The organism is Microvirga sp. VF16 (genome assembly GCF_016864375.1).
GTDB lineage: Bacteria > Pseudomonadota > Alphaproteobacteria > Rhizobiales > Beijerinckiaceae > Microvirga.
The window spans coordinates 1020745-1246862 of the sequence record NZ_CP069354.1 but is presented as its reverse complement, the minus strand read 5'-3'; the positions used below and the strand labels follow the sequence as shown (position 1 = coordinate 1246862).

Sequence of the window (226118 nt, the reverse complement as noted above, 5' to 3'; positions counted from 1 at the left end):
CATAGGCTTGGACCTCGGGTTCACCTCCCGCTATGGCTGACACGGCAGATACCGCTCACGTCATTGTTCGACCGCCACTGGCATGGGGGCTCTCCGTCCTTGCCGGGTTTGCACTCCACTGGCTCATACCCCTACCGTTCCTGCCAGCCGACCTGCCTCATGGCTGGCTCGGCGCACTGGTGTTCGTCCTCGCGCTGGCGCTGTTCGCCTGGGCTATTGTTACGATGACCAGGGCCGGCTCGAACGTCCCCACGAACCTGCCGACCACCACCATCGTCGAGACAGGGCCGTACCGCTTCACGCGCAACCCCATCTATCTCGGCATGGTCCTGGGTCTGACCGGCTTAGGTATCGCTTTCAACAATCTCTGGTTGCTGGTGATGCTGGTGCCCTTCGCGCTGGTCATCCGCTACGGCGTCGTGGCTCGCGAGGAGGCGTATCTCGAGCGTAAGTTCGGCGATGTCTATCGTGGTTACCGCTCACGCGTCCGGCGCTGGCTTTAACATCACGATACCGGATCTGCGCTAGCGCTCCATCCGGCATCGTTCCTCCTGGCCAAGCTGCCGCACCCGCGAGCATGTGCCGATCCTGAACTTCGGGCGGCGTGAAATCTTTGCCAATATCGGCACTACGATATTGCATCACTTAAAAACTGCAGGTTACACTAACGGGAGATCTTGGCTGCCGGATTGAGCTCTGAATGAAAAACGCTGTTTTGGTTTTGGCTTGCGCGATTGCGAGCCTCTTTGCGACATCCCACCCTCAGGCGGCAACGCAACAGGAATGTCTCAAAGCCATCGAACTGACCAAGCGTTTCGAGCAGGAAGGTCGAAAGGCTCATGCTGTCTATCAGCAAGAGAAGACAGAAATTTCGAGATGTGAGTTTCTCAGCAAATCCAGAAAGCATTTAGCCCAGGCTGAGAAAACGACGGATATGTGCCAAGTCTACGAACCGGAACTGGCCGGAAAGTTGAAGGCCGATGTCGTCGCAGGCCTGAAAATGCTCGATTCACCGAATAATACATGCAATTCGAAATCGCGGGCTGATCTATTAGCTGAGAAGCGGTGCATGGACGCACAAAAGTCAGCTAGCGCAAAGAACGAAGTCTTCCAGACAACGCTTGCCACTTATAACGGCAACAAAAACAATCAAACCCAATGCACATTCCTGAAAGCGTCTCTCGAATACTTCACCGATGGGGAGAAGATGCTGAGGACCTGTGAGCCAATCCTTGAGCCCGGCAAGCCCTCGAAAGTGCCAGAAAATCGGGAATCGATCCAGAAGATCAGAGCAACTCAAGCAAAATTCTGCAAATAAATTCAGCATCTTAATAGCAGATTCGATCACATTTTGGCTGCAGCTTTTTGTGGCATTCTGGGCCATTGACGGCACCGCAACTTTGGATCAGTCTTCCAAAGATCGTATGGAGGCTCTCCGACGATCAGTGGGGGAGTCTTCCCGTTTTTGCGTGGAAGATTGTTCATGAGCTCGTCTAACCGCTCGACCCATATCCGGCTCACCTCCCACCCAGAGCCGAACGCAGGCACCATCAAGCATCCGATCAAATGGGGGGCTCAAGATCCCCAAATACGCGGCCCGATCATCGGCACGGTGACCAATCCGGCCGACCGCAACGTGATCGGCGCCCATGGCGGCTCCTATTCCCTCTATCGGGCGCTCGCAATCTCGGCCCGGGCGCTCAACCCGCTGGCGCGGCCCGATCTTCACAACACACACCCGACCGCCGAAATCGGCCCGCATCCGCAATGGTTCGAACCGGGCAAGATCGTCTCTCTCGATCCCTGGGGCCATATGGTCGGCGATGTTTATAAGGACGAGATCGCAAGCGGCCTCGACATCCGCCCCTCGATCGCGGTGACCAAGGCCCGCCTCAACATGCCGGAGATCCTCACGGCCATGGGTGCGAAGCGCTTGCACGCCGATGGCGGCTTCCTGCACGAGACCGGCGACATCTCGGTCACGAAGGTCGCCGTCGATCCGGTCTGGTATCTGCCCGGCATCGCGCAGCGCTTTGGCTGCTCCGAGGGCGAATTGCGCCGCACCCTGTTCGAGCAGACCGGCGGCATGTTCCCGGAGCTCGTGACGCGCCCCGACATGAGCGTGTTCCTGCCGCCCATCGGCAACATCACGGTCTATGTGGTCGGCGATGTATCGCGGCTGAGCGATCCCAAGACCCGCATCGCCTGCCGCGTGCACGACGAATGCAACGGCTCCGACGTGTTCGGCTCCGACATCTGCACCTGTCGGCCCTATCTCGTCCACGGCATCGAGGAATGCGTCCGGGAAGCGCAAACCGGCGGCGTCGGCGTGATCGCCTATAACCGCAAGGAAGGCCGCGCACTGGGCGAGGTCACCAAGTTCCTCGTCTACAACGCGCGCAAACGGCAGGAGGGCGGCGATTCCGCAGCGACCTATTTCGAGCGCACCGAATGCGTGGCGGGCGTGCAGGACGCGCGCTTCCAGCAGCTCATGCCCGACGTGCTGCACTGGCTCGGCATTCGCCGCATCGACCGGCTCATGTCCATGTCGAACATGAAATACGATGCCATTACCGGCTCCGGCATCGAGGTGGTCGAGCGCGTGCCGATTCCGGCCGAGCTGGTGCCGCCGGACGCGCAGGTGGAGCTGGAGGCCAAGAAGGCCGCCGGCTATTACACGCCGGACGGAGCGCCGGACGCGGCTGAGCTGAACCAAGTGAAGGGCCGCGACCTGGAGCGGTTCTGAGGCGCTCTTAACCTTCTCCTCAAACGGCTGAGCGCCCGATGCTGCGCTCGGCCGAGACTATGCTATCGCTCTCGTCACGAGAGCACCGGAGCCCTGCGTGACCGACCAGCCTGACCTGTCTCCTGAGACGAAAGCCGCCCGAAGCCTCCTGTCCGCAGCTGCCGTGCGCGAGCGGTCACACCAGCTTCTGCGGGCTGGGCTTGATGGCCGCCTCACGCATTTTTCGGTCGATCTCGGCCGCCTCGAGTCCTGTGCCGACGAGGTCGTGAAGACGATCCGCGAGGCTTATCCATCGCTCGACATCCCCTTCCATGCCCGCTGGCGCCATTTCTCCGCCGGCGGCCATGATCGCTGGGATGCGGTGATGCATGGCGCGCCCTGGGAGACCGCCGCCGACATGGCCCGCTCCGCCTTCGACCTCGCCATCGTGTCCGTCCTGCTCGATGCCGGCGCGGGCGCGCAGTGGCGCTATGAGGAGGGCCGCACCGGCGAGACCTATATCCGCTCGGAAGGCTTGGCGGTGGCCAGCTTCGACATGTTCGTGAGCGGCGCCTTTTCCAGCAAGCCGGAAGATCCTTTCCGCGTCGATGCCGATGTGCTGATGACCCTGACAGCCGAGGATCTGGCCGAAGGCTTTCAAGTCTCAACGGACAATCCGCTCGTCGGGCTCGAAGGCCGCGCCGCTCTGCTAAACCGCCTCGGCCGTGTCGTTGCGACGAACCCGGACATCTTCGGACAGATCGATGATCCGAGGCCGGGTGGGCTCTTCGATGTCATCGCCGCGACGGCCGAGAATGATCAGATCAAGGCAACCTCGATCCTGGAGGCGCTGCTGACCCATCTCGGCCCGATCTGGCCCGGCCGCATCACGCTCGGCGGCGTGGACCTCGGCGATACCTGGCGCCACCCCCTGGTGGAAGCGCCGGACGTCACCAAGGGGCTCATTCCCTTCCACAAGCTGTCACAGTGGCTCTCCTATTCGCTGATCGAGCCGCTCGAATGGGCGGGCTTCACCGTCATCGACATCGACGGCCTCACCGGCCTGCCCGAATACCGCAACGGAGGCCTTTTTCTCGACACGGACGTGATCGCCCTGAAGGATCCGGCGGACGCTGCCCGCCCCCATGAGGTGGATTCTCAGCTCGTGGTGGAATGGCGGGCCTTGACGGTCGCCCTTCTCGACCGCATTGCCGAACCCATCCGCGCGAAGCTAGGATTTGCCACGGAGGACTTTCCCCTGGCCAAGGTACTGGAAGGCGGCACCTGGGCGACGGGGCGGAGGCTCGCGAAGGAGAAGCGAGGTGACGGCTCGCCTCCTCTCGGCGTGATCAGTGACGGGACTGTGTTTTAGATGAATCAGCATAAGACGATCAAAGAGGGAAAAAACATGCAGGGCGTCACCGTGGTCGATCACCCTCTGGTTCAGCACAAGCTGACCCTGATGCGGGACAAGGAACGCTCGACAAAGGGCTTCCGCCAGCTCCTCAACGAGATCGGCATGCTGCTCTGCTACGAGGTCACCCGCGACCTGCCCATCGAGCGCATCCAGATCGAGACGCCGCTCACCACCATGGAAGGCGCGCAGATCGCCGGCAAGAAGCTCGTGTTCGCCCCGATCCTGCGTGCCGGCGTCGGCTTCCTCGACGGCATGCTCACACTGGTTCCCGCCGCGCGCGTCGCCCATATCGGCCTCTACCGCGATCCTGAATCGCTCCAGGCCGTCGAATATTACTTCAAGGCCCCGTCCGACCTCGCCGACCGCATGGTGCTGGTGCTCGACCCGATGCTGGCGACCGCCAACTCGGCGGTGGCGGCCATCGACCGACTGAAGGAGCGCGGCGCGAAGGATCTGCGCTTCGTCTGCCTGCTCGCGGCGCCCGAGGGCATCGAGAAGCTGCGTGGCGCGCATCCCGACGTGCATATCTGGACCGCCTCCATCGACGAGCGTCTCAACGACCACGGCTATATCGTGCCGGGCCTGGGCGACGCGGGCGACCGGATGTACGGAACGCGCTAGCGCATCGAGCTGTTAGCATTCTGCAATCCTAACAACGGATCATCCGCCTTGCGCTTTATCGTCGCCGATTGGGGAACGACCCGCTTTCGCGGTTATCTGATCGAGAACGAAGCCATTCTCGATCAGGTCTCGTCGAATGAGGGCGTCTCGGCTCTGCAGAAGGGCCAGCATCGCGACGTTTTCCTGCGCCAATGCGGGCACTGGCTGAAGGCCGAGCCGGATGCTCCGGTGCTGCTCGTCGGCATGGTGGGAAGCCGCGAGGGCTGGGTCGAGGCACCCTATGCCACCTGTCCCGCAGGCCCTGCCGAGATCGCGAAGGCGCTCGTGCCGGTGGATCTGGAGAACGGCCGCAAGGGCTACATCATTCCCGGCCTGTTCTGCGAGCCCGCTCCGGGCGCCGCCGATGTGATGCGTGGTGAGGAAACGCTCGTTCTCGGGGCTGGCATCGAGAACGGATTGATCTGTTCCGCCGGCACGCATCCGAAATGGATCGAAATGAAGAACGGGCGCATCGAGCGCTTCGCCACCTACATGACCGGCGAGATGTACGCGCTCCTGCGTGAGCATTCCATGATCGGTCGCCCGGCCACCGAGCCGGAAGACCCGAAGGGCTTCGATCTCGGCCTCGATGCAGCCGAGCGCAACAGCGGCGAGCACAGGGTCGGCCTGCTGCATCTCCTGTTCAGCGCCCGCGCCTCCGTGGTCTCGGGACGGATGAACAGCAACCTGCTGGCACCATACCTCTCGGGCCTGCTCACGGGCGACGAGATCAATGGAGCACTGGCGCAGTTCGGCCGCCCTTCTGTCGTGACCATCCTGGCCGCACCGGAGCGTGCGGAGCTCTACGCTCACGCGCTCAAGCGCCATGGTATCAAGGCCGAGACGAAGGATACGCAGCAGGCCCTGATCGCCGGCCTCGCACGGATCGTGCGCCAGCACGCATTGGGGTGAATCACAGCCGTCATCCCGGAGGAAGCGCAGCGAAGATCCGGGATTGCGAAACGTGAATGACCCATTCTTCCCTCCCCCTTGCGGGGAGGGATTGAGGGTGGGGGTCGGAAAGTCGAAGCTCTACGCTGAATTAAGCAAGGCAGTACGACCCCTACCATGTCATCATCGGCCTCGTGCCGGTGATCTCGATAATGTGGAATGCCGCGCTTTTCGGATAGGGATGGCCGGGACTGATCCCCGGATCAAGTCCGAGGATGGCCATGACGGGTGGGTCCCACCCAGTTGCACCACCCCCACCCCTGCCCCTCCCCGCAAGGGGGAGGGAAACGCTCCGTCCGGGATGACACGCGCTGCCTCAGCCCTTAAAACCTCACCTCAAGCCATCCTCCTCAAAGGTCCAGGTCAAATCCCATGCCACATCCCCTCCTCACCTTCGCGAACGACACGTCTACGCCGATCTGGCTCGTGAACGAGCAGACCTGGCCGGAGATCGCCGGACGGCTGCCGCAGACGGCACAGGGCTTTGCAAAGGCGCAAGGGTTCGAGGGCAAGGCCGGGAGCCACTGCCTGTTGCCGGATACGGAAGGCAACCTCACAGGCGTCGTCTTCGGGCTCAACGGCGCGGATGCCAAGCACAACGATCCCTTCCTCGTCGGCAAGCTGCCCACCCTGCTGCCCGATGGAGTCTATCGCTTCGAGACCGAGGCACCGAATCCGGCGCTCGCCACCCTTGCCTGGATGCTCGGCGCCTATAGCTTTGACCGCTATCGCAAGCGCAGCGAGAAATCGGTTCGCCTCGTGACTCCGAAGGGCGTCGATGCCGAGGAAGTCTCGCATATTGCGAATGCGGTTGTCACAAGCCGCGATCTCGTCAACACGCCGACCAGCGATCTCGGGCCCGACGGCATTGAAGCGGCCGCGCGTCAGCTCGCGGACAAGCATGGTGCGTCCTTCACCAGCATCGTCGGCGATGATCTGCTGAAACAGAACTTTCCCATGATCCATGCGGTCGGCCGCGCCTCCATCACGCCGCCGCGCCTGATCGATTTCATCTGGGGCAAGGCCGATGCGCCACGCATCACGCTCGTCGGCAAGGGCGTCGCCTTCGACACCGGCGGTCTCGATATCAAGCCTGCCTCCTCCATGCTTTTGATGCGCAAGGACATGGGCGGCGCAGCCGCGACTCTTGCGCTCGCGTCCATGATCATGGACGCGAAGCTCCCCGTGCGCCTGCGCGTGCTCATTCCGGCTGTCGAGAATTCGATTTCCAGCAATGCCTTCCGTCCCGGTGACATTCTGTCGAGCCGCAAGGGTATCTCCGTCGAGATCGGCAACACGGATGCGGAAGGCCGGCTCATCCTGGCCGATGCCCTGGCGCTCGCCGACGAGGAAAGCCCCGATCTCCTCGTCGATTTCGCGACCCTCACGGGCGCTGCCCGCGTGGCGCTTGGGCCAGAGCTGCCGCCTTTCTACACCGACGACGACGCGCTCGCCGCCGACATCGCCCGCCACGGCACGGCAGTGAACGACCCCGTCTGGCGCATGCCGTTCTGGACGCCCTATCAGAGCCAGCTCGATTCCAAATTCGCCGACATGAACAACACCGGCGGACCGATGGGTGGCTCGATCACTGCCGCTCTGTTCCTGCGCCGTTTCGTGGCGGCGGCGAAGGCCTATGTCCATTTCGACATCTATGCCTGGAACAGCTCGACCAAGCCGGCGCGACCCGAGGGCGGCGAGGTCCAGGCGGCGCGGCTGATGTATGCGCTCATCAAGGAGCGCTACGGACTTTAAGCATAACGCCAAGCATCGCTTGCACCGTTCGTTCTGGGTCAGAAAGATACGGATCCGGAACGAACGGTGTGATCATGCCTGTCGAGTTGCGTGCATTTCAGTCGCTCAAGCTTTGGCACGATGTGCATCTCGGCCTCGTGCACCAGGGCGGCGACCTCTCCTCCCGGCAGATTTCCATCCTGCTGACGATCTACCTGGAGACGCCGCCCCATACGGTGCGCGGGCTTGCGAAGAAGCTCGACGTTACCAAGCCCGTCATCACCCGCGCCCTCGACACCCTGGGCAAGCTCGACCTGGTTTCCCGAAAGCGGGACGAGGCGGATCGGCGCAACGTCATCATCCAGCGCACGGTCGCTGGCGCTTTGGCCGTCGAACGGCTAGGAGACATGATCATGGCCCGCGCCAAGGAGCTGCCCCGATGAGTTTCGACCGCCGCATCACGCCCGTCCGCGCCGATCTCGCCGATGAGCGCCTGCGCGGACAGGTCGAGGCCGAGCGCTTCACGACCGGCACGGTCAAGCGCGTCATCACCACCTTCTCAGCCCTGCACCGTCATCCGTCCCGCGAGGCGCCGGTCGACACGCAGGCACTCTTCGGGGAAAGCGTGACCGTCTATGACGAGCATGAGGGCTGGGCCTGGGCACAGCTGCACGACGACGGCTATGTGGGCTACCTGCCGAGCGCCGCTCTCGGCGAGCCAGGACTTGAGCCGACGCACAAGGTCCGCGCGATCCGGACCTTCATCTATCCGGGTCCCAACCTGAAGCTGCCTTTTCAGGATTACCTGACGCTGAATTCGAAGGTTGCTGTCACTGAAACGCAGGGCGATTACGCGCGCCTCGCCACCGGCGGCTGGGTTTTTAACGCGCATCTGGCCGGGCTCGATGCATACGAGACGGATTACGTCGCCGTGGCCGAACGCTTCCTGCACACGCCCTATCTCTGGGGCGGCAAGACGAGCCTCGGCATCGACTGCTCCGGACTGGCGCAGACGGCGCTCACGGCCGCCGGCATCAAGGCCCCGCGCGACAGCGACATGCAGGAGCGCGAGCTCGGCACATCTGTCGAGGTGACGTCGGATTTGAGCGGCCTCGAGCGCGGCGATCTCGTGTTCTGGAAGGGTCATGTCGGCCTGATGATGGACGCGACGAACTTCATCCACGCCACCGGCCACAGCATGACGGTGATGATCGAGCCGCTCGCAGTCGCCGAAGAGCGTATCCGCCGGACGAGCTACGGGCCGATCAGTTCGGTCAAGCGGCTTTGATGGGCTTCCCTGATCCGTCTCTGCTCCTCGTTGCAGCCTTCGGCGTTTTCATCATCGCCTTCATGAAGGGAGCCTTCGGCGGCGGGCTGGCCATCATCGGCATTCCGGTCTTGTCGGTCGTCATGGACCCGATCACCGCGGGTGCGCTGCTGGCGCCTCTCTTCATCCTAATGGATGTGGCTGCGCTCTATTACTGGCGCCCCAAGACTTGGTCGAGGATCGATCTCCTGCTCTTGCTCCCGAGCCTCGCCTGCGGCACGGCGATCGGCTTCCTGCTGATGAAGATCATTGATCGAAGTGCCATTGCCGTCCTCATCGCGCTGATCACTCTGGCCTTCACGGCTCTGTGGTTTCGCGGCGGCGGCAAGGTCGTGCAGCAGCCTCGTTCGAAGATCAAGGCCGTGCTGGCAGGCACAGCTTCGGGCATCACATCGATGATGGCGCATTCAGGTGGCCCGCCGGTCGCCATGTACCTTCTGCCGCTCGGCCTTCCGAAAGCGGTCTATGCCGGCACGACCAGCAGCTTCTTTGCCGCCGGCAATCTGATGAAGGCTGTGCCCTGGTTGATGCTCGCTCAACCCACCTCAGAACTCTGGACGCTCATGGCGTTGTGCCTGCCGTTCATACCGCTCGGCGTATGGGCCGGCTTTCAGCTGCATGAACGGCTCGACCAGAAGCAGCTTTATCGCGTGTGCTACGGGCTGCTGATCGTGACGTCGCTCAAGCTGTTGTGGGATGGATTGAGAGGTTACGGCGTCATTTGATGCCCGATGCCCCTAATAACCCCGCGCCCGGTCCACCACGTTCTCAAACGCCTCCCCCGCCTCATGGCGGCGAATCTGCTGCGCGATGTAGCGCGCCGTCGCTTCCGGTTCGCTCGTTGCCGAGTTATGCGGTGTGATCGTCACGCGCGGATGCGTCCAGAGCGGTGAATCTTCCGGCAGAGGCTCCGTCTCGAACACATCGAGGGTCGCGGCCTGGAGGGTGCCGTCATCGAGGCAGGCGAGAATGTCGGTTTCAACCTGCAGCTTGCCGCGCCCCGCATTGATCAGCATCGGCCCGCCGAGCTTGCTGTCGCGCGCGAGTTTCTCGAACAGGGAACGGTTCAGGATTCCTTTCGTGTCCGGCGTCAACGGCATGAGAGCGATGAGGATATCGGTGCGATTGAGGAACGGCGTCAAGCCCTCCTCGCCCGCATAGACTTGGAAGCCCTCGACGGTCTTCGGCGTGCGGCTCCAGCCAGCCACATCGAAACCCATGACTTTCAGCTTGCGCGCCGCATCCTGCCCCAGCACGCCGAAGCCCATGATGCCGATGCGCACTTCGCTTGCAATCGGCGGCGCGCGATCGGGCTTCCAGCGCTTCGCCTTCTGATCCTCGTCGAAGCGGCGTTGATCGCGCAGATACATGAGGCAATGCAGCACCATGTATTCGCTCATACGATGGGTGAGATCATCCTGCGCCACGCGCACGATGGGCACATCCGGCAGATCGGGATAGCTCATCAGGTGATCGACGCCGGCGCCGAGCGAGAAGATCGCCTCCAGTTTCGGCAGATCGGAGAGGCTTCCCGGCTTTGGTCCCCAGGTCGCCACATAGCGAATGGCGGCCCTGTCGAAATCCTCGCCCAGCACGACGATGTCGCGATCGGGCAAATGGCGCTTGAAGCGCTCGACCCAGGGCTGCGTTTCCCAGGTGACAGCGACGAGAAGGCTCATGCCTTTGCTCCGATCCGCTCAAGAATGCTCGGGCCCGAAACGACCTTGGCCTCACCGATCACATAGGCGGCGCGCACGGCACGTGCTGCCGCGTCCGCAGCCTCCTCGGTGCGCGCATGCACGATGGCGAGCGGACGCTCCCCATCGACCATCTCGCCGATGGCCGCGAGTGCTGTCAGGCCCACCGCATGATCGATGGGATCCTCCGGCCGCGTGCGACCGCCGCCCAGAGCGACGACGGCAACGCCGATGGCGCGTGCAGCAACCTTCTGCACGGTTCCGGAACGCTCGGCGTGGATGTCACGAACGACCGGCGCCGCCTGCAGATGGCTCTTATGTTTTTCCAGGAAATCGCTAGGGCCGCCGAGGGCCATCACCATGCTCTGGAAAACCTCGGCTGCCTTGCCGGAGGAGATCGCATCCTCGACTTTTTTGCGCGCCTCCTCGATGGTCGCGGCAAGCTTGCCAAGCAACAGCATTTCCGCAGACAGTTCCACCGTCACTTCGTGGAAGCGCTTCTCGCGGCGACGGCCTGTGAGATAGTCGACAGCATAGGCCATCTCGACCGCGTTGCCGGCGGCGGACGCCAGCGACTCATTCATGTCGGTGAGAAGAGCGCTCGTCGGCAGGCCCGCACCATTGGCGACGAGGACGAGGCTCTCCGCGAGCTTTCGCGCATCCTCAGCATTGTCCATGAAGGCGCCGGAGCCGAACTTCACATCCATCACGAGGCCCTGAAGGCCTGCGGCCAGCTTCTTCGACAGAATGGAGGCAGTGATGAGATCGATGGATTCGACTGTCGCCGTCACGTCGCGGATCGCATAGAGGCGCTTGTCGGCGGGCGCGAGATCGGCCGTCTGACCGATGATGGCGCAGCCGACTTCGCGCGTGACACGACGGAACGTGTCGATATCGGGCTGCGTGACATAGCCCGGAATGGAATCGAACTTGTCGAGGGTGCCGCCGGTGTGACCGAGGCCGCGTCCGGAGATCATCGGCACATAGCCGCCGCAGGCCGCCACCGCGGGACCGAGCGCGAGGCTGACCGTATCGCCGACGCCGCCCGTCGAGTGCTTGTCGAGCACCGGGCCTGGCAGATCCCAGGTGAGCACCGTGCCGGAATTCATCATCGCGCGTGTCAGTGCCACGCGCTCCGGCACGGAGAGGCCCTGGAAGAAGATCGCCATGGCGAAGGAGGCCGCTTGGCCTTCCGTGACACGGCCTGCGGTGAGGCCTTCGATGAAGTGCTCGATATGCTCAGGGTCGAGCCTGCCGCCGTCGCGCTTGTGGCGGATGATTTCCTGCGGAAGAAGCGTCATCTCAATAAATTCCAGTCGCCGCTGTGCTGGCCCGTCCTTCGATGGCGGCAAGCAGCGTGTCGTAGACGCTGCTCGCGCCGATGCGGAATGTCCGCGGCGTCGCCCAGTTCGGGCCCATGATGCGGTCGGCAAGATCGAGATAGATCTTCGCATCCGCAACGGAGCGGATGCCGCCGGAGGGTTTCAAGCCGACGGGCTTACCCGACGCCTTGATGGCGTTGAGCATGATCTCGGCCGCTTCCGGCGTCGCCGAAACCGGCGTCTTGCCTGTCGATGTCTTGATGAAATCGGCACCTGCATCGATGGCGATGCGGCTTGCCGTCTCGATCAGCTTCGGATCCTTCAGCTCGCCCGTTTCCAGGATAACCTTCAGGAGACGCCCCTGATCGACGAGATCGCGCACCGCCTCCACCATCTCGGTGGCCGCCGCGAGATCGCCCCGGCGCAGGGCTCCGTACGGCAGCACGAGATCGATCTCGTTGGCGCCGTCGGAGAGCGCCTCATGCGTATCATCCGTGACGCGGCTCACATCCTCGCCGCCCGCAGGGAAATTCACCACTGTCGCGATGCACACGGGCGAGCCTTTGAGATTCTCCTGCGAGCGCTTCACGAATTGCGGCCACACGCACACGGCCGCCACCGGTCCGCGGGGATCAAGCGCCTTCTTGCACAGGGCATCGATGGCCTGATCGTTGCAGGTATCGGTGAGGTCGGTGAGATCGAGACTGCGCAGGGCGCGCGTCGCTGTATGCGCATCAGACATGGGACAGCTCCGCAACGAAGGACCGGATGAGACGCTTGAACTTCTCTGAGGCTTCGGCCGCCGTATCCTTGGTTTCCTGATGCGAGGGCGAAGCGCCTTCGATCCCGGCAGCAAGGTTCGTGACGACGGAGATGGCGGCGACCTTCAGGCCGTAATAGCGCGCGAGGATCACCTCCGGCACCGTGGACATGCCGACGAGATCGCCGCCGAGAATCTGCACCATCTTGATCTCAGCCGGAGTTTCGAAGCTCGGGCCGGACAGCCAGGCATAGACGCCCTCCGGTACTTCAATGCCGCTCTTCTTCGCGGCACGCTGCAGAATCTGGCGCAGCTCCGGATCATAGGCATCGGTAAGCGAGACGAAGCGACCTTCGGTGTGATCGCGCAGCAGCGGATTGCCGCCCGAGAGATTGAGGTGATCGTTGATCGCAACGAGGCTGCCGGGGCGAATGTTGGCTCGCACCGAGCCGGCAGCATTGGTGGCGACCAGCACCGGAACGCCGAGCTCCCTCACGAAGGCGATGGGCAAGCGCATCGCGCCCGCATCGCCCGTCTCATAATAATGCGCACGGCCCTGGAACAGCAGCACGCGCTTGCCCTCTAACGTGCCGGCGACGAGCTTGCCCGCATGGCCGGAGACGCCGCTTTTCGGGAAGTTCGGGATGTCGGCATAGGCTAAGCTCACCGCGTCGCCGACCTCGTCGACGAGTGTGCCGAGCCCCGTGCCGAGCACGAAGGCTGCATCGAAACGTCCGTCGAAGCCGCGGGCGCGCACGAATTCGGCCGCTTCCTGAATCATCTTATGCATCGTCATCGTTTCAGGCCTGAACCGCAGGCCTTCCTTTCATTGTCACAATCGGTTTCGGACCTGTTCTAGCGATCCGTCAAATTGTCCGGCCCGAAGGAGAAGGGCAAAAGCTCGTCGAGCGTAAAGCGTTTCCGGATCCCTTCGGGACCCGCGATGTGAATGGGCGTATCGGGGGCGGCGAACTCGCGGATGCGCTGGCGGCAGCCGCCGCAGGGCGTGACGAGATGCTCGCCCTCGCCCATCACGACGATCTCGGCGATACGGCTTTCACCGGCGGCGATCATGGCCGCGATGGCGCCGGCTTCCGCGCAGGAGCCGACCGGATAGGCCGCATTCTCCACGTTGCAGCCGGCAAAAATCTTGCCGCCGGGCGTTGCGATGGCCGCGCCGACCTTGAAGCGCGAATAAGGCGCATAGGCCTTGGCCTGGATCGCCTTGGCCGCCTCAAACAGGGTATCCAACGACGCCATGCTCAGCGCTCCTTCACATAGGGTACGCCGGCCGCCCGGGGCGGGATCGCCGTGCCGATGACGCCGGCGAGCAGGATCACGGTCATGAGATAGGGCAGTGCCTGGATGGCCTGTACCGGCACCTCGCCGATTCCCGGCAGCGAGATGCCCTGCAGGCGGATGGCAATGGCATCGAGCAGGCCGAAGAGGAAGCACGCGCCAAGCGCGGGCCAGGCGCGCCACTTGGCGAAGATCAGCGCGGCGAGCGCGATGAAGCCCTTGCCGGCCGTCATGTTGGGGAGAAAGCCCGCCGACTGCCCGACGGAGAGATAGGTCCCGCCGATGCCGCACAGAATGCCGCCGATGATGACGGCTGTGTAGCGCAGGCCGGTTACCGAAATGCCCGCCGTATCGACGGCAGCCGGGTTCTCACCGACGGCGCGCAGGCGAAGGCCGAAGCGGGTCCGTCCCAGCACGAACCAGGTGAGCGGCACGGCCAGCAACACGATATAGACGAGAGCCGAATGACCGAAGATCGCATCGCCAAAACGCTGCGCCCCTTCCAGTGGCGGCGTGCGTCCGCCCTGGCTGTACCAGGCATTGCCGACGATGGCGGTCAATCCCGCCGCCAGCATGTTGATGGCGACGCCTGACACGATCTGGTTGCCGCGCTGGCTGATGGACGCAAAGCCGTGGATGAGCGCGAAGATCACCGATGCGCCGATGCCTGCGACAAGGCCGATCCAGGCGGATCCGAAGGCATAGGCCGCGGCAGCTGCCGCAAAGGCCGCCACCAGCATCTTGCCCTCGAGGCCGATATCCACCACGCCGGAACGCTCGGACCAGAGGCCGGCGAGGCAGGCGGCGAGAAGCGGGATCGAGAGCCGCAGAGCCGAGTCGAAAACCGTGACGAGAGAGCTGAGATCCATGGCGTCACGCCCTCGCCAGTTTCTGACGCGAGAACAGATGCGCCACGAGACGCCGGAACAGCCCGTCGAGGGCGCCGGCAAACAGGATGATGATGCCGCCGATCACCACCACCATGTCGCGGGTGATCGCCGGCTGCTCGAAGGCAAGCTCCGCGCCGCCCTGATAGAGGATGCCGAACAGGAGTGACGCCAGGATGATGCCGACCGGATGCGCGCGGCCCATGAGCGCCACTGCGATGCCGACGAAACCGTAGCCGGAGGTGAACTCGAGCAGCAGGCGGTGCTGATAGCCCATGAGTTCGTTGACCGCGAGACCGCCCGCCAGCGCGCCGGAGATGACCATCGCGATGATGATGATGCGCGCGGGCGAGATGCCGGCATAGACCGCGGCTGTGGGATTGGAGCCGACGACGCGGATCGCATAGCCGAGGCGCGAGCGGTAGATGAGAAGCCACACGAAATAGGACGCAGCCAACGCCAGCACCAGCGTGAGATTGAGCTGCGAAGCCGGGATCTCGATGCCGAAGGCGGCGAAGACATCGTGCATGAAGGGAATATGCGACTGCTCGGGGAAGGCGCGCGTTTCCGGATTCATGTTCTGCGGTTCGCGCAGCACGTTCACCAACAGATAGACGATCAGCACGCTGGCAAGCCAGTTGAACATGATCGTCGTGATCACGATGTGGCTGCCGCGCTTCGCCTGGAGATAGCCGGGCACGGCCGCCCAGGCAGCGCCGAAAACCGCAGCGCCCAGAATGCCGAGCGGAATAAGCAGGAAGCCCGGCAGGAAGGTGAGGTTGTTGAGAACGAGCGCGATGCCGAGGCCCGCAAGCGTCGCCTGGCCTTCACCGCCGATGTTGAACAGGCCTGCATGATAGGCCACCGCGACTGCCAAGCCGACGAAGATGAAGTCGGTCATGTAGAACAGGGTGAAGCCGAGCCCCTCCCCTGTGCCGAGGCTGCCCTGCAGCAGGTAGCGCGTTGCAGACAGCGGATTCTCGCCGATGCCGAGCACAACGAGACCAGCGACGAGAAAAGCCGCCACCACGGAGATGGCGGGCACGAGAATCGTGTCGGCCCATTTGGGCAGGTCGAGAGGAGCACTCACGTCTTCGAATCCGGCAGGAATATGTGGCCCTGCTCATCAAGAGGGAAGGACGGGTTCCAGGCGACTTCCCAGAGATGCCCGTCGGGATCGGCGAAATAGCCCGAATAGCCGCCCCAGAACACATCCTGCAGCGGCTTGACGGGACGTGCGCCCGCTTTCACCGCAAGGGCATAGACCTCGTCGGCCTCCTGCTTGGAGCGGGCATTGTAGGCGAGCGTGATGGCGGCAAAGCCGGTGGGCTTGTCCTCGACGCCGGCATCCTTGGCGAGATCGGCGCGGCCGAACAGACCGAGCGCCAGACCGTTCGCCTGGAAGAAGGCGACGCTGGGCTGACTGGCGGAAGAGGCCTTCCAGCCCCAGGCTTCATAAAACGCGCGGGACTTTGCGAGATCTGCAACACCCAGCGTGACAAGGGTCAAACGCGGTTGCATCAGGCGGCCTCATCCGTCACGCCGGCCATGAGGAGGCCGAGCTCCTGTTCGTTCGTCTCGGAGGCCTTGCGCTCGCCGGTGATCCTGCCGCCGCACATGGTGAGGATGCGGTCGGACAGGTTCATGATCTCGTCGAGCTCCACCGAGACGAGCAATATGGCAACGCCCGCATCGCGCAGGGCGATCAGGCGGCGGTGAATGAACTCGATGGCGCCGATATCGACGCCGCGGGTCGGCTGGCCGACGAGCAGCACCTTCGGGTTGCGCTCGATCTCGCGCGCCAGCACAATCTTCTGCTGATTGCCGCCGGAAAATTTCGACGATTTCAGCCGTGGCGCGGGTGGGCGCACGTCGTATTGCTCCATCTTCTTCGCCAGATCCGCGATCAGGCGGTCATGATCCAGGATCGGCCCACGACCGAGATGGGGCTCGTCGCTGAAGCCGAGGATGGCGCTCTCGAAGGCAGGAAAGGCGGAAACGAGGCCCATGCGCAGCCGGTCTTCCGGCACATGGAGCAGGCCGAGCTGGCGCATCCGGTGCGGGTTGTGCTCCGACCAAGGGATGTCGCGCCCCTCGAGACGGAGCGAGCCAAGCACCGGCTGGCGCATGCCGGCGATGGCTTCCAGCAATTCGCTCTGACCGTTGCCGGCGACGCCCGCGATGCCGACGATCTCGCCCGCATGAACCTTGAAGGAGGCGTTGGCGACACGCAGCACGCCTCGGATATCGACGACGGATAGGTTGTCGATCTCGAGCAGCGGCGCGCCGGGCGTCTTCTCCGCCTTCTCGACGCGCAGCAGCACGCGCCGTCCCACCATCAGCTCCGCCAGTTCGGGCGGTGAGGTATCGGCGGTCTCGACCGTCGCTACCATTTCGCCGCGGCGCATGACGGAGACGCGATCCGTGATCGCCATGATCTCGCGCAGCTTGTGCGTGATGAGGATAACGGTCTTGCCCTGCTCCTTGAGCGAGCGGAGCAGCTCGAACAACGCATCGGCCTCCGCGGGCGTGAGCACCGCGGTGGGCTCGTCGAGGATGAGGATATCTGCGCCGCGATAGAGGGCCTTCAGGATCTCGACGCGCTGCTGCAGGCCGACCGAAAGGTCGCCGACAGTCGCGTCTACGTCAATCTCGAGGCCGTAATCCTTGGCGAGCCGCGCAAGCTCGGCGCGCGCCTTGGCCTCGCCTGCGCGCAGCATCGCACCGCCTTCGGCGCCGAGCATCACGTTGTCGACCACGCTCAGGGGCTCCACCAGCATGAAGTGCTGGTGAACCATGCCGATGCCGGCATGAATGGCGTCGTTCGGGGAACGGATCGAAATCGTCTTGCCGTTGACGTGGATCGCGCCGGAATCCGCCTCGTAGAAACCGTACAGGATCGACATCAGGGTCGACTTGCCCGCGCCGTTCTCGCCGACGATGCCGTGGATCGTGCCGCGCTCGACACGCAGATTCACGTCCTTGTTGGCGTGAACGGCGCCGAAGCTCTTGTTGATGGCAATGAGTTCAATGGCTGGGGACATCGGCTTCGAATGGTCTGCCGGCGATAAAACGAGAGCCGGATTCTATCGGAAAAACAAAACTCGGTCGAAAAAGATTCGGCCGCAGACCTTTACGGATCTGCGGCCGAACCCTGTCTCATCTTACATCGGGCACTTCGAATCCGACATGTAGTCGTGCACCTTGATGGCGCCGGACTTGATGTCGGCGGCGGCCTTGTCGGCGGCAGCCTTCATGTCGGCGGTGATCAGCGACTTGTTGTTGTCGTCGAGCGCCCAGGCCACGCCGTCTTGGGCCAGACCGAGCACCGAAACGCCGGCCTTGAAGGCGTTCTTCTTGGCCTGGTCGAAGGCGTTGTAGGTGGCCACGTCCACGCGCTTAACCATGGAGGTCAGGATCTTGCCGGGATGCATGCCGTTCTGGTTCGAGTCGACGCCGATGCCGAGCTTGCCCGCATCCGCAGCAGCACGCATTACGCCCACGCCGGTGCCACCGGCCGCATGGTAGATCACGTCCGCGCCGCGATCGATCTGGCTCTTGGCGAGCTCGCCGCCTTTCACCGGATCGTTCCAGGCAGCCCCCGTGGTGCCGGTCATGTTCTGGAACACCTCACCGTCCTTCTTGGCGTATTTCACGCCCTGGACGTAGCCGCAGGCGAACTTGCGGATGAGCGGGATGTCCATGCCGCCCACGAAGCCGACCTTGCCCGTCTTGGAGGCCTGGGCTGCCAGGAGGCCGACCAGGAACGAGCCCTCATGCTCCTTGAACACGACGGACTGCACGTTCGGCTTCTCGACGACGGCGTCGATGATCGCGAACTGGGTCTTCGGGAATTCCTCGGCGACCTTCTTCAGCGCGGTCTCCTGCGAGAAGCCCACGGCCACGATCGGCGAGAAGCCGTCGCGGGCGAAGCGGCGCAGAGCCTGCTCGCGCTGGGCGTCGTTCTGCGGCTCGAAATCGCGGTAGTCGGTGCCCGTGTCCTTCTTGAACTTCTCGGCGCCCATGTGGACGCCCTCGTTGAAGGATTTGTCGAACTTGCCGCCGAGATCGTAAACGACGGCGGGCTTGAAGGCCGGCTGCTGCGCAAGGGCAGCGGAGGCGGAGAAGGCGAGGCCCGCGAGTGCGAGGCCAAACTTTGTGACTGTCATCGGCTTTGTTCCCTGTTAGACGCCGGCTTGATGCCGGTTGCCCCATGACGATGGCACGGCAAGGGTCATGACGCCAAGGCCCCTGTCAAGGCGGCATGTTATTTCCTTCACCGAATGGTTGATAGCAGGAGCCATTCCCGTAAGGTCAGAGGATGTCTCTGAGCACAAATGAAATCGACCGCTATGCCCGCCACCTCGTTCTGCGGGACGTGGGCGGGCCTGGACAATTGAAGCTGAAAGCCGCTCGCGTGCTCGTGATCGGTGCCGGGGGCCTGGGCGCGCCCCTGATCCAGTATCTCGCTGCGGCAGGCATCGGCACCATCGGAATTGTGGATGACGATGCGGTAAGCCTCTCCAACCTGCAGCGGCAGGTGATCCATGGGGTTCCGGATCTCGGTCGTCCAAAAGTCGCGAGCGCGGCGGAGGCCGTTGGACGGCTCAACCCTCATGTGACGGTCGAGCCTCACCCAACCCGGCTGATGGCCGAGAACGCGCGTGATCTGGTCCGCGGCTACGACATCGTGGCCGACGGCTCGGACAATTTCGAGACCCGCTATGCGGTCTCCGATGCCTGCTTTTTCGAGAAGAAGCCCCTGGTGACGGCGGCGCTCGGCCAGTTCGACGCCTCGCTCACCACGATCAGGGCTCACGAGACCGGCCCGGATGGCAAGCCCAACCCCACCTATCGCTGCCTCTTCCCCTCCCCGCCCCCACCCGGCGCGATTCCGACCTGCGCCGAAGCCGGCGTGCTCGGTGCGCTCGCTGGCGTCATGGGCAGCCTGATGGCCCTGGAGGTGATCCGGGAGATCGTGGGCTTCGGAGAGAGCCTTGTCGGGCGCCTGCTGATGGTCGATGCGCGGGGGATGCGCTTCGACACGGTGCGCTATGGATGGGATGAGGCGAATCCGCTGAGTGGAAGCCCTCAAGTGTCATCCTGGACGGAGCGTAGCGAAGATCCGGGATCGTCCGGGAGGTTCGCGGATGGTTGAGGCCTTTTACGTTTACATTCTAGCCACCCGGAAGGATGGACCGCTCTATATCGGGATCACCAGCGACCTGCATAAGCGGGTCTTTGAACATAAAACCCATGCCATTCCGGGATTTACTGCGCGTTACAATGTGGACCGGCTGGTCTATTTCGAGGTCTTCGAGAACCCGGAGACCGCCATTGCTCGCGAGAAGCAGCTCAAGAAATGGCGCCGTGATTGGAAAATCGAGCTGATTGAGCGAGACAATCCGGAATGGCGGGATCTGGCGGAAGAGTTCGTCCCCTAAACCCAAGCGTCATCCCGGACGCGGTATAACCGCGATCCGGGATCGTAAGACGAGTATGGCGCTCTATTTTGAGGACGATCCCGGGTTCCGCTGCGCGGCCCCGGGATGACCACTTGTCAGGACCGCAACACCGCCCCGGTCTTCTTCGACACCTCCCCGACGATCTTGGCCGAGACGGCCTCGATCTCCGCGTCGGTGAGCGTCTTCTCGGTCGGCTGCAGGGTCACGGCGATGGCGACGGACTTCTTGTCCGGGTCGATGCCGGTGCCCTCGTAGATGTCGAACACGTCGACCCCGACGATCAGCTGGCGCTCGGCTCCTTGCGCCGCCTTCACGATGTCGCCGGCCGCCACGTTGCGGCCGACCACGAAGGCGAAGTCGCGGGTGAGCGGCTGGAAGTCGGGCAGGTTGAGCTTCGGCTTCATCTTGGTCGGCTTCGCCTTCGGTGGCACAAGCGCATCGAGATTGAGCTCGAAGGCCACCAACGGCCCCTTCAGGTCGAGCGCCTTCAGCACCTTCGGATGCACCTCGCCGAAAGCGCCGACCACGTTCTTCGGGCCGAACTGCAAGGTGCCCGAACGACCGGGATGGAACCAGGACGGGCCACCCGCGACGATCTGAAGACCGCCGGCGGGAATGCCGAGCGCTGCGAGAAGCGCCAGCACATCCGCCTTGGCGTCGAACGCATCGACGCTCTGCGCGCCGCCGTCCCAGTGGCGTCCCACGCCCTCGGCCCGCGCGGTGCCGCGGCGGACCGCAGCCGCCTTGATCGACTGGCCTTCCGGCTCATCGGAGGCGAAGGTCTGGCCAACCTCGAAGAGCGCCACGTCGCCATAACCGCGATCCGCATTGCGCTGCGCCGCCTTCAGAAGGCCCGGCAGCAGGGATGGGCGCATATCGGAGAGCTCGGCGGCAATCGGATTGGCGAGCGCCAGGCGCGCATCGCCGCCCCCGAACAGCTCCGCTTCGCTCTTGGCAATGAAGGACCAGGTGACGGCCTCCACCAGCCCGCGCACAGCGAGCGAGCGGCGGGCCAGACGCGTGCGCCTCTGGATCAGGGTCAGGATGGGCTTCGCGACCGTGTCTTCGAGGCGCGGCAGAGGCTTCGGCAGGATGCGGTCGACGCCGGCGATGCGGATCACCTCCTCGACGAGATCGGCCTTGCCCTCGATGTCGGGACGCCAGGACGGTACTGTCACGCCGACACGCTCGCCCGAGCCCTGAAGATGGAAGCCGAGCTTCTTGAGGATCGCCTCAGATTCGGAAGGCTGCACGTCGAGACCCGACAGGCGCGGAACCTCGCTCCAGGGGAATTCGATGACGCGCGTGTCTTCGGGTACCTTTCCGGCCACCGTGGCCTCGCTCGCCTCGCCACCACAGAGGTCGATGACCAGCTTGGTGGCAAGGTCGAGACCCGGCAATGTGAAGGCCGGATCGACGCCGCGCTCGAAGCGATAGCGGGCATCCGTGATGATCCCCAGCTTGCGGCCGGTCTGCGCGATGTTGTGCGGATCCCACAGCGCCGATTCGATCAGCACGTCGGTCGTATTCTCGTCGCAACCCGAATGCTCGCCACCCATGATGCCGCCGATGGACTCGACGCCGCTCTCGTCGGCGATCACCACGATGCTCGGGTCGAGCTTGTAGGTGCGGGTGTCGAGCGCCAGCACCTCTTCGCCTTCCTTCGCACGGCGAACGGTGAGGTTGCCGTTCACCTTCTTGGCGTCGAAGACGTGCAGCGGACGGCCGCGATCGAAGGTCATGTAGTTGGTGATGTCGACGAGCGCATTGATCGGGCGAAGACCGATGGAGAGCAGGCGGCGCTGCATCCAATCCGGCGACGGCCCGTTCTTCACGCCGCGCACGAGGCGGAGCGCAAAAGCCGGGCAGAGCTTCTCGTCCTCGATCGTCACCGAAACTGGGCACGCGCCCTTGGCCGCAACAGCCTGCACGGCATCGCCCTTGAGCGTGCCGAGGCCGACGGCTGCCAGATCGCGGGCGATGCCGTGAATCGAGGTGCAGTCGGGACGGTTCGGCGTCAGGTTGATCTCGATCACCGGATCGTCGAGGCCCTCATAGGTCGCGTAAGGAACGCCCACCGGCGCATCGGCCGGAAGGTCGATGATCCCGTCGTGATCGTCGGAGATTTCGAGCTCCGCCGCAGAGCACAGCATGCCCGCACTCTCGACGCCGCGGATGGTGCCGACGCCGAGCGTGATGTTCTTGCCCGGGATGTAGGTGCCGGGCGGCGCAAACACGCTCTTCATGCCGGTGCGGGCATTCGGGGCGCCGCACACCACCTGGATCGGCGCTCCCTCGCCCGTATCGACCATGCACACGCGCAGGCGATCGGCATTGGGGTGCTGCTCGGCAGAAATCACATAGGCCACCTTGTAGGGCGCCAGCGTCTTCGCCTTGTCCTCAACCCCTTCGACCTCAAGGCCGATGCGGGTGAGCGTCTCGACGATCTCGTCGAGGGAGGCCGAGGTCTCGAGATGATCCTTGAGCCAGGATAGGGTGAATTTCATGGTGTATCTCCTGCAATGGGCAGGTTGGATGGAATAGTTGCGAAAATTGTATCGAGAACGCTGTCGAGAGCCGTCATGACATCGTGGTTCCAAAAGCGAAGGACCCGATAGCCCCGCGCTTCGAACCAGGAATCTCTTGCTCGATCCTGCTCAACATGCCGGTCGAAGCCATGTTGGGAGCCATCGACCTCGATCACGAGCTTTGCCGAGTGGCAGATGAAATCCGCCACGTAGGGTCCTATGGGAACCTGACGCCGCATATGCAGTCCCTGGAAGCGATGAGCCTTGAGAGAATGCCAGAGCTTGCGCTCGGCCGGCGTCATCTCACGACGCATCCGCTTGGCCTGCGACCGCATCTGCGGCTTCACTTCAGCATGCGCAGGCCCATCCCCTCCCTCCTTGTGGGGGAGGGTTAGGGAGGGGGGTACGGCGCCATCGGGTCGATCGGCATTCCCGCTCGACCCGTGGCTACCCCCCTCTCCATCTCTCCCCCACAAGGGGGGAGAGGGCTCTATGGGCTCGCGCGCAATCATTACGACGTGAGGCCGCTGACGAGGCTCGGGATATCGAGCGGGCGGAAGCCATAATGGTTCAGCCAGCGCACATCGGCCTCGAAGAAGGGACGCAGGTCCGGCATGCCGTATTTCAGCATGGCGATACGGTCGATGCCCATGCCCCAGGCAAAGCCTTGGACCTCGTCCGGATCGAGCCCGCAATTGCGCAGCACGTTCGGATGGACCATGCCGCAGCCGAGGATCTCGAGCCAGTCGGTGCCCTCGCCGAAGCGGATCTCGCCGCCCTTGCGCGAGCACTGGATGTCGACCTCGGCGGAGGGCTCAGTGAAGGGGAAGAAGGACGGGCGGAAGCGCATCTTCACCTGCTCGACCTCGAAGAAGGCCTTGCAGAACTCCTCCAGCACCCACTTCATGTGCGCGATGTTGGCCTGCTTGTCGATGACGAGGCCTTCCACCTGGTGGAACATCGGCGTGTGGGTCTGGTCCGAGTCGTGACGGTAGGTCCGGCCCGGGATGATCACCCGGATCGGCGGCGCCTTGGACGTCATCGTGCGGATCTGGACCGGCGAGGTATGCGTGCGCAGCACCTTGCGCTCGCCCTTCTCGTCGGGAGCGAGGAAGAAGGTGTCGTGCATCTCGCGAGCCGGATGGCCCTCGGGGAAGTTGAGCGCCGTGAAATTGAGATAATCCGTCTCGATATCCGGTCCCTCGGCCACGGAGAAGCCCATATCGGCGAAGATCGCCGTCAGTTCTTCGACCACCTGGCTGATCGGGTGGATACGACCTCGGGCCTCCGGCGCTTCCGGCACGGGAAGCGTCACGTCGATGCGCTCGGCGGAGAGCCGAGCATCGAGGGCAGCCTCGGCGAGCGTGTCCTTCTTGGCGGAGATAGCGCCCTGCACCTTGTCGCGCAGGCCATTGATGAGGGGGCCGCGTTCTTTCCGCTCCTCGGGCGTCATGGCGCCGAGGGTCTTCAGGAGGTCGGAGACGGAGCCCTTCTTGCCGAGCGCGGAGACACGCACGGATTCCAGAGCCGCTTCGTCGCCGGCGGCATCGACCTGGGAAAGCAGGTCATGTTCGAGTTGATTGAGATCGGTCATCGGTCCCTGGCCAGATGCAAGCGCCAAATGCAGGCGCCTTGAGTGAGGCGCGGCGCGGGAACCGTCAAGTCGTCCGAGCCGCGTAATAGCAACCGACAGCGCATAAGGCCGTCAGCGCGAATGGTCTCGGAGAAGGGGGAATAAGGCGGTGCGGCTGAAAAGCCAGCCGCACCGAAAGCAGTCTATCCGACCTTAGGCAGCCTGCTGCGGCAGGGCGGCCTTGGCACGTTCCACGTAAGCGGCGAAAGCCGCCGGCTCGTGGATGGCCAGCTCGGACAGGACCTTGCGATCGACCTCGATCCCAGCCTTGCCGAGACCGTCGATAAATCGGGAATAGGTCAAGCCATGCATGCGGACGGCAGCGTTGAGACGCTGGATCCAGAGCGCACGGAAGGTGCGCTTCTTGTTGCGACGGTCGCGAGTGGCATATTGCATGCTCTTCTCGACCGCCTGCTTGGCGATGCGGATGGTGTTCTTGCGGCGGCCGTAGAAACCCTTGGCTGCCTTAAAAACCTTCTTGTGCTTGGCGTGGGCGGTAACGCCCCGTTTGACGCGGGCCATTTAAAAACTCCTTCAAAATCCGGGATGTGGGAAAGAACCGCCTTAGCCGTTCGGCAGGAAGTACTTCTTCACGTTGTACGCGTCGCCCTCGAACAGGGTCGTGGTGCCGCGCAGGTTGCGGATCTGCTTCTTGGTCCGCTTGATCATCCCGTGGCGCTTGCCGGCCTGGGCGTAAACGACCTTGCCGGTGCCAGTGATCTTGAAGCGCTTTTTAGCGCCAGACTTCGTCTTCAGCTTGGGCATTTGGCTCTCCTTTGGACAGGCTTCCGGAGCGGCAAAGCCGCACCTTGGCCTTTTCATTGCTGCATGAGCAAAACGAACCGCCACGGCAGCCCTAACAGCCGGGCGGTTCAATGAAGGGCGGCTTATGACAGAAGGCCGCCCAAAAAGCAATGGCCGCCGGGACCCCGACGGCCATGAATTTCACTGTATGGGGAGCCCCTTAGCGCGGCGCCAGGACCATGACGACCTGACGGCCTTCGAAGTTCGGCTCCATCTCGACCTTGGCGAGATCGCCCACATCGGCCTTGACCCGATCCAGGACCTTCAGGCCGAGGGATTGGTGCGCCATCTCACGGCCGCGGAAGCGCAGGGTGATCTTCACCTTGTTGCCTTCCTCGAAGAAGCCCTTCATCGCCTTCATCTTGACCTCGTAATCGTGGTCGTCGATGCCGGGACGCAGCTTGATTTCCTTGACCTCGACCGTCTTCTGCTTCTTGCGCGCCTCGGAGGCTTTCTTCTGCTCCAGGAAGCGGAATTTGCCGTAATCGAGGATCTTGCAGACGGGAGGGGTTGCGTTCGGCGAGATCTCCACGAGATCAAGGCCTGCCTCTTCAGCAACCTTCAGGGCATCGAAGAAAGGCACTACGCCTCGGTTCTGCCCTGCATCGTCGATCAGCTGCACTTCGCGAACACCGCGAATATCTCGGTTGGCGCGCGGTCCGTCCTTTTGCGGCACCGGCATGGCTCTCATTGGTCTGCGAATGGCTCGTATCTCCTATTAAAGGCTAGGCCGAGGATCGGAGATCCCAAGGGATCCCTGCTTTGAATGCTCAGCCTTGCCACGAATGAATCGACATTTCGCGCAAATGCGCGGGAAGTCAACTTGTTCGATGGGTAAAACGACTCTCAAGAAGAGCCGAATACACATCGAGGGTACTGGACACCATGCGTTCGAGCGAGAAATGACGCTCCACATGAGTCCTCGCCCTGGTGCCCAGGGCGATCCTGGCGCTGGCACCCAGATTCAGCGCGGCTCCGACCGCTTCGGCCAGAGCATCGGCATCTCCGGCCGGGATCCGCCAGCCCGTCCGCTCATGCGGAGGCACGGCCGGCGGGGACAGGACCGTCTCCGGCACGGCTCCGAGATCGGACACCACGACCGGCGTTCCCATGGCCTGCGCCTCCACGGCCGAGCGGCCGAAGGCTTCGGGCTCGGTCGAGGGCACGGTGACGACGGAGGCCGCCAGGAAGGCCGCCGGCATGTCGGTGCAATGGCCGACCCGGCGCACGACGCCCTTCAACTTACGTGCCTCGATCAGGTTATCGAGGTCCTTCACATAAGAGTCCCTCCCCTGCGGGTCGCCGGCGAGGATATAGGCCACGTCGGTGAGGCCCGCATCGCGCAGCTTGGCCGCCGCCTCGATCAGCACCTTCTGGCCTTTCCAGCCGGTGAGACGGGCGGCGAGCAGCACCACGCGCTCGTGCGGAGAAACTTCCCAGGCCTTTCTCAAGGCTTCGATCCGCTCCGGCGCGATGGCCTGGGGCGAGAAGACCGAAAAATCCGTTCCCCGGTGGATGACGCGGATGCGGTCTCCAGACTGGGGATAGACCGAGCGGATCAGCTCCCCCGTATAATGGGAATTGGCGATCACCGCATCACCCCGCGCCATCACGGAATTGTAGAGGACCTTCACGGACGAACGGCCGGAATAGCTGCCGTGATAAGTGGTCACGAAGGGAAGGTTGAGGGAGCGCGCGGCGCCCAAGCCCACCCAGGCGGGTGCCCGCGAGCGGGCATGTACGAGCGAAACCCGCTCGTTGTGGCAGATTCGGGCGAGCTTTCGCACGTTGACGAGCATGGAGAACGGGTTCTTCGTCGCCGCCGGAAACGGAATCCAGACACCGCCCTTGGTCTGGAGCTCGCCGACCAGTCGCCCGCCCTCCGTGGCCACAAGGGCGCGGGCCCCGGCATGGACCAGGCCTTCGGCAATATCGACCGTGGTGCGCTCGGCTCCGCCGGCTTCGAGTTCGGGCACGATCTGCAGGATGGTCCGGCCCTCCAGCGGATGAACATGAGAGGACGGAAAAGCCATCCCTCCGCCGGGTCGTGTTGAAAAACTCACGGATGTAAGAGCCTTCTCAAAAGAATCGTCTAGAAACGGTTGCTTCAAAGCAGTTGAGGATGAGTTAACCATGCCGCAAAGCGTCACGGCTGGCCAGGATGCCCGCTCCATCGCCGTTTTGTCCCGCGAGGGAAAAGGACCACCTGCCGTGTGGCTCGGCGGCTTCAAGTCCGACATGCGCGCCACCAAGGCAACCGCCCTCGACGACTGGGCGAAGGAGAACGGCCGCGCCTTCCTTCGCTTCGACTATAGCGGTCACGGCGAATCGGAAGGAGCCTTCGAGGACGGGACGATTTCCCGCTGGCTCGAGGATGCGCTGACCGTGATCGAGCTTTTCGTCAACGAGCGCCCGATCTTCGTCGGCTCGTCCATGGGAGGCTGGATCAGTTTGCTGGCAGCCCGCCACCTCATGAAGACCCGGCCCGAGATTGCTCCCGCAGGCATCGTCCTCATCGCGCCGGCCATCGATATGACTGAGCGGCTGATGTGGGACCGTTTTCCGGCGGATCTCAAGAAGGGCGTGCAGGAGATCGGGGTCTATCACCGGCCTTCGGCCTATTCCGACGATCCCTACCCGATCACCTGGAAGCTGATCGAGGACGGGCGCAGGCACCTCCTGCTCGACAAGCCGATCCAGACCGGCTGCCCGGTCCATATTCTGCAGGGGATGGAGGACCCCGACGTGCCCTGGGATCATGCACTCCAGCTCGTCGAGCACCTGCCGGGAGACAGCGTGTCGTTGACCCTGATCAAGGACGGCGACCACCGGCTCTCCCGGCCGGAAGACATCGAGCGGCTGATTGCGGCTGTGGCGGCGATTGCCTGAAGAAAGCGAAACGAGGTGAGCCCTAATGCAGGCTCACCGTCGTCAGGTCATGCGCCCAGGCATTGGCCACGGCGGTCTCGTGGTTGTCCGTCAGCAGGATCGGCTCGCCGCTGGCGGACAGGAGCGCAAACAGCCGCATGCCGGGCTGGAGCTTCGGCGCCTGCGGGAACAGCCGCGCCACCTCGTCGGATTCGAGCGGCTTCACATAGGCCATCTGCCCCAAACCCAGGGTCGCCAGTTCGGCAACGTCCAGGGCCGGCACGGTATGATTTTTGATATCGAAGTTCATGGACATCTCCTTTTTGCGGATGCCGTCACACCTTGTCCGACGCAATAATGTCGATCTTGCGGATGATCCGCTCCGGCTCGGGCCGGGCGAGATCGATCGACAATAGGCCGTTGGACAGGTCCGCGCCCATCACCTCCATGCCGTCGACAAGGAGGAAGGTACGCTGGAACTGACGGGCGGCGATGCCGCGATGAAGGAAGTGCCTTGTCTTGTCGTCGGACTGGCGCCCCCTGATGACGAGCTGGCTCTCCTCCAGGGTCACCTCCAGCTGATCCCGGGTGAATCCGGCGACGGCCAAGGTAATGCGGAGACGCTCGGGGGCGTGTTCGGTGCGAGCCAGACGCTCGATATTGTAGGGCGGATAGCCGTCTCCTGCCGCCTTTGCGACACGGTCGAGCGCCTGCTCGATCTCATCGAAGCCTAACAGGAACGGATGCCCAAAGGGCGACTGACGCGACATGTTCGAAGCCCAAGGTTAGAGGCACTTCGGTGGTTTTGAGCCCGCTCATGCGGCGCTCAAGTGGCCCCGCGAGGGGCCGTTGTCAGCAATATGGTTATGGCGTCATGCCCTATCAAGCCCCTGCCAAGTCGCGCCGGCAAGGGCTTAAAATCGAAGGTTAACGGCAGGGCTGATCAGACCCGCTCCCGCCACCAGGCGACCTGCTCGGCCACTCGGACCGGCGAGGTCCCGCCGAAGCTTGTCCGCGAGCGGACGGAGTTCTCGACGCCGAGCACGTCGTAGATGCCCGGATGGATCTTGGGCTCGACCGCCTGCATGGCATCAAGGGGAAGCTCTTCGAGGGTGCAGCCACGCTTCTCCGCCTCCGAGACGATGCGCCCGGTAATGTGGTGGGCGTCGCGGAAGGGGATGTTGAGGCTGCGCACGAGCCAGTCGGCGAGATCGGTCGCCGTGGAAAAGCCCGCTCCGGCAACCGCCGCCATGCGCTCCTGCACCGGCTCCAAGTCCTGGATCATGCCGGTCATGGCCGCGAGCACGATCTCGATGCTGTCGGCGGCGTCGAAAACCTGCTCCTTGTCCTCCTGCATGTCCTTGGAATAGGTCAGCGGCAGCCCCTTCATCATGGTGAGGACCGAGATCAGGGAGCCGAAAATCCGGCCCGACTTGCCGCGCACCAGCTCGGCCGCATCCGGATTGCGCTTCTGCGGCATCATGCTAGAGCCGGTGGTCCAGCGGTCCGGCAGGCGGACGAAGCCGAAGGGAGCCGACATCCAGATGATAATTTCTTCCGCCAGGCGTGACAGATGCATGGCGCAGATGGAAGAAGCTGCCATGAACTCCAGCAGGCTGTCGCGGTCGGAGACGGAATCGAGCGAATTCCGGGTCGGACCGTCGAAGCCGAGCGCCTTCGCGGTCATGTGCCGGTCGATGGGGAAGGACGTTCCCGCAAGCGCCCCGGCGCCGAGGGGGCATTCGTTCAGGCGCCTGCGCGAGTCGCGGATGCGGCTGCGGTCGCGGGCGAACATTTCCACATAGGCCATCAGGTGATGACCGAAGGTCACCGGCTGCGCGCTCTGGAGATGGGTGAAACCAGGCATCACGGTCGCCACATGGGCCTCGGCCTTGGCCAGAAGCGCCTTCATCAGGCTGGTCAGCTGCTCGTCGGTCCGGTCGTGGGCGTCGCGCACCCAGAGGCGGATATCGACAGCGACCTGATCGTTGCGGCTGCGGGCCGTGTGCAGGCGGGCTGCCGGATCACCGACGATCTCGCGCAGGCGGCTTTCCACGTTCATGTGGATGTCTTCGAGCGCCCTGGAGAAGGAGAAGTTTCCGGATTCGATCTCGCCCAGGACCCGCTGGAGCCCCTGATGGATGGCGTCCCGGTCGCTCTCGGCGATGATCCCCTGCTGCGCCAGCATGGTGCTGTGGGCGATGGATCCTTGGATGTCCTGGGAGGCCAATCGCTTGTCGAAGTCGATGGAGGCGTTGATGGCTTCCATGAGCGCGCTGGGGGAGGACGAGAACCGCCCGCCCCACATGGTGTTGGCACCCGATTTTTTGGCTTCTTCAGACACTGTCATTCATCCGGAAAGAGGGTTGGAGAGCCTTTGCCACAATTTGCCCCTTCAGGCCAACCCGGATCGGCATCCTGCCCGACCATTAAGCACGGTGCGTAATGTTTGCCAGTTTAAAACCAGTTGCTAGACTCGACAGCGCTTGTGTGATTTGCATTCATACTGGCGCAACAAAAAGCGCTCTGAGCGCTGTAAGGGAATGGCCAATGAAGCGACTTCCGAAATTTCTCCTATCCGCAGCCATGGTTGCCACCATGGCGACTTCCTTCTCTGCCGTCATGGCAGCAACCCCGCCGGACACCCTCGTCCAGGCCTGGCAGAGCGACGACATCATCTCGCTCGACCCGGCAGAGGTGTTCGAGTTCAGCGCGTCCGAGATCATCGGCAACACCTATGAGCGCCTGATCTCGTACGACGTCAAGGACGTGTCGAAGATCTCCGGACAGGTCGCCGAGTCCTGGACTGTCTCGCCCGACGGCAAGACCTATACGTTCAAGATCAAGCCCAACCGCAAGTTCGCCTCCGGCAATCCGATCACGGCCGAAGACGTGGTGTATTCGCTCCACCGCGCCGTGGCGCTCGACAAGTCCCCGGCCTTCATTCTCGGCCAGTTCGGCCTGACGAAGGACAACGTGAAGGACAAGGTCAAGCAGACCGGCCCGCTTGAGATGACCTTCGAGGTCGACAAGGCCTACGCGCCGACCCTGGTCCTCTACTGCCTCGGCAACTCGGTCGCCTCGATCGTCGACAAGAAGCTGCTGGTCCAGAACGAGAAGGACGGCGATTTCGGCTATAACTGGCTCAAGACCAAGTATGCCGGCTCCGGTCCCTACATCATGCGCGACTGGAAGGCCAACGAGGTCCTCGTCCTCGAGCGCAACCCGAACTACGAGAAGAAGACCCCTCTCGCCCGTGTCATCTTCCGCCATATCAAGGAAACCGCGAGCCAGCGCCTTCTGCTCGAGAAGGGCGACATCGACGTGGCCCGCAACCTGAACCCGGAAGAGATCGCTGCGGTTTCCAAGAATGCGGACATCAAGATCCAGAGCGGCCCGAAGGGAACGGTCTATTACCTCGGCCTGAACCAGAAGAACCCGAACCTGGCCAAGCCTGAGGTTCGCCAGGCTCTGAAGTGGCTCGTCGACTACTCGGCGATCGCCGACACGATCATGAAGAGCAAGGGCGACGTTCACCAGAACTTCCTGCCCAAGGGCTTCCTCGGCGCCGAGACGAACAACCCCTACAAGCTCGACGTCGCCAAGGCGAAGGAGCTTCTCGCCAAGGCTGGCCTGAAGGACGGCTTCACGGTGACGATGGACACCCGCTCCACCGCCGAGATCACCGGCATCGCCCAGGCCATGCAGGCCACCTTCGCGCAGGCCGGCATCAAGCTTGAGATCCTGCCGATGGATTCCAAGCAGGCTCTGACCAAGTACCGCGCCCGCCAGCACGATATCTATATCGGCAACTGGGGCTCGGACTATCAGGACCCGAACTCGAACGCGGACACCTTCGCGGCCAACGAGGACAACTCGGACAATGCGAAGGCGAAGCCGCTCGCATGGCGTAATGCCTGGGATCCGGGCCCGCTGACCGCCAAGACCCGCGCCGCCGTGATGGAACGTGACGGCGAGAAGCGCGCGCAGATGTACAAGGAACTGCAGAAGTCGGTTCTCGACGATGGTCCGTTCGTGATCTTCCTGCAACAGACAGAAGTCGCTGCCGTGCGCAAGAACGTGGACAACTTCGTTCTCGGTCCGTCGTTCAGCGACAACGACGTGTCACAGGCGAAGAAGAACTGACGCTTCGATGGTTTCAGCAGTCATGAACGGGGGCGGAGGGCACGTTGGTGCCCTCCGCTCCTTCCTTAAGAAAGCCGCCCAGTTCGTCATCGTCCTGATGACGACCCTCCTCGGCCTTGTCGCCGTCACCTTCTTCATCGGCCGCGTCGTGCCGATCGATCCCGTCATCGCCATCGTCGGCGACCGCGCACCGGCTCATGTCTATGAGCGCATCCGGACCGAGCTCGGGCTTGACCGCCCTCTGATCGAGCAGTTCGTCATCTATGTGAAGAAGGCCGCGACCGGCGATTTCGGCAATTCCGTTCTCACCACCAATCCGGTGATGACGGATATCATCAACGTCTTCCCGGCGACGCTCGAACTCGCGACGCTCGGCACGCTCATCGGTGTCATCATCGGCATTCCGCTCGGTGTTCTCGCCGCCGTCAAGCGCGGCACGCTGATCGACCAGTTCGTGCGTGTGCTCGGCCTCGTCGGCTATTCGGTGCCGATCTTCTGGCTCGGCCTCATGGGTCTCCTGCTGTTCTATGCCAAGCTCGGCTGGGTCGCAGGCCCGGGCCGCATCGACGTGACCTATTCCTATCTCTACACGCCCATCACGGGCATCGTGCTTCTCGACACCGCCATGCAGGGCCAGTGGGATGCGTTCTGGGATGCGGTCTCGCACATCATCCTGCCCGCCTGCCTGCTCGGCTATTTCTCGCTCGCCTATATCAGCCGCATGACGCGCTCGTTCATGCTGAACGAACTGGCGCAGGAATATGTGATCGCCGCGCGCGTGAAGGGCCTGTCCGAGATGCGTGTGATCTGGCGCCATGCCCTGCGCAACGCGGCCGTTCCCCTCGTGACGGTGATCGCCCTGTCCTATGCCAACCTGCTCGAAGGCTCCGTGCTCACCGAGACGGTCTTCGCATGGCCCGGACTTGGCCAATACATCACCAACTCGCTGCAGAACGCGGACATGAATGCAGTGCTCGGCGGAACTCTCGTCATCGGGACCGTCTTCGTCCTGCTCAACCTCGTCTCCGACCTGCTCTACCGCTTGCTTGATCCGAGGACCCGCTGATGGCCGGCGCCCCTCTCGCTGAACAACCCGCAGGTCTTCGGGCCTGGCTGCTTTCCGCAGAACCGCATTCCCGCTGGCAGGCACGGCTCGGCCGCTTCTATCTCGGCTGGCGCGCCTTCTCGCGGAATCCACTCGCCGTCGTCGGCCTCGGCATCGTCATCCTGCTGATCCTCGTGGCGATCTTCGCCGATTTCATCGCGCCCTATTCGCCGATCGCCGGCGGAGACCTGCGCACGCAGCGTCTGCTGCCGCCGAGCGAAGCCTATTGGTTCGGCACGGACGATCAGGCGCGGGATATCTTCTCCCGCGTCGTCTACGGCTCACGCATCACGCTCTTCGTCGTCGTGCTGGTGGCGCTGATCGCAACGCCCATCGGCCTCCTGGTCGGCACCGTCTCCGGCTATCTCGGCGGTTGGGTCGATACGGTCCTGATGCGGACCACCGACATCTTTCTCGCCTTCCCGCGCCTCGTCCTGGCACTCGCCTTCGTGGCGGCCTTAGGCCCCGGCATCGAGAACGCGATCATCGCCATCGCGATCACCTCGTGGCCACCTTATGCCCGTATCGCGCGCGCCGAGACGCTGATGATCCGAAACAGCGATTTCATCGCGGCCGTAAAGTTGCAGGGCGCATCCACGCCGCGCATCATCATGGGCCACGTGGTGCCGCTCTGCGTTTCCTCGCTCATCGTGCGCGTGACGCTCGACATGGCGGGCATCATCCTGACTGCGGCGGGCCTCGGCTTCCTCGGACTCGGCGCGCAGCCGCCGATGCCGGAATGGGGCGCGATGGTCGCTACGGGCCGCAACTATCTCATCGATCAATGGTGGGTCGCCGCCATGCCGGGTCTGGCCATCTTCGTGGTGAGCCTCGGGTTCAACCTGCTCGGCGACGGCCTGCGCGACGTTCTCGATCCGAAGGCAGCCAAATGACGAAGCCGCTTCTCGACGTCGAAGATCTCCGCGTCCGCTTTCACCTGCGCACGGGCACCGTGGAAGCGGTGCGCGGCGTGTCCTTCCAGCTCGGCCGCGAGCGCCTCGGCATCGTGGGCGAATCCGGCTCCGGCAAGTCGCAGACGGGCCGCGCGATCCTCGGGCTCACCCCTCCCCCCGGTGAGGTGATGGCCAAGCGCCTCGCCTTCGACGGGATCGATCTGCTCACCGCCTCGAATCGCACGCTGCGCACCTTGCGCGGCGGACGCATCAGCATGGTGATGCAGGACCCGAAATATTCGCTGAACCCGGTCATGACCATCGGCGAGCAGATCATCGAAGCCTATCAGGCGCATGCCAAGGCCGGACGCGGGGAAGCCCGCGACAAGGCGCTCGCCATGTTAGAGGCGGTGAAGATGCGCGATCCGTCCCGCGTTTTCTCGCTCTATCCGCACGAGGTTTCGGGCGGCATGGGTCAGCGCGCCATGATCGCCATGATGCTCGTGACCGATCCGGATCTCCTCATCGCCGACGAGCCGACCTCGGCGCTCGACGTGACCGTGTCGATGGAGGTGCTGCGCATCCTCGACGAACTCGTCACCGAACGCGGCATGGGGCTGATCTTCATCTCGCACGATTTGAAGCTCGTTTCGTCCTTCTGCGACCGGGTGCTGGTGATGTATGCCGGGCGCGTGGTCGAGGAGCTGGAGGCAAGGAACCTGCGCGAGGCGCAGCATCCCTATACTCAAGGGCTGATGCGCTGCCTGCCGACGCTCGCGAACGACGTTCGCCCGCTTCCCACGTTGAACCGCGATCCCGCTTGGGCATTGTGACTTGGGCGCTGTAACGATGCTCGATATCCAGAATCTTCAAGTCGTCTTCGGCACCGGCCGCCTCAGGGTCGATGCGGTCAAGGACGTAAGCTTCCACGTGGAGCCCGGCGCGGCCTATGGACTCGTCGGCGAATCCGGCTCCGGCAAGTCGACGGTGCTGCGCGCCATCTGCGGCCTGGCGCCGATCAGCGGTGGACGCGTGCTCGTCGAGGCTAAGGAAGTCACCACGCCGCGCAGCAAGGAATTCTACCGCACGGTGCAGATGGTCTTCCAGGACCCCTATGCCTCGCTCCATCCGCGCCATACGGTGGACCGCACGCTCTCCGAGCCGCTCGCCATTCACGGCGAGAAGGAAGCGGAGGCGCGCATTCTCCAGGCTCTGCGCGAGGTCGGCCTTGGCCCTTCGTTCCGCTTCCGCTACCCGCACCAGCTCTCGGGCGGCCAGCGTCAGCGCATTGCGATTGCCCGTGCGCTGATCCTGCGTCCGAAGGTGCTGCTGCTCGACGAGCCGACCTCGGCGCTCGATGCCTCCGTGCAGGCGGAGATCCTGAACCTGCTCGACGATCTGCGCCGCCGCTTGGGACTGACCTATATCCTGGTGAGTCACGATCTCGCAGTTGTCGCGCATCTGTGCGAGCGTCTTCTGGTCATGCGCCATGGCGAGGCCGTCGAGGAAACCACCTCTACGGCGTTGCGCTCGGGCGCGGCATCGAACGAATACACTCAGTCCCTGATCCAGGCGAGCCAGGGCTTTAAGAGGGATACGAAACAGCCGGCCGAAGCTCTGGCCGGTTGAACCTGATTTTCAATTCTAACTGCTTGGCACGAGATCCATGTCCCGCTCTTCCCTGATGCCCGTCTTCGATGGCCATAACGACGTCCTCCTCCGCCTGATGCGCGGCAAGATCCAGCCGGAACAGGCTTTTCTGGAGGGCGACAATATCGGACACCTTGATTGGCCGCGCATGAAGGAGGGCGGCTTTGTCGGCGGGTTCTTCGCCGTCTATGTGCCGTCCGACAGCGTCGGCGTCGATGTGGACGCGCTGATGACGCAATCGCGCTATGACGTGCCCCTGCCTGCGCAGCTGCCGCTCGCGCCGAGCCAGCAGGTCACCGTGCACATGGCCTCGCTCCTCATCCGCATCGAACGCGCCTCGAAGGGCGAGGTGAAGATCTGCCGCACGGCCGCCGACATCCGCCAATGCATCGATACCGGCAGGCTCGCAGCGATCCTGCACATCGAGGGCGCGGAAGGCATCGACCCCGATCTGCACATGCTTGACGTGCTCTATGAGAGCGGGCTGCGCTCCATCGGCCCGGTATGGAGTCGCTCCAACATCTTCGGCCACGGCGTGCCGTTCCGCTACCCCTCGACGCCAGATACCGGCCCCGGTCTGACGGATCGCGGCATCGAATTGGTCCGCGCCTGCAATCGCCTCAAGATCATGATCGACCTCTCGCACCTGAACGAGAAGGGCTTCTGGGACGTGGCGCGCCTCTCCGATGCGCCGCTCGTCGCAACGCATTCCAATGCCTGGGAGATCTGCCAGCATTCGCGCAACCTCACCGACAGGCAGCTTGCCGCGATCCGCGAGAGCCGCGGCATGGTCGGCGTGAACTTCGCCACCTCCTTCATCCGCCCCGACGGCCAGCGCAACGACGACACGCCGCTGGAGGAGATGATCCGCCACATGGATTACCTGATCGAGCATGTGGGCGTCGACGGCGTCGGCTTCGGCTCGGATTTCGACGGCGCGACGATTCCTGCCGAGATCGGCGATGTGCGCGGCCTCCCCCGTCTCGTCGATGCCATGCGCCGGCACGGCTACGACGAAGCGACCCTGCGCAAGCTCTGTTACGAGAACTGGGTGAACGTTCTGGAGCGCACCTGGGGACGGTGAGACTTTTAGGCCATTGTCGCCCAGTGGCCATCCCGGGGCTGCGAAGCAGAACCCGGGATGGCCTGGAATGAGCAGCGCATGAACCTCGACAACTGTCATCCCCGCGCAGGCGGGGATCCAGAACCGTTGACGATGCCGGATGGGTCGAAGGTCATGGTTACGGATCCCGGCCTTCGCCGGGATGACAGCGTTCTATCCTGATAGCGATCCCGGATCGCCTACGGCATCCGGGATGACACCCTCTCAGGTCACTTACCGCTCCGCCTTCGAGGTCAGTGCAAAGACGCTCGCGATCCCACCGACGCCGAGCATCAGCAATAGGCTCACCGCATTGATCGCCGGCGACGCGCCCTCGCGCATCTGGCCATACATGGCGATCGGCAGCGGGGCATCGGAACCGACGAGCATCAGCGTCGTGTTGAAGTTCTCGAACGACATCAGCAAAGCCACGAGCCCGGCGCCGATGAGTGCGGGGCTCAGGAACGGCAACGTCACCGTGCGTAGCACCTGCGCGCGGCTCGCGCCGAGATCGAAGGCGGCTTCCTCCAGCGAACGGTCGAACTTGCGCAGGCGCGCGGCGATGATGAGCGTCGAGATGGTGAGGATGAAGGACAGCTGTCCGAGGATCACGAGCGACAGGCCCGGCCGCAGGAAATCGAGGTCCGTCTGAAGCCAATCCTCGAGCCCGTTCGCCACGCGCGAGAAGAAGGCGAGGATCGAGATGCCGAGCACTACGCCGGGAATGACCAGCGGCCAAAGCATCATCATGGCGAAGAACGTCTTGCCGCGGAACTCGGCCCGCTCCAGCACCCAGGCATTCACCGTGCCGATGAGCACGGCGAGCAGCGCGACGGGTATCGCGACCTTGAAGCTGTTGCCAATGCTGTCGAGCCAGATCGGGTCCATCAGCACGCCGGGCTTGCCGGTCACAGTGCCGGAACCGGTGAACCATTCGAGTGTGAAGCCGCGCCAGGGCGGCGACGGGAACGGGCTCGCATTGAAGGCAAAGATCGCCACGACGAGGAGCGGCGCGAACAGGAAGAGATAGAACGCCGCGATGTAGAGCTTCCAGGAGATGGACGGTCGGTTCATGGCGTCATGCCTGCTTCAAGGTGGTGCCGAGGCTCTGGCCGGTGAGGCGCAGGCCCAACCACACGATAGCGGACGAGAGCAGCAGGAGCAGCATGCCGAAGGCAGCACCCTGGGGCCAGTTGAAGCGCGTGATGAACTGCGCGTAGATCTGCTCGGTGAACCACAATCCGTTCTTGCCGCCGAGCAGCACCGGCGTCGCGAAATTGCCGACGGTGAGCATGAACACGATGATGCAGCCTGCGACGATGCCGGGCATCGCATGCGGAATGACGATGCGGCGCAGAACTGTCCAGCGGCTGCCGCCGAGATCGAACCCTGCCTCGACGACGGAGGGTTCTAGGCTCTCCAGCGCATTGGCAAGCGGCACGATCATGAACAGCAAACCGCCATAGACAAGGCCGAGGATCACCGCGCCGTCGTTGTAGAGAAGCTCGACCGGCTGGCTCGCAAAGCCAACCGCTTGCAGCGCATAGGAAATGACGCCGCTCTCGCGCAACAGGATCATCCAGCCGAGCGTGCGTACGAGTTCGGATACCCAGAACGGCAGCAGGCAGAGCAGCAGCAGCATCGCCTTCAGGCGTCCCTGCGCCACACGGGCGATGTAGAGCGCGATGGGAAAGGCGAGCACGAGGGTGAGCGCCGTCACCAGGATCGACATGAAAGCGGTGCGTGCGAAGGTGCGCCAATAGAGCGGCTCGGTGAAGAATTCGAGATAATTGCCGAAGCCGAAAGCATAGACCCGCGGCGCCACGCGCTCACTGAAGGAGAGGATGAGAATCTCCACATGCGGCAGCACGATGAGAAGCCCCAGCCACAGGATCGCGGGAGCGAGCAGCAGGAAGAGCGTGAGGCGCTGGGCCTGTTTCGTCATCATGCGGCAAAGACCTTCATCGCATCCGCCGTCCAGCCCACATGGACTGGCGCGCCGACCTCGATGCCGGCGAGTGGACCCGCTTGAGGCAGCACGGCGCGCACGGGCTCGGCGAAGCCTGCCATGTCGATGAGCAGGCTCGAAGCCGCGCCGTCGAAGAGCACGGCGGAGACGCGGCCTTCGAAGCGGTTGGGTAGATTGCCGAGCGACGAGGGATCCTGCGCGAGCGCTACGGCCTCAGGCCGCACGAAAGCAAGCGCCTGTGCGGCACCTCTCCCCTGCCCTTGAACGACGGCGCCGGATGGCAGCCGCACGGCAATGGCTCCATTGGAAGCCGATGCGGCCTCACCCTGCCAGCGGTTCGTCTCGCCGACGAAGCTCGCCACGAAGGGTGTGGCCGGGCTGTGATAGAGTTCGCGCGGGCTTCCCACCTGCTCAAACTGACCCTGGTTCATCACGGCGATGCGGTCGGACATGACGAGCGCTTCGGATTGATCGTGCGTGATGTAGACGAAGGTGGTGTTGAACGTGCCCTGCAGCTGCTTCAGCTCGATCTTCATGTGCTCGCGCAGTTTGAGATCGAGCGCACCGAGCGGCTCATCGAGAAGCACGAGGGTCGGCTCGAGCACGAGGCAGCGGGCAATCGCCACGCGCTGCCGCTGACCGCCCGAAAGCGCCGTCACGCGGCGCTCGCCAAAACCTTTCAGGCCGACCCGCTCCAGCATGCGGCCCGCGCGCTCATCGGCCTCCGCGTGGGACACGCCGCGACAGGTCAAACCATAGGCCACGTTCTCGCCGACGCTCATCATGGGAAAGAGCGCGAGGCTCTGGAACACCATGTTGACCGGCCGCTTGTTGGCGGGAACGCCGATCATCGATTGTCCGCGGATGCGGATATCGCCGGAGGTCGGGTGCTCGAACCCGGCGATCATGCGCATCAGGGTGGTCTTGCCGCAGCCGGAGGGGCCGAGGATCGAGAAGAACTCTCCGGGAGCGACGCTGAACGTCACGTCGTCGACGGCCGCATGGGTGCCGAAGCGCTTGGTGACGTTGACGATGTCGAGATCGGTGGAATGAGCCATAACGCTGCCACGCAAAAAGTCATCCCCCGGGCAAGCCGGGGGATGATGATACAACACATTGAGCTTTTACGAACCGGCCTTCAGACGGTCGAGGACCTTGCCCTCGATCTCTTCGAGACCAGCCGGCACGGCCGGATACCACTTGATGTTGTCGATGGCGGCCTTCGGGAAGCTCTCGGCGAACTGATCTTTCAGCTTGCCCTGCATGAGCTTGTCGGCGCCGTTGGAAGCCGTGAAGTTGCCGGCAGCGGCGGCGACCTTCGCGGCGATCTCGGGACGCATGTTGAAGTTGATCCACTTGTAGGCGGCATCGTCATTGCGGCCCTTGGCGGGGATCGCGAAGGTATCGACCCAGCCCAGCGCGCCGGACTTCGGCGCGGTGAACTTCATGTCCGGGTTTTCGGCGTTGAGCTTCCATCCGCCCGTATCCCACGCCATGGCGGCGACGATCTCGCCCGAGCGCACGGCATTGAGAAGCTGATCGGTGCCTTCCCAGAAGAACTTCACGTTCTTCTTGCACTCGGCGAGCTTGGCGCCGACCTTGTCCATCAGGGCAGCATAGGCCTTCGCATCGCCATAGGCCGCGAAGGGATCCATGCCGTTAGCGAAGGCGAAGGCGATCAGTGCGGGACGCTTGGCGCGGAAGCTGGTCTTGCCGGCGAGGGAGGGATCGCAGAGGTCATTGTAATCGGCGACCTTCGGCGCGGCCTTCGTGTTCACCACGAGGCCGTCCGTGCCCCAGATGTGCGGAACGCCGTAGACCTTCCCGTCGGCGGTGGTGTTCTTCTTGGTCGCTTCCAGCATGGAGGCGATGAACTGGTCGGACTTGACCTTGGAGAGATCGAGCGGCTTGTAGATACCGAACTCCGTCTGCGGGCCGGCGATGCGGTCCTGGCTCGGCTGAGCAAGATCAAAGCCCGCGCCCTGCGTCGCACGCAGCTTGGAGATCATCTCCTCATTGTTCGAGGTCGTCACCTCGACCTCGATGCCGGTCTCCTTCGTGAACTGGGCGACGACATCGGCCGGGGCATAGCCCGACCAGGTCAGAAGCCGCAGCTTTTCGGCGGCCTCGGCCGAACCGACGACCATGAGAGCGGCGAGAGCCGTAGCCAGCTTCAGGCTGGCGCGTTTGGTCAACATCTTAAGTCCTCCAATGTGGCTGGGCTTTTACCCATGTTCCCCAGTTGCAAAACTATATGACAGTTGCACGACGCGCCAGGGGGTGCGAAGCCGGCTCACGAAATGACGTAACGGCTGACAGGCCCGCATCTCATCGATATGGATAGGCTTCCTCTGCCGGAGCCTTCAGCGATGCGCACCTTCTACCCCGAAATAGAACCTTACGATCATGGCATGCTCGATGTCGGGGACGGCCATCGGGTCTATTGGGAATTGTGCGGCAACCCGCAGGGCAAACCCGTGGTTTTCCTTCATGGCGGCCCGGGCGGAGGTTGCACGCCGACTCAGCGCCGGCTGTTCGATCCAGAGAAATACCGCATCCTGCTCTTCGATCAGCGCGGCTGCGGACGCTCGACGCCCTATGCGAGCCTGGAAGCCAACACCACTTGGCATCTCGTGGCCGATATCGAGCGGCTTCGCACCATGATCGGTGTGGACAAGTGGATGGTGTTCGGCGGCTCCTGGGGCTCGACGCTGGCGCTGGCCTATGCCGAGACGCATCCCGAGCGCGTGACCGAACTCGTGCTGCGCGGCATCTTCACCTTACGTCGCTCGGAGCTGCTCTGGTACTACCAGGAGGGCGCCTCCTGGATCTTCCCGGACAAGTGGGAAGGCTTCCTCGCGCCGATCCCGGAGGCGGAGCGCGGCGACCTGATGGCGGCCTATCGCAAGCGCCTGATCGATCCCGACCCGGCTGTCCGGGCCAAGGCCGCACGCGCCTGGAGCCTGTGGGAAGGCGAAACGATCACGCTCCTGCACAACCAGGAATACAGCGACCAGTTCGGCGACGAGCATTATGCCATCGCCTTCGCGCGGATCGAGAACCACTACTTCGTCAATGAAGGCTTCTTCGAGGACGGACAACTCATCCGCAACGCTCATCGCCTGAAAGACATTCCCGGCGTAATCATCCAGGGCCGCTACGACATCGCCACACCACCGAAGACCGCCTGGGAGCTGCACAAGGCCTGGCCCGAGGCGAAGTTCATCATGGTGCAGGACGCAGGCCACGCCGTGAGCGAGCCCGGCATCACGCATCATCTCATCGAGGCGACGGACGCGTTTGCGAGGGGGTAAGAATACCCGTCATCCCGGACGAGCAAAGCGAGATCCGGGATCGCGGGACAAACAGAGCACTGTCATCCCCGGGGCCGCGAAGCGGAGCCCGGGATCCATAACCGCTGACGATGCAGAATTCCTGCTGCTGTATCCGCTACGTCTTTCCTTTGACTGTCGTGATTATGGATTCCCGCCTTCGCGGGAATGACAACGTTGAGTTTCTTACGTCTCGTTCGTCCAGCGATCCCGGATCGGCTTCGCCGTCCGGGATGACGATCGAAAAATTTACTTCGCCGTCCAGCCGCCATCCATCGACAGGTTTGCACCCGAGATCTGGCTTGCCGCGTCCGAGCACAGGAAGACCGCGAGCGCCGCCACCTGATCGACGGTCACGAATTGCTTGGTAGGCTGCGCTTCCAGAAGCACATCGTTGATGACCTGCTCCTTGGTCAGCCCGCGCGCCTTCATGGTGTCGGGAATCTGCTTCTCGACGAGCGGCGTCCAGACATAGCCGGGGCTGATGCAATTGACCGTGATGCCGTCAGCGGCCACTTCAAGCGCCACCGTCTTGGTGAGGCCTGCGATACCGTGCTTGGCCGCCACATAGGCCGACTTGAACGGCGAGGCCACGAGCGAGTGGGCCGAGGCCGTGTTGATGATGCGGCCCCATTTGCGCGCCTTCATGCCCGGCACCGCAGCGCGGATCGCATGGAAGGCGGACGACAGGTTGATGGCGATGATCTGGTCCCATTTCTCGACCGGAAAATTCTCCACCGGCGAGACGAACTGGATGCCCGCATTGTTGACGAGGATGTCGACGCTGCCGAATGTCCGCTCGGCGAGGTGAATCATTTCCTCGATCTCGTGCGGCTTCGACATGTCGGCCGGCGAATAGATCGCCTTGACGCCGAACTCGCTCTCGATGCCGGCGCGGGTCTTCTCGATTTCCCCCGCATCGCCAAAGCCGTTGATGACGACATTAGCGCCTTCCTTTGCAAGAGCTTGGGCGATGGCAAGGCCGATGCCGCTGGTCGAGCCTGTCACGACGGCTGTCTTGGATGTCAAAGTCATCATCTACTCCGTTAAAGCCTGGGCTCCAGGCGTCATCTCAGAGGTGGATAGCATGAAGGGCATTGCGGGGGTGAGCCTAGCAAATAGGAGCATGGAAAGCTGGTCCCCAGACACCACCCTCGCCTGCCTCAGATGCATGGCCCGATGGATCAGAGGCCCGTTGCCGGATCAGCCCCAATATGAGATGCGGAGATCTGGCCGTTTCAGATCATCGACGGGGGCATCGTGCCGACACCGAAAATACTCCCCTGCGGCGACAGTGCCGTAACCGTCGAGTTCGGCGAGACGATCGATCCGGACATCAACGGCATGGTTCTCGCTCTCGATGACATCATCCGGGCCCGCGCCCCGGTCGGTCTGATCGAGACGGTGCCGACCTATCGCTCCCTCACCATCCAGTTCGACCCGGTGGCGACCGATTATGAGGCCTTGGCCCAACTTCTGCACGAGGAAACGCGAGATCTCGCGCCCCGCAAGGCGATCGGCCGGCGCTGGCGCGTACCAGTGGTCTATGGCGGCGAATACGGCATCGATCTGGAGGAAGTGGCGGGCCTTCACGGCCTGACGCCGAACCAGGTGATCGAAATCCATTCGTCAGCTATCTATCGCATCTACATGATCGGCTTTCTCCCGGGTTTCACCTATCTCGGCGGCCTCGACAAGAGGATTGCCACGTCCCGCAGGCTTCATCCCCGCGCCAAGATCCCGGCCGGCACGATCATGATCGGCGGCGAGCAGGCGGGCATCGCGCCCATGGACATGCCGAGCGGTTGGCACAATCTCGGCCTGACGCCCGTTCGACCCTATGCGCCAGAACGCGATCCAGTTTTTCTGTTCGCGGCGGGCGACGAGATCGTCTTCGAGCCTGTCGACGCCTCTCGCTGGGAAGCGCTGGAAAAAGCCGCCTTGGCGGGCGAACCCGTGGCCGAGGAGGTGCGTCCATGACGGATCTCGTGGTGAAATCCTGCGGTCCCATGACCTCTCTGCAGGATCGCGGGCGTCTCGGCTACCAGGGCTTCGGCGTCTCTCCCTCCGGTGCCATGGACCGCCGCGCACTGGCGATGGCGAATGCGCTCGTCGGCAATCCGCCAGAGACAGCCGCCATCGAATTCATGAATCTTGGCGGCACCTTCACCTGCGAGGGCGGGGACCTTCATGTGGCGGTCGCCGGTGCAGGCTGCACGATGAGCATCGATGGAACGCCTGTCACTCCGCAGACCTCCGTGCTTCTCACAGAGGGGCAGAGCCTGGAGATCGGGCATCCACGAACCGGTACCTTCGCCTATCTTGCGGCGTCCGGGGGCTTTGCGGTTGAGCCGGAACTGGGGAGCCTGTCGTTCCATCTGCGGTCCCGCCTCGGCGGCCTGAAGGGAGCGGCACTGAAGGCAGGAGATCGTCTACCCTGCCGAGCGGAATCTCAGGATCGTGAGCCGATGCAGCTGGCCGTCGACCCGATCGAGGAAAGCGGCCCGATCCGCGTGATGCTGGGGCCGCAGGACGATTATTTCCCGCCGGAAACAATTCGTTTGTTCCTGGAAAGTGAATTCACCATCAGCCCCCAGGCCGACCGCATGGGCTTTCAGCTGACCGGCCCGCGCCTCGAACATGCCAAGGGCTTCAATATCGTCTCGGACGGCATCGTGGACGGCCATATCCAGGTGCCGGGCAGCGGCCAGCCCATCGTGCTCATGCGCGACCGGCAGACCGCCGGAGGCTATCCGAAGATCGCCACCGTGATCAGCGCCGATCTCGCCCGCTTTGCGCAGATGCGCCCAGGGTCGAGCGTGCGCTTCAAGGCTGTGGAGCGGGGTGAGGCCTTGGCCGCCGCACGCCGGTTGAAGGAATGGACCGCCTCCCTTCCCGCGAGCCTCACGCCCGTTCGTTTCGCGCTCACGACCGAGCATCTTTTGAGCCGCAACCTGATCGGCGGCACGGTCAACGCGCTGACTCCCACGGTGGCCGATTCGAACGAGTGAACGGAAAAGGGCGTCGCACCGGCGACGCCCTTTTCCGATTTATTTCGCTTTCGTCTTCGTCTTGACGCCGCTTTCCTCAGCACGGTCGGGGGCCCCTGCGGCCTTCGCCTCGCGACGGCGCGCGTGCAGGATCCATTCGGTGTAGCCGTTCGGCTGCTCCGCGCCCTTGAAGATCAGGTCGCAGGCGGCGTTCCAGGCCGGGCCCTCGAATTTCGGCGCCATCGGACGATAGAGCGGATCGCCCGTATTCTGTCGGTCCACCACCTCGGCCATGCGGCGCAGGGTTTCCATCACCTGGTCCTTCGAGACGATGCTGTGGCGCAGCCAGTTGGCGAGATGCTGGCTCGAAATGCGCAAGGTCGCGCGGTCCTCCATCAGCCCGACATCGTGGATATCCGGCACCTTGGAGCAACCGACGCCCTGATCGATCCAGCGCACCACATAGCCCAGAATGCCCTGGCAATTGTTGTCCAGCTCCTGCTGCACCGCATCCGGCGCCCAGTTCGACTGCGACACCGGAATGGTCAGGATGTCGGAGAGCTTCGCGCGCGGACGCGCCTTCAGATCCTCCTGGCGGACCGGCACGTCGATCTGATGATAATGCAGCGCATGGAGCGTCGCCGCGGTGGGCGACGGCACCCAGGCGGTGTTGGCGCCGGCCTGCGGATGGCCAATCTTCTGCGCCAGCATGTCGGCCATCTTGTCGGGTGCGGCCCACATGCCCTTGCCGATCTGCGCCTTGCCGGGCAGGCCGCAGAGGAGACCCACGTCGACGTTGTTGTCCTCGTAGGCCTTGATCCAGGCGGTCGACTTCATGTCGTTCTTGCGGATCATCGGGCCGGCTTCCATCGAGGTATGGATCTCGTCGCCCGTGCGGTCGAGGAAGCCGGTGTTGATGAACACGATGCGCTCGGATGCCGCCTTGATGCATGCCTTGAGGTTGACGGTGGTGCGCCGCTCCTCGTCCATGATGCCCATCTTGAGCGTGTTGCGGGCAAGGCCCAGCATGTCCTCGACGGCACCGAAGAGATCGTTGGCGAAGGCCACCTCGTCGGGGCCGTGCATCTTGGGCTTCACGATATAAACCGAGCCCGCGCGGCTGTTGCGCAGCTCGCCCTTGCCCTGCAGGTCATGGATGGCGATCAGCGAGGTGACGGCGGCGTCGAGAATGGTCTCGGGGATCTCCTGGCCGCCCTCGTCCAGCACCGCATCGGTGAACATGTGGTGGCCGACATTGCGCACCAGCATGAGGCTGCGCCCGTGCAGCCGCAGCTCGCCGCTGTTCGGCATGGTGTAGACCCGGTCCGGGTTGAGACGGCGCTCGACGGTCTTGCCACCTTTCTCGAAGCTCTCGATGAGGTCGCCCTTCATGAGCCCGAGCCAAGTCCGGTAGACCTGGACCTTGTCCTCGGCATCCACTGCCGCAACCGAATCCTCCAGGTCCATGATGGTGGAAACGGCCGATTCCAGCACCACGTCGGCGATGCCGGCCGGATCCTCGGCGCCGATCGGGTGTGCGCGGTCGATGCGGATGTCCAGGTGCAGGTTGTTGTGGCGCAGCAGCACGGCGGAGGGATTGGCCGCCTCGCCCTGGTAGCCGATGAACTGGGTCGGATCGATCAGGCCGGTCTCGGTGCCGTCCTTAAGCGTGACAAGAAGAGCCCCATCCCGATCGGCGTAAGCGACCGCATCCCGGTGGCTGCCGCCGGCCAGGGGAGCCGCCCGGTCGAGCACCTCGCGGGCGCGCTCGACCACCTTGGCGCCGCGCGCCTTGTTGTAGCCGCCGGAGCGGGTGGCGCCGTCCTCCTCCGGGATGGCATCGGTGCCATAGAGGGCATCGTAGAGGCTGCCCCAGCGGGCATTGGCGGCATTGAGCGCATAGCGGGCGTTGGAGACCGGCACCACGAGCTGGGGTCCGGCGATGCGGGCGATCTCGTCATCCACATGCAGCGTCTGGACCGAAAAGTCCTCCGGCTCGGGCAGCACATAGCCGATGTCGCGCAGGAAGCGCTCGTAATCCGCCTGATCGAAGGCCTTGCCGGCGCGACCGCGGTGATACTCGTCGATCTGCGTCTGGATCTTGTCGCGGACCGCAAGCAGTTCGCGGTCGCGTGCTGCGAACTCTTTGACGAGACCGGCCAGGCCGCTCCAGAAAACAGCACTCGACAGGCCCGTGCCGGCAAGCGCCTCCCGTTCGATGAAATCGTGAAGAACCGGTGCAACCTGGAGGCCGTTCGTCTGGACGCGCGTCATCGTTCCCGCTTTCGGTGTCTAAAGGACCAGCCTTAGCTTAAGGCGCTGCGACTAAAAATGAAGATCGACGCCCTTTCCATGAAAAAAAGGACGAAGGATCGGGCGTGGTCCTATGCTTTGGAAGTAGATCCGGCTCCCCGGATGAAATCTTGCAACAAAAAAGCCGCCTGAGCGGCGGCTGTTTTTGAAGATTTGGTGGAGCCAGGCGGGATCGAACCGCCGACCTCTTGCATGCCATGCAAGCGCTCTCCCAGCTGAGCTATGGCCCCTTGAAATCCGCGGCCTTTGGGGTGCCGCGGCGGTCTCTGTCGAAGCAGAGGCGCTTCTATAGTCGCCTCTGCTTTGAGGTTCAAGCCTCTTCGTCGTCTTCCAGATCGCTGTCGATCAGGTCGGATACGTCGTCGTCGCCCTCCTCCTCGTCCTCGAGGAAGGTGTCATCGTCGGCAACATCGTCACCCACGTCGATATCGTCATCGACCGGGATGTCCTTTTCGTTCTCACCGGCCTCGACCTCGTCGAGGGAGACCATCTCCGGACCGGTCGATTCGAGTTCGGTCTCATCGTCATCGGCGGCGGCGCGGGCCACCACGGGCGCGGCGACGCGGCTCAGGGCCACGGCCTGGAAGACGGTGCCGCATTTCGGGCAGACCGCCGGGTCCTTGTTGAGATCGTAGAATTTTGCGCCGCAGCTCATGCACTGGCGCTTCAAGCCGAGTTCCGGTTTGGCCACGGGTGATTGCCTTTAGGAAGTGAATGGTTGGGAACGCTCCGTTAGTCGTGAGGGAATGGCTTGTCAAATAGGAAATTGCAAGAGGCGTCGGAGCCCTGAGCCAGCTTGCGCGTGACGGCGGCAAAACCCCGTGTTAGGAGCCCGCCCGGATAAGAAGTCTCAAGGAACCCGAGCAAGGAACCGACAATGTCGCACGCGCACGGAACGCCCTCCCCGGTCGCCAGCAGGCCTGGAACGCCCCTGAAGGGGCGCATCCGCGTCCCCGGCGACAAGTCGATTTCCCACCGCTCCATGATCTTCGGGCTGCTCTCCATCGGCGAGACCCGGGTCGAGGGGCTGTTGGAGGGGGACGACGTGCTGCGCACCGCCGAGGCCTGCCGGGCCCTCGGCGCCACCATCACCCGCGAGGCACCCGGCCGGTGGCGAATCGTCGGAGCCGGCATCGGCGGCCTGACAGAACCCAAGGACATTCTTGATTTCGGCAATGCGGGCACCGGCTCTCGCCTCATGATGGGCGTAGCCGGAAGCCACCCGATCACCTCGACCTTCGACGGCGACGCTTCGCTGCGCAAGCGTCCCATGCGCCGGATTCTCGATCCGTTGACGAAGATGGGCGTAAGCGTCGTCAGTGAGGCCGAGGGCGGACGGGTTCCGCTGACCCTGCGTGGCCCGAAGGAGACGATCCCGATCACCTACGAGACCCCGGCGGCCTCGGCCCAGATCAAGTCGGCGATCCTGCTCGCCGGCCTCAACTCCCCCGGCAAAACCACCGTGATCGAGCACGAGGCGACCCGCGACCACACGGAAAGGATGCTGCGCCATTTCGGAGCGAGCGTCGAGATTGCGCCCCACGGCGCCGATGGACGTGCCATCACGCTTCAGGGACAGCCGGAGTTGCGCGGCACCGATATCGTCGTGCCGACCGATCCCTCCTCGGCCGCCTTCCCCCTGGTGGCGGCCCTGATCACCCCTGGTTCCGACGTGGTGCTGGAAGGTGTGATGATGAATCCGCTGAGGACGGGCCTCATTACGACGCTGATCGAGATGGGCGCCTCCATCGAGCGTCTGAACGAGCGCGACGAGGGCGGCGAGACGGTCGCCGACCTGCGCGTCCGCCACAGCAAGCTAACCGGTGTCACGGTTCCGCACGCCCGGGCCCCGGCCATGATCGACGAGTACCCGATCCTGGCCGTCGCGGCCTCCTTCGCCGAAGGCACGACCCGGATGCAGGGGCTCCACGAGCTGCGCGTGAAGGAATCCGACCGCCTCGCCGCTGTCGCGGCTGGTCTCGCGGAGGCCGGCGTCGAGCACGAGATCCAGGGCGACGACCTCCTCGTTCACGGCTCGAGCGGCAAGGTTCGCGGCGGCGGCAATCCGGTGGCGACCCACCTCGACCATCGCATCGCCATGTCGTTCCTGGTCATGGGCCTGGCAACAGATGAGCCGATGACGGTCGATGATGGCGCCATGATCGCGACAAGCTTCCCCTCCTTCATCCCGCTCATGCGCGAGCTTGGCGCCGCGATCCAGGACTGAGCCGCCCCATGATCATCGCCATCGACGGCCCCGCCGCCTCGGGCAAGGGTACCCTGGGCAAGCGCCTCGCCGACCATTACGGCTTCGCCCATCTCGATACCGGCTTGCTCTACCGGGCGGTCGCCCGCGTGCTCATGGATCGGGACATTCCGCTCACCGACCGAGACGCCGCGGCGGAAGTGGCGCAGAACCTGGACGTTTCCCACCTGGAGGACGATTCCCGCCTGCGCGGCGCCGCCATGGGTGAGGCCGCCTCGGTCGTGTCCGCCTATCAGCCTGTCCGCGATGCCCTTCTCGCCTTCCAGCGCCAGTTCGGGGCCCAGGAGCCGGGCGCCGTGCTCGACGGGCGGGATATCGGAACGGTGGTCTGCCCCGATGCGGAGGTGAAGCTCTTCATCACCGCCGCCCCCGAGGAGCGGGCGCGGCGGCGCCACCGGGAGCTGCTGAGCCGGGGCGAGCAGGCGGAATACGAGACCATCCTTGTGGATATCCGCCGCCGCGACGAGCGCGACATGAACCGCAGCACGGCCCCGCTCAAGGCTGCGGCCGATGCCATGACCCTCGATACGACGCATCTGGACGCCGACGGCGCCTTCCTGGCGGCGCTCGATCTCGTGGAGCGCAAGCGCCCGTAGGGCCCTGGTCTTGGCGTGGCCTTGCCTTAGTTTCAGAAGCTGGCACACTTAAAAAACCAATCCGGCTCCCGAAAAGGAGATACCGATGGTTCGTTCCGGCTTCACCCGCCTTGCCGCAGTGCTGGCTTGTCTCTGGGGGATTCTGGCCCTGCCGGCCCAGGCCCAGAGCGAGACGGAGGTCGACCTCGCCCTTGTCGTCGCCGTCGATATCTCCTTCTCCATGGACACGGACGAGCAGGCCCTGCAGCGGGAGGGCTTCGCCCAGGCCTTCCGCTCCAAGCTCGTCCACGACGCCATCCGCGGCGGGATGCTGGGCAAGATTGCCGTGACCTACATGGAATGGGCCGGCTCACCGGACCAGAAGGTGATCGTTCCCTGGACCGTTCTCGACAATTCTGAGAGCCTGATGGCCTTCGCGGACAAGATCGCCTCAACCCCTTTACGCCGTGCGCAGCGAACCTCGATTTCCAGCGCCATCGATTTCAGCGTAAAGCTCCTCGATGAAAGCAGCGTCAGTCCGACGAGGCGGGTCATCGACGTCTCGGGCGACGGCCCCAACAACCAGGGACGGCTCGTGATCGAAGCCCGCGATGCAGCGCTCGCCAAGGGCATCACGATCAACGGTCTGCCGATCATGCTGCGCCAGCCCGGCTATCTCGACATCCCGGACCTCGACATCTATTACAAGGATTGCGTCATCGGCGGCCAGGGCGCGTTCACGGTACCGGTCCGCGAACGCGACCAGTTCATCGAGGCGATCAAGACCAAGATCCTGCTCGAAGTCGCCAACCTGATGCCTCAAGAGTCCCTGTTCAACCGCATTCAGACCACTCCGCGCACCAACTGCATGGCCGGCGAGATGCAGTGGCGTGATCGCTGGAGCAATTGAGCTGTCTCTCCCATGAAGCAAATGACGTTGGCGCTCGTGGCCCACGACGCCAAGAAGGACGACATGGCCGAGTTCGTGGCCAAGTATGAAAACGACCTCCGCCCTTTCGCTCTCTTCGCCACTGGCACGACCGGCGGGCGCGTGATGGAGCGCTGCCCGTCCCTGTCGGTCACACGGTTGAAAAGCGGCCCGCTCGGCGGCGATCAGCAGATCGGCGCGATGATCGCGGAAGGAAAGATCGACGCGCTCTTCTTCTTCGTCGATCCGCTCTCGCCTCATCCGCATGACGTGGACGTGAAGGCCTTGATGCGCCTCGCCCTCGTCTACAACATCCCGATGGCGCTCAATCCCGCGACGGCCGAACGGCTGATCGAGTCGTTCAGGGATTAGGCTTCCCATGATCGTCCGTCCCGAGATGGCCGAGGATGCTCCCGCGATCCGAGCGCTCACTGCAGCAGCGTTCGAGGGCGCGCCCCACAGCAGCGGCACCGAGGCTGCCATCGTCGATGCGTTGCGGGATGCGGGCGCATTGACGCTCTCCCTCGTCGCCGAGACGCAGGGCCGGATCGTCGGCCACGTGGCATTCTCGCCTGTAACGATCAATGGTGAGGCAGGTCGCTGGTTCGGGTTGGGACCCGTTTCGGTCGAGCCTGCGGAACAGCGACGCGGGATCGGCCAGACACTTATTCGAGAGGGGCTGGAGCGCCTCAAGGCCCTGGGTGCGGAAGGCTGCGTGCTACTGGGCGACCCTGCCTATTATCGACGCTTCGGCTTCGTCAGTGATCCCAAGCTGCGCTACGGTGAGGTGCCGCCTGAATACTTCCAGCGGCTGAGTTTCACCGGTAGCGAGCCCGAGGGCGAGGTGGCGTACCATGCCGGATTCGATACTGCCGGGCCGGCATAGAGCATCGTATCATCCGCACGGCTTGAGCCTATGTCCCGCGCGGCTTGGCGCGCCGTGTCGGCGGCGCGGTGAGCGGATCCTCCGGCCAGGGATGTTTCGGATACTGCCCCCGCATGTCGGCCCGCACCGCCGCCCAGGAACCGCGCCAGAAGCCCGGCAGGTCGCGGGTGATCTGGATCGGACGCTGCGCCGGCGAGAGCAGATGCAGGATGAGCGGCACACGCCCGGCCGCGATGGTGGGATGCCTGTCGAGACCGAACAGTTCCTGCACCCGCACAGCCAGGACAGGTCCCTCCTCCGCTCCGTAATCGATCGGGATCTGAGAGCCCGTCGGTACCTCGATATGGGTCGGCGCCTCGGCATCGAGACGGCGCTGCAGGTTCCAGGGCAGAAGGCTGCGCAGCGCCTCGCTCAGGAGGTCAGCTCCGATGTCGTTGAGGCCGCTCCTGCCGACGAGATGTGGCGCGAGCCATTCTTCCGCCGTCCGGCTCAACGCCTCGTCGGACAGGTCCGGCCATTCATCGCCCTCGGCTTTGCGAAGAAACATCACACGCTCGCGCCATTGCGCCAGCGCCTTCGACCACGGCAAGGCATCGAGCCCCAATGACACAAGACCTTCGGCAAGTGCCCGTGCCGCCTCTTCAGTGGCCGGGACTTTCAAGGGACGCTCGTTCAGGAGCAAAGCGCCGAGGCGGCGCACGCCACGCGCGCGCAGCGCCTTTGCCTGACGGTCGAAGGCAATCTCGTCGCGCTGCTCGATTGTCTCACCGAACAGGCCTTCGATCTCATCCGGCGATATGGAGGCCGCAGCCAGAATCCGTGCCGAGGCGGCACCGCCCGCGATCTCGGCGATGGCGAGATAAGGCTCCTTCGCCAGCCTTTCATGCGCTTCGAGCACGGCGCCGCGCCCATTGGCCATGAGATATTCGCCTGTCTTGCCGCGCGCCTTGGCGAGCCTGTCGGGGTAGGCCAGCGTCAGCAGCGCGCCGATGGAATATGGCTCGCTGGTGGATGCGCGGGCACCGCCCTTGGCCCATCCTTCCGCCATGCGCCGCATATCCTGCGCCCGGCCAGACCGATCACGGCGGAAGCGCTCGACGCGCTCGGCGAGATCGACCGCGTCGCCGCCCAGACCGCGCTCGACGAGAACAGCCGCAAGGTCCGCCGCATCGCGCGCCTGTCCGCTCTCTCCCGCAACCATCACTATCCGCGCGAGACGCGGCGGGAGGGGGAGATCGCGCAGGCGGCGGCCCACATCCGTGATGCGTCCCTCGCCATCGAGGGCGCCGAGCTGCTGCAACAGCGCCCGCGCCTCCTTCAGGGCCGGTGCAGGCGGCGGATCGAGGAAGGCGAGCGAGGCCGGATCGGTAACGCCCCAGGCGGCGCAATCGAGCAGCAGGGGCGCGAGATCGGCCGAGAGAATTTCAGGGCGGGCGAAGGGTTCGAGCGCGCCGGTTGCGGCCTCTTCCCAGAGGCGATAGCACACGCCCGGCTCCGTTCTGCCTGCACGGCCCCGGCGCTGATCGGCAGCGGCGCGGGAGACCCGCACCGTTTCGAGACGCGTGAGACCGATATTCGGCTCATAGACAGGCACACGGGAAAGCCCTGAATCGATGACGACGCGCACGCCCTCGATGGTGAGCGAGGTTTCGGCGATGGAGGTGGCGAGCACCACCTTGCGACGTCCGGGTTTCGCAGGACTCACCGCGAGATCCTGTTCGCCCCGCTCCAGCGCACCATAGAGCGGCGCGATATCGACTGCAGGATCGCTGACGCGCTCGCGTAGCATCGTCTCGACCCGGCGGATTTCACCCTGTCCCGGAAGGAAGACGAGAATGGAGCCGCTTTCCGCCCTCAAGCCGCGCGTAACCGCATCCGCCACCTGTTCCTCGATGCGCCTGTTGGGGTCGCGCCCGAGATAGCGGGTCTCGACCGGATAGGCGCGGCCCTCGGATTCGATGACCGGTGCTTCGCTCAACAGCTTGGCGACGCGTGCGCCATCGAGCGTCGCGGACATGACGAGGAGGCGCAGATCCTCCCGCAGTCCCGCCTGTGCATCGAGCGCCAGGGCGAGGCCGAGATCCGCATCGAGGGAGCGTTCGTGAAACTCGTCGAAGAGAACGGCCGCGACACCGTCGAGCGACGGATCGTCCAGGATCATGCGCGCGAAGACGCCCTCGGTCACCACCTCGATCCGCGTCTTGCGGCTGATCTTCGAGCCTAGGCGGACACGCAGGCCCACGGTGTCTCCTACCGCCTCGCCCAGCGTCTGCGCCATGCGCGCCGCCGCCGCCCGCGCCGCCAGACGCCGTGGTTCCAGCACAATGATCTTTCCGCCATTGACCCAGGGCTCGTCGAGCAGCACCAACGGCACACGCGTGGTCTTGCCCGCACCCGGAGGGGCAACCAGCACGGCGTTGGAGCGCACGCGAAGGCTCGCCGTCAGATCGTCAAGGACGGCGTCGATGGGAAGAGAGGTGTCGAAAACCCGCATGCCGCCTGATGGCTCAAGCAGGCGGAGAGAGCAAGTGCACTGCGCTTTCCACATTGTCATTCCCGGCCGGAGCGCAGCGGTGGGGAAGGGAATCCATTGTCACCCGCAATGTGAGAGTGGATCCCCTTCCCGGCCTGTGGCCGCCGGGGATGGCACTAAACCGGAAAGCCATACTCGCGCAGTTCCGCCGCCAAATCGATCGGCTCGGCGCAATGGACCGCGTGCATGCCGACGGCACGGGCCGCCTCCACGTTGGCCTTGGAATCGTCGATGAACACGCAGTCCTCCGCCTTCAGCCCATAGCGGTCGAGCAGGAGGTGGTAGATCGCCGGATCGGGCTTGAGCAGGCGCTCGTCGCCGGACACGATGATGCCGTCGAAGCCGGCCAAGAACGGAAAACGCTGCTGCGACAGAACGAGTTTCGGGCCAGAGAAATTGGTGATGCAGTAATTCGGCACGCCCGCCTCACGCAGGCGCTGCAGCAGGGCCACATGATCCTCGAACACACCGGAGACCGTTTCGTCCCAGCGCTCGTGAAAGGCGCGGATGTGCGGCTCGTGCGTCGGGTGATCCTTGACGAGCAGGGCTACTGCTTCGTCCCAGTCGCGCCCTCGATCCTGCTCCAGGTTCCAATCATGGGTGCAGACATTGGCGAGGAACCACTCCATCTGCTCCTCGTCGTCGAAGATGCGGCGATAGAGATTGCGCGGGTCCCATCGCAGCAGAACGTTGCCGATATCGAACACGACGGTTTTAGGCTGCCCCATGGTCAAGTTGCTTTCCTTCGACTCTCGTCGACGATGTTTAGCCGTCCGGAGGCACCCGCGCCACTCTTAAGGATTAACGGGCTGCCTCCGAAATCCGAGCGACTGGACAGACGTAGATCTGAACCGAGGCTGAAGCTTGGCCGGAGCCGGCTCCCTCGTTATCGAGGGAGCCGATCATTAGGCTTATCCGCCGATGTTGTAGGCTGCGAGTGCTGCCATGTTGACGATGTCGCTGTCGGTCGCGCCGAGGGAGACGATCTGGATTGGCTTGTCGAGCCCCACCACGAGCGGGCCCAGCACCATCGCGCCGCCGAGTTCCTGCAGCATCTTGGTCGAGATGGAGGCCGAGTGGAACGCAGGCATGACGAGCACGTTCGCCGGCTCCCTGAGGCGGCTGAACGGATACTGCGCCATGGCGTCCCGGTTGAGCGCCACATCGGCGGACATCTCGCCGTCATATTCGAAATCGACGCGCATATCGTCGAGAATCTGCACAGCCTCCTGGATCTTCTCGGCGCGCTCCGCTTTCGGATGTCCGAAGGTCGAGAACGAAAGAAGCGCCACGCGCGGCTCATAGCCGAGACGGCGTGCGACACCGGCAGCCTCTATAGCGATCTCGGCGAGTTCCTGTGCGCTCGGCATCTCGTGAATAGCCGTATCCGCCACGAGAACCGTGCGGCCGCGCGCAAGGCAGAGCGACACGCCGATGACCCGATGTCCGGGCTTGGCGTCGATCACGTGGCGCACGTCGGTCAAGGCCGTCGAATAGTTACGCGTCGCGCCTGTCACCATGGCATCGGCATCACCTAGAGCCACCATGGAGGCGGCAAAGTGGTTGCGGTCCTGGTTAATCATGCGCTGGCAGTCGCGGAACAGGTAACCCTTGCGCTGCAGGCGCTCATAAAGGAACTGTGCGTAGGTCGCATTGCGGTGCGACAGGCGCGCATTGTGGATCTCGATGCCCTCGCGGCCTTCGAGTTCGATGCCGGCATGAGTGGCCGTTTCCTGAATGCGATCCTCGCGACCGACGAGAATGGCCTTGCCGAGTCCCTGGTTGACGAAGGACAGGGCGGCGCGGATCACCTGCTCCTCCTCACCTTCTGCGAACACGACGCGCTTCGGGAACTTGCGCACGCGTTCGAAGATGCGGTTGAGCGTGCCGGCCACCGGGTCGCGCCGGGCGGAGAGTTGTGCCTTGTAGGAGCGCATGTCGACGATGGGACGGCGCGCGACGCCCGTATCCATGGCAGCCTTTGCCACCGCCATCGGAATCGTATGGATCAGGCGCGGATCGAAGGGAACGGGAATGATGTATTCGCGCCCGAAGCGGGGCCGCGAGCCCTGATAGGCCGCCGCCACTTCATCGGGAACATCCTCGCGGGCGAGTTCCGCCAGCGCCTGGGCGGCCGCGATCTTCATTTCCATGTTGATCGTCGTTGCCTGAACGTCGAGCGCGCCGCGGAAGATGTAAGGGAAGCCGAGAACGTTATTGACCTGGTTCGGATAATCGGAGCGCCCGGTGGCGATGATCACGTCGTCACGGATACGGGCCACTTCCTCCGGCGTGATTTCCGGGTCGGGATTGGCCATGGCAAAGATGATCGGATTCGGTGCCATCGAGCGGATCATCTCGTCCGTGAAAGCGCCCTTCGCCGAGAGGCCGAACACCGCATCGGCGCCGTTGAGCGCATCCGCCAGCGTGCGGGCACTGGTATCGGCGGCATGGGCCGATTTCCACTGGTTCATGCCCTCGGTGCGGCCCTGGTAGATCACACCCTTGGTATCGCAGAGAATAACATTGTTGGGCGCAAAGCCCATGGCTTTCAGAAGCTCGGTGCAGGCGATGCCGGCGGCGCCCGCGCCGTTCACCACCAGCCTGGTCTTCGCCATGTCGCGACCGGTCAGGTGCAGCGCGTTGATGAGGCCCGCCGCCGCGATGATTGCCGTGCCGTGCTGATCGTCATGAAAGACAGGAATGTCCATCAATTCGCGCAACCGCTCCTCGATGATGAAGCATTCCGGCGCCTTGATGTCCTCGAGGTTGATACCGCCGAAGGACGGCCCGAGATAGCGAACGCAATTGATGAAGGCGTCCGCATCCTCCGTGTCGACCTCGAGGTCGATGGAATCCACGTCCGCGAAGCGCTTGAAGAGAACGGACTTGCCCTCCATCACCGGCTTCGAAGCAAGAGCGCCGAGATTGCCGAGGCCGAGGATCGCGGTCCCGTTCGAGATCACCGCCACCATGTTGGAGCGGGTGGTGTAGTCGAAGGCGCAGGACGGATTTTCTGCGATGGCCAGAACCGGTACCGCGACACCCGGCGAATAGGCCAGCGACAGGTCGCGCTGGGTCGCCATGGGCTTGGTCGGCACGACTTCGAGCTTACCGGGCCTCCCTTGCGCGTGGAACTGCAGCGCCTCCTGATCGGTGAAGGTGGGGCGTTTGCGGCGGATCGGGCGCTGATCGTCGGTCATGAGATATGGTTTCTTTTGATGCGGAGCGTTTCCAAAGGGGGATGCGACCTTAAGGCATAGGTGGCGCCCTCCTCAAGACTTGTCCACATTCTTCCTTCGGACCCTATGACACGGATGAAAGGGTCTCGAGGCTTTGCTACACAGGATGGATGTCGTCCCAAGCTGTCTATAAATCTCCCGAGACCATCGATCCGAGCCCCGCTCCTGCACCCACGCCTCCGCAGGACAGCCGCGTCACGCCCATGATGGCGCAGTATATCGAGATCAAGGCCGCCAATCCGGACAGCCTGCTGTTCTACCGGATGGGCGACTTCTACGAATTGTTCTTCGAGGACGCGGAGATCGCGAGCCAGGCGCTCGGCATCGTGCTGACCAAGCGCGGCAAGCACCAGGGGCAGGACATCCCCATGTGCGGCGTGCCCGTGGAGCGGGCGGACGATTACCTCCAGCGCCTTATCGGTCTCGGCCATCGGGTCGCCGTCTGCGAGCAGACCGAGGACCCGGCGGAGGCCAAGAAGCGCGGTTCCAAATCCGTCGTGCGCCGCGACGTGGTCCGTCTTGTCACTCCCGGCACGATCACCGAGGAGCGCCTGCTGGAACCCGGCTGGGCCAATTACCTTCTCGCCATCGCCCGCCGCCGCGCCTCCGACACGCATTGGTCCTATGGCCTTGCCGCCGTCGACATATCCACAGGGCATTTCGTGCTGAGCGAGACGGACGGCACCGGTCTCTCCGCCGAGATCGCCCGCTTCGAGCCGCGCGAGATCCTGGTGCCGGACGTGATCCATGACGATCCGGACCTCCGGGGCTTCTGGCAGGAGACCCGCGCCTCCATCACGCCGCTCTCCCGCGAGGGGCTCGACCCGGCTTCCGCCGAGCGGCGATTGAAGGATTATTTCGGGGTCGCGACGCTCGATGCCTTTGGCGCCTTTAGCCCAGCCGAGATCACGGCGGCGGGCAGCGCGCTCTTCTACATCGAGAAGACGCAGATCGACAGCCGTCCCACGCTCAACCCGCCCTCCCGCGACACCTCCGCCGCGGCACTCGCCATCGATGCGGCGACCCGTGCCAATCTCGAACTGACCCGCACCCTGTCCGGCGAGCGGGCGGGGAGCCTTCTCGCCACCATCGACTGCACGGTGACGCCGGGCGGCGCACGGCTCCTCGCCGAGCGGCTCGCCGGTCCCCTCACCCATCCGGACCAGATCCGCGACCGGCAGGATTCCGTCACGACGCTCGTCGAGAACAACGACCTGCGCGACCGCCTGCGGCGCATCCTCAAGCGCTCGCCCGATCTGGCGCGGGCGCTGTCGCGTCTCAGCCTCGGACGTGGCGGACCGCGGGACCTGGCCTGCGTGCGTGACGGCCTTTTCGCCGCCCGCGAACTCGGGCTCGAGCTCGCAATCGCTCCCGATCTGCCGAAGGAGCTGTTTGAGGCCGCGCAGGTGCTCCAGGGCCTGCGCACGGATGTGGCGGACCGGCTGGCGGCCGCCCTGGCCGACGAGTTGCCGCTGCTCAAGCGCGATGGCGGCTTCATCCGCGCGGGCTTCGATTCCAATCTCGACGAGCTGCGCGGGCTCCAGCAGGACTCGCGCCGCTTCATCGCGGCGCTCCAGGCGCGCTATGCCACCGAGACCGGCTGCCGCACCTTGCGCGTGAAGCACAACCACATGATCGGCTACTTCGTGGAGGTCCCGCAGAATGTGGGCGAGGACCTCTTGAAGGAGCCCTGGAAAGACACCTTCGTCCATCGCCAGACTATGGCGGGCGCCATGCGCTTTTCGACCATGGAACTCGGCGAGCTCGAATCGAAGATCGCCTCCGCGGCCGACCGGGCGCTGAAGATCGAACTCGCGTTGTTCGACGAGATGGTGCAGGCGCTGCTCGATCTCGCCAGCGACATCGCCGCTGCCGCCGAAGCCATCGCGGTCATCGACGTGACCGCGTCTCTCGCCGATCTCGCCATGCGTCTCGACTGGACGCGGCCTGTCGTCGACACCAATCTCGCCTTTACCATCAAGGGCGGTCGCCATCCGGTGGTCGAGGCGGCGCTCAAGCGCGAGGGCATTCCCTTCATCGCCAATGATTCGGATCTCTCAGGAAAAGATGCGGGCCACATCCTGCTGATCACCGGCCCGAACATGGGCGGTAAATCCACCTATCTGCGTCAGAACGCGCTGATCGTGGTGCTGGCCCAGATGGGCTCCTACGTTCCGGCGAAAGAGGCCCATATCGGCATCGTCGATCGGCTCTTCTCGCGCGTCGGCGCCGCCGACGATCTGGCGCGCGGCCGCTCGACCTTCATGGTCGAGATGGTGGAAACCGCCGCGATCCTCAATCAGGCGACTGCCCGCTCGCTGGTCATCCTCGACGAGATCGGCCGTGGCACCGCGACCTTCGACGGTCTCTCCATCGCCTGGGCGGCCATCGAGCATCTGCACGAAGCCAATTGCTGCCGGGCTCTGTTCGCCACGCATTTTCATGAACTGACGGCGCTCGCCGAGCGGATGAAGCGGATTTCCAACGCGACCTTGAAGGTTACCGAATGGAACGGCGAGGTGGTGTTCCTGCACGAGGTCGTCCCCGGTGCCGCCGACCGTTCCTACGGCCTGCAGGTAGCGCGCCTTGCCGGTCTGCCGGCTCCCGTGGTCGAGCGGGCGAAAACCATCCTGAGCGAACTGGAGAAGTCGGATCGCGAGGCGCCTAAGCGCGCGCTCGTCGACGATCTCCCGCTCTTTGCCGTGCCCGTTCGTGCCGAGCCCGCACCGGCTCCGAAGCGTGACGCCTTGCGGGAAGCGCTCGACGCCATGGATCCCGACGCGATGACGCCGCGGGAGGCGCTCGATGCGCTCTACCGGCTGAAGGCGCAGAAATAGCAGGAAGCGGTCAGGAGATCTGGGAGCTGCGCTCGCGGGAGGCTATGTCGAATGGGACGAATGTGACCGTCCGGGCATCCTCAGGCTCGCGGGGCTGACCAGCCATGAGATAGCTCAAGGCTTCGCGAACGCCGCGCTCCGTGTAAGGCTTTGCGATGACACCCCAGGCTCCTGCGAAATCTTCCGGGATCCGTTTGGCGTTTGCCGTCATGAACAGCACGGTGACCTGATGCTGGGCCGCGAGGATGCGCGCCACGTCGACTCCGGTCGGCCCGTCGGCAAGGTGCACATCGACGAAGGCGAGATCGGGTTTGATATCCTGGCCGAGGGAGAGAGCCTCCTCGGACGAGGTTGCCATCCCGACAACCTCATGACCCAGATCCTGCAGCAGGCTTTCGAGCTCGAGCGCGATCAGGATTTCATCCTCGACGATGAGGATGCGCAACGGCTTCTCGCTACTCAACCTGCGTCTCCTTCGCCTCGATGGGCATCACGATCTCCGCGCGTGTACCTGGCTCCCTATCGTGCCAAGTCAACCGCCCCTTCAACTGATGGACCAACATCGTGATCAGCGTTTTTCCAAAACTGCCCTCAGGCGAGGGAGAATGATCGAGGCCCACGCCATCATCCTCGACGGCGATCATCACGCCGTTCTCGGCCCGTCCGAGCTCGATTGTCAATCGTCCCCGGCGCCCCTTGGGGAAAGCATGCTTAACGGCATTCCCGATGACCTCGTTGAGCAGAAGTGCGAGAGCCGCAGCCTTGGAGGCTGGGACGGACAGGGGCTGGAGATGGAGGGTGAGATCGATCTGCCCGTTCGGCAATGCCGTGATCAGCTCGCCGGCGAGTTCTGTGGTGAACTCCTTCAGGTTGAACCGACTCACATCACCGGCCGTAGAGAGGAGCCGGTGCGCAGCCGAGAGCGCGCTGACCCGCTCAGCAACCTCCTGCAGGACCTTGCGCGCCTCCGGATTCTGCAGACGGCGGGCCTTGAGCAGAACCAGGGAGGTTGTCATCTGGAGGCTGTTCTTGACCCGGTGTTCGACCTCATGGAGAAGCGCCGTCTTCAGGTCGAGGGCGGTTTGAAGATCCCTGGTCCGGCGCCCGACTTCTTCCTCGATCTCGATGCGGTCCTGCTCGGCGGTTTTCTCTGCTCTGACATTGGTCAGCACCAGGGTGACCCACCGAAAGTGACCGGCTTCGTCATGGACGGGTGACATGGAGAGAGAACACCGGAAAGAGGAACCGTCTTTCCGGCAACCGAGAAACTCGGTCTCGAAAGCCTCTCCAGCGTGCATGGCGACATTGATGGCATCCAGAGAGGCCGAACCCGCACCTAGCTTGTGAAGGAAATGCCAGCCCCGGCCCAACACCTCGTCAGGGGGATACCCAGTCAGATCGAGGGAAGCCTCATTGGCGAAAATGACAGGAGCGTGCACCTGATGTGGGTCGACCATCAGGACGGGGATGCGCAGGGACTGGAAGGCTGTCCTGAAAGGGGCCTCCGCGAGGTCTGCCATTCGCTCTGAAGGAGAGAGGCGGGTTTCGGCCAACATTACGATCTCAAGGCGCCACTTGAGATCTCATGGACCCACGATGATTGCTCGCTTGAGAAGAGAATTCGCCCCATGTCAGGACCTGCCCCGTCGATATAGAACCCTTGCGCCTGCGCGAGTTTTCGAGATGCGGCTCGCGATATAGTGGGACTCAACGCGACGATGGCGGCAGGGTTCCGTGGTCGGCACATCAAGTCGCACCGGCTCCACCGGAATAGCCAGAGCAACACTATCGCGTTTCAAAACACCACGCTAACATCGAACCTCTGTGGGAGGTCGAGGGGATGGTCACGCGCGTTTCCACTGTTGCGTTCGAAGGGATCGAGGCGCGTGCGGTCGATGTGCAGGTTCAGATTTCGCCCGGCGCAGTCGCCTTCATGATCGTCGGCCTGCCCGACAAGGCGGTGGCGGAATCCCGCGAGCGGGTTCGCTCCGCCCTGATCGCCTCGAGCCTCGCCCTGCCGGCGAAACGCATCACGGTCAACCTCGCCCCCGCGGACCTGCCGAAGGAAGGCAGTCACTACGATCTACCCATTGCGCTCGGCGTCATGGCGGCGATCGGCGCCATTCCGGCGGATGCACTCAATGGCTTCACCGTGCTGGGCGAACTGGCCCTCGACGGCTCCATCACGTCGGTGGCCGGCGCCCTGCCCGCCGCGATGGCGGCCTATGAGCGCGAGCACGGACTGATCTGCCCCGAGGCCTGCGGCTCGGAGGCAGCCTGGGCCGGCAGCGACATCGAGATCCTGGCGCCGCGCTCCCTGATCCAGCTCGCCAATCACTTCAAGGGCACCCAGGTCATGGCGCGGCCGGAACCCGCCATCATGCCGGCCTCCGGCTCGTTGCCCGACCTGCGCGACATCAAGGGTCAGGAGAGCGCCAAGCGGACGCTGGAGATCGCGGCTGCGGGATCGCACAATCTCTTGATGAACGGTCCACCGGGTGCCGGCAAGTCGATGCTCGCCCAACGCCTTCCCTCCATCCTGCCACCGCTCTCGCCGCGGGAACTCTTGGAAGTCTCGATGATCCAGTCGGTCGCGGGACTTCTGGCGGATGGCGCGCTGTCCAATCGCCGTCCGTTCCGGGCGCCGCATCATTCGGCCTCCATGGCGGCACTTGTCGGCGGCGGTCTCAACGCCCGTCCCGGTGAGGCCTCATTGGCTCATCACGGCGTTCTCTTCCTCGACGAGCTGCCGGAGTTTCAGCCCCAGGTTCTCGATTCGCTGCGCCAGCCTTTGGAAGCCGGCGAGATCCTGATCGCCCGCGCCAACCATCGCGTCACCTATCCGGCCCGCTTCCAGCTCGTCGCCGCCATGAATCCCTGCCGCTGCGGACAGGCCACCGAGCCCGGCTATGTCTGCCGCCGCCAGCCGAACGAGCGCTGCGTCGCGCAATATCAGGCCCGCCTCTCCGGCCCGCTCCTCGACCGTATCGATCTCGCCATCGACGTTCCGGCAGTCACGGCCGCCGACCTGATTCTGCCGCCGCCCACGGAAGGATCTGCCGACGTTGCAGCGAGAGTCGCGCGAGCCCGTGAGCGTCAGGCAAAGCGCTATGCGGCCCTGAATCTCGAGGACATAACCACCAATGCGGCCTGCCCGCCGGCGCTTCTGGAGGAGGTGGCGCAGCCCGATCCGGAGGGCCTGACCCTCATCCGCGACGCCGCCAATGCCATGCGCCTGTCGGCCCGGGGGTTCCATCGCGTGCTGAAGGTCGGGCGCACGCTCGCCGATCTCGACGGGGAGGAACGCGTTCGGCGCATTCACGTGGCCGAAGCTCTGTCCTATCGCGCCCATGCGGATCGGCGGCCGGCGGCGGCGTAAGCGCAAGCGATGTCCCCTCCCGCCTCACCGCCGGAGCCCATGTTGCTCTCGATATTTTCCATCGGGACAATTATGTTTTCTGTCACAAAACAGTTTGAAACGGGTCTTATGTCATGGCGGAAGCGGGACAGCGGAGTAACTGCCCCGCGATCAGAGGCACGACCCTGTGAGGCAGCGATGAATCCTTCCCCGTTGAATGAGGCGGCGGCTCTTCCCGCTTCCGTGGGTCTGCGCCCTCACGGTTTGACCAAGTTCATCCCGGGCGCCGACAAGATCGTCCGCGATTACGGCTCTCTCGATCTCGTACTCGGCCGGATCGGTTCGCTGGAGGTACGTCTCGCGACGACGACCCGGGAGATCCGAAAGGCCCAGCGCCTGCGCTTCAAAGTTTTCTACGAGGAAATGTCGGCCTCTCCCAACGGGGCGTCCCTGATCTCGCGCCGCGACGTGGATGCCTACGACGCCATCTGTGACCATCTCCTCGTCATCGACTACGACGTGAAGCCGAAAGCCTTCCGTCCGGCCAAGCCGAAGGTTGTGGGCACCTATCGCCTGCTCCGCCAGGATGTCGCTAATCGCCATGGCGGTTTCTACACCAGGGGCGAATACGACATCGCGCCTCTGCTGAAGGCACATCCCCACTTACGCTTCCTCGAACTCGGCCGCTCCTGCGTCCTCGAAGCCTATCGCAACAAACGCACGGTCGAGTTGCTCTGGCACGGTATCTGGACTTACGTCCTTCACCATCGAATCGATGTGATGATGGGCTGCGCCAGTCTCGAAGGCACCGATCCGCAGGATCTGGCCCTGCCTCTGAGCTTCCTCCACCATTACGCGGCTGCTCCCGCAGAGTGGCAGGCCCGCGCGCTGCCGGAGCGCTTCACGGCGATGGACATCCTGCCGAAGGAAGCCATCGATCCCAGGGCCGCGCTCCATGCCCTGCCGCCTCTGATCAAGGGCTATCTGCGCCTCGGCGCAACCTTCGGCACAGGAGCGGTGATTGATCGGCAGTTCGGCACCACCGACGTGCTGGTCGTGCTGCCGGTGTCTGCGATCAACCCGCGCTATATCGACCATTTCGGCCCGACGGCGAACCGTCACGCGGCCTAAGCCACAGCCTCGACAGGCGTCACCATGGCGCGACGCCATTCCTCGCGCACGTCCGGATCGTCCTCGTGTTCCACCCGCCCTGCGGCGTGACGAGAAACAGTCTCCGGCGGGAGCAGGCAACCGATGGCCCACACCGCCATCGCCCGCACGAGCGGCGAGGCATCGTCAAGGAGGCGCAGAGCCTCTTCCGCCAAACCTGGATCGCCCGAATTGCCGATGGCGATGAGCACGTTGCGGATGAAGCGGTCGCGACCGGTGCGCTTGATCGGCGTGCCGGCGAATCGGGTGCGGAAAGCGGGGTCGTCGAGTTGCACCAACTCCTTGAGCGGTAGCGCCGCCAGATCCTCCCGCTGCATGAGCCGCGCCTCGCGCCCTGCTTGAGCGAACTTGTTCCAGGGGCAGACGGCGAGGCAATCGTCGCAGCCGAAGATCCGGTTACCGATGCCGGAGCGCAACTCTTCCGGGATATGCCCTTTATGCTCGATGGTGAGATACGAGATGCAACGCCTCGCATCGAGTTGGTAGGGAGCGGGAAAGGCGTTGGTCGGACAGATATCGAGACAGCGGCGACAGGAGCCGCAATGATCCCGCTCCGGCTCGTCGGCCGGCAACTCCGCCGTGGTGAAAATGGCGCCGAGAAAAAGCCAGTCGCCGAATTCCCGCGAGACGATGACGGTGTGCTTGCCCTGCCAGCCGAGCCCCGCGGCCTCCGCCAGCGGCTTTTCCATGACGGGCGCGGTATCGACGAAGACCTTCACGTCGGAGGAGGCCTTCGATGCGAGAAAGCCCGCCGCCTCCTTGAGTTTGCCCTTAATCACATCATGATAGTCGCGGTTGCGGGCATAGACCGAAATGTAGCCGCGATCCCTCTCGGCCAGCTCGGCCAGTGGATTCTCGGCGGGGCCGTAATTCAGCCCGAGCAGGATGACGCTGCGCACCTCGGGCCACAGCGTCCTCGGATCGGCGCGGCGCTCGGCCGTTTCCGCCATCCATTCCATGGAACCGTGATGACCGGCATCCAGCCAGGCCTTGAGCCGCTCCGGCGCAAGCGGGATCGCGTCAGGCCTGGCGATACGGACCGTGTCGAAGCCGAGGGCCTTGGCGCGCTCGACGAAGGCTTTCTTGAGAGCGTCGCCGTCTAGAAATCCAGGTCGTCGTAATGCTCCGCCGGCGCCATCCCCGGCACCCGGTCCGCGAGGAGCGCGCGAAAGGACGGCCGGGACTTGATCCTGGCGTACCAATGCTTCGCTGTTTCGTCCTCGTCCCATGGCACGTCGCCGAGATAATCCACCACCGACAGATGGGCCGCCGCCGCCAGATCCGCATAGGTCATCTGGTCGCCGGCCAGCCAATTCCGCTTGGAAATCAGAAAACCGATATATTTGAGATGGTATCGCACATTGGTCTGGGCAGCGCGAATCGCGCCCATATCCGGCGGACCGCCCCCGAGTTCGGTGGGCATGAACCGCTTATAGATCTTTTCCGTGGCAAGGTAATCCGAGACCTCGCTGTGAAACTTGACCAGAAACCAGTCAAGCAGGCGGCGGACCTCGATCCTCTGCGCAAGATCCCTGGGCAGCAAGCGCCGATCCCTTAAGTCCTCGCCGCGCGTCTCGTCGAGATACTCCGCAAGACCCGTCGGTCCCGCCACCACAAGCCCGTTATCGTCGATGAGGAGCGGCAGATTCCCGGCCGGGTTGATCTCCAGAAAGGGAATGCGCCGGTCCCACGGCTTTTCCTCGACCATCTCTGGCTCAAGGCCGAGCTCCGCGAAAATAAGACGCGCGAACCGCGACTGCGAGCAGAACGGATAAGAATGCAGGATGGCCATGAATCTATGTGTGACGCGAAACAGGCGGCGAGAATAAGGCCGTGCTTCGTTAAGGGTTGGTAAGGAATATTGGTGAATCTCATGTCCGTGATGCAGAAGGGTTAAGCCGGCGGCGCAAACCTTGCTTGACAGACTTGGGATAGCTCCCGCATCTGGCGCCGTTTTTCAGGATTTCAACGATGTCGCAAATCATCGAGGCGCTCTTTCTCGGCCTCATCGAAGGTCTGACGGAATTTCTTCCGGTCTCCTCCACGGGCCATCTGCTCCTCGTCGGCCATTTCCTCGGCTTCGAGTCGACCGGCAAGACCTTTGAGGTTCTGATCCAGCTCGGCGCGATCCTGGCGATCCTGTCGGTCTACTTCCACAAGCTCTGGTCCATCGCCAAGGCGCTGCCGCACGATCCGATGGCGCGTCACTTCGTCATCGGTGTTCTCGTCGCCTTCCTGCCTGCGGCCGTGATCGGCGCAGTGCTGCATGGCTTCATCAAGGAAGTGCTCTTCAATCCCTGGATCGTGTGCACGACCCTGATCGTCGGCGGCTTCGTGCTGCTCGCCATCGACCGTCTGCCGCTGGAGGCGACGAAGACCGACGCGACGCGGTTTCCGCTCTCGATGTATTTCAAGATCGGCCTCATGCAATGCGCGGCCATGATCCCCGGCGTCTCCCGCTCCGGCGCCACCATCGTCGGCGCCATGCTGATGGGCGCATCGAAGCGCGCAGCGGCGGAGTTTTCGTTCTTCCTCGCCATGCCGACCATGGCCGGCGCCTTCACCTACGATCTGTTGAAGAACTACAAGATTCTCTCCGCCAATGACGCCGCGATCATCGTCGCTGGCTTCCTCTCCGCCTTCATCGCGGCGTTGCTCGTCGTGAAGCTGCTCTTGGACTACGTCTCCCGCCACGGCTTCACGCCCTTCGCCTATTGGCGCATCCTCGTTGGCGCCGCAGGCCTCGCCGGCCTGATCGTCTACGGCTGATCGATGCCGGCGCGCGACGAGGCTCTCGCGATCATCCTCTCCATTGCGGTTGCCCTTCTGATGGTCATCGTCGCCGTGATCGCGAGTGCGAGCGCCGGACCGCAGCAATCCACGCAAGGCGGGCCTCCGGATCCGGCTTGCGTCGAATGGGCGGACAGCTGCGTGGTCTGCTCCCGCACGACAGAGGGACTCGCCTGCTCGACGCCGGGAATTGCCTGTACGCGAGGGGCACCGCGCTGCTTGAGGCGATAACTCTCGTCGCATTTCCCAGAGCGTCATCCCGGACGAAGCAAAGCGGAGATCCGGGATCGCGAGCAGAATGAAACACCGGTTTCCCTCCCCCTTGTGGGGAGGGATGAAGGGTGGGGGTGTGAGCGATAGCCAATGAAGGTGTGGCGCCAACACCCCCACCTCCAACTCCTCCCCACAAGGGGGAGGAGGGTTCTTGCGCCATTCTCGTCTTGCGATCCCGGATCGGCTTTGCCGTCCGGGATGACACTTCATCTCACGGAATCGTCTTGTCCGGATAGCGGCATAGGTCGTTGATCGGGCAGCGCCAGCATTCGGGCCGGCGCGCCTTGCAGATGTAGCGGCCATGCAGGATCAGCCAGTGATGGGCATGGAGCAGGAACTCGTGCGGGATCAGCTTCTCCAGCGCGATCTGCGTGTCCAGCGGCGTCTTGGTGATCGCGAGCGGGATGCGGTTGGTGACGCGGAAGATATGCGTGTCGACGGCAATGCGCGGGTTCTTAAAGGCGATGTTGACCACGACGCTCGCGGTCTTGCGCCCGACACCCGGCAGCGTCTCCAGCACCTCGACGGAATCCGGTACCTCGCCGCCGAACTCCTCCACGAGCCGCCGCGCCGTCGTGATGACGTTCTTTGCCTTGGTGTTATAGAAATTCAGCGTCTTGATGTGCTGGCGCAGGCCCTCCTCGCCGAGGTCTAGCATCTTCTGCGGCGTATCGGCGATGGGGAAGAGATTCTTGGTCGCCTTGTTGACGCCGACATCGGTCGATTGCGCCGAGAGCGCCACGGCGACCAGCAGCGTGTAGGGATTGGTATGCTCGAGCTCGCCCTTGGGCTCGGGATTGGCCGCGTGCAGGCGACGGAAGATCTCGATCATCGTCGCCCTGTCGACGGGCTTCGGACTGCGCGCACGCAGAACCTTCCCGACCTTTTTTGCCGGGACGGTGGGCTTTGCTTTCGGCTTGGCGATGCGGCGGGGGGAGAGCTTCAGATCGGACATTTCTGCGTTATACTTAAGGCATGGCAAGCGGCAAGGCGACATATGGCGAAATCGGCCGGTTCGAGCAGCCGGTGTTCTCGGCCGTGATCCGCCCGCACCGGTCGCTGAGTCCGCAGGGCTTTAAGATCGTCATGGCGCTTGTCTGCCTCGTCTCTGTGGTGGCGAGCCTGCCCTTCGTGATCATGGGTTTCTGGCCGGTCGCCGGTTTCTTCGGCCTCGATTTCCTCGGCCTCTACATCGCCTTTCGCCTCAGCTATCGCCAAGCCGAGGCGTTCGAACTTTTGGAGCTGACGCCGATCCGACTCCTGTTCCGCAAGGTGAGCCCGAGGGGCGAAGTACAGGACTGGCAGTTTAATCCACTCTGGACTCGCCTCGAGCGCGAGGTCGACGACGAATACGGCATGCAGCATCTCTCGCTCACCTCCCGCAATGAGCATGTCGAAATTGCCCGCGATCTTTCCCCGCCGGAGCGGGAAACCCTGGCGGAGGCCTTCGGCCGGGCCCTGGCGGATGTGAAGCGGGGTCATTGATCGAACTCCAGCACCTGTGGGCCCGCAGCGTGAGCTGCGAGCCTGAGTGGTGATCGAGGGTGGCGCGACAGGCAGCCCGGCTCGATGTCTGTGGTGATTTGGGAAGAGCCGGAGTGCCTCTTCGCGCACGGCTTCTTTAGGCGGACAGGAGAGGCCAGCTCAGTCAACCGCCCAAGGCGTTGACCGCTTGCTCAGCGGCGGCCTTGGACCGATCCCGACTACCAGCCCAGCATCCTGGGCCTCCCGTCGGCACAGCTTGCGAGGCCATGCCACGGGACCGTGCCTGCTCCCACACTGCGACGCCTCGCGAGCGCGCCCCTCGACAGGAGCAGATCTGAGGCAACGATATAGCCGAGGTTAGGAACCTTGTCAAGAACAAAGTGAGAACAAATCTTCATCCCGGGCATGCGCCTCGTCGCGTCATGGCCGGCCTCGTGCCGCCCCCCGCTTGCGAGCCGCGGCGTTGCTAAAGGCGTGGATCCCCGGGCCTGATCCCCAGATCAAGTCCGGGGACGGGGATGACGGCGGAGGGGGGTGGCTCTGTTGTCATTCCCGGCCGGAGCGTCGGCGGAGGGGAAGGGAATCCATAGAGGCAGCGTGTCTCAATGGATCCCCGTCCCTCGCCGGGGATGACACGTACGATCCTATTTCCGGATGGAGGGGCTCAGACCGCCACAGAAATCGGGTGTCGTCCCTACTCCCGGATCGCTAGGATGAGCGTCAATCAGGATGAAAGCCATGCTTGATACGTTACGCAACATCACCATCGAACCGGGCGCGATCACCGTGCCGGACGAGCCGCATTCGGATTACGAGCGGGTGCGCCGGATCATTGCGTTCATCTCGGAGCGCTGGCGCGACCAGCCCTCGCTCGAGGCGATCGCCGATCATGTGGGCCTGTCCACCACCCATGTGCATCATCTCTTTCGCCGCTGGGCCGGTTTGAGCCCGAAGGCTTTTCTGCAGGCGCTGACTCTCGACAACGCCAAGGCGCTGCTGGCCGATTCCGCGAGCGTGCTCGACGCCACCTACGAGGTCGGGCTCTCCGGCCCCGCCCGGCTGCACGACCTCTTCGTCACCCATGAGGCCATGACGCCGGGGGACTACAAGGTGGGCGGCGCAAGCCTCACCATGCGCTTCGGCTTCCACCCCTCCCCCTTCGGCGAGGCAGTGCTGATCGCGACCGACCGGGGACTTGCAGGCCTCGGCTTCGTGGATGACGGCGACCGGCGGGCGGCCCTGGCGGACCTCACCCGCCGTTGGCCCAAGGCCACCTATGTGGAGGACGAGGCCGCCACGGCACCGCTGGCGAAGCGCATTTTCAACCCGACGCAGTGGCAGGCGGAGCAACCCCTGCGGGTGGTTCTCATCGGCACGGATTTCGAGGTCCGGGTCTGGCAGACCCTGCTGCGCATTCCCCGCGACAAGGCCACGACCTATTCCGACATCGCCCGCCATATCGGCAAGCCCTCGGCCTGCCGGGCGGTCGGCGCGGCGGTGGGCAAGAACCCGGTCTCCTTCGTGGTGCCCTGCCACCGGGTGCTCGGCCGTTCCGGCGCGCTCACCGGCTATCATTGGGGCCTGACCCGCAAGCAGGCCATTCTGGGCTGGGAAGCGGGGCAGGCCTTGGGGGAGAAGGCTGCTTAAGGGACGTCCCTGACACTAATTGCCGAACCCGAGGGGCGAGCTAAACAGAGCCGCGGTGCTTGGCGGGAGCACCGCGCATTGCGTGACATGGAAGATGCTGTCATCGACCTTCTGGTAGGCGCGACCGCACCAATGCCCCCCGCCCGATTCACCGGTATCCCCGAGCAGGGCCCGATACTGGATCGTATGACCCGGCACCTCGATCCAGTCCCCGTCGACGAGCATCCGCACCCCCGCCGGGGTGATCCGGTAGGGCGCGGGCCGACAATCCGTATCGTTGCAGCAGCTGTTCCCCCACGTATCCGTCAGGCGTGAGTAGATGTCGTGGGCTTCGGCCGGGCGATCAAACCCCATCACGAGCACGATCAGGGCGAGAAAAAGTTTCTGAACCATAGGCCGCTTCCATCGGACAGGTGAGCGGCGCTCATGAGAGCGTCGGGGAAACGCCACGAACCCTTATTCTACCGCAGGACGGGGACAGAGGATACTCGGATGGTTTGTGCATCGCCTTGGATATCGCCTTGGATGACAAAACCCTCTCGTGCGAGGCGAACCGCCCTAATCGGGCTTTCCCGGATATTGCCGGTTGCCCTCGGGGATGACCACACCGTTGAGCTTGCGGGAGGTCCAGATATGGATGGCATCGGTCAGATCGACCGGCTCGTCGAGAGAGCCTCCCTTGAGGCTGATCTCATCCTCCTGGTCCTTGTTCCCATGCCATACGCGCGATCCGCAATACGGGCAGAAGAAGCAGGTCAGGGTCCGTCCGGCATCGGTCGGACGCGTCCAATGGCTGAGCTTGCCGGTCAGGAGCCTGACATCGGCGCTGCGGGCCATGACTGAAATCCCGAAGGCCGAGGCCGATTGCTTCTGGCACTCGCGGCAGTGACAGACATAGATTTCACGCGGCGATCCCGTGAGCTCATACCGCACCTGGCCGCATTGGCAGCCGCCCTGGAGCGGATATGCTCCCTTCAACTTACCCATGACCGTTACCGTATTGCGATGTTTCCTGCCTAGATAGGGCGAAAAATCTCGCTGTCGCGAAGCCATGCCGTTGCAATGACGTATCATGCCTCTTCCCGAAAGCGTTGCCGCGACCAAACCGGGCAACCAAACCGGGAAGGTCTCGCCATTGCAGTCATGCAACAGGCCCCGGATCAGACGAAATGAGGCAATCTAGCCTTCAGGATTGTCTTGCAGCCCCGAAAACCCCTTCTTATATCAGCGCCAGCACGGGCCCGGCTCGGTTGAGGCGGTCCCGGCAATCAGTCAGCAACATCCAGTAAGCCATGGGCCGGGCTGCTTTTAGGGCTCGGCGGTCTGCTTGAAAGTGAGGGATCCCGCCATGGGTAAGGTCATCGGTATCGACCTCGGCACTACCAATTCCTGCGTCGCTGTCATGGAAGGCACGACGCCCAAAGTTATCGAAAACGCGGAAGGCGCCCGGACGACCCCGTCCATCGTGGCCTTCACGGATGAAGGCGAGCGCCTCGTCGGCCAGCCGGCCAAGCGCCAGGCGGTCACGAATCCGTCGCGCACCTTCTTCGCCATCAAGCGCCTGATCGGGCGCACCTTCGACGATCCCATGACCAAGAAGGACATGGGCCTCGTTCCGTACCACATCATCAAGGGTCCGAACGGCGACGCCTGGGTCGAGGCCGACGGCAAGCAATATTCGCCCTCGCAGATCTCCGCCTTCACCCTGCAGAAGATGAAGGAGACCGCCGAGTCCTATCTCGGGCAGCCGGTCACCCAAGCCGTCATCACGGTTCCGGCCTATTTCAACGACGCCCAGCGTCAGGCGACCAAGGACGCCGGCAAGATCGCCGGCCTCGAGGTCCTGCGCATCATCAACGAGCCGACTGCGGCTGCCCTGGCCTATGGCCTGGACAAGAAGCAGACCGGCATGATCGCGGTCTACGACCTCGGCGGCGGCACCTTCGACGTGTCGGTGCTCGAGATCGGCGACGGCGTGTTCGAGGTGAAGTCCACCAACGGCGACACCTTCCTCGGCGGTGAAGACTTCGACATGCGTCTCGTCGAGTACCTCGCGGCCGAGTTCAAGAAGGAGCAGGGCATCGACCTGACCAAGGACAAGCTCGCCCTGCAGCGCCTGAAGGAAGCCGCCGAGAAGGCCAAGATCGAGCTTTCCTCCGCCTCGCAGACCGAGATCAACCTGCCCTACATCACGGCGGATGCCTCCGGTCCGAAGCACCTCGCTCTCAAGCTCTCGCGCGCCAAGTTCGAGCAGCTCGTGGACGACCTCGTGCAGAAGACCATCGAGCCCTGCCGCAAGGCCCTCAAGGATGCCGGCATCTCGCCCGGCGACATCGACGAGGTGGTTCTCGTCGGCGGCATGACCCGCATGCCGAAGATCCAGGAAGTAGTGAAGACCTTCTTCGGCAAGGAGCCCCACAAGGGCGTCAACCCGGATGAGGTCGTGGCCATCGGCGCGGCGATCCAGGCCGGCGTGCTCCAGGGCGACGTGAAGGACGTGCTGCTCCTCGACGTGACCCCGCTCTCGCTCGGCATCGAGACGCTAGGCGGCGTATTCACCCGTCTGATCGACCGCAACACGACGATCCCGACCAAGAAGAGCCAGGTGTTCTCGACCGCGGAAGACAATCAGAATGCGGTGACCATCCGCGTCTTCCAGGGCGAGCGCGAAATGGCGGCGGACAACAAGCTGCTCGGCCAGTTCGACCTCGTGGGCATTCCGCCCGCACCGCGCGGCGTGCCGCAGATCGAAGTGACCTTCGACATCGACGCGAACGGCATCGTGAACGTCACGGCGAAGGACAAGGCGACGGCCAAGGAGCACCAGATCCGCATCCAGGCCTCCGGTGGTCTGTCCGACGCCGACATCGACAAGATGGTGAAGGACGCCGAGGCTCACGCCGAGGAAGACAAGAAGCGCCGCGAAGTCGTCGAGGCCAAAAACCAGGGCGAAAGCCTGATCCATGCGACTGAGAAGTCGCTGACGGAATATGGTGACAAGGTCTCGGAATCCGACAGGCAGGGCATCACGACCGCCATCGATGCGCTCCGTCAGGCCCTCAGTGGCGAGGACGCCGAGGTCATCAAGGCCCGCACCACGGACCTGATGCAGGCTTCCATGAAGCTCGGTGAAGCCATGTATGCCGCTCAAGCGAACGCTGGCGAAGGCGGCGAGCAACCTGAGGGCGAGGCCGCCCAGAAGGACGACGTCATCGATGCCGACTTCCAGGAAGTCGACGAAGGCGACAAGAAGAAGCGCGCTTAAAACTATGAGCGAATCTTAAGAAAATCGGCACCCGGTTTCGTGACCGGGTGCCGTTTTCATGAAACGAGTTAAGAACACCAATGACCGATCAAACGACCGCCTCTCGCGATGTTCTGGCAAAGGCTTCCGGAGCCTTTCCCTGTGCAGCGCAGGCAAAACGGTCCGGCAACATGACGGAGCACACCGACGCTCCGAGGGGCGCCTGACATGTCCAAGCGCGATTATTACGAGATTCTCGGCGTCGCGAAGACCGCCAGCGAAGCGGAGATGAAATCCGCCTTCCGCAAGCTCGCGATGCAGTACCACCCGGACCGCAACCCGGGCGACCACGAGGCCGAGGTCAAGTTCAAGGAGCTGAACGAGGCCTACCAGACCCTCTCCGACGGCCAGAAGCGCGCGGCCTACGACCGCTACGGCCATGCGGCCTTCGCCAATGGCGGGCCGGGCGGCGGCGGACCGGGCTTCGGCGGCGATTTCTCCGACTTCATGTCGGACATCTTCGAGAATTTCTTCGGCGATGCCACCGGACGCGGCGGTGGACGGGGGCGTGGCGCCGGCGGACGCGAGCGCGGCGCCGACATGCGCTACAACCTCGAGATCTCCCTCGACGAAGCCTTCAACGGCAAGACCGCCGAGCTGAAGATCCCCACCTCCATCACCTGCGAGGCCTGCTCGGGGAGCGGCGCGAAGCCGGGTTCCAAGCCCAAGGCCTGCCCCACCTGCGGCGGCGCCGGCCGGGTTCGCGCGACACAGGGCTTCTTCTCCATCGAGCGCACCTGCCCCAACTGCCATGGGCGCGGCGAGGTCATCGACGATCCCTGCGGCCAGTGCGGCGGCGCCGGCCGCGTCACCCGCGAGCGCACGCTCTCGGTCAACATTCCGGCGGGTGTCGAGGACGGCACACGCATCCGGCTCGCGGGCGAAGGCGAGGCCGGCCTGCGCGGCGGGCCTCCCGGCGATCTCTACATCTTCCTGTCGCTCAAGCCGCATCCATTCTATCAACGCGACGGGGCGGACCTGTTCTGCCGCGTGCCGATCTCCATGGTGACGGCGGCGCTCGGCGGCGAATTCAGCGTTCCGACGCTCGGCGGCGCGGAAGCCCTCGTCAAGGTGCCCGAGGGCACCCAGACCGGCAAACAGTTCCGTCTCAAGGGCAAGGGCATGCCGGTGCTGCGCTCGCGGGATGTGGGTGACCTCTACATCCAGGTTGTTGTGGAGACCCCGCAGAAGCTCACCAAGCGCCAGCGCGAGCTCCTGATGGAGTTCGACCAGGAATGCTCGAAGGAAAACCACCCGGAAAGCTCGGGCTTCTTCTCGCGCTTCCGTGAGTTTATCGACGGCTTGGGCGGATCAACTTAACTTGACGGTCGTTTTCTCAGCGCATCGTGCGGAAGAAGTGGATCCAGTTTTTCCGCTCTAGACGATGCGCTCGTTAAATGAGAAGCATCGGATCGATCCCGAAAGTGGCCTCCACTTTTGGGATCGATGCTCTAGGGTTCTAAACAGCCAACGTGATCCGTCGCACAAGGGGTCCTGATCAGTGCTTCAGTCGTTCCAACGGCCAACGGCCCGGAAAATCCCCCTCAAGAAGGATCGTTTCCAGGACGAAGCCCGGTTCCTGCGCTCCTGGCTCGAACGGCCCCTCGTCGTCGGGGCCGTGACCCCTTCCGGCAGGATCCTGGCCCGGACCATGGCGTCTTACGTGGATCCGCGCATTCCCGGTCCCGTCATCGAGCTCGGCCCCGGCACCGGTCCGGTGACCGACGCCCTGATCCGGCGCGGCGTAGCCCAGGATCGCTTGGTCCTGATCGAATACAGTCCCGAATTCTGCCAGCTCCTGAAGCGGCGCTTTCCCAAGGCGACGATCATCCAGGGTGATGCCTACGATCTCAAAGAAACGTTATCCGACATCCTGAAGGAGCCGGCGGCCGCCACCGTGTCGAGCCTGCCGCTCTTCACCAAGCCCATGGACCAGCGTCTGGACCTCCTGGAGGCCGCGCAGGAACTGATGCACCCCCACGCGCCCTTCATCCAATTCACCTATGCGGTGGTGCCGCCGATCCCGGCGCGCTCTCAAACCCATAAGGCCAGAGCCTCCAACCGGATCTGGCGCAACCTGCCCCCGGCCCGCGTCTGGGTCTACAACAAGGTCAATCATCCATGAGCGCTGCGATGTCTCTCCCGACGAATTCCGCTTCAGGAGACATTCGCGACAAACTCATCATCGGCCTCGACGTCGCTAGCGTCGAGGAGGCGCGCTCGGTCGTCCTTCGCATCGGCGACGCAGGCACCTTCTACAAGATCGGCTATCAGCTGGCTTACGCCGGCGGCTTCGAGTTCGCCCGCGAGCTGATCGGCCAGGGCAAGAAGGTCTTCCTCGACCTCAAGCTCCACGACATCGGCAACACCGTGGAGGAAGGCGTGCGCTCGGTCGCCCGCCTCGGCGCCACGTTCCTGACGGTGCATGCCTATCCGCAGACCATGCGGTCTGCCGTCGCCGGCAAGGTCGGAACGGACCTGAAGATCCTCGCGGTGACCGTGCTCACGTCTTACGACGACAACGACCTCGTCGAGGCGGGCTATGCCCCCGTTTCGGCCGCGGAGCTCGTCGCCCGCCGCGCGGGACAGGCGCGGGATCTCGGCATCGACGGCATCGTCTGCGCCGCGACGGAAGCGGAGCGCGTGCGCTCGATCGTCGGCCCCGACCGGCTCATCGTCACCCCAGGCATTCGGCCCGCCGGTGCGGATGCCGGCGACCAGAAGCGCGTCGTGACGCCCGCCGAGGGCATTCGGCTCGGCGCCAATCACCTCGTGGTGGCCCGCCCCATCGTGAAGGCCGCCGATCCGCGCGCTGCGGCGGAAGCGATTGTTCGGGAAATCGCCCAAGCATCGTGACCTCAACGGCATCTCGACCTTTTCCCTCTCCCTTGTGGAGAGGGGGCTTCCATCCCCGAACCATAAGAGGAGCGCTTCATGCCCAAAGGCTATGTCATTGCCCGCGTGACCGTCACCAACCCCGAGGCCTATGCGGAATACGCCAAGGGCGCCACGGAGGCGATCCGCCAGTATGGCGGGCGGCCGCTGGTGCGCGGCGGCGCCTATGAGGCGCTCGAGGGCGAGGTGCGGCCCCGCAACGTGGTGATCGAGTTCGACTCCGTCGAGCAGGCCCGGACCTATTACAACTCGCCGGAGTACCAGGCCGCCAAGGCCAAGCGCGAAGGCGCCTGCGTCGCCGAATTTGTTCTTGTCGAAGGAGCCTGAGCCATGAAGGGCTACTGGATCGGCCGCGTCGACGTCTCGAACCCCGACGCCTACCAGAATTACGTGAAGGCCAACGCAATCCCTTTCGCCAAATACGGCGCCCGCTTCCTGGTCCGCGGCGGCGCGTATCGCGTGGCCGAGGGCGGAGCCCGCGCCCGCAACGTGGTGATCGAGTTCCCGAGCTATCAGGCGGCCCTGGAATGCTGGGACTCGCCCGAGTACCAGGCGGCAAAAGCCGAGCGTGACGGCCACGCGGTGGCGGACATCATCATCATCGAGGCCTACGAAGGCCCGCAGCCGGGTTAGTGGTGCACCGACATCCCACTGTCATTCCGGGGCCGCGTAGCGGGGCCCGGAATCCATAACCACCACATCTCAAGAAGGGGTGACTAGCGTTGCGCCTTCTTATGCAACGTCAGCGACTATGGATTCCGGGCTCGCCTACGGCGCCCCGGAATGACAGTGCAAGCTACGTAGTGGCAGGATAAAGCATCCACCTCCACGCTTCTCAGCCCCACCTTAAGCGGCTATACCCGGAGCCCGAAACAACAGGAGAGCGGCATGAGCGAGATGCGACTCGTCGTGGTGGGGGCTGCCGGACGCATGGGGCGCATGCTCATCAAAACCGTGGCCGAGACCGAGGGCTGCACGCTCGTCGGCGCCATCGAGCGGGAGGGCTCTCCCGCGCTCGGGCACGATGCCGGGCTGCTTGCCGGGGTCGGTCTCCTCGACGTGGATGTGACCGACGATCCGCTCACCGTCTTCGCCCAGGCCGATGGCGTTCTCGATTTCACGGCGCCTGCCGCCACCACGGCTTTTGCCGCTCTCGCCGCTCAGGCGCGCATCGTCCATGTGATCGGCACCACCGGCCTTCAGGAGGCCGATTTCACCAAGCTGGAGGCGGCCGCGAGGCACGCGCGCATCATCCAGTCCGGCAACATGTCGCTTGGCGTGAACCTTCTCGCGGGGCTGGTGCGCAAGGTCGCCGCGACGCTCGGCGAAGACTTCGACATCGAGATTTTGGAAATGCACCACCGCATGAAGGTGGATGCACCATCGGGCACCGCCCTTCTCCTCGGCGAGGCGGCAGCGGAGGGACGCAAGATCTCGCTCAAGGAGCGCTCGGTGCGGAGCCGCGACGGCCATACCGGCGCGCGCAATCCCGGCGATATCGGCTTTGCGACCCTGCGCGGCGGCTCCGTGGTCGGCGATCACTCCGTGATCTTCGCCGGCCAGGGCGAGCGCCTGGAGTTGTCCCATCGCGCCGAGGACCGCACCATCTTCGCCCGCGGCGCGGTGAGGGCCGCGCTCTGGGGATTCGACAAGAAGCCGGGCTATTACACCATGGCCAATGTCCTTGGCCTCAAAGATTTGTAGTGTTTTCCCTCCCCCCTTGCGGGGAGGGATCGAGGGTGGGGGTCGCAAAGTCGGAGCGCTGCGCTTGAATTGAAGAAACAATTCGGCTGATACAGCATCAACTGATCGGTCCCACCCGGTCGAACCACCCCCACCCCTACCCCTCCCCGCAAGGGGGAGGGGAACAAAGCGGAGAACTTCTCGCATGAACCGCCTTCTCGTCCTTGCACGCCACGGCCAGAGCGAATGGAACCTCAAGAACCTGTTCACCGGCTGGAAGGATCCGGGACTCACCGACCTCGGCATCGAGGAGGCGCGCAATGCCGGCCGTCGCCTGAAGGAGATGGGCATCCAGTTCGATGTCGCTTTCACGTCCGATCTGTCGCGCGCCCAGCTCACCTGCAAGCTGATCCTGGAAGAGATCGGCCAACCCAATCTGAAGACCATCGCGAACCAGGCACTCAACGAGCGCGATTACGGCGATCTGTCGGGCCTCAACAAGGACGATGCCCGCGCCCGCTGGGGTGCGGAGCAGGTCCATCTCTGGCGCCGCTCCTATGACGTGCCGCCTCCCGGCGGCGAGAGCCTGAAGGACACGGTCGCCCGCGTGCTGCCCTACTACATCCGCGAGATCCTGCCCCGCGTCATGCGCGGCGAGCGCGTGCTGGTCGCCGCGCACGGCAATTCGCTGCGTGCCCTCGTGATGGTGCTCGACGGCCTGACCTCGGAGACGATCCCGAGCCTCGAGCTCGCGACCGGCATCCCGCTGGTCTACGACCTCAACGACGACACCACTGTTGCCAGCAAGAAGGTGCTGGAGGGGTAAGGGACGCTCCGACCTTATTACCCTCACATGTCATGGCCGGGCTTGTCCCGGCCATCCACGTTTTCAACGGCAGCAAGACGTGGATCCCCGGGACGAGCCCGGGGATGACGCGGGCGGTGGCATCCTTCAAAATCGTACCATGTCCTCTATCACTCTCGTCCCCGGCCTCACCTACCATCCCGATTATCTCGACCGACCGACGCAGGAGCGTCTGCTCCAAGCTCTGCGCGAGATTACGCGCGTGGCGCCGCTCTATACGCCGCGCATGCCGCGCACGGGAAAGCCGTTCTCCGTGCGCATGACCAATTGCGGGCCGCTCGGCTGGGTGTCGGACGTGGAGGGCTATCGCTACCAGTCGACCCATCCAGAGACCGGCGAGCCCTGGCCCGCCATGCCGGATCAGGTGCTGCGCGCCTGGGAAGACCTGAGCGACTATCCGCACCCGCCCGATGCCTGCCTGATCAATTTTTACGAGCCCGCGGCCCGCATGGGGATGCACCAGGACAAGGACGAGGAGGAATTCGCCGCGCCCGTCGTGTCGCTCTCCCTCGGGGACACGGCGCTCTTCCGCTATGGCGGTCTGGAGCGGAAGGACCCGACGAAATCGATCAGGCTCCGCTCCGGCGACGCAATCGTGTTCGGCGGCCCCGCGCGGCTGATCTATCACGGCATCGACAGGCTGACGGCAGGAAGCTCGGACCTGCTGCCGCAGGGCGGTCGACTCAATCTGACCTTGCGCAAGGTAGACAAGCCGATTTAGCCTTAAGGCCATGATTACCTGCAGGTTTCCTTCGAAGAGGCATCCATGAAAGGTTTTGCAGCCGCTGCTTTGGGTCTCATCCTGTCAGCTCAAGCCGCTTTCGCAGCCGAACCGGTTTTCCCGCCCGCGTCGCGGATCGGCATTGTCCCGCCCGAGGACATGATCATCTCGAAGCGCTTCAGCGGCTTCGAGAGCGAGGGAAGGGCCGCCGCCATCAACTTCGTGGAAATGCCCGCGGGGGCTTACGGTCAGTTGGTGAACGGATTGACCAAGGATGCCCTGAAGCGTCAGGGCATGAGCGAGACCTCGCGCGAAAACCTGAAGCTCGGCACCAGGGCAGCCGTGCTGATCGGCGGCACCATGGCAGGGCCGGTCCAAGGCCGCAAATGGGTGATGGCCGTCAAGGACGAGGACCTCACGGCCCTCGTGATCGCGCAGGTGCGCGGCGGCCAGGACGGCTACAGCGAGGCGCAGATGCGCGAAGCCCTGAAGAGCATCGCTCTGCGCGGCCCGGTTTCGATTGAGGAACAGATCTCCGCCCTGCCCTTCCGGCTCGGCGACAAGGCGGGTTTTCGCCCGGTGCGGGTGATGGCGGGCAACTCTGTCCTGTTCACCGACGGGCCGAAGGATACGGTCAAGGCGGTGGAGCAGCCGATCTTCATCATGGCGGCCACCGTCAATGTCCCGGTTCCGCCGGCGGAGCGGCGCAAGCAGTTCGCTCATGCGGCGCTGAATTCCAACCAGATCCTCAAGGACATCAAGATCGAACGCTCGGATTCCTTCCGCTTCAAGGGCCAGGACTGGCACGAGATCGTCGCCAAGGCCGTGGAGGCGGAATCGGGCCAGCCGATCGTGGTGATGCAGACGATTCGCTTCGAGCCCGACCGCTACGTGCGCATGGTCGGCCTCACCCGTGTCGAGCAGCGCGACCAGAACCTGCCGCGCTTCCGGACCGTGATCGACGGCGTGGACCTCAATCCTTAATCGCGGCGGGGAAACGCGGGCAGCGACCAGCCACGCAGGAGGGCAAGCGCCCTTAACGTGAAGGCCGCGGCGAAACCCGCGGCGGCGCTCAAAAACGGATCAAGGCCTGCAGCCTGCAGAGCGACCATGACGCTGGCCCCTAGGGCGGCGGCCGTAACATAGATCTCCTGACGCAGCACCAGCGGCGTCGTTCCGGCAAAGATATCGCGGACGATGCCGCCGAAGGTGGCGGTGGTGGTGCCGAGCGCGATGGCGGAGAGTGCCGGCACGCCAGCGGCGAGCGCCTTGCCGGTGCCGGTGACGGCGAAGAGGGCAAGACCCAGGGCATCTGCCCAGAGAAGGACGCGGCCCTGCCGACCGCCCTCGATCATCGCGACCCGCTTCGGCCCGAGGACGAAGACGAACTCCGCCACGATCAGGCAGACGAGCACGTCGGTCGGATCGCCGACCCAGAAGACCGGCCGGATGCCGATGAGCAGATCCCGGATGGTGCCCCCGCCGACGCCGGTAAGCGTGGCCAGCAGGGCGAAGCCGAACGGATCCATGCCCTTGCGGGCCGCCATCAGGGCGCCGGAGAGCGCGAAGACGGCGACGCCGATGGTCTCGAAAGGGATGCTTTGAAGGAAGTCCACCGGGGCCCGATCTTACCTGCTGGAGCCGTAAATCTCCCCGGTATTGATCATGTCGGTCGGTTTCAGGCAACCGCCATTCTCGGTAGCGCCCCCCTCCTAACCCTCCCCCACAAGGAGGGAGGGGATCCCCGCGCCAGGCTCGAATTCGAATGTCCCTACGAAGCCGCCGACGAATTATCCGCAGCCTCCGAGCCGTTGCCGTTGGCCTTCGGGCCACCCTTGGAGACACCGACCAGGGCCGGGCGCAGGACGCGGTCGCCGATGACGTAGCCCGACTGGACCACCTGCAGGACCGTGCCGTTCGGCACCTCCGCATTGGGGATCTCGAACATGGCCTGATGCAGGTTGGGATCGAATTTCTGGCCCTGCGGGTCGAGCTTCTTCACGCCGTGACGCTCGAGGTTCTTCAAAAGGTCACGCTCGGTGAGGTCGATGCCCTCGATGAGGCCCTTGAAGGCGCCCTCGGCGGTCTTGCTCGCCTCCTCTGGCACGCTCTCGATGGCGCGGCGGACATTGTCGGCCACGTTCAGCATGTCGCGGGCAAAATTGGTCACGGCGTAGGTGCGGGCGTCCGTGATCTCCCGCGCCGTCCGGCGGCGCAGATTCTCCATATCGGCCATCAGGCGCAGGAGCTTGTCCTTCAGATCCGCCTTCTCGGCCTCGAGAACGGCAATCGGATCGGCCTCGGGCGCGGACGCTGCCTCAGGGGTGGCATCGTTGGCGGGCTCGGCCTGCGGGGCAGCGTTCTGGTTTTCCGTGTCGTTCGGATTCATGATCGATACTTATGATGGGAAAAGAAAGGTTCGGGGCACATATCAGGTCGAAGGCGCCACAAATCAAGCGCTGCGCCGGTGAACCGGCTCGGTTTCCTCGGTCTTGAACACGTCGAGGAGGGTTCGGCTGATGGTGGCCTGGCGGCCCGCATGGGTGATTTTCGTGCCCGTCAGATCCGTCACATAGAACACGTCCACGGCCTTTTCGCCGAAGGTCACGATATGGGCCGAGGCGATGTTGAGGTTAAGCTTGCCCAAGGCCGTCGTCAGGTCATAGAGCAGGCCCGGCCGGTCGAGGCCCGAGATCTCGATCACCGTCTGGCGGTTCGACAGGGAATTGTCGATGGAGACCTCCGGCGGGACGTGGAAGGCCTTGGAACGCTCCTTCGTGGGGCGCTTGCCGTCGACGAGGTCGGCAATCTTGACCTCCCCTTTCAGAGCCCGCTCGATGGCCTTGGCGACCCGCTCGGCCCGGCGCAGCTCGTCCTCGTCCCGGTCGAAGGCGCGGGAGAGCACGATGGTGTCGAGCGCGATGCCGTCCGTGGTGGTGAAGATCTGCGCATCGACGATGTTGCCGCCGGCCGCCGCGCAGGCGCCGGTCACGATGGCGAGCAGGCGCGGATGATCCGGCGAGAGGATGGTGAGTTCGGTCACGCCGCGAAACTGGTCGGTCTCGTAGGCGGTGGTGACCGTCCGGCCTGCCTTTTCGGCCTCCCGCAGAAGCCGCGCCTGCTTGGCCCGCCGGGTCTCGTCCGTCTTGAGCCAATAGCCGGGCGTATGGCGCGAGGCGAAGGCCTCGAACTCCGCATCGGACCAGTCGGGCAGTTCCGTACGCAGCCGTTCCTGCGCCAGGCGCACCCGCTCGGAGCGGGCGAGATCCACCGCACCACCGCCGAGGATCACTTCCGTTTCCTGGTAGAGATTGCGCAGGAGCTGGCCCTTCCAGCCGGTCCAGGTGCCGGGGCCGACGGCCTTGATGTCGGCGATGGTCAGCACGAGCAGCAGCTTCAAACGTTCCATGGTCTGCACCACCTCGGCGAAGCTCTTGATGGTGGCCGGATCCGAAAGATCGCGGCTCTGGGCCGTGTTCGACATCAGGAGATGGTGCTCGACGAGCCAGGCCACCGTCTCGGTCTCCGCCTCGGTGAGGCCGAAGCGCGGCCCGAGCTTGCGGGCGATGGCGCCGCCGGCCTCCGAATGATCCTCCGGCCGGCCCTTGGCGATGTCGTGGAGGAAGACGGCGACATAGAGCGCGAGCCGGTTCCGGATCGTGGGAAAAATCTGGTTGGCGAGCGGATGCTCGCCGCCGAGCTGGCCCGCCTCGATTTCGGTCAGCACGCCGACCGAACGGATCAGATGCTCGTCCACCGTATAGTGGTGATACATGTTGAACTGCATCATCGCGACGATGCGGCCGAAATCCGGGATGAAGCGCCCGAGCACGCCGGTCTCGTTCATGCGCCGCAGCACCACCTCGGGCGAGTTCTTGGAAGAGAGAATCTCCAGGAACAGCTTGTTGGCCTCCGGATCGTTGCGCAGGCTCGGACCGATGAGCCTGAGGGAACGGGTGGCACGGCGCGTCGCATCGGGATGGATCGCCAGATTACGCCGGTCGGCGAGCCAGAACAGGCGGATCAGGTTGACCGGATCGCGCTCGAACGCTTCCTCGTTTTCGACATTGAGACGGTTGTTGTCGATGATGAAGCCTTCGCTCACGAGCGCACCGCCGCTGCGGCGCCGGAAGCGGCCGAACATCCGGTCGAGCATGGGGCGGCGCTTGGTCTGACGGGCTTCGAGTTCGGCGCAGACGATGGCCGTGAGATCGCCCACATCCTTGGCGATGAGAAAGTACGCCTTCATGAAGCGCTCGACCGCCGACAGACCGCCGCGCGGCGCAAAGCCGATGCGCTCGGCGATGCTGCGCTGTAGGTCGAAAGCGAGGCGCTCCTCGGCGCGGCCGGTGGCGAAATGCATGTGGCAGCGCACGCGCCACAAAAACTCCTCGCAGCGGGAGAACAGATTGAACTCTCCCTGCGTGAAGAGCCCGGCCTTCACCAGCTCCTTGGGCTCTTTTACCCGGTAGACGTATTTGGCGATCCAGAAGAGCGTGTTGAGATCGCGCAGGCCGCCCTTGCCGTCCTTCACGTTCGGCTCGACGAGGTAGCGCGACGCGCCGGCCTTGGCGACGCGGGCATCGCGCTCTTTCAGCTTCGCGTCGACGAATTCCGCCGCCGTGGTCGCAACGATCTCCTGGTCGAAGCGCTTTTCCAGATTGTCGAAGAGCTCCCGGTCTCCGAACAGGAAGCGCGCTTCCAGCAGCGACGTGCGGATCGTCATGTCCGCATGCGCCTCGCGCAAACACTCCTCCACCGAGCGGGTGGCATGCCCAACCTTCAGCTTCAGGTCCCAGAGCACATAGAGCATCGCCTCGACGACGCTCTCGCTCCAGGCCGTCTGCTTGTAGGGCAGCAGGAACAGGAGATCGACGTCGGAGCCCGGCGCCAGGGTTCCGCGTCCATAGCCCCCGGTCGCCGCCACCGCGAGGCGTTCGCCGGCCGAAGGGTTGGCGGCCGGATAGAGATGCTGGACCACGGCGTCGTGAACGATGTGCACCAACTCGTCCATCCGCTCGGAAAGATAGCGGGCACAGACGAGCCCGTTATGGCTGTCCTGGAGCTTCTCCTGGGCCTCCTGATGGCCCCGGTCGAGCAGCTTCTTCAGCTCCGGGACAAGCTTGGCGCGCAGATCCACCGCATCGCGGATCGGCTGGCTACCGAGGCTTGTCAGGACGCTCTTGGGGCTATGAGATGTCATGGAACAACCGGGCACGAGGACGTGTTTGACTTATCACTTGATGGTGCCTCCGCCCAAGGGCGGACTGGCATTATCCGCCTGAGCGGATATGTTGTTCTTTATAAGAGATAGTGTTTGACATAAAAAACACTGAGTTCTATAAACCGGACACGCGCCGATTTGAGCATGCAGATTGCGGGCGCGAAACAAGTGCAGCTAAAGCGCCGGGCGCCGCGAGACCTCAGGTCAAAGCTCCCATGCGCAAGACATGGGAGTGAATACAATGACCCTGACCCGCCGTTTTCTCATCGCCGCTTCCCTCGCCACGGGCCTTGCCTCCTTCGCGACCGCCGCCTCTGCGCAGGTGAAGGAGATCCGCATCGATTACGCCACCTACAACCCGGTCAGCCTCGTCCTGAAGGACAAGGGCTTTCTGGAGAAGGAACTGGAAAAGGACGGCATCAAGGTCCGCTGGGTGCAGTCGCTCGGCTCCAACAAGGCGCTCGAATTCCTCAATGCCGGCTCGATCGATTTCGGCTCCACCGCCGGCGCCGCTGCCCTAATCGGCAAGATCAATGGCAACCCGATCAAGTCGATCTATGTCTATTCCCGTCCCGAATGGACGGCGCTCGTCACCCGCAAGGATACGGGCATCGCCAAGATCGAAGACCTGAAGGGCAAGCGCGTCGCCGTGACCCGCGGCACCGATCCGCACATCTTCCTGGTGCGCGCCCTGCAGGAAGCCAAGCTCACCGAGAAGGACGTGAAGCTCGTTCTGCTCCAGCATCCGGACGGCCGTACCGCTCTTGAGCGCGGCGACGTGGATGCCTGGGCCGGCCTCGATCCGCTGATGGCCGCCGCCGAAGTGGAAAGCGGCGCGACCCTCTTCTACCGCAATGCGGGCGCCAATACCTGGGGCGTGCTCAACGTCTCGGAGGCCTTCGCCAAGGACAATCCGGCTCTCGTCGAGCGCGTTCTGAAGGCCTATGAAGAAGCCCGCAAATATGCACTCGCCAACAAGGACGAGCTGAAGAAGTCCCTCATCTCCTACACCAAGCTCGCCGAGCCGGTGATCGACCGCCAGCTGGAGCGCACGGAACTCACTCATTCCAACATCGGCCAGCCGCAGGCCGACACGATCCTCGCCGCGGGCCTCGCGCTACAGCAGGCTGGCGTGATCACCCCTGAGACCAATGTGCGCGCTGCCGTCGATTCCCTCATCGACCGTCGCTTTGCGACCGCGTCGCGCTGATGTCTTCATCGCGGGAGAGCGCCGTGACAGGCGGAGCTACGGCATCGGACCCAAAAGTGGGCACCACTTTTGGGATCCATCCGATGCCTGCTTCCTTGAAGGGCGTGTCGTCCAGTGCGGAAAACCGGAACCACTTTTCCGCACGACACGCCAGCCAAGCCTGGTCCTCCCATGAGGGTGCCGCCGCTCTCGCGGCCCCTGACTTTGCCGAGAAGCGACGTGCCTTCGACTGGCGCATCCTTCTCGGTTTTTTATTGCCCATCGCCATTGCGCTTCTCTGGGAAGCGGCCGTTGCGCTCGGCCTCGCGGAAGGACGCCTCGTTCCGCCGCCGAGCCGCATCATCGCGACGCTCTGGGGTCTCGCCGAAACCGGCGAATTGTGGACTCATGCCTGGATGACGCTCTGGCGCGTCCTCGTCGGTTTCGTCATCGGCGCCGTCGCCGGCATCGTGCTCGGCGCGCTCTCCGGCTCCAGCAAGACCATGCGCCAATTGCTCGATCCGACCCTGCAGGCCCTGCGCGCGATTCCCTCCATCGCTTGGGTGCCGCTGTTCATTCTCTGGCTCGGCATCTTCGAGGCCTCGAAGGTCGCGCTGATCGCCGTCGGTGTGTTCTTCCCCGTTTATCTCGGCATCGCGGGCGCGATCCTTTCCGTCGACCGCAAGCTTGTGGAAGTCGGTCATGTGTTTCGTCTCTCGCGCGTCCAGCTCGCCCGGCGCATCCTCCTGCCGGCCGTGCTGCCGGAGGCGGTGATCGCGCTGCGTTCGGGCCTCGGCCTCGGTTTCATGTTCGTGGTCGCAGCCGAATTCATGGGCGCATCGGAGGGCCTCGGCTATCTGCTCGTCGATGGGCAGCAGATGGGCAAGCCCGACCAGATCCTCGCCGCCATCATCGCCTTCGCGCTCCTCGGCAAGACCGCCGACAGCCTGTTGCTGACAGCCACCAAGCCGCTCGTGCGCTGGCAGGACACCGTGCGGGAGAGGTTGTAAATGCTGTTCCTCGAACACCTCTCTAAAACTTACGCCGACGGCACGCGCGCGCTTTCCGACATCAATCTCATCGTGCAGGAAGGCGAAATCGTCTCGCTGATCGGCGGCTCGGGCTGCGGCAAGACTACTCTCTTGCGCCTCATCGCCGGCCTCGACCGGGCGAGCGGCGGCCGGATCAGCCTCGACGACGAGGTACTCTCGGGGCCACATCCCGCCGTCGGCATCGTGTTCCAGGAGCCGCGTCTTCTGCCCTGGCTGTCGGTCTCCGACAACATCGCTTTCGGGCTCGACGGCGTGAGTGCGACCGAGAAGAAGGCGCGCGTCGCGCATGCGCTCGACAAGATCGGCCTGTCCGAACATGCCGACCGCTGGCCGCGCGATCTCTCCGGCGGACAGCAGCAGCGCGTCTCGATCGCGCGCGCCTTCGTGACCAACCCAAAGGTGCTGCTCCTCGATGAACCGTTTTCGGCGCTCGATGCCTTCACCCGCGCGAGCCTGCACGAGCATCTGCTCGGCCTGTGGGAGGAGACGCGCCCCACCGTCGTGCTCGTAACGCACGACGTGCAGGAGGCCGTGACGCTGGCGGACCGCGCCATCGTCATGCAGCCCAAGCCCGGCCGCATCTTCGACGAGCTCCCGCTCACCCTCTCGCGCCCGCGCGACAAGTCAGGTCTTCCCTTCGAGACATCTGTGCGCCGCGTCTTGACGGCGCTGGACCATTCCCTCAAAGCACCGCAATTGCAGCCTCAGCGTGAACGCGACCGCCAGGCCGCTGCGTTGTGGTGGTAGGTATCAAAAGGACTTAATCATGGATGCGACCGCACTCCGCGCCCTCCAGGCGCCGCTGAAGGATCAGTATCGCAGCGATCCGAACTCCGCCGTGATCACCCTGAAGGCGCAGGGCACGCTCGACGATCAGCACATCGCCTGCAAGGTCGAGACCGGCCGCGCGCTCGCCGTCGCAGGCCTGCACCCGGCGACCGGCGGCTCCGGCGCGGAGCTGTGCTCCGGCGACATGCTCCTCGAAGCGCTCGTCGCCTGCGCCGGCGTGACGCTGAAGGCGGTGGCGACCGCGCTCGAAATCGACCTGCGTCACGGCGCGGTGAAGGCCGAAGGCGACCTCGATTTCCGCGGCACGCTCGGCGTCGACAAGACAGCGCCCGTGGGCTTCAGGAACATCCGCCTGTCCTTTGAGGTCGACACGGATGCGCCGCAGGAGAAGATCGACCAACTGCTCAAGCTCACCGAGCGCTATTGCGTCGTGTTCCAGACCCTCAACAGCAAGCCGGACTTAAGCGCCACGCTGACGCGCACGTAAGGCGGTTTGTTCGCTCGATTAGTGTGAGATTTACTCGTCATGGCCGGGCTTGTCCCGGCCATCTCGATAAGGAAAAACGCGGCGTCTCAATCCATCGGGATCACCGGCACAAGGCCGGTGATGACGTGGTGGGATGCTGCGGATGAGGGCGAGGAAGCTGAAATGCCGTCAGTTCCCAGCCACCAAGGTTCGCGGCGCGCCGCTGATTGCAACGGCAGCGCCGCCGCGGATTTCCTGCACAGTCAAGGCGCGGTCATTGGTGCCGTCGGGGTTGAAGCGGAACACGCCGTCCGCGCCGGCAAAACCTGCCGGGTTCGTGAGCATGGCATCGGTGAAAGCCTGCGCGCCCTGCATCCTGGCGAGTGCGGCGGCGAGCGTCACCGCATCGTAGGACAGCGTTGCAAGCCGGATCGGATCGATATTGAAGCGGGCGCGATAGCTTTCAGCGAAGGCGGTGAATCCACGCTTGTCGGGCGCCGCGAACCAGCCTCCCTGCAGAATGGGCAGAGCTGCCACGCGAGGCTCATCCCACAGACCCGTGCCGAGCGGCTTGACGCGCTGCGGATCGAAGCCCGTCATCTGCAGTGCTTGGGCGACGGCGGGCAGGCCATCGCCGCTCTCCGGAATGAACAGGGCATCGGCCTGCGGCGCCGGGCCGCCGATGAGAGGCGCCATGCGCTGCACGGCATTCTGCGGCTGTCCTGGAGGATAATACTCGAGCGCCGCAATGCGGATGCCCTGCTGCGCCGCCGCCTGCTGCAGACGCGCGCCGGCCACGCGGCCGTATTGCGTTTCGGGAATAAGGGCCGCGATGGAACGGCGGCCTTGGGTTGCCGCGAAGGAGACGATGCGGTCGACCTCCTCCTGCACCATGAAGCTCAGGAGATAGACGCCCTGAGCGGCGACGCTCGCATCCGTCGAAAAGCCAATGACGGATTTGCCTCTCTGGCGCGCCACCTGCCCGGCCGCCTGGACGGAGCCCGCATAAAGCGGGCCGATGATGAGCTCGGCACCTTCAGCGAGAGCCTGCTGCGTCGCATTCTGTGCGCCTTCCGGCGTGCCGTTGTCGTCCTTCACGAGAAGGGTGATGTCCGAATTCTGGAATTCGCTGAGCGCCAGTTCTGCCGCGTTGCGCATGCTCTGCGCCACCACCGCCCCCTGCCCCGCTCCGGTCATGGGCAAGATCAGCGCGACCTTGGCGGGGCCGTTGCCGATGGTGGTGCCGGCCATGGCCGGAGTGCTCTGCATCGGAGCATCGGGCGGCGTGACACCTGCCGCATAGGCAGGCTCGACGGAAGCCGGTTGGGTCCGACCAGTCTTGCGCGGAGGCGACAGGCTGCCGGAGCCGACGCAGCCCGACAGAACGAGCGACCCGGCAATGACAAAAACCCAAGCGGCCCGGCCCGTAAAGCCTCCGACAGAACCTTTCGACACGCGCGCCATCTCCACCCCCTTTTGGAAACAGCTATCCGTTATGAGGAGAAGCATGACAGCAAAAGGTAAACATTGTTTCCAATGCAGGATGATGGTCTTAACAACACGGCTTTCGCGGGCCTGCCCCTTCATGCGACAGTGACGAACGATGAGCCAGAGAATCGATAACCGGACCAAGCGGCGCGAGCCGAACGAGCGGGTCGCCACCTTCACCGCCTTCGGCCTCGCTGCCGAGGCCAAGCCCCTGTCACCCGGCCTCTATGTGGTCGCGACCCCCATCGGCAATCTGCAGGACGTGTCCTTCCGTGCGCTGAACGTGCTTGCCGCCGCAGACGCGATCCTGGCCGAGGACACGCGGGTGACGAAGACCCTGCTGGCCCATTACGGCATCACCACGCCGCTGGTGGCCTATCACGAGCATTCCAACGATGCCGTGCGCGAGCGCATGGTCCACCGCATCCGCGAAGGTCAGGCGCTTGCCCTCGTGTCCGATGCCGGTACGCCCCTGGTGTCGGATCCGGGCTACAAGCTCGTGCAGGCGGCGATCGAGGAAGGGCTGCCGGTCACCCCGATTCCCGGTCCCTCCGCGGTGCTCACCGCGCTCGTTGCCTCGGGCCTGCCGACCGACCGCTTCTTCTTCGAAGGCTTTCTGCCGTCGAAGAGCGCCGCGCGTCGGACACGCCTTGCCGAGATCGGCGCGATCCCCGGCACGCTGATGCTCTTCGAGGGCCCGCACCGCCTGCCCGAAATGCTCGCCGATGCCGCAGATGTGCTTGGCGAGCGGCAGGCCGTGGTGGCGCGCGAGCTGACGAAAATGTTCGAGACGATCCGGCGCGGCACCTTGCCGGAGCTCGCCAAGCAATTCGCCGAGGAAGGCCCGCCCAAGGGCGAGATCGTGGTGCTGATCGGCGAGGCGACGAAAGAGATGCATGCGGCGGAAGCCGATGCGGCACTCGACGGCAAGCTCGAAGCAGCACTGAAGAACCATTCGATCAAGGACGCCGCGGCACTCGTCGCGGCGGAACTCGATCTGCCCAAGCGCGAAGTCTATGCCCGCGCCTTGACGCTCGCGAAGAAGGACGCATGACGAGCGCGCTCGAACGGCGCAAAGCAACCTTCCTGCGCGGCCATCGCGCGGAATGGATCGCATTGCTGTTTCTCGTGATGAAAGGCTACCGCCCACTCGCGCGTCGCTATGCGGCATCCGGCGGCGAGATCGATCTGATCGTCATGCGCGGCGACACCATCGTGTTCGTCGAGGTGAAGGCGCGTGGCCTGATGGACGATGCGTTGTCCGCCATCACCGCCCGCAAGCGCCAACGCTTCTCGCGCGCGGTGCGGACATGGCTCACGCGCAACGACTGGGCTAACGGCAGGACATGGCGCGCCGATGCGGTGTTCATCGCACGAAAACGATGGCCGCAGCACATCGTGTCGGCGTTCGAGTTGGAGATGCTCTAAGCCGCCATGCGATGCCGGTCCGCAACCGCTTCGCGGATGTGCCGCGCCAGCTCCTGCACGACATGGTTGCCGCCGTCGCGCGGCAGATAGAGATTGACCATGAAAGGCGGCAGCGTCGGCAGGCCGGTCTCAGGCCCCAGCACGTCGAAACCGCTCGGAACGGTCGAGGCCATCCAGGCCATGACGGCGATATCGGCCGCCACCGTCGCGACTTGAGCCGATGTGTTCGTCACTTCGGAAACCGAGCGCCATTCGATGCCGGCTTTCTGCAGCACCTCGCGGATCGGCGCCCGGAAGGCACAGTCCGAGCAGCCGACGGAGACCGGCAAGGGACGCTGGCGCGCCACATCGCCGCCGCGCGCGCCGACCCACACCAGACGATCCATGACGAGGTTCTCGCCATCCGGATCGCAGGCCATCTCGGTGGCCAGCACCACATCGACCTTGCCGCCGTAAAGCTGCGAGCGCAGCGACGCGCTGGAGCCGCTGTTGAGCGAGATCTGCACGCGGGGATAGCGGCGCGCAAAGTCCTTGAGGAACGTCGGCAGATAGGTGGTGATGATGTCGCTCGGGATGCCGAGACGCACCTCGCCCTCGAATTCCGGCGTCGTCATCTCGGTCCAGATTTCGTCGTTGAGAGCGAGCATCCGCTTCGCACGTCCGAACAGCCGCTCGCCGGCATCCGTCAACTTCATGCCGCGCCGGTCGCGGGTGATGAGCTCCTCGCCCAGCGTCTCTTCCAGGCGCTTGATCTGCTGGCTGACCGCCGCCTGGGTCAGATTGAGAACTCCGGTGGCGGCCGTCATGCCGCCGGCGTCCACCACTGCGACGAATGCCCTCAAAAGGCTGACATCGAGATTCCGGGTCATGGCCGACCTCAATAACAGTTCGTTATTCTCAATATAATGAACATTCGTTTCACTTATGCAAGGGGCAGGCGCATCATTCCTTCATCAAACGAGGAGATGAGCCATGACCACCTATTCCACCACCTGCGATTGGACCTCCGAGCAATCGGCTCCCAAGCCCTCTCGCCTCAAGAGCCTCTTCGCGTCGCTGATGCATGAGATCGAGATCCGGCGCGCCCTGCGCGAGGTCGGAGCCCTCGACGAAGCCGCCCTGCACGATATGGGCATCAGCGCCGGCAATCTCGAGGACGCCGTCCGCTGCGGCCGGCACTAAACACTGATCTTTGGTGCAAACACCGTCACGGCCGCCGGCCGGATCGAGAAATGGGCGGGCGTCCGGGTCACGATCTCGCCATCCGCATTGATGGGCCTCGGCTTGCGGGTGCGGATGTCGAACTCCTTGGCCCGGACCGCCCTCACCTCTTCCCAAGCCCCATGTTGCCCGTAACGGAACGAGCGCGCCATGAGGGCGAGCTTCCAGGCCCGCTCCAGTTCCAGGCTGTAGAGATCGAGATGCTGATCGTCGATGGCCGCGTCCTTTTCCACCGCGTTCCCGCCACCATAGAAGCGGCCGTTGCCGACCGCGATCTGCAGCGTTCTCACGCGCACGGATTCATGTTCGCTGATGATCGTGGCGCGGAAGGGCTTTGCGTGCGCGAGAACATTCAAGGCGACCAGCGCATAGCCGAGGCGCCCCCAGCGGCGCTTGATGTCCCGTGTCAGCTTCTGCGCCAGTTCCGCCGAAAGGCCGAGGCTCGCCACGTTGAAGAACGGCTCGCCGTTGACGATACCGAGATCGATCTTGCGCGTGAACCCATCGGCGATGACATCGGCAGCGCCGTCGAGATCGAACGGGATGCCGAGCGTCCGCGCCAGATCGTTGGCTGTGCCCATCGGCAGAATTCCCAAGGGCAGGCCGGCCTTGATGACGCCGAAGGCCGCCGCATTGATGGTGCCGTCACCGCCGCCGACGATGGCGCAATCCACGTCCCTGGCATGCTCAACGATGAGAGGCGAGAGATCCTCCCGGCGGCCGCATTCCAGATGAACGGGCTCGATGCCATGATCCTTCAGGCGCTCGATAGCGATGTCGCACTGGACGGCGCCGCTGCGGCTCTTGGTATTGACGATCAGAAGGGCGCGGCGGGGCATGGGCTATCACATGGAAAAGCTTGAGCGGATCTGCAAGGGGTCCAGCTCAAGCTGGGCCGTTGGATAACCCGCCTCCCCCGTTTTCGTTCGCCGACCCACAGATCAACAGTTGCCATCCTCGATTTTAAGGCCAATAACCCTGCTTCCCCAAGAGGTCTTGCCAAGGAGGCTTGACGCATGACCCTAACCGTTGCGTTCCAGATGGATCACATCCGCAGCATCAAGATCGCAGGCGATACGGGCTTTGCGCTGCTGCTCGAAGCCCAGCGGCGGGGGCACCGGGTCCTGCACTACACGCCCGACCGACTGTCCCTGCGCAATGGCGCGGTGATCGCGATGGCGGAGACCATCGAAGCGCGCGACGTAGAGGGCGATCATTTCACGCTGGGCGAGCCCGAGCGGGTCGATCTGTCGGGTGTCGACGCGGTGCTCATGCGCCAGGACCCGCCCTTCGATCTGGCCTATATCACCGCCACCCATTTCCTGGAGCGCATCCATCCGAAGACGCTCGTGGTCAATGATCCGACTCATGTGCGCAACGCGCCGGAAAAAATCTTCGTCACGCTCTTCCCGCACCTGATGCCGCCGACGCTGATCTCCCGCGACAAAGGTGAGATCGAGGAGTTTCGGCGCGAGCACGGCGACGTGGTGATGAAGCCGCTCTACGGACATGGCGGCGCGAGCGTGTTCAAGGTCGGGCGCGAGGATCCGAATTTCGGTTCACTCTACGATCTGTTCTCCAACCTGTTCCGCGAGCCCTGGGTGATCCAGCGCTTTCTGCCGAAGATCACGGAAGGCGACAAGCGCATCATCCTTATCGACGGCGAGGCGGCCGGCGCGATCAACCGCGTTCCGGCAGCCAACGACATCCGCTCCAACATGGTGCGGGGCGGCGCGGCCAAGCCCACCGATCTGACGCCGCGCGAGCGCGAGATCTGCGAGACCATCGGCCCCGACCTCAAGCGCATGGGCCTCATTCTGGTGGGCATCGACGTGATCGACGGCAATCTCACCGAGATCAACGTGACGGCGCCGACGGGTATCCGCGCGATCAAGCGGCTGGGAGGGCCGGATCTCGCGGTGAAGGTGTGGGACGTGATTGAATCGAAGGTGAAGCGGTAGACACTGCGTCATCACGGACGAAGTGTAGCGCAGATCCGGGATAGGGAGCAGGATGGAGCGCCTGAATCTCAACACTGTCATCCCCGCGAAGGCGGGGATCCATAACCACGACGTGCCAAGACAGGGCGAAACGCGTTCCGCCTCTTTTTGCATCGTCAGCGCTTATGGATTCCGGGCTCGCCTGCGGCGCCCCGGGATGACAGCGTGTTCTTAAGCCGCCAGTTCCGCGATCACGGCGTTCAACACCGGAAAGCCCTTCGGCGTCACGGCAAGGCGCGAACCGTCGATCTGGATCAGGCCTTCCTCTTCAAGGATCCGCAAGCCACGTTGATTGAGCGTCTTGCCTGTAAACGCCTCGAACCGACGCGGATCGACGCCCTCCTTCAACCGCAGGCCCATGAGCAGAAACTCGTCGCCCTCGGCCTCGGAGGTCAGCACCTCCTCATCGATGACGCCGTGTCCCTCACGCTCCACAAGCTCCAACCACGTCTCCGGATGCTTCTCCGTCGCCGTTGCCAAGCGTGCATTGCCGCTTACCAGACGCCCATGGGCCCCTGGGCCGATGCCGGCATATTCGCCGTAGCGCCAGTAGAGCAAGTTGTGGCGGGATTCCGCGCCGGGTCGGGCATGATTGGAAATCTCGTAGGCCGGCAGCCCGTGCTTCGCGCAGACTTCCTGCGTGATGTCATAGAGCGCGCGGCCCGTTTCCTCGTCCGGCACCGTGATCTTGCCTGCATCGTAGAGACGCTGGAACCAGGTGCCGGGCTCGATGGTGAGTTGGTAGAGCGAGAGATGCTCGACCGCGTGCGAGATGGCCTGCTCCAGCTCTGCGCCCCATGCTTCAGGCGTCTGACCCGGACGAGCGTAGATGAGATCGAAGGAATAGCGCTCGAAGATCGAGGCCGCGATCTTCACCGCGCCGAGAGCTTCATCGACGGAGTGCATGCGCCCGAGGCGCTTCAGATCGGGATCGTTGAGCGCCTGGACGCCAAGCGAGACTCGGTTGATCCCGGCCGCGCGGTAACCGCGGAAGCGCTCGGCCTCGACGCTTGTGGGATTGGCCTCCAGCGTCACCTCGGCTTGTCGGTCGATCGCCCAGGTGCCGCCGATGGCATCGAGGATCGCGCCGACGGTCTGCGGCTTCATGAGCGAGGGCGTACCGCCGCCGAAAAAGATGCTCGTAACCGTCCGTCCCGGAATGCGTGACGCCGTATAGGCGATCTCGCGTCGGAAGGCCGAGAGAAACCGCTCCTGGTCCACCGGCTGGTGGCGGACATGGCTGTTGAAGTCGCAATAGGGACATTTGGAGGCGCAGAAGGGCCAATGGACATAAACGCCAAAGCCCACATCGCGCGTCGGATGATCGATCATGGGGCGTATATGGCAGGTCGAAGGGCGAACGTCACGGGTGCTGGTGTCGCGTTGGTTTCGACAAGTGGTCATCCCGGACGAAGCGCAGCGAAGATCCGGGATCGTGGGACGAGTTGACGCCCCATCCTGCACCCGATCCCGGATCGGCTTCGCCGCCCGGGATGACACGTCTGTTTCCCGCTCTCAAACTTTTCCGGACCTCTTCGCTCACAAGGTTGTTCACCCTGAGAGAGCCTTCCATTCTGGCCTCCGCGGGCGCGGAGCTATAAGATCGGCAAGCTCAAGAGTTAGGAACCCACCATGCGGCATTGGCGCGGCCCGTTCGACCGGCAGGGCTATCACCACGGTAATCTGAAGGAGGCGCTGATCGAGGCGGCGCAACGCTTCATTGCCGAGCGGGGCATCGGCGGGTTCACGCTAGCGGACGCTGCCAAGCTCGTGGGCGTGACGCCAGCGGCGCTCTATCGCCATTTCCGCGGCCGGGATGCCCTCGTGGCCGAGGTCGCGTTCCGTGGCTATGACGAGCTGGCGAAACGGCTCGGACGGGCCCTGCAGAGCGAGGGCACGGCGCTGGAGCGCTTCACCCGCATGGGCGAGGCCTATCTCGCCTTCGCCGAGCAGGAGCCGGGCTTTTACACCGCCATGTTCTCGGCCAAGCCCGCCGAGGGCGAGGCCTCGTGCGGCCCGTTCTGGGCCAAAAACGTCCAGAGCGGCGGCAAGCCGGTCGGCAATGCCTTCGATTTCCTGGTCCAGGCCCTGTCCGAGACCTTCCCGGAGGGCTTCCAGAGCGTCGATGTCCGCTTCATCGCCATCGAGGTCTGGGCCCTCTCCCACGGCATAGCCACCCTCGACGCCGCCGGCCAGCTTCCGAAGGGCCCCGGTCTGCCGGATAAGTACGAGCTGCTGCGGGCCGGCGTGCTCGCCCTCGTCCACGGTGCCCTGAAGGGCCGCTCCAACACCTCGGCAAAATAATCGGCGCCACCTCTCTTGAAAGCGCCAAAATCGATCCGCATGTTAATGTTGTTAGCATTAACATAGGGACCTCCAATGTCTGACTCTGCCTCCGCCGCCTGGAACGCGGGCCCGCATGCGGGCCCCTGGAACAACGGCACTCACCACCGCTGCGGGCGCAAGCCCGGACGCGGTCTCGAGATCGTCGGCATCATTCTGGGCTTCATCTTCGTCTGGCCGCTCGCGCTGGCCTATCTGGTGTGGAAAATGTGTGGATATCCGAAATACGATGAGGCCAGGACCTTCTTCCGCGACACCTTCGGACGCGCCCGCGACGATTTCTTCGCCGCTCGCGGCCCCGCCGGCTTCGGCGGCTTTGCCAGCACGGGCAACGCGGCTTTCGACGATTACCGCCGCAGCGAGCTCGAGCGCCTCGAGGAAGAGCGCCGCCGGCTCGACGAGGAGGTCCGTGAGTTCCGCAACTTCGTCGAGGAACTGAAGCGTGCCAAGGACCGCGAGGAGTTCGACGCCTACATGGCCAAGCGCCGCGGCAACAACGGCCCGACAGCCGTCTAACCGCCCTCGCTGGCCCAGCAGAGCGCCCGAAAGGGCGCTCTTTTCTTTTGCCTTCACTTCTTTGCCTTCACTGTCATTCCGGGGCGCCGCAGGCGGACCCGGAATCCATAAACACGACGGATCAAGAAAGGCGCTACGATCATCGCAGCGCCTTTTCTGTTTCCCGTTGCGGTTATGGATTCCGGGCTCTCGCTTACGCTCGCCCCGGAATGACATGGGAATGCATCAATCCCTGTGCAGGCAGCCGGCCGCGAGCTTCACGAAGGCGCGGGCGCGGTGGGACAGGCCCACGGGTTCCGGCTTCGACCAGTCGATGCCGTGCTTCTCCTCCGAAGAGATCTCCCCGAACGTCTCGGTGAAGCCGTCCGGCTGGAACATGGGATCATAGCCGAAGCCCTTGTCGCCCCGCGGCGGCCACACGACCTCGCCGAAGATCCGGCCCTCGAACAACTCCTCGTGCCCGTCGGGCCAGGCGATGACGAGGGCAGAGACGAAATGGGCTTGGCGGTCCGTTGCCTCACGCTTCAGCAATTCGCGCTCCACCCGCTCCATGGCGACGCTGAAATCCCGCTTCGGGCCTGCCCAATCGGCCGTGAACAGGCCCGGAGCCCCATCCAAAGCGTGCACGCACAGGCCGGAATCGTCCGAGAGCGCCGGCAGGCCGGTGGCGATCGCCGCCGCGTGGGCCTTGATGGCCGCGTTCTCGGCGAACATGTGCCCTGTCTCGTCAGGCACGGGCAGGCCGAGTTCGCCTGCCGAGACGGCCTCGACTCCGAAGGGGGCGAGCAATTCCTGCATCTCGCGCAGCTTGCCCGCATTGTGGGTGGCGATGACGACCTTTCCGGTCAGGGGACGATGCGTGCTCATATCTTTCCTATCCAGTCAGTGTCATTCCCGGCCGGAGCGCAGCGGAGGGGAATCCACCCACAGACTCTGCGCTATGGATCCCCTTCCCTCGCCTTCGGCCCGCCGGGGATGACATAGAGGGTTTTGCCTCAGGCCACGGCCTTCTTCTGCAGGTCCACCAGCTGCGCCACGCCGGACTTGGCGAGCCGCAGGAGGCTCAGAAACTCCTCCTCGGAGAAGGGCTTGCCCTCGGCCGTGCCCTGCACCTCGACGATGCCGCCGGAGCCCGTGATGACGAAGTTCGCGTCGGTCTCGGCGGCCGAATCCTCCGCATAATCGAGATCGAGCACCGGCTGGCCCTGATAGATGCCGCAGGAGATGGCGGCGACGGGTTCACGCAGCGGGTTGATCGAGATGATCGAGCGGTTCTGCATCCAGGTGAAGCACTCGTGCAGCGCCACCCAGGCACCGGTGATCGACGCCGTGCGGGTGCCGCCATCGGCCTGAATCACGTCGCAATCGACCACGATCTGCTTCTCGCCGATGGCCGGCAGGTTGACGACGGCGCGGAGCGAACGGCCGATGAGGCGCTGGATCTCCTGCGTGCGGCCCGAAGGCTTGCCGGAATTGACCTCGCGGCGCGTGCGCTCGTGGGTGGCCCGCGGCAGCATGGAATATTCCGCCGTCACCCAGCCCCGGCCGGTGCCGCGCAGCCACGGCGGGCCCTTCTCCTCGAGCGAGGCGGTGCAGATCACCTTCGTGTTGCCGAAGGTGACGAGGCAGGAGCCTTCCGCATACCGCGCGACGCCGCGCTCCAGGGTGACGGGGCGCAGTTCGTCGGGGGCGCGGTTGGACGGACGCATGGCGGGATTCTCCTGAAAGATCTTGATTCCTCGCCTGTTTGAAGCGCTGGCGCGGTTTAGGCAAGCGCAAGGCTTGCCTAAGGAGCTTCCGATCCGCACATAATACGGACTTGCAGGGTTGAATTGTGAGAGCGTAGAACCCTTCGGATGCACCCGACCGGTCCCTTTTCCCATCTCTCGGAAACCCGCGCCATCGCGGAGCTGAACGACCGTTCCCGCGAAATCTTCCGCCAGATCGTCGAGAGCTACCTGATGACCGGCGAGCCCGTGGGCTCGCGCCATCTCTCGCGCATCCTGCCGATGACGCTCTCGCCGGCCTCGATCCGCAACGTGATGGCGGATCTGGAGGCCGCGGGCCTGATCTTCGCGCCGCATACCAGCGCCGGCCGCCTGCCGACGGAGACAGGCCTGCGCTTCTTCGTCGATGCCATGATGGAGATCGGCGACGTCACCTCCGAGGAGCGCTCGCGCATCGAGGCACAGATGCGGGCGGCCGCCTCCGGCCACACCCTGGAGACGGCGCTGGCCGAGGCGTCGACACTGCTGTCGGGGGTCTCGCGCGGCGCCGGCGTCGTGGTGACGTCCAAGTCCAATGCGCGTCTCAAACATATCGAATTCGTACGCCTCGACCCGACCCGTGCCCTGGTGGTACTCGTCTCCGAGGACGGCTCGGTGGAAAACCGCCTCCTCGACCTGCCCGCAGGACTGCCCGCCGGTGCTCTGATCGAGGCCGGAAACTTTCTCAATGCCCGCATCCAGGGCAAGACGCTCGGCGACATCAAGCGCGAGATCCAGACCCGCCGCGAGGACATGGAGCGCGAGCTCGACGCGCTCACCGCGAGGCTCGTCGAGGCCGGGCTTGCCACCACGGTGGGCCCAGTCGATTCCCGCCAGCTCATCGTGCGCGGTCAGGCCAACCTCCTCGACGATCTCAAGGCCGTGGAAGACCTGGAGCGCATCCGCCTGCTCTTCTCGGATCTCGAGACCCAGACCGACGTGATCGACCTCTTGAGCCGGGCCGAGGGCGGCGAAGGGGTTCGCATCTTCATCGGCTCGGAGAATAAGCTCTTCTCGCTCTCCGGTTCGTCGATGATCGCGGCTCCGTTCCGGGACGGCAGCCAGAAGATCGTCGGCGTGCTCGGCGTCATCGGCCCGACACGGCTCAACTATGCCCGCATCGTCCCGATGGTCGATTACACGGCCAAGGTGATCTCACGCATCCTGGAACAGGGCCGGTAGGCTCCCTATCGGGACCATGAACCCGCCGGATGCTGCGATATAAGGGAACCATCTCCGCTTCAGGCGTTAAATCTCCTGTCCGCGAATGCGGTCTTTGTTCCCATCGATAGAGGAGGTTTCCTTGAAGACAGCGACAATCATCGCCAGTGCCGGGCTCATGATGCTCGGGGCTATCGGCTCGGCCCAGGCCCAGACCAGCGGCACGCCCGGCTCTCCATTTCCGAACGCCGCTCCGCACGAAATCCAGATGATCAACGGCGTTCCCTGCCGCACCATTCTTGACAGGCAGAGCAACGCGCGCATTCCGGTTCAATGCGCCAGCTCGGCCGGCATCGTCGGCATGGATCCGACGACGACCGGCAGCGTCCTCGTCGGCCCGCCCGCCGGAGCTCCCGTGTCGGGCACACCGGCATCTGCCTTCCCGACGGCCGCTCCGCATGAAATTCGGACGATCAACGGTATTCCGTGCCGCACCGTCCTCGTTCCGGGAACCGAACAGCGCGTTCCCGTCGAGTGCGCTCGCTAAGTGCTCGTCCCGATCGATCCCAGAAGTGGGCGTCCACTTCTGGGATCGATGTTCTTGATCAGTCGATCTGAACGCCGGCTTCCTTGACCACCGGAGTCCACTTCGCGATCTCGGTCTTGACGTGCTCACCCAGAGCCTCCGGCGTCGAGCCGACCACGGTCGCGCTGAAGGTCTTGAGTCGCTCCTGCACGGCCGGATCCTTCACGGCCTTGAGCGCCTCGGCGTTCAGGCGATCCACGATCTCTTTCGGGGTCTTGGGCGGCGCAAACACCGCATTCCACGTGTAGGTCTCGTAGCCCGGCAGCGATTCGGCGATTGTCGGCATGTCCGGGAAGGACGGAGCACGCTCCTTCGTCGTCACGGCGATCCCGCGCAACGTGCCGGCCTTGATGAATTCAGAAGCGGACGGCAGGTTATCGAACATGATCGGCACCTGACCGGCCACCACGTCGTTCAGGGCAGGTCCGGAGCCGCGATAGGCGATGTGCTGCGCCGACACCTTGGCCATGCTCTTGAACAGCTCGCCCGACAGATGCAGCGGCGTGCCCACACCCGAAGAAGCGTAATTGTACTTCGCAGGATCGGCCTTCAGGAGCGCGATCAGTTCCGGCACCGTCTTGGCCGGCAGGCTCGGATGAACCACGAGCACATTCGGCACGATCACAAGCAGCGATACGGGTGCGAAATCCGTCACGGCATCGTAGGGCTTGCGCTTGAGCATGAGCGGGTTGAGCGCATGAGTCGCCACTGTGCCCATCAAAATCGTGTAGCCGTCGGGCTCTGCCTTGGCGACGCGGGCCGCACCCGTGCTGCCGCCGGCACCGGCCACGTTTTCGACGATCACCTGCTGGCCCAGTCCTTCCGACATCTTCTGCGCGATGATGCGGGCGACCACGTCTGTGGAGCCGCCGGCCGCGAAGGGCACGACCATGGTGATCGGACGGGTCGGGAAGGTCTGAGCCGCGGCCGGCGTCAGACCGAGGGCCGTTCCACCCAGAAGGGCACCGCCGAGGAGCAGCGCTTGGCGTCGGGTTGTGTTGGTCACGATCGTGTCTCCAATGATGAAAGGCTGTTTTCGGGAAATGCCGCGCAGCCGCGTCTGGCAGCCATGCGCATTGCACTTCCGATGCGGAAGTCTCGTATGTAGCGAAAACAGAGACGAAAAACAGAGGAGGATTGCCTCAGGCAAACTCTCCTGGGGATCGACGGTTTTCAATCCGCATCCGGGCAATCGTAGAACGGCTCCGCTGATCGAGGCTCAGGCGCTCTCGGCCGACAGGTCCGGTGCAAAAAATCGGTACTGGGCATTGATCATGGCCTGGAGCCCGCCCTTGGATCCATCCGTATAATACCACTGCCTCAGGGCCGCCGATTGCGAGTATCGGGACAGATCGACCTCCGCGATGCGGCACAGCATGTCGCTGAGACTGCTGAACCCACCCTCAAAAGCGATGTCCTCGGCGCTTCGCGGCTGCCCCGTCCTGGGCCCGAACAAGGGCGGCGGTGGCGATGGCGGATGCGTGGCAAAATCCCGCCCGATGGCGTCCAGGACGCGAAAGTTCGGGTTCTGTGTCAGCGGGTAGAGCACGGCATCGTCTTTTTGCAGATATCTGTGCCGGCCACCTTAGACGATGACGGTGGGGAATGAAGCGGGAGCACGGTCAAAATTAAGGAATAGTTAACAGCAAAAGCCTGACTTGCTAAGCTACGCGCCGTTTCGTCTTAGGCCGGTACAGCGCATAGAGCAGGAAAATCCCGGCAAGCAGCGCTCCTGCAATGGCTGGCGCGCGCCAGTCGCCGGTCACCACCCGCACGATCACAAGAGCCGCACAGACGAAACTGCCGAGAAGCGGCAGAATCAGCGGGATCTCGAAGCGCCCGCGCAGTTCCCCCTCCCTGTTCTTCAACAGCACCAGCGCTCCGTTCATGAGCGCGAAGACCAGGAGCAGCAGGAGCACGGTCGCGGCGGCCAACTGGCCGATGGTTCCGATCAGAGCGAGCGGCGTCACGATCACGAACATGGCAAGGATCGCCAGATGCGGCGTGCGCCTTGCGGCATGGACACGGCCAAGCCATGACGGCAACAGGCCCTGATGGGACATGCCATAGGCCAGCCGTGACGCGGTTACGTAATTCACGAGAGCCGTATTGGCGACGGCAAACAGCGTAATCGCTCCATAGACGACGGGCGGCAGCCAGGGGGCGGCCTTTTCCATCACGGCCGTCAGAGGACCGGGCGCCGCCGCGAGTTCCCGCCAGGGCAGCACGGAAACCGCCGTGATCGCCACCGCCACGTAGATCACCGCCGCCATGGCCATGGCGGCGATCAACCCGATGGGAACGGTGCGCTGCGGCTCGCGGCACTCCTCGGCCACGTTGAGGGTATCCTCGAAGCCGAGGAAGGAGAAAAAGGTGAGCACCGCGCCCTGGAGCACGAGGAGCATCATCACATCGCTCGCGCCCTCGCCCGGCGGTGGCGTCTCCAGAAGATCGACGCTGCCCCAATAGCTGATCCCCACCGCCACCACGAGCAGAAGGCCGCCTGCCTCGATGCAGGTGCACAGCACGTTGACCCACATGGATTCGCGGATGCCGCGCAGCACCAATCCGGTCAGGAGCAGCAGGAAGCCGAGCGCCAGGAAAACAGCCGTCTGGTTGCTGCTTCCGGTCAAGGAGGCGAGATTGGCGGCAAAAACCCGGGACTGGGTGGCAACGGAAGTGAGGGACGAGCAGGCCACTGCCAACCCGACCACGAACCCGATGAGCGGCGAGCGATAGGCCCGCTCCGCGATATAGGCCGCGCCGCCGGCCCTCGGATAGCGCGAGCCGAGCGACGCATAGGTGAAGGCGGTCAGGAGCGCCGCCACCAGCGCCACCAGAAAGGCGAGCCAAACCGCATTGCCCACCTGCCCGGCCGCCTGCCCGATCAGGCCGTAGACCCCGGAGCCCAGCATGCTGCCGAGCCCATAGAGCGCCATTTGGGCCGGACCGATGGAGCGGTGAAGCTCGGGGCGCCCCGTTGCGCCAAGGTTGTCCGCGCCTTCGGTAATGACTGGAGTTCCGGCCATGGCGGCTTCCCGGATTGGTGCCCTCTCCAACAGGAGGATAGGGCGCGACGGGCTATTGGCGACGGAAATCCCATGCCGGCACGCGACACTGGCCTCCCTTGGCTTTGAGGGGCCACCCTGCTATTGCGGCCTGAACATTCTTATATCTGCAGAATTATGACCGCTCGCACCTTCGACAACATCCGCAATTTCTCCATCGTGGCCCATATCGACCACGGCAAGTCGACGCTGGCCGACCGCCTGATCCAGACCACGGGGGCGCTCTCGGCCCGCGAGATGACGGAGCAGGTGCTCGACAACATGGATATCGAGCGCGAGCGCGGCATCACCATCAAGGCGCAGACCGTGCGCCTGGAATACAAGGCGCAGGACGGAAAGACCTACATCCTGAACCTGATGGATACCCCCGGCCACGTGGATTTCGCCTACGAGGTCTCGCGCTCGCTCGCCGCCTGCGAGGGCTCGCTGCTGGTGGTCGACGCCTCGCAAGGCGTCGAGGCGCAGACGCTGGCCAACGTCTACCAGGCCATCGACGCCAACCACGAGATCGTGCCGGTCCTCAACAAGATCGACCTGCCCGCCGCCGATCCGGACCGGATCAAGGAGCAGATCGAGGAGGTGATCGGCATCGACGCCTCTGACGCCGTGCCGATCTCGGCCAAGACCGGCCTCAACATCGAGGGCGTGCTGGAAGCCATCGTCCAGAAGCTGCCGCCGCCGAAGGGCGATCCGGATGCGCCGCTCAAAGCTCTCCTCGTCGATTCCTGGTACGACGCCTATCTCGGCGTGGTCGTGCTCGTGCGCGTCGTCGACGGCACGATGAAGAAGGGCCAGACCATCAAGATGATGGGCACGAACGCGTCCTACTCTCTCGACCGTGTCGGCGTGTTCTCGCCCAAGATGACCGAACTGGCGCAGCTCGGCCCCGGCGAGGTCGGCTTCTTCACCGCCTCGATCAAGGAAGTGGCCGATACCCGCGTCGGCGACACCATCACCGACGAGCGCAAACCCACGGCTGAAGCGCTTCCCGGCTTCAAGCCCGTGCAGCCGGTGGTGTTCTGCGGCCTGTTCCCCGTCGATGCCGCCGAGTTCGAGAATCTGCGCGCCGCCATGGGTAAGCTGCGCCTCAATGACGCAAGCTTCTCCTACGAGATGGAGACCTCCGCTGCGCTCGGCTTTGGCTTCCGCTGCGGCTTCCTCGGCCTCCTGCATCTCGAGATCATCCAGGAGCGTCTGGAGCGCGAGTTCAACCTCGACCTCATCTCAACCGCGCCTTCGGTGGTGTATCATCTGAAGCTGCGCGACGGCTCGACCATCGAGCTGCACAACCCGGCCGACATGCCGGACGTGATGAAGATCGAAAGCATCGAGGAGCCGTGGATCCGCGCCACCATCCTCACGCCCGACGATTATCTCGGCTCCGTCCTCAAGCTGTGCCAGGAGCGTCGCGGCATCCAGATCGACCTGAACTATGTCGGCAAGCGCGCCATGGTGGTCTACGATCTGCCGCTCAACGAGGTGGTGTTCGACTTCTACGATCGCCTGAAGTCGATCTCGAAAGGCTACGCCTCTTTCGACTACCACATCTCCGACTATCGCGAAGGCGACCTCGTGAAGATGTCGGTTCTGGTCAACGGCGAGCCGGTGGACGCGCTCTCCATGCTGGTCCATCGCGACCGGGCCGAGGGCCGTGGTCGCGCCATGTGCGAGAAGCTGAAAGAGCTGATCCCGCCGCACATGTTCCAGATCCCGGTGCAGGCCGCCATCGGCGGCAAGATCATTGCCCGCGAGACCATCCGTGCCCTGCGCAAGGACGTGACCGCCAAGTGCTACGGCGGCGACGCCTCGCGCAAGCGCAAGCTTCTGGACAAGCAGAAGGAAGGCAAGAAGCGGATGCGCCAGTTCGGCAAGGTCGACATCCCGCAGGAAGCCTTCATCGCCGCGCTGAAGATGGATTCCTAAAGGAAAAGGCCATCGCGGCTTTCGCTGCAAAATGTGACAGGCCCAGCTCCACATCGAGCTGGGCCTTTCTTTTATCGTTTGCACTGCAACACTGAGTTCTGGAACCTGCCCTCCCTCCCAGAGTTCAACCCAGGCACGGGGCTTTGGTCTGACGACTAGTCATATGCTGGAGTACGGGATCTTCGGATGCCGGGCTTCGGCATGCCCATATCGTCCAGACCGAACCTCTCGCCAACCGCATCTCCGAACCACAGGATCTCACATCACAGGAGAGCCCATGTCTTCGTCCCTGCGGGCCACGCTGCCGACCCTCTTTGCACTTCTTCTCGGCTATGCCCTCATGCAGATCGGCAATACCCTGCAGGGCACCCTGCTCAGCGTGCGCGGGAGCATCGAGCAGTTCACGCCGACGCAGATCGGGGCCGTGGGCGCGGCCTTCTGGGTCGGCATCGTCGTCGGCTCGCTTGGAGCCGGCCGCGTGATCCAGCAGGTCGGCCATACGCGGACCTTTGCGGCGCTGGCCGCGATCGCCGCCTCGACCGCCCTGCTGCATCTGCTCGCGATCAGCCCGGCCGTCTGGATCGTCGCGCGCGCGGTGACCGGTTTCTGCTTTGCCGGCTTGTTCATCGTTGTCGAAAGCTGGCTCAACGCCTCCGTCAATGCACAGACACGCGGGCAGATTCTCAGCGTGTATGGGATGACTGGCTTGATCGCCGGGATCGGCGGGCAGATGCTCCTGCCCGCAGGCGATCCGCACGGCTATCGATTGTTCTGCTTCGTCGCCATCCTCATTTCGCTGGCTCTCGTGCCCACGGCCCTGTCGCGGGCGACCGCGCCGGCTCATGCGGTCAGCGACACCAGGATCAACCTGATGCAGCTCTACCGGCAATCGCCCTTCGGCGTGGTGGCTGCGGTTCTGTGCGGCATCACCACGAGTTCGTTCTTCGCGCTCGGCCCGATCTGGGCACAGGAGCGCGGGCTGGACACGACGGAGATCGCCATCTTCATGGCCTGCGGCACGCTGGGCGGCTTTGCCACCACCTATCCTCTCGGCTGGCTCTCGGACCGCATGGACCGGCGCCACGTGATCATCGGCGCCTCGGGCATGGCGGCGGCGATCCTGTTTGTGCTCATTCACTTCGTACCGGCAATAGGGCCTGTATGGCTGCTTTTCATCTATGTCGCCGTTTTCGGCGGCAGCGTGATCCCGACCTACAGCATCGTCACGGCGCATGTGAACGACATGGTGAAGCCCGGCGAGTTCGTCGCCGCTGCCGGCGGTCTTCTGATCCTGCAAGGCGTGGGCGCAGCGATCGGGCCGGTGATCTCAGGCATGATGATGACGGAGTTCGGACGGCTGGGCCTCCTCTATGTCGTCATCGTCGCCCAGGCTCTCATGGCGATCTGGGGCGCCTATCGCAGCCTGCAGCGCGCCGCTCCTCCGCAGGAGGAAAAGGAGAGCTTCGTCCCGGAGCCTGTCGTTCCCGTCGGAACGCAGCTGGAGGCGCCATGAGCGCCGCCGGCTGAGCGGCGGCGCAACCACTCGTTCCCTGGAAGTCTATGCCAAACCGATGCGGCGTCCGGTGGCATCGACCACCGGCTCGCCGTCTTCCTTGACGAATTCGCCCTGCTGCGGCGGCAGGATGTCGATCACCGTCTCGGACGGACGGCACAGGCGCACTCCCTTGGGCGTGACCACGATGGGGCGGTTGATCAGGACCGGGTGCGCCATCATCGCATCGAGTAGCTGATCGTCGCTTAAGGAGGGATCATCAAGCCCGAGTTCCGCATAGGGCGTTCCCTTTTCGCGGATCACATCGCGGACGCTCAATCCCATCCGCTCGATCAGCTGGCGCAGGAGCAGGCGCGTCGGCGGCGTCTTCACATATTCGACGATGTGCGGCTCGATCCCGGCATTGCGGATCAGCCCCAAGGTGTTGCGGGAGGTCCCGCATTGCGGGTTGTGGTAGATAATCACGTCCATGACTTATCCTGACAATCGAAGGCCCGGTTCGGGCATGCCATTGTGCATCAAGGAAGGCCAGCGGCGAATGTCCCTCGCGAAAGGTCAGCTCTGGCAGGCCGCCCTGCCCTGCACCTTCAATCGCACCAGCAGGTGCTGCGCAAGAGCATCGTAGGCTTCCCGCGTCGCGACACCGGAGAGGGACAGTTCGAGCACCCATTCGCTCGAGAGCGGTACGATCACGGTCTCGATCGTCATGGCATGCGAGGCCGATGGCAGGTTGGCATCGATCCAGGTGGCGGACCAGCGCATCGCTCCGGCATCGGAAGACAGAGACACCGATTGCGCGGGACGCCCGAGGAGCTCTTCGTAATCCCGCTGCAAAACAGCAGCATCGCGCGCCGCGAGATCGGATTGCGGCATGTCGCGAAGCTCCTCGGCCGAGCGAAGATCGATTGTGAGATCCGCATTTGAGACAACGGCCTTCAGGCTCGTATCCGCGAGGTGCCACTCGTCCGGCAATGAGAAAGAGAAGCAGAGATCCGGCGCGGCCTTGCCGGAGACCCGAGTCCGATGCGTGGTGGAATCGAAATGCGCCTGAATCGGCTCGTGACCGCCGATCCGGTCGAGCGGATCGTTCGCAGCCTGCGCCACGGGAGCAACGGCAAGCCCTGCCAAAATGGCTAGCCTGCCCGACCATGCTCCCCACGATCTTACGCTGTGCACCGGACCCTCCAGGGGGAACGAACCTTCTTATTCATAGCAACGCGCATCAACTGCACCGGTTGCCTCGAAACTGCAACGCTCTCGAGCTGCCCCGATGGACCCTACCTCGCCCAGAGACGGATTGAACCAGGACAGATCTGACGCGGCTTCTGCACAGTCCCGCCGGTGTGCGGGCCTCGACAGCCAATTATCCTCAGGATCACGGCTGGGCGCGCGGTAGCGATTGGGAGCCCAGCTCACCGAACTTCGAGGACATTCGAGCCTGGAACAAGTCGCAGGTCTATGCGCGCAATCGCCGGCGGCGAAACATCGACGGCATGCCGGTAACACAAGAAAAAGGCGGGCCGAAGCCCGCCTTTCTCGCCTGTGATCAGCCGCGGGCGCGGGCGCGGATCATGAAGGTGTCGTAGGCATATTCGGCCACCTGGAACCAGAGATATTCCTCGCCGCGGAACGCCTTGTAGCTGTCATAGATCTTCTTGAACTCGACATTCTTGGCCGAGATCTCATCGTAGACCTCGTTGGCGGCTTTGTAGGCTGCTTCCATGATCTCCTGCGAGAAGGGCCGCAACTGCGCGCCGTTGCCGATCAGGCTGCGCAAAGCTGCCGGATTCTTGGCATCGTACTTGGCCTGCGTATCCACGTTCACATAACCTGCCGCGCCCTGAATGGCGGCTTGATAGGTCTTCGGCAGCTCATTCCATTTCTGCAGGTTGATGTAGAGGTGAATGGCAGGACCGCCCTCCCAGAAGCCCGGGTAGTAATAATAGGGCGCGACCTTGTTGAGTCCGAGCTTCTCGTCGTCATAGGGCGCGACCCATTCCGCAGCGTCGATGGTGCCGCGCTCAAGCGACGGGTAGAGATCGCCGCCTGCGATCTGCTGCGGCACGACGCCGAGCTTGCCCATGATCTGACCTGCGAGACCTGCGATGCGCATCTTGAGACCCTGGAGGTCCTGAACGGTCTTGATCTCCTTGCGGAACCAGCCGCCCATCTGCACGCCGGTATTGCCCGCGGGCAGAGCATAGATGTTGTGCTTGGCGTAGAACTCGTTCAGCAGGGCATTGCCGTTACCCTGATAGAGCCAGGCATTCATCTGACGGGAATTGAGGCCGAAGGGCAGCGTAGTACCGATGGCGAAGGTCGGGTCCTTGCCCACGTAGTAGTAGGAGCAGGTATGGCCCATCTCCACCGTTCCGGAGCCGATGGCATCGAGCGCCTGAGGCGCACCGACGATCTCGCCGGGCGCGAAGGTCTGGATCTGGAACTTGCCGTCGGTGGCCTCGGAGACCAGCTTAGCGAAGGTCTCGCCGCCGCCGAACAACGTATCGAGAGATTTCGGGAAAGCCGAGGTCAGGCGCCAGCGAATCTCGGGGTTCGACTGGGCGATGGCGGGAGCGGCAACCGCGGTGGAGGCTGCGCCGACGGTGGCGGCCTGGAGGAATGCACGACGTTTCATGGGCGTCCCTTTCATTCGTTTACGTTTCAAGGCGCGCACGAGACAGAAAGTTTCACCGCGACGCGCTCAAACGAAAAGTTGAAGCGTCCCTATAGCGGGCCATGCGGAAGAAGGCAGATCCACGGGAGCAAGGACTTCATGCATTCAGCGCATGCGTAAGCCGGTTCCGAGCAAAGCTCGGAACCGGCTTCTGATCGACGTGAAGATACAGGAACAGGCTCGTCAGAAGATCAGCTCGCCGGCCCCCCAGGCGAGGAGGATCAGGAGAATGAAGGCGAGGAGGAAAAGGCCGAACAGGATCTTGGCGATGGTCTTGGCGCCGGAAGCGATGCCCGTGAAACCCAGAGCACCGGCGACCAGCGACACGACAAGGAAGATCAGAGCCCATTTCAGCATATTGGCACCTTTGACGTCATAAAGCTCAGCTGCACAGATTAAGCGCTCAAGCTTGATCCGGTTCCGGAGCGCCCGAGCTCAGATTACCACGGTGACCTTTTCGGCCGCCCGCGTCAGAGCCGTGTAGAGCCAGCGGCTGCGATGCTCGCGGAAGGCATAGGACTCGTCGAAGAGCATGAGGTCATCCCATTGCGAGCCCTGTGCCTTGTGCACGGTGAGCGCATAGCCATAGGTGAACTCGTCGGACTCCTTGCGCAGCACGAACGGCACCTCTTCCTCCGTTCCCTCGAAGAAGGCCTTGTGCACCGCGACCTCCACCGACCTTCGGCGGGCATCGTCGTCGGGCAGCACATCCATGCGGATGAAATCGTTGCGGATGCCGCGCAGTGCCTGGATGGTCCAGGTGCCGCCGTTGAGCAGTCCCTTGGTCTTGTCGTTGCGCAGGCAGACGAGCTTCTCGCCGGCCGCCGGCATGGGATCGCGGTAGCCGTTCAATTCGCGCAGTCGCGAGTTGTAGAGACGCCGGGTCTTGTTCAATCCGACCAGCACCTGATCGGCTGCCATGACGGCGGCTGCGTCGATCTCGCGGCGGCGGATGATGCGGCTCTCGCCATAGGTCCCCGGCTCCAGCCGCCCGCCCTCCCGGACCTGCATCGAGAGGTGAATGATGGGATTATCCTTGGCTTGGCGATGCACTTCCGTGAGCATCACGTCGGGCTCGCCTTCCGTGAAAAAGCCGCCGCCCTTGACCGGCGGCAATTGCGCCGGATCGCCGAGCACGAGAACGGGCTGCCCGAAGGACAGGAGATCGCGTCCCAATTCCTCGTCGACCATGGAGCATTCGTCGATGACGATGAGGTCGGCCTTGGAGGCCGGACTCTGGCGGTTGAGCACGAATTGCGGGCCGTTCTCATCCGACTCCCGCGAGCGGTAGATCATCGAATGAATCGTCGAGGCATCGGTGCAGCCCTTGGTGCGCAGAACGAGCGCGGCCTTCCCGGTATAGGCGCCGAACGCCACCTCGCCATCCACGTTCTCGGCGATGTGCTTGGCGAGCGTCGTCTTGCCCGTGCCGGCATATCCGAAAAGCCGGAACACCGGACGGTCACCGCGGCGGAGCCAGTCGGCGACGGCTTTGAGGGCGGCGTCCTGTTGCGGCGACCAGGTCATGCGGATTTCGCCTCGCGATGCAGGGAGTAGAGAAGACCGACGATGATGATGCCGCTGCCGAGGAAGACGTAAGGATCGAGCGCCTCGCCATAGAACTGCCAGCCGACGAAGGCGATCAGCGGGATGCGCATGAAGTCCAACGGCACGACCATGGTGGCGTCTCCCCGGCGATACGCATTGGTCATGCAGTAATGCGAGAGAAGACCGCCGACGCTGATGCCGATGAGGGCCAGGGCATGAGACGGTTGGACCTGGAGCCAGAAGGCCCGGCTCACCCCCGCGAGGTTCATGGGAAGTTGCAGCAGGTTCATGAAGAACAGGATCGAGAAGGTGCTTTCGGTCATCGTCAACCGCTTGGTCATTATCGCCACGAGGGCGAAGCTGAAAGCGACGCCGAGCATCAGGAAACTGGCCGGCTGCAAGGTTTCCAGCCCCGGACGCAGGATCACGAGAATGCCGATGAAGCCAAGCACGATGGCGACCAGACGCCCTCTCGTCATCCGCTCTTTGAGCAGCGGAATCGCGAGCAGCGCTACCCAGGCTGGCGTGGTGAACTCAAGCGCGAAGACGGTTGCGAGCGGCAGAAGCGTGAGGCCGAAAGCCCATCCGTCCGTGCCGAGAAAATGAAGGACGTTGCGCGCGAGATGCAGCGGGAAGCGGCGCGGCTTCAACCCGGGCCGCAGGTTCGGTTTGAGGAGCGCAAGGACAAGCAGGATCAGGACTCCGGCGGCGTTGCGAACGGCCAGCATCTCGAAGATCGAGAAGGTGGGCGCAAGCGCGCGTACCGCGATCGCCGTTGCGGAGAAGGAGACGAGTGCGCCGCTCATCCAGAGGACGACGGCGAGGATGCTGCGATGGGGCACGGCGGTCCAACCGATGTGAGGGTCTTCTCGCTTAGAGCATCGGACCCAAAAGTGGAATCCACTTTTGGGTCCGATGCTCCTGCAGCGACCAGGACGCACATGAGGGATGAACCCAAGAGCGAGACTCGAATGAGGCTCCGATCACTCCCTCATGCACGAGTCGCGGATTGTGATTCTCGACTCGTCGGGCGACTCGCAGACCGATTTTCGACTCCGATCGACAAATTTTTTTGGGTCTCACGCGCGAGGAGTTTGGAGCGCGAAAAAACCGCCTTCACCCCTCTCCAAGTGAAGAGGATTTCGGTTGCGATGTTGAACGAACTCGAACACGTCCGAATACTCAACAGACGTTTAACGTCTTCTTTACGAACAGCCTAAGCCATTGTTATAAAAGACTAATTTTGCGCCATCGCACGAGTGCATCATGATGAAGAGCGATGCCGATGCAACTGAAGAAGAGACTCTAACTGCCTCATCTTGAACCCGATATTGAGTCTTAGAGCTGCAAGTGCAGAGAGACTTGCCGAGCAACATATCCACAGAAAAAGTGCAAGTTCTACTGTCTACACTTTCCGATATTCGGAACCCCCTTGGTATAACGACGTTGCCTTGCAAGCGTGACGGTTGCACGCGAAGGCCCTTGAAGGAGGCGGCAATGCCGACAGATACCAAGAACCCGCTGACGATGCTGTTCACGGGTGACACCGGTGCGACCAGCACCAAGAAGAAGACCGCAAAGAAGAGCAGCGCTCGCCGCAGCTCGACCAGCACCGCGAAGAAGGCTGGCGCGAAGAAGACCGCCGCCAAGAAGACGGCAGCGAAGTCGGCCTCCCGGTCGGCCACGAAGTCTTCGGCCAAGTCCGGCGCGAAGAAGGCCACTGCCCGCAAGGCAGTCGCCAAGAAGACTACCGCCAAGAAGACCACTGCTAAGAAGACAGCTGCGAAAAAGACCACGGCTCGTTCGTCGGCCAAGTCCGCAGCTAAGAAGACCACTGCCCGCAAGGCAGTCGCCAAGAAGACGGTTGCTCGCAAGACTTCGGCCAAGTCGGCCGCCAAGAAGTCCTCGGCCCGTTCGACGGCTCGCAAGTCTGCCGCTCGCAGCTCCAGCCGCACCGCGGTGAAGTCGGCCTCGAAGGCGCGCAGCGCCGCCAAGTCGACCACGAAGCGCGCAGCTGCCGCTTCGAGCCGTACCTCTGCCACGAAGAAGTCGGCAAAGGTCGCCAAGCGGACCTCGAGCGCTCGCAAGAGCCCCTCGAAGTCGCGCAAGCGCTAAGACGCGCATGCTGCAAGCGCCGGAATAGGGCCTTCCCTATCGTCCGGCGCCTGCGCATAAAAATCGCCCGGCGAAAGCCGGGCGATTTTGTTTTGTAGGATGGCTGACCGGATTACCGGCCTGTGCTCATCGGATCGCTTGCCCCCCAATAGGGCGTGGCGTTGTAGTACCGGTGAACGTGCTCTTCCCATTCCCGATCATAGGACGCGTCATGCCCTTCCGCGCTGCGGCGGGGCGCTCCGCGCAGCTGATCCTCCGAGAGGTTCAGCTCATAGGCATCGAGCTCGGTATTGTACTTCAGGACGCTCCAGGGAAGCGTGTAGTATTCCTCGCCGAGCCCCATGAAGCCGCCGAAGCTCATCACCGCATAGGCGACCTTGCCGGATCGCTTCTCGATCATCACGCGCTCGATCGTCCCGATCTTCTCGCCGTCCGTGCGGCGCACCGGCGTTCCTTCCACCTTGTCACTGGCGATGAGGCTGTGAGTTTCGCGAACGTCGCTGCTTTGTGCCGTCGTCTGCATCATTTCGCTCCCTTCAGTGTGAGATCCTAGGGCAACGCTCGGGTTGAAAAGCAGGTTCCGGCTCCGAACCGGAAGCCTCAAGCATCGGATCGATCCCAAAAGCGGGACCATTTTTTTGCACGATGCACCCGATTTCCGACGCTCTTACCGGCTTCCTCACACCAAGCGCTGCCGTAGGAACCCCCTTCCCGACCTCACGTTGATCCACGTTTATGAAACGTGAGGATACGGAGGAGGCAGCCATGGCGGTTCGTCAGAAGCCAATCCAGGATCAGGTCGTCGTTATCACCGGCGCATCCAGCGGCATCGGACTTGCGACGGCTCACCTGTTCACTGAGCGCGGCGCCAAGGGTCTCGTCCTGGTCGCCCGCAACGAGGACGCCTTGCACAAGATCGCGGATGAGCTCAGCCATGGATCGACACGGGCCATTGCAGTGGCCGCGGATGTGAGCAAGCGCGAGGATCTGGAGCGGGTGGCGCGCACGGCCATCGAGACCTTCGGCGGCTTCGATACCTGGGTGAACGACGCCGCGGTGGCTCTCTACGGCAACCTCACGGACATCCCGCTGGAGGATCAGCGGCAGCTTTTCGACGTGAACTACTGGGGCGTCGTCAACGGCTCGATGATCGCGGCGGACCATTTACGCCATCGCGGCGGCACCATCGTCAATGTCGGCAGCGTCCTGTCCGAGCGGACCATGATCCTGCAGACCCAGTACTCGGCCTCCAAGCACGCGGTGAAGGCCTTCACGGATGGCCTGCGCATGGAGCTGGGAAACCAGGACGCACCGATCTCGGTCACGCTCATCAAGCCGTCGTCCATCGACACGCCTTACGTCGAACATGCCCGCAACTACCTCGACCACGAGACGACCGTTCCGCCGCCGACTTATGATCCGCATCTGGTCGGCAAGGCGATCGTGTTTGCGGCCGAACACCACCGCCGCGAGATCACCATCGGATTCGGCGGCTGGGCCATCGGCGCCATGGGCAAGGTCGCGCCCCACCTCGTCGACAAAGCCATGGAATGGACCGGCTATAGCTCGCAGACAACGGATCACCCCGAGCGCCCCGGAATGCGCGACAATCTCTATCAGGCCCGCGAGGACGGAGACATGTATTCGTCCCTTCCCCACGAGCCGCGCAAGACGAGCCTGCTGCTCGAGGCACAGATCCACCCCTTCGTGACGGCGGCTGTGCTGGCCGGAGTCGCAGCGGGCATCGCAGCCCTGTTCCTGCCGCCTCTTGCAACAGGTCGGCGCCAGAAGCGGCTCAAGCGGCCGACCCCGCGCTACCAGCCTGCCATGCGCCGGATCGGAAACGGGCACGACAAGCGCACCTTCGGGCCAGGCCACATGAGCCAGCGCCGTCTTAATGACGGCCGCCCGCAGCCGAGACATTGATCCCTCTTGGAGGCCGGATCTCACGGTCCGGCCGCTTCTTCAAAGAGCGACAAGATGGCAGTGCGCTGTCCGTTTCGGAGTTCCGAGATGCGCGATAGCCTTGCCGTATGAATCCGATTCGCTCCCTCGCTATCACCCTTGCTCTTCTCATCAGCGGCTCCGCCGTCGCTCAGGACAAGGGCACGCTCGACCCAAAGCCGCTGCCGCCGCTCGCCAACCCCGACGATCCGAGGCTTGCCGCGAAGGAGCTCTTCGGGCGGCGCGCCAAGCCGGCCGATCTTCGTTCGCGATCCATCGGCAGCTATGCCCGGGGTTGCGTTGCGGGCGCGGCGGCGATCCCGGTCGATGGCGACAATTGGCAGGTCATGCGCCTGTCCCGCAACCGCAACTGGGGCCACCCGCAGATGATCGGCTTCCTGCAGCGGTTCGCCACCCGGCTTCCGAGCATCAATGGATGGCCGGGCCTTCTCGTCGGCGATATCTCGCAGCCGCGCGGCGGACCGATGATCACGGGCCATGCCTCGCACCAGATCGGACTCGACGCCGATATCTGGCTCACTTCCATGCCCAACCGTCGCCTCTCACGGGCCGAGCGGGAGGAGATGTCGGCCACCAACATGGTGCGCAGCGACTTGCTCGATATCGACCCGAAGGTCTGGACGCCGCAGCACACCGCGCTCATCCGCGCCGCCGCATCGGAAAGAAGCGTGGCCCGGGTCTTCGTGAATCCGGCCATCAAGCGGGCGCTCTGCCGCGAGGCGGGCGCGGACCGGAACTGGCTGACCAAGGTGCGGCCGATATGGGGCCACAATTACCATTTCCATATCCGCCTCGCCTGCCCTGCGGGCGAAGCAGGCTGCTCCGATCAGGATCCGCCGCCGAGCGGTGATGGCTGCGGCGCGGAGCTGAATGCGTGGTTCACGCCCCAGATGCTGCATCCGAAGCCCGGCAAGCCCCGCCCGCCGCTGACCATGGCGCAATTGCCCAATGAGTGCCGCAGCGTTCTCGAAGCGCCGTGAGGCAGGCTTAAAGGCGAAAACGGCTGCATCCCGCAGGACGCAGCCGTTCTCAGTTTAAAGAGAAGCTCTGTTTATTCGGCAGCCACGCCGACGCCGATCTGGCACGACACGCCGGTGCCGCCGAGACCGCAATAGCCGTTCGGGTTCTTGGCCAGATATTGCTGGTGGTAATCCTCGGCGAAGTAGAACCGCCCGGCATCGAGAATCTCGGTCGTGATCGGCCCATAGCCCTTGGCGGCCAGCGCCTCGCCGTAAGCCGCTTTGGACGCTTCTGCGGCCTTCCTCTGCGCCTCGTTGAACACGTAGATCCCGGAGCGGTACTGGGTGCCCACATCGTTGCCCTGACGCATGCCCTGGGTGGGATCGTGGTTTTCCCAGAAGGTCTTCAGCAGGGTCTCATAGGGGATCACGTTCGGATCGTAGACCACCAGTACGACCTCGTTCTGCCCAGTCAGACCGGAGCATACCTCCTCGTAGGTCGGGTTCGGCGTGGTGCCGGCGGCATAGCCCGCAGCGGTGATCCAGATGCCGTCGCCCAGCTGCCAGAACTTGCGCTCCGCCCCAGAAGCAGCCGAGGCCGAAAACGGCCTTTTCCATGCCCTCGGGATAAGGCGGCTGGAGCAGGTGATTATTGATGAAATGCCGCTCTGCCGTCGGGATCGGACTGGTCCGGCCGGGCAGAGCCTCGGCGGCATTCGGCAGGTCGAGTCGTTTGCGGAAGCTGAACATGGAGGTCCTTTGCGTGACCTCGCTGATGTAGGCGCTGCCTCGCCCCCGCGGGAGAGCCCCTTTACGTCACCTTCCCGTGAAAACTTTAGCGGCCCGCGAGATATCCGATCGGCTCAAGCGGCTTCTGTCCCAGCCACATCAGCAGGGCGCCGAGCAGGAAGCCCGTGACCGAAGCGGGCATCTGGAGGACGTAGGTGGCGATGGGATCCCACAGCCAGGGATAACCACGCTGCGCGATGCTGCCTTCAAGCCCGGCCATTCCATTCGGGAAAAGAATTCCGCCTACTTTTCCGATGGAAGCGAACGATACAGCATTATTGACGATGGACCGCGTCCCATCGATCACCAACCCAATAAAGCCTGCCGCGATCAGCAGCAGGCCAAGGCTACGCGCTAGAAACTTCAAGGGGGATACCTCTATGAACAGAGAGGAAAATATGTAGTGCGTTTTGTCGCAATGGCAAAGGCGATTCAGGCTAAATTGACTCAAGTTCGGTCTTGCCTTTTGCCCTGATTTAGCGATACACGGGCGCTCCGCAGAGTTGTGCGGAGGACCTGACTGGCCCATGTCGAACGGCAAGTGCAAGGTTCTGGAGCCTCACAGGCTCACGCTGGAGGGGTGGCCGAGTGGTTGAAGGCGCACGCCTGGAAAGTGTGTATACGGGAAACCGTATCGCGGGTTCGAATCCCGCTCCCTCCGCCATTATCTAATGACTCAGATTTTACGCTTTAATTACAATATCCTAGGACCAAGAGCCTGAGGTATGCGTACCCAACTTGCGTACCCAGCCCCCTGCTCCCTGTGGATAGCTGCGACAACTTATTCCTGCCCCGATAGCAGCACTGATACCTTCTTACGGCATTAGCCGAGAGATACATGTCCGACGAAACTGCCTCACTCTTCCCGAATCCAGCAGGGTTCTCAGTTCAACGTGCATTACGGGGATACGACGTCGACGCGGACACACTTCGTAGGCTTTATCAGATACTGTCACGAGCCCTCTCGGAAATGGGCGATTCCATTGTCAAAGGCCTCTCAAAGCCTGATGAAACAGCCCTAGAGGAATGGGAACAATGGAAGAAAAGCTTTAGAAGTCAGGCATTCCGAGTTACTGTCACTATAACAGCCGCTGACGGAACACATTATTACGGCGATAATGTCTCTATTTTTGAGGACCAAAACCTACCTAGAGCGATAAGTACGGTCTTTTTCACCAACAACACGGCATATAAGTCTTTCACCCGCTCAGATATCAGGGACAGGTTCGATCTATTTCTTGATTTCACCAAACCACCATTAATGGATTGGTCAAATCTGCTTTCTGCGCCAACGCCCAATGGTAGCAACGTATCCGTAGAAAGCTCTAAATCAATGTTCAAGAACACGATCATAGCCGAGGTCATCGAGACCCTTCGAAGTAGACGAAAGCTATCTAGCGCTTTCCACCGAGCATTTATTTACGATGCTTTCCTTTATCTAATTGCCGTTCCGTATGGCTTCTACATTACATCGAAATTATCTAATAATACTTTTGTGCAATCTCAACCAATGGAGTGGCGAGTTCCATTCTACGTCTATACATTCTTGCTTATTGCCTTTGCCTATCGGTTCCTTTTTTCTTATTTCAAGTGGGCCTTCCCAATTAATACATTCAAAACAAATGATGACCCATCCTCAAAGCATAGAGCTTTCTTTAGCTTAATGGTTCTAGCCCTCCTAGGATCAGCGTTCTATGACGCCATAAAATGGCTATTCCTTAGCTGACCCTGCACTGACAATAGACCCTCCCCTATTGCCCTCGGAGGCTGAGCCCAGAGCATCCTCAATGACGCCTTGAATGAGACTGGGAAAGCTCGGCCAAGGTCCAGGATGTGTTGGGAGGAGACATTGGTCCCCCGGGATTAATAGGGCAGCCGCCGCTATGTCAGGCGGCGGTTTGATCTCATCTATTCCTTCACCGCACCGGTCATTGAGGAGACATAGTAGTCGACGAAGAACGAGTAGAGCAGCACGACCGGCAGCGATCCCAAAAGCGCACCCGCCATGAGCGCTCCCCATTCATAGACGTCGCCACGGACGAGTTCGGTCAGCACGCCTACCGGCACTGTCTTGTTCTCGGATGATTGAATGAAGGTGAGTGCGTAGATGAATTCGTTCCAGGAGAGGGTGAAGGCGAAAATGCCCGCCGAGATTAGGCCTGGTACCGCGAGAGGCAGCATGATCCTTGTCAGAATCTGCCAGCGTGACGCCCCATCGACGAGAGCGCACTCCTCCAGTTCATACGGGATCGAACGGAAATAGCCCATCAGCAGCCAGGTGCAGAAGGGAATGAGGAAGGTCGGATAGGTGAAGATCAAGGCAAGCTTCGAGTCGTAGATCCCGAACTTGAAGATCATGACAGCCAGCGGAATGAAGAGTATCGACGGCGGCACCAGATACGCCAGAAAGATCGCCAGACCCGTCCAGCGGGACCCCGGAAAACGGATACGCTCGATGGCGTAAGCACCAAACACCGATGCTGCGAGAGACAGGAGGGTGGAGCCTATCGCCACGACCATCGTGTTGACGAGCCAGCCGGGATAAGAGGTCTCGAACAGGAGATAGCGAATGTTCTCCAATGTCGGGTTTGACGGCCAGAAGGGGTTGTAGTCACGAAAATTGTTGAGCTCCGCATTTGGTTTAAGAGCTGTGATCGACATCCAGTAGAAAGGAAACAGCAGGACGAACACGAAGACCGCCAGTGGCAGATACACCGTGAACAATCTTTGCGGCGTGCGGTTGAGATAGCTCATCCCGACGCTGTCGTCGGCGACGGCAGGGTCGACAGGTCTGGCGCCAGAGGTCATGTGTCGGTTCCTCCCTGCTGCCAGCGGCGGCGCTGCAGCCCGAAATAGCTGAAGAGAATGGCGGCGAGAAGGAAAGGCACCATCGCGACGGCAATCGCCGCGCCTTCGCCTAACTGGCCGCCAGGAATGGCTCTTTGGAAACTCAAGGTCGCCATGAGATGAGTGGCATTGAGCGGCCCGCCTCGTGTCAGCACGTAGATGAGCTGGAAGTCGGTAAAGGTGAACAGCACCGAGAAGGTCATCACCACGGCGATCAGCGGCGAGAGCATGGGCAGCGTGATATGGCGGAAGCGCTGCCAGGATGTCGCTCCATCAAGGGTCGCTGCTTCATGGAGCGAGGGCGAGATTGTCTGAAGGCCGGCCAGCAGGGTAATCGCCACGAAAGGAATGCCGCGCCACACATTGGTGAGGATCACGGTCGCGCGCGCATTGTTCGGATCGCCCAGGAAGTTGATCGGCGAGCTGATCCATCCGAGCTTCATGAGCGCCCATGAGATGATCGAAAACTGGGCATCGTAGATCCACCAGAAGGCGATAGCCGAAAGCACCGTCGGCACGACCCAAGGCAACAAAACGATGGCGCGGATGAAGGCCTTGAACGGCAGATGCTCGTTGAGAAGAAGTGCAAGCCACAAGCCTAGCGCGAATTTCAGGATCGAGGCCGCCACGGTGTAGAGAATGGTGTTGAAGACCGAGAGCCAAAAAATGCTGTCGTCCCAAAGGAGCTGATAATTTTCCAGTCCGACGAAGACGCCGGAGCGGCCGATGCGCGTGTCGGTGAAGCCGAGCCAGACGCCAAGGCCCAGCGGGTACGAGAGAAAGACAAAAAGGAATAGCGCTGCCGGCAACATGAAAAGCAGGCCGAGAAAGCCTTTGCTCTGCAGCAGGGGTGTCCGTGTCGGCGCGGCTGTCGCGCCTGCACGGGAAAGGGCGGCATCGACCATAAGGCGTCTCCGGCATTCTCAGGAAAGGAAAAGGGGCGGCACTCCCGCGCCGCCCTTTCAGGCTCGTCAGACGCGGTAGTAACGATTGGCCCGCTGCTCCGCGCGCTTGGCTGCTTCCTCGGGCGTACGCTGTCCCGTGGCAGCCTCGGCCACCATGTCGACCGTGACATAATCCGCCATCGTTGCGGCCGATGCGTAACCCAGCGGACCGGCATAGCCGTTGGGCCGCAACGTCGCGGAGGCGCGTTTGTAGGGCTCGTGCACCGGATCGGAGGTCCAGACCGGATTGTCGATCAGGCCCTTCAAGGGCGGACAGCAATAGGCGCTCGAAGCGGTGATCCAAGCATCCATCTGCGGCTTATCGAGCATATACTGGAGATAGGCACGGGCCGCGTTCGGGAACTTCGTGTATTTGAAGATCACCGCCGAGGTGGTCTGGTGCAGTTCGACGGGCTGACCGACAGGACCGGTTGGCATCACCGTCGAACGAATGTCCTTCGCGATCTCGGCCATCTTTGGATCATTCTTGGCCGAATAGTAGAGAGACACTCCGTTCGCCGTCACCGAGATGTCGCCCGACAGGAAAACCCGGTTGTTGTTGATATCGAGCCAGCTTTCGGTGCCCGGGATGAAGGTTTGATAGAGCTCGCGCGCATATTGCAGAGCCTTGATCGTCTCAGGCGAGTTGATGACAACCTTGCCGCTCTCGTCGACCATCCGGCCGCCATGGCTCCAGATGATCCAGTGCGCAAAGTTGTTGCCATCGCCTACCGCCTTGCCTAGTGCGAAGCCCGCCGGCTTGCTCTTGGCCTTCAGAGCCTTGCACATCTCCAGGAACTCGTCGGACTTCTCGGGGAATTTCGACCAGCCGGCCTGCTGCAGCATGCTCTCGCGATAGAGAATGCCGTTGCCGATGGCCGCCAACGGCAGAGCGATGAATTTGTCGCCCTGCTTGGCATAGGATTCCGGCCCCGGAAAGTAGCCGCCGTACTTGCTGGCGAAGCTGCTCGCGATATCGGTAACATCGAGAAGCTTGTCCGGATACTGGAACGGATCGTCGAACCAGACGAGCATGACGTCAGGGCCCGAACCGACATTGGCCGCGACAGCCGCCTTGGGGCGAATGTCCTCCCAGCTTTCCTTGTCGACGCGCACGTCGACCCCGGTCGCTTCGGTAAATTTCTTCGTATTGGCGAGCCAGGAATCCTCGTCGCCCTTCACGAAAGGCGTCCACCGCAGCACGCGTAAGCTGGCTCCCTGCTCTGGCTTGTATTGCGGGGCTGCGCCCTGCGCGAAGGCCGGCCCGGCATTCAGAAACTGGGCTCCCGCCGCGCCGGCGGCAAGGCCAGCAGTCCCAAGAAGCAGATCACGTCTCGATAAGGTCATCAGTTGCTTCCTCCGTAATCCGGGATCTCTGATGGATGCGTGGCTGCCCCGGTTTAACCACGCATTTGAAGTCGGTTGATCCTTAGCTCTGTCCTCCATTCGACGGGATGGCCGAAAGCCGGATCGAACACGATGAAAATGAGCTCGCTAAACCGTACTTCCGCAGCAATCCGGAACGCATAGGCGCTTCCCTCACCCGCCTTGGCCCTGACTTGGCGCTCGAAACAGAGAGCCCGACCAAGGTGGCAAATTCGCCGACCCGGATCTTAGCGGAGCTCATGAGCATTTTGCTCTGATTTGGCTGGACGATGACGTTTGTGCAGGATGCGTTGTGTCGGGATGAGTTCGTCCAGATCGGTGACAGACGCACCGAGCGTCCAAGTCACGCGCTCGCGTTGAAGCATACGCTTCCTCCCTGCCCCTGACCATTCCTATCGCCAATCTGATGCTGGCTTGCGGTGTTATGTGCCTAAAATATTCTAGGAAGAACTGCTCCATATCAAGCGGTGAAGTCGACAGCTTTCACAGTCAGTCAAGAACCCGGCACATAGGTCAACAAAGCTGACCATTTCGAGAGCATGTCTGTTGATTTCCTCTGCCCCTGCTCCGATTCAAAAGCTGTCTCTTGCTCATTTCGGCGATATCCATCTCCGAAACTGCGGCTCAGATCCTACCGAAGGGGAGCTGAGCATCGATCTCGAGTTCGGCCAGAAGCCACTCGGCAAAAGCTCTTAGAGGGCGACGTTGCCGAACGTAGCGGGGGAAAACCAGATTATGCCCGACATATCGAACCGAGTTGGATTTCTGGTCCAACGGCATCACCAATCGGCCTGATGCGAGTTCCCTTTCTGCCAGGCGCGTGGACTCCAAGGCGACACCGAGGCCTTCCGCGGCCGCCGCAATGGCCAGAAAGCTGCGATCGAACCGGCTCCCGTTTGGAGACGGTCCGGTAAGTCCATTGGCAGTGAACCAATCCGCCCATTGGATCTGCTTGCTGTCGGTCTGGATCAAGACATGATCGAACAGATCTGCCGGCGTGGCGATCGTTGACGCGAGTTCGGGCGCGCAGAGGGGCGTAATCGTCTCCTCACCGAGAGGCACGACGATCAATCCTTCCATACGTGGCGCGCCATAGACGATGTCCGCATCGAACTCGTCCGAACTGAACCGCGTATAATCAGTGCCCGCGGCAAGACGGACATCCATGCCCGGATAACGTTTCAAAAAATCGGCAAGGCGAGGCGTCAGCCATTGCGCTGCGAAGCTCGGCGCCGAGTGCAGGCGCAGCAGCAGAGGTCCGCGGGTAGAGATAACCTCCATGCCGCGCCGCAATTCATCGAAGGCCCGACTGACATGGCGCATCAGTGCCTCGCCCTCGTAGCTCAATCGCACATTGCGCGTGTCACGGTCGAAAAGAGGGATTCCGAGGACCTGCTCAAGCTTCCGGATCGCATGGCTGACCGCGCTCGGCGTGAGGTTGAGTTCCACGGAGGCCGCGCGGAAGGATCCGGTCCGGCCAGCGGCTTCAAAGATCCGGAGAAAGGAGAGCGGCACCTGTTGAAGCATCGGATTAGTGAATCAGATTCAACAGAGGGTGTAAACAGCGCGTTTGTCCAAAGGCTCCAGCCGGAAAATACTTTCTCCAACAAAACCAAGAACGACAACTTCTGCTGGAGGAAACGATGCTTCTCGAAGGCAAGACGGCCGTCATTTCCGGCGCGGCAAGCCCACGCGGAATAGGCCTTGCGACCGCCCGTCTCTTTGCGACCCATGGCGCCAGGATCGCCATTCTCGATCTCGATGAGAGCGGCGCGAGGAATGCCGCTGCCTCCTTAGGGTCCGCTCACATAGGCATCGGCTGCAACGTCACGGATGCCAATGCGTGTCGGCATGCAGCAGAGACCGCCATCGCGGCTTTCGGGCATGTGGACATTCTGCTCAACAACGCCGGCGTCACGCAGCCCGTGAAGACGATGGAGATCGACGAGGCGAGCTGGCACCGCATCCTCGATGTCAACCTCACGGGCGTTCTTTACCTGAGCCAGGCTTTCGTTCCGCATATGCGCTCGCGCCGCAAGGGTTCGATTGCCTGTATGTCTTCCGTTTCGGCGCAGCGGGGCGGCGGAATTTTCGGCGGCCCGCACTACTCCGCCGCCAAGGCTGGCGTTCTCGGTCTTGCAAAGGCCATGGCACGGGAGCTCGGGCCCGATGGCATCCGGGTCAATTGCGTCACGCCCGGTTTAATCCAGACGGACATCACCGGCGGCAAGCTCACCGACGAGATGCGCCAGGACATCCTGAAAGGCATTCCGCTGAACCGTCTCGGCAATGCCGAGGACGTCGCAGGCGCCTACCTGTTCCTCGCCTCGGATCTGTCCGCCTACATCACCGGCGCCGTGATCGATGTGAACGGCGGAATGCTGATCCATTGATCGGCGACATGGGGTGCCAATCCGTTCGCGCCCAAACCTGGAGAGATCGATGACCACGAGCACCAGAAAGGCGATGCCGCAGGCTGCCTTGTCCAACGTATCCCTTGTGGATCGGGCCTATCGCATCCGCCGCAACGCGCTGCGTATGGGCGAAGTGCAGGGTCAGGGCTACATTGCCCAGGCGCTCGGCGTCGCCGACGTTCTGGCCGTGTCCTATTTCCACGCCATGCGCTACCGGACCGAGGATCCGGAATGGGAGGAGCGCGATCGGTTCCTGCTCTCGATCGGCCATTATGCCATCGCTCTTTACGCAGCCTTGATCGAAGCTGGCATCATCCCGGAAGACGAGCTTGAGAGCTACGGAACCGACGACAGCCGTCTGCCCATGTCCGGCATGGCGGCCTATACGCCGGGAATGGAGATCACGGGCGGTTCGCTCGGCCACGGGCTGGCGCTCGCGGTCGGCTTCTGCCTTGGGCTGAAGCGCAAGCAGTCGAAGTCCTTCGTCTATTGCCTGTTCTCCGACGGAGAGCTCGGCGAGGGCTCCATCTGGGAAGGAGCCTGGTCGGCCAGCCATTGGAAGCTCGACAACCTGATCGGCATCGTCGACGTCAATAATCAGCAGGCGGACGGACCGGCCTCGCAGGTCACAGGTTTCGAGCCGCTCGAAGCGCGGTTCGAGTCGTTCGGCTGGCACGTGCAGCGCGTGAACGGCAACGACATCGATGCCCTCGTGGCAGCGTTCGACGCAGCCCGGAACCTCGCCGAACCGAAGCCCCGCATCATCATCTGCGACACCAAGATGGCCAAGGGTGTCTCGTTCCTCGAGGAGCGTGAGCGCAACCACTTCCTGCGGGTGGAACCGCACGAATGGCGACAGGCCATCAAACTGCTTGACGCCGGGAGGACATCATGAGGCGCTCGAAATACACGCGACCGGCCTGGCTCGGGGAGCAGGGCGAAGGGGGACAAGGAACAGCCGACAAGCCGCGTTTGACGACATCCGCGATGATTGCGTCGCTTGCCGGCCCGGACCAGCGCACGAAACCGGCCCCGTTCGGCCACGCGCTTGCTGCTCTGGCCGAGACGCGTCCGGAGATCGTGGGGCTGACGGCGGACCTCGCGAAGTACACGGATCTGCACGTCTTCGCCAAGGCGCATCCCGAATGCTTCTACCAGATGGGCATGGCTGAACAGCTCCTGATCAGCGCGGCTGCCGGGATGGCGCGGGAAGGCTTTATGCCATTCGCAACGACCTACGCGGTCTTTGCGGCGCGCAGGGCCTACGATTTCATCTGCATGGCGATCGCCGAGGAAAACCTCAATGTGAAGATCGTGTGCGCCCTGCCCGGCCTGACGACCGGTTACGGACCGAGCCATCAGGCCACAGAGGATATCGCGATCTTCCGGGGCATGCCGAATATCGCCATCGTCGATCCGTGTGACGCTCACGAGATCGAGCAGGCGGTACCGGCCATTGCAGCCCATAATGGTCCAGTCTACATGCGCCTGCTGCGTGGGAATGTGCCGCTCGTTCTCGATGAGTACGATTACAGGTTCGAATTCGGGAAAGCCAAGACGCTGCGGGACGGTAATGATGTGCTGATCATCTCATCCGGCCTGATGACAATGCGGGCGCTCGAGGCGGCCGAAGCCCTTTCCGACGATCGCATCGATGTCGGTGTGCTGCATGTGCCGACCATCAAGCCGCTCGACGAGGCGACGATTCTCAAAGAGGCGTCTCGTACCGGCCGCATGGTGGTCGTTGCGGAAAATCACACCATCGTCGGTGGCCTGGGAGAGGCTGTCGCCGGACTCCTGATGCGCTCCGGCGTCATACCGCCGGCGTTCCGCCAGATCGCCCTGCCCGACGAATTCCTGGATGCCGGCGCCCTGCCGACACTTCACGACCGCTACGGCCTTTCTACGAGCGCCGTCATCCGCAGCATCAAGGGCTGGCTTTAGAACAACGATCCTCGGAGCGGCCAGCCGCTCTGAGGTTCAGGCGCATCCGAGGAGGCGCTGTCCAATATCATAACGATCAAAAAGCCCGGCCAACGGGCAGGATCCAGAAGGAGAACGCACATGAGGAACTCGATTTCACGCCGTACCCTGATTGCCGGTGCCTTCGCGGCGCCGGCCATTCTCACGTTCACACGCGGCGCAACGGCAGCAACCAATCTGACCCTTGGCCACAACGCAGCCCCCGGTAACCCGCGGAGCATCGCTACGGAGAAGTTCGGCGAGTTGGTGAAGGAAAGATCTGGCGGGCGTATCAGCGTTCGCGTGGCCGGATCCGAGCAGCTCGGCAACGAGCAGTCCCTGCTGACCAGTTTGCGAACTGGCGCCGTCGACATGACCGTCAACAGCCAGGGCTCGACTTCGGCTCTTGTGCCGGAGATCGCGGCTCTCGGCCTGCCTTTCCTCTTCGAAGACAGCGCCGCCGCTTTCAAGGTTCTGGAAGGCCCGATCGGCGAAGAACTGGCGCAGCGCTTCTCCAAGGTCCAGATGGTGCCCCTCGGCTGGTGGGACAACGGCATCCGCCACATCACCAACAGCAAGCGGCCGGTCGTCAAGCCGGCGGACCTGAAGGGCTTGAAGATCCGCACCCCGCCGGATCCCATGACGATCGATATCTTCCAAGCCCTTGGTGCGGGAACCGAGCAGATCAGCTTCGGCGAGCTCTATGTCGCCCTGCAACAGGGTGTCGTCGACGGCCAGGAGAACCCGCTGACCAATATTGCAAGCTCGAAGCTCTACGAGGTGAACAAGTTCATCAGCTTGTCCGGCCATAAGTGGGAGAGCTCTCCGTTCCTGATGTCGCAAATCACCTGGACCCGGCTGCCTGCCGCCGACAGAGATATCATCAAGGCTGCTGCCAAGGAGGCCGGCGACCTGCAGCGCAAGCTGTTTGCCGAGAATGAGGCCAAGTACAACAGCGAGTTCCGGGCCAATCCGAAGCTTGCCGTCAACGAGGTCGACAGGCCAGCCTTCCGGGAAGCTTCCGCCAAGGTGGTCGAGACCTGGCGCGCCAAGCCCTTCGGCGACTTCGTCGACCGGCTCGCGAAAACCGCCCGGAGTTAAGGTCATGACGCGCGTCGCGCCGCTTCCCGACCACGAGCAAGAGTTGGCCACGGGGGGCGGCGCGCTCGCCGTGGCCAATGTTATCGACCGTGCGGTTGGTCTCATGTGCCGAGCGGTCATTTTGGTGACCGGGATCGCGCTGCTTGCGATCCTCACAGCGAACGTCGTCGCCCGCTATGTTCTGGAGAGCGGTGGCTTTCGTTTTGCCCAGGAACTCCCCGAGCGCCTCTTTCCCTGGTTCATCATGGCAGGCGTGGCGCTCGCCGTTCAGAAGGGCGGCCATATGGCGGTGGAATCCGTTCTCTCCCGTCTGAGCCGGAACGGAGCCCGCGTCATGCTCCTCTTCGGCCACGCGATCATCATCGCTTCATACGCTGTTCTCGGCTGGGAGGCGATTGGGGTCGCCGATATCGTGTCGATCGAGACGAGCCCCGTGCTCGGCCTGTCCAGCAGCTACAGCTATTATGCGCTCGCACTCGGCTGTGCGGCTGTCATTCTCACGACCTTCGCGCTTGCGCTCCGGGTTGCCATGCTCGGCCCGGAGGCTATGCCGACCCCAGATCCAGAGGAGACGGGCATATGAGCATCGTTCTCGTCATTGTCTTCACGATCCTGATGCTGCTGGCGATCCCGGTTGGGCACGCCCTGGTCATCGCGGCCGGCGCGACGCTGGCTTGGCAGGGAGAGCTTCCGCTGATGATCGTCGCTCAGCAGATGTATCAGCAGACGCAGTCCTTCCCGATGCTTGCCCTGCCGTTCTTCATGATGGCCGGCAGCCTGATGCTCGGCGGCAAGCTGGGACAGGAACTCCTGTCCTTCGCCACCAAGGCGATGCAGCGCTGGCGCGGAGGACCGCTCTCGACCACCGTTGTGGCCTCGGTCGTCTTCGGCGGCGTGTCCGGGAGTGCGGTTGCCAACGCCAGCGCCCTTGGCTCGGTTCTTATCCCCTGGCAGAAGCGGCAGGGCTATCCGGCCGGGCTCTGCGCCGCCAACAACGCGACATCCGCGGTGATTGATATCCTCATTCCACCTTCAATCCCGCTGATCCTTTACTCCCTCGTGAGCGGCACCAGCATCGCCGATCTGTTCACGGCGGGAATCCTCCCGGGCATTCTTATGGCAGGCGGGTTCATCCTGACCTGCAGCTGGATTGCGAGGCGGCGCGGCATCCACTCAGAAGATCCGACCGTCGGGAGAATGGAGCTTCTCAGGCTTGCCGTTCTGAGCGCCCCTGCCCTTCTTATGCCCATTCTGATCCTGCTCGGATTGCGTTTCGGCATTGCCACGCCAACCGAGATCTCGGTGTTGGCTGTTGTCTATGCGCTTGCTCTGAGCGCTCTCTTCTATCGCGATCTGACATGGCAGCGCTTCCATCACAGCCTCATCGAGTCCGGTATTGCAACCGGTGTCGTCATGCTCGTCATCATGGGCAGCGCCATCGTCGGTTGGATCTTGACCTTCGACCAGGTGCCGACCCGCTTCGCCGATTGGGTATCGGCCACGATCAGCAATCCTCTGCTGGTAATCCTGGCCATGAATATCCTGCTCCTCATCGTCGGCATGCCGCTCGATCTTCCACCTGCCATCCTGCTCCTCGGGCCGATCTTTGTTCCACTGGCGGCAACGATCGGGCTGGATCCGGTGCAGCTCGGCCTCATTATGGTGCTGAATCTCGGCATCGGACTTTACACGCCACCGATCGGGACCACGCTGTTCATCTCCTCTTCTATCGCACGATCGTCTCTGGCCGATACCACCCGCGAGCTCTGGCCCTTCTTCGGCGTCGCCATGCTGGTCCTTCTTGCCGTGAGCTACATTCCCGCGCTCACGATTTACTAAGCTAAGGGGTGTCCTAAATAGGACACTCCAATCCCTTCGGCTATCAAGCCGATGAAGGGGTCACCATCGATGAGGGAACGAACGACATGACCCGCGTTGCTTTTGTCGGCCTTGGCGCCATGGGGGTGCCGATGTCATCGAATCTTGTCAAGAAAGGATTCACCGTCACGGGGTTCGACCTGAGTGCCAATGCACTCAACGCGCTCGAGAATGCTGGAGGAAGGCGCGCGGGAACTGCCGAGGAGGCGGCTACCGGGGCAGATGTCCTGATTTTGATGGTGGTGAACGCGGCCCAGGCCGAAGCCGTGCTCTTCGAAGGCGGGGCTTTGGAGGCCCTGCAACCCGATGGCGTAATCGCATTGATGGCGACCTGTCCTCCTGCAGCCGTGGAAGCAATCGAGGAGCGGGTGCGCAAGGCCGGACGACGGCTGATCGACGCCCCCGTATCGGGAGGCGTCGCAGGAGCCACGGCCGCGACGCTGACCATCATGGCCGCTGGGTCTCGCGACACATTCGGTGTCGTAAAGCCCATCTTCGACGCACTGGGCGACAAGGTTTTTCATGTCGGTGAACGTCCTGGCCAAGGCGCCATGGTGAAGACCGTCAATCAACTCCTCTGCGGTGTACACATCGCCGTTGTCGCGGAGGCCTTTGCCCTGGCCTCAAAGGTGGGAGTCGACCTCAAGATCCTGCTGGAGATCATGAGCGGTTCCGCTGCCTCGAGCTGGATGCTCAAGGACCGGGGACCGCGGATGCTGCAATCAGACCCTGAGGTCACCAGCGCGGTCGACATCTTCGTCAAGGATCTCGGCATTGTGCTTGATGCCGGCCGGGCCACGAAGGCGGCGCTTCCCCTGGCCGCGGCGGCCCATCAGATGTTCCTCGCAGCCTCCGGGCGCGGTGACGGCAACGCGGACGACAGCCAGGTGATCCGCACCTACTTCGCCTTGGACGGAGTTAAGTGACACCGTCACTAATCTCACTCTGTTAGAGCGAACTCTCTTTCTGCAGGTTGGGGAGCGCATTCGCGACGCTTCATGGCTCCGGGAACCAGGGCCAGAGGAAGGGCGGAGCCACTTGGCGGGCATGCCTCAGGTAACCGTCTCTAGCAGGCTGAAGCGAACCGGAAGAAGGTCCTCGGTTCGTGTCTGGCCGTCTTCGTCCTTGTCGATGATCGTGAGTCGCTGCATCTCTTCCGGGCCCAGGGGCATTACCAAGCGCCCGCCTGGTTTGAGTTGGGCAAGTAGTCCATCAGGCGCTCTCTCAGCCGCAGCCGTCACCAAGATCTTGTCGAAGGGGGCATGCTCGCGCCAGCCGCGGGATCCGTCTCCCACGTGGATCTCGACCGTAGCATAGCCGAGTTGGTGCAGGAGATCCCGCGCGAGGCTGGCAAACTCTTCGACAATCTCGATGGTCCAGACCTGACCTGCAAGTTCTGCCAGGATCGCCGTTTGGTATCCTAGCCCGGTTCCGACCTCGAGCACCGTGTCGTTTGGTTGTGGGGACAGTAGATCGGTCATGAGCGCCACAATGAATGGCTGCGAAATCGTCTTGTCGAAGCCGATGGGCAGAGGCGTGTCCTGGTAGGCAAAAGGCGCAAGAGCGGGCGGGACAAAGAGATGCCGTGGCACTTTCCGCATCGCGGCCATCACACGCTCATCCAACACAGCTTTGCCGATCCCATCGCTCGCTAAGTCGGTGTGAATGGCGATCATCTCGACCATATGCCGCCGCAGGATCGCTAAGTGGTTCTCGTTCATCGCCTTCATAATGCTCGACCTCCGCTAGACCCGCGTGCCGCCGGGAACACGGGCGACCATGTGGAAGCCGTCCACCGTGGCCATTCCCGTCAACAAGTTCCCACGCGGGAATCGTGATCCTCCGATGCCTCACCTGTCAACAAGCGGCGGTCGGCGGCATGACGTCAGGACGAACGTGTCGGGTCTGTGAGCGGGTCGGCAATCTCATGGGCCTGATATCCAGGACTGAGTGCCAGCCAGCCTGTCTGGCGCTCGATCATACGTCGGACTGAGGGCCTGTTAGGCCCCTGATGCAGGGCGCGGAGGCGCTCACCGACAGCGGCGTCGGCCTGGGTTATGCGCTGGTTATGCCGCACGTATTCCAGCCATGTCGGGCTGTGATAGCGCTCGATCCAGATTTCGGGGTTTTCCAGGTCTCGTAACAGCGTCCAATGGCGCGCCCCGTCCCGTCGCCGGATTCGCCGTCTCTCCGCCATGACGGCGTGGAACGTCGCCACATCCGCCTCGCGGATCACGTACTCGATGGTGATCACGATCGGGCCGCTGCGCGAGCGGATGTCGATGACGACATTGGGCTCTGTCCAACGGTTGAGCGGATCGAGGTTCAGCGTTTTCAGCTCAGGCAGCGTAAACCGCAGCCCAAGCGCTGCACCGACCATCAGCACCCCTGCCGCAATGAGGAGAGCGTTCGCCGTCCCGAAGCGCTCGGCCGCCACACCCCAGATCCAACTGCCGAAGGCCATCCCGCCGAAGGTCGCCATCTGGTAGAGCGCAAGGGCCCGTCCGACGACCCAGCGTGGCGAGGATAGCTGCACGGTTGCATTGAAACTGGAGAGCGCAAGCACCCAGCTAGCCCCGCCCAACGCCATCGCGGCCATGCTCAGAAGCGCAAGGGGGCTCAATCCCGCCGCAGCCGCACAGATGGCGTAACCAACGAAAGCGATGCGAACGAGAGCTTCGAGCGACAAGGCCCGTCTAAGGCGGGCACTGATAAGCGCACCGCCGACAGCGCCGGCGCCGAAAGCGCCGAGCAGAAGACCGTAGGTGAGCGGACCTCCATGGATCAGGTCGCGGGCGATCAGCGGCATCAGGGCCTGGACTGCGATAGCGGCGAGTCCGAAGACCGCTCCCCGCAACAGCACCACGCCGAGATTGGGGGACATGGCGACGTACCGGATCCCGGCTGCCATGGCGCTGCCAAGGGTTTCCGGCGGCAAAGTCCTGGGCACGCTGGCAGGCTGCCACCGTGCCAGAACGGTAATCAACCCGAGATAGCTCAGTGCATTGACCGCAAAGGCGGCGAAGGCGCCCGCTGCCGCGACGATGATTCCCCCGAGGGCCGGTCCGACACTGCGTGCGATGTTGAAACCCATGCTGTTCAGAGCTATCGCCGCGGGCAGGCTGGAGCGGGGCACCATCTCGCCCACCAGCGACTGCCAGGCAGGCCCGTTGAATGCCGTGCCGCAGCCGACCAGGAAGGTGAAGGTGAGCAGGAGCCAGGGTGTCATCAAGCCGAAGTAAGTGGACAGCGTCAGGGCCACCGACACGGCCAACAGGAAGATCTGCGAGGCAAGCATCAGCTTGCGCCGGTCGAAGTTGTCTGCGATGGCACCCGCCATGAGCGAGAACAACATAATTGGAAGAGTCGTGGAGGCTTGCACCAGAGCTATCAGATCAGCCGATGCACCGATGGACGTCATCAGCCATGCCGCACCAACCGATTGGATCAGCCCTCCGAAATTGGAGGCGAGGCTTGCAAGCCAGACAGCCAGGAAGATCCGATGCCGGAAGGGAGACAGAGAGGATTCCGACCTGTCCGATGTTTCAGTATCCTTTGTCGGCATGGAAAACTCGCTTCGGGCAAAGAGAAGAATCGGCCGCGACAGAACCCAGCGGTGTCATGCCGGCGGCTAAACCTCGTCTTTTATCTTGGCAGCTGCAACTACGGCTTCGAACGGTTGAGGTTTGTGGATCGCATAGCCCTGAGCAAATGTGATCCCCATCGTACAGACCATATTGAAGGTCGCCTGATCCTCGACGAACTCAGCCACTGTCTGGGCACCGAGTTCGCGAGCGACCTGATGAATCGATTTGACGATATGATGATCGACGGAGCTGGCGATCATGTTGCGGACAAAGCTCCCATCGATCTTAACGATGTCGACCGGGAACTCTCGCAGGTACCTGAATGAACTCAGACCCGCGCCGAAGTCATCGAGAGCAATCTGGCACCCTATCTCCCGAAGCTTGCCAACGGTCGATATGGCCAGGGCCATGTTGCTGATCAAGGCGGTCTCCGTGATCTCGAAGACCAGGATCTCCGGTGGGACACCACTGTCTTCAATAACCTCAAGGGCGTAGGTCAAGAAAGAGGGATCCCCCAGCGAGGCCGCCGACAGATTGACATGAATGCAAATTTCCCGATCCGATGTCAGGGCTTTTCCAACCAGGCTCAGAGTTTTCCGCACCACCCAGCGGTCGATCGCCCCGATGAGATCATATCGTTCCGCAGCTGGGATGAAGACAGATGGAGGAATGATGATCCCGTCCTTGTCGGCCATCCGGACCACGATCTCATACCGCTCGAGGGACGTATCTGCACAGGCCACGATCCGTTGAGCGAAGAGGCGTAACCGATCCTCCTCTATGGCCTCCTTGATCCCCGCGGCGACCGCGATCTCACGATGGCGATCAACAGCATCACTCTGCTCCGGCCGATAGAGGCTGACCCGGTTCCGTCCTGCCATTTTAGCCGTCAGGCAAGCAATGTCGGCCTGAGCCAGCAGAGCACTCGTCGAGCGAGAGGCGGGCGAAATCTCGGTTACCCCGATGCTTGCCCCAACTTTATAGCTGCGATCATCCCATGGAAATTGGATGGCGCTGGCAGCCGTGTTGAGCCTCTCAAGGATCTCGGTTGCATCGTCGAGCGGGCATCCGAGAAGAATGATGCCGAACTCGTCTCCACCGAGGCGACCGATAATGTCACCCTTACGAAGGTAGGTCGGCAAGGCTCCTGCCACTCCCTGCAACAGCGCATCGCCGGCAACGTGGCCTGCCGTGTCGTTGATGATCTTCAGGCGATCGAGATCGAGGAAGGCGAGAGCATGCCTGATCCCCGTCCGACGACTCTCCACGACGGCCTCTTCAAGCTCTTGCTCGAAGGCTGCCCGATTCAGAAGCCCTGTCAGTTCGTCATGGGTTGCACTATATCTGAGCTTCTCCTCAGCTTCTCGTCGTGCGGTGATATCCTGAAACTGCACAATCAGATAAGCCGGTCGCCCGGCCTCATCACGTACCAGCGAAGATGAGCGCAGAACCCACACCTCCGTGCGATCTTTGCGGAGATAACGACGTTCGCTCTCGGCGAAGTCAATCTCTCCTCTCAGGAGAGGACCATCGTCCGGAGGTGCATCATCTGGGTGGAGCACGACGGCCACTGTCTTCGACAACATTTCATCCGCCGCGAAACCGAAGAGACGGCAAAGGGCCGGATTGACCTTGAACACGGTCCCGTCGAGATTCAGAAGAGCCGTTCCGATGCCAGCCCCCCTCATCGCTCCGCGAAAGAGCGCTTCGTTATGCAAGGATTCCTGATGGGCTAGCTGCCTGCGTCGGAACTCCCGCCGCAGGTTGAAGGCTAAGGCGATCATGGCCCCAGTCAGGGCCACGACGATAATGCCAATCGTGAAGGCGCGGCGCCACCAGGCGGCATAGACGTCTCGAAGGGTGCGCCCCACGCTGATCGTTAACGGGAAATCCCCGATCTGGGCAAATGTATAGAGACGCGGAATGCCGTCGAGTGGTGAAGCGTGGGATTCGAACGACCCTGACCGTTCCATAGAAAATTGACGGTAAATATCCGTCGTGCTGATATCCGTACCGAGTTGCCTTTCATTGAAAGGCTCCCGCGCAAGCAGTTTTCCATCCCGGCGTATGAGGGCCATGGAGCCATTTGGTCCGAGATCCATCCTGCGAAACAGATCGGTGAAGTAGTCGAGGCTCAGAGCCACGTAGACGATCCCGGCAAAGCTACCATCCAAGTGGGATAGCTGCCGGCTAAAGACGATGGCCCACCCAAGACCCACCGGACTCTTGATGGGGAGCGAAACGTAGAGTCCCGTATCTGGATGATCACGGTGGGCCATAAAGTATTGGTTTGTTGCCACGTTGATGACATTCAGATCAGTGAGACGGGAGTGATATGTTAGTTTTCCGGTTTGATCCGCTACTGCGATCGCGGCAAAGTATCGTGCCGTGGCAACCTGATCGAACAGCAGCTGCCGTTGAAGATCAGACCCCTGTCGAGCAAAGTCAGGCTGCTTGATCCGATCAATAATCTTCTGGATCGTCAGATCGATGATCTCGATGTTACGGGAGATGTCCCTTCCGACAGCCGCAACAATATTTCCTGATGACCCCTTTGCCTGAATAAGGGCATTTTGCCGTTCATCGAAAATGAGAGCGACACAAAACAGATTGAAGAACGCAGCCAGAACCAGAACGTTCAAAACGGGATTGCGGGCGAGCGCGCTCCTGTACCAGGAAAATAATTTCACAGCATACTTCCTGGAGAATAGCATCGGGTAGGCGTTAGACGGCACATGGATCTGCAACTATTGTCGGCACTGGCATAAAGTAGGCCAGAAATGGATACCGAAACCTATAATCGCTCTCCTGTTACCCAAAAGTCTAACGCACAAATCAGCGCCGATAGGAAGCTGCCGAGGCCCACCGACTGAGCCTAGTTGGGATGAAGGACCTAAGTCGCGTCAGCTCGCGAAGTAGAATCGCCTAAATCAAGGTCCGCTCACACCTCACACCGCCAATGCGATAGCGGGTCTGGGAAGACCTAACTGACCGCTCACGACGGGGCAGCATGGCCATCGATTACTGATTTGGGGGCTCAGATCAGGCTCGTGGGGCAGCAGGCCCATAGCCAGTCTGTTACCTTGGCAGCCTTTGCAGCCTTAGCTGGTTGAGCCGATCCCCTTCGAAACTTGGGCCTGAGTGCTCATGCCGTGGCCACAAAACCGTCGGGCATGTCGTCGAAACGCCATCTCAGCCGAACGCCACCGTTTGCCGTAGCCTCAAGCGCCGGGATCGCGGAAAGGAGTTTGATAGTGTAAGGATCCTGCGGTTGATCAAAGATCGTATCGCGATCCCCCTCTTCCACGATGCGGCCATCCTGCATGACGATGACCCTGTCTGCGATCTGCTCAACGACCCCAAGGTCGTGGCTGATGAAGAGGCAGGAAAAGCCGTGCCGCTGTTGCAGGTCAGCGAACAGGTCAAGGACCTGGGCCCGCACCGTGACGTCGAGGGCGGAGACAGGCTCATCGGCAATGACAAATGCGGGCCTGCGCACCAAAGCACGTGCAATCGCGACCCGCTGACGTTGCCCGCCCGACAATTCGTGGGGGTAACGCCCGGCGAACTGATCGCCGAGACCGACGTCATGCAGGATCTCGCGCACCCGGTCCATCTTCTCGCGATGCCCCATCTCCGGCACCAGACGCAGGGCTTCGCGGACGAGGTCTGCAATCGTCATGCGTGGATCGAGCGAGGAATACGGGTCTTGGAACACCATCTGGCAGTTGAGGCGATAGTTGCTCCAGCCCTCGGAACCGCGGCGAACGGGACGCCCGGCAAAGCGGATGTCGCCGTCCGTGGGATCGAGCAGGCCGGCAATCGTGCGACCCAGCGTCGTCTTGCCGGATCCTGATCCTCCCACCAGCGCCACGACCTCCCTCGGCCTGATTGCCAAGCTGACGCCGTGAAGCGCCCGTTTACCGGGCTCCTTGCGAAAGAAGCCCTGTCGCCCGCGATACTCCACCACGAGATCGCGCACTTCCACGACCGGTTCGACGGAAGCAGAGAGATCGCGCTTGGGCAGGCGTCGCGGCATCGCAGCCAGCAGCTTCTGCGTATAGGGATGCCGAGGATGGCGCAGCAGATCCTGCGTCGCCCCCTGCTCGACGATTTCGCCTTTGCACATGACGATAATGCGATCGGTGTAGCGAGCGACCATCGAGAGATCATGGCTGATCATGAGCACTGCCGTCCCTCGGGCGCGTGTGAGCTCCACCATGAGCTCAAGCACGTCACGCTGGACAACAGCATCCAGTGCTGTCGTCGGCTCGTCGGCAATCAGAAGAGCCGGCTGAAGAAGCATGACCGAAGCCAGCATGATCCGCTGACGCATGCCGCCGGAGAACTGGTGCGGATAGGCTTCGAGTGCTCCCTCGGGATCCTTGATTCCAACCCTCCGGAGCATGTTGAGGATGAGCTCCCTGCGTTCGTTGGCATCGAGATCGCGATGAAGCTCCAGACCCTCGTCCAGTTGCCGGCCGATGAGCATCGACGGGTTGAGCGAGGTCATGGGCTCCTGGAACACCATCCCCATGCGTGCCCCCCTCAAGCGCCGCAAATCTTTCGGCGAGAGTTGGTCAAGGTCTTTTCCTTCGAAGCGGATGCTCCCGGCAGTCCTCTGGATCGCTGGCGGCTCAAGGGCCATGATGGCTCGGGCCGCGAGCGTCTTTCCACTTCCGGACTCGCCGACAATGCCGACGATCTCGCCCGGCGCGACGGAAAAGCTCACGTTCTTGACAACTTCGAGCCCTGCTTGCGCAACAACGAGGTTCAGTCCCTCGACCTGGAGCAGTTCGGTCCTGGTCATGATCAGACTCCTCGCATTCTCGGATCGAGTTTGTCGCGCACGGCATCGCCGAGCAGGTTGATGCCGAGCAGCGTCAGCGAGATACACAGGCCGGGGAAGATACCGAGCCATACAGCCTGGGCGATGAAGGAACGGCTGCTGGCCAGCATGCTGCCCCAAGTCGGAGCCGGAGGCGGCACTCCCAGACCAAGGAAGCTCAGGGCACTTTCCGCAAGGAGTACCCAGCCGAACATGGACGTGGCGAGCACCGTTAGGGGAGCGATGCAATTGGGCAGAATATGTCGCGCCATGGTATAGATTTCAGAATTTCCCATCACCCTCGATGCATCGACATATTCCTTTTCCCGCAGAGACAGGACGGTGCCCCTCACGACGCGGGCTACGGAAGGCGCATAGGCAAGCCCCAGCGCCAGGATGATGCCGTACTTGTTGGCGCCGATGACGGCGAGAAGACCAAGAGCCAGCAGAATGCCCGGGAAGGCCAACAGAGCATCGTTGAAGGCCATAAGAATCCGGTCGGTCCAGCCGCGCAGATAACCCGTCAGCATGCCGATCACCGTCCCGACCGCAATCGCCGTCGTCACGGTAACAAGGCTGATCCACACGCTTGTCGCGGCAGCCGCCATCAATCGGCTGAGGACATCCCGGCCGAACTCATCGGTCCCGAGCCAGTACACGGGCCCAGGTGGCTGGAGGCGAGCAGCGAAATTGATTTTCAACGGATCGAAAGGTGTCCAGAGCGCCCCAAACAGGGCGCAGACGCCAAGAACGCCGATGATCAGACCACCAAGAATGGCATTGGGAGCAGCAAATCTCATTCGGCCGTCACTCTCGGATCGAATACGGGATAAAGCAGGTCGACGACAATGTTCACAACAACGTAGACGAAGGCGATGAAAAGCAAGCAGCCTTGGATGACCGGGTAGTCGCGCGCGAAGATCGAGTCAACGAGAAGGCGGCCGAGGCCCGGAATCGTGAACACGGTCTCAACGACGGCGATTCCGCCGAGGAGATTTCCGAGGACGAGCCCGATGAGCGTCCATGTCGGGCCGAAGGCATTCTTGAAGGCATGGTGCATCAACACTGCGCCTTCGGAGAGGCCTTTGGCTCGGGCATGGGTGATGTAGTCGAGGCGGAGGACTTCTAGCGTGCTCGCGCGGGACATGCGGATCAGCACGCCCATCTCGTGCAGGAACAGGGTCGCGATAGGCATGATGATGTAGAGCAGCGCCGCCGTCGGATCCTCGGAAAACGACACGTAGCCGACGATGGGCAACCATTCGAGCTTCAGTCCAAAGAGGATCAGCAAGAGAAGCCCCAGCCAGAACGTCGGAATCGACAACAGGATCGTCGCTGTTCCAACCAGAATGAGGTCGGTCAGGCTGTTCTGACGCCAGGCCGCGATCATCCCGGCTGGCACGGCGACCAGGGTGGCGAACAGGACGGCAATGAGCACGATCTTGGCGCTGATCCAGAAGCGATCGATGATAAGAGGCAGGACCGGCTGGCTCGAAGTGATTGAAAGGCCGAGATCACCCTGGAAGATGTTGCCGAACCAGATCGCGAACTGAACCGGCAGACTCTCATTGAGTCCCAACCTCTCCCGCAGATCGGCAAGGCTCGCCGGATCGGCCATGTCGCCGAGCATGAGCGCCGCGGGATCGCCCGGGATGAAGCGGATGAGAGCAAAGACCGAGACCGCCATGATGAGAAGCGTCGGAACCGCCATGAGAATCCGTCTGGCTATGAAGCGCAGCATCGCGTCCCCTCTCTCCCTCTCCAAACAATCCCTAAGAATGTCATGGCGCCTGAATCACACTCGGTTCCGTCCTCGCCGAGCGCCTGTCCTTCAGGACGCCAGCGAGAAAGTCCTGCACCTGCGGCACAACCCGTTTGCCATCATGCGGCACGTTCGGCACGAGATCGAAACGAACACGAATTCCGGATGCCTCGAAGGAGCGGCGCAGGCTGTCGAGCCGCTCCGGGCGCGTATGTCCGGCATCGTTTGCGCCCGACATCCAGTGCGGGCTGCCCTCTCGATGCGTAATTTCCCAAGTCTCGAGGTCGGCGGCGCCCACGATCATCTGCACAGGCACACGCTGCATGGCAGCCACGTCGACCGTGATGCCGAACCGCTCCTTAACATTGCGGACACCAACCCACCAGTCACGCGTCGGATCGAGGAGCGTCACCGAACCCGGAGCTCCGATCGAAGCTGCCCAAAGACGATCTGGGTGTAGGATGAGAAAGCGATGCGTGAAGTGGCCGCCGCCGGAGAACCCGAACAGCGCGAAGCGCGTAACGTCGAGGCCATAGCGCTCGCCAACCTCCTCCACGATGGACAGAAGGATATCGTCATAGCGGATCTCGGCTTCCTGCATGTACTTGAAACCGTCGCGATTGCCGTCACCTCGTACGCTCACGGGAAAAAGCGGGCACAGAATGATGCAGTTGTTCCAGCGGCCGAACTCTGCGAAGGCATCGCGATAGGTCATGAATGCTCGGCCGGTGCCATGCATCGCGACAACGAGATCGGGGGCATTGCCTCGGCCCAGATCCGGAGGCACATACAGACAATAGGAAAAACGCGGATCGCGTTTGCTCGCGAATATCGTCGTGCGACCCCGATCATAGATCTGCCGCCCGAGCTCCTCCTGACGGACCTGATCGGTTGGCATCAGCGTGACAACTTGATTCATGAAGGGCATCCGCGTGAGAGCCGGCATCGATGTTGTCGATCGGCCGCCTGTCGGCGGCCGATCCGTATCAGAACGCAACCCGATCAGTTGGCGATGCGCACTTCCCAAGCCCGCGGCTTGGACAGGACGGAGGCGCTGTAGCCTTGGATACTCTTGCGATACGCGCTGGCTTCGATGCCATTATAGAGCATCACGAAGGGCACTTCCTTCACGAAGCGGGCATGCAGCTCGTCGAAGATCTTCTGACGCCCGGCCTTGTCGGAGACTGTCATCGACTTTTCGAGCAGAGCCTGCGCCTCGGGATTGTCCCAAACCTTACGGGGCTGCTTGTCCTTGGGTCCCATGACGGAGTCATAGCTCAAAGACGGGTCGAGGCGAGCCGAGTATGGGAATGCCATAACCTGATAATTGCCCTTGTTATACCGATCGAGCTGGGTGCCCCATTCCAGAACCTCAAGGGTGGCATTGATCCCGACTGCCTGCAGCATGGCCTGAATGAGCACCGAAGATGCAAAGGTCTGGGGGTAGCGCTTGTTCGTGAGGATGACGATCGGTTCACCTTTGTAGCCGGCCTCCTTCAGAAGCCGTTGTGCAGCCTCGGGGTCGTATGTGTAGCCCTCGTCATGAGCTGCGGTGTGATAGGACGAACTCAAGGGCACGATCGAGTTGTTGTGCTTTGCCAGACCTTCGGTGACGGCGTTGGCAATTTGAGGTGTATCGAGGGCCGCAGCAATGGCCTGCCGCAGCTTGACATTCGACAGAAGCGGATCCCGCGTCTGGATCAACAACGTGCTCAGACCCATGTTCTGGGCAATCGAGATGCCCAGCGACGGGTTGGCCTTGATCTCTTTCACATCGGCATTGGCGATATCCGGCACGACATCGATGTCGCCTCGCAGCACCGCCGCTTTGGCAGCCGCGCTGTCCGGGACCACAACGAAGCGAACCTCGTTCACCAGTGGACGCTTCGAGCCGGCATAGCCATCGATCTTGCCTTCGGCAGGGTTCGCGTAGCCATCGAACTTGGACAGCTTGACGAACTCGCCCCGGCGCCATTCCTCGAGTTTGAACGGACCGGTTCCGATTGGCTTGTCCCACGATCCGTCAGCCTTCACGGAATCCTTATGGATGATCCCGGTCATGCCGCAATCCGTGCGCGCCAACGTCGCGAGGAACAGAGCGTCCGGCTTGTCGAGACGGAACACGACCGTCTGGGCATCGGGCGTCTCGACCGCCTGCACCTTCGACCGGCCGCGCCCGTCGAACTCGGAGAGACAACGCCACTCGGTCTTGGGATCCGTATAGCGTTTCCAGCTCCAGGCGACATCCTCGGCTGTCAAGGGAGCGCCATTGTGGAACTTGACGCCGTTGCGCAGCTTGAACGTATAGGCAAGACCATCCTCGGAAACCGACACCGACTGCGCCAGAAGAGGCTTGATGCTCGAGTCTTCACCGTAGGCGACCAGCCCCTCGACAGCATGCAGAACCACTGCGTCCGTGTTGTCGTCCCGGTTGACGCCGGGATTGGTGCTGCGGATGTCGGCGTTGAGGGAAATCCGCAACGGGGTCTGCTGGGCCAACGCCGGAAGCGCCACCGCCATCAAGGCTCCTGTCAGGCAGCCTGCCAAAAGAGTTGTTGCCTTCACTGTCATCATGATCCTCCGTTTGTTCTAGTTCCCATTTCGTTTTCTTTGTCGTTGCAGCTCATGACGGCTGCTTAGATCGCCTTCACATAAGGTGCGGCTGAGACCGCCTCGAAGTGCGCCTTTATGGTCGGGCGCTGAATCTCCATGTCGAGTTTGTACTCGGTGAAGGTCTGATTCAGCGCCGGCAGCATGGCGACCTCCATGAGGCCGAGCATCGGCTCCATGACGATCATCGCCACTGTCGCGCTCAAGTTGCTGCCGAGATTCTTGCGCGGCGGTCGGCAGACCGACCAGGGCGACTCGAAGTCATCGAACAGCGCATTCTTGACGACGTCGCGCGTCACGCTGCCGAGATGCGGCTCAATCAGGGCCCGGACGCGCAGATCGCGATAGAGGCTGTCCGGTGTGTTGGCAATCCCGGTGTCCCTGAGCTTGGTGAGTGCCACCGGGCTCTGGAAGTGATTGGCGTGCACGATGAGGCCGCGCTCGGGCAGAACCTGGAACGTCTCGTCGGGCGCGCACTCGAAATCGATCGCGATGCCGTTGGCCTGGCTGACGATCATGTTGTTCGCCGCCGATTTCCGCGTCGTGTAGACCGCGTGCATCGAGGCCGCCAGTTGCTTCTGCTCCAGAACCTTTCGGCGAATCAGCGCGAGGGGAACTCCCAGCCGCCGATAGTCACGATCAGTTTCGAGATAGTTTGCGGTAATTGCGATCCCAGCGGCATTGAATCCGGACCGCGCCAGCGCCCCCGCCTCCGTGAAGGTCAGAATATCGGGGCCATCATCGCGCCTGATTTTGAGCACCACTGCGGTCTCGGCGCATTCGGCCTTCCAGTCCCAATTCTGCGCATGAATGAGACGCCCCTCTGTCGTTACCTCGGGCAGAACGACGACGCCGGTGCATCCATCCGGCTCGTCATCGAGCGCATCCCACTCGGCGGCAGGGCGCCGGGACAGTTTCAGGATTTCAGTCCGGGCATTCAGAAGCACAATGGATTCCAGCGCGACCCCAGCACCCTCGGCAATACCACGCATCTCTTCGAGGTAAGTCGGGTCGAACCGGTCGATGGCGGGCTCGAACTTGCGCACAAGCGCCTTGATGTCGTCCCCGGTGAGCTTGTGACTGGCGATCTGCGATGAATAATGATCGATCCCGAGCCGAATCCTGGCGACAGCCTGCTCCCCGTATTGGCGCCCGCGTTCACGGGGGGAGCCGGACACCTCGATGAGCGGACAGGGCAGGACCATCTGGAAAGCCTCTTCATTGACTCTGGCAATTCGATTGGACTTATTGTATTTCATCATGAGAGAATACAATCAATAGGAAATTTCAGCGTGTACCAGCCGAGCCGTTTGCAGCAGGATCTGGCCGACCGGATCGTCCGCCTCGTGAATGAGGACGGACTGCAGGTCGGGGCATTGCTGAACGAGAACAGTTTGGCGAAACGCCTCGAGGTTTCACGAACCCCCGTTCGAGGCGCCCTCCAGCACCTGGAGAATCAGGGGATTCTGGCCCGCCGCCCGAACCGGGGGATGGAACTCGTCGCCCTTCCGGAGCAGGCCCCTGCCACAGCCACTTCCGACATGGACGAGGAGTGGCTGGTGCAGATCGCCCGCGATCGCCGGAAAGACGAGCTTCCCCAGGACTTCTCGGAAGTCGAGATCATGCGGCGCTATAGCCTGAACCGCCCGACGGTCCAGCGCGTCCTGTCCCGCCTATCGGATCTCGAGATGGTCGAGCGCAAGCCGGGCTATGGCTGGCGATTTGTGACCGGTTTCCGGGATCCTGCGGCCCGCGACGAAAGCTACCGTTTCCGTCTGCTCGTTGAACCAATGGGAATTCTGGAACCGACTTTCCGGCTCGAGCCGCAATGGATCGAGGACATGCGTCGGAGCCACGCAGAGACGCTCGAACGCCCGTGGCAGGAAACCTCCAGTATCGCGTTCTTTGAAATGAACGCCGCCTTTCACGAAGGCTTGGCCGCGGCCTCTGGAAACCGCTTCATCCACTCCGCCATCCGCCACCAGAATCAGCTCAGGCGCTTTTCCCAATACGACTGGAAGTTCGGGTTCGAGCGCGTCGTGATCAACTGCCGCGAGCATATAGAAATTCTCGACTACTTGGCCAAAGGTGAGCGCGAAGTCGCTTCGGTCCTGCTGCGACGGCACCTTGAGCGGGCGAGCCAAGTCCGGTCGCGCGACAACCCGGATCCGGGCTAAACGCAAGTGTATTTCATCTGAATAAAGTCCAATAATCCGCTACAAAGCTAATCCTGTCCCAGGAGCACGCCAATGACAGCCTCGCCACAGACTGCTGCCCGTCCGTTCGCCAACGATGTGGGCGACACCTGTTGGTTGCCCTTTACGGCCATGCGGCAGTTCCAGGCGAACCCGATGATGTTCGTCGGCGCAGAGGGAATGCACTACACTACGGCGGATGGCCGCCGCGTGCTCGATGCCATGGCCGGACTGTGGTGCGTCAACGCGGGTCACGCCCAGCCGCGGATCGTCGAGGCCATCCGCGAGGCCGCAGGCCGCCTTGACTTCGTCTCCTCGTTCAAGATGAGCCACCCGGGTGCCTTCGAACTTGCCCGTCGCCTCACCGACATGGCCCCCGAGGGTTTCGAACACGTGTTCTTCACCAATTCCGGCTCTGAGGCGGTCGACAGCGCACTCAAGATCGCCCGCGGTTATCATCGCGCCCGCGGGGATGCCGGGCGCACCAAATTCATAGGGCGAGCCAAAGGCTATCACGGCATGGGTTTCGGCGGCCTCTCCGTCGGTGGCATCGGACGCCACAAACGGGATTTCGGCCCCCTTCTCCCGGATGTGGCTCACCTGTCTCTACCCTATGACCGCTCTACCATGGGATTCTCGCGAGGCCGTCCTGAAACAGGCGCCCACTATGCGGACGAACTCGAAAGCCTTCTGCAGATCCAGGATCCCGCGACCGTCGCAGCGGTGATCGTTGAGCCTGTCATCGGCTCGGGAGGCGTCTATCCGCCGCCGCTGCAATATCTTGAGCGGTTGCGCTCCATCTGCAGCCGTCATGGGATATTGCTCATCTTCGACGAGGTCATCACCGGATTCGGGCGCCTGGGGCAGCCCTTCGCCGCTCAGGCACTCGGTGTGAGACCGGACATCATCACCTGTGCCAAGGGCATGACCAACGGGGCAGTCCCGATGGGTGGCGTCATCCTCCGAGACTTCGTGTTCGACGCCTTCATGGCCGGGCCGCCAGAGGCCATTGAACTCTTCCATGGCTACACCTATTCGGGTCATCCTCTCGCATGCGCCGCCGGCCTTGCTGCCTTGGACGTGTATCAAGATCTGGGTCTTTTCGAGCGGAGTGCTGCTATCGCTCCCATTTGGGAAGCAGCGCTGCACAGCCTGCGTAACGAGACCCACGTTGCGGATATCCGGAATATCGGGCTTCTCGGCGTTGTGGAACTGGCACCCCGTACGGGCGAGCCGGGAGCACGTGGCAATCTTTGCGCGCAGATGTGCTACGAGAATGGCGTTCTCGTCAGAGCGTCGGGCGACATGATTGTCCTGTCTCCACCACTCATCATCGAGGAAGAGCAGATTGAACAGACGATCGATAGCATCCGCCTTGCCGTCAGACAGATGAATTGAGACCTGCGGATCAGAAAGACGGAGGGCAATCGTGCTGCATCGCCATCACTTTTACATCGACGGACAATGGGTTCCTCCCACGGAACAGGGACTCATCGACGTAATCAATCCTGCCACCGAGGAAATCGCCGGGACGGTTTCTGCCGGCACCGCAGCCGACGTAGACATGGCGGTCGCTGCTGCACGGCGGGCGTTTGCAACCTATAGCGATGTCAGCCGCGAGGATCGTCTGGATCTGCTCACCCGGATCATTACCCTCTATCGCCAACGCAGCGAAGAGCTGGCCGAGGCGATTTCGACCGAAATGGGGGCGCCTCTCGCTTTCGCACGTGAGCGCCACGTACCGGCCGGGCTTGGTCATCTCCAGCGTGCCATCGATGTCCTGAAAACCTACGAGTTCGACGAGGTGATCAATGCGACCGTGATCGCCCGGGAGCCGATCGGGGTCTGCGGTCTCATCACGCCTTGGAACTGGCCCTTGAACCAGATCGCCTGCAAGGTCGGTCCAGCTCTTGCGGCCGGATGCACCATGATACTCAAGCCGAGTGAAGTTGCCCCGTTCTCCGCAGCGATATTTGCGGAGATTCTGCACGATGCAGGCGTCCCGGCAGGAGTGTTCAACTTGATCAACGGCGACGGTCCTCATGTAGGGCAGGCCCTTGCAAGCCACCCAGATGTGGACATGGTGTCCTTCACCGGCTCGACCCGCGCCGGAACCCTCGTCGCGAAGGCGGCCGCCGATACGGTCAAACGCGTTCATCAGGAACTCGGTGGCAAGTCGCCGAATATTCTGCTCGAGGACGCGGATTTTGAAGCAGCCGTCACGCATGGTGTTCGGGCCTGCTTTGCGAATAGTGGGCAATCCTGCAACGCGCCCACGCGCCTCCTCGTCCCGTTCAGCCGTCAGAATGAAGTCGCAGCGATCGCAAGACGCATCGCCGAGGAGACAATCGTGGGTGACCCACGCTCCCCATCCACTACCATCGGTCCCGTGGTGAGCCAAATCCAATTCGCACGAATCCAGAGCCTGATCGAAGCAGGAATCGAGCAAGGAGCGACTCTTGTGGCAGGTGGCCCCGGGCGCCCGGCCGGATTTGATCGCGGCTATTACGTGCGGCCGACCGTGTTCGCGGATGTGCGGAATGACATGAGCATCGCGCGAGAGGAGATCTTCGGACCTGTCCTGTCGGTTATGCCTTACAAGGATGAGGAGGATGCGATCCGGATCGCCAATGACACGGTCTATGGTCTCTCGAGTTACGTGACATCAGGCGATATCGAACGAGCGCGCCGGGTGGCGCGTCGCATCCGAGCCGGCATGGTCCATCTGAACGGCTTCCGGGGTGATAATGCGGCCGCTTTCGGCGGCTATAAACAATCGGGCAATGGGCGCGAATGGGGACGGTTCGGTTTCGAAGAGTTTCTCGAAACCAAATCGATGTTCGGGTACCTGCCTCAAACGATCTAAGCGGGGCGCTTGGTGGATTGTTCAGCGTTATGACGGAAAAATCTCATCGTCTGCCGCTTGTGGCAGAGCACATGGCCTTAGCTACCTCCCGAGCCTGATCGAAGTCGCTGAGATCTCTGCTCTCAGGGGCATTGATCGCATTCTGATCAATCAGAAGGTCGAAATTGCAGCGTAGCATAGACCTGTCTGGCTGACCCTACTCAGGATTAAACATCCCGATACTTCTGAGTTACAATACTTGAATGGCGCCTTTCAGAGAAAGAACCAGAGAAACATTCAAGACGATGGTTTCAGGAGAGGGAAAGTGTGAAGAAGGGAACCTTTAGAGCTATGGATGTGGAGACGCCATTCATGCCAATCCTCAATCACCCCGTCGTACTCTCGTTGCAGCTCGCTCACTGCTATTAATGCATGGAGCTTTGCACTCTCAAGGTCAGGGACTTCTACTCCCTCATCATCGATCAATTCTTCATGGTGGTTTAATAGATGGAAGTAGCACCGCATCTGTGTTCCTCCAGCCAAAATCGGCGGCGGAATGTGACTGGGAATTCGTGGCCGAATTGTGAATGAATGGCTGCTCTAGGGGATTATCCCTCTTCCACAGATACCTTGGAGGAAGGCTGTTTCATTTCAACGATTGGGATGGATTGTCTGTCCTCATCTTGTCCAGTTCTGCAATACGCCTTTGCTTGCTCCGGTAGCCTTCTTGTACGGCTCTCAGAATCGCTCCACGGACCTGATCCGACGAGGGGATCCATGCTCGATATCGTCACGGATAATTGGGATGAAGACTAACTCGCGTTTTTCCAGGTTCCGAGAAGCATCGCAAGGAACCTTTCAGCAGCCGGAGCAAGGCGACCGCCGCGCCGCCTGACAACGCCAATGGTGCGTGACACCTCCGGGCTTCCGATCGGACGCGTGACAATGATCGGATGTTCATCCTGCGGCGTGGCGAGCCGCGGCAGGACGGAGATCCCGAGACCCGCCTCTACCAGCCCCAGGGATGTCGAGAGGTGGGTTACCTCGTAAGACCAGCTCAGGTGCACTCCTGCGCGGACAAGGGCTGCATCCAGCATGATGCGATTGCCACTCGTCCTGCTCACGGCCACAAGCGGCTGCCCCTCGAGATCCGACCATGTCAGCGACGCTCGTTCAGCCAACGGATGATCGCGTCGGCAGGCAAGCACAAACGGATCCTCCAGCAATGGTTCGAACGACAGGTCGGGATCGGATCCGCCCAGGAGATTGATACCGAATTCGACCTCGCCGCGGGCGACGCTCTCCAGTCCCTCATTCGCCGATAGGTCCAGGATCCTGAAGCGAATGTTCGGATACTGTTCCTTGAAGCGGGCGATGACTGACGGGAGAAAGTAGAACGCCGCTGTGGGGACACATGCGAGAGTGATCTGCCCTCCCCGCTGCTGACCCAGCTCCCTCATGGCGAACAGGGAAGAGTCGAATTCATCAAGCATCCGCCGCACGAGCGGCAGGAACTCCCGACCGACGGTGGTCAGGGCCACGCGCCGGGTCGTACGCTCCAGGAGCGCAGCCCCAACAGCAGCCTCAAGTCTCTGGATACGGCGGCTCAGGGCCGGCTGAGACAGGTTCAGCACCTCAGCCGCCCGGTGGAACCCCTCAAGGTCCACAACGGCAACAAAGGCGCGCAGGTCAAGGGCTTCGAAATTGATGCTCATTACGCATCAATAACACCGATCTTTGCATTTCACAGCATTTTCAATATTTGAGATTGATCGGCGGCAAAGAAATTTCACCCGGACCTGCCGCTGTGTCAGTCTCGCTCGCCATATCGAAGAAGAGTTCCTTCCAGATCCCATGCGTGCTCATGCGGGGTGGAACATCGCGGGGGCCGTTCTTCCTCGAGGAGGATCTTCCCGTTGACCCGGAAGAGCGGGATCGCTTCCTGCTTGCCGCCATGGGTTCGCCCCACGTGCTCCAGGTGAACGGCATTGGTGGCGGCAATCCGATGACCAGCAAGGTCGCGATCGTTGCCCGCTCGTCCCGGCCGGGTGCGGACGTCGATTATCTGTTCGCGCAGGTCGCGACCGACCGGGCTTTTGTGGATTTCAGCCCGAATTGCGGCAACATGCTGTCGGCCGTGGGTCCCTTCGCCATCGAGGCCGGACTAGTGCCGGCCCAGGTCGGCGAGACGACCGTCCGAATCTTTAACCGCAATACCGCAACCACTGTCGAAGCCGTGGTCAAGACCCCTGCGGGCGTCGTGGACTATGAGGGAGAAACGGCGATTGACGGTGTGCCCGGCACCGCCGCACCAGTGAAGCTAACCTTCCTGGATGCTGTCGGCTCCAAGACGGGAGCATTTCTGCCGACCGGGCACGTCCGCGAATTCATCGACAACACTCCCGTGACGCTCATCGACTACGCCATGCCGATGGTGCTCCTGCGCGCAGGCGACCTCGGCATGTCCGGAGACGAAACTCCCGACGAGCTTGAAGCCAACAATAGTCTCCTGGCTCGTCTTGAAACCATTCGCCTGGAGGCCGGCCTTCGCATGGGCCTCGGAGACGTCTCGGGCAGCGTCGTTCCCAAGATCGGGATCCTGTCCAGCGCACGTCACGGCGGCACGATCACTTCACGCTACTTCATGAATTCGAAGCGCTGCCACAAGGGGCACGCGGTCACAGGCGCATTGTGCATCGCCGCGGCATGCCGGTTGCCGGGAAGCGTCGCGCATGACCTGGCCGCTTCCGAACTTTCGTCATTGGTGAATCTCGAACACCCAAGCGGTCGGATCGAGATCGACCTGAGTATCGACGCTTCAGGCCAGATCGCGCGGGCAAGTCTTGTCCGCACCGCCCGCAGAATCTTCGAGGGGAAGATCATCGTCCCAGCAAGTGCTGTCATTGCGCCGCTGGAAGGGATACAACAAAGAGGAGAAAACGCTCATGACCATCACACGCCGACTGCTCTGCTGCGCCGCCCTAGCTACGTTGACCGCGATCACATCGCCCCTTAGCGGCGCCATCGCGCAGGATGCATTCCCGTCCCGCCCGATGAAACTCGTCGTCCCCTATGCCGCTGGCGGCGGGACGGATGCGATCGCTCGCCTTGTCGCTCAGGGTGTCGGAGAAAAGCTTGGGCAGAGCTTGGTCGTTGAGAACAACGGGTCGGCCGGCGGCAATATCGCCACTCAGCAGGCGGCGAATGCCGCGCCGGATGGTTACACCGTCCTGATGGCGAACCAAGGCCCGATGGTGGTCAACCCGCACCTGTTCAAGAACGTCAAGATCGATCCGCTGACGGCCTTTGATCCGCTGACCTTGATTACGGCGGCTCCACTCGTTGTGATCGTGCCGAAGAACTCGCCTTACAAGACGGTCAAGGAGTTGATCGAATATGCCCAGAAGAACCCTGGCAAGCTGACCTATGGGTCGGCCGGCAATGGCTCGGCAAGCCATCTGGCTACGGTTTTGCTTGCTCAGGAAGCGAAGTTCGAGGCGGTCCACGTCCCCTACAAAGGGGCCGGGCCAGCGCTGAACGACTTCCTCGGCGGCCGCATGGATTTCATGGTGACGACGGTCCCGTCCGTCCTCGGACTGATCGAGAGTTCGGATGCCCGCGTTCTAGCGGTGACCTCCAAGACCCGGGCCAAGAAATTCCCGGACGTGCCCTCCGTCGCGGAGAGCGGTTGGCCGACCTACGAGGCTACCGCTTGGTATGGCTTCGCCGTGCCTAAGGGGACGCCGAAGGACATCGCCGACAAAATCCGAACCGCAACAATTGAGACGATCAAGAACGGCGTCGTGCGCGAGCGCCTGGAGAATGAGGGTGCCGAGCCGATCGGCAACAGCCCGGAGGCGTTCGCCGCCATGATGAAGTCGGAATCCGCCCGCTGGGCTGACATCATCGGGAAGGCCTCCATCGCCACGAACTGATCCATCAATGTCATAGATCCCACCCCGGCCGCTTCCCCGTCGAAGCCACCGGGGTGGACTTCTGCAGGTGCCCTTTCGCCTGATGTTCCCGGCGACCCTGATGTTATGCGGCATCGTCTCGATCAACTCGCTGCCTACTAGAGCATCGGACTGAAAGGCGGATCCACGATACCCCACCTCTCTCCACTCGGGAGAGGGGGAATCGGGCAAGTCCGACAAATCGTCCGATGCTCTAGCACATCGTGCGGACCCAGAGGGCTGCATCAGCGACCCGAAGGACCACGCCAGTGAAAAGTGGCCCCGGTTTTCCCACCCAACGATGCGCTCTCCAAAGAGTGGAGCATCGACCCAAAAGTGGGTCCACTAATGGGTCGATGCTCTAACGTGATGTGCATCGGCCGGTTCGCCATCGCCGCGATCCTGCCTGTGATCACCCTACTGCCCACCATCCGCAAGGAATGCGACGAGGTGTTCGTGGGCGACTGAGCCGAGACGAGTGGAAATGTACTCACCATCGTTGCCCCGGCTTCCCTCCATTGCCTGTACGGGTTCCTTCCGGCATCCTCCGGGAGACCGCGGCATTGGCTGCCATGAAGCATTGTAGGACAAGCAAGCATCATCGAGGGAAACGAGGCATGACGTCGGAAGAGATGCAAGCACGCCTGCCGGTCATCCGGACGATTGCCATGCCGTCTGATACGAATCCGGCAGGCGATATTTTCGGCGGCTGGCTGATGTCCCAGATGGATCTCGCGGCCGGGAACGCCGCCGCCCGACGCGCTCGGGGTCGCTGCGTCACCGTCGCGGTGGACGGCATGGCCTTCCATTCTCCTGTCCATGTCGGCGACGAGGTCTCGGTCTATGCCGAGCTAATCTCGACGGGACGAACCTCCATGAAGTTTCAGGTGGAAGCCTGGCGCCGCTCACGGGACGGGGATGAGCAGATCAAGGTGACCGAGGCGATCTTCACCTTCGTCGCTATCGACAGCGGATCCCGCCCCCGCCCGTTGCCACCTGGGTGAGCGCGGACGGCTGCTCACGTGCGTGGCTGACATTGTGACCTCTCCAAATCCGGCGCCCCGAACGTCCGCACGTGCGCACTCCCCGCCATCTGCGATTTTTTGTATGTGAGACCGCGTCAACGTAAGACGCGCGAGAAGTGGCCGGAGCAGCAATCACTCCATGCTCCTCTGCAAGGCGAGCAACGAGCGCCGGCATGATACTGACAGCCTCGGCTTCCGCCGTCTGCGTGAGAAAATTTTCATAGAGTGCCAACTAACCATGGGCTCTGCGGGCCAGAGCAGGTGAGCCGGACAGCCCCTCCAGCCCGGACGAGCGGGACGGCAACGCTGCCGTGCGCCCCAACGGGAAAGTGCTTCATTCTTGACTGGCTGACCGTGGTATGTATTTTGGTCTGACCAAGGTAAGATGAATGACCGCTGATCTGGAAATCACGCGGCTTAGGGAGAGTGGCGGCAAGGGGTTTGAGAAGGTCTTCGCCTTCTTGCGCGAGCGGTTGCTTGCAGGCTCATTGCGACCGGGCGACCGGCTTATCCCTGAACGCGATCTCGCTGCGCAGCTCGGTGTCAGCCGACCGATCCTGCGTGAGGCGCTGCGCGCGCTAACGGTCCTCGGAGTCGTAGAAATCCGCGACCGCGTCGGAACAATCGTTCGCCGTCCCGACCTCTCCGTCCTCAACGACTTCTTTACGTTCGCCTTCGCGCAGCAATCGGAGGTCATCGACGACGTGATGCAGGCACGCATCGCGATCGAGTGCCAAGCCGTCCGGCTTGCCGCCGAGCGAGCGACAGTGTCCGATTTCGAGAGGCTGCAACAAGCGCTCGCGCGCATCGCTGAGACGATCGACGATGCCGATGCCGGCGGTGTGGCCGATTTCGAATTTCATCGCGCGGTCGTGCTGGCGGGAAAATCCGAGACACTCATTGTCCTGCACGATTCCATGTCCGGGATCCTGATGCGCTCCCACCAGGGGCGGAGAGAACTTCTTCAGGTCTTCGATACAATGAAAACCTACCTGATCGAGGATCATCGCCGCATCTTCGACGCCATCGTAGGGCGCGATCCAGAGCATGCGGAAAGGGTCATGCGCGAGCATTTTGCGATCGGCGACGATTTCCGCCGTCGTGCAGCAATCGGCGCACCCGGCCCCCGGAGCGCCTCGTGACAACACAACAAGAACGAGATGCCATGATGGAGCGAAATGACCATAAGGGAACAGTCGGCTTTGCAGGCCTGGGGACGATGGGGCGCGAAATGGCGCTCAATCTGCTCAAGGCGGGTTATGCCGTGCGCGCCTACGACGTCCGCAAGGAAGCGGTGGATAAGCTCCTTCCCCACGGTGCTATGGGAGCCGAAAGCCTCACCGATGCCGTGCGCGACGCGGATATCGTCATTTCCATGCTCCCCGACACTCCGCAGGTCGAAGAGGTCGTCTATGGCGAAGGGGGCCTTCGGACCTCGCCGCCACGGGGCCGCCTCGTCGTCGACATGAGCACGATCTCGCCGGTCGCCGTCCGGCGCATGCACGCCGATCTCAAGGCCGCAGGCGTGGCGTTCCTTGACGCGCCCGTGTCCGGCGGCCCCGTCGGCGCGAAAAACGCCTCCCTTTCGATCATGGTCGGAGGCGACAAAGATGCCTTCCTGTCCGCTGAGCCGTATTTCCGCGCCATGGGCACAACGATCACCCGTGTGGGTGAGGCTGGAGCCGGGCAGACGGTCAAACTCTGCAACCAGCTTGTTTGCGCCATCAACCTCCAGGCAATCTGCGAAGCGCTTGCACTTGGACGCGCCTCCGGCGTGGATCTTGAACAGCTCCGCAAAGTGCTTCTCGGCGGTTCGGCCGCATCATGGATGCTCGACAAGTTGGGTCCGGCCATGATCGCCGGTGATGCTTCCGCAGGGTTCCGCATCGACCTGATGCTCAAGGATCTGCGTCTCGTGCAGGAGCAGGCACTTTCGCTTTCTGTCCCGTTGCCGGGAACGGCGCTGGTGACGAGCCAGTATGTCGAGGCGCGCGCGCATGGCGAGGGCACGAACGGCAATCAGGCTCTTTTCCGCGTCTATGACCGGATGACCAATCAGACGGCTGCGTGACGAGAGACGGACCGGCATGAACCTCAATCTGGACTTCGTCACCATCCTCGAGCGATGGCCGACTTTCTTCGATGGGGCCGTACTCACCCTTCAACTCGCCTTCATCGCAACCGTGCTGGGCACGGCCATCGGGGTTCTCGGCGCCATAGGCCGACGCAGCCGCCATCCGTTCGTTTCGCGGATTTGCGGCATCTATGTCGAAGCGATCCGGAACACACCGCTCCTGGTCCAGATCTTCCTCGTCTATTTCGGCCTTGCCAGCCTGGGACTGAAGTTCTCCGCTTTCGTCGTCGCGGCGGCAGCTCTGACGATCAATGTCGGCGCCTATACGACCGAGATCATCCGCGCAGGATTCGACTCCATTCCCCGTGGACAGATCGAGGCTGCCGAAGGTCTCGCACTCTCCCGTGCCCAGATCTACTGGCACGTCGTCATGTGGCCCGCGATCGAGAAGGTTTATCCGTCTCTGACGAGCCAGTTCGTACTGCTGATGCTCGCCTCATCGGTGACATCGCAGATCTCAGCGGAAGAGCTAACGGCGGTTGCGAACTACGTGCAGTCAGACACCTACCGTGCCTTCGAGACCTATATCCTCGTGGCGCTCGCTTACATCGCTCTATCGCTGATCATGCGCGCCGGGTTCTGGCTACTCGGTCTTGTCATCTTCCCGCGTCGTCGACGCCTCGGCACCCCCTTGTGAGGAGGAAAAGATGGGCGGCTCCCTAAATGCCAATCACCTGATGTTCTTGGGCTATGGAGCTCTGTGGACCATCGGCCTGTCGCTCATCGGGCTGATCGGGGGTGGAATTGCGGGCTTCACTATTGCCCTCTGCCGCATCTCGCCGAACAGGATCGTGAGGCTTCTCAGCGCCGGCTATGTGCAGCTCATCCAGGGCACACCGCTACTCGTCATCATGTTCCTGACCTATTTCGGCTTGCCGACGCTCGGCGTGACTGTCTCTCCGCTGACAGCCGCCGGTGCGTCGCTCACGATCTATGTCGGCGCATATCTCGGCGAGATCTGGCGCGGCAGCATCCAATCCGTTCCGCGACCGCAATGGGAAGCCGCAGAAGGGCTTGCACTAAGCCGCTCCCAGCGAATGATGAAGGTGATCCTGCCGCAGGCGATCCGGATCGCGACACCTCCGACTGTCGGATTCATGGTTCAGATCATCAAGAACACCTCGCTGGCATCAGTAGTCGGCTTCGTGGAACTCGCTCGCTCCGGGCAGATCATCAACAACTCCCTCTTTGAGCCATTTCTGATTTACACCATCATCGCGGCGATCTATTTCGCCCTCTGCTATCCGATATCGCGCATCAGCCGCCGCCTGGAGATGCGCAGCGGCCCTGCCCGCCTCTCACTCGGGACTGCCTGACATGCACAGAATTTTGAATGCAGCAACCCAGTTGCCGGTCGTTTCCCTTAAGCACGTGCACAAGAGCTTCGGCTCACTCAAGGTGCTTGATGGTGTGAGTTTCGAGGTCGACCGTGGCGAAGTTCTCGTCATCATCGGCCGCAGTGGGTCCGGCAAGAGCACCGCTCTTCGGTGCATTGATCGCTTCGAGACGATCGACAGTGGCGAGATTGTCGTGTGTGGCCACCGCGTCAGCGACCCGAAGCTCGATTTGAGAGCCCTGCGTCAGGACGTCGGTATCGTGTTTCAGAGCTACAATCTGTTTCCGCACCTGACCATCGAAGAGAACATCACACTCGCTCCCTGCTCCGTGAAGGGCGTCTCGAAGGCTCAGGCGAAAGAGCAGGCGCGACAAGTCCTTGCCCAGGTCGGCCTGGAAGACAAGCTCCACCAATATCCCGAACAGCTCTCCGGCGGACAGCAGCAGCGCGCGGCGATTGCCCGCTCGCTTGCCATGCAGCCCAAGGTCATGCTGTTCGACGAAGTGACCTCAGCCCTCGATCCGGAACTGACCGGCGAGGTCCTGAAAGTCATTGAAGCGCTCGCTGCGGACGGCATGACCATGGTGATGGTCACGCACGAGATGGGATTTGCCAGAGGTATCGCCAATCGGGTGGTGTTCATGCACCGCGGCAAGGTCCATGAGACGGGACCTGCTGCAATCCTGACCTCGCCCGCAACTCCGGAACTCGCCCAGTTCGTTGGCACAGGGCTCTAAACGACAACCAAGATCTAGGGAGACAAACAACGATGATGAAGCGTCCGCTTTCCGCTGCCGCAGTTGCCATGACCTGCATCGTGGCACTCGGCACAACTGCAGCTCACGCCGACCTTCTCGACGATATCATGAAGGCGAAGAAAATCCGCATCGCGACCGACATGGCGATCCCACCGTCGGGCATGATGGATGCGAACCTTAAGCCGACAGGATCGGACGTGGAGACCGCTCAGCTTCTCGCGAAAGATCTTGGTCTTGAACTCGAGTTCGTGCAGACCACGGGCGCGACCCGTATCCCGAATATCCAAACCAACAAGGCGGATATCATCATCTCGACCCTCTCGGTCACACCGGAGCGCGCCAAGGTGATTGACTTCAGCAAGGCCTATGCAGCGCTGCAATCTGTTGTCGCGTGCCTGAAGACCGTTGAAGCGAAAAGCTGGGATGATCTGAAAGGCAAGACCATTGCCGTCTCCCGCGGCACGACGCAGGATACAGAGCTGTCGAACATGAAGGATCGGAACCTCACTCTCGCCCGCTTCGATGACGATGCCACGATGGTGACGGCAGCCGTATCCGGACAGGCGGACTGCGTCGCAACTTCGGCAACGATCGCGAACCAGATCGGCGTGAAGAACCCGGCCCGCACCTTCGAACCGAAGGTTCTCATTCGCACATTCGATCTCGCTATCGGCGTGCGTAAGGGTGAGCCGCGCCTGGTCGAGAAGCTCAATGAATGGATCTCGACCAATCTGAAGAATGGCAAGCTGAACGAGATCTACAAGAAGTTCCATGGCAGCGAACTCCCGCAGGAAATGCGGGGCTGATCCTGGAGAAATTAGGGTGGTGCTCCGGCGCCACCCGATCTGTAATCACGAAAGAAAGGTTTTTCAATGCGCGTCGTAGTCGGGTCTGATCACGCTGGGTGGCCCCTCAAGAATGCAGTGGTCGAGCACGTACGCTCGCTCGGACATGAGGTCATTGATGTAGGGTCTTTCGATGACAAGCCCGTCGACTTTCCAGACATCGCCCGCGCATTGACCCAGAAAGTCAAATCTGGCGAGGCCGAGCGCGGAATCATGGTGTGTGGCACGGGCGTCGGTGCATCGATCGCTGCCAACAAGGTCAAGGGCATTCGCGCCGCTGTTTGCCATGACATCCACTCCGCGCATCAGTCTGTCGAGCATGACGACGTCAACGTGATGTGCATCGGCGCTAAGATTGTCGGATCCTGGCTCGCACAGGATCTCGTCTCGTCCTACCTGTCGGCGGAATTCTCGACCGATGAGGATTGCCGGCGTCGCGTGGAAAAACTCCACGCTATGGATGCCGAGGACTGAGACTGAACGATTTGAGAAAGGGAGCGCGTGCAAGATGATCATTGTGTTTGGTTCGATCAACATTGATCTTGTTGCCCGCGTATCCTCGATCCCGCGTCCTGGCGAAACTGTCCTCTCTCCAGGCTACGAAACCTTGTTCGGCGGCAAGGGCGCGAACCAGGCGATCGCTGCTGCGCGGGCATCTTTGCCTCACCGAGTCGCAATGGCAGCCTGCGTCGGGGGGGATGCTTTTGGCCGATCTGCACGCGACAACCTCGTTCGCAACGATGTCGTGGCTGATCTCGTCGTCGACAGCGCTGAGCCGACCGGATGCGCTTTCATCACCGTCGATGAGCGCGGCGAGAATGCGATCACCGTCGCCAGCGGGGCCAATGCCTCACTGAGTGAGGCTACGCTTCGCGGCTTCGAGGCGAATGCCGCGACAGTTGCAGTCTTCCAAATGGAAGTCCCCTTTTCGGCGTCTCTCAACGTTGCTCGGCAAGTGCGGGCGGCAGGCGGGCGCGTCATTTGGAACTTCGCACCGGCGCCGACAGCATTCTCGACGAGAGATCTCTCGGATCTCGTCGACGAGACTGACATCTTCGTCGTCAACGAGCACGAAGCCATCACCGCAGCCAAGCTTCTCGGCTGCGAGACCGACCGCTTTGAGGATGCTGGGGCCTATCTGTCGGGAAGCGGTTGCACTTGCGTCGTCACGGCGGGCGCCCAGGGCGCCTTTGCGTTTCACTCCGATGGGCGCAGCGAGATTGTCGAAGCACCGCCGATACGGCCTGTCGACACGACTGGGGCTGGTGATACCTTCGTCGGAATCCTGGCCAGCGGGCTCGATGAGGCGTTGTCTTTCACCAAAGCTCTTCAACGAGCCTGCTACGGGGCATCGCTAGCTTGCCTTGCCTATGGCGCTCAAACCGGTATGCCGACACGCGCGCAACTCGGAGTTATCTGAAAGGATTGAGCTGTTTCCATTCGCATGGAATCAGCTCTCTTCTTTGGTTGCCGCTTTTTTGACGGCGAACCGGATCCACTTCGCCGACAAGTGCTCTAGGTTCCATCAGAACAGAATCGATCAGTTCAATCGAACTCCGCGCCCAGTGGCAGTGATATGCTAACAGGATGCGGTTAGTTTAGGGTTCTGTCCATTCGGCTCAGAAGCACTCTTCGACAGGCCGACCCACCCATATGTCATGAAGCGCCTGCTTCCGGCAAATGAGACCACTTCACGCGGATGAGACAATCGTCCGCAAACTTCCGACATAGGCTCTATGGAATAGTCGGCTTCCTTGATCGAGTTGGATTCGAGGCTGTCAAAGCCGTGCATATGGATGCCCCAAACCGTCTTACAAATCCACAATGACCGCTGCATCAAGCCGGTGAGTGTTTCCCTGCACTGGACAATCGACCGGCATTAAGATCGCAGTCCTGAGATACATCTGGGCGATGGTGGGCGTCCATTCCTCACGGCCGAGTGCAACTCCTTATCGAGAGGCAGATCAATGTCCTAGTAGTGTTCCATCGATTGTGGCGGCACTCCCAAGGGCACACAAAAACCACACAGGAAGGGTAGCATTTAGCAAAGGCGTTGCGAATCAAAAACGTAGAAAAGAACGTCAGGCTGGGAGAATATATCGTGAAGTCCGGTCATCAGTTGGCGTCTCTCAGACCCGAGGCGAGCGATTGTGCCTATAATCTGTTCGGTAACAGCCAGCGGCCTGAGATACTCTGTGCCGTCCGCGAAGACTACCCGATTCCGAGTTTTATCACTTCCGAGCAGTGGGTTTATGTAGGCTCTCTTCGCTCCGATGATGCTCGACCGCCAGGCTTCGATAATCGAGCGGCCGCCACGGGCGTGCTGTTCAATGGCTTTCACCTGTTCCAGGTTACGGCCGGGCATTGGATAGCAAAGATTGCACGACAGAGCTTTGTGTCCGGAACGGATTCCTCCCGCGAGACCGACATCGGCTTGCCCGTTCGCCAGCATGTCAAGAAGGCATTGCTGCGCCTTGTGGCAAAGCAGAGCAGCCCCGATCAGGTGATCGAGTACGTCAGTCGTTCCACGGCAGGTCAGAAATCCGCCGAGACACAGTATGTCGACCTCCTCGCGGCTCTCCCCTTTGCTGTCTACATGACGGACGCGACAGGACGCATCACCTTCTACAACGAGGCTGCCGTGGCGTTGTGGGGACGGCGTCCGGTGCTGGGGCGGGACCGCTGGTGCGGATCATGGCACATCTATTCACTCAATGGCACACCACTGCCGCATGACCGTTGCCCGATGGCCGTGGCGATCCGTGAGGATAGGAGGGTCCGGGGCGTGACAGCAATTGCAGAGCGACCCGACGGTACACGAGTTCACTTCAAGCCGTTCCCTACCCCCTTGCATGATACGAATGACAACCTTGTTGGTGCGGTTAACGTGCTACTCGATCTTGGAGCCGCCTAAGGGTCTAAAAGCATGAAGCCGCTTTCACTTCGCAATGGCTACCTTGAAGTTTGAATCGGAAGTCAGGTGCACAGGAAGTCATCCCTCACATGGAGCGGATGACGGCATACAGATCGAGCAACGCTCACCGGCATGTTTCCGAATTAATCCAGGGTTTGCTACAAAATCTCGAATTGTGAGCAGATTCTAACGTCAAGTAAGGAATAATCACCGCCTGCCAGGACGACCACTCCGTTCGGAAAGAGCGGCACTGATCTGTTCGACCAGTTCTGCGATGAGCCCCGTGCTCTCCCAGGCATAGATGGAAACCATGATCGGAGCTTCGTCGCCGAATAGTGCATAGGGCCTGACGTGACGCCCGAGCGTCGTAGCGACCGGGAGAAGCGTTATGCCGAGACCGCCCTCGACGGCGACAAGCACATTGTTGAGACTGCTGCCTGAAAAGGCGATGTACCAATGGCGGCGCTCACGCTCGATGCGTTCGAACATGGATTCGCGATAAAGGCCGCCGGGAGGGAAGGTCACAAGGGGGACTGGGTCCGGCCAGGCAACCGGGGCATCCCTGCTCTCGAACCAGCCCGTCGCCTCGGGGAAGCTCGCCCGGCAATCGTTGCTGGGTGCCGGCTCCTTGACGACGACGATATCGAACTCGCCGCCGCGGTAGCGCCGGGTCAGGTCGCGGCTCAGCCCGGCGCTGACATCCAGACGGATCTCCTGGTGGCGCTTGGAGAACTCGCCGAAAAGCCGCGCCATGGGGCGGCTGAAGACGTCCTCCGGCAACCCGATATGAATGGGCGTCGTGCCGGCCGGGTTGCTCAAGGCCGCCGTCGCCTCTTGTTGAAGCGTCACGATCCGACGGGCATATCCGAGGAGGCGCTCCCCAGCAGCGGACGGCCTGATGGGGCGAGCCTCCCGATCCACGAGGGTCTGCCCGACCGCTTCCTCGAGCCGGGCCAGCTGCTGGCTCAAGGTCGACTGGGTCATGTGCAGGCGCTCGGCCGCTCGGGTGAAGCCCCCGGCTTCGACGATTGCAATGAAGGCTCGCAATAGACGTGGGTCGAGCATCGGCTCCCCCGGCGGCGCGGCATTCGCCATTCAAGAAATCAATAGTAACAATCCAAACATTTAATTTCCAGATAAGATAAGCTGGTACTATCCTCCGGACATTGCAGCAAAGAATTTTGGCGGCCCGAGCGGATCTCCCGAGAAGAAGCGACGACCGGCAGTCTTGTAACGGCCGAGCCGGGACCGGGCTGCTGACGCTGGTTCAAATGCCGCCGACCATCTCGACGACAAGCAGAGAGGAGCGCCCCGTGCAAAGTGCAAACCACCAGAGCCGCAGAGCCTTTCTTCGCCATTCCGGCGGGCTGGCCGCCGCGTCCACGATACTGGGCTTGAGCGGCGCGCAGGCTGGGGCCGCGGAGGCCACGGCCAATACAGATAAATCCCGTCAGCAGATCATGACCCTTACCGACAGCCATTACTATTTGACCGATGTGCGCCTCGAAGAAGGCTTCGAGCGTGAGGGCGAAGTGGTGGTCGGCACCCGGACCGGAATCCACACCCTGGAAATTCAGAACGGTCGCATCAAGGCGGTGCACGGCGCGAATGCCGCATTGAATGCAGCCCTGCCGCGCTACAAGGCGCAGAGCAAGCTGCTTCTGCCCGCGTTCCGGGATATGCATATCCACCTCGACAAGACATTCTATGGCGGCCCGTGGCAGGCTCCCCTGCCCCGTCAGGGCAAGACCATCATGGACATGATCGCGCGGGAGGAGGTGCTTCTTCCAAAGCTCCTGCCGACCTCTCAGGCCCGTGCGGAAAAGCTGATTGACCTCCTCCTTTCACAGGGCAGCACGGTGGCACGCAGCCACTGCAACATCGATCCGGTGAGCGGATTGAAAAGCCTGGAGCACCTGCAGCTTGCATTGGCCAATTATCGCGACAGCTTCGAATGCGAGATCGTCGCCTTCCCGCAGCATGGCCTGCTGCATTCCAAGGTCGACGGGCTGATGCGCGAGGCCATGAAGATGGGCGCTCATTATGTCGGTGGTCTAGATCCCACCAATGTCGACGGCGCGATGGAAGCATCGCTGGATGCGATGTTCCAGATCGCGCTCGACCACGACAAGGGCATTGATATCCACATCCATGAAACCAATCCCGCCGGCGTCGCCGCTCTCAAGTACATGGTCGAGACCGTGGAAAAGACGCCGGCTTTGCGCAACCGGCTGACGCTCAGCCACGCCTTCGCCCTTTCCACCCTGCGCCCCGAGGAGCTGAACGAAATGGCCGAGCGCATGGCCACGCAGGGCGTGACCGTGGTGTCGACGGTGCCGATCGGACAGCGGACGATGCCGCTGCCGCAGCTGCGTGCAAAGGGGGTCAAGATCATGACCGGCACCGACAGCGTGATCGACCACTGGTCGCCGTTCGGCACCGGCGACATGCTGGAAAAGGCCAATCTGTGCGCGCAGCTTTATGGCGGCAGCGACGAGTTCCGCCTCTCGCGCTCTCTTGCGATTTCCACCGGCGATGTGCTGCCGTTGAGCGACGCTGGCGAGATGGTATGGCCGAAGCCCGGCGACGCGGCCGAATTCGTTCTGGTCGATGCGAGCTGTTCGGCCGAGGCTGTTGCGCGACGCTCGCCGAGGCGCGCGACTTTCCATAAGGGGCGCTTGGTTTATGGCGCTGTGGAGAATGTCTGAGGCCTCGATTTTCGCCCGAGACGCTTAGCACATCGGACCCCAAAGTGGGTCCGATGCGCCTCTCTTTGAAGAGCGTATCTCTCCCGCAGAGGGCTGATCATGCATAAACGTCTCGCCATCTCGCTATTCTTTGCACTCGGTATGATGGGCCATTCGATGACAGCTGTTGGGCAATCGACCGGCGGGAAGGATCTGTTGAACGCCGTCATGAACAAGGATGTCGATGCCGCGCATGTTCAACGCCTCCTGTCACACCGCGTCGACATCGATGCTCGGGATGAATCTGGGCGCACCGCCCTGCTCATCGCGACCCACGGCAACAGGATCGAGATCGCACGGGCATTGATCGAGGCCGGAGCCGACGTCAACGCGAAGGACCGGATCAACGACAGTCCTTATCTTTACGCCGGAGCGCGGGGCCATCTCGAAATCCTGAAGATGGCGCTCGCGCACGGTGCGGACCTCAAGAGCACCAATCGCTATGGTGGCACCGCTCTCATCCCGGCAGCGGAGCGTGGACATGTCGACACTGTCCGAACCTTGATCGAGGCTGGCGTCGATGTCGATCACGTCAACAATCTCGGTTGGACGGCTTTGCTAGAAGCCATCATCCTAGGCGATGGGGGCGAACGCCACCAGCAGGTCGTCAACCTGTTGGTAAAGGCAGGTGCCGACGTCAACTTAGCAGACCGGGATGGCGTGAAGCCGCTGCAGCACGCACGCAGCCGCGGCTACACGGAGATCGAAGCGGTCCTCATCGAGGCCGGTGCCATATGAGCCTTATCGGCGGGTCCATAAAGTAAACGAGCCCCCAACCTAGAGCATTGGGCCCAAAAGTGGAATCCACTTTTGGGATCGATTCCGATGCTCATCCTCTGAGCTGGGGCATCGGTCGGCGCGGGAAACCGGATCCACTTTTCGCTGACGCGGCCCTCTGGGTCCGCACGATGCGCTAGAAGGTACGTTCACTCGCAACGCCAAAATAACAGAGCCCATCACCGGGTTTCGCGTTCTCGTTGGGAAAGATGATAAAGCCCGCACGCGGTGCGATGACTATTTCCCCATTAGCCCGCATAATCAGGGCCTGTCCCGCTCCGACGGTATCACCAGTCTTCCACCGGCTCACAAGCCGGTCGCCCTCGACCTCGCAAACAAGGACATCAATGATATGGATGGCTTTGCGCGTGGAAACACATGGCTTGGGTGCGTCGATCAACTGCAAGTGAGCCAGCGCATTCAGGATGGCCTCGTACCCAACCTCGGCGGAGGCAGGGTCATCGTGCGGTCCGCATTCCAGGGTGACACCATATCCACCGGCGAAGCGCATGTATTCCGTGGAGCCAACACCTTCGGCGTTAGTCGGGTTGGCGTAGCCAAGGCTCGCCCGCTTTTTGAGAAAACGGTCGTAGACCTCAAGCCATCCATGGATAACAGTTTCAGTACCGAGACGGACAGCGAGCTCGCCTTCAGCTTGTGCATACCGAAACGGTTCAATGGCGCCGAAGTTGTCCGAGGGGCCTGCGAAGACGAAGGGCTCGCCGTCGCCACGGAAAGAGTGGACATCCAGTAGCACGTCGTGCTCCCGGAGCAGAGTGCAAATTCTATTGCCGACCCTGTCCTCGTAGTCCTCCGGCACGGGCTTATCACGCAGGTCTCGGTTGAGATTGCGGTCTCCCTCGCGCGTGCGCTGACGATAGGCCTTGAGGTTTGCAACCGGGACGAAAGTCACTTCACCTCGGCGGATCTTCAGGCGCCCGGCACGACAGTCGGCGATGGCTCGCAGTATAGCCTGAGGTCCACAGGGCTCGTTCCCATGCACGGCGCCCATAACGATCAGTTTCGGCCCCGGCTGCAGCCCGATGAAACGTACCGTTTCCAACGGATCATCCGGACCTCGCGCCTCGTCGTGCGCTTCTTCCATGTAGCCGATATCGATGACCATACCGGGCGTCAGGCGGCGGATGAACTCCGGCATCTTCTCCTGCGGTATGCCGATACACCCGGCCGTGCCTTTCATATCGCTTCGCGCCGCATGGATGAACAGCGCGCTGCCGCGTCCGAATTCTGGCGCTGCGTCGTTGAAGCCGATCGGGACGATGACATCGAACAAGCGCTCATCTCGCGAACGGGAAAGCCTGTCGTCAACACGCTCTTCGCCAATTGCGAAGACGAGGCGATTGTAGTTTCCACCGCCCTCCTCCCAGATCATCTCGGATGTCAGGGGAACGAAGGGAAAGGCCAGGTCGCGCGGGAAATCAGGCTGCGCAGCGGCGTTGAAGAAGCCGTAGCGCAAGGGGAAAACACCGATCGGGGTCCGCTTGTCCCCTTCTCGCTTGATCGTTGCCTGGGCCAGCCCGTCGGATCCGACGGTGCACGGAATGCTCCAGTCGCCGATGCTGAGAATGCCGGACGACGGATTCTCACCCGATCGGGACACGCGGACGGAAACTGTCGGGATGTGAGCCATCGGGAAGCATTCCATAGGTTTGTTCTGGCATGTGCTTGGGGCTGAAGAGTTCCCCCACTCTTCGGCAGCGGACGGAATGACCCGGCGCGACCTCGTCCAACTCCGGCGTCGGTGGTGTGCGGCAGATTTCGCGCATGTCCGGACAACGCGGATGGAAGCCGCACCCTGTCGGCGGGTCGAGCGGGTTCGGAATTTCTCCCGTGATCTTCGTGCCGCTTCCTCGCTTGAAAGGATCCGGGATCGCGGCGATCAGGGCACGGGTATAGGGATGCCCTGGATTGCTGAAGATCGTTTCCCAGGAACCGGTCTCGACGATGCGGCCGAGATACATCACCGCCACCCGGTCACTCATGTGCTCGACGACGCCGAGATCATGGCTGATCATGATATAGGAGAGTCCCAGGGTTTCCTTCAGTTCGAGCAGCAGATTGATGATTTGTGCCCGGATGGAGACGTCAAGTGCGGAGACTGGCTCATCGAGGATCACGATCTTTGGCTCGAGGATGAGAGCGCGGGCGATGCCGATGCGCTGCCGCTGACCTCCGGAAAACTCGTGCGGGTAGCGCTCCGCGGATTCCGGCCGTAGCCCCACCCGCTTCAGCATATCGCCGATACGATCATCGATCTCGCTCGCAGACTTGATGCCGTGAACGCGAAGAGGCATCTCAAGCGTCTTCCGAACCGTCTGGCGCGGGTTGAGGGAGGAGTAAGGGTCCTGGAACACCATTTGGGTGATCCGAGCCCGGGCCGTACGGTCGAGGCCATCTGCAACCTCGTGACCGTCCACGATGACCCTTCCCCGGGTCGGTTGCTGCAGACCGAGGATTGAAAGCGCAAGCGTGGATTTTCCGCAGCCGGACTCGCCTACAAGACCAAGGCACTCGCCGCGCTTCAATTCAAGATCGACGCCATCGACCGCGTGTAGATGACGTCGCGGCTTGCCCAGGAAGCCTCCCCCCACAGGAAAGTGGACAGCGAGATTCTCGACCCTCAGGATCGTATCGTCCGACAGATTACTCATGATGATGGCACCGAACGAGGCCGCCATTGGCGAGGCATGTCACATCGGGATCGGCAACTCTGCAGAGATCGGTGGCTGCATAACAGCGTGGGTTGAAACGGCACCCAGCCGGAAACGCCGCCACGGGCGGGACGACGCCCGCGATCTCCTTGAGTCGTTGCCGTCCATATTTCGCGCGTGCGCCGAGCAGTGGAAGAGAAGCGACGAGCCCACTCGTATAGGGATGGCTCGGACTTTGAAACACCTCATCCGCAAAGCGCTCTTCCACGAGACGCCCGGCATACATGACCCCGACCCGGCGGCACATATTTGCAATCAAACCGAGATCGTGACTGATCATGAGCACGGCCGTGCCCCGAGCGGCAGAGAGTTCGCGTATCAAGTCCAGGATCTCGGCCTGCACTGTGACGTCGAGGGCTGTGGTGGGCTCGTCGGCGAGCAGAAGATCGGGCTCGCACGCCAAGGCAATGGCAATCATGACTCGTTGTCGCATGCCTCCCGACAGCTGATGCGGGTAATCCTTGACCCGCCGCTCGGGAGCAGGCACCCGAACGCTCGCAAGAGCCTCGACGGACAGCCGCTCCGCCTCCTTCCAGGTCGCTCCCTTGTGCAGCACGAACATCTCCGCGATCTGCCTGCCGATCGGCGAGAGTGGATTAAGCGCCGTCATCGGCTCCTGGAAGATCATCGAGATGCGGTTGCCGCGCAGCTTGCGCATCTCTCCGGGCGAAAGGCTCTGGATCTCCCGGCCATCGAAGCGGATCGTTCCACCTCCGATGCCGAGCGGATGGCGCAGAAGACCGATCAGGGCAAGCGACGTGATGCTCTTGCCACAGCCGGATTCGCCGACGAGGCCGAAGGTTTCCCCACGCCCGATGGCGAAGGACACATCCTGGACAGCCGGAAATTTCGTATCACCAACCGTCAGGTCGATCCGAAGGTTCTCGACTTCGAGGAGAGGTTTCCCGCTCATGCGCGTCGTGTCCGCGATTGAGGATCGAGGATATCGCGCAGTCCGTCACCGAGCAGGTTCAACCCCAAAACCGTCACGAAGATCGCAAGCCCTGGGAAAATGGAGATCCAAGGAGCCGTGGTGATCTGGTCGCGAGCATCGGAGAGCATGCTTCCCCAGCTTGGGAACGGCGGTCGGATTCCGAGGCCCAGGAAGGACAATGCCGCTTCAGCCAGGACCGCTCCTCCCATACCGAGCGTCCCGATGACGATGATCGGTCCGAGCATGTTCGGCAGCAATTGAGTCAACATGATCCGGATGTCGCTGTAACCCAGGACCTTGGCCGCCTGCACGTAGCCCTGACTCTTCAAGGACAATGCCGACGCCCGCGCGAGACGGCAGGTAAACGACCAGTTCGTAAGCCCCAGCGCGATCAGCAGGCTGGTCAGGCCTGGATTGAGGATCGCCATGATGGAGAGGGCGAAAACCAACGATGGAATCGCCAGCATCATATTGGTCAAGCCGTTGACGAAATCGTCCCACCACCCGCCCCAATAGCCGGCGGAGAGCCCCAGGCACACGCCGATGACGGTGTTGATAAGCTGAGAGACGATACCGACAGTGAGCGAGATACGGGCGCCATACAGAACACGGCTGTAGATATCGCGACCCTGCGCATCGGTTCCGAACCAGAATTCCGATCCTGGAGGTTCCTCCGCATACATCAGGTTCGCATCCATCACCGGATCGGTATGGGCAAGCCAGGGAGCGAGAAGACCCGTGATCACCACCGTCGAGAAAAGAATGCCGCCGATCAAGAGGTTGGCTCTGATCTTCATGTCGCCACCTCAGCTATACTTGATGCGCGGGTCGATGACAGCGCAAAGGACATCGACGAGCGTATTGATCAGGAGAAAGAGCAGGACGATCACCAGAATCGAGCCCTGCACGACAGGAATGTCCCGCAAGGTGACGCTGTCGACGAGCAGTGAACCGAGGCCGGGCCAGGAGAACAGCTTCTCGACGACCACGGCCTGTCCGATGACCGTACCGAATTGGAGTCCGATGGTCGTGAGGATAATGACCAGTGCGTTGCGCGTCAGGTGCCAGCGAACGACTTTGCTCTCGCTCATGCCTTTTGAGCGTGCCGTGCGCACGAAATCGGCATTCATGATCTCGAGTACGGCCGCCCGGGTCGTCCGGGCCAACAACGCCAGTGGCGCGACACCAAGGGCAATGGATGGCAGGATGAGGTAGCGTAGGTCGCCACCGCCATAGCCGAAGCTCGGGAGCCAGCCCAGCACCAGAGCGAACAGGTACATCAGCATCAGGCCGAGCCAGAATTTTGGCAGCGACAGGCCCGACACGGCGCCGACCATGGAAAGGGTGTCAATCCAGCTCCCTGGTCGCAAGGCCGCGATAAAGCCGAGGGGGACACCGACGATCATGGCAAACAGCATGGCGGCGAATGCGAGTTGCGCGGTCGGCCACAAGCGTTCGGCGATGACGCTCGCGACGGGCTGCCTGGTACGGAAAGAGGTGCCGAGATCAAAGGTTGCGAGCTGGGCAGCGTACTTGCCGAACCGGACATAGACCGGATCGTTAAGTCCGAATTCCTTGTTCATGCGCGCCATGACCTCGGCATCCAGCACACTGCGGCCGTCGTCGCTCATGCTCGACGCGAAGGTTCCTGGAATGACGCTGAACATCACGAAGACGAGAGCCGCCACGGCCAGAATGATGGGCAATGTCTGCAGCAGACGCCGCACGATGAAGGAGAGCATTCAAAACTCCACCTGACGCCCCACGAGAAACCCGGGAGCGTCAGGAACTGCATTTCAGAAGTGAGCGTCAGCTCAAACGCAGCTTACTTGGCAGCAGGCGACGATGCATCGACCCACATGTCCTCATAGTTCTGGATCGCCAACTCCGTCGCGTTCGGCTGCAGCCCCTTCAGCCAGGGCTGATAGGACATGACGGCCTTGTTATAGTTGAACCACCACATCGGGACTTCCTCGCGGAGGATCGCATTCGCCTTCTTCAGATTGCCGAGCCTTTTGGCCTGATCGTCCGTCGCTGCGGCTTCATCGAGTAGCTTGTCGAACTCGGCGTTCTTGAACTGCGTGTAGTTGCAGGCCGTCTGCGGTGTCGCCGAGTGGAAGCACTTGAGCGAGGTCAGCGGATCCGGTCCGGAGGTGTTCGACCAGATGAAGGCCTGATAGTTGCCGCTGCGCGCGACTTCAGACAGAACAGTTCCCTCGACAGGCTTGATCTTGACCTTGATGCCCACCTTTTCCAGCATCGGGATCACCGCCTCGACGATGGGAATACCCCAGCTCTCATTGGAGGTCGCAGTCCACTCGAACTCGAAACCTTCCGCATATCCCGCCTCGGCGAGAAGCTTCTTCGCCTTCTCAGGATCATAGGCGTAGGGCTTCATATCCTTATCGTAGGCGGGAGAGGATATCGGAAGCCAGCTGGTTGCGCGGTAGGCCTTGTCCTTCACAAGACGCTTGATGATGAGATCGGCATCGATGGCATGGTTGATGGCTTGGCGAACGCGCTTGTCCGAGAAGGGCTTGAAGTTCGGATTCATGCCCATGACACGTGTATAGACCTCGGGGACCTCGAGAAGCCCCTTCGACAATTCCGGGTCGGCCTTGTAGGCGATGTATTGCGTCGGGCCCAGGATCGAGGCATCGATCTCCTTGTTGCGGAAGGCGACATCGCGGGCCGAGGCCTCGCCCATGATCGAGATCGCGACCCGGTCGGCATGGGGCTTGCCCGGCTTGTAGAACTTCTCCCAGCGCTCCGCGACAAGACGGGAGCCGGGGACGTATTCGACGAACTTGTAGGGACCGAGGCCAATCGGCTTTGTCGCGAAACTGTCCTTCGATGCTTCGTCCGCTGGATAGATCGACGTCATGGCTTGGTAAAAGTTGAAACCTGGGTCGACTTTCTCGGTCAACGTCATCTCAAGGGTCTGATCGTCGATCTTCTTCAGGCCGGAAATCTCCTTCGCCTGACCTTTCTCTACGTCTATCGCCCCCTTGATGATACGCACATAGCGCGCACCGGGATAGCCCTTCGCGCCATCCATCAGGCGCGTGAAGGTCCAGATGATGTCGCCGGCCGTCATCTTGCGACCATTGTGGAAGAACGCGTCGTCGCGCAATTTGAACGTGTATACGAGGCCATCGCCAGAGACTGTGACCTCCTTGGCCAGTTCGAGAACCGGCTTGTTGGCATTTGCATCCCAATTATAAAGCGCGCGGTGGATCGCCTTCGCCCAGATCTCGTCCTGGGCCCGGTTCGATGTATGGATGTCGAGATTTGCGAAACTTGAGCCATACGGTGCCGTAAAGCGGATCGTGCCGCCCTGACGCGGTGTCTGCGCTTCGGCAACGCCACCGATAACCAAAGCAAGCGCTGTTGTTGCGATGAACTTCTTCAACACGGTTGATCCTCCCTCATGACGACGAGCCTCGCGGCATAACCGGCTGCTGCCGAACCGCTCGGTCTCGAGTATTCCGTTGCAAGTGCAATCCACTATCTGGGCGCGCCCCTCTTCGTTTTCTAAGTCACGCCAAGACGATCATAAACAATCGCACCTCCTCGGATCGTAAGATCGCAGTACGTATTGTCAAGAATGTCCTCGGGCGTCGCAGTCAAGAGATTGCGGGAGAATACAGAGACATCGGCGAGCTGCCCTTCGACAAGACGCCCCTTGGTGTTTTCCAGCTTTTGCGAGAATGCCCCAAATTCGGTGAATGCTTGAAGAGCCTCCTCGATCGTGACACGCTCGTGGGCATCCATGACGGTGCCCTTCCAGGTCTTGCGTGTGAGCATGCTGTAGAAGTTGGGGAATGGATTGGGATCGCACACGGGCGCATCGCTTCCCGTTGCGGGTTTCAGGCCCAGATCAAACCAAGTCCTGAAGGGATAGCTGCTCAGTCCCCTCTCCTCCCCGAGCACCGACACATAAGCATCACCGAAATCATAGATGAAGACCTGTTGCGGGCAGGGATAGATGCCGGCCTTGAGCATGCGCCGATGCTGCTCGGGCGTTGAGAATCCGGAATGCTCGATGCGGTGGCGTCGATCCGGATCGGGGATCGCGGCAAGAGCGCGCTCATAGGCGGTAATCAGCTGCTCGATTGCAGCATCGCCGATCGCATGGCATGCAAGCTGATATCCTTTGACGTGAGCATCCATGACGAGCTCATTGAGTTCATCATCCGTCAGAATCTTGATGCCCGTCGTCTGATCCTCGCCGAGATAGGGTTTCGACATCCATGCCGTACGACCGCCTGCAGAACCATCGAGGAAATACTTGACGGCGCCGATCATCAGCATGTCGTCGCCTGTGCCGGAAATCAGACCTGCCTCGTAGCACTGAGGCACGATGGTGCGATCAGGATCTCCCAGCAGGGTCAACCAGGTTCTGACAGGCAGCCGGCCTTCCCGCTTGGCTCGGTGATAGGCGGCGATTTCCGCAAAGCCCCCTCGCTGGCCGACCGCGGCATCCATGCAGCTCGTGATGCCGTAGGACAGGAGATAGCGGCCGCCGCGCTCAATGGCAGCAACCAGGTCGTCTTCCGTCGGCGACGGAATGACGGCCCAGACAGGCCCACGGGCATTCTCGGCCAGGAGACCGGTGAGACTGCCGTTGCGCTGCTCGATCAGACCTCCGGGCGGGGCAGAAGAATTCTCGTTGATCCCTGCGAGTTCCAGCGCACGCGAATTGCAGATCGATATATGACCGCATGCGCGCACGAGCATGACGGGATTGTCAGGTGCGGCCTCATCAAGCTCGGTTCGGTATGGATGACGCTTCACGTCGAGCTTGGTCTGATCGTAGCCGCGAGCAAGGATCCATTCGCCTGGACGGGTCTTGGCAGCGCGTGTCCGAATTCCGGAGAGAAGCGCATCCAGGCTCGGTGCCGCCGCAGGCGTCGCATCAACCCAGCTCATCATGAAACCAAGGGAAACGAGATGCAGATGCGAATCGTTGAGTCCTGGCGTGGCCAGGCGGCCATTCAGGTCGATCACACGCGTCTTTGGACCAATAAGCGGCGCAATTTCGCTCTGCCGTCCAACAGCCAGGACCCGCCCCTGCCAGATTGCGATGGCCTCGGCCACTCCTTCCTCTCGTCCGCACCAGATCGGACCGTTCTGCAAAATAACATCTGCTCTTGGCGACACGGCGGCTTTCTCCTTAAGTGCGTTCCTGGGTGCTCATCCGCCCGCAGCAGAGCTCCGTCCGGACGAGCAGAGCGGATCGGTCATAGTGCATCGAGAGGCCAGATGGGCCTGCGGATATTCTTGTATGGCCGGTCCATGAAGTTTCGCGTGGACAATGCCCCGGTATCGACCTCGATCACCTCCCGGGCGATCGGTTCGAATGCGGCGCGGAAATGCTGCATCGATTTGACGATGACCGTCGATTTGCGGGTCGGATCGACCCCGAGCGACGTGAACTGCCCAAGGTCCGTTGCCTGCCCGTTATAGCTGATCACGATGATCTCGATACCACCGACGCGTAACAGGGCGCTCAGGCCGTAGTTGCGTCGTGCACCGCCGCCCATCGGCCCATAGGCGATGAAGCTGCCGTCTGTCAGAGCCGCCACGTAGGCCGTTATCTCAATGGGACCACCGCCCATAGAAGGATCGACCTTACCTCCGAGCTTGAGAGTGACGCTGTTGCCGACACCCGCTGCCTGAGCCTGCAGGGCGGCTTCGGGATCACAGATGGCGTGGAAGCCGACATTCTGCAGATCCGCGTCGAGCACGGCCTTGAGAAGGCGGGTCGCATCGCCGTAGGCGCCGGAGCCGGGATTGTCCGAGTAATCCGCGATGATGAGAGGTCTGTCGGCGCCCTTCTCGTCGGCCTTGGCCTTCGCGATGGCAACGTCCAGCGGCGTGAACTGGATGGACGAAAACGCCCGCTGATCCCACACATAATCCATCAGCTCGTCAGCGATGGACTGCGCTGCTGCCAGATCGTTAGCTGTCACCGCAACCGACGGGCCAATGTCGTGGACGTCGGCCGACGAGAAGCCGGCTTGGATGCTCACCGCGAGGGCTTGTCCAGCAGCCTCGATCCGGTCACCGCGGCGCAGAAGTTCCACCATGGGTGGCGAGGTGGTGCGCCCACCGTCCAGCGCATACAGGATCGGCCGGCGAGACACTGCGACCTTCGGCGTCACCTCTCCCGCCATAGCCTTTTCGAGAAGCTCTGCGGCCTGCCAAGTCCGCTCGTACTGATCGACATGCGGATAGGTCCGATAGGAAATGAGCGCATTGGCATTGTCAGCCATTTTCTGCGTCAATGTCGCGTGCAGGTCCAGTACAGCGATGATCGGCGTTTCCGCGCCAACCCGGGAGCGGATGCGGGCAAGCAGTTCTCCTTCGCCGTCATCGTGCGACTGCGTCGACATCGCGCCGTGCAGATGCAACAGAACCCCGTCTACTCCGTCGCAGGCGCTGAGAATCCGCTCCGATACGGCGTCGAAGAAAGCATCCGTCACGCGGCCGGACGGGTTGGCCGAGGTCACTATGGGGTGGACTACCCTCCAACCGTATTTCCCGGCCGCCTCGAACGCGGCTCCCATCGAGGTGCGTGTGCCGGCGAACGCGCCAGGAATATCGTTGTCGAGATAGTAGCAGCTGTTTCTGAAGGCGTTCTCGTCGGTCACTTGAACACTGAACGTGTTCGTCTCGTGCATGAACTCCGCCACAAGAACGCGGTTAGTCATATCGCTCCACTCCCCATAGCCCTAGCCCCTCACCGGCCATTATCGCCCACCTCTCTCGGGTGCTTAGCGCGACCAATTTCGATAGATGGTGACAAAGGCGAAAATTTTCTTCAAATATCAACTTCTGCTCAATTCATTCATTTTTGATATAAGGCGCAATAAGTGTGACGATATCTCCTAGACACATAGAGATCTTCCATGCCGTCATGCTGGCCGGAAGCGTGACGCAGGCCGCCATCACTCTGCGCACCTCACAGCCGACCGTGAGCCGGGAGCTCAAGGAGTTCGAGCATTCCCTTGGCTTTCAGCTCTTCGTCCGTAAAGGCAGATCTCTTGTTCCGACCGAGGCGGCGATTTCACTGCACCGCGAGGTACGCCGGTCCTTTGTCGGGCTAGAGGAGATCGGGCGGACCGCCGAGGCCATTCGTGCCAATGCCTCCTCCCATATCAAGATCGTGTGCATGCCCGCCTACAGCACGACCCTCCTCCCTCCCCTATGTCGGGACTTCGTCCAGGATAACGAATCCATCCGCCTGAGCATCTATGCGCTTGGCAACACGGTCCTGGCCACCGGCATCTCCGCTCAGCATTACGACCTCTGCATCGTCGAGGCTGATCTTGGCTTTGATGGATGGGTCTCAACCAGCGTCGTCGCCGGTGAGCAGGTTTGCATTGCGCCCAAAGGGCATCCGCTCACCCAAAAGGAGGTTCTGGCTCCTGCCGACTTCGAAGGCGTCGATTTCATCTACTTCTCGGCCGAGGATATGTATCGGCGCAAGCTGGACAATGTCTTTCGCGAGCATGGGGTGACCCGTCGGCTGAGAATGGAAGTGTCCACGGCGGCATCGGTCTGTTCTCTGGTGTCGTTAGGCGTCGGGGTGTCGATCATCAACCCGATCAGCGCAATGCATTGCCTCAATCAGGGTGTGGAGATGCGCCGTCTGTCGTTCTCAATTCCCTATACGGTACGTCTGCACAAGAACCAGAACACGAGCAGCCCCCATTCTCTCAATGCTTTCGCAGAGAGTTGCACAGAGGCGATCGCGAATATCCAGCGACAGGTGCAGGAGCGCCTCGATGGCAATACCAGAACGCTTTATGCCATTTAACTGCTTGGACAAGATCGCCGGCACTCGCCGCAGGACTGATCGGGAATTGTTGAAGATCCTGCCTGCATCACCCTTGCATCGTAGGAAACGTCTTGCACCCTCACCCCCTACGACGACGGGGCTCATGAGCGTCACGCGGTCCTCAAATCAACCGGAAGCACACCAGAGAATGCGACGGCTGTCGGCCCAATCAGGGTAATGCTGTCGTCATCATGGACTTCGACCTGCAATCGCCCCCCTGGCATATCAACCGTGATCCGGTTATCCCGTGTAAGTCCGCGGCGCCGGGCCGCGAGCACGGCCGCGCATGCTCCGCTGCCGCAGGCACGGGTCAAAATGCCCGGGCGCTCCCACACCACCAGACGGATCAGATCCGGCGCCGCCAGCTCCGCAATGCCTACATTGGCCCCCTCGGGAAGCATGGGATTGTTCTGGATTGCAGGAGCCCAGCGCCCGACATCGACCTCGTCACGGCTCGCGACAAAGAAGACGAGGTGAGGATTGCCGACATTCACCGCAGTTGGCTGTGTGAGCGGGCCTGAAACCAGATCAAGGGCGAGCGTGTCAGCCTTGTATGTGAGGGGGATGCTCTGCCAGTCCCATTTGGGAGCCGCTACACGCAAGGCGACCCCATACTCACCATCACGCGCGGCTTCGACTCGTCCTCCGAGCGTTTCCAGAACCACATGGTCGCTACCAGTCTCGCTCAATAGAAGCCACGCAACGCACCGGGTTGCGTTCAGGCAGGTCTGTGCCTCGACACCATCAATATTGTAAATTCGCATCCGGGCGTCCGCACCTGCCGCCGAGGGCGTTTCGACCACCAGCAGTTGGTCGCCACCGACGCCCACATAGCGATCACAGATCCAGCGGATTTCCTTGTGCGTGGGCCGGAAAGGCTCCTGGCGGCCATCAACGACAACGAAATCGTTGCCCAGGCCGTGCATTTTCAGGAATGGGCGTCCACTGGGAGGAAAGTCGGCCAAGGCAATGTACACTATACAAGAAGTAACGGAACCGACCTGACACCGACCGGAGGTTGAACAGTGATTTCCTCCCTGCAGCACGTCAAGCTGCCGCCTTTTCTTCCGGCCTAGACAATAGTTTACCTCACGGAGCTTTTGTCACGCCGGAGATATCGCAACTCCTAACCTGCTCTTCAGCACGGGCAACGCGATGCTGTGTTCATTGCGGACCTTCGTCAGTATATAGAGAAACGCAAACGAGCGCTCCTGCTCACCGGCCCGCATTATTCTCCAGGAAGGACTCGAACAACTGTTCGTGGCCCATCTGGCCGCCTTTGAGCATCACGAGCATGCCATCTCTCGATGCATCGTCGCTGCGCGCCAGACTGATGGCGACGCCGCTGCTGATCTGGCTGTGATAACCGAGCCCCCAATAGCCGAGACGGCCAACGATGCGGCTCGACGTGTCGCCGCCGGCGACTGCCAATCGACGGACGGGATGACGCCGCAGGATCGCATCGACGAGCGACGCGCTCACCTCCGCGAGACTGGCAGCCGCAACGTGAGGGGCATCCCCGATCTCGGGAGCCGTTGAGAGCATGACATGCTCGCCCCGGGCTAGCATGGCCACGGCCTTCGCAACGATCCGCTCACGCGCGTCGGCGCTGGACAGGATGCTGGCAGGATCGACGGCGAGGCGCCTGTAAGACTGTGCGGCCGCCATCTGCGCCCTGGTCGTCGGCGAGAGGCTTCCCACGAAGGCAAGTACAGGCCCATCCGTGGAAACCGGCATCGGGCTCGCCACCGGCTCTCGCTCCTCGAAAAAGGCTTGCGCGACGCTGCTGGGCCCGAGAACCAGCAGCGACTGTTGCTGGCTCTCGGTTCGGAGCAGGCGGCCGATCGCATCCACATGCCGCCCGTCGAGCGCATCAAGCAGCACAGTAGCAGCCGCCTGGGACAGACGCTGCCATTCCATGACAAGGGCCTCTGGATCACCGATCAGCAGAGGCCAGTGAATGGCTCCGATATCCGTCATGCCGAGAGCCGCGAGATGGTGCCGCAGGTCGGCCTCTTTCATCGGCGTTGCCGGGTGCCGGCTCATGGTTGGATGACGGTCGAGGCGGAAGACGTCGCCGCCGGCACCGAAGGACGCGAATAGGTTGGAGAAGGCGCAGTATCGTCCGAGCGATGGTTGGCCGCCGACGATGGCAACGGTTTCGTGCGTCACATATTCACGTAGGATCGCAGCGGCCACCACGATGTTTCCGAGCTCCGGCGCGCTGTCGAAGGTCGAACAGCATTTGTAATGCAGGATGCGGATGCCGAGATCGCGGAAGAACGCGCCGACCGGCGCGAGCTCGGTCCGCATCTCCTCCGGCGACATCGTACGTGCCGCACCCGCAATGCCGACGGCGTCGAGATCTCCGACCTGCGCCAGTTGCTGTGCCTGTGGCATGCGCAGGAAGAGAAAGGCGCGGCGGCCGCGCCGCGCCAGAGTCGCGAGCGTATCCGTCGCGCCCGTGAAATCGTCTCCGTACCATCCGTAGGACGGCATCACGGCAGCCTCCGTCCGTTTAATGCTTCGCGAAGAAGCCGAATGCATCGGTGAGCGCACGATGCTGCGTGCGGGCGCCGTTCACGCTCTCGCCGGTTTCCACGATCCGCCAGGCTTCGCGGATGCTGGCCACACCCTCCGCTGGTCCGCCAGGATGGGCCATGATCCCGCCACCAGCCATGAAGAGAAGGTCGGAGGTGTTCACGGCGCGATAGGTCTGCTCCACCGTTCCGGCCCATTGCCCGGAGGAAAACGCGGGCATGACGCGATCGTCCGAGTCGCAAAGCCGTGTCAGGCAATCCTTTGCGCTGTCCACCACCTCCTCGTCGGCCTGCGCGAACTTTCCGCCCAGACCATGCACATGCATGTGGTCGACGCCAGCGAGACGCCAGAGCGTCTGATAGGCCTGGAAGCCGATGCCGAGCGCGGGATGACGCGAGAAGGCGCCATAGCCGTTGCGATGGCCATGGATGACGAGATCGGTGCCACATCGCAGGGTCTCGACAGCGGAAAAGCCGCACCAGTTCAGACTCGCCATGACGCAGGTTCCGCCCTCGCTTGCCACCAGATCCGCATGCCGGCGCATGGCGTCCGTCTCGTCGGTGATGTTGAAGGCAACCATGACATGCTTGCCAGTCCTGTCCCGATGGCGACGCACGGCAGCCATGACGGCCGGGATGCGCACTGACAGAGGTGCATGGACCGGGTTGGCGGCGATCTCGTCATCCTTGATGAAATCGAGTCCGGCCGCACAGAGGCGTTCCACCAGAGACGCGATTTCTTCTGCCCGCAGTCCGACATTCGGCTTGATGATCGAGCCGATGAGCGCGCCCCGCGCGACGCCGGTCAGCCGGCGCGTTCCTGCAATGCCCTGGCGGGGCAGCGCATAAGCCTTCCGGTAGGCGCCGGGCAGCTTGAGGGCTTCGAGCCGCAGGCCGGTCACCTCGCCGAGATCGAAGAGATTGCCGGCCACGGTCGCGGCGAGCGTCGAGAGGTTGACGCCGACATTCGCAACCGGGAAGCGCACGACCACCTCGCCGCGGCGGGAAGGCGCCGACACATCCTTGCGGCCGAGCCAAGCACTCCGGACGGAAGGCTGCGCAACCTCACCCAGATCCCTGATCGTGACGACATTGGCGCGGGCGCGAGCGCGCAGTTCGTCGGTTTCGCCTTCGACGCGGGTGAAGGTGCCGCAGGATTGCTCCCCGGCCATGACCTCGGCCACCCTCTCGAGCGGCAGCGGCGTTTCGACGAGATAGGTCGCCTCGTAATGTGCGTCCGACATGGCGGGTCTCAAAGCTGCGAGAGATCAGGGAATGGCCGAACGGGATCGCGCCCGTCCCAGCCTTCCGAGGCCTCCCTGATCAGCTGGAACATCTTGCCTTTCGGCCCCGCCACTTCCGACAGCTCGATCACGGTGCCCGGGTGGTACTCGGTGTCGAAATAGACGAAGCGGCCGCGCTCGCCGACCTCGCCGCTCATCACGGGAGCGAAGCCCTGCTTCATTAGCCGCTCGAGATCGGCATCATAGCTCTCGGTCCAGTAAGCGACATGCTGCAGGCCGCGATGTCCGGCCTGCTTGAAGTCGCGATACATGGAGGGCGCATCGTTGCGGGTCTGGATGAGCTCGATCTGGAGCGGACCGGAATTGGCAAGCGCCACCGAATTGTGCGGCCGGTAGCTCTCACCCCGATAGGTGTAGTTCACGATCGGCACCTGCTCCTTGTAGAAGAACGGGCCGACGCCGAGAACGCGCGACCAATAATCCATGGCGGCCTCGATGTCGTCGACAACGTAGCCCGCCTGCCTGATCTCTCCGAGAAATCGGCTCATATCCTACCTGCAGCTTTGATGAGGGCGCGGCATCCTGAACCGCGCCCGGGGAAAGAAGGGATCCGATGGGCTGCATCGAATCCCGCGACGTTGGTCAGGCGAGCGTGCCGACCACGCTCTCGAGATGGCCCCAGGCCTCGGGACCGAATTTCTGCTTCCACTCCTTGTAGAAGCCGGCCTCGCGCAGCTTCGCACGGAAGCTGTCCGTGTCGCATTGGTTGAAGGCCAGCCCCTTACTTTGAAGATCGGCCTGCACGGATTCGTTGAGCATCTTGATGTCTTCGCGCTGCTTCAGACCCGCCTCGTTGATGGCGCGCGAGACGATCTCCTGCACATCGGCCGGCATGCCAGACCATTGGCGGCCGTTGGCAATGAACCAGTAGCCGTCCCAGATATGGTTCGTGAGCGCGCATGACGCCTGCACCTCGTAGAGCTTCGCCACCTGGATGATCGGCAGCGGATTTTCCTGCGCATCGACCACCTTGGTCTGCAGGGCGGTGTAGACCTCGCTGAACTGCAGGCTCGCCGGCGCAGCACCAAGGCCGGAGAACATAGAGATGCTGATCGGGCTCACCGGAACGCGGATCTTCAGGCCCTTCATCGAGTCCGCGCTTTTGATCGGCGCGCCGCTCGTCGTCATCTGGCGGAAGCCGTTGTCCCACATGGTCTCGAGCGCATGCAGCCGGGAATCGGCGATCGCCTTGCGGACGAAGGCCCCGACAGGACCGTCCATGGCGGCCCAAACCTGATTGTAATCCTTGAACGCGAAACCGACCGCGTTGATCGCCGCCACTGGCACGAGGGTCGCGATCACCAGCGCGGAAGGCGTGAAGAACGTCAGAGCGCCGTTGCGCACCTGGGAGAGCATGTCTGTATCGCCGCCGAGCTGATTGGCCGGGAAGATCAGCATCTCGACGCGACCGTTCGTCTCTTTCGCAATCCGGTCGGCGGCTTCCTTGGCGCGGATATTGAGCGGATGGCTGAGCGGCAGGTTGTTGCCGTAGCGCAGCGTGATCTCGGCGGCGTGAGCGTAGCGCGGGATCGAGAACAGGCTGACGGCGGCCGGGGCTGCCCCGATGCCCTTGAGAAGCGTCCTGCGGCTGATGGTCATGGCGTATTTTCTCCCAAAAAGATGGTTTTGCTCTTTCCCAATGAAAAAATCAGTCATATTAATGATGCAGTCAAATCAAAATTTTGATGTATTTTGATGTAATATCATGAGTATCCTGGTCGACAATCCCTCTCTCAGCCGGCGCGCCACCATCGTGGACATCGCGCGGCTTGCCGATGTCTCGACAGCCACCGTCGACCGGGTCCTCAACGGCCGGCAGGGCGTGAAGGCGGCGACGGTCAAGCGGGTCATGAAGGCTGCGGCAGAGCTTGGCTATGTGGACGAGAGCGACGAGCGGATCCGGGACGTGCGCCCGCTGGCTCAGATCTCCTTCATCCTGCCCCAAGGCACCAACCGCTACATCACCATGCTCGGCCGCATGATCAACGAGATGGTGCCGCAGTTCGAACGCTTTTCGCTCAAGCCCACGGTCGAGTACATCGACAGCTTCAATCCCGACCTGCTCGCGAAGGCGCTGCATCGTCACGCCAAGCACGCCGACGGCATCGCCTTCATGGCCATCGAGCATCCAATGGTGCGCGAGGCCGTCAACCGCATCACGACTGCCGGCACGCCGGTGGTGACGCTGATCTCCGACGTGGCGAGCCCGACCCGCACTGCCTATTTCGGCCTCGACAACCGGGCCGCCGGGCGCATGGCGGGCTATCTTCTGGCGCGTTTCATCAGCAAGCGTCCCGCCAAGGTCGCCATGATCGCAGGAAGCCTGAGCTACCGCGCCCATGGCGAGCGCGAGATGGGCTTCCTCGACATCCTGCAGGAACTCTATCCCGACATCGAGGTCGTCGGCCTGCGCGAGGGACATGACGACGAGGCGCTCAATTACCGTCAGATGAGGGCGCTCCTCTCCCACCATCCCGATCTCGATGGCATCTACAATATCGGCGGCGGCGCTTCCGGCATCGGCCGTGCGCTTAAAGATGCGCGGCGCGAGAAGAGCGTCGTCTTCGTCGGTCACGGACTAACGAGCGACACCCGCGAGTTCCTTCTCGACGGCACGATGGATGCCGTCATCACCCAGAGCGCCGAAGACACCATCGCGAAATGCGCCGCCCTGTTCCGCGACCTGCGGGAGGGGCAAAAACTCAGCCCGCCCGATCCCATGCGGGTCGAGGTCGTCTTCAGGGAAAATCTTCCCTGACAGCGACCATCTACACCAACGAAGAACAAAAGCAGCAGACACAGCCCAAGACGACGGAGGAGACAATGACCATGGCAACAGAGAGCATCGCCATCGGCGAAATCGAGGACATGCCGACTGGCCTTAAAAGCGGTTCGGCTCTCCTCAAGCCTATTGAGATGATCGCTTCTGCCATCCTTGTCGCGATCATTGGGCTACTTCTGATGGGCGTGACGTCGCGCTATGTGTTTTCGCTCCCTATCGTGTGGATCGATGAGGCCGCCGCCTTCTGTTTCCTCTGGCTTGCCATGCTCGGCGCCGTCATCGCCATCGACCGCAACGAGCACCTTCGCCTGACCCTGTTCCTGCACATGTTTCCGGAGAAGCTGCGCGGCTTTTTCGGCGCATTGGGACCGTTGCTCGTCGCGGTCTTTCTCATCGGCATGCTGTGGCCTGCCATCGACTACGTGATCGAGGAATCCTTCATCACGTCGGCCGCACTCAACATTCCCATGAGCTGGCGCGTCGCCGCTCTCCCGGTCGGCATCGGCTTGATGGCGCTGCTGGCGCTCCGGGAAACCTTGCGCGCCGCCAGGATATCCGAGATCATCGCGGCAGCGGCGACGATTGCGGTTGCGGGCGCGCTGCTGTGGCTCGTCTCCCCATCCTTGCCCTCCCTCGGCCACATCAATATTCTCATCTTCCTCGTCGGTTTCGTCGCCTTCTTCCTCGCCGTCGGCGTGCCGATCGCCTTCTGCTTCGGGCTCGGCGCGCTCACCTTCCTGACCTTCACCAGCTCCGTGCCAACCATGGTGATGATCGGGCGCATCGACGAGGGCATGTCGAGCCTCATCCTCCTGTCGGTTCCGATCTTCGTGCTCTTAGGCTGCATTCTCGATGCCACCGGCATGGGCAGGGCGATCGTCGAGTTCCTTGCATCGCTGCTCGGACACGTGAAGGCCGGCATGTCCTATGTGCTGCTGGGCTCGCTCTTCCTCGTCTCCGGCATCTCCGGCTCCAAGGTATCGGACATGGCCACCGTCGCGCCGGCGCTCTTTCCGGAAATGAAGCGGCGCGGCCACAAGCCGAAGGAGATGATAGCCCTGCTCGCGACCGGTGCTGCCATGGCCGATACGGTGCCGCCCTCCATCGTGCTGATCGTGCTCGGCTCCGTCGCCGGCGTCTCCATCGCCGGCCTGTTCACCTCGGGCTTCGTCATCGCCATGGTGCTGCTCGTCGGCCTTGCCATCCTCGCGCGCTGGAAGGCCCGCGGCGAGGTGATGGACGGCATCCGGCGGGCTCCTCTTCGCGTCGTCGGCAAAGCGTTGGCGGTCGCGGCTCCGGCACTCGTGCTGCCCTTCCTGATCCGCAGCGCCGTCGGCGGCGGCGTCGCCACGGCAACGGAAGTGTCCACCATCGCCGTGCTCTATGCCATGATCATCGGCATGGTGCTCTATGGCGGCATCCGGCCCGGCAAGATCTACGATATGCTCGTCGAGACGGCCGCCCTCTCGGGTGCGATTCTGGTCATTCTCGGCACAGCCTCCGCCATGGCCTGGGCGCTGACGCAGACCGGCTTCGCCTTCAAGATGGCCTCGTTGGTCACAGATCTGCCGGGCGGCTGGATCACCTATATGCTGGTGACGATTGCCGTCTTCATGGTGCTCGGCTGCGTGCTCGAAGGCCTCCCGGCCATCGTGCTGATGGCGCCGATCATGTTCCCGATCGCGAAGAATCTCGGCATCAACGACATCCATTATTCCATGGTGGTCGTAACCGCGATGAATGTGGGCCTGATGGCGCCGCCCATCGGCATCGGCTTCTATATCGCCTGTAAGATCGGCAACGTCTCGCCGGACGAGGCCATGGGCGCCATCTGGCCCTATATCGGAGCGCTTTTCATCGGTCTTCTCGTCATCGCCATGATCCCGGCCCTGTCGATTGCTTATCTCTAGAGCATCGGGCCCAAGAGTGGGTCCACTTTTTGAAGAGCACATCGTGCGGAAAACCGAATCCGCTTTTCCGCACGATGCGCCAGGTCGGGCTATTTCCACGTGTCCGCTTAGTTGCTATTCACGATGGAACTCATAGGCCTGTCCGTCATCGAAGGAGAGGCGGAGCAAATTAAGCTTGGCATTCTTATCGATCTGAAACTGAACGAAACCGTTCGGCAGAGGACCAAGATTGTCGGCCATCGCCGCAAACCGGCCATTCGGCATGATGCGTGCCGTGAAAACATCCCCATCCCAAGGCTCAAGTCGCAGCTTCGCGCCGGTCGCTTGGAGCTCGATGACAAGCGCATCGCCTTCCACTACCACCACCGCCTTGCCGAAGCTTGGGTTGGCGAAACTCCCGGCCAGTGGTGCGAGCGGTGGGAATGGCCGTGGATTCTCGGACTTGGCAAACTGCTTGGCGGCAGTCCCGAAATTGGCCTTTGCCGCCTTCAACGCATCAGCAACATGATCCACTTTGGCGTTGCCAAGAATGAGGTCCAGAATCCACTGCCCGATTGCATCCGGGAAACCGACGTTCGTTTCGTTAGTGAGGATGATCACGCCGATATTTTTATCAGGCACCATCCCGACATAGGCACCAAAGGCTGCCGTTCCCCCGTTATGCCAAACGATATTGCCATTCGGCGTCTGCTGGATGATCCAACCCAGCGCGTAGAACAGCTTGTCGGAGATCGCGACTTTCGGCGTGCGGGTAAAGGCGAGGCTCTCCGGCGAGACGATGCGGCGCCCCTCGAAAGTGCCATTACCGAGCTGCAATCGAACCCAGCACGCCATATCGTCGATGGTGGAGTTGATGTCGCCGGCTCCACCGAAATCGTACGGGAAAAGTTGTGTGAACGGCGCCTCGATCGTGCCATCGGGTGTCCAACGGTGGCCCTTTGCATGATTGGCCGCGGCTTCGATAGCTTCGGCCGTGTAGGACGAGTTTGTCATCCCCAATGGCTCGAGCAGCTCCTGACGGAGAACCGTGTCCCCGTCGGCAGCGCCCGCAGCCTTCGCCACAACGCGGCCGGCCAAAAGATGGGTGATGTTGGTATAGGCGAAGGTCGACCGGAAGCTTGAAACCGGCTCGACATAGCGGAGGGAACGGATCAATGCCGGTTCGGCGAGACCCAACAGCCCGAGTGCGTCGTTTGCGTAGGGCGGTAGTCCGGAGCGCTGAGCAAGCAGGTCGAAGACGCGAAACTCGCGGGTCACCCAGGGATCCTTGAGCTGAAATTCCGGATCGAGATCGACGATGCGCTCGTCCCAACGCAGCTTGCCGCGATCGACCGTGATGGCCAGGGTCGTGGCGAGAAATGCCTTGGTGGTCGAGCCGATCTGGAAGACCGTGCGCGTATCGACCGGCTCCCCACCGGTCTTGCTTCGTACGCCAAAACCCTTGCCGTAAACGAGACGATCATTGGCGACGATCCCGAGGGCGAGACCGGGCAAGTCGAAGGCCTTCATCCCGCCTTCAGCATAGGTCTCGATTTCCGGGATCAGCGCCTGGATCCGCGTCCCTAATGCTGGTCCAGATTCTGACGGCTCCGCAGCCTTCGCGACATCCTGACTGGCTAGAATGGCCAGCGCTACGGCGAGCAAGAGTGGCCGCATGATGCCCACGGCATCGAAGGCTCGTGGCTTTGCGGGCAAGCCGGCCGGCACGGCTCGACGGCTCCGGCATGGGGTCATCATCATAGCAGAGTCCTCCGCCGATGGACGCGGTTATCACTCTTATAACACAACGTGCTCTTCGACGCTGGCGCGCCTATGGGCGAGATCCCAACTTGCTCCCAACAACGCCTCCGATATGTTGTCGTCGCGCGCACTCTTACATTCCGAAATTTCCGCGTTCGGTCAAAAAGGCCTGAAGCGTGGCCTTTGACGGTCTGCTCATATGCCGAACTAGACTTTTGATCTTCTTCTGGAAGCGGCCAGGCCCGAAACGCCTCCACGCAATAGCCGTTGGCTGTGCACCGCAAATGATCCACTCTTCGTGGGCCCCCGCCGTTCTGTCGGTCCTATCAGAGCGATAGGACGGCACGAGGGCTTGCATGAATGGCGGTGGGAGCATGAGCGAATCTGCGCTTCACCTCGAAGATCAAGGCGGCGGATCCCCTGCCTTGATCTTCCTTCACTATTTTGCCGGCTCCCTGCGGTCATGGGTCCATGTTGCCGGAGAGCTATCGAGCAGCAGCCGATGCCTGTGCATCGACCTGCCCGGCTTCGGTCGTTCGGCGCCGCTGCCCGCCTACAGCGTGCACTCGGTGGCCCAGGCGGTCGCTCAGTTCATCGGTGAGCTTCGTCTTGAGAACTACGTTCTGGTTGGCCATTCAATGGGAGGCAAGCTAGCGCTCGCCTGCGCGGCCGCGAACCCTTTAGAGCTGGCAGGACTCGTTCTTGTCGCCCCCTCACCTCCCTCGCCTGAACCGATGGACGAGAAAGAACGAACCCGCCTGCTCGCAACGCATGGCGACCGGACATCGGCGGAGCGAACCATTCGCACGATCACGCGGCGCCCCATCCTGGCAGAAGACGTCGCGATCTGCATTGAAGACAATCTCCTGACTTCGCCCGAGGCCTGGCGCTGGTGGCTCGCGCAGGGCAGCCGCGAGGACATTACGGCACAAGCCAAGCGAGTTGCCTGTCCAGTTCTGGTGCTGGGCGGGAGCGATGACCCGGTCATACCGCCCCGTGTGATCGCTGCCGACGTCATGTCCCGCTTGGTCGACGCCACCCATATCGAGATTGCGGGAGCCGGACATCTCCTCCCGCTTGAGGCTGCGCAAGAGGTCGAGATGGCGATCCGGAGCTTCGTCGCCCGGAGGTGCCTCCGTACCGGGAGCGGGCCCCCCCGCCTGTGAGAGGCGCAGCTGGTTGAGCTCTCGCTCGACCTCTCTATCGGTCGGAGTACGCCATTTGAGGCAGCCGGCCACTGCTGCGCGCCTTTGCGGTGGCCCGCAATCAACGTATGATTTCATGAGAGACCAGTATCCTGCGTCGGTCGGGCGAGTTCGCCTGACCCCTTTGATCGAGGGGCTTTGGTGGGCCCTGCTTGGAGGCCCGCGATGGCAGCTCCCTGGTTCATGTTTGCGACCGGTATCGAGAACAGCTATCCGACGATCAAGAACGGCAGCGCCCGCGTCGACGAGATGGACAAGTGCGGCCACTACACGCACTGGCGGAGGGATTTCGAGCTCCTTCAGGAACTCGACATCCGCTACCTGCGCTACGGGCCGCCGATCCACCGCGTCTGGCTCGGTCACGGCCGGTATGACTGGAGCTTTCCGGACGAGACATTCGGTGTACTCAAGACCCTCGACGTCGTCTCCATCGTCGATCTCTGCCATTTCGGAGTGCCGGACTGGATCGGCAATTTCCAAAACCCCGATTTTCCGACCCTGTTCGCCGAGTACGCCAGCGCTTTTGCGCAACGATTTCCGTGGGTGCAGCTCTATACGCCCGTGAACGAGATGTTCGTCTGTGCCACCTTCTCGGCGGCGTATGGCTGGTGGAATGAGCAGCTTGCCAACGACACAGCCTTCGTAACGGCGCTCAAGCACATCGTGAAGGCGAATGTCCTGGCCATGGCGGCAATCCTCGAGATCCGCCCCGATGCGATCTTCATTCAAAGCGAGTCGTCTGAATATTTCCATGCTGACGAGCCCGATGCGATCGGGAACGCCGAGACCCTGAACGCACGCCGGTTCCTCTCCCTCGATCTCAACTACGGTCGCCGGGTCGACTCCGAGATGTACCAGTTCCTTCTGGACAATGGCATGACGCGCGACGAGTACCTGTTCTTCCTGACGCACCATCTGCGGCAGCACTGCATCATGGGGAACGACTACTACATCACGAATGAACATCGGGTCGCGCCCGATGGGCGAACCTGGGCGGCCGGAGAAATCTTCGGATACGCCGAGATCACCCGACAATATTACGACCGCTACCGACTTCCGGTCATGCACACCGAGACGAACTTGGCACAGGGTGCCAACGGTGATGAAGCGGCAATCTGGTTGCGGAAGGAGTGGGCCAACGTCCTGCGGGTCCGCAACAGCGGCGTTCCTATCGTCGGATTCACTTGGTACTCGCTGACGGATCAAGTCGATTGGGACACGGCCTTGCGTGAAGACAATGGCCGAGTGAATCCCCTTGGCCTTTATGATCTGGATCGCAATATCCGGCCTGTCGGCAAGGCCTATCAGCAACTGATCCAGAGATGGCGCAGAGTTCTGCCGACGCAGAGCGTATGCCTCACGCTTCCGATCATTCAGCCGAGCCAATCCGGCAGTGCGCAAGCTATATCCCAGCAGGAAGCGGCTCAGGACCTGCGCCGCGGCACTACGGCGTCGCAGACGATGACCGATCATGCGGGATGAACGCGTGCCCGTGCGGCCCGCCCAAGACAAGCCACTTCATGGCGCTCCCTTTCCTCCTGGTCGGCTACACCCTGCTCTGTATGTGGCCGAGTTCATCGGCACGGGCTTGCTGGTTCTGTTCGGGGTATCTGTCGTCATCCTCATGTTCGGGCAGGGCAGTCCGGGATCGAGGCTGATCCCTACCGAAGGGTTGCGCTTGTTTCTGACGGGAGGATTGTTCGGATCGGTCGGCGCCCTGATTGCCGTCTCGCCCATCGGCCGGATCAGCGGTGCGCACATCAACCCTGCCGTAACGCTTGCATTTTGGCTGGAGGGCAAGTTGGCGTGGCGCGATACGGCTCTTTACATCCTGGCCCAGTTGGCCGGCAGCGTGGTTGGTGCCATGCCTCTCCTGGCTTGGGGATCCATGGGGCAAAGCGTTGCGTTCGGCGCGACGCAACCGGGACCAGAAGTCCCCGCCTGGGCAGCCATGCTAGGCGAAGCTGGAGTGACGTTTCTGCTCGTTCTTGCCATCCTCACCACGGCGGCCCATCCTCGCACACAGCGCTTCACCCCACTCGTCATGCCTGCCGTCCTCTCGATCCTGGTATGGCTGGAGGCTCCCATCTCCGGTGCAAGTGCAAACCCAGCGCGCTCGTTTGGACCGGCTCTTGTGGCCAATATACCCATAGACCCCTGGATCTACATGGTGGGGCCTTCGCTCGGAGCAGTCTTGTATGCTGGCCTCGTCCGACTTGAGGCTGTCCACCTGCCCCGCGTGACGGTCGCCCGCCTGTTCCATTTCCATCTTGAGGTCTAGCGCATCGTGCGGGCTCGAAGGGCTGCGTCAGCGACCCGAAGGGCCACGCCAGTGAAAAGTGGATCCGGTTTTCCGCACTAGACAATGCGCACATTAAAGTACGAGGCATCGGATGGATCCCAAAAGTGCAAATCCACTTTTGGGTCCGATGCTCTAGCAAGCAAAGAACGGTAGACTTGGGCCCTTATTTGATCGCCATACCCATCATGGGAAAGATGGAGTTTGACCACACGCTCCGAGGCTTGTTGAACAGACCTTGCACTCCTCTACTTCCGCCCGATTGCAGCCGAATAGGGGCTTTGCAACGGCCGGATCTGCACATCCTGAAAGCCGGCCTCCTCCATCCAGTTTCGGCAGTCCACGCCGGTGTAGTCGAAGCCGGCAGGAGTCTCGATGAGCATGTTCAGGCTCATGAGCAGACCGAACGCGTTTTCGCGGCGTCCATCATCGATCATGGCGTCGTAGGCGATGAGCGCACCTCCCTTGGGCAGCGCCTCGTGGGCCTTCTGCAGGAGCAGCTTTTTTTCCTCGAGACTCCAATCGTGAAGAATATGGCCCATCACGAGAACATCGACGCCGGGAAGAGGATCTTTGAAGAAATCGCCAGCCTGGAAGGTCAAGCGCCGGTCGAGCCCCTGTTGTGCCACATACCGCTCGAACACCGGTTGCACGGCGGGGAGATCGAAGCCGTAGCCGGTCAGGTGAGGATGAGCGCGGGCAATCTCCACGGTCAGGCCACCCTGGGCGCAACCGACATCGGCAAAGGTGCGATACTCGGCCCAAGGGAAAGCGTTTGCGATCGCCCGTGCGGTGGGCAGGCTTAGGCCCGTCATGGCGCTGAGGAACAGTTCCAGGCGTGCGGGCTCCGCATAGATGGCCGCGAACAGGTCAGGCTCCCCGTGCCGAATCTCGTTCTGTGGCAGGCCGGTCCTGAGCGCCTCGGTAAGATTGCCCCAGAACCGGTAGAGCCGCCCGTTCATCATCTCGAGCATGCCCCCGACATACGAGGGCTTGTTGCGATCGAGGTAGAGGTCTGTTTCGGGTGTGTTCGTGTAGCGCCCATCCGGATCCCGCTGGAGCATGCCGAGGGCCACCAGCGCATCCAGGAAATCGTGGGCGCTGCGCTCGTGCAAGCCCAGGGCATCGCGGACCTGCGCGACCTCGAGTGGCCCGCTCTCAGCAAACTTCGTAAAGATCCCTAGCTCCACGGCACTGAGAAGCGTCTTGGAGGCCCAGAAGGCGCTCCCAAGTTGGAGGATTTTCTCTGGAGATATCGCTGTCGTCGGTGTCATTGGATGTCTCCTCCGCTAGGAATGGATGCGGCGAGCCATTGGCACGGCTTCACCAGCAGCGGCCTGGATTTCCGGGAGACGGAGAGCGGATCTTCGCGCACCCGAGCGCGACGATGATGCAGGAGCGCAGGCAGATTACGACTGCAATCAGGTGTTACCCCGCCGGCAGACAATCACCAGTCCCCGGGCGCTACCGACAGCCGAAACTCCGGAGCCCGCCACACGGTGATTGACCCAACCAGTGAGGGCCACTCCTGCGCAGCATGATCGCTCCACGATTCCTTATGCTGCCCTGCTCGTGATATCCTTCCCATCGTCAGTCAGGAGCACGAGCTTGAGAACGGAAGATATCAAAGCCGACCTTCTCCGCAAAGCGGGTGGTGCTCTCAGTGCGCCCGATGCGGCCCGCATGCTCGGCATGGATGTCGTCACATTGCAGGAGCTGGCAGCCGAGGGCGCGGTCATTGCCCTGCCTCTTCCAGGGGGCACCGCCTATCCGGCATGTCAGCTTGAGATCGGCGGCATGGTGTCAGGATTGTCCGATGCGCTCCGCTCCATGCCAATCCGCTCGCCATGGATGCGCCTCGAATGGCTGCTCACCGTGGATCCTGCCCTCAGTGGCGCCTCGCCGATAGAGGCCCTACAGCGGGGTCGCGTCACCGAAGTCATCCAACTTGCCCGCTCTCACAGAGCCGACTGAGCGCTGGTTTTTTTGCATACGCCCGGTCATGCTGCGCGGGCAACTGTTCAAGATCTCTCCCGACGAAAACAAACCCACTGCTCTGTATCAACAGAGCAGCGGAGATGAGATTTGTTAGCGGGCCGGAACGAGCTTGGTGACGTCGCGGGCCGCCCGCTCGACGGCTGCACGCGAATAGACGAGCGGTACATAGTCGCCGGCAGCCCAGAGTGGGGCCAAGTCACGGTAGTGGGCGCTGAACGGATTGCCCGATTGACCGGGAGTGTTGATGGTCACGCTCTGATCCCAGTTGCCGACATCCAGAACCATCCGGAAGGATGCACCCGCTGTCACGCGGAAGTCGGACGAGCGATAGGACGCTGCTCGGGGGCTGAAGGCGGAACCGCCCATCGCCAGCCGGCCCACCATCATCTGAGCGCGGGTTGGATCGTCCGCCAGGGGAGCCAGGGCGTGCTCGAACAGCGCGTGATGCAGCTTGCCCCAGGTCCAGTTCGAGGTGTCCGGACCGAGCGCTTGGCGCACCTCATTCATGGCGCTCCCCAGGCTTTCGAGCAGGATCTCCTGGCGGGCTATGATTGGATCGGAGCCAAGAGCCTTGTCCGGGTTCTCAAGGTAATCGACGACCGCCGCGATGTCGCTTGTGCCGAGGGCCGCGCGGGCTGGTTCGGGAATCGCCTTCGCAGTCAGAGCGCGCCCGACATGCTTCGTCATCCAGACCTCGAACAGAGCTGCGGCGGCGCTGTCTGCCGAGGTACGGTGATCCCATTGCTTGAGCAGTCTCAACCCCTCGGCGAGCGTAGGATCTTCGGATGTTATCGGCTCAAGCAGCTTGACCAGCCGACGTCCGTTGACGGTGTAATCGTCCGTCTGCAGAGCCATGGCGTCGGCAAGCGTGATCTTCTCCTTCGACGCCAGAACTTCCTTGATACGGGTGATGCGCGAGGGATCCGACCATTCGAAGCCAACCTTGCGCTCGGCCACCGGATAGCCGGCTGGAAGGTTCATTTCGTTCGCGGTGGCGAACCAACCGCTTTCCGGATTATAGACCTGCGGCAGTTCCTCGCCTTTCAGGAATCCGGACCACTCGTAGCGGCCGTCGCCGGGAACCGGCATGAGACCATCCCAATTCGGGCGCAGCGGCGAGCGGCCACCGACAATCCAGCCGATGTTGCCCGAGGCGTCGGCATAGACCTGGTTCTCGGAGGGGGCGCCCCAATTCGCCATGGCTTTCTTGAAGCCGTTCCAATCCTTGGCGGTCATGTACTCCGCCGAGTTGAAATAGGCCGAGGTGCCGGGCTCGAACCAGACGGAGCGCATAGCGAACGCTCGGCGCTGTGCCGGATCGGCATGCAGGATGGGACCATGTCGCGTGAAGCGGAGTTCAACCTCGCGTGGCGTTTCGCCTTTCACCTCGATCGTCTCGCGCACAACCCTGATATCCTCCCAGCCGTCGCGGTAGCGGTACTGGTTGGGATTGCCCGGATTGAGCTCGTAGACGAAGAGATCCTCCTGATCGATGGCAAAGATGGTCAGGCCAAAGGCGATCTGGCCATTGTGCCCGATAGAGATGCCAGGGAGTGCAGGCTCTCCGGCACCGATCACCGAGAGTTCGGGTGAGTTGAGGTGCACGATATAGCGCAGCGACGGCACGCTATGCGCCCGGTGCGGATCATTGGCCAGGATCGGACGGCCTGTCGCCGTGCGACTGGGCGCAATGGTCCAGTTGTTCGAGCCGATGGTGCTCACACGATCATCCGCCTCGGCGAGGAACTTTTCGGGATCAATTGAAGTGCGCTGCTGTCCCGGCTTTGCAAAGGTGACATCGCGCGTTGCAAGCTGATAGTCGTTCAGCACCTCGCGTGGGATCGAACAAGGGTCGAGACCATCAGGCATCTTGGTGGTCCAGTCAGGTTCGATCTTGCGCCGGAAACGATCGGCCTCGAGCCCGGCTGCGCAAGCCACGCGCGCCCGTGACACCTCAGATGCAACATTGCGGGTGAGACCATGGCTGCGGATGCTCACAACGTCTTCGGGCGCCCAGCGATCGGGCATCGTTCCGGCCACGCGAAACTCCACCGGAGCGGGTCTGCGGCCGCTGCGCACCTCGTCGACAAAGGCATTGATGCCAGCCACGAACGCTTCCGTATAGTTCTTTGCATCAGGACCATAGGCGGCCCATTCTTGATTCATGTCACCACGATAGAGGAACAGCCGGGTCGCCCGATCCTGTGCGACGTAGCTGGGGCCGAAGTCCTTCGCGAGCAGGCCCAGGCCGCGCTTGCGCCAAAGATCGATCTGCCAGAGCCGGTCGCGCGCTGCATTGTAGCCCTGTAAAAAGATCGCGTCGCGGGTGCTGCCGGCATAGATGTGCGGGATGCCCCATTGATCGACGATCAGCTCGGCGGGCTGCTGGAGCCCCTGTACCTCGTGTGAACTTGTCCGGGCCGCACTCGACATCTCGGCCCAGGCCGGAATGGCCGTGCTCGCAAGCAGAGCGCTGATATAGGGCACAAGACGTGCGGTTCGGGTCAGCGTCCTCATCGTATGTTTCTCCCTGTCAACAAACGGTCTGTTCCCTTTCTCTCCAGGATAGGAGTGGCGTGCGGGAATCAGATCAGCCCGATGGTCGGACTTTGGACAGGGTTGGAACAATTGCATTCCTGACAGGGCTGGTATCAGGATCGAGCGGGTTGTCGGGACAGTAAGCGACACTAGTTCCCCGGATCGCGCCAATTCAGGCCACAAACAGATGCTGATGGATGAGGTGTTGTCCCCTGGCACGGTAGCGGACCCGGCCGGAGAGCTTATACCGGAACGCTCCATCCGGCTGTGCCAGTCCCGTGCCAACCTGCCATGGCCCTCATAAGGCAGCATCCGATCTCACCTCGTCCGAATGACGATACCATTGCCGGCCGCTTGGGCACCCTGCTTCTGTCTCCCGGCGCAGGTCACAGCCAGGCGCCAGGAAAGAAGTAGCTGCAACAGAACCGCCAGAAGAGGTTCTGTGACGCTCATCACAGCAAGTCATGAGGCGATATGCGACGCTTGGAATCAGCAACAGGAGGTTTCGATGAACTTGAAGACTCTTCGCCTGATCTCCATCCCCAAGGTGCCTCACTGGCTCAAAACGCTCCTCATTGTTCGGCAGCCGGTTCCAGTTAGGGCGGTTGCTCGTCCGCACTATGCCTCGGCCTACCGTTCCCTCGCTGTGATTTCCGTGCTTGGTGGCCTAGTTGCATTCGGGCCCTCGTCGGCTCACGCTCAGGTGGTATGTGCTACCCGGGAGAAACTCGTGGAGCTGTTGTCCGATCAGTACAAGGAGAGCCCTGTCGGGATCGGCTTGGCACAGTCAGGGCAGGTCCTGGAAGTCTTCGCCTCTTCAGCCGGCTCGTGGTCAATGGTGATGACAGCGACAGACGGCAAGACATGCATCATCGCCGCTGGAGACAACTGGGAGATGGTCACCAAGGTGAAGGGGACTGGTATCTGACGCTTCTCCGTCCGCTGGGAGGCATGAGGATATCGTCAACCCAACCGGTTAAAGGGCCAGCGCAAAAGTGGAGCAGTGCCAGCCGGTGAACTATTCTGACAGTCTCTCACCTGTCGCCGCGTCGAAAATGTGTATTTTGGCGGCAGGTAACGTGTAGGATACACGCGCACCGACCCCATGGTCACGCCGCTCCAGCACGAATACCTTCAACGTACCATGATTTGTTCCGATGTGAACGATGGTTCCCAGCCCCATCGGCTCCACGAGTTCGACCTGTCCCGTAAGCGCCCCCTCTTTTTGGTCCGTTATCCTGACGTCCTCCGGACGTATCCCCACTTTCACGATCTGGTTATCCTGCCCCGGGATTCGGGAGACGACAGACACCCTCTCGCCCGAGCCGAACTCGATAGCCGTATGTTCCCCGTCACGGCGGAGGACACCATCAAGAATGTTGATGGCGGGGGAGCCAATGAAGCCCGCGACGAAGAGGTTGGCTGGGCGCTCGTAAAGATCGAGCGGCGTACCGACCTGCTGAATGACGCCTCCGTTTATGGCGACGATACGATCTGCCAGGGTCATGGCCTCCACCTGGTCATGGGTGACGTAGATCGATGTCGTCCCCAGGTCGCGATGCAACTTCTTGATTTCGACACGCATCTGTTCGCGGAGACGCGCATCGAGATTCGACAAGGGTTCATCGAATAAAAAAGCCTTCGGCTGGCGCACGATCGAACGCCCCATGGCGACGCGCTGGCGCTGCCCTCCGGACAGTGTCCGGGGCTTACGATCCAGCAAGGTATCCAGTCCGAGCTTGTGGGCGGCCGCAGAGATGACGCTGACCATACGGTCCGCCGGCGTACCACGGAGCCTCAGGCTGTAGTTCATGTTGTCTCGGACGGTCATGTGCGGGTACAGGGCATAGGACTGGAACACCATGGCAATGTCCCGGTCCTTGGGTGCAAGCTCGTTGACCACCTGCCCACCGATGCGGATCGTGCCGCTGGTGATACCCTCGAGCCCGGCGATCATGCGCAGAAGCGTGGACTTGCCACAGCCCGAGGGTCCGACCAGGACAACGAACTCCCCATCGTGAATTGACAAGTCGACATTGTGAAGGACGGGCACCACCCCATAGGTCTTGCGGACACCCTGAATATCGATCGAAGCCATGATGGGATCCCTTAGCCTTTGACCGCACCAGCCGTGAGGCCCTGGACGAGATAACGCTGGATGAGGAGGAAGAAGAGGCAGGCGGGGATCAGCGCCAGAATACCTGCCGCCATCATCTGTCCGAAATCGACGGAGAACTTCGATACGAAGCTCAGGAGCCCCACCGGAAACGTGCTGGCCTCAGCCTTTGACACCAGCATCAGGGCGAAGAGCAGCTCGCTCCAGGCGGCCGTGAACACAAAGCCGAGGGTGGCAGCAACACCTGGGAGCGTAAGCGGGAGAATGATCTGCCGAAAGGCGCGGAAGCGCGATGCGCCGTCGATCATGGCGGCTTCCTCCAGATCCCTTGGAATGCCATCGAAGAAGGACTGCATCAGGAAGGTTGCGAATGGAATGTTGAATGCGGTGTAGACGATCACCAGGCCGGTCAGGCTATTCGTCAGCCCGAGCGGCGAGAAGAGCTTGAAGATCGGCGCCACCAGCATGACGAGCGGGAACATCTGCGTGATGAGCATCAAACCCACCAGCCACATCTTACCGCGAAAGCTGAAGCGAGACATGGCATAGCCAGAGAAGGCAGCGACGAGCGTCACCGCGACGGCGGTGCCACCTGAAACGATGAGACTGTTCTTGAAGAAGAGCGGAAAATCGCTGTGGGCGAGCACGAAGGCATAATGGTTAAGCGACGTGCGCGACGGCCAGAGCCGGATGCCCTCGCTATAGAGGAGATCATTGGGCGTGACCGAAACCTTGAGCAGCCAGTAGAGGGGGAACAGGGCGAAGGTCACATAAAAGGCAAGCAGCCCGTAATGCAGGATCCAGTAGGCGGTATTGCGCGTGAAGGATTTCACAGGCACGTCCTCATCGTCTTAGCAAGGCCTGACGGAGCAGGATGATCACGAAGGAATAGGCGAGGAGCAGAACCAGAAGAACCACTGCCACCGCAGAGGCATAGCCGAAATCGAGCCGTCGGAAGGCCTGGGTGAAGATGTAGCTCGACACGATCTGCGTGCTGTCAGCCGGGCCGCCGTTGGTCATGACGATGATCAGATCGGCAAAATTGGCGATCCAGACGGTCCGCAACAGCACCGCGATGGCAATCGTCGGAGCCAGGAATGGGATGGTGATGTCGGTAAAGCGCCGCCACGCACCCGCCCCATCGATGGATGCTGCCTCATAAATGTCCTGCGGAATGGACTGGAGCGCGGCGAGCAGCGTGATGGCGAAGAATGGAATGCCCCACCAGACATTGGCGATGATCGGCCCCCAGATCGCGAGGTCCGGATCGGACAGAATGTTCTCTGGGCTGGAGAGAATGCCGACAGCCGCCATCCAGTGCGGCAGTGGGCCGACCACCGGGTTGAACAGCCAGGCCCAGTTGAGCCCGGACAGGAAAGTCGGCACCGCCCAAGGCAGAAAGACCAGCGCCTGTACGACGCCCCGCCCTGGAAACGCATTGTTCAAGAGTAGTGCCAGCACCAGACCGAAGGTAAATTGGAGCGCAACGGACGCGAAGGTCCAGACCAGCGTGTTTCGCATTGCATGCCAGAACGCTGCATCGGTCCAGAGGGCCTCGAAATGCTCCGTCCCCACAAAGCCGCCGCTGAAGGGATTAAGCAGTTGCATGTCGCGGAAGGAATAGGACAGACCGATCACGAGCGGCACGAGCATGATGGTCGCGATCAGGATCACGGAGGGGGCGATATAGAGATAAGGCTCTGCCTTCAGTGCGAGCCTGCGCAACGGCGTGCGCTGCGGATGCGTGGCCTCCTCGACGAAGGACATCGTGGACATGCGGCGCTCCTGAAACATTCAAAGCTGAACGGCGCGGCACAGGCTGCCGCGCCGTCCCAGACTTACTTTTTCGACGCGAGATATTTCTTCTGCGCCTTGGTCATGTAGTCGGCCCATTGTGCCGCCATGTCCTTCGGGGCGATCTGTCCGAGGAGTGCCTGCTGACTGGTCTTCACTGCGAGCGAATCAGCAAAGAAAGCGAATTCCTGCAGGTAGGTCGGCATGATGGTCGGCACGACGTTCTTATCCGCCAGTTCTTCGAACCAGCCCTTGAACTGCGGGCCGGAATAGAATGGGTCGGTCTCGGCGGACTTGTAGATCGGCAGCGCACCCGTCCTCTTGTTCCACGCAATGTTGCCGTCCGGGCTCGCAAGTGCCGAGATGAGCTTCCAGGACAGCTCCTTGTTCTTGCTGTTGGCGAACATCGACCAGCCGGCATAGCCGATGGTCGGGAAGGCCTTGCCGGCCGGGCCCTTCGGGAACGGCGCCACGCCGTACTCATCCGGCTTCATGCGTTCGGCAATGGCGATGAGCGCATCCGGATCCTGGTCGAGCATCGCGCAGGTGCTGGAATAGAAGCCCGCCACGATCTCGTTAAAGCCCCAATTGACGCTGTCCTTCGGCGCATAGCCCTTCTTGTAGAGATCGGTGAGATACGTGACTCCCTTCACCCAGCCCTCGTCGGCGAAAGTGGAGGTTCCGTCCTGCTTGAAGAAGCTGTTGTCGCCCGCCATGGTGGCGCCGAACATCACCCATCCATTGAGGCCACCAGGCCCGCCGCGCAGGCAGTAGCCGTATTTACCCGGAACGGCAGAGACTTTCTTCGACACATCCTCGAATTCCTCAAGGGTCTTCGGGGGTTCTTTCACACCCGCCTGCTCGAAGAGCTTTTTGTTGTAGAACATCGCGCGCAGGTAAAAGCCGTAAGGCAGCATATAGGCCGTGTTCTTGACGGTTCGTCCGACCTCCAGCGCCTTGTCTGTGAGCCCAGCGGTGTTCGGCCATGTCTTCAGGTAGGGCTCAAGGCTCTCCAGCGCGCCATTGTTGGCATAAAGCGATAGCCAGCGGTCCGGCATCTCGACCACGTCGGGCGTGTCGCCGGCAGACACCATGGTGGCAAATTTCTCAAACGCTTGCCCCCATGGCAGGGACGTGATCTCCACTTTGACACCGGGATTGGCATCCTCAAAGCTCTTCACGATGCCCTTCAGCGTCTCCGTGCGCTCGGGACTGGTGATGACTTCGGTGAGTTTCAGGGTTGTTTGGGCGAGAGCGCTGCCGGCAAAGACCGTGGCGAGCGCAGTGGCGAGCAATAGGCGTTGGATCATGGTCTTCCCTCTGTCTTGTTTGTCGCGAAGATGTTCGACCGCTCCTATGTGAAGGTTCATGTCAGGTCATTTTTGCCTCCCTGATGGCCTGGAAGAGATCGGTAACCAGCGCGTCCTGGCCCTCAAGGCCCACATGGAGGCGCACGATGCGTTCCGATACGCCGAAATCAATCGCCGAGTTAGGACCGGCGGCCTGCACGCGCACCACCTGCGCCGGAACCACGAGGCTCTCGTGCCCGCCCCAGCTCACGCCAAGTTTGAAGAAGCGCAGGGCATCGGCGAATCTCGGAATATCAACACTGCCGTCGAACTCGAATGAGAAGAGACCGGACGTCCCCTGTAGCCCGTCGGGCAGGGCATTGCCGAGGCCAGGATGATAGACCGCAACCACGTCGGGACGCTTGGCGAGTTGGCGCGCAACGTGGAGCCCGGCGGCCTCATGGGCCCGCATGCGGATCGGCAGCGTCCGCAGGCCACGCAGGAGGAGCCAGGCATCGAAGGGAGACAGCTTGCCACCGAGATAGGGGTAGATGCGAGAACGTATCTCCCCGATCAGGGCCTTTGAGCCGACCACCACGCCCGCCACCACATCGCTATGACCGCCGATATATTTCGAGGCGGAGTGCAGCACGAGGTCCACGCCGAGAGTGAGCGGCTGCTGAAAGATCGGACTCGCCCAGCTGTTGTCAATGATAGAGATCGCGCCGTTCTCGCGGGCCATCTTTGCCATTGCGGCGACATCATGGACATGCATGAGCCAGCTGGTCGGGCTTTCCATGTAGAAGAGACGTGCGCCGGGAAGAGCACGCCGCACCGCATCGAGATCGCGACCGTCCACATAATCGACCGTCACGTTCATACCCTTGAGATAGGTCTGGAAGAGACGATAGGCATCGGGATAGACGTGCTCGACGCACAGGATCCGATCGCCGGGCCGAATGAAGGCCAGGACGGTAGAAGAGATCGCCGCCATGCCGCTGGCAAATCCGATGGCATCCTCGCCGCATTCCAGGGCGGCCATCTTCTCCTCGAACAGACGAACCGTCGGATTGAGGCCTCGCGTATAGGTGGGGCGAACGTTCTCGCCGCGATAGGTCGCCTCCATCTCGGCATAGGAGCCGAAGGTGAAGAGGGAGGTCTGGGCGATCGGCGGCACGACAGCCTCGTAGGCATGGTCCCCGTCATGAGCGAGGATGGCCATGGCGCGTGCCAGCGGATCGACGGGTGGGCTCATTTGATCATGTCCTTGATATCTTCCTCCACGATGGCGAGGATCGCGAGGGTCTTGGCTCGGGCGGCATCGGGGTCCTTGGCTGCAATCGCCTCGAACAGCTCACGATGAAAAGGGAAGGAGCGGGCGGCGAAATCGACCCGCACGCGCGACATCCCGAACAGGGTCTGCACGCTGTCGCGCATCTGGGACAGGAGTTGGTTGAAGATCGGATTGCCGCTGGCATCGTAGATCGATAAGTGGAAAGCGAGATCCTCCGGACCGGCGCAGCCCTTCTCACGATGCACCGCCTCCATGATCAGGAGTTTCGACTCGATTCGCTCGAGATCGGCTGCCCCCGCTCTCATCGCGGCGAGAGCGCTTGCCTCGACTTCCAGACCCCGCCGGACCTCCAGCATCTGCAGAAGCCCGTTGCGCCCACTGTCAACCGCGAGCGGAAGGTGCATGGTCTCCGGCGAGATCCGACGCACCAGATAGGTGCCGCTGCCCCTGCGGCTCTCGACGACACCCAGCGCCTGCCAGTGTCTGATCACTTCGCGGATGGTGGAGCGTCCGACCGAAAGTTCCGCCATCAGTTCGCGTTCCGGCGGGAGACAATCTCCGGGCTGAAGATCCGAGCGTCCTATGAAGTCGGCGACGGCTCGCATCGCACCCGAGAGGCGTGCCGATGTGACACGGGGAGCTTGAGGTCGCCACTCATCCTGCACAGCGTGAGCCTCCAGTGCCGAACCGTATGCTTGAAAGCGTCCGCCCTAGAACGATCGCCTCAAATTGGTCTGACAACTTTAAAGCTGAATGAAGGCTGGAATCTTGTCAAGGCGCCCGTGAAGGCACGACCGGGCTCGCAAGCCGAGCCGAGTGAGATTTAACCCCTATGATCAGTTGTAGCCGAGGCTCGAGCCCGGCCATGCTGCCCCCGCATGCGCAATCCACGGGAGGGGGCGACAGCGATGGCTGATCTCGACAAGGGCATCACACGAGCGGGCGAAGGATACCAGGGCAAGTCGTGGACAATCCTCGGCCAGACTTATTTTCCGAAGGCCTCTTGCGACTCGACCTTTGCCTTCGAAACCAACAGCGATCCCGGACAGCATGTTCCAGTTCATATCCATCCCACGCAGGACGAGTTCATCCTGGTGCTTGAGGGAGAACTCCATCTGAAGCTCGATGGTGCCTGGAGCGTGGCGAAGGCTGGCGACCTGGTCCGCATGCCGCGGGGCATCCCGCACGGCTACTTCAACAAGTCGGATGTGCCGGCACGCGCCTTGTTCTGGGTCTCGCCTGCAGGCAAGTTGGAAGCGCTCTTCGACGCGCTGCACGAACTGAGCGACATTCCACGCGTTCTGCAACTCTCTGCGGAACACGAGGTCAATTTTCTCCCGCCCGAAGCGAACGAGTGAGGCAGGAAAAGGAATCACGCACTGAGCCTGGATGGCCTTCGATGTGGTAAGCCGGTGCTTCGGCTATGGCAGCGCAAGCTCAAAGTGCGCGCGGTCCGCATTCTTGAACCCGTAGAAATGACCTCCCCAGCGGATAGGGATACCCAGTTCTGCGGCCGCCTTTTTCATCACAAAGGCGATCTGGTTCTGGACCACTGGATCAAAGAAGACCCGCCCCTCCCCATCGAGCGGCCATAGATCAACGGCGTTTCCGGACCGATGCAGACTGCCCTGCGTCCTGGACCAGCCCCAAGCCACGGCCATTCGTTGGATCCGCCCATCGCGCTTGCCAGAACCGATGACGAAGCGCTGGCCGGGATTGTCGGCTTGCGCCTTCCGAACCACGCTGGCGAGAATGGGATTGAGAGCTCGGAGATTGGCCTGATGATGTCCTACCGGGTCAGGGTTCCACGCGTGAAACATGCCGAGTTGATCCCGCCCGAATTCGTCCCTGGCGGGAATCTTTGCATAGACACCATCCGGCCCATAAAGCAGATAGCCAGTGACACTTGAGGGGCTTTGAGATCCACTGCCGGGATTGGCCTGAGCCCCAGCATCCTGGCTGACGCTGACAAATGCGAGGCTGAGTAAAATGATGTCGAGGAAACGCGCTCTTTGAATCATGGCTATAGAACAGTTACAGCCGGTTGGTTTTAAATTAAGGCAGAAGCGTTGAATCCTGGGAAACGATTGAACCTGATCGGAGCGCAGGATACCGCCCGCCTGCGCGACCGATGCGCTGAATCGAATGTCATCGGTCGCACGTGTATAAGCGTGATAGGAAAATCCTGGCGCAACAGCGCTCAATCCGTGAAGCGGACGGTCCTATCCTTGCACACATCCAGTTCGGGGAGTTCGGCAGTCGATTCATCCTCGAAAGTCGCCGCAACGGCCACAATGCAGCCGGACATCCTCGGCAGCTTCAATGTGGCTTTTCCTTTTGGTGCGAGCGGTTTCGCCAATCGTACGGTTTGCCCATCGGCCTCAACAGAAATGTCGGTTACCGTAACCTCACGGGCATTGGTGATGAGGACGGCCGAGACCGGGTTCGGCTTCGTCGGCGCAGCCATGGCGGCGGTGGCTGCCAGCAGAAGAGCAGCAGCGGTGGCGATGCGGATAGTCATAACTATTCCCCTCTATACCGTTGACGATAAAATATAAGCGCGCACAGACAGTCCGAAGTCCCCGTTCTGGAACTGTCCTCATGTATTTACTGACAATATGGCTCTCGGCAGACATATCCTGTCCTTGGACCGAGTATTCATCAAAGAAAGAGCGCCAGTTGCGCTTGGCGCTCAAGGGAGGCCGCCTTTCACGGCCAGTTTCAGAGGAAACAACGACCGTGCCGTATCGGCACATCAAAAGGCTGCACCTGAGACGTTAACAGAAAGTTACCGATGCAAGCGAAAGTCTGCGTGGCGCATGTGCTGCCAGGTCTCTGGGATGCCTGCTTTGGCTCAAGTCATGAAGCTCCCTCTGCACGAAGCCCGCTTAGGTACGACATGCAGAAACGCCTGACTTCGGAAAGACACGGTTGCCAGCGACCGCATCGACGAAACTGAGGACGCCGTCGTGGCAGCCACTCCGCCCGGTACGCTGTTGCGCGGCCGTAGGCTGACCACGAGTATGCAAACAGCTCACCGACATGGGGAAGATTCTTGAACAGTGAGTGCCGGAGCGCACGAGACAAGAGCCCCCACCGTCTTAAGCGTTGTCGCCCTGAATGGCCGCGATCATGGCGTCCGTGACTTGGCGGGTCGTGGCCGAGCCTCCCAGATCCGGCGTGTGCAGCGATGGCTCGGCGGTCACCCGCTCGATGGCGCGCATGAGACGCTCGGCAGCCGGACTCTCCCCGAGATGCTCGAGCATCATCGTGGCCGTCCAGAAGGTTCCGACAGGATTGGCGATGCCCTTGCCCGTGATGTCGAAGGCCGAACCATGGATCGGCTCGAACATCGACGGGAACTTCCGCTCCGGGTTGAGGTTCGCCGTGGGGGCGATGCCGAGCGAGCCTGCCAGGGCCGCTGCGAGATCGGACAGGATGTCGGCATGAAGGTTGGTCGCCACGATGGTGTCGAGGCTCTGCGGCTTCAAGGTCATGCGCATGGTCATGGCGTCGACCAGCATCTTGTCCCACGTCACGTCGGGGAAATCCGCAGCCACTTCGGTGGCAATCTCGTCCCACATCACCATGCCGTGGCGCTGCGCATTCGACTTTGTCACCACCGTGAGGAGCTTGCGCGGACGTGAGCGCGCTACCTCGAAGGCAAAGCGCATGATGCGGGTGACGCCGGCGCGGGTGAAGATCGAGACCTCCGTCGCCACCTCTTCCGGCAGGCCACGATGCGATCGTCCACCCTGGCCAGCGTATTCACCTTCGGAGTTCTCGCGCACGATCACCCAATCGAGATCCTTCGCCGCCACGTTGCGAAGAGGCCCTTCGATCCCGGGCAGGATGCGCGTCGGGCGCACGTTCGCATATTGATCGAAGGGCTGGCAGATCGCGAGGCGCAATCCCCACAGGGTGACATGGTCGGGGACGTCCGGCGCGCCGACTGCGCCGAAATAGATCGCGTCGAAACTTTTAAGGGTCTCGCGACCGTTCTCGGGCATCATGACGCCATGTTTCTTGTAGTAGTCCGAGCCCCAGTCGAAGGTCTCGAAATCGAGCGTGAAGCCGCCGTCGCGGGTTGCCAAGATCTGAAGAACCTCGACGCCGGCCGCGATGACTTCCTTGCCGATACCATCGCCGGGGATGGCTGCGATCTTGTAGCTGTTCATGATTGCACCTGATGTTGCCGGCCGCCACCATGAGGCGGCCGAGGATCGATATTCTTTGTCCCGGACTAGCCGAGCGCGTCGGCCACGGCCTTGCCTGTGGTCTCGGTTCCGGCATTCCCGCCAAGATCACGGGTGCGCAGGGTCCGCTCGCTCAAGACATCCTCGATGGCCTGGACGATGGCGGCGGCTGCGTCCGTTTCACCCAGATGCTCCAGCATCATGGCGCCGGCCCAGATCTGTCCAATGGGATTGGCGATCCCCTGCCCGGCGATGTCGGGCGCCGAACCGTGAACCGGCTCGAAGAGCGAAGGGAAACTGCTATCCGGGTTGATGTTGCCCGAGGGTGCAATGCCGATGGTGCCTGTGCAGGCAGGACCGAGATCAGACAGGATGTCGCCGAAAAGGTTCGAAGCCACGACCACGTCGAACCAGTCGGGATGCAGCACGAAATGGGCCGTGAGGATGTCAATGTGGTACTTGTCCCACTTCACGTCCGGATAGCGCTTGGCCATCTCCTCCACGCGCTCGTCCCAATAGGGCATCGTGATGGAAATGCCGTTCGACTTCGTGGCCGAGGTCAGATGCTTCTTGGGCCGCTTCTGCGCGAGGTCGAAGGCGAATTGCAGCACGCGATCGACGCCGATGCGTGTCATCACGGTTTCCTGGATGACGACCTCGCGTTCCGTACCGGGGAACATCTTGCCGCCGATAGAGGAATACTCACCCTCGGTGTTTTCGCGCACCACCCAGAAGTCGATGTCACCGGGCTTGCGGTTGGCGAGCGGCGTCGGCACACCCGGCATCAGCCGCACTGGCCGGAGGTTAATGTATTGATCGAACTCGCGCCGGAATTGCAGCAGCGAGCCCCACAAGGAGATATGATCCGGGATCTTCTCCGGCCAGCCGACGGCTCCGAAGAAGATGGCGTCGTGAGAGCCGATCTGCTCCTTCCAATCCTCCGGCAGCATGCGGCCGTGCTTGGCATAGTAATCGTAGGACGAGAAGTCGAAATGATCGAGCTGCAGATCGAAGCCGAACTTCTTAGCGGCAGCCTCCAAGACACGCACCCCTTCGGGCGTCGTTTCCTTGCCGATGCCATCGCCTGGAATGACTGCCAGCCGATACCGCTTCTTTTGATCCTGTGCCATGTGAAAACCTGTTCGTCAGTCATGAGTGTCTCGATGGCGGGTGCGGGTTCTGAAGCCGCCCGCACCCGTCACCGGTTTTTACTGTCCCGTAACGCCTGAGGCCTTGATGACGGGAACCCATTTGTCAATTTCGGAACTCACGAGTTTGGCGAGGGCCTCGGGCGTCTGGCCCGCTTCGTCCGGAAGTTCGGCGCCGAGATCGAGGAGGCGCTTGCGCGTGTTCTCGTCCTTGAGTGCGGCCTTGGCGGCGGCGTTCAGCTTCGTGACGATCTCCTTGGGCGTTCCCTTCGGTGCGAAGAGCGCGTTCCAACCTGTCGCCTGGAATTGCGGCAAGCCCTGCTCGACCGAAGTCGGGACATCTGGGACGACCGGGAGGCGGTTCTGCACCGCGACGACTAGACCGTTGGCCTCTTTCGCCTGGACGGTCGGCACGATGGCGACCGTCTGATCGCAGACATAGTCGACCTGACCGCCGAGGAGCGCGTTCAGTGCCGGACCCGAGCCGCGGAACGGCACGTGCTGCGGCTTCACGCCCAGAAGGGACTCCATGAACAGACAGGTGAGATGCGAGGTCGAGCCGACGCCGCCCGAACCGTAGTTCATCTTGGGAGCGTTGGCCTTCAGATAAGCGATGAATTCCTTGAAATCCTTGACCGGCAGGTCCTTCTTCGCAACCACGAGCATCGGTGTCGCCGCCGAGTTCATGATCGGCTCGAAGTCGGTGCGCGGATCGTACGCCAGCTTCGGATAAAGGCCAACGCTTGCCGCCTGCGTGCCGAGGTTGCCCATGAGGATCGTGTAGCCATCGGGCTCAGCCTTGGAGACGCGGGTGACGCCGACGGTGCCCCCTGCCCCGGTGACATTTTCGACCACGAGTTGCTGACCGAGCGTGCGGCTCATGTGATCGGCCATCAGGCGCGCCACCACGTCGGTCGTGCCGCCGGCGGCGAACGGGACCACGAGAGTGATGGGCCGCGTCGGATAGGTTCCTTGTGCCTGAGCGGCCGTCGCGACGAAGCCCATGGCTATCGCGAAGGTGAAGAGAGCTTTCTTCATATACGTTTCCTTCCCTTGAGAATTTTGTTGTCGGCTATCGACGCCTCTCGCCGATCAGCGAAGCTTGGCCTTCGGTGCCTGCACCTCAGGGTCCGCGCGCTTTCGCCTCCTGAATGCCCCCGCTTCTCGTGAGCGCTTGGCTGGCTGCGTTTGATGCCTGGCAGCTTCCATGGAAGTTGGCATGCAAGAAGGCTGCTCCTCATTTCTCCCTTTGTCAATCATCCATTTATCCTTGTATGGAAGTTCACTGACGGGCATAATGAAGCGGGAGGTCTCTATGGTGGACAAGCTGCAGATGCTTACGGCACAGGAGACTGCGAGGAAGCCGTCGCTGGTGGAGGACGCCTACAGGGCGTTGAAAGAGGCGATCCGCGACAATGTCTTCCCGCCTGGCTATCAAGGCTCCGAGCAGGAAATCGCCCTGCGGCTCGGCATGAGCCGGACGCCCGTGCACGAGGCCATCATCCGGCTTCAGGAGGACGGGCTCGTGCGGGTGCTCTCCAAGCGGGGCGTCCAGGTCTGCCCGCTCGCCCCGGAGGACATTCGGGAGATCTACGATGTCATCATCGCCATCGAGGCGAGAGCAGCCGAGCTTTTGGCCGCCATGCCTTACAACAATCGGCGTCAGATTGCCGACGAGCTCGAGGAAGCGACTGCCCGCATGGAACAGGCTCTTCGGAAGGATGATCTGCACGCCTGGGCCATTGCCGACGATCAGTTCCACCGCCTCCTTGTTGAGCATTGCGGCAACAGCCGCATCCGCAGGATCGCGCAGACCATCACCGATCAGGCTCACCGGGCACGAATGCTCACGCTCAAGCTCCGACCGAAGCCGACCGGCTCGACCGCCGCCCACAGGCAGATCGCCGAAGCGATCCGGAAAGGACAGGTGGCCGAGGCTCACCAGCATGCCCGCCAGCATCGCATCAACGCCCGAGATGAGCTCCTTCCGCTGATCGAAAGCTTCGGCATCAAGCATCTGTGATGCATCGACCCAGCTAACGCAGCGCACATCATCATACGGAGAGAATTCCATGGAGATCCATGTCGCGGGAACATTCCCAACGAAACGGGCTCCCACCGATGCATTCACCGGGACCGTCTGGCACGACCCGATCGTCGATGCCCCGCCACCGGCCCGCATCCGCGCGAACCGCGTCACCTTCGAGCCCGGCGCCCGGACGGCTTGGCACACCCACCCGCTCGGACAGACCCTTCATGTCATCCTGGGCGTTGGGCGCGTGCAGACCTGGGGTGGACCCGTCAGGGAGATCAAGGCCGGCGACAGCGTGTGGATTCCACCGGGCGAGAAGCATTGGCATGGGGCGGCGCCCAATATTGGCATGGTCCACATCGCCATGCAGGAAGCCCTGGACGGTACCCATGTCACATGGCTGGAGCACGTCTCCGACGAACAATACGGCGTCGCGCCGGAGATCTGAGGCACTCAGCAATCGACTATTCGGCCAGCTCCCGCATAACCTTGATCAGGTCGGACTTGCCCTCAAATCCGATGCCGGGCAGCTCGGGCATGACGATGTGACCGTTCTCCACCCGCACACTGTCCGGGAAGCCGCCATAGGGCTGGAACAGATCCGGATAGCTCTCGTTGCCGCCGAGACCGAGCCCCGCCGCGATATTGAGTGACATCTGATGTCCGCCATGCGGGATGCAGCGGGAGGGCGACCAGCCGGATTGCGCGAGCACATCGAGGGTGCGCATGTACTCCACCAGCCCGTAGGCCAGGGCGCAGTCGAACTGCAGCCAGTCACGGTCCGGCCGCATGCCGCCGTAGCGCAGAAGGTTGCGTGCATCCTGGTGCGAGAACAGGTTCTCGCCGGTCGCCATCGGGCCCGGATAGAATTCGGAGAGCGCGGCCTGGAGCGCGTAATCGAGTGGATCACCAGCCTCCTCGTACCAGAACAGCGGGTAGTTGCGCAGCATCTTGGCGTAGGCGATCGCGGTCTCAAGATCGAAACGCCCGTTCGCATCAACCGCCAGCTGCGCCTGAGATCCTATCTCAGTAAGCACTGCCTCGATCCGGCGCTGATCCTCCGCGATGGAGGCTCCGCCGATCTTCATCTTCACGACATTGTAGCCGCGGTCGAGATAGCTGCGCATCTCGGCCCGCAGGGCGCTGTCATCCTTGCCCGGGTAATAGTAGCCGCCGGCTGCATAGACGAAGACTCTCGGGTTGGCCTCACGGCTCTGGCGCTCGGCCAGCAGGCGGAAGAGCGGCTTTCCGGCGATCTTGGCCGTGGCATCCCAGATCGCCATGTCGAGGGTGCCGACCGCTACCGAGCGTTCGCCATGACCTCCCGGCTTCTCGTTCTTCATCATCGTGGCCCAGATCTTGTGCGGATCCAGGTTTGCGCCGCTCTCATCGAGCAGGCTCTCAGGGCTGGCCTCCAGAATCCTGTCGCGGAAGCGCTCGCGGATGAGACCGCCCTGACCGTAACGGCCATTGGAGTTGAAGCCATAGCCGACGACACGGCGGCCGTCGCGCACCACGTCGGTCACCACGGCGACGAGGCTCGTCGTCATCTTCGTGAAGTCGATATAGGCGTTGCGGATCGGCGAAGCGATCGGCTGGGTGATCTCGCGGACGTCGATAATGCGCATGGACAACCTTCTCGCGTTAGGATGCTGCGGGAACGGAAGTCTTGATACGCCTGGACACCGCCGATGGGCCAATGCCAAGATCGGTTCACGTTATGCGCAATCGGCATCGAGATGGACCTGACCTGGCTTGAGGATTTCCTGGCACTGGCGGAGCAGAAGAACTTTTCCCGGGCAGCTGAGTCCCGGAACGTCTCGCAGCCCGCCTTCAGTCGCCGTATCCGCGCACTCGAAGATTGGATCGGAACATCCCTCTTCGTGCGGGGTGGCCAGGGTGCCAGCCTGACGCAGGCCGGTCGCCATTTCGAACCTTTGGCTGAAGATTTGATGCGCAACCTGCATCGTGCCCGCCGCGACACGAGAACTGTGGGCGAGCGCGAGACGGGATCGCTGTCCATTGCAGCGACCCATGCCCTGTCTTTCACCTTCTTTCCTGGCTGGATCCGCCGGCACATGCGCTTCGAGGCACTCGGCGCCCTCAATCTGATCTCGGACAGCATGGAAGCCTGCGAGCAGATCATGCTCGGCGGCGCAGTGCATTTCCTGCTCTGCCACTATCATGCCGATGCGCCGACCCGCTTCGACGACAGCCGGTTCGAGAGCATCCGCGTGGGTAAGGATCTCCTGATCCCGGTTTGTGCACCAAACGCTGGGGGCCAGCCTTTGTGGCTCCTTCCTGGCTCACCCGAAAGACCGGTGCGGCTCCTCGCCTACAGCCCGGCATCCGGGCTCGGTCGTATTCTTGCAGCCCACCAGATCAGAAACGCTGAAACGATGAGGCTTGAGAGCGTTTTCACCTCGCACCTGGCCGCCACCCTGATGACCATGGCCCGCGAGGGACACGGCATCGCCTGGCTTCCTTTCGGGCTGGCCGAGGAGGATTTAACGCGCGGGCGGCTCGTGCGGGCTGGACCGGACAGCTTTGACATCCCAGTTGAGGTCCGCCTGTTCCGATCACCTGACTGCCGCAACCATGCAGCGGATGAATTGTGGGGCCGCTTAAGCACACCAGAGAGTGAGATTGATTAGTCGTTGTTGGAAAGAGCAGTTCCCATAACAGATATTCGTGGCTCTCGCATTGCGGCGCCTATGATCCAGGACATCGAGCACGTTTCCGTGCTGATCGCAGCCTCATCGAGATGCCCGTATCACTGTGGGCAGTCGCCGCGCGGTTCTAACTGACGACGCTATGGAGCAGGCAGGATCGGCGAGCGCCGCATGAGTGATCAGCCTGCGATGTTCGCCTAAAGTTACTTTATAACTTTTTCTGGCCTTGCTCTTTCTGCCCTTCGCATCCGGTCCACATTTCCTGTTGCCTGCCTCGCTTCTTCTTGAATATCATCCTTGAAAAGAAAAGCCTTCGCTTCCAATCCCATTCGGCTCCCAACGGGCCCAATCAAGAATGGCGTCAAAGGCTCGAGATCGTCAAAGGGCGGCGGTCGGGAGGAACAGATGCGGGCACAGGACGCGGTCCTGCTCATGACCGCAGTGGCTCGGGGCTTTGAGCGCACGGGCATCTATTGTCGCGCTCGCGGCAATACCTTCGTTCCGTCGAACACTACAGGTTCCGCTGAGTTCCGCGGCCGAAACGGATCTGCGACGAGAAAATTGGAGCGTCATCTATGACGCCGCTTGTCACGATCCAGAACCTGGATAAGGCCTTCCCGGGCGTGCAGGCCTTGAAGAAAGCCCATCTCGAACTGCTTCCGGGCGAAGTTCATGCCCTGATGGGGGAAAACGGCGCAGGCAAGTCCACCCTGATGAAGATTCTCGCCGGCATCTACAGAAAGGATGCCGGCGAAATCCGCATCGAGGGCGTGCCCGTCGATGTCGTCTCTCCCCGGGCAGCGCAAGAACTCGGCATCAGCATCATCCATCAGGAACTCAACCTGATGAACGATCTCACTGCCGCGCAGAACATCTTCATCGGCCGAGAGCCCAAACGAGCCTTCGGGCTTCTCCTGGATGAGGAGGCTCTGAACCGCGCCGCCGCCGAGATCTTCGAACGCATGCACCTCAAGCTCGACCCACAGGTCGAAGTCGGCAGGCTCACCGTCGCCAAACAGCAGATGGTGGAGATTGCCAAGGCCCTATCGTTCAAGTCCAAGGTGCTGATCATGGACGAGCCCACGGCCGCCTTGAACAATACGGAAATCGCGGACCTCTTCAGCATTATTCGCAAGCTCAGAGCCGAGGGCGTCGGCATCGTCTATATCTCGCACAAGATGGACGAGCTGAAGGAAATCTCTGATCGCGTCACCGTCATGCGCGACGGCGAAACCATCGGCACCGTGCCTACTGCATCGACGAGCGTCGACACGATCATTTCAATGATGGTCGGTCGCAGCTTGACCGAAACCAAGACGGAAGTTCCCGACCTGTCGAGCCATGACGTCGTGCTCGAAGTCCGCAACCTCCACCGCCACAATGCCATTCGGGACGTGAGCTTCAGGCTGCGCAAGGGCGAAATTCTCGGGTTCGCCGGTCTGATGGGGGCGGGTCGAACCGAGGTTGCACGCGCCATCTTCGGCGCCGATGCTCTCGATGGCGGCGAGATCATCGTCAGGGGCAAACCCGCGACGATCCGCTCACCTCAGGACGCCGTGCGCCTCGGAATCGGATATTTGTCCGAGGACCGAAAACGCTTCGGCCTCGCCACTGGAATGGATGTAGCGAGCAACATCGTGATGCCGTGCCTGAGCCGCTTTCTCGCAATGGGGGTCTTTTTGAAAGCTCGCGCCATCAGCGAGACGGCCCGTTCCTATATCAGGCAATTACAGATCAAGACTCCCTCCGACACCCAGGAGGCGCGGTTTCTCTCCGGCGGGAATCAGCAGAAGGTCGTGATCGCGAAATGGCTCGCACGGGACTGCGAGATTCTGTTCTTCGATGAGCCGACGCGGGGCATCGATGTAGGAGCCAAGAACGAGATCTACAAACTCCTCAATGCACTTGCGGCGCAAGGCCGGGCGATCGTGATGATCTCGTCGGAACTGCCCGAGATCCTGCGCATGAGCCATCGTATTGTCGTGATGTGCGAAGGCCGGCTGACCGGCGAGCTCCCTGCCGAAGGAACGACCCAGGAGGACATCATGCGCCTTGCCACGCGACGGCATAGCCTGACGACCCACACCTTGACTACGGCGACCGGGGGATCAACCACGTGACGACCATCGCAGAACAGAGCTCCCGGACCATTATCAAGTCCGCCGTTTTCAGCCAGGGGGCATGGCAGAGGGTCCTGGCCTTCGCCAGTCTGATCGCGCTTATGGCAGTCTTCAGCATCGCGTCCGAAAACTTCCTGCAGCGGGACAACATCATCGGGATCCTTCAGGCGACGGCCGTCAACGGCGTTCTCGCGGTCGCCGCCACGTTCGTCATCATTACCGGCGGGATCGACCTGTCGGTCGGCACATTGATGACTTTCTGTGCGGTGATTGCCGGCGTGGTCCTGACCTACTGGGGTTTGCCCATGCCTGTCGGGATCGTCGCGGCCATTGCTGCGGGAGCCTTCTGCGGCTCCATTTCGGGCACCCTGATCGCGAAGATGAAAATTCCCCCCTTTATTGCGACGCTCGGCATGATGATGCTGCTGAAAGGGCTTGCGCTCGTCGTCTCGGGGACGCGCCCGATCTACTTCAACGACACGCCGAACTTCTCCATGATCTCGCAGGAATCCATCATCGGAGCCGTCCTTCCGTTCCTGCCGATTCCCAATGGCGTCCTGATCCTCTTCGTTGTCGCGATCGCCGCCAGCCTTGTTCTCACGCGCACGGCTCTCGGTCGCTACACTTTCGCTCTCGGTTCGAACGAGGAAGCTGTGCGCCTGTCCGGCGTGAATACCGACTTCTGGAAGATCATCGTCTACACGGTTTCCGGTGGCATCTGCGGGATCGCCGGCCTGATCATCGCCTCGCGACTCAATTCCGCCCAGCCTGCCCTCGGTCAGGGCTACGAACTCGACGCCATCGCGGCCGTGGTCATCGGTGGCACCTCCCTGAGCGGCGGGCGCGGCACTATTCTTGGCACGATCATCGGCGCGTTGATCATCAGCGTGCTCACGAACGGCCTGCGAATTCTCTCGGTGGCCCAGGAATGGCAGACAGTCGTAACCGGAGGCATCATCATTCTCGCGGTTTATGCCGATATCCTGCGCCGCAAGGGCTAGCGCATCATGTCTCACGGTCAGGAAGGGGAAGACGACAAGAGCACGGCACGAAATTCACCGCCCGGCGACTGGCCGGGTCCAACAACGAATGACAGGCAGGAGGAAGACGATGTGGAGCAGACGGTCTCTGATTAGCGCCATCGGCATTGGCGCACTCGCCGGTTTCGCGGGCCCCGCCACGGCCCAGGAAATCTATATCCCGCTCATCTCGAAGGGCTTCCAACATCAGTTCTGGCAGGCTGTCAAAGCAGGCGCCGAACAAGCCGCCAAGGACTACAACGTCCGCATCACGTTCGAAGGACCCGATAGCGAGACCATGGTCGACAAGCAGATCGACATGCTATCAGCCGGTCTCGCCAAGAACCCTAAGGCTATCGGCTTCGCCGCCCTTGACAGCCAGGCGGCAATCCCTCTCCTGCGCAAGGCGCAGGCGGCCAAGATTCCGGTCGTTGCCTTCGACTCCGGCGTCGACAGCGACATTCCTGTGACCACGGCCACCACGAACAACTTGGCGGCTGCGGCACTGGCTGCCGACAAGATGGCTGAGATGATCGGGGGCGAAGGTGACATCGCTCTTGTGGTTCACGATCAGACCAGCCGCACAGGCATCGACCGGCGCGACGGTTTCGTGAATCGGATCAAGGAGAAGTATCCGAAGATCAATATCGTGAGCGTCCAGTACGGGTCCGGCGATCACCTGAAATCGACGGAGATCACGAAGTCGATTCTCCAAGCCAATCCGAGGCTCAAGGGCATCTTCGGCGCCAACGAAGGTTCGGCGATCGGTGTGGTCAATGGTGCCCGGGAGATGAACCGGAAGATTGTCATCATCGGCTACGATTCCGGCAAGCAGCAGAAGCAAGCGATCCAAGACGGCCTCATGGCGGGAGCTATCACCCAGAACCCGGTCGGCATCGGCTATAAGACAGTCGAAGCCGCCGTGAAGACGCTCAAGGGCGAAAAGCTCGAGAAGATCATCGACACCGGCTTCTTCTACTATGACAAGTCAAACATGAGCGATCCGAAGATCGCAGCCGTCCTCTATGACTGAGGGATAGCGATCGGGAGAGGGGCCAGCCCCTCTCCTCCACCTTCACCGGTGGAAGTGCTGCGGAACCAAAGAGCGTTACGCCAGTGACGGTCGAGAATCGACAAGCAGTTCGACGGCGCGGCACGGATAGCCTGGAAAGCCGGGAGGGAGGAACTGTCGACGTACCTGCACATGGGAAAACGAGCTGCCTCCAACCGGGCAGTCCTCCTTTGACAATACAACTAAACAGCAGTGGGCGGTAGAGTTGATGGGCTCTCCTGCTAGCGCATCGTGCGGAAAAGTGGATCCGGTTTTCCGCATCAACGATGCGCCAGCTAGGAGAAGGAGCATCGGAGTCGATCCCAAAAGTGCCTTCCACTTTTGGGTCCGATGCTCTAGGACAAGGCGCGTCTTCCCAGGAGAGTCGATCCAAGGTCATTCAGGGAGGATGCCATGGATGTGCTTTGGGCGAATACGACGCTGCAGGACTGGGCTGTCCTGGGGCTTATTGCCCTGGTACCTGTGCTGATGGTTCTCGCAATTGCCTTGATCCGCAATGAAATCAGGCGATCGGCACAGCATATCTCGACCGAGTCTCCAAGACCCAAGGCATTGCCTCTCCAGCTAAAGACAACCGAGACTCAGCGACAACAGTGGCGAATGGGAAAGCAACGGCATCCGCGCGCCATCATGGATCTGACGGATGATATCGAGTCTCTCCTGAAGCGAATAAAGGCCGGCGGCTAATCGGCAGGATCCCAGTCAGGGCCGAATCGCGTCGCTCATTTTCTGGGCGTCTTCGCGCTGTTTTTCCAATTCGGGCAGGATTTCGTCGGCGAAGGTCTTGATCGCCTGATGCGGGCTGCGGCTCGCCGCCCGGTAGATACCGAGTTCCTGATCGAGCGCCTGCATCTGGACCTCGGCGTAGCGCCGGCTCAACGCAAGATAATCGAGCGGCTCCAGGTTCTCGATGACGACTTGGTGCTCGAACTCCTTCACGCTTGGCAACGGCATGTTCCGCTCGCGGGCGAAGGCCTCGATCCGTTGCAGCAGTCCTGTACGGTAGCCGACCGCCGCAGTCGCGTAACTCTTGACTTCCGGTCTCGTCTCGCGGCCGGCGGCGAGCTTCGCGGCCTGCTCCTGAAGAGACGCCGAGCTATAGGCGAGGCGCACGAACTCTTCTGGCTCGATCGGACGCGTCTGCGTGGCGGTGCCCGATGCGCCCTGCCCTTGTGCCTGGACGGCCGGGATTGCTTCCGGCAGCACCGTCACGAGAACGGATACTGCTATGAGGAGACGCCGGATCTTCATGGGCTTACTGCCATCCTGGAACGCCCGACATGTCGGGCAGGCGATGCGCGATTCCCTTGTGACAGTCTATGCAGGTTCTCTCGCCCGAGAACAAGAAGCGCTCATGCGCCGAGGCCGCACGTGGGTTCTGCTTCGTCAGGTCCATCGACTCCGAGCTGTGGCAGTTGCGGCACTCCAGCGAGTCGTTCGCTGTCATGCGCGCCCATTCCCGCTCGGCCAGATGCTTGCGCATGGCCAGGAACTTGTCGCGCGTGTCGATGGAGCCGAAGATGTGACCCCAGACCTCCTTCGATGCCTGCATCTTGCGGGCGATCTTGTCGGTCCAGTTGTGTGGAACGTGGCAGTCGGGACAGGTGGCGCGGACGCCGGACCGGTTCGTGAAGTGGATCGTGCCCTTGAGTTCTTCGAACACATTGGCCTCCATCTCATGGCAGCTGGTGCAGAACTGCTCCGTGTTCGTTGCCTCGAGCGCGGTGTTGAAGGCGCCCCAGAAGCCCACCCCGGCGACGAAGCCACCGAGCGTGAGGAAGGCCAAGCTCATATAGACGGGCGGTCTGAGCGCCGTCTGGACCCAGGAGTTTCCCCGAAACCAGTCCCAGGCCCGCGCAATTCCCGCCGCCATCAATGCCTCCCGCGTTCCGGCTGCCGCTCAGGCTCGGCAATAGCGTCCATATCGGTGAACGCGTTTTCGACGAGAGGCTTTGCGTTGGTCTGGGACACGTGACAGGACACGCAGACGTAGCGCCGCGGCGCCAAGCCGCCGAGGGTGTTTCCGGCGCGGTCCTGGTAGTGCGTCACGCTGATCATCGGGGCCTGGCTCTGTTCCGTGAACTTGCGCGCATGGCACGACATGCACTTGTTGGCATTCAGATCCATCGCATAGCCGTCAATGGAGTGCGGGATCACGGGAGGCTGGTCGGGATAGTTGCGGCCTACACGCACGTCGTCGGTGATCTGCCGCGCCATCGGCGGGGCCGGCGTGTCCGTCGTGAATGGTTCTGGCCCGCGCAAGCGCGGCGCATCCTGCGCGAAGATTGCCCCTGCCACCAGGCACGGTCCGATGCCGATCAGGATAGCAAAAACGCTGCGCCTCATGGCTGATCTCCCGCATCGGCGGTGGCGGCGGCGACAACTTTGACCGCGCATTTCTTGAAGTCGGTCTGTTTCGAGATCGGGTCCGTCGCGTCGAGCGTGACCTTGTTGATGAGCTGGCTGGCATCGAAGAACGGCACGAAGATCAGTCCCGGCGGCACACGGTTGCGCCCGCGCGTCTCGACGCGGCTGCGGATTTCGCCGCGCCGCGAGATCACCTTCACCTCCTGTCCCCGGCGAAGCCGACGCTTGGCAGCATCGTCCGGGTGCATGAACACGACGGCACCCGGGAAAGCCTTGTAGAGTTCGGGCACCCGCAGGGTCATCGAGCCGGAATGCCAGTGCTCCAGCACTCGGCCGGTCACGAGCCACAGGTCGTATTCGATATCCGGAGCCTCGGCCGGCGGCTCGTACGGCGCGCCCATGATATTGGCCTTCTTGTCCGGGTTGCCGTAGAACTGGACCCCGCTGCCCTTCTCGACATAGGGATCAAGGCCCTCACGGTAGCGCCACAGCGTCTCCTTGCCGTCCACCACCGGCCAGCGCAGGCCGCGAACCTGGTGATAGGTGTCGAACGGGGCAAGGTCATGCCCATGGCCGCGGCCGAAGCTGGCGTATTCCTCGAACAGACCTTTCTGAACGTAAAAGCCGAAGGCCTTCGCCTCGTGGTTCTCGTAAGCCGCATCAATCTCGGTCAGCGGGAACTTGTTCACCTCGCCATTGGCGAAGAGGACCTCGTAGAGGGTCTTACCCCTGTAGCCAGGATTGGCGTCGAGGATCTCCTTCGTCCAAACCTCGTCGGCGGTGAAGCGCTTGGAAAACTCCATCAGCTGCCAAAGATCGGAGCGGGCATCGCCCGGTGCATTGACGAGCTGATGCCAGAAATGCGTGCGCCGCTCCGCGTTGCCATAGGCGCCTTCCTTCTCGACCCACATCGCCGCCGGCAGGATCAGATCTGCCGCCATCGCAGTCACGGTCGGGTAGGCATCCGAGACCACCACGAAGTTCGCCGGATTGCGGTAGCCCGGATAGGTCTCGTTATTGGTGTTCGGCGCCGTCTGGAGGTTGTTGTTGACCATGATCCAGTAGGCGTTGAGCTTGCCGTCCTTCAGCATGCGGTCCTGCTGCACGGCATGATAGCCGACCTTCTCCGGCAGCAGCCCATGCGGCAGCTTCCAGATCTCCTCTGCATGCCTGCGGTGCTCGGGATTGTTGACCTGCATGTCGGCCGGCAACCGATGGCTGAAGGTGCCGACCTCGCGCGCCGTGCCACAAGCCGAGGGCTGGCCGGTCAGCGAGAAGGGCGAGTTGCCGGGCTCAGCGATTTTTCCCGTCAGCAGGTGCAGGTTGTAGACCATGTGGTTGGCCCAGACGCCGCGGACATGCTGATTGAAGCCCATGGTCCAGAGCGACATCACCTTGGTCTTCGGATCGGCATAAAGCTTCGCCAGGGCCTCGAGCCGCTCCGCCGGCACGCCCGAGAGCTCGGACGCCTTCTCCACCGTGTATTGGCTCACGAGCTTCGCGTAGTCCTCGAAGCTCGCCGGGTGGGAGACCTGTGCATCGTTGGCGTGCTGGGCCCGCTGCTCCAGCACATTCTCGGGCCGCAGGCCGTAACCGATGTCGGTATTCGCCAGCCGGAAGTTGCAGTGCTTCTCGACAAAGTCCCGGTTCACCGCACCGTTCTGGATGATGTAGTTCGCGATGTAGTTCATAATCGCGAGGTCCGAGTTCGGCTTGAAGATCAAGGCCATGTCGGACAGGTCCGTCGTACGATGTTCGTAGGTGGACAGCGTCGCGATCTTCACGTGCGGGCGGCTCAGGCGGCGGTCGGTCACCCTGGTCCACAGGATCGGGTGCATCTCGGCCATGTTCGAGCCCCAGAGAACGAAGGCATCGGCATGCTCGAAGTCGTCGTAGCAGCCCATCGGCTCGTCCATGCCGAAGGTGCGGATGAAGGTGACGGCGGCAGGCGCCATGCAGTGGCGGGCATTCGGATCGAGATTGTTGGTGCGGAATCCCGCCCGCATCAGCTTGGAGGCCGCATAGCCCTCCCAGATCGTCCATTGGCCTGAGCCGAACATGCCGACGGCTTCCGGCCCCTTCTCCTTGAGTACGCGCTTGAACTGCTGGGCCATCTCGTCGAAAGCCCGATCCCACGAGACTGGCTGGAAATCACCGTCCTTGGCGAACTGGCCGTTCTTCATGCGCAGAAGCGGCTGCGTGAGCCGATCGGAGCCGTACATGATCTTGGACAGGAAGTAACCCTTGACGCAGTTGAGGCCTCGGTTGACCTCCGCCTGCATGTCGCCATGGGTGGCGACGACGCGGCCATCCTTCACCGCCACCATCACGCCGCAGCCCGTGCCGCAGAAGCGGCAGGGAGCCTTGGACCACTGAAGCTGGAGATCCTCACCCGTCAGGATGTTCTGGGCGCCGGCCGGAAGCGCGACGTTCGCCGCTGCGGCCGCCGCGGCAGCGGCTTGTGTCTTCAGGAGAGTGCGGCGCGTGAGGTCCATGGATCTACTCCCGCTCTTGGACAGGCTCGAAGTGATGGAAGACAAGGGTGGCAGCGAGGACGCCGTCGAGGAGCTGGATGGCATTGATGCGCTCGACGACCTGGTTCTCGGTTTCCGTCTCGAGCGTGACGATCAGCTTGCCCGTTTCGTGACCGCCATGGATCTCAGCCCCTTCGATGGAGCCGATACTCTCGATGATCGATGGAACCCGATCGGGCCGGCTGTGGACGACAAGGCTGGAGATGTGACACTCGCCACTCATGAGGCCACCTCTGAGGCAGAGATCCGGATGGCATCGGCAGGGCAGGATTGGATACAGTCACCGCAGGCGCTGCAGGCGTCGGTCATGATCCTGGGGCGGGCACCACCGAGGGCCAGTTCGAACCGCATGGCACCCGTCGGGCAGACATCCCGGCAACTCATGCAGGCGATGCCCTGAAGCGCAAAGCACGAGGGGGCGATCACGGCGGACAAGGGCCCGGCAGTCTTATCGCCTCGGGTAATCCCGCCGAGCAGGAAGCTGCGGCGCCTCTGATCCACGACCTCCGTCATCGACCTGCCCTCAAACCGGACCCGGAGGTCCCGTGAACAGGTAATACATCCACACGACGAAGCCCCATCCGGCGACGATGCCGACGGCGATGAAAGGCCAGATCAGGACGGCAAGAGCGAGGAACGTGAGTGCCTCACGTCTCTTTCTGCCTGCTTCCAGTGGTTCGGATTGCATTATTCATGTTCGCTCAGAAAGACACGGGACTTACTTAACGACATGTACCTTAGAACATTCCTAAAACTTGTCCAGCAACCGAATATAGAAAACTACTACTATAAATTATGTAATTATACTTCAAATTTCTTACTATAGACGATTGCCAACATTCCGTCTTTGCGCTAAATCAAATAAGGCGATTTTTCCTACAACCTTCATTTTAGGGCGCTACTCCGGCCGGTCCATGCCTTTGAGGTCAGGTTGAATGTTGATTGCCGAGGCATCGACTGTTCAGCACCGACTGGCGTCGGAATAGATCTTCACCCAGAACCTGCATCCGATTTGTGCAGAATTCCCGGTCGAGACTAAGGAGCGGTTGCGAAATGCACGGACGCAGGGAAAATCTTTGGTTCGCCGCAGCCCCATTGTCGAGGATCTCGTGGTGTCAACCGTTGCCATCAGAACCTCACACAGATCGACAGAAGCCCTTACCGTTTCAAGTCAGTACTGCGGTTCCCAGAACTCGATCATCGCACACCGTCCCTGGGATTGGACTGTATTGAATCTCGCGTCACTTGAATGTTCAGATCAAGCTGAGTCTCAGCGAGGATCGCAAACTCGGTCAGTTTATATATGAGGTTCTTGGGCAGGGCCGCGTCCCTACATATACGCCCCAGCCTATCAAGAAGATAGGCGCCAGCTATCAGGTAAATACCTGACAACTTGCGGAATAACGTCTGAACTACGACCTATCGAAATTTTTCGCAGATCGCTGTCGATTGCATCATCTGACCTAATACGAAAAGCCCTGCCCCATTCCGGGGCAGGGTCAGGTTTCTCCTCGCCTCCAGAGTCCTCCGAAAGCCTCTGGAGTAGGCCACGCAACCGCGCTTGAGTCAAACGACCCAATGTATTCGCAACAATATAATTCCATACTCAGGTCAGCAATACTGACGGTCCGAATGAATTAATTCCGGTGTTGCTTTCATGCCATAGCCAGAACTTGCATATGCTTCATACTGCCCTTGCGACTCCTCGCACAAGGGATGAAAGCTCATGAAAACACGCCTTCTTGCTCTCTTGGCCGCTACGGCACTCGCCGCTGGCATCTCGGCTGCCTCTGCGGCGGATCTCCCGAGTCAGGCGCCGCCGCCGGCACCGATCGTGGCGCCGATCTTCACCTGGACCGGCTTTTATGCCGGTGTGAACGCCGGCTGGGGCTGGCGCGACAGCAACCGCGAGACCGTCGTGCTCGGCGGCGATGTGCCGGGCACCCTGTTCTTCCCGGACAATGGCGACGGCGGCTTCACCGGCGGTGCCCAGATCGGCTACAACTACCAGATCGGCTCCTTCGTGATCGGTCTCGAGACCGACATCCAATGGGCCGACACCGATCAGGACGAGACCGTGGCCTTCATCCCGGCCGGCCTGCCCGGCACCTTCGTGCCCGGCGAGTTCCGCTCCAACCTGTCGGACTGGTTCGGCACGGTGCGGGCCCGCGCCGGTGTCGCGATCGACCGCGTGCTGATCTACGCCACCGGCGGTCTGGCCTATTCCGATGACACCACCGGCTGGGTGGCCGGCGGCGGTGTCGAGTGGGCGCTGCCGGTGAACTGGTTCGGCTCCTCGGCGGTGACCTTCGGGCTCGAGGGCCTGTGGCTCAGCTTCGATGAGGACGACGACGACTTCGGCAACGGCTTTGTCGGCACCTTCCAGCCGGATATTGGCGGACCGCCGGTCGACATCTTTGCCCCCGCCGTCGGCAACGACGACAACGACTTCTTCGTCGCCCGGGCCAAGCTGAACTTCAAGTTCGGCACCTACTGAGCCGGCCTCCCCAACCACCGACAAGGCCCGGAGCTTGCTCCGGGCCTTTTTGTTTGCCCAACACGAATGTCGCGACAGCACGGAACTTTCAAAACGTATTGGGCGGTTAGCAAGCTACCGATGTCAAAATGGGATCGACGTCCGGGATCAAGCCTCAACGATCGAGGTGAGGATCGAACGTCGCCGATGCATATCACATTGCTCCGCGGGCATCATGAGGCGAGCGCTCGTCTCCGATAAAGGGTAGGCAATGAGGCACGTCCACGTCTCGCCAAGACTAAACGTCAACATTGCCGGAGCATATCCGTCGAAGCTGGCACTGGCCGGGGATCGTCAACGAGCGATCACAGCGTGTCATCGATCAGGATCGCATGCTTGATCTCACTGTTCTGAGCACCCTGTATGTTCCGATGCGTCGCCCTACCCGAGACATTCCGTCCAGACTTGTCGCCATGAGCCGGCATCGGCGAGCGAGCTTCCGCAAGCCGTGAGAGCCCGCACCGTCGGTGCGACCAGCTCCGCATTGGAACGCGCCACCGTTCCATCGGGCAGAAGCACATTGTTTTCGAACCCCACGCGCACATGACCGCCGAGGAGCGCAGCGCTTGTTACGCAGGCCGCTTCATGACGGCCGAAGGCACAGACCATCCAGTTAGCGAAGTCTGGCTGGCCGGGCGCAAGGAACGGCAGCAGATCGGCGGGGCGCGAGGTCTGGCCCACCGTGTAGCGGCCCAGCACATAGAGCACGGGTATCCTCTCGAACGGCACGAGCCCGCGTTGCCGCATCTTGTCCAGCCGGACAGCCTCCTCGGGCGTGTAGAGGATGATCTGCGGAACGATCCGCTCCTGCCGGAGCCAATTCAGGAATTCCGCAAAGGCAGGCTCGGATGTTTCGTCCGGAGCAAGCTCGCGCAGAGCCAACGAGACCGCCTCGGGCCGCGTGGCGCGCACCACGGCCATCTGCTCTTCGGGCTTGTAGATGCCAAGCGCCTCGCTGGTGATCTGAATCACGAGATGGTCGCCGACGGCCTGGCGAATAGCCTTCGTCATTTCCGTATAGGCATCCGCGTCGAGAAGATGTCCACCCTGCCCGTCGCGTACATGAACGTGAATCATGCATGCACCCGCCTCAAGGCACTCGGACGCCGTATGGGCCATCTCGCCCGGCGTGAGGGGAATGGCTGGATGATCGGCTTTGGTGCGGCGCCCGCCATTGGGAGCGACCGCGATCGCGACCCGCTGTTCCGTTGTCTTTTGCTGCCCATTCATGTGCCGAGTTCCGATACATCTGTTTCAAATCAGAGCAATTAAAAACAGATGTTGCACGGTGCCGAGGGCTGAGTCTATGGTTCGATGATGGATACCGCGCCTCTAGCCGCAGCGATCGTCGAGACATTCCCAGGCCTGCCGGAGCAGCTCCAGGCAGCGGCCCGCTTCATTCTCGACCGGCCGAGGGATGTGGCACTTCTCTCCATGCGCGAACAGGCGAGGCAGGCCGGGGTCCAGCCCGCGACGATGACCCGGCTGGCCAAGAGGTTGGGCCTCGACGGCTACGACGCGATCCGAGATCTTTATGCTCAGGCCATCCGCAATGACGGCCTAAGCTTCTCGGGCAAAGCCGGAGCCCAGGTGATGGTCCAGAAGGCCAGGGGCGAGAAGGTCCTGGCAGCGGAAATGGTCGCCTCCCTAACGAATCAGATCGGCCGGCTGGCCGAACCCGAACAGCTCAATCGGCTGGCAAGTGCCGCCGCCCTGCTGGCTTCTGCCGAGCGTGTCTTCTGTCTCGGCCTGCGCTCGTCGCACACGGTGGCGTGGCACATGAATTACGTGCTGTCGCTGATCGGCGAGAAGTCGGTTCTGCTCGATACCCATGCCGGCTTCGGGACGGATGCCATCCGGAACGCTACGCCGCGGGATGCTCTCTTCACTGTCAGCGTCGCGCCCTATACCCGCGCGACCGTCGAAGTGGTGCAATATGCTCATGCGCAGAACGTGCCCATTGTCGCCGTCACGGACAGCCTCGTGTCGCCTCTCGCTCAGGTCGCGCAATCCACCATTCTGGTCTCGACCGACAGCCCCTCGTTCTTCCACAGCATGACGCCCGCTTTCGTCGTCGGAGAAATCCTGGCAGCGCTCGTTGCAGGACGCGGTGGAGAGACGTCACTGGAGGCCCTCCGGCACACCGAGGGCCAACTCGCCTCGTTCAATACCCATTGGTTGCCGAAAGACGGCAGGAGACCCTGATGACCCGCATTCTTCATCGTCAAATCCATGGCACCCTGCCGGTCGCGGTCAGCGGCAAGGGGGTCGAGATCTTCGACGAGCAAGGCAAGGCCTATATCGACGCCTCCGGCGGAGCGGCCGTCTCCTGCCTGGGCCATGGACATCCTGACGTGACGGCCGCCATCCATGCACAGGCCGACAGGCTGGCCTATGCGCATACGAGCTTCTTCACCACGGAAGTTGCGGAAACC

The 226118-nt window shown here is 62.2% G+C and carries 213 protein-coding genes, 2 tRNA genes and 2 pseudogenes (1 of these 217 running past the window's edge); 106 read left to right on the top strand and 111 right to left on the bottom strand.

Annotated elements, in window-relative coordinates:
• The first annotated feature begins 32 nt into the window (after window positions 1–32).
• The 10 genes from JO965_RS05850 (at window position 33) to JO965_RS05805 (ending at window position 9539) form a co-directional block, all read left to right on the top strand.
• Window positions 33–503, top strand: a complete 471-nt coding sequence (locus JO965_RS05850) for an isoprenylcysteine carboxylmethyltransferase family protein (RefSeq protein WP_203442760.1) — start codon at window positions 33–35, stop codon at window positions 501–503.
• Window positions 504–700: 197 nt separating this feature from the next.
• Window positions 701–1318, top strand: a complete 618-nt coding sequence (locus tag JO965_RS05845; RefSeq protein WP_203442759.1) for a hypothetical protein — start codon at window positions 701–703, stop codon at window positions 1316–1318.
• A 165-nt stretch (window positions 1319–1483) separates the two neighbouring features.
• The gene (locus JO965_RS05840) at window positions 1484–2746 is read left to right on the top strand and encodes a GTP cyclohydrolase II (protein WP_203442758.1); all 1263 of its coding nucleotides are present in this window, start codon (window positions 1484–1486) and stop codon (window positions 2744–2746) included.
• Window positions 2747–2843: 97 nt separating this feature from the next.
• Complete coding sequence (locus tag JO965_RS05835) at window positions 2844–4097, top strand: URC4/urg3 family protein (RefSeq protein ID WP_203442757.1); 1254 nt, start codon at window positions 2844–2846, stop codon at window positions 4095–4097.
• 36 nt (window positions 4098–4133) lie between these two features.
• Window positions 4134–4763, top strand: a complete 630-nt coding sequence (gene upp, locus JO965_RS05830) for a uracil phosphoribosyltransferase (protein ID WP_203444079.1) — start codon at window positions 4134–4136, stop codon at window positions 4761–4763.
• 48 nt (window positions 4764–4811) lie between these two features.
• Window positions 4812–5714: a 2-dehydro-3-deoxygalactonokinase gene (locus JO965_RS05825; RefSeq protein WP_203442756.1), complete on the top strand. Its 903-nt coding sequence runs from the start codon at window positions 4812–4814 to the stop codon at window positions 5712–5714.
• Between the two features lie 411 nt (window positions 5715–6125).
• The gene (locus JO965_RS05820) at window positions 6126–7508 is read left to right on the top strand and encodes a M17 family metallopeptidase (protein ID WP_203442755.1); all 1383 of its coding nucleotides are present in this window, start codon (window positions 6126–6128) and stop codon (window positions 7506–7508) included.
• A 74-nt stretch (window positions 7509–7582) separates the two neighbouring features.
• Window positions 7583–7930, top strand: a complete 348-nt coding sequence (locus JO965_RS05815) for a MarR family transcriptional regulator (RefSeq protein ID WP_203442754.1) — start codon at window positions 7583–7585, stop codon at window positions 7928–7930.
• Window positions 7927–8775, top strand: a complete 849-nt coding sequence (locus tag JO965_RS05810) for a C40 family peptidase (protein WP_203442753.1) — start codon at window positions 7927–7929, stop codon at window positions 8773–8775. Before JO965_RS05815 ends, JO965_RS05810 begins: the two co-directional genes overlap by 4 nt.
• A complete protein-coding gene (locus JO965_RS05805) occupies window positions 8775–9539 on the top strand; it encodes a sulfite exporter TauE/SafE family protein (protein ID WP_203442752.1) in 765 nt (254 codons plus the stop codon). Before JO965_RS05810 ends, JO965_RS05805 begins: the two co-directional genes overlap by 1 nt.
• Window positions 9540–9551: 12 nt before the next feature.
• On the opposite strand, the gene JO965_RS05800 is transcribed toward JO965_RS05805, so the two are convergent.
• From JO965_RS05800 to JO965_RS05755, 10 genes are all read right to left on the bottom strand, one after another.
• Window positions 9552–10493 (bottom strand): glyoxylate/hydroxypyruvate reductase A, encoded by a 942-nt coding sequence (locus tag JO965_RS05800; RefSeq protein WP_203442751.1) that lies wholly within the window; start codon window positions 10491–10493, stop codon window positions 9552–9554.
• On the bottom strand, window positions 10490–11812 hold the full coding sequence (gene deoA, locus JO965_RS05795) for a thymidine phosphorylase (protein WP_203442750.1): 1323 nt from the start codon (window positions 11810–11812) through the stop codon (window positions 10490–10492). The genes JO965_RS05800 and deoA overlap by 4 nt, the downstream gene beginning before the upstream one ends.
• Window position 11813: 1 nt before the next feature.
• A complete protein-coding gene (gene deoC, locus JO965_RS05790; RefSeq protein ID WP_203442749.1) occupies window positions 11814–12575 on the bottom strand; it encodes a deoxyribose-phosphate aldolase in 762 nt (253 codons plus the stop codon).
• Window positions 12568–13389: a purine-nucleoside phosphorylase gene (locus tag JO965_RS05785; RefSeq protein WP_203442748.1), complete on the bottom strand. Its 822-nt coding sequence runs from the start codon at window positions 13387–13389 to the stop codon at window positions 12568–12570. Before JO965_RS05785 ends, deoC begins: the two co-directional genes overlap by 8 nt.
• Before the next feature lie 59 nt (window positions 13390–13448).
• Window positions 13449–13853, bottom strand: a complete 405-nt coding sequence (cdd, locus tag JO965_RS05780) for a cytidine deaminase (RefSeq protein ID WP_203442747.1) — start codon at window positions 13851–13853, stop codon at window positions 13449–13451.
• A 2-nt stretch (window positions 13854–13855) separates the two neighbouring features.
• Window positions 13856–14761, bottom strand: a complete 906-nt coding sequence (locus tag JO965_RS05775; RefSeq protein WP_203442746.1) for an ABC transporter permease — start codon at window positions 14759–14761, stop codon at window positions 13856–13858.
• Between the two features lie 4 nt (window positions 14762–14765).
• Window positions 14766–15869, bottom strand: coding sequence for an ABC transporter permease (locus JO965_RS05770; RefSeq protein ID WP_203442745.1), 1104 nt, complete (start codon window positions 15867–15869; stop codon window positions 14766–14768).
• A complete protein-coding gene (locus tag JO965_RS05765; protein ID WP_203442744.1) occupies window positions 15866–16300 on the bottom strand; it encodes a VOC family protein in 435 nt (144 codons plus the stop codon). Before JO965_RS05765 ends, JO965_RS05770 begins: the two co-directional genes overlap by 4 nt.
• Window positions 16300–17823 carry an ABC transporter ATP-binding protein gene (locus JO965_RS05760; protein WP_203442743.1) on the bottom strand — a complete coding sequence of 508 codons (1524 nt, stop codon included), beginning with the start codon at window positions 17821–17823 and terminating at the stop codon, window positions 16300–16302. The genes JO965_RS05765 and JO965_RS05760 overlap by 1 nt, the downstream gene beginning before the upstream one ends.
• 120 nt (window positions 17824–17943) lie before the next feature.
• Complete coding sequence (locus JO965_RS05755; RefSeq protein WP_203442742.1) at window positions 17944–18948, bottom strand: BMP family protein; 1005 nt, start codon at window positions 18946–18948, stop codon at window positions 17944–17946.
• Window positions 18949–19100: 152 nt separating this feature from the next.
• Here JO965_RS05755 and JO965_RS05750 point away from each other — a divergent pair, with 152 nt between their 5' ends.
• The gene (locus JO965_RS05750; protein WP_203442741.1) at window positions 19101–19937 is read left to right on the top strand and encodes a HesA/MoeB/ThiF family protein; all 837 of its coding nucleotides are present in this window, start codon (window positions 19101–19103) and stop codon (window positions 19935–19937) included.
• Window positions 19930–20223 (top strand): GIY-YIG nuclease family protein, encoded by a 294-nt coding sequence (locus tag JO965_RS05745; protein ID WP_203442740.1) that lies wholly within the window; start codon window positions 19930–19932, stop codon window positions 20221–20223. The genes JO965_RS05750 and JO965_RS05745 overlap by 8 nt, the downstream gene beginning before the upstream one ends.
• A gap of 116 nt (window positions 20224–20339) precedes the next feature.
• On the opposite strand, the gene pheT is transcribed toward JO965_RS05745, so the two are convergent.
• The 7 genes from pheT to JO965_RS05710 all read right to left on the bottom strand — a co-directional run bounded on the left by pheT (window position 20340) and on the right by JO965_RS05710 (window position 27242).
• Window positions 20340–22751, bottom strand: coding sequence for a phenylalanine--tRNA ligase subunit beta (pheT, locus tag JO965_RS05740; RefSeq protein WP_203442739.1), 2412 nt, complete (start codon window positions 22749–22751; stop codon window positions 20340–20342).
• On the bottom strand, window positions 22748–23107 hold the full coding sequence (locus tag JO965_RS05735) for an endonuclease domain-containing protein (RefSeq protein WP_203442738.1): 360 nt from the start codon (window positions 23105–23107) through the stop codon (window positions 22748–22750). Before JO965_RS05735 ends, pheT begins: the two co-directional genes overlap by 4 nt.
• Before the next feature lie 176 nt (window positions 23108–23283).
• On the bottom strand, window positions 23284–24366 hold the full coding sequence (gene pheS / locus JO965_RS05730) for a phenylalanine--tRNA ligase subunit alpha (protein ID WP_203442737.1): 1083 nt from the start codon (window positions 24364–24366) through the stop codon (window positions 23284–23286).
• Window positions 24367–24558: 192 nt separating this feature from the next.
• Window positions 24559–24927: a 50S ribosomal protein L20 gene (gene rplT, locus JO965_RS05725; RefSeq protein WP_203442736.1), complete on the bottom strand. Its 369-nt coding sequence runs from the start codon at window positions 24925–24927 to the stop codon at window positions 24559–24561.
• 42 nt (window positions 24928–24969) lie between these two features.
• Window positions 24970–25170: a 50S ribosomal protein L35 gene (gene rpmI, locus JO965_RS05720; RefSeq protein ID WP_009494553.1), complete on the bottom strand. Its 201-nt coding sequence runs from the start codon at window positions 25168–25170 to the stop codon at window positions 24970–24972.
• 199 nt (window positions 25171–25369) lie between these two features.
• Window positions 25370–25891: a translation initiation factor IF-3 gene (infC, locus tag JO965_RS05715; RefSeq protein WP_246776758.1), complete on the bottom strand. Its 522-nt coding sequence runs from the start codon at window positions 25889–25891 to the stop codon at window positions 25370–25372.
• 136 nt (window positions 25892–26027) lie between these two features.
• Window positions 26028–27242 (bottom strand): glycosyltransferase family 4 protein, encoded by a 1215-nt coding sequence (locus tag JO965_RS05710; RefSeq protein ID WP_203442734.1) that lies wholly within the window; start codon window positions 27240–27242, stop codon window positions 26028–26030.
• A 100-nt stretch (window positions 27243–27342) separates the two neighbouring features.
• Here JO965_RS05710 and JO965_RS05705 point away from each other — a divergent pair, with 100 nt between their 5' ends.
• Complete coding sequence (locus JO965_RS05705; protein ID WP_203442733.1) at window positions 27343–28098, top strand: carboxylesterase; 756 nt, start codon at window positions 27343–27345, stop codon at window positions 28096–28098.
• Window positions 28099–28120: 22 nt separating this feature from the next.
• Here JO965_RS05705 and JO965_RS05700 read toward each other — a convergent pair whose 3' ends face one another.
• The 3 genes from JO965_RS05700 to argH all read right to left on the bottom strand — a co-directional run bounded on the left by JO965_RS05700 (window position 28121) and on the right by argH (window position 30421).
• Window positions 28121–28387, bottom strand: coding sequence for a DUF1150 domain-containing protein (locus JO965_RS05700; protein WP_203442732.1), 267 nt, complete (start codon window positions 28385–28387; stop codon window positions 28121–28123).
• Window positions 28388–28412: 25 nt separating this feature from the next.
• Window positions 28413–28847 carry an Hsp20 family protein gene (locus JO965_RS05695; protein WP_203442731.1) on the bottom strand — a complete coding sequence of 145 codons (435 nt, stop codon included), beginning with the start codon at window positions 28845–28847 and terminating at the stop codon, window positions 28413–28415.
• A gap of 173 nt (window positions 28848–29020) precedes the next feature.
• On the bottom strand, window positions 29021–30421 hold the full coding sequence (gene argH / locus JO965_RS05690) for an argininosuccinate lyase (protein WP_371826834.1): 1401 nt from the start codon (window positions 30419–30421) through the stop codon (window positions 29021–29023).
• 206 nt (window positions 30422–30627) lie between these two features.
• On the opposite strand from argH, the gene JO965_RS05685 reads away from it, so the two are divergent.
• The 6 genes from JO965_RS05685 to JO965_RS05660 all read left to right on the top strand — a co-directional run bounded on the left by JO965_RS05685 (window position 30628) and on the right by JO965_RS05660 (window position 36955).
• Window positions 30628–32223 carry an ABC transporter substrate-binding protein gene (locus JO965_RS05685; RefSeq protein ID WP_203442729.1) on the top strand — a complete coding sequence of 532 codons (1596 nt, stop codon included), beginning with the start codon at window positions 30628–30630 and terminating at the stop codon, window positions 32221–32223.
• Between the two features lie 97 nt (window positions 32224–32320).
• The gene (locus JO965_RS05680; RefSeq protein ID WP_371826866.1) at window positions 32321–33289 is read left to right on the top strand and encodes an ABC transporter permease; all 969 of its coding nucleotides are present in this window, start codon (window positions 32321–32323) and stop codon (window positions 33287–33289) included.
• Entirely contained in the window at window positions 33289–34221 is a 933-nt protein-coding gene (locus tag JO965_RS05675; RefSeq protein WP_203442728.1) for an ABC transporter permease, read from the top strand. The genes JO965_RS05680 and JO965_RS05675 overlap by 1 nt, the downstream gene beginning before the upstream one ends.
• Window positions 34218–35054 carry an ABC transporter ATP-binding protein gene (locus tag JO965_RS05670; RefSeq protein ID WP_203442727.1) on the top strand — a complete coding sequence of 279 codons (837 nt, stop codon included), beginning with the start codon at window positions 34218–34220 and terminating at the stop codon, window positions 35052–35054. Before JO965_RS05675 ends, JO965_RS05670 begins: the two co-directional genes overlap by 4 nt.
• Window positions 35055–35070: 16 nt before the next feature.
• Window positions 35071–35850, top strand: coding sequence for an ABC transporter ATP-binding protein (locus JO965_RS05665; RefSeq protein ID WP_203442726.1), 780 nt, complete (start codon window positions 35071–35073; stop codon window positions 35848–35850).
• Window positions 35851–35887: 37 nt separating this feature from the next.
• Window positions 35888–36955 carry a dipeptidase gene (locus tag JO965_RS05660; protein ID WP_203442725.1) on the top strand — a complete coding sequence of 356 codons (1068 nt, stop codon included), beginning with the start codon at window positions 35888–35890 and terminating at the stop codon, window positions 36953–36955.
• A 252-nt stretch (window positions 36956–37207) separates the two neighbouring features.
• Here JO965_RS05660 and JO965_RS05655 read toward each other — a convergent pair whose 3' ends face one another.
• From JO965_RS05655 to JO965_RS05640, 4 genes are read right to left on the bottom strand one after another with little or no spacing between them, the layout of a single operon-like run.
• Complete coding sequence (locus tag JO965_RS05655) at window positions 37208–38047, bottom strand: ABC transporter permease (RefSeq protein ID WP_203442724.1); 840 nt, start codon at window positions 38045–38047, stop codon at window positions 37208–37210.
• A gap of 4 nt (window positions 38048–38051) precedes the next feature.
• The gene (locus tag JO965_RS05650) at window positions 38052–38921 is read right to left on the bottom strand and encodes an ABC transporter permease (protein WP_203442723.1); all 870 of its coding nucleotides are present in this window, start codon (window positions 38919–38921) and stop codon (window positions 38052–38054) included.
• Window positions 38918–40015 carry an ABC transporter ATP-binding protein gene (locus JO965_RS05645; protein WP_246776757.1) on the bottom strand — a complete coding sequence of 366 codons (1098 nt, stop codon included), beginning with the start codon at window positions 40013–40015 and terminating at the stop codon, window positions 38918–38920. Before JO965_RS05645 ends, JO965_RS05650 begins: the two co-directional genes overlap by 4 nt.
• A 51-nt stretch (window positions 40016–40066) precedes the next feature.
• A complete protein-coding gene (locus JO965_RS05640) occupies window positions 40067–41140 on the bottom strand; it encodes an extracellular solute-binding protein (protein ID WP_203442722.1) in 1074 nt (357 codons plus the stop codon).
• A 171-nt stretch (window positions 41141–41311) separates the two neighbouring features.
• Between JO965_RS05640 and pip the strand changes: the two genes are divergently transcribed.
• The gene (gene pip / locus JO965_RS05635) at window positions 41312–42256 is read left to right on the top strand and encodes a prolyl aminopeptidase (RefSeq protein WP_203442721.1); all 945 of its coding nucleotides are present in this window, start codon (window positions 41312–41314) and stop codon (window positions 42254–42256) included.
• 267 nt (window positions 42257–42523) lie between these two features.
• On the opposite strand, the gene JO965_RS05630 is transcribed toward pip, so the two are convergent.
• Window positions 42524–43309: a 3-hydroxybutyrate dehydrogenase gene (locus JO965_RS05630; protein ID WP_203444076.1), complete on the bottom strand. Its 786-nt coding sequence runs from the start codon at window positions 43307–43309 to the stop codon at window positions 42524–42526.
• Window positions 43310–43534: 225 nt separating this feature from the next.
• Here JO965_RS05630 and pxpB point away from each other — a divergent pair, with 225 nt between their 5' ends.
• Together pxpB and JO965_RS05620 are read left to right on the top strand one after the other, a co-directional pair.
• Window positions 43535–44254 (top strand): 5-oxoprolinase subunit PxpB, encoded by a 720-nt coding sequence (gene pxpB / locus JO965_RS05625; RefSeq protein WP_203442720.1) that lies wholly within the window; start codon window positions 43535–43537, stop codon window positions 44252–44254.
• On the top strand, window positions 44251–45285 hold the full coding sequence (locus JO965_RS05620; protein ID WP_203442719.1) for a biotin-dependent carboxyltransferase family protein: 1035 nt from the start codon (window positions 44251–44253) through the stop codon (window positions 45283–45285). Before pxpB ends, JO965_RS05620 begins: the two co-directional genes overlap by 4 nt.
• 39 nt (window positions 45286–45324) lie before the next feature.
• On the opposite strand, the gene JO965_RS05615 is transcribed toward JO965_RS05620, so the two are convergent.
• The 3 genes from JO965_RS05615 to JO965_RS05605 all read right to left on the bottom strand — a co-directional run bounded on the left by JO965_RS05615 (window position 45325) and on the right by JO965_RS05605 (window position 48268).
• Window positions 45325–47538, bottom strand: coding sequence for a malate synthase G (locus JO965_RS05615; RefSeq protein ID WP_203442718.1), 2214 nt, complete (start codon window positions 47536–47538; stop codon window positions 45325–45327).
• A gap of 193 nt (window positions 47539–47731) precedes the next feature.
• Window positions 47732–47807, bottom strand: a tRNA-Ala gene (locus JO965_RS05610).
• A gap of 80 nt (window positions 47808–47887) precedes the next feature.
• Window positions 47888–48268 carry a TIGR02300 family protein gene (locus JO965_RS05605; protein ID WP_203442717.1) on the bottom strand — a complete coding sequence of 127 codons (381 nt, stop codon included), beginning with the start codon at window positions 48266–48268 and terminating at the stop codon, window positions 47888–47890.
• Between the two features lie 186 nt (window positions 48269–48454).
• Between JO965_RS05605 and aroA the strand changes: the two genes are divergently transcribed.
• The 5 genes from aroA (at window position 48455) to JO965_RS05580 (ending at window position 52232) form a co-directional block, all read left to right on the top strand.
• Window positions 48455–49804, top strand: coding sequence for a 3-phosphoshikimate 1-carboxyvinyltransferase (gene aroA, locus JO965_RS05600; RefSeq protein ID WP_203442716.1), 1350 nt, complete (start codon window positions 48455–48457; stop codon window positions 49802–49804).
• An 8-nt stretch (window positions 49805–49812) separates the two neighbouring features.
• Window positions 49813–50439: a (d)CMP kinase gene (gene cmk, locus JO965_RS05595; RefSeq protein WP_203442715.1), complete on the top strand. Its 627-nt coding sequence runs from the start codon at window positions 49813–49815 to the stop codon at window positions 50437–50439.
• A gap of 85 nt (window positions 50440–50524) precedes the next feature.
• On the top strand, window positions 50525–51328 hold the full coding sequence (locus JO965_RS05590) for a DUF1194 domain-containing protein (protein WP_203442714.1): 804 nt from the start codon (window positions 50525–50527) through the stop codon (window positions 51326–51328).
• 12 nt (window positions 51329–51340) lie between these two features.
• Window positions 51341–51718 carry a methylglyoxal synthase gene (locus JO965_RS05585; RefSeq protein ID WP_203442713.1) on the top strand — a complete coding sequence of 126 codons (378 nt, stop codon included), beginning with the start codon at window positions 51341–51343 and terminating at the stop codon, window positions 51716–51718.
• A gap of 7 nt (window positions 51719–51725) precedes the next feature.
• The gene (locus tag JO965_RS05580; RefSeq protein WP_203442712.1) at window positions 51726–52232 is read left to right on the top strand and encodes a GNAT family N-acetyltransferase; all 507 of its coding nucleotides are present in this window, start codon (window positions 51726–51728) and stop codon (window positions 52230–52232) included.
• Window positions 52233–52260: 28 nt separating this feature from the next.
• On the opposite strand, the gene hrpB is transcribed toward JO965_RS05580, so the two are convergent.
• The 3 genes from hrpB to JO965_RS05565 form a co-directional block, all read right to left on the bottom strand.
• Window positions 52261–54726 (bottom strand): ATP-dependent helicase HrpB, encoded by a 2466-nt coding sequence (gene hrpB, locus JO965_RS05575; RefSeq protein ID WP_203442711.1) that lies wholly within the window; start codon window positions 54724–54726, stop codon window positions 52261–52263.
• Window positions 54727–54881: 155 nt separating this feature from the next.
• Window positions 54882–55493: an HAD family phosphatase gene (locus JO965_RS05570; protein ID WP_203442710.1), complete on the bottom strand. Its 612-nt coding sequence runs from the start codon at window positions 55491–55493 to the stop codon at window positions 54882–54884.
• Between the two features lie 183 nt (window positions 55494–55676).
• Window positions 55677–57968: an NADP-dependent malic enzyme gene (locus JO965_RS05565; RefSeq protein ID WP_203442709.1), complete on the bottom strand. Its 2292-nt coding sequence runs from the start codon at window positions 57966–57968 to the stop codon at window positions 55677–55679.
• A 149-nt stretch (window positions 57969–58117) separates the two neighbouring features.
• Between JO965_RS05565 and mutS the strand changes: the two genes are divergently transcribed.
• Window positions 58118–60844: a DNA mismatch repair protein MutS gene (gene mutS / locus JO965_RS05560; RefSeq protein WP_203442708.1), complete on the top strand. Its 2727-nt coding sequence runs from the start codon at window positions 58118–58120 to the stop codon at window positions 60842–60844.
• Between the two features lie 10 nt (window positions 60845–60854).
• Here mutS and JO965_RS05555 read toward each other — a convergent pair whose 3' ends face one another.
• Window positions 60855–61307 (bottom strand): response regulator, encoded by a 453-nt coding sequence (locus JO965_RS05555; RefSeq protein WP_203442707.1) that lies wholly within the window; start codon window positions 61305–61307, stop codon window positions 60855–60857.
• Complete coding sequence (locus JO965_RS05550; RefSeq protein WP_203442706.1) at window positions 61300–62400, bottom strand: sensor histidine kinase; 1101 nt, start codon at window positions 62398–62400, stop codon at window positions 61300–61302. The genes JO965_RS05555 and JO965_RS05550 overlap by 8 nt, the downstream gene beginning before the upstream one ends.
• Before the next feature lie 284 nt (window positions 62401–62684).
• On the opposite strand from JO965_RS05550, the gene JO965_RS05545 reads away from it, so the two are divergent.
• Window positions 62685–64223 (top strand): YifB family Mg chelatase-like AAA ATPase, encoded by a 1539-nt coding sequence (locus JO965_RS05545; RefSeq protein ID WP_203442705.1) that lies wholly within the window; start codon window positions 62685–62687, stop codon window positions 64221–64223.
• A 177-nt stretch (window positions 64224–64400) separates the two neighbouring features.
• Entirely contained in the window at window positions 64401–65333 is a 933-nt protein-coding gene (locus JO965_RS05540) for a GNAT family N-acetyltransferase (protein WP_203442704.1), read from the top strand.
• Here the strand turns inward: JO965_RS05540 and queG are convergent.
• Window positions 65330–66388 (bottom strand): tRNA epoxyqueuosine(34) reductase QueG, encoded by a 1059-nt coding sequence (gene queG / locus JO965_RS05535; protein ID WP_246776852.1) that lies wholly within the window; start codon window positions 66386–66388, stop codon window positions 65330–65332. The two genes, JO965_RS05540 and queG, sit on opposite strands and share 4 nt — an antisense overlap.
• Window positions 66389–66471: 83 nt before the next feature.
• Window positions 66472–67164 (bottom strand): glutathione S-transferase family protein, encoded by a 693-nt coding sequence (locus JO965_RS47705; protein WP_246776756.1) that lies wholly within the window; start codon window positions 67162–67164, stop codon window positions 66472–66474.
• 179 nt (window positions 67165–67343) lie between these two features.
• Between JO965_RS47705 and JO965_RS05530 the strand changes: the two genes are divergently transcribed.
• Both JO965_RS05530 and JO965_RS05525 read left to right on the top strand, forming a co-directional pair.
• A complete protein-coding gene (locus JO965_RS05530; RefSeq protein WP_203442702.1) occupies window positions 67344–68141 on the top strand; it encodes an undecaprenyl-diphosphate phosphatase in 798 nt (265 codons plus the stop codon).
• A 3-nt stretch (window positions 68142–68144) separates the two neighbouring features.
• Window positions 68145–68393, top strand: coding sequence for a hypothetical protein (locus JO965_RS05525; protein WP_203442701.1), 249 nt, complete (start codon window positions 68145–68147; stop codon window positions 68391–68393).
• A gap of 253 nt (window positions 68394–68646) precedes the next feature.
• Here the strand turns inward: JO965_RS05525 and nth are convergent, their stop codons facing one another.
• Window positions 68647–69390, bottom strand: coding sequence for an endonuclease III (gene nth, locus JO965_RS05520; RefSeq protein ID WP_203442700.1), 744 nt, complete (start codon window positions 69388–69390; stop codon window positions 68647–68649).
• Between the two features lie 20 nt (window positions 69391–69410).
• Between nth and JO965_RS05515 the strand changes: the two genes are divergently transcribed.
• Together JO965_RS05515 and JO965_RS05510 are read left to right on the top strand one after the other, a co-directional pair.
• The gene (locus JO965_RS05515) at window positions 69411–69920 is read left to right on the top strand and encodes a DUF2244 domain-containing protein (RefSeq protein ID WP_203442699.1); all 510 of its coding nucleotides are present in this window, start codon (window positions 69411–69413) and stop codon (window positions 69918–69920) included.
• 738 nt (window positions 69921–70658) lie between these two features.
• Entirely contained in the window at window positions 70659–71567 is a 909-nt protein-coding gene (locus tag JO965_RS05510) for a bifunctional helix-turn-helix domain-containing protein/methylated-DNA--[protein]-cysteine S-methyltransferase (protein ID WP_203442698.1), read from the top strand.
• A 15-nt stretch (window positions 71568–71582) separates the two neighbouring features.
• On the opposite strand, the gene JO965_RS05505 is transcribed toward JO965_RS05510, so the two are convergent.
• Window positions 71583–71960, bottom strand: a complete 378-nt coding sequence (locus tag JO965_RS05505) for a hypothetical protein (RefSeq protein ID WP_203442697.1) — start codon at window positions 71958–71960, stop codon at window positions 71583–71585.
• 165 nt (window positions 71961–72125) lie between these two features.
• Entirely contained in the window at window positions 72126–72554 is a 429-nt protein-coding gene (locus tag JO965_RS05500) for a GFA family protein (RefSeq protein ID WP_203442696.1), read from the bottom strand.
• 361 nt (window positions 72555–72915) lie between these two features.
• On the opposite strand from JO965_RS05500, the gene dnaK reads away from it, so the two are divergent.
• The 10 genes from dnaK to JO965_RS05450 all read left to right on the top strand — a co-directional run bounded on the left by dnaK (window position 72916) and on the right by JO965_RS05450 (window position 82019).
• Complete coding sequence (gene dnaK, locus JO965_RS05495; RefSeq protein ID WP_203442695.1) at window positions 72916–74832, top strand: molecular chaperone DnaK; 1917 nt, start codon at window positions 72916–72918, stop codon at window positions 74830–74832.
• Between the two features lie 207 nt (window positions 74833–75039).
• Complete coding sequence (dnaJ, locus tag JO965_RS05490; RefSeq protein WP_203442694.1) at window positions 75040–76191, top strand: molecular chaperone DnaJ; 1152 nt, start codon at window positions 75040–75042, stop codon at window positions 76189–76191.
• A 181-nt stretch (window positions 76192–76372) separates the two neighbouring features.
• Window positions 76373–76996 (top strand): class I SAM-dependent methyltransferase, encoded by a 624-nt coding sequence (locus tag JO965_RS05485; RefSeq protein ID WP_203442693.1) that lies wholly within the window; start codon window positions 76373–76375, stop codon window positions 76994–76996.
• An 8-nt stretch (window positions 76997–77004) separates the two neighbouring features.
• Window positions 77005–77727 (top strand): orotidine-5'-phosphate decarboxylase, encoded by a 723-nt coding sequence (gene pyrF, locus JO965_RS05480; RefSeq protein ID WP_203442692.1) that lies wholly within the window; start codon window positions 77005–77007, stop codon window positions 77725–77727.
• Window positions 77728–77805: 78 nt separating this feature from the next.
• Window positions 77806–78093 carry a DUF1330 domain-containing protein gene (locus JO965_RS05475; protein WP_203442691.1) on the top strand — a complete coding sequence of 96 codons (288 nt, stop codon included), beginning with the start codon at window positions 77806–77808 and terminating at the stop codon, window positions 78091–78093.
• A 3-nt stretch (window positions 78094–78096) separates the two neighbouring features.
• Window positions 78097–78399 (top strand): DUF1330 domain-containing protein, encoded by a 303-nt coding sequence (locus JO965_RS05470; protein WP_203442690.1) that lies wholly within the window; start codon window positions 78097–78099, stop codon window positions 78397–78399.
• Window positions 78400–78663: 264 nt separating this feature from the next.
• Window positions 78664–79470 (top strand): 4-hydroxy-tetrahydrodipicolinate reductase, encoded by an 807-nt coding sequence (gene dapB, locus JO965_RS05465; RefSeq protein ID WP_203444075.1) that lies wholly within the window; start codon window positions 78664–78666, stop codon window positions 79468–79470.
• 184 nt (window positions 79471–79654) lie between these two features.
• On the top strand, window positions 79655–80275 hold the full coding sequence (locus JO965_RS05460) for a 2,3-bisphosphoglycerate-dependent phosphoglycerate mutase (protein ID WP_203442689.1): 621 nt from the start codon (window positions 79655–79657) through the stop codon (window positions 80273–80275).
• A gap of 139 nt (window positions 80276–80414) precedes the next feature.
• Window positions 80415–81035, top strand: coding sequence for an alpha-ketoglutarate-dependent dioxygenase AlkB (locus JO965_RS05455; protein WP_203442688.1), 621 nt, complete (start codon window positions 80415–80417; stop codon window positions 81033–81035).
• A 45-nt stretch (window positions 81036–81080) separates the two neighbouring features.
• Window positions 81081–82019, top strand: a complete 939-nt coding sequence (locus tag JO965_RS05450) for a hypothetical protein (RefSeq protein WP_203442687.1) — start codon at window positions 81081–81083, stop codon at window positions 82017–82019.
• Here the strand turns inward: JO965_RS05450 and JO965_RS05445 are convergent.
• The 3 genes from JO965_RS05445 to JO965_RS05435 all read right to left on the bottom strand — a co-directional run bounded on the left by JO965_RS05445 (window position 82016) and on the right by JO965_RS05435 (window position 86238).
• On the bottom strand, window positions 82016–82651 hold the full coding sequence (locus JO965_RS05445; RefSeq protein ID WP_246776755.1) for a trimeric intracellular cation channel family protein: 636 nt from the start codon (window positions 82649–82651) through the stop codon (window positions 82016–82018). The two genes, JO965_RS05450 and JO965_RS05445, sit on opposite strands and share 4 nt — an antisense overlap.
• Window positions 82652–82806: 155 nt before the next feature.
• Window positions 82807–83424 (bottom strand): nucleotide exchange factor GrpE, encoded by a 618-nt coding sequence (gene grpE, locus JO965_RS05440; RefSeq protein ID WP_203442686.1) that lies wholly within the window; start codon window positions 83422–83424, stop codon window positions 82807–82809.
• Window positions 83425–83487: 63 nt separating this feature from the next.
• Window positions 83488–86238, bottom strand: coding sequence for a [protein-PII] uridylyltransferase (locus JO965_RS05435; RefSeq protein WP_203442685.1), 2751 nt, complete (start codon window positions 86236–86238; stop codon window positions 83488–83490).
• Window positions 86239–86500: 262 nt separating this feature from the next.
• Here JO965_RS05435 and JO965_RS05430 point away from each other — a divergent pair, with 262 nt between their 5' ends.
• The 4 genes from JO965_RS05430 to JO965_RS05415 all read left to right on the top strand — a co-directional run bounded on the left by JO965_RS05430 (window position 86501) and on the right by JO965_RS05415 (window position 89776).
• Window positions 86501–87469, top strand: a complete 969-nt coding sequence (locus tag JO965_RS05430) for an aliphatic sulfonate ABC transporter substrate-binding protein (RefSeq protein ID WP_203442684.1) — start codon at window positions 86501–86503, stop codon at window positions 87467–87469.
• Window positions 87470–87552: 83 nt separating this feature from the next.
• Window positions 87553–88458 (top strand): ABC transporter permease, encoded by a 906-nt coding sequence (locus JO965_RS05425; protein ID WP_246776754.1) that lies wholly within the window; start codon window positions 87553–87555, stop codon window positions 88456–88458.
• Window positions 88459–89247: an ABC transporter ATP-binding protein gene (locus tag JO965_RS05420; RefSeq protein WP_203442683.1), complete on the top strand. Its 789-nt coding sequence runs from the start codon at window positions 88459–88461 to the stop codon at window positions 89245–89247.
• 19 nt (window positions 89248–89266) lie between these two features.
• Window positions 89267–89776 carry an OsmC family protein gene (locus tag JO965_RS05415; protein ID WP_203442682.1) on the top strand — a complete coding sequence of 170 codons (510 nt, stop codon included), beginning with the start codon at window positions 89267–89269 and terminating at the stop codon, window positions 89774–89776.
• A 168-nt stretch (window positions 89777–89944) separates the two neighbouring features.
• Here the strand turns inward: JO965_RS05415 and JO965_RS05410 are convergent, their stop codons facing one another.
• A complete protein-coding gene (locus tag JO965_RS05410; protein WP_203442681.1) occupies window positions 89945–91219 on the bottom strand; it encodes a penicillin-binding protein activator in 1275 nt (424 codons plus the stop codon).
• 139 nt (window positions 91220–91358) lie between these two features.
• On the opposite strand from JO965_RS05410, the gene rsmI reads away from it, so the two are divergent.
• On the top strand, window positions 91359–92297 hold the full coding sequence (rsmI, locus tag JO965_RS05405) for a 16S rRNA (cytidine(1402)-2'-O)-methyltransferase (RefSeq protein WP_203442680.1): 939 nt from the start codon (window positions 91359–91361) through the stop codon (window positions 92295–92297).
• Window positions 92294–92671: a YraN family protein gene (locus tag JO965_RS05400; protein WP_203442679.1), complete on the top strand. Its 378-nt coding sequence runs from the start codon at window positions 92294–92296 to the stop codon at window positions 92669–92671. Before rsmI ends, JO965_RS05400 begins: the two co-directional genes overlap by 4 nt.
• Here the strand turns inward: JO965_RS05400 and JO965_RS05395 are convergent.
• On the bottom strand, window positions 92668–93540 hold the full coding sequence (locus JO965_RS05395; RefSeq protein ID WP_203442678.1) for a LysR substrate-binding domain-containing protein: 873 nt from the start codon (window positions 93538–93540) through the stop codon (window positions 92668–92670). The two genes, JO965_RS05400 and JO965_RS05395, sit on opposite strands and share 4 nt — an antisense overlap.
• Before the next feature lie 103 nt (window positions 93541–93643).
• On the opposite strand from JO965_RS05395, the gene JO965_RS47700 reads away from it, so the two are divergent.
• Window positions 93644–93853: a DUF1127 domain-containing protein gene (locus tag JO965_RS47700; protein WP_246776753.1), complete on the top strand. Its 210-nt coding sequence runs from the start codon at window positions 93644–93646 to the stop codon at window positions 93851–93853.
• Here the strand turns inward: JO965_RS47700 and JO965_RS05385 are convergent.
• Window positions 93850–94731, bottom strand: coding sequence for a lipid kinase (locus JO965_RS05385; protein WP_203442677.1), 882 nt, complete (start codon window positions 94729–94731; stop codon window positions 93850–93852). The two genes, JO965_RS47700 and JO965_RS05385, sit on opposite strands and share 4 nt — an antisense overlap.
• A 177-nt stretch (window positions 94732–94908) precedes the next feature.
• On the opposite strand from JO965_RS05385, the gene gshB reads away from it, so the two are divergent.
• Window positions 94909–95853 (top strand): glutathione synthase, encoded by a 945-nt coding sequence (gene gshB, locus JO965_RS05380; RefSeq protein ID WP_203442676.1) that lies wholly within the window; start codon window positions 94909–94911, stop codon window positions 95851–95853.
• Between the two features lie 210 nt (window positions 95854–96063).
• On the opposite strand, the gene hemW is transcribed toward gshB, so the two are convergent.
• On the bottom strand, window positions 96064–97224 hold the full coding sequence (gene hemW / locus JO965_RS05375; protein WP_203442675.1) for a radical SAM family heme chaperone HemW: 1161 nt from the start codon (window positions 97222–97224) through the stop codon (window positions 96064–96066).
• A 300-nt stretch (window positions 97225–97524) separates the two neighbouring features.
• Between hemW and JO965_RS05370 the strand changes: the two genes are divergently transcribed.
• Both JO965_RS05370 and JO965_RS05365 read left to right on the top strand, forming a co-directional pair.
• Entirely contained in the window at window positions 97525–98196 is a 672-nt protein-coding gene (locus JO965_RS05370; protein WP_203442674.1) for a TetR/AcrR family transcriptional regulator, read from the top strand.
• A 75-nt stretch (window positions 98197–98271) separates the two neighbouring features.
• A complete protein-coding gene (locus JO965_RS05365) occupies window positions 98272–98751 on the top strand; it encodes a DUF2852 domain-containing protein (RefSeq protein WP_203442673.1) in 480 nt (159 codons plus the stop codon).
• Window positions 98752–98976: 225 nt separating this feature from the next.
• Here the strand turns inward: JO965_RS05365 and JO965_RS05360 are convergent, their stop codons facing one another.
• The gene (locus JO965_RS05360) at window positions 98977–99618 is read right to left on the bottom strand and encodes a non-canonical purine NTP pyrophosphatase (protein WP_203442672.1); all 642 of its coding nucleotides are present in this window, start codon (window positions 99616–99618) and stop codon (window positions 98977–98979) included.
• Window positions 99619–99746: 128 nt separating this feature from the next.
• Window positions 99747–100460: a ribonuclease PH gene (gene rph, locus JO965_RS05355; protein WP_203442671.1), complete on the bottom strand. Its 714-nt coding sequence runs from the start codon at window positions 100458–100460 to the stop codon at window positions 99747–99749.
• Between the two features lie 147 nt (window positions 100461–100607).
• On the opposite strand from rph, the gene hrcA reads away from it, so the two are divergent.
• Entirely contained in the window at window positions 100608–101699 is a 1092-nt protein-coding gene (gene hrcA / locus JO965_RS05350) for a heat-inducible transcriptional repressor HrcA (protein ID WP_203442670.1), read from the top strand.
• 121 nt (window positions 101700–101820) lie between these two features.
• Window positions 101821–102225: a hypothetical protein gene (locus tag JO965_RS05345; protein WP_203442669.1), complete on the top strand. Its 405-nt coding sequence runs from the start codon at window positions 101821–101823 to the stop codon at window positions 102223–102225.
• A gap of 58 nt (window positions 102226–102283) precedes the next feature.
• Here the strand turns inward: JO965_RS05345 and JO965_RS05340 are convergent, their stop codons facing one another.
• The 3 genes from JO965_RS05340 to JO965_RS05330 all read right to left on the bottom strand — a co-directional run bounded on the left by JO965_RS05340 (window position 102284) and on the right by JO965_RS05330 (window position 105293).
• On the bottom strand, window positions 102284–103270 hold the full coding sequence (locus JO965_RS05340; protein WP_203442668.1) for a tripartite tricarboxylate transporter substrate binding protein: 987 nt from the start codon (window positions 103268–103270) through the stop codon (window positions 102284–102286).
• A gap of 213 nt (window positions 103271–103483) precedes the next feature.
• A complete protein-coding gene (locus tag JO965_RS05335; protein WP_203442667.1) occupies window positions 103484–103813 on the bottom strand; it encodes a hypothetical protein in 330 nt (109 codons plus the stop codon).
• A gap of 112 nt (window positions 103814–103925) precedes the next feature.
• Window positions 103926–105293 (bottom strand): APC family permease, encoded by a 1368-nt coding sequence (locus JO965_RS05330; RefSeq protein ID WP_203442666.1) that lies wholly within the window; start codon window positions 105291–105293, stop codon window positions 103926–103928.
• Between the two features lie 156 nt (window positions 105294–105449).
• Between JO965_RS05330 and lepA the strand changes: the two genes are divergently transcribed.
• Window positions 105450–107255 carry a translation elongation factor 4 gene (lepA, locus tag JO965_RS05325; protein ID WP_203442665.1) on the top strand — a complete coding sequence of 602 codons (1806 nt, stop codon included), beginning with the start codon at window positions 105450–105452 and terminating at the stop codon, window positions 107253–107255.
• Between the two features lie 277 nt (window positions 107256–107532).
• Window positions 107533–108768 carry an MFS transporter gene (locus JO965_RS05320; RefSeq protein ID WP_203442664.1) on the top strand — a complete coding sequence of 412 codons (1236 nt, stop codon included), beginning with the start codon at window positions 107533–107535 and terminating at the stop codon, window positions 108766–108768.
• A 45-nt stretch (window positions 108769–108813) separates the two neighbouring features.
• Here JO965_RS05320 and arsC read toward each other — a convergent pair whose 3' ends face one another.
• From arsC to JO965_RS05290, 6 genes are all read right to left on the bottom strand, one after another.
• On the bottom strand, window positions 108814–109239 hold the full coding sequence (gene arsC, locus JO965_RS05315; protein ID WP_203442663.1) for an arsenate reductase (glutaredoxin): 426 nt from the start codon (window positions 109237–109239) through the stop codon (window positions 108814–108816).
• Between the two features lie 84 nt (window positions 109240–109323).
• The gene (locus JO965_RS05310; RefSeq protein ID WP_203442662.1) at window positions 109324–109896 is read right to left on the bottom strand and encodes a hypothetical protein; all 573 of its coding nucleotides are present in this window, start codon (window positions 109894–109896) and stop codon (window positions 109324–109326) included.
• A 418-nt stretch (window positions 109897–110314) separates the two neighbouring features.
• Window positions 110315–111403, bottom strand: a complete 1089-nt coding sequence (locus JO965_RS05305) for a TRAP transporter substrate-binding protein (protein WP_203442661.1) — start codon at window positions 111401–111403, stop codon at window positions 110315–110317.
• 222 nt (window positions 111404–111625) lie between these two features.
• On the bottom strand, window positions 111626–111799 hold the full coding sequence (locus tag JO965_RS05300; protein WP_203442660.1) for a DUF1328 domain-containing protein: 174 nt from the start codon (window positions 111797–111799) through the stop codon (window positions 111626–111628).
• 78 nt (window positions 111800–111877) lie between these two features.
• Complete coding sequence (locus tag JO965_RS05295; RefSeq protein ID WP_203442659.1) at window positions 111878–112969, bottom strand: ATP-dependent RecD-like DNA helicase; 1092 nt, start codon at window positions 112967–112969, stop codon at window positions 111878–111880.
• Window positions 112966–113832, bottom strand: a complete 867-nt coding sequence (locus JO965_RS05290) for a DMT family transporter (RefSeq protein ID WP_203442658.1) — start codon at window positions 113830–113832, stop codon at window positions 112966–112968. The genes JO965_RS05295 and JO965_RS05290 overlap by 4 nt, the downstream gene beginning before the upstream one ends.
• Window positions 113833–114487: 655 nt before the next feature.
• Here JO965_RS05290 and JO965_RS05285 point away from each other — a divergent pair.
• Window positions 114488–115105, top strand: coding sequence for a hypothetical protein (locus JO965_RS05285; protein ID WP_203442657.1), 618 nt, complete (start codon window positions 114488–114490; stop codon window positions 115103–115105).
• A gap of 112 nt (window positions 115106–115217) precedes the next feature.
• Here the strand turns inward: JO965_RS05285 and JO965_RS05280 are convergent, their stop codons facing one another.
• A complete protein-coding gene (locus JO965_RS05280; protein ID WP_036363378.1) occupies window positions 115218–115628 on the bottom strand; it encodes a PRC-barrel domain-containing protein in 411 nt (136 codons plus the stop codon).
• 242 nt (window positions 115629–115870) lie between these two features.
• Between JO965_RS05280 and JO965_RS05275 the strand changes: the two genes are divergently transcribed.
• Both JO965_RS05275 and mepA read left to right on the top strand, forming a co-directional pair.
• On the top strand, window positions 115871–117031 hold the full coding sequence (locus JO965_RS05275; RefSeq protein ID WP_203442656.1) for an SDR family oxidoreductase: 1161 nt from the start codon (window positions 115871–115873) through the stop codon (window positions 117029–117031).
• Window positions 117032–117138: 107 nt separating this feature from the next.
• Entirely contained in the window at window positions 117139–118050 is a 912-nt protein-coding gene (mepA, locus tag JO965_RS05270; protein WP_203442655.1) for a penicillin-insensitive murein endopeptidase, read from the top strand.
• Window positions 118051–118121: 71 nt separating this feature from the next.
• Here the strand turns inward: mepA and msrA are convergent.
• Together msrA and JO965_RS05260 are read right to left on the bottom strand one after the other, a co-directional pair.
• Window positions 118122–118779: pseudogene (msrA, locus tag JO965_RS05265) on the bottom strand (peptide-methionine (S)-S-oxide reductase MsrA).
• 85 nt (window positions 118780–118864) lie between these two features.
• The gene (locus tag JO965_RS05260) at window positions 118865–119185 is read right to left on the bottom strand and encodes a PetM family of cytochrome b6f complex subunit 7 (protein ID WP_203442654.1); all 321 of its coding nucleotides are present in this window, start codon (window positions 119183–119185) and stop codon (window positions 118865–118867) included.
• Window positions 119186–119392: 207 nt separating this feature from the next.
• On the opposite strand from JO965_RS05260, the gene JO965_RS05255 reads away from it, so the two are divergent.
• Together JO965_RS05255 and JO965_RS05250 are read left to right on the top strand one after the other, a co-directional pair.
• A tRNA-Ser gene (locus JO965_RS05255) sits at window positions 119393–119482 on the top strand.
• 174 nt (window positions 119483–119656) lie between these two features.
• On the top strand, window positions 119657–120544 hold the full coding sequence (locus JO965_RS05250) for a hypothetical protein (protein WP_203442653.1): 888 nt from the start codon (window positions 119657–119659) through the stop codon (window positions 120542–120544).
• A 182-nt stretch (window positions 120545–120726) separates the two neighbouring features.
• On the opposite strand, the gene JO965_RS05245 is transcribed toward JO965_RS05250, so the two are convergent.
• From JO965_RS05245 to JO965_RS05230, 4 genes are all read right to left on the bottom strand, one after another.
• Window positions 120727–121626: a carbohydrate ABC transporter permease gene (locus JO965_RS05245; RefSeq protein ID WP_203442652.1), complete on the bottom strand. Its 900-nt coding sequence runs from the start codon at window positions 121624–121626 to the stop codon at window positions 120727–120729.
• Window positions 121623–122513, bottom strand: coding sequence for a carbohydrate ABC transporter permease (locus JO965_RS05240; protein WP_371826865.1), 891 nt, complete (start codon window positions 122511–122513; stop codon window positions 121623–121625). Before JO965_RS05240 ends, JO965_RS05245 begins: the two co-directional genes overlap by 4 nt.
• A gap of 123 nt (window positions 122514–122636) precedes the next feature.
• The gene (locus tag JO965_RS05235; protein ID WP_203442650.1) at window positions 122637–123956 is read right to left on the bottom strand and encodes an ABC transporter substrate-binding protein; all 1320 of its coding nucleotides are present in this window, start codon (window positions 123954–123956) and stop codon (window positions 122637–122639) included.
• A gap of 663 nt (window positions 123957–124619) precedes the next feature.
• Complete coding sequence (locus tag JO965_RS05230) at window positions 124620–125522, bottom strand: LysR substrate-binding domain-containing protein (protein WP_203442649.1); 903 nt, start codon at window positions 125520–125522, stop codon at window positions 124620–124622.
• A gap of 116 nt (window positions 125523–125638) precedes the next feature.
• Between JO965_RS05230 and JO965_RS05225 the strand changes: the two genes are divergently transcribed.
• The 7 genes from JO965_RS05225 (at window position 125639) to JO965_RS05195 (ending at window position 132276) form a co-directional block, all read left to right on the top strand.
• Window positions 125639–126388: an SDR family NAD(P)-dependent oxidoreductase gene (locus tag JO965_RS05225; RefSeq protein WP_203442648.1), complete on the top strand. Its 750-nt coding sequence runs from the start codon at window positions 125639–125641 to the stop codon at window positions 126386–126388.
• 49 nt (window positions 126389–126437) lie between these two features.
• On the top strand, window positions 126438–127304 hold the full coding sequence (locus tag JO965_RS05220) for a transketolase (RefSeq protein WP_246776752.1): 867 nt from the start codon (window positions 126438–126440) through the stop codon (window positions 127302–127304).
• Entirely contained in the window at window positions 127301–128353 is a 1053-nt protein-coding gene (locus tag JO965_RS05215; RefSeq protein WP_203442647.1) for a transketolase family protein, read from the top strand. Before JO965_RS05220 ends, JO965_RS05215 begins: the two co-directional genes overlap by 4 nt.
• A gap of 120 nt (window positions 128354–128473) precedes the next feature.
• Entirely contained in the window at window positions 128474–129472 is a 999-nt protein-coding gene (locus JO965_RS05210) for a TRAP transporter substrate-binding protein (protein ID WP_203442646.1), read from the top strand.
• A gap of 4 nt (window positions 129473–129476) precedes the next feature.
• Window positions 129477–130055 carry a TRAP transporter small permease gene (locus JO965_RS05205; RefSeq protein WP_203442645.1) on the top strand — a complete coding sequence of 193 codons (579 nt, stop codon included), beginning with the start codon at window positions 129477–129479 and terminating at the stop codon, window positions 130053–130055.
• The gene (locus JO965_RS05200) at window positions 130052–131311 is read left to right on the top strand and encodes a TRAP transporter large permease (protein WP_203442644.1); all 1260 of its coding nucleotides are present in this window, start codon (window positions 130052–130054) and stop codon (window positions 131309–131311) included. The genes JO965_RS05205 and JO965_RS05200 overlap by 4 nt, the downstream gene beginning before the upstream one ends.
• An 86-nt stretch (window positions 131312–131397) precedes the next feature.
• Entirely contained in the window at window positions 131398–132276 is an 879-nt protein-coding gene (locus JO965_RS05195) for an NAD(P)-dependent oxidoreductase (protein WP_203442643.1), read from the top strand.
• Window positions 132277–132402: 126 nt separating this feature from the next.
• On the opposite strand, the gene JO965_RS05190 is transcribed toward JO965_RS05195, so the two are convergent.
• From JO965_RS05190 to JO965_RS05150, 9 genes are all read right to left on the bottom strand, one after another.
• Window positions 132403–133080 (bottom strand): protein-L-isoaspartate(D-aspartate) O-methyltransferase, encoded by a 678-nt coding sequence (locus tag JO965_RS05190; RefSeq protein WP_203442642.1) that lies wholly within the window; start codon window positions 133078–133080, stop codon window positions 132403–132405.
• Window positions 133081–133235: 155 nt separating this feature from the next.
• On the bottom strand, window positions 133236–134915 hold the full coding sequence (locus JO965_RS05185; protein ID WP_203442641.1) for an MFS transporter: 1680 nt from the start codon (window positions 134913–134915) through the stop codon (window positions 133236–133238).
• A 66-nt stretch (window positions 134916–134981) separates the two neighbouring features.
• The gene (locus tag JO965_RS05180) at window positions 134982–137627 is read right to left on the bottom strand and encodes an EAL domain-containing protein (RefSeq protein ID WP_203442640.1); all 2646 of its coding nucleotides are present in this window, start codon (window positions 137625–137627) and stop codon (window positions 134982–134984) included.
• Between the two features lie 455 nt (window positions 137628–138082).
• Window positions 138083–139747 (bottom strand): ABC transporter ATP-binding protein, encoded by a 1665-nt coding sequence (locus JO965_RS05175; protein ID WP_203442639.1) that lies wholly within the window; start codon window positions 139745–139747, stop codon window positions 138083–138085.
• A gap of 2 nt (window positions 139748–139749) precedes the next feature.
• A complete protein-coding gene (locus JO965_RS05170; protein ID WP_203442638.1) occupies window positions 139750–140565 on the bottom strand; it encodes an ABC transporter permease in 816 nt (271 codons plus the stop codon).
• A complete protein-coding gene (locus JO965_RS05165) occupies window positions 140562–141506 on the bottom strand; it encodes an ABC transporter permease (RefSeq protein WP_203442637.1) in 945 nt (314 codons plus the stop codon). Before JO965_RS05165 ends, JO965_RS05170 begins: the two co-directional genes overlap by 4 nt.
• Before the next feature lie 40 nt (window positions 141507–141546).
• Complete coding sequence (locus JO965_RS05160; RefSeq protein WP_203444070.1) at window positions 141547–142425, bottom strand: alpha/beta hydrolase; 879 nt, start codon at window positions 142423–142425, stop codon at window positions 141547–141549.
• A gap of 104 nt (window positions 142426–142529) precedes the next feature.
• The gene (locus JO965_RS05155) at window positions 142530–144101 is read right to left on the bottom strand and encodes an ABC transporter substrate-binding protein (protein ID WP_371826833.1); all 1572 of its coding nucleotides are present in this window, start codon (window positions 144099–144101) and stop codon (window positions 142530–142532) included.
• Between the two features lie 62 nt (window positions 144102–144163).
• Window positions 144164–145342, bottom strand: coding sequence for a C45 family peptidase (locus JO965_RS05150; RefSeq protein ID WP_203442636.1), 1179 nt, complete (start codon window positions 145340–145342; stop codon window positions 144164–144166).
• An 87-nt stretch (window positions 145343–145429) separates the two neighbouring features.
• Here JO965_RS05150 and JO965_RS05145 point away from each other — a divergent pair, with 87 nt between their 5' ends.
• The 3 genes from JO965_RS05145 (at window position 145430) to JO965_RS05135 (ending at window position 149198) form a co-directional block, all read left to right on the top strand.
• Window positions 145430–146314: a GntR family transcriptional regulator gene (locus JO965_RS05145; RefSeq protein WP_203442635.1), complete on the top strand. Its 885-nt coding sequence runs from the start codon at window positions 145430–145432 to the stop codon at window positions 146312–146314.
• A 72-nt stretch (window positions 146315–146386) separates the two neighbouring features.
• Window positions 146387–147730 carry an aminotransferase class III-fold pyridoxal phosphate-dependent enzyme gene (locus JO965_RS05140; RefSeq protein WP_203442634.1) on the top strand — a complete coding sequence of 448 codons (1344 nt, stop codon included), beginning with the start codon at window positions 146387–146389 and terminating at the stop codon, window positions 147728–147730.
• A 31-nt stretch (window positions 147731–147761) separates the two neighbouring features.
• Window positions 147762–149198: an aldehyde dehydrogenase family protein gene (locus JO965_RS05135; protein ID WP_203442633.1), complete on the top strand. Its 1437-nt coding sequence runs from the start codon at window positions 147762–147764 to the stop codon at window positions 149196–149198.
• Between the two features lie 276 nt (window positions 149199–149474).
• Here the strand turns inward: JO965_RS05135 and JO965_RS49270 are convergent, their stop codons facing one another.
• Window positions 149475–149702 carry a hypothetical protein gene (locus JO965_RS49270; RefSeq protein ID WP_371826832.1) on the bottom strand — a complete coding sequence of 76 codons (228 nt, stop codon included), beginning with the start codon at window positions 149700–149702 and terminating at the stop codon, window positions 149475–149477.
• A 287-nt stretch (window positions 149703–149989) separates the two neighbouring features.
• Window positions 149990–150892 carry a LysR family transcriptional regulator gene (locus JO965_RS05130; RefSeq protein ID WP_203442632.1) on the bottom strand — a complete coding sequence of 301 codons (903 nt, stop codon included), beginning with the start codon at window positions 150890–150892 and terminating at the stop codon, window positions 149990–149992.
• Between the two features lie 149 nt (window positions 150893–151041).
• Here JO965_RS05130 and JO965_RS05125 point away from each other — a divergent pair, with 149 nt between their 5' ends.
• The 12 genes and pseudogenes from JO965_RS05125 to JO965_RS47695 all read left to right on the top strand — a co-directional run.
• Window positions 151042–152193, top strand: a complete 1152-nt coding sequence (locus JO965_RS05125) for a 4-oxalomesaconate tautomerase (RefSeq protein ID WP_203444068.1) — start codon at window positions 151042–151044, stop codon at window positions 152191–152193.
• Window positions 152123–153112: a tripartite tricarboxylate transporter substrate binding protein gene (locus tag JO965_RS05120; RefSeq protein ID WP_203442631.1), complete on the top strand. Its 990-nt coding sequence runs from the start codon at window positions 152123–152125 to the stop codon at window positions 153110–153112. Before JO965_RS05125 ends, JO965_RS05120 begins: the two co-directional genes overlap by 71 nt.
• Before the next feature lie 635 nt (window positions 153113–153747).
• Window positions 153748–154134, top strand: coding sequence for an acyl-CoA thioesterase (locus JO965_RS05115; RefSeq protein WP_203442630.1), 387 nt, complete (start codon window positions 153748–153750; stop codon window positions 154132–154134).
• Between the two features lie 410 nt (window positions 154135–154544).
• Window positions 154545–155297, top strand: coding sequence for a FadR/GntR family transcriptional regulator (locus tag JO965_RS05110; RefSeq protein ID WP_203442629.1), 753 nt, complete (start codon window positions 154545–154547; stop codon window positions 155295–155297).
• A 26-nt stretch (window positions 155298–155323) separates the two neighbouring features.
• A complete protein-coding gene (locus tag JO965_RS05105) occupies window positions 155324–156226 on the top strand; it encodes an NAD(P)-dependent oxidoreductase (RefSeq protein ID WP_246776851.1) in 903 nt (300 codons plus the stop codon).
• A gap of 16 nt (window positions 156227–156242) precedes the next feature.
• On the top strand, window positions 156243–156926 hold the full coding sequence (locus tag JO965_RS05100; RefSeq protein WP_203442627.1) for an amino acid ABC transporter permease: 684 nt from the start codon (window positions 156243–156245) through the stop codon (window positions 156924–156926).
• A gap of 10 nt (window positions 156927–156936) precedes the next feature.
• The gene (locus tag JO965_RS05095) at window positions 156937–157605 is read left to right on the top strand and encodes an amino acid ABC transporter permease (RefSeq protein WP_203442626.1); all 669 of its coding nucleotides are present in this window, start codon (window positions 156937–156939) and stop codon (window positions 157603–157605) included.
• Between the two features lies 1 nt (window position 157606).
• Entirely contained in the window at window positions 157607–158362 is a 756-nt protein-coding gene (locus JO965_RS05090; RefSeq protein ID WP_203442625.1) for an amino acid ABC transporter ATP-binding protein, read from the top strand.
• A gap of 35 nt (window positions 158363–158397) precedes the next feature.
• Window positions 158398–159189, top strand: coding sequence for a transporter substrate-binding domain-containing protein (locus tag JO965_RS05085; RefSeq protein WP_371826864.1), 792 nt, complete (start codon window positions 158398–158400; stop codon window positions 159187–159189).
• A 66-nt stretch (window positions 159190–159255) separates the two neighbouring features.
• Complete coding sequence (gene rpiB, locus JO965_RS05080) at window positions 159256–159702, top strand: ribose 5-phosphate isomerase B (protein ID WP_203442623.1); 447 nt, start codon at window positions 159256–159258, stop codon at window positions 159700–159702.
• A gap of 34 nt (window positions 159703–159736) precedes the next feature.
• Window positions 159737–160648, top strand: coding sequence for a ribokinase (locus tag JO965_RS05075; protein ID WP_203442622.1), 912 nt, complete (start codon window positions 159737–159739; stop codon window positions 160646–160648).
• Between the two features lie 1137 nt (window positions 160649–161785).
• Window positions 161786–162130, top strand: a pseudogene (locus JO965_RS47695) (PAS domain-containing protein); the annotation flags it as partial.
• Between the two features lie 219 nt (window positions 162131–162349).
• Here JO965_RS47695 and JO965_RS05065 read toward each other — a convergent pair.
• Window positions 162350–163237 (bottom strand): LysR family transcriptional regulator, encoded by an 888-nt coding sequence (locus JO965_RS05065; protein ID WP_246776750.1) that lies wholly within the window; start codon window positions 163235–163237, stop codon window positions 162350–162352.
• A 218-nt stretch (window positions 163238–163455) separates the two neighbouring features.
• Between JO965_RS05065 and JO965_RS05060 the strand changes: the two genes are divergently transcribed.
• Both JO965_RS05060 and JO965_RS05055 read left to right on the top strand, forming a co-directional pair.
• Window positions 163456–164850, top strand: coding sequence for an amidohydrolase family protein (locus tag JO965_RS05060; RefSeq protein WP_203442620.1), 1395 nt, complete (start codon window positions 163456–163458; stop codon window positions 164848–164850).
• Between the two features lie 99 nt (window positions 164851–164949).
• A complete protein-coding gene (locus tag JO965_RS05055) occupies window positions 164950–165627 on the top strand; it encodes an ankyrin repeat domain-containing protein (protein WP_203442619.1) in 678 nt (225 codons plus the stop codon).
• Window positions 165628–165802: 175 nt separating this feature from the next.
• Here JO965_RS05055 and JO965_RS05050 read toward each other — a convergent pair whose 3' ends face one another.
• From JO965_RS05050 to JO965_RS05015, 8 genes are all read right to left on the bottom strand, one after another.
• Entirely contained in the window at window positions 165803–167317 is a 1515-nt protein-coding gene (locus JO965_RS05050; protein WP_203442618.1) for a succinylglutamate desuccinylase/aspartoacylase family protein, read from the bottom strand.
• Window positions 167271–168338: an ABC transporter ATP-binding protein gene (locus JO965_RS05045; protein ID WP_203442617.1), complete on the bottom strand. Its 1068-nt coding sequence runs from the start codon at window positions 168336–168338 to the stop codon at window positions 167271–167273. The genes JO965_RS05050 and JO965_RS05045 overlap by 47 nt, the downstream gene beginning before the upstream one ends.
• Window positions 168331–169311 (bottom strand): ABC transporter ATP-binding protein, encoded by a 981-nt coding sequence (locus JO965_RS05040; protein ID WP_203442616.1) that lies wholly within the window; start codon window positions 169309–169311, stop codon window positions 168331–168333. The genes JO965_RS05045 and JO965_RS05040 overlap by 8 nt, the downstream gene beginning before the upstream one ends.
• Complete coding sequence (locus JO965_RS05035; RefSeq protein WP_203442615.1) at window positions 169308–170129, bottom strand: ABC transporter permease; 822 nt, start codon at window positions 170127–170129, stop codon at window positions 169308–169310. The genes JO965_RS05040 and JO965_RS05035 overlap by 4 nt, the downstream gene beginning before the upstream one ends.
• 9 nt (window positions 170130–170138) lie before the next feature.
• The gene (locus JO965_RS05030) at window positions 170139–171074 is read right to left on the bottom strand and encodes an ABC transporter permease (protein ID WP_203442614.1); all 936 of its coding nucleotides are present in this window, start codon (window positions 171072–171074) and stop codon (window positions 170139–170141) included.
• An 83-nt stretch (window positions 171075–171157) separates the two neighbouring features.
• Entirely contained in the window at window positions 171158–172744 is a 1587-nt protein-coding gene (locus JO965_RS05025) for an ABC transporter substrate-binding protein (protein ID WP_203444066.1), read from the bottom strand.
• A gap of 122 nt (window positions 172745–172866) precedes the next feature.
• Window positions 172867–174495, bottom strand: coding sequence for an amidohydrolase (locus JO965_RS05020; protein WP_203442613.1), 1629 nt, complete (start codon window positions 174493–174495; stop codon window positions 172867–172869).
• An 80-nt stretch (window positions 174496–174575) separates the two neighbouring features.
• Window positions 174576–176048, bottom strand: a complete 1473-nt coding sequence (locus tag JO965_RS05015; RefSeq protein ID WP_203442612.1) for a M81 family metallopeptidase — start codon at window positions 176046–176048, stop codon at window positions 174576–174578.
• 164 nt (window positions 176049–176212) lie between these two features.
• On the opposite strand from JO965_RS05015, the gene JO965_RS05010 reads away from it, so the two are divergent.
• A complete protein-coding gene (locus JO965_RS05010; RefSeq protein ID WP_203442611.1) occupies window positions 176213–177157 on the top strand; it encodes a LysR family transcriptional regulator in 945 nt (314 codons plus the stop codon).
• A 131-nt stretch (window positions 177158–177288) separates the two neighbouring features.
• Here the strand turns inward: JO965_RS05010 and dapF are convergent, their stop codons facing one another.
• The 5 genes from dapF to JO965_RS04985 all read right to left on the bottom strand — a co-directional run bounded on the left by dapF (window position 177289) and on the right by JO965_RS04985 (window position 182621).
• Window positions 177289–178104, bottom strand: a complete 816-nt coding sequence (gene dapF / locus JO965_RS05005; protein WP_203442610.1) for a diaminopimelate epimerase — start codon at window positions 178102–178104, stop codon at window positions 177289–177291.
• Window positions 178105–178393: 289 nt separating this feature from the next.
• Window positions 178394–179677: a four-carbon acid sugar kinase family protein gene (locus JO965_RS05000; RefSeq protein ID WP_203444065.1), complete on the bottom strand. Its 1284-nt coding sequence runs from the start codon at window positions 179675–179677 to the stop codon at window positions 178394–178396.
• A gap of 19 nt (window positions 179678–179696) precedes the next feature.
• On the bottom strand, window positions 179697–180962 hold the full coding sequence (locus tag JO965_RS04995) for a ribulose-bisphosphate carboxylase large subunit family protein (RefSeq protein ID WP_203442609.1): 1266 nt from the start codon (window positions 180960–180962) through the stop codon (window positions 179697–179699).
• Between the two features lie 8 nt (window positions 180963–180970).
• A complete protein-coding gene (locus tag JO965_RS04990) occupies window positions 180971–181510 on the bottom strand; it encodes a VOC family protein (RefSeq protein WP_203442608.1) in 540 nt (179 codons plus the stop codon).
• Between the two features lie 94 nt (window positions 181511–181604).
• Window positions 181605–182621 (bottom strand): TRAP transporter substrate-binding protein, encoded by a 1017-nt coding sequence (locus JO965_RS04985; RefSeq protein WP_203442607.1) that lies wholly within the window; start codon window positions 182619–182621, stop codon window positions 181605–181607.
• A 106-nt stretch (window positions 182622–182727) separates the two neighbouring features.
• Here JO965_RS04985 and JO965_RS04980 point away from each other — a divergent pair, with 106 nt between their 5' ends.
• Both JO965_RS04980 and JO965_RS04975 read left to right on the top strand, forming a co-directional pair.
• Entirely contained in the window at window positions 182728–183780 is a 1053-nt protein-coding gene (locus JO965_RS04980) for a LacI family DNA-binding transcriptional regulator (RefSeq protein ID WP_203442606.1), read from the top strand.
• Between the two features lie 65 nt (window positions 183781–183845).
• Window positions 183846–185714, top strand: coding sequence for a TRAP transporter large permease subunit (locus tag JO965_RS04975; protein ID WP_203442605.1), 1869 nt, complete (start codon window positions 183846–183848; stop codon window positions 185712–185714).
• A gap of 114 nt (window positions 185715–185828) precedes the next feature.
• Here the strand turns inward: JO965_RS04975 and JO965_RS04970 are convergent, their stop codons facing one another.
• The gene (locus JO965_RS04970) at window positions 185829–187454 is read right to left on the bottom strand and encodes a serine hydrolase (RefSeq protein WP_203442604.1); all 1626 of its coding nucleotides are present in this window, start codon (window positions 187452–187454) and stop codon (window positions 185829–185831) included.
• A 374-nt stretch (window positions 187455–187828) separates the two neighbouring features.
• Between JO965_RS04970 and JO965_RS04965 the strand changes: the two genes are divergently transcribed.
• The 3 genes from JO965_RS04965 (at window position 187829) to JO965_RS04955 (ending at window position 190940) form a co-directional block, all read left to right on the top strand.
• The gene (locus JO965_RS04965; protein ID WP_203442603.1) at window positions 187829–188620 is read left to right on the top strand and encodes an alpha/beta fold hydrolase; all 792 of its coding nucleotides are present in this window, start codon (window positions 187829–187831) and stop codon (window positions 188618–188620) included.
• Window positions 188621–188824: 204 nt separating this feature from the next.
• Window positions 188825–190141, top strand: coding sequence for a family 1 glycosylhydrolase (locus JO965_RS04960; protein ID WP_203442602.1), 1317 nt, complete (start codon window positions 188825–188827; stop codon window positions 190139–190141).
• Window positions 190131–190940: an MIP/aquaporin family protein gene (locus JO965_RS04955; protein WP_203442601.1), complete on the top strand. Its 810-nt coding sequence runs from the start codon at window positions 190131–190133 to the stop codon at window positions 190938–190940. Before JO965_RS04960 ends, JO965_RS04955 begins: the two co-directional genes overlap by 11 nt.
• A 266-nt stretch (window positions 190941–191206) precedes the next feature.
• Here the strand turns inward: JO965_RS04955 and JO965_RS04950 are convergent, their stop codons facing one another.
• Window positions 191207–192232 (bottom strand): methyltransferase, encoded by a 1026-nt coding sequence (locus JO965_RS04950; protein ID WP_203442600.1) that lies wholly within the window; start codon window positions 192230–192232, stop codon window positions 191207–191209.
• Between the two features lie 334 nt (window positions 192233–192566).
• Here JO965_RS04950 and JO965_RS04945 point away from each other — a divergent pair, with 334 nt between their 5' ends.
• A complete protein-coding gene (locus JO965_RS04945) occupies window positions 192567–192932 on the top strand; it encodes an Rv2175c family DNA-binding protein (protein ID WP_203442599.1) in 366 nt (121 codons plus the stop codon).
• 114 nt (window positions 192933–193046) lie between these two features.
• Here JO965_RS04945 and JO965_RS04940 read toward each other — a convergent pair whose 3' ends face one another.
• Window positions 193047–195473, bottom strand: a complete 2427-nt coding sequence (locus JO965_RS04940) for a penicillin acylase family protein (protein ID WP_203442598.1) — start codon at window positions 195471–195473, stop codon at window positions 193047–193049.
• 529 nt (window positions 195474–196002) lie between these two features.
• Between JO965_RS04940 and JO965_RS04935 the strand changes: the two genes are divergently transcribed.
• Window positions 196003–196422 carry a hypothetical protein gene (locus tag JO965_RS04935; RefSeq protein ID WP_203442597.1) on the top strand — a complete coding sequence of 140 codons (420 nt, stop codon included), beginning with the start codon at window positions 196003–196005 and terminating at the stop codon, window positions 196420–196422.
• Window positions 196423–196512: 90 nt separating this feature from the next.
• Here JO965_RS04935 and JO965_RS04930 read toward each other — a convergent pair whose 3' ends face one another.
• The 6 genes from JO965_RS04930 to JO965_RS04905 all read right to left on the bottom strand — a co-directional run bounded on the left by JO965_RS04930 (window position 196513) and on the right by JO965_RS04905 (window position 202592).
• Window positions 196513–197592, bottom strand: coding sequence for an ABC transporter ATP-binding protein (locus JO965_RS04930; RefSeq protein WP_203442596.1), 1080 nt, complete (start codon window positions 197590–197592; stop codon window positions 196513–196515).
• Window positions 197593–197603: 11 nt separating this feature from the next.
• Window positions 197604–198410 (bottom strand): carbohydrate ABC transporter permease, encoded by an 807-nt coding sequence (locus JO965_RS04925; protein WP_203444064.1) that lies wholly within the window; start codon window positions 198408–198410, stop codon window positions 197604–197606.
• 43 nt (window positions 198411–198453) lie between these two features.
• Window positions 198454–199377 carry a carbohydrate ABC transporter permease gene (locus JO965_RS04920; protein ID WP_371826863.1) on the bottom strand — a complete coding sequence of 308 codons (924 nt, stop codon included), beginning with the start codon at window positions 199375–199377 and terminating at the stop codon, window positions 198454–198456.
• Window positions 199378–199448: 71 nt separating this feature from the next.
• Entirely contained in the window at window positions 199449–200714 is a 1266-nt protein-coding gene (locus JO965_RS04915; RefSeq protein ID WP_371826831.1) for a sugar ABC transporter substrate-binding protein, read from the bottom strand.
• A gap of 61 nt (window positions 200715–200775) precedes the next feature.
• Window positions 200776–201948, bottom strand: coding sequence for a PLP-dependent transferase (locus JO965_RS04910; RefSeq protein WP_203442594.1), 1173 nt, complete (start codon window positions 201946–201948; stop codon window positions 200776–200778).
• Entirely contained in the window at window positions 201945–202592 is a 648-nt protein-coding gene (locus JO965_RS04905) for a FadR/GntR family transcriptional regulator (RefSeq protein ID WP_203444062.1), read from the bottom strand. Before JO965_RS04905 ends, JO965_RS04910 begins: the two co-directional genes overlap by 4 nt.
• A 303-nt stretch (window positions 202593–202895) precedes the next feature.
• On the opposite strand from JO965_RS04905, the gene JO965_RS04900 reads away from it, so the two are divergent.
• Complete coding sequence (locus tag JO965_RS04900; protein ID WP_203442593.1) at window positions 202896–203345, top strand: cupin domain-containing protein; 450 nt, start codon at window positions 202896–202898, stop codon at window positions 203343–203345.
• Between the two features lie 63 nt (window positions 203346–203408).
• Here the strand turns inward: JO965_RS04900 and JO965_RS04895 are convergent, their stop codons facing one another.
• From JO965_RS04895 to JO965_RS04875, 5 genes are all read right to left on the bottom strand, one after another.
• The gene (locus tag JO965_RS04895) at window positions 203409–204191 is read right to left on the bottom strand and encodes a M15 family metallopeptidase (RefSeq protein WP_203442592.1); all 783 of its coding nucleotides are present in this window, start codon (window positions 204189–204191) and stop codon (window positions 203409–203411) included.
• Window positions 204188–204508 carry a hypothetical protein gene (locus JO965_RS04890; RefSeq protein WP_203442591.1) on the bottom strand — a complete coding sequence of 107 codons (321 nt, stop codon included), beginning with the start codon at window positions 204506–204508 and terminating at the stop codon, window positions 204188–204190. Before JO965_RS04890 ends, JO965_RS04895 begins: the two co-directional genes overlap by 4 nt.
• Before the next feature lie 580 nt (window positions 204509–205088).
• Window positions 205089–206165, bottom strand: a complete 1077-nt coding sequence (locus JO965_RS04885; protein WP_203442590.1) for a tartrate dehydrogenase — start codon at window positions 206163–206165, stop codon at window positions 205089–205091.
• 65 nt (window positions 206166–206230) lie between these two features.
• The gene (locus tag JO965_RS04880; RefSeq protein ID WP_203442589.1) at window positions 206231–207313 is read right to left on the bottom strand and encodes a tartrate dehydrogenase; all 1083 of its coding nucleotides are present in this window, start codon (window positions 207311–207313) and stop codon (window positions 206231–206233) included.
• Between the two features lie 78 nt (window positions 207314–207391).
• Window positions 207392–208369: a tripartite tricarboxylate transporter substrate-binding protein gene (locus JO965_RS04875; RefSeq protein WP_203442588.1), complete on the bottom strand. Its 978-nt coding sequence runs from the start codon at window positions 208367–208369 to the stop codon at window positions 207392–207394.
• Between the two features lie 277 nt (window positions 208370–208646).
• Between JO965_RS04875 and JO965_RS04870 the strand changes: the two genes are divergently transcribed.
• Together JO965_RS04870 and JO965_RS04865 are read left to right on the top strand one after the other, a co-directional pair.
• Complete coding sequence (locus tag JO965_RS04870; RefSeq protein ID WP_203442587.1) at window positions 208647–209354, top strand: GntR family transcriptional regulator; 708 nt, start codon at window positions 208647–208649, stop codon at window positions 209352–209354.
• A 49-nt stretch (window positions 209355–209403) separates the two neighbouring features.
• Complete coding sequence (locus JO965_RS04865; RefSeq protein WP_203442586.1) at window positions 209404–209811, top strand: cupin domain-containing protein; 408 nt, start codon at window positions 209404–209406, stop codon at window positions 209809–209811.
• 16 nt (window positions 209812–209827) lie between these two features.
• Here JO965_RS04865 and JO965_RS04860 read toward each other — a convergent pair whose 3' ends face one another.
• Window positions 209828–210997, bottom strand: a complete 1170-nt coding sequence (locus JO965_RS04860; RefSeq protein ID WP_203442585.1) for a mandelate racemase/muconate lactonizing enzyme family protein — start codon at window positions 210995–210997, stop codon at window positions 209828–209830.
• Between the two features lie 105 nt (window positions 210998–211102).
• On the opposite strand from JO965_RS04860, the gene JO965_RS04855 reads away from it, so the two are divergent.
• The 5 genes from JO965_RS04855 (at window position 211103) to JO965_RS04835 (ending at window position 216933) form a co-directional block, all read left to right on the top strand.
• Entirely contained in the window at window positions 211103–212017 is a 915-nt protein-coding gene (locus JO965_RS04855) for a LysR family transcriptional regulator (protein WP_203444061.1), read from the top strand.
• A gap of 593 nt (window positions 212018–212610) precedes the next feature.
• Window positions 212611–214155, top strand: coding sequence for a sugar ABC transporter ATP-binding protein (locus tag JO965_RS04850; protein ID WP_203442584.1), 1545 nt, complete (start codon window positions 212611–212613; stop codon window positions 214153–214155).
• Window positions 214156–214160: 5 nt separating this feature from the next.
• On the top strand, window positions 214161–215156 hold the full coding sequence (locus JO965_RS04845) for an ABC transporter permease (protein WP_246776848.1): 996 nt from the start codon (window positions 214161–214163) through the stop codon (window positions 215154–215156).
• 109 nt (window positions 215157–215265) lie between these two features.
• Complete coding sequence (locus JO965_RS04840) at window positions 215266–216207, top strand: ABC transporter substrate-binding protein (protein ID WP_203442583.1); 942 nt, start codon at window positions 215266–215268, stop codon at window positions 216205–216207.
• A 432-nt stretch (window positions 216208–216639) separates the two neighbouring features.
• Window positions 216640–216933, top strand: coding sequence for a hypothetical protein (locus tag JO965_RS04835; RefSeq protein WP_203442582.1), 294 nt, complete (start codon window positions 216640–216642; stop codon window positions 216931–216933).
• Window positions 216934–216948: 15 nt separating this feature from the next.
• Here the strand turns inward: JO965_RS04835 and JO965_RS04830 are convergent, their stop codons facing one another.
• From JO965_RS04830 to JO965_RS04800, 7 genes are read right to left on the bottom strand one after another with little or no spacing between them, the layout of a single operon-like run.
• A complete protein-coding gene (locus tag JO965_RS04830; protein WP_203442581.1) occupies window positions 216949–217497 on the bottom strand; it encodes a DUF4142 domain-containing protein in 549 nt (182 codons plus the stop codon).
• 4 nt (window positions 217498–217501) lie between these two features.
• Window positions 217502–218119 carry a NapC/NirT family cytochrome c gene (locus JO965_RS04825; protein WP_203442580.1) on the bottom strand — a complete coding sequence of 206 codons (618 nt, stop codon included), beginning with the start codon at window positions 218117–218119 and terminating at the stop codon, window positions 217502–217504.
• Complete coding sequence (locus JO965_RS04820) at window positions 218119–218592, bottom strand: nitrate reductase cytochrome c-type subunit (protein WP_203442579.1); 474 nt, start codon at window positions 218590–218592, stop codon at window positions 218119–218121. Before JO965_RS04820 ends, JO965_RS04825 begins: the two co-directional genes overlap by 1 nt.
• Entirely contained in the window at window positions 218589–221108 is a 2520-nt protein-coding gene (napA, locus tag JO965_RS04815) for a periplasmic nitrate reductase subunit alpha (RefSeq protein ID WP_203442578.1), read from the bottom strand. The genes JO965_RS04820 and napA overlap by 4 nt, the downstream gene beginning before the upstream one ends.
• Window positions 221109–221112: 4 nt before the next feature.
• Window positions 221113–221370, bottom strand: a complete 258-nt coding sequence (locus JO965_RS04810) for a chaperone NapD (RefSeq protein WP_203442577.1) — start codon at window positions 221368–221370, stop codon at window positions 221113–221115.
• Window positions 221367–221660, bottom strand: a complete 294-nt coding sequence (locus tag JO965_RS04805; RefSeq protein ID WP_203442576.1) for a 4Fe-4S binding protein — start codon at window positions 221658–221660, stop codon at window positions 221367–221369. The genes JO965_RS04810 and JO965_RS04805 overlap by 4 nt, the downstream gene beginning before the upstream one ends.
• 10 nt (window positions 221661–221670) lie before the next feature.
• Entirely contained in the window at window positions 221671–221835 is a 165-nt protein-coding gene (locus JO965_RS04800) for a periplasmic nitrate reductase, NapE protein (RefSeq protein WP_203442575.1), read from the bottom strand.
• A gap of 1038 nt (window positions 221836–222873) precedes the next feature.
• On the opposite strand from JO965_RS04800, the gene JO965_RS04795 reads away from it, so the two are divergent.
• Window positions 222874–223644 (top strand): outer membrane protein, encoded by a 771-nt coding sequence (locus JO965_RS04795; RefSeq protein WP_203442574.1) that lies wholly within the window; start codon window positions 222874–222876, stop codon window positions 223642–223644.
• A 420-nt stretch (window positions 223645–224064) separates the two neighbouring features.
• On the opposite strand, the gene JO965_RS04790 is transcribed toward JO965_RS04795, so the two are convergent.
• Window positions 224065–224913, bottom strand: a complete 849-nt coding sequence (locus JO965_RS04790) for a 3-keto-5-aminohexanoate cleavage protein (protein WP_203442573.1) — start codon at window positions 224911–224913, stop codon at window positions 224065–224067.
• A gap of 87 nt (window positions 224914–225000) precedes the next feature.
• On the opposite strand from JO965_RS04790, the gene JO965_RS04785 reads away from it, so the two are divergent.
• Together JO965_RS04785 and JO965_RS04780 are read left to right on the top strand one after the other, a co-directional pair.
• A complete protein-coding gene (locus tag JO965_RS04785) occupies window positions 225001–225888 on the top strand; it encodes a MurR/RpiR family transcriptional regulator (RefSeq protein WP_203444059.1) in 888 nt (295 codons plus the stop codon).
• Window positions 225888–226118, top strand: partial view of an aspartate aminotransferase family protein gene (locus tag JO965_RS04780; protein ID WP_203442572.1) — the beginning only. It continues 1113 nt past the right edge of the window; the window shows 231 of its 1344 coding nt (coding positions 1–231); the start codon lies at window positions 225888–225890; the stop codon falls past the right edge of the window. The genes JO965_RS04785 and JO965_RS04780 overlap by 1 nt, the downstream gene beginning before the upstream one ends.

What these genes read in the sequence shown, in the direction of transcription:
- JO965_RS04790 (WP_203442573.1), bottom strand. Translation starts at nt 224,913, where the DNA reads ATGAATGGGCAGCAAAAGACAACGGAACAGCGGGTCGCGATCGCGGTC.
- JO965_RS05510 (WP_203442698.1), top strand. Translation starts at nt 70,659, where the DNA reads ATGCTTGATACGTTACGCAACATCACCATCGAACCGGGCGCGATCACC.
- JO965_RS04835 (WP_203442582.1), top strand. Translation starts at nt 216,640, where the DNA reads ATGGATGTGCTTTGGGCGAATACGACGCTGCAGGACTGGGCTGTCCTG.
- dnaK (WP_203442695.1), top strand. Translation starts at nt 72,916, where the DNA reads ATGGGTAAGGTCATCGGTATCGACCTCGGCACTACCAATTCCTGCGTC.
- deoA (WP_203442750.1), bottom strand. Translation starts at nt 11,812, where the DNA reads ATGACGCTTCTTCCGCAGGAAATCATCCGCCACAAGCGCGACGGCGGC.
- JO965_RS04915 (WP_371826831.1), bottom strand. Translation starts at nt 200,714, where the DNA reads ATGATCCAACGCCTATTGCTCGCCACTGCGCTCGCCACGGTCTTTGCC.
- JO965_RS05665 (WP_203442726.1), top strand. Translation starts at nt 35,071, where the DNA reads ATGCTCGATATCCAGAATCTTCAAGTCGTCTTCGGCACCGGCCGCCTC.
- JO965_RS05150 (WP_203442636.1), bottom strand. Translation starts at nt 145,342, where the DNA reads ATGGTCCTGCCCTGTCCGCTCATCGAGGTGTCCGGCTCCCCCCGTGAA.
- JO965_RS05800 (WP_203442751.1), bottom strand. Translation starts at nt 10,493, where the DNA reads ATGAGCCTTCTCGTCGCTGTCACCTGGGAAACGCAGCCCTGGGTCGAG.
- JO965_RS04795 (WP_203442574.1), top strand. Translation starts at nt 222,874, where the DNA reads ATGAAAACACGCCTTCTTGCTCTCTTGGCCGCTACGGCACTCGCCGCT.
- JO965_RS05515 (WP_203442699.1), top strand. Translation starts at nt 69,411, where the DNA reads ATGGCAAGCGGCAAGGCGACATATGGCGAAATCGGCCGGTTCGAGCAG.
- pip (WP_203442721.1), top strand. Translation starts at nt 41,312, where the DNA reads ATGCGCACCTTCTACCCCGAAATAGAACCTTACGATCATGGCATGCTC.
- JO965_RS05275 (WP_203442656.1), top strand. Translation starts at nt 115,871, where the DNA reads ATGGCGGTTCGTCAGAAGCCAATCCAGGATCAGGTCGTCGTTATCACC.
- JO965_RS05140 (WP_203442634.1), top strand. Translation starts at nt 146,387, where the DNA reads ATGACAGCCTCGCCACAGACTGCTGCCCGTCCGTTCGCCAACGATGTG.
- JO965_RS05500 (WP_203442696.1), bottom strand. Translation starts at nt 72,554, where the DNA reads ATGGGTAAGTTGAAGGGAGCATATCCGCTCCAGGGCGGCTGCCAATGC.
- JO965_RS05775 (WP_203442746.1), bottom strand. Translation starts at nt 14,761, where the DNA reads ATGGATCTCAGCTCTCTCGTCACGGTTTTCGACTCGGCTCTGCGGCTC.
- deoC (WP_203442749.1), bottom strand. Translation starts at nt 12,575, where the DNA reads ATGTCTGATGCGCATACAGCGACGCGCGCCCTGCGCAGTCTCGATCTC.
- JO965_RS05015 (WP_203442612.1), bottom strand. Translation starts at nt 176,048, where the DNA reads ATGACTAACCGCGTTCTTGTGGCGGAGTTCATGCACGAGACGAACACG.
- cdd (WP_203442747.1), bottom strand. Translation starts at nt 13,853, where the DNA reads ATGGCGTCGTTGGATACCCTGTTTGAGGCGGCCAAGGCGATCCAGGCC.
- JO965_RS05735 (WP_203442738.1), bottom strand. Translation starts at nt 23,107, where the DNA reads ATGCGGTCGCAGGCCAAGCGGATGCGTCGTGAGATGACGCCGGCCGAG.
- JO965_RS04840 (WP_203442583.1), top strand. Translation starts at nt 215,266, where the DNA reads ATGTGGAGCAGACGGTCTCTGATTAGCGCCATCGGCATTGGCGCACTC.
- JO965_RS04880 (WP_203442589.1), bottom strand. Translation starts at nt 207,313, where the DNA reads ATGGCACAGGATCAAAAGAAGCGGTATCGGCTGGCAGTCATTCCAGGC.
- JO965_RS05765 (WP_203442744.1), bottom strand. Translation starts at nt 16,300, where the DNA reads ATGCAACCGCGTTTGACCCTTGTCACGCTGGGTGTTGCAGATCTCGCA.
- JO965_RS05120 (WP_203442631.1), top strand. Translation starts at nt 152,123, where the DNA reads ATGACCATCACACGCCGACTGCTCTGCTGCGCCGCCCTAGCTACGTTG.
- JO965_RS05460 (WP_203442689.1), top strand. Translation starts at nt 79,655, where the DNA reads ATGAACCGCCTTCTCGTCCTTGCACGCCACGGCCAGAGCGAATGGAAC.
- JO965_RS05050 (WP_203442618.1), bottom strand. Translation starts at nt 167,317, where the DNA reads ATGGCTCACATCCCGACAGTTTCCGTCCGCGTGTCCCGATCGGGTGAG.
- JO965_RS04825 (WP_203442580.1), bottom strand. Translation starts at nt 218,119, where the DNA reads ATGGCGGCGGGAATTGCGCGGGCCTGGGACTGGTTTCGGGGAAACTCC.
- grpE (WP_203442686.1), bottom strand. Translation starts at nt 83,424, where the DNA reads ATGAATCCGAACGACACGGAAAACCAGAACGCTGCCCCGCAGGCCGAG.
- JO965_RS05435 (WP_203442685.1), bottom strand. Translation starts at nt 86,238, where the DNA reads ATGACATCTCATAGCCCCAAGAGCGTCCTGACAAGCCTCGGTAGCCAG.
- JO965_RS04885 (WP_203442590.1), bottom strand. Translation starts at nt 206,165, where the DNA reads ATGAACAGCTACAAGATCGCAGCCATCCCCGGCGATGGTATCGGCAAG.
- cmk (WP_203442715.1), top strand. Translation starts at nt 49,813, where the DNA reads ATGATCATCGCCATCGACGGCCCCGCCGCCTCGGGCAAGGGTACCCTG.
- rph (WP_203442671.1), bottom strand. Translation starts at nt 100,460, where the DNA reads ATGCGTCCGTCCAACCGCGCCCCCGACGAACTGCGCCCCGTCACCCTG.
- aroA (WP_203442716.1), top strand. Translation starts at nt 48,455, where the DNA reads ATGTCGCACGCGCACGGAACGCCCTCCCCGGTCGCCAGCAGGCCTGGA.
- JO965_RS04785 (WP_203444059.1), top strand. Translation starts at nt 225,001, where the DNA reads ATGGATACCGCGCCTCTAGCCGCAGCGATCGTCGAGACATTCCCAGGC.
- JO965_RS05280 (WP_036363378.1), bottom strand. Translation starts at nt 115,628, where the DNA reads ATGCAGACGACGGCACAAAGCAGCGACGTTCGCGAAACTCACAGCCTC.
- JO965_RS05415 (WP_203442682.1), top strand. Translation starts at nt 89,267, where the DNA reads ATGGATGCGACCGCACTCCGCGCCCTCCAGGCGCCGCTGAAGGATCAG.
- JO965_RS05300 (WP_203442660.1), bottom strand. Translation starts at nt 111,799, where the DNA reads ATGCTGAAATGGGCTCTGATCTTCCTTGTCGTGTCGCTGGTCGCCGGT.
- JO965_RS05655 (WP_203442724.1), bottom strand. Translation starts at nt 38,047, where the DNA reads ATGAACCGACCGTCCATCTCCTGGAAGCTCTACATCGCGGCGTTCTAT.
- JO965_RS05680 (WP_371826866.1), top strand. Translation starts at nt 32,321, where the DNA reads ATGACGACCCTCCTCGGCCTTGTCGCCGTCACCTTCTTCATCGGCCGC.
- gshB (WP_203442676.1), top strand. Translation starts at nt 94,909, where the DNA reads ATGACCCTAACCGTTGCGTTCCAGATGGATCACATCCGCAGCATCAAG.
- JO965_RS05175 (WP_203442639.1), bottom strand. Translation starts at nt 139,747, where the DNA reads ATGACCAGGACCGAACTGCTCCAGGTCGAGGGACTGAACCTCGTTGTT.
- JO965_RS05165 (WP_203442637.1), bottom strand. Translation starts at nt 141,506, where the DNA reads ATGCTGCGCTTCATAGCCAGACGGATTCTCATGGCGGTTCCGACGCTT.
- JO965_RS04805 (WP_203442576.1), bottom strand. Translation starts at nt 221,660, where the DNA reads ATGACGGAGGTCGTGGATCAGAGGCGCCGCAGCTTCCTGCTCGGCGGG.
- JO965_RS05660 (WP_203442725.1), top strand. Translation starts at nt 35,888, where the DNA reads ATGTCCCGCTCTTCCCTGATGCCCGTCTTCGATGGCCATAACGACGTC.
- JO965_RS05750 (WP_203442741.1), top strand. Translation starts at nt 19,101, where the DNA reads ATGTCTCTGAGCACAAATGAAATCGACCGCTATGCCCGCCACCTCGTT.
- JO965_RS04995 (WP_203442609.1), bottom strand. Translation starts at nt 180,962, where the DNA reads ATGTCGGACGCACATTACGAGGCGACCTATCTCGTCGAAACGCCGCTG.
- JO965_RS05810 (WP_203442753.1), top strand. Translation starts at nt 7,927, where the DNA reads ATGAGTTTCGACCGCCGCATCACGCCCGTCCGCGCCGATCTCGCCGAT.
- JO965_RS04850 (WP_203442584.1), top strand. Translation starts at nt 212,611, where the DNA reads ATGACGCCGCTTGTCACGATCCAGAACCTGGATAAGGCCTTCCCGGGC.
- JO965_RS05850 (WP_203442760.1), top strand. Translation starts at nt 33, where the DNA reads ATGGCTGACACGGCAGATACCGCTCACGTCATTGTTCGACCGCCACTG.
- JO965_RS05745 (WP_203442740.1), top strand. Translation starts at nt 19,930, where the DNA reads ATGGTTGAGGCCTTTTACGTTTACATTCTAGCCACCCGGAAGGATGGA.
- rpiB (WP_203442623.1), top strand. Translation starts at nt 159,256, where the DNA reads ATGCGCGTCGTAGTCGGGTCTGATCACGCTGGGTGGCCCCTCAAGAAT.
- JO965_RS05640 (WP_203442722.1), bottom strand. Translation starts at nt 41,140, where the DNA reads ATGTTGACCAAACGCGCCAGCCTGAAGCTGGCTACGGCTCTCGCCGCT.
- JO965_RS04870 (WP_203442587.1), top strand. Translation starts at nt 208,647, where the DNA reads ATGGTGGACAAGCTGCAGATGCTTACGGCACAGGAGACTGCGAGGAAG.
- JO965_RS04990 (WP_203442608.1), bottom strand. Translation starts at nt 181,510, where the DNA reads ATGAGCCGATTTCTCGGAGAGATCAGGCAGGCGGGCTACGTTGTCGAC.
- JO965_RS05090 (WP_203442625.1), top strand. Translation starts at nt 157,607, where the DNA reads ATGCACAGAATTTTGAATGCAGCAACCCAGTTGCCGGTCGTTTCCCTT.
- JO965_RS05035 (WP_203442615.1), bottom strand. Translation starts at nt 170,129, where the DNA reads ATGAAGATCAGAGCCAACCTCTTGATCGGCGGCATTCTTTTCTCGACG.
- JO965_RS05245 (WP_203442652.1), bottom strand. Translation starts at nt 121,626, where the DNA reads ATGACCTCTGGCGCCAGACCTGTCGACCCTGCCGTCGCCGACGACAGC.
- JO965_RS05045 (WP_203442617.1), bottom strand. Translation starts at nt 168,338, where the DNA reads ATGAGTAATCTGTCGGACGATACGATCCTGAGGGTCGAGAATCTCGCT.
- JO965_RS05330 (WP_203442666.1), bottom strand. Translation starts at nt 105,293, where the DNA reads ATGGCCGGAACTCCAGTCATTACCGAAGGCGCGGACAACCTTGGCGCA.
- JO965_RS05110 (WP_203442629.1), top strand. Translation starts at nt 154,545, where the DNA reads ATGACCGCTGATCTGGAAATCACGCGGCTTAGGGAGAGTGGCGGCAAG.
- JO965_RS05295 (WP_203442659.1), bottom strand. Translation starts at nt 112,969, where the DNA reads ATGACCTGGTCGCCGCAACAGGACGCCGCCCTCAAAGCCGTCGCCGAC.
- JO965_RS05130 (WP_203442632.1), bottom strand. Translation starts at nt 150,892, where the DNA reads ATGAGCATCAATTTCGAAGCCCTTGACCTGCGCGCCTTTGTTGCCGTT.
- JO965_RS05545 (WP_203442705.1), top strand. Translation starts at nt 62,685, where the DNA reads ATGGTCACGCGCGTTTCCACTGTTGCGTTCGAAGGGATCGAGGCGCGT.
- JO965_RS05385 (WP_203442677.1), bottom strand. Translation starts at nt 94,731, where the DNA reads ATGCCCCGCCGCGCCCTTCTGATCGTCAATACCAAGAGCCGCAGCGGC.
- JO965_RS05210 (WP_203442646.1), top strand. Translation starts at nt 128,474, where the DNA reads ATGAGGAACTCGATTTCACGCCGTACCCTGATTGCCGGTGCCTTCGCG.
- JO965_RS05580 (WP_203442712.1), top strand. Translation starts at nt 51,726, where the DNA reads ATGATCGTCCGTCCCGAGATGGCCGAGGATGCTCCCGCGATCCGAGCG.
- pyrF (WP_203442692.1), top strand. Translation starts at nt 77,005, where the DNA reads ATGTCTCTCCCGACGAATTCCGCTTCAGGAGACATTCGCGACAAACTC.
- JO965_RS05190 (WP_203442642.1), bottom strand. Translation starts at nt 133,080, where the DNA reads ATGAAGGCGATGAACGAGAACCACTTAGCGATCCTGCGGCGGCATATG.
- JO965_RS05305 (WP_203442661.1), bottom strand. Translation starts at nt 111,403, where the DNA reads ATGAAACGTCGTGCATTCCTCCAGGCCGCCACCGTCGGCGCAGCCTCC.
- JO965_RS04900 (WP_203442593.1), top strand. Translation starts at nt 202,896, where the DNA reads ATGGCTGATCTCGACAAGGGCATCACACGAGCGGGCGAAGGATACCAG.
- JO965_RS05590 (WP_203442714.1), top strand. Translation starts at nt 50,525, where the DNA reads ATGGTTCGTTCCGGCTTCACCCGCCTTGCCGCAGTGCTGGCTTGTCTC.
- JO965_RS05225 (WP_203442648.1), top strand. Translation starts at nt 125,639, where the DNA reads ATGCTTCTCGAAGGCAAGACGGCCGTCATTTCCGGCGCGGCAAGCCCA.
- mutS (WP_203442708.1), top strand. Translation starts at nt 58,118, where the DNA reads ATGTCGTCCCAAGCTGTCTATAAATCTCCCGAGACCATCGATCCGAGC.
- JO965_RS04930 (WP_203442596.1), bottom strand. Translation starts at nt 197,592, where the DNA reads ATGGCTTCGATCGATATTCAGGGTGTCCGCAAGACCTATGGGGTGGTG.
- dnaJ (WP_203442694.1), top strand. Translation starts at nt 75,040, where the DNA reads ATGTCCAAGCGCGATTATTACGAGATTCTCGGCGTCGCGAAGACCGCC.
- JO965_RS04920 (WP_371826863.1), bottom strand. Translation starts at nt 199,377, where the DNA reads ATGTCCTTCGTCGAGGAGGCCACGCATCCGCAGCGCACGCCGTTGCGC.
- JO965_RS05760 (WP_203442743.1), bottom strand. Translation starts at nt 17,823, where the DNA reads ATGTCCCCAGCCATTGAACTCATTGCCATCAACAAGAGCTTCGGCGCC.
- JO965_RS47705 (WP_246776756.1), bottom strand. Translation starts at nt 67,164, where the DNA reads ATGGCCATCCTGCATTCTTATCCGTTCTGCTCGCAGTCGCGGTTCGCG.
- JO965_RS05820 (WP_203442755.1), top strand. Translation starts at nt 6,126, where the DNA reads ATGCCACATCCCCTCCTCACCTTCGCGAACGACACGTCTACGCCGATC.
- dapF (WP_203442610.1), bottom strand. Translation starts at nt 178,104, where the DNA reads ATGCACGGCCTGGGCAACGATTTCGTTGTCGTTGATGGCCGCCAGGAG.
- JO965_RS05220 (WP_246776752.1), top strand. Translation starts at nt 126,438, where the DNA reads ATGACCACGAGCACCAGAAAGGCGATGCCGCAGGCTGCCTTGTCCAAC.
- JO965_RS05685 (WP_203442729.1), top strand. Translation starts at nt 30,628, where the DNA reads ATGAAGCGACTTCCGAAATTTCTCCTATCCGCAGCCATGGTTGCCACC.
- JO965_RS05170 (WP_203442638.1), bottom strand. Translation starts at nt 140,565, where the DNA reads ATGAGATTTGCTGCTCCCAATGCCATTCTTGGTGGTCTGATCATCGGC.
- JO965_RS05250 (WP_203442653.1), top strand. Translation starts at nt 119,657, where the DNA reads ATGTCCGACGAAACTGCCTCACTCTTCCCGAATCCAGCAGGGTTCTCA.
- JO965_RS05420 (WP_203442683.1), top strand. Translation starts at nt 88,459, where the DNA reads ATGCTGTTCCTCGAACACCTCTCTAAAACTTACGCCGACGGCACGCGC.
- JO965_RS04910 (WP_203442594.1), bottom strand. Translation starts at nt 201,948, where the DNA reads ATGAGCCCACCCGTCGATCCGCTGGCACGCGCCATGGCCATCCTCGCT.
- JO965_RS05710 (WP_203442734.1), bottom strand. Translation starts at nt 27,242, where the DNA reads ATGGCTTTTCCGTCCTCTCATGTTCATCCGCTGGAGGGCCGGACCATC.
- hrpB (WP_203442711.1), bottom strand. Translation starts at nt 54,726, where the DNA reads ATGCGGGTTTTCGACACCTCTCTTCCCATCGACGCCGTCCTTGACGAT.
- JO965_RS05410 (WP_203442681.1), bottom strand. Translation starts at nt 91,219, where the DNA reads ATGGCGCGCGTGTCGAAAGGTTCTGTCGGAGGCTTTACGGGCCGGGCC.
- JO965_RS05840 (WP_203442758.1), top strand. Translation starts at nt 1,484, where the DNA reads ATGAGCTCGTCTAACCGCTCGACCCATATCCGGCTCACCTCCCACCCA.
- JO965_RS05695 (WP_203442731.1), bottom strand. Translation starts at nt 28,847, where the DNA reads ATGTCGCGTCAGTCGCCCTTTGGGCATCCGTTCCTGTTAGGCTTCGAT.
- infC (WP_246776758.1), bottom strand. Translation starts at nt 25,891, where the DNA reads ATGCCGGTGCCGCAAAAGGACGGACCGCGCGCCAACCGAGATATTCGC.
- arsC (WP_203442663.1), bottom strand. Translation starts at nt 109,239, where the DNA reads ATGGACGTGATTATCTACCACAACCCGCAATGCGGGACCTCCCGCAAC.
- JO965_RS04935 (WP_203442597.1), top strand. Translation starts at nt 196,003, where the DNA reads ATGAACTTGAAGACTCTTCGCCTGATCTCCATCCCCAAGGTGCCTCAC.
- JO965_RS05160 (WP_203444070.1), bottom strand. Translation starts at nt 142,425, where the DNA reads ATGCCAACCGATCAGGTCCGTCAGGAGGAGCTCGGGCGGCAGATCTAT.
- JO965_RS04865 (WP_203442586.1), top strand. Translation starts at nt 209,404, where the DNA reads ATGGAGATCCATGTCGCGGGAACATTCCCAACGAAACGGGCTCCCACC.
- JO965_RS05530 (WP_203442702.1), top strand. Translation starts at nt 67,344, where the DNA reads ATGTCGCAAATCATCGAGGCGCTCTTTCTCGGCCTCATCGAAGGTCTG.
- JO965_RS05475 (WP_203442691.1), top strand. Translation starts at nt 77,806, where the DNA reads ATGCCCAAAGGCTATGTCATTGCCCGCGTGACCGTCACCAACCCCGAG.
- JO965_RS05205 (WP_203442645.1), top strand. Translation starts at nt 129,477, where the DNA reads ATGACGCGCGTCGCGCCGCTTCCCGACCACGAGCAAGAGTTGGCCACG.
- JO965_RS04820 (WP_203442579.1), bottom strand. Translation starts at nt 218,592, where the DNA reads ATGAGGCGCAGCGTTTTTGCTATCCTGATCGGCATCGGACCGTGCCTG.
- JO965_RS04800 (WP_203442575.1), bottom strand. Translation starts at nt 221,835, where the DNA reads ATGCAATCCGAACCACTGGAAGCAGGCAGAAAGAGACGTGAGGCACTC.
- JO965_RS05200 (WP_203442644.1), top strand. Translation starts at nt 130,052, where the DNA reads ATGAGCATCGTTCTCGTCATTGTCTTCACGATCCTGATGCTGCTGGCG.
- JO965_RS04980 (WP_203442606.1), top strand. Translation starts at nt 182,728, where the DNA reads ATGAGTATCCTGGTCGACAATCCCTCTCTCAGCCGGCGCGCCACCATC.
- JO965_RS05565 (WP_203442709.1), bottom strand. Translation starts at nt 57,968, where the DNA reads ATGACCGACGATCAGCGCCCGATCCGCCGCAAACGCCCCACCTTCACC.
- JO965_RS05675 (WP_203442728.1), top strand. Translation starts at nt 33,289, where the DNA reads ATGGCCGGCGCCCCTCTCGCTGAACAACCCGCAGGTCTTCGGGCCTGG.
- JO965_RS05230 (WP_203442649.1), bottom strand. Translation starts at nt 125,522, where the DNA reads ATGCTTCAACAGGTGCCGCTCTCCTTTCTCCGGATCTTTGAAGCCGCT.
- JO965_RS05470 (WP_203442690.1), top strand. Translation starts at nt 78,097, where the DNA reads ATGAAGGGCTACTGGATCGGCCGCGTCGACGTCTCGAACCCCGACGCC.
- JO965_RS05705 (WP_203442733.1), top strand. Translation starts at nt 27,343, where the DNA reads ATGCCGCAAAGCGTCACGGCTGGCCAGGATGCCCGCTCCATCGCCGTT.
- JO965_RS04940 (WP_203442598.1), bottom strand. Translation starts at nt 195,473, where the DNA reads ATGAGGACGCTGACCCGAACCGCACGTCTTGTGCCCTATATCAGCGCT.
- JO965_RS05805 (WP_203442752.1), top strand. Translation starts at nt 8,775, where the DNA reads ATGGGCTTCCCTGATCCGTCTCTGCTCCTCGTTGCAGCCTTCGGCGTT.
- JO965_RS05065 (WP_246776750.1), bottom strand. Translation starts at nt 163,237, where the DNA reads ATGGCGAATGCCGCGCCGCCGGGGGAGCCGATGCTCGACCCACGTCTA.
- JO965_RS05075 (WP_203442622.1), top strand. Translation starts at nt 159,737, where the DNA reads ATGATCATTGTGTTTGGTTCGATCAACATTGATCTTGTTGCCCGCGTA.
- JO965_RS05615 (WP_203442718.1), bottom strand. Translation starts at nt 47,538, where the DNA reads ATGACGCGCGTCCAGACGAACGGCCTCCAGGTTGCACCGGTTCTTCAC.
- JO965_RS04950 (WP_203442600.1), bottom strand. Translation starts at nt 192,232, where the DNA reads ATGACACCGACGACAGCGATATCTCCAGAGAAAATCCTCCAACTTGGG.
- JO965_RS05215 (WP_203442647.1), top strand. Translation starts at nt 127,301, where the DNA reads ATGAGGCGCTCGAAATACACGCGACCGGCCTGGCTCGGGGAGCAGGGC.
- JO965_RS05425 (WP_246776754.1), top strand. Translation starts at nt 87,553, where the DNA reads ATGCCTGCTTCCTTGAAGGGCGTGTCGTCCAGTGCGGAAAACCGGAAC.
- JO965_RS05125 (WP_203444068.1), top strand. Translation starts at nt 151,042, where the DNA reads ATGCGGGGTGGAACATCGCGGGGGCCGTTCTTCCTCGAGGAGGATCTT.
- JO965_RS04985 (WP_203442607.1), bottom strand. Translation starts at nt 182,621, where the DNA reads ATGACCATCAGCCGCAGGACGCTTCTCAAGGGCATCGGGGCAGCCCCG.
- JO965_RS05365 (WP_203442673.1), top strand. Translation starts at nt 98,272, where the DNA reads ATGTCTGACTCTGCCTCCGCCGCCTGGAACGCGGGCCCGCATGCGGGC.
- JO965_RS04830 (WP_203442581.1), bottom strand. Translation starts at nt 217,497, where the DNA reads ATGAAGATCCGGCGTCTCCTCATAGCAGTATCCGTTCTCGTGACGGTG.
- JO965_RS05620 (WP_203442719.1), top strand. Translation starts at nt 44,251, where the DNA reads ATGACGGATCTCGTGGTGAAATCCTGCGGTCCCATGACCTCTCTGCAG.
- rplT (WP_203442736.1), bottom strand. Translation starts at nt 24,927, where the DNA reads ATGGCCCGCGTCAAACGGGGCGTTACCGCCCACGCCAAGCACAAGAAG.
- JO965_RS49270 (WP_371826832.1), bottom strand. Translation starts at nt 149,702, where the DNA reads ATGCGGTGCTACTTCCATCTATTAAACCACCATGAAGAATTGATCGAT.
- JO965_RS04810 (WP_203442577.1), bottom strand. Translation starts at nt 221,370, where the DNA reads ATGAGTGGCGAGTGTCACATCTCCAGCCTTGTCGTCCACAGCCGGCCC.
- JO965_RS05055 (WP_203442619.1), top strand. Translation starts at nt 164,950, where the DNA reads ATGCATAAACGTCTCGCCATCTCGCTATTCTTTGCACTCGGTATGATG.
- JO965_RS05320 (WP_203442664.1), top strand. Translation starts at nt 107,533, where the DNA reads ATGTCTTCGTCCCTGCGGGCCACGCTGCCGACCCTCTTTGCACTTCTT.
- hrcA (WP_203442670.1), top strand. Translation starts at nt 100,608, where the DNA reads ATGCACCCGACCGGTCCCTTTTCCCATCTCTCGGAAACCCGCGCCATC.
- rsmI (WP_203442680.1), top strand. Translation starts at nt 91,359, where the DNA reads ATGAGCCAGAGAATCGATAACCGGACCAAGCGGCGCGAGCCGAACGAG.
- nth (WP_203442700.1), bottom strand. Translation starts at nt 69,390, where the DNA reads ATGTCCGATCTGAAGCTCTCCCCCCGCCGCATCGCCAAGCCGAAAGCA.
- JO965_RS05285 (WP_203442657.1), top strand. Translation starts at nt 114,488, where the DNA reads ATGCCGACAGATACCAAGAACCCGCTGACGATGCTGTTCACGGGTGAC.
- pheS (WP_203442737.1), bottom strand. Translation starts at nt 24,366, where the DNA reads ATGACCGATCTCAATCAACTCGAACATGACCTGCTTTCCCAGGTCGAT.
- JO965_RS04955 (WP_203442601.1), top strand. Translation starts at nt 190,131, where the DNA reads ATGCGGGATGAACGCGTGCCCGTGCGGCCCGCCCAAGACAAGCCACTT.
- JO965_RS05585 (WP_203442713.1), top strand. Translation starts at nt 51,341, where the DNA reads ATGAAGCAAATGACGTTGGCGCTCGTGGCCCACGACGCCAAGAAGGAC.
- JO965_RS05370 (WP_203442674.1), top strand. Translation starts at nt 97,525, where the DNA reads ATGCGGCATTGGCGCGGCCCGTTCGACCGGCAGGGCTATCACCACGGT.
- JO965_RS05400 (WP_203442679.1), top strand. Translation starts at nt 92,294, where the DNA reads ATGACGAGCGCGCTCGAACGGCGCAAAGCAACCTTCCTGCGCGGCCAT.
- JO965_RS05430 (WP_203442684.1), top strand. Translation starts at nt 86,501, where the DNA reads ATGACCCTGACCCGCCGTTTTCTCATCGCCGCTTCCCTCGCCACGGGC.
- JO965_RS05550 (WP_203442706.1), bottom strand. Translation starts at nt 62,400, where the DNA reads ATGTTGGCCGAAACCCGCCTCTCTCCTTCAGAGCGAATGGCAGACCTC.
- JO965_RS05570 (WP_203442710.1), bottom strand. Translation starts at nt 55,493, where the DNA reads ATGGGGCAGCCTAAAACCGTCGTGTTCGATATCGGCAACGTTCTGCTG.
- JO965_RS05630 (WP_203444076.1), bottom strand. Translation starts at nt 43,309, where the DNA reads ATGACTTTGACATCCAAGACAGCCGTCGTGACAGGCTCGACCAGCGGC.
- JO965_RS05235 (WP_203442650.1), bottom strand. Translation starts at nt 123,956, where the DNA reads ATGACCTTATCGAGACGTGATCTGCTTCTTGGGACTGCTGGCCTTGCC.
- JO965_RS04965 (WP_203442603.1), top strand. Translation starts at nt 187,829, where the DNA reads ATGAGCGAATCTGCGCTTCACCTCGAAGATCAAGGCGGCGGATCCCCT.
- JO965_RS05100 (WP_203442627.1), top strand. Translation starts at nt 156,243, where the DNA reads ATGAACCTCAATCTGGACTTCGTCACCATCCTCGAGCGATGGCCGACT.
- JO965_RS05155 (WP_371826833.1), bottom strand. Translation starts at nt 144,101, where the DNA reads ATGATGACAGTGAAGGCAACAACTCTTTTGGCAGGCTGCCTGACAGGA.
- JO965_RS05095 (WP_203442626.1), top strand. Translation starts at nt 156,937, where the DNA reads ATGGGCGGCTCCCTAAATGCCAATCACCTGATGTTCTTGGGCTATGGA.
- JO965_RS05195 (WP_203442643.1), top strand. Translation starts at nt 131,398, where the DNA reads ATGACCCGCGTTGCTTTTGTCGGCCTTGGCGCCATGGGGGTGCCGATG.
- JO965_RS05395 (WP_203442678.1), bottom strand. Translation starts at nt 93,540, where the DNA reads ATGACCCGGAATCTCGATGTCAGCCTTTTGAGGGCATTCGTCGCAGTG.
- JO965_RS04970 (WP_203442604.1), bottom strand. Translation starts at nt 187,454, where the DNA reads ATGATGATGACCCCATGCCGGAGCCGTCGAGCCGTGCCGGCCGGCTTG.
- JO965_RS05785 (WP_203442748.1), bottom strand. Translation starts at nt 13,389, where the DNA reads ATGACGATGCATAAGATGATTCAGGAAGCGGCCGAATTCGTGCGCGCC.
- JO965_RS05360 (WP_203442672.1), bottom strand. Translation starts at nt 99,618, where the DNA reads ATGAGCACGCATCGTCCCCTGACCGGAAAGGTCGTCATCGCCACCCAC.
- dapB (WP_203444075.1), top strand. Translation starts at nt 78,664, where the DNA reads ATGCGACTCGTCGTGGTGGGGGCTGCCGGACGCATGGGGCGCATGCTC.
- JO965_RS05455 (WP_203442688.1), top strand. Translation starts at nt 80,415, where the DNA reads ATGTCCTCTATCACTCTCGTCCCCGGCCTCACCTACCATCCCGATTAT.
- napA (WP_203442578.1), bottom strand. Translation starts at nt 221,108, where the DNA reads ATGGACCTCACGCGCCGCACTCTCCTGAAGACACAAGCCGCTGCCGCG.
- JO965_RS05815 (WP_203442754.1), top strand. Translation starts at nt 7,583, where the DNA reads ATGCCTGTCGAGTTGCGTGCATTTCAGTCGCTCAAGCTTTGGCACGAT.
- JO965_RS05000 (WP_203444065.1), bottom strand. Translation starts at nt 179,677, where the DNA reads ATGCCGTCCTACGGATGGTACGGAGACGATTTCACGGGCGCGACGGAT.
- JO965_RS04890 (WP_203442591.1), bottom strand. Translation starts at nt 204,508, where the DNA reads ATGACTATCCGCATCGCCACCGCTGCTGCTCTTCTGCTGGCAGCCACC.
- JO965_RS05115 (WP_203442630.1), top strand. Translation starts at nt 153,748, where the DNA reads ATGACGTCGGAAGAGATGCAAGCACGCCTGCCGGTCATCCGGACGATT.
- JO965_RS05525 (WP_203442701.1), top strand. Translation starts at nt 68,145, where the DNA reads ATGCCGGCGCGCGACGAGGCTCTCGCGATCATCCTCTCCATTGCGGTT.
- JO965_RS05650 (WP_203442723.1), bottom strand. Translation starts at nt 38,921, where the DNA reads ATGATGACGAAACAGGCCCAGCGCCTCACGCTCTTCCTGCTGCTCGCT.
- JO965_RS05540 (WP_203442704.1), top strand. Translation starts at nt 64,401, where the DNA reads ATGAATCCTTCCCCGTTGAATGAGGCGGCGGCTCTTCCCGCTTCCGTG.
- JO965_RS04975 (WP_203442605.1), top strand. Translation starts at nt 183,846, where the DNA reads ATGACCATGGCAACAGAGAGCATCGCCATCGGCGAAATCGAGGACATG.
- JO965_RS05040 (WP_203442616.1), bottom strand. Translation starts at nt 169,311, where the DNA reads ATGAGCGGGAAACCTCTCCTCGAAGTCGAGAACCTTCGGATCGACCTG.
- JO965_RS47700 (WP_246776753.1), top strand. Translation starts at nt 93,644, where the DNA reads ATGACCACCTATTCCACCACCTGCGATTGGACCTCCGAGCAATCGGCT.
- JO965_RS04905 (WP_203444062.1), bottom strand. Translation starts at nt 202,592, where the DNA reads ATGCGAGCCGTCGCCGACTTCATAGGACGCTCGGATCTTCAGCCCGGA.
- JO965_RS05700 (WP_203442732.1), bottom strand. Translation starts at nt 28,387, where the DNA reads ATGAACTTCGATATCAAAAATCATACCGTGCCGGCCCTGGACGTTGCC.
- JO965_RS05845 (WP_203442759.1), top strand. Translation starts at nt 701, where the DNA reads ATGAAAAACGCTGTTTTGGTTTTGGCTTGCGCGATTGCGAGCCTCTTT.
- JO965_RS05085 (WP_371826864.1), top strand. Translation starts at nt 158,398, where the DNA reads ATGAAGCGTCCGCTTTCCGCTGCCGCAGTTGCCATGACCTGCATCGTG.
- JO965_RS05670 (WP_203442727.1), top strand. Translation starts at nt 34,218, where the DNA reads ATGACGAAGCCGCTTCTCGACGTCGAAGATCTCCGCGTCCGCTTTCAC.
- rpmI (WP_009494553.1), bottom strand. Translation starts at nt 25,170, where the DNA reads ATGCCCAAGCTGAAGACGAAGTCTGGCGCTAAAAAGCGCTTCAAGATC.
- lepA (WP_203442665.1), top strand. Translation starts at nt 105,450, where the DNA reads ATGACCGCTCGCACCTTCGACAACATCCGCAATTTCTCCATCGTGGCC.
- JO965_RS05505 (WP_203442697.1), bottom strand. Translation starts at nt 71,960, where the DNA reads ATGGTTCAGAAACTTTTTCTCGCCCTGATCGTGCTCGTGATGGGGTTT.
- JO965_RS04960 (WP_203442602.1), top strand. Translation starts at nt 188,825, where the DNA reads ATGGCAGCTCCCTGGTTCATGTTTGCGACCGGTATCGAGAACAGCTAT.
- JO965_RS04875 (WP_203442588.1), bottom strand. Translation starts at nt 208,369, where the DNA reads ATGAAGAAAGCTCTCTTCACCTTCGCGATAGCCATGGGCTTCGTCGCG.
- JO965_RS05030 (WP_203442614.1), bottom strand. Translation starts at nt 171,074, where the DNA reads ATGCTCTCCTTCATCGTGCGGCGTCTGCTGCAGACATTGCCCATCATT.
- mepA (WP_203442655.1), top strand. Translation starts at nt 117,139, where the DNA reads ATGAATCCGATTCGCTCCCTCGCTATCACCCTTGCTCTTCTCATCAGC.
- upp (WP_203444079.1), top strand. Translation starts at nt 4,134, where the DNA reads ATGCAGGGCGTCACCGTGGTCGATCACCCTCTGGTTCAGCACAAGCTG.
- JO965_RS05185 (WP_203442641.1), bottom strand. Translation starts at nt 134,915, where the DNA reads ATGCCGACAAAGGATACTGAAACATCGGACAGGTCGGAATCCTCTCTG.
- pheT (WP_203442739.1), bottom strand. Translation starts at nt 22,751, where the DNA reads ATGAAATTCACCCTATCCTGGCTCAAGGATCATCTCGAGACCTCGGCC.
- JO965_RS05450 (WP_203442687.1), top strand. Translation starts at nt 81,081, where the DNA reads ATGAAAGGTTTTGCAGCCGCTGCTTTGGGTCTCATCCTGTCAGCTCAA.
- JO965_RS05755 (WP_203442742.1), bottom strand. Translation starts at nt 18,948, where the DNA reads ATGACAGTCACAAAGTTTGGCCTCGCACTCGCGGGCCTCGCCTTCTCC.
- JO965_RS05105 (WP_246776851.1), top strand. Translation starts at nt 155,324, where the DNA reads ATGGAGCGAAATGACCATAAGGGAACAGTCGGCTTTGCAGGCCTGGGG.
- hemW (WP_203442675.1), bottom strand. Translation starts at nt 97,224, where the DNA reads ATGATCGATCATCCGACGCGCGATGTGGGCTTTGGCGTTTATGTCCAT.
- JO965_RS04855 (WP_203444061.1), top strand. Translation starts at nt 211,103, where the DNA reads ATGGACCTGACCTGGCTTGAGGATTTCCTGGCACTGGCGGAGCAGAAG.